Genomic DNA, 230,686 nt, shown 5'->3' with positions numbered 1-230,686 from the left:
GCCGGGTGTATTTTGCCGGCGCTCCCGGGGCCCTTCGTGGTTACGCTCCGCTTCCGCCTACGGGCCCGTCGCTCGCGCCGGGTTTCGGCCGGTCCGGGGCGCCAACCCCGACGGCCTAGAGCTGTTCGGTCTCGGCGTAGTCCTGCTCGCCACCGTCGGTGTCACTGAATGTGCCGTTGTCGCTCCACGTCCCGGTGCTCGCGTCGTAGCCCACCACGCTGGACGGGTCGAACGACGCCGGGCTGTCCTTCAGCGAGAGGCCGAGCGCGTGCAGCTTGACCTTGACCTCGTCGATGGACTTCTGGCCGAAGTTGCGGATGTCCAGCAGGTCCGACTCGGTGCGGGCGACCAGCTCGCCCACGGTGTGCACACCCTCACGCTTGAGGCAGTTGTAGGACCGGACGGTGAGGTCCAAGTCCTCGATCGGCAGACCGAACGAGGCGATGTGGTCCGCCTCGGCCGGCGAGGGGCCGATCTCGATGCCTTCCGCTTCGACGTTCAGCTCGCGGGCCAGGCCGAAGAGCTCGACCAGGGTCTTGCCCGCCGAGGCGAGCGCGTCCCGTGCGCTGATGGAGTTCTTGGTCTCCACGTCCAGGATGAGCCGGTCGAAGTCGGTGCGCTGCTCAACACGGGTGGCCTCGACCTTGTAGGTCACCTTGAGCACCGGCGAGTAGATCGAATCCACCGGAATCCGGCCGATTTCCGCGCCGGACGCCTTGTTCTGTACGGCGGGGACGTAGCCGCGACCGCGCTCGACGACGAGCTCGATCTCCAGCTTGCCCTTGTCGTTCAGGGTCGCGATGTGCATGTCGGGGTTGTGCACGACGACGCCGCTCGGCGGAACGATGTCACCGGCGGTGACGGTTCCTGGGCCCTGCTTGCGCACGTACATCGTCACCGGCTCGTCCTCCTCCGAGGACACGACCAGACCCTTGAGGTTCAGGATGATGTCGGTGACATCCTCCTTTACGCCGGGAACGGTGGTGAACTCGTGCAGGACGCCGTCGATACGAATACTCGTCACCGCGGCCCCCGGAATCGAGGACAGCAGGGTACGGCGCAGCGAGTTGCCGAGGGTGTAACCGAAGCCCGGCTCGAGCGGTTCGATGGTGAACTTTGAGCGGTTCTCGGCGACGACCTCTTCGGTCAGCGTCGGACGCTGTGAAATCAGCATGTGGATCATCCTCCTGTTTGGGCGCCCGCTATTTGACGCCTCGTCTTAGGGGTTGTGCGTGATCGCCGTTTCGAGCGAACTGCAAGCAGTCGCTAGCAGTGCCGTTTCGAGCGACCTGCAAGCAGTCGCTAGCGATGACGATCACGCACCGCTGATTACTTCGAGTAGTACTCGACGATCAGCTGTTCCTGCAGTGGCACATCGATCTGAGCGCGCTCCGGCTCCTGGTGGACCAGGATCCGCAGGCGACCCGGGATTACCTGCAACCAGCCAGGAACCGGGCGGTCGCCAACCGTCTCGCGCGCGACCTGGAACGGCAGCGTGCCGAGCGACTTCTCCTTGACATCGATGATGTCGTACTGGGAGACCTTGAAGCTGGGAACATCGACCTTGCGGTTGTTCACCACGAAGTGTCCGTGGCTGACCAGCTGGCGAGCCTGCCGACGGGTACGCGCCAGGCCGGCGCGGTACACGACGTTGTCGAGCCGGGTCTCGAGCAGACGAAGCAGGTTGTCACCGGTCTTGCCCTTGAGGCGGTTGGCCTCTTCGTAGTACCGGCGGAACTGCTTCTCCATGACGCCGTAGGAGAAGCGAGCCTTCTGCTTCTCCTGGAGCTGGAGCAGGTACTCGCTCTCCTTGATCCGCGCGCGGCCGTGCTGGCCGGGCGGGTAGGGGCGACGCTCGAACGCCTGGTCGCCGCCGACGAGGTCGACGCGCAGACGACGCGACTTGCGGGTGATGGGGCCTGTATAACGAGCCATTTTTCGCTATTCCTTTCCCGCTAGACGCGACGCCGCTTGGGCGGACGGCAGCCGTTGTGCGGCTGCGGGGTGACATCGGAGATTGTGCCCACTTCGAGGCCGGCGGCCTGCAGCGAGCGGATCGCGGTCTCGCGGCCCGAGCCAGGGCCTTTCACGAACACGTCGACCTTCTTGACGCCGTTCTCCTGCGCCTTGCGGGCAGCGTTCTCGGCGGCGAGCTGCGCGGCGAACGGGGTCGACTTGCGCGAACCCTTGAAGCCGACGTGACCCGACGACGCCCAGGAGATGACGTTGCCGTTCGGGTCGGTGATCGACACGATCGTGTTGTTGAACGTGCTCTTGATATGCGCGTGGCCGTGCGGGACGTTCTTCTTTTCCCGGCGACGCGACTTCTGGGTCTTCTTGGGGCCGGAGGCCCTTGACTTCGGAGGCATCGGTTATCCCTACTTCTTCTTACCGGCGACGGTGCGCTTCGGGCCCTTGCGGGTGCGCGCATTGGTCTTGGTGCGCTGGCCACGCACGGGCAGGCCACGACGGTGGCGCAGACCCTGGTAGCAGCCGATCTCGATCTTGCGACGGATGTCGGCCTGCACCTCACGGCGCAGATCACCCTCGACCTTGAGGGCCGAACCCTCGATGTAGTCACGCAGCTGCGTGACCTGCTCGTCGCTGAGGTCCTTCGAACGCAGGTCCGGGCTGACGCCGGTGGCCTCGAGGATCTCCTTGGAGCGGGTACGGCCGATGCCGTAGATGTAGGTCAGCGCGATCTCCATGCGCTTTTCGCGCGGGAGATCAACGCCCATGAGACGTGCCATATGGCAGTTCCTTAGTGTCGCGGAGGTCTGCTCCCTGTCCGTCCCCTCGTCTTATGGGGCACCGGCCTCCGAACCGGTGGTAGGCGCACACGCCCCGGGCGAACCCGGATTTCCGCAGCGTGCGGCTGGTGCTGGGAGTTCTTCTTTGCCAATCCGAACTGCGGTTCGGTGCTTGGCTGGTGCTGCGTCGAGCGACGCCGTCGGCAAGCCTCCGGCGCGGTGGAGCGAGGTCTCCCCCGCTTCCGCTCAGCCCTGGCGCTGCTTGTGGCGCAGGTTGTCGCAGATCACCATGACCCGGCCATGACGGCGGATCACCTTGCACTTCTCGCAGATCTTCTTGACGCTCGGCTGAACCTTCACGTCCGTCCAATCTGTTGTGGTTCACACGGGTGTGAACACAGGTTTTCCCCAGTCGGCGACTGGGGAAGTCTCTGTTGTGAGTCTTTCGACTCGGCCCCGGCCCGTACCAGGACACGGCCGACTCGCACCGACCCGACCACGCCGAGCGCGATCACTTGTAGCGGTACACGATCCGGCCACGCGACAGGTCGTAGGGCGAGAGCTCGACGACCACACGGTCCTCGGGGAGGATACGAATGTAGTGCTGCCGCATCTTCCCGCTGATGTGCGCGAGAACTTTGTGTCCGTTCTCGAGCTCGATCCGGAACATCGCATTGGGCAGCGGCTCGACAACTCGACCCTCGACCTCGATGGCCCCGTCTTTCTTCGCCATGTCCTCCGCGATCCCGGTTACGCTCAACCTGGTTTGTTTGCCTTGTTTCTGTTTGCATGGACCGATCGTTGGCACAACCGGACGCACGCAAACAGTCGGCGCGTAGGTGCACCGCCGGTCCAGCTTACCGACCTGCCCCGGATCGGGCAAAAATGCCTCCCTGTATACCCGCTTCGTCAGGCGTTTCGTAGCCACCTTCCCACGCCTGGTGAGCGTCGGGTCCGACGCCGCGGCGGCATCACGTTGTCGCGTAAACTGACCGCTGTCCAGGTAATCGGGTCGAGCAGATCAAGGGGGACGCGTGAGCGAGCGTAACGAGCGAGCCACAGGGACAGCGTCCCAAACCACGCGGAGCCGAGCGCTAGCGAGGTGCAGTTGTGAGTGAGCGTAGCGAGCGAACCACAGGCACAGCGCCTCTGGCTACGGCGGAGCCGAGCGCTAGCGAGGTGCAGTTGTGAGTGAGCGTAGCGAGCGAACCACAGGCACAGCGCCTCTGGCTACGGCGGAGCCGAGCGCTAGCGAGGTGCAGCCGTGAGCCGTAACGACGACGGCCTCCCCATGCTGCCGCCGTGGCTGTCCGAGAGCGAAGTCACACAGGTCGGCTACGAAGCGCCGGTACAGAACCTTCCGCACGACGACCTCATCGAGGAAACCTCCAACCGCAGACGCGGGCGGTTCAAGAATCGGGCACCGGAAGCCGACCGTCCGGAGAAGCGCCGCAAAGGCTGGCGCCGCGACAAGCAGGACGGACATCCCGGCGAGGAACAGCGTCCGAACGATCAGGGCCGCGCCCACCAGCCCGGACCGGAAGCGCCGCCGCGGGACCAGCCACAGCACGGCTCGTGGCAGCAACCTGTACCCGAGCAGGCGCCGCCGCAGAACTTTTCCTGGGAGGGCGGGCCCCAGCAGATCGGCGGTGCACAGCACGGGCTGCCGACCCGCAACCCCTCGCAGCCCTCCGCAGGATTCCAGCCGCTGGGCAGCAGGGCCGCCGAGCCGCAGGCCCCGAATGGCCGCTCTGCGCCACACCAGACCCGCAGGCCGGATCTGCCGCCGCCACCGCCCCTTCCTGACTCGCCACAGCAAGCACTCGGTGAGCAGCCCGGCCAGGTCCTGGACGGCGAGAGCACGGGACCGTCGACGCACGACGGCGGCCCGTCGGCCGCGACGGGTGAACGTCCGGCCGGCACACAGCACGGCGAATGGCCCCCTGCCCGGCCGAGCGGCGACCATTCGAACGAGGAACCGCTTGCCGCGGGGCGGCCGAACCAGTGGCCGACCACGCCCCCCGGCGAACGGCCCATATCTCCGATCGGCGGGCACTCCGTCGCACCGCCTGTGGGAGAAGACCCGTTCGTGCTGCCGACTGGTGCGGACAGAGCGATGCCGCCCCAAGGTCCAGATCCGGCGGTTCCGCCGATGGGGCCGACCCATGCGACACCTCCGGTAGGCGACCGCCCCGCGACGCCGACCACAAGCCCCGGGACACCTCCCGGGGCTGTTCATCCGGCGGGTCCGCCGATGGGCCCAAGTCGTTCCGAACCGCAGGAAAGCCAGCGCCCCAGTTCGACGACGTGGCAAACCGGCGACCGCCCGGCTATGGGTGCGGACCGTATTACCCCGCCTACCGACAGCCGTCCCGCTGTGCCGGTGCCCGAGAATCAGCCCGCGCCGTCCGGTGACTGGTCTACCCCGCCGTTCGGCGGGGAGGACCGGACACCGACGCAAGCAGATAGTTCGGTGACGCCGCCCATCAGCGACCCCCCTGCGGTGTCCCCGGTCGGCGAGCGCCCTTCGACACCGCCGACCGGCCAGGCCACCGCACCGACGGGGCCCCCCTCCGCAGCCACCGGCGGTCCTGCCGCGGCGGGTTCCGGCGGTCCGCCACCGTGGTGGCTTGCTGCGCCGAGCCCCGAGCACGGGGCGGCGCCCGAAGCCGCGGCGCAGCCGAACGCCGAGTCCTGGCAGTCAGGTGGGACCGGATCGGCGAATCCCCCTCGCATCCAACCGGATATCGCGGCCTCGGGCTGGACCTCTTCGACAGCGTCCAACGCAGCCTCGGCACGGCCCGTCGCAAAGGGACGACACCGACTGCCCGCCGAGGAGATCGACCAGCGGCCTGGTCCCCAGACGCCAGGAGAACAGCCGCCGAACTTCGACCAGCAGCAGGTACCCCAGCCGCACACCGACCCGGCTCGTAAGGACGCGGACTACGCCTCGGAGCCGCACGCTCCGAACATCTCCGGCCGCGAACACCCCGGACACGCACCGCAGTTCGCGGGCGACCAAACGCCGGGCGGCGGGCGGATCGGCCCGCACGGCCCCGCCGAATACCCGAACACGGGTCCGGCCGAATCCACCGGCCAACCGGCCCAATTCGTCGGCGGACCGGCACCGGTCAACGGACCAGCGCCAGTCGGCGAACCCGCCGCGCAGTTGCGCAACACCGCCGGGCAGGGCGACTCCCGTGCGCAGGAGGAATCCGGCCGGGCAGCGCCGTACCCCGGAGCGACCGGCGAGCAGTACCAGCCCGAGCCTCAGGGGTACGCACAACCCGCTCCACAGACAGACGGCTCGCAGCGGGGCAATCCGCCGGGATACGCACAGCCGCACGCCCAGCAGCCGAACTACCAGCCGAGTGCGCAGTACCAGCAGCCTTTTCTGGACAATGTCCCGCGGCGGCAGGTCAAGCGGCCGCCGGGAAGCGGCTGGCGCAAGGCCGTGCACCACGTCTCCGGCGGTGCTATCAATCCCGGCATGTCCGCCGAGGAACGCAGGCTGCAGGAGCTGGTCGCACGGATCCGGCAGCCGGTGCGCGGTGACTACCGGATCGCGGTGCTCTCGCTCAAGGGTGGCGTCGGAAAAACCACCACGACAATGGGTATCGGCTCTATCTTCGCGTCCATCCGGGGCGATCGGGTGATCGCGGTGGACGCCAACCCGGACTTCGGCACGCTGTCGCAGCGGGTGCCGCTGCAGACCAGGTCCACCGTGCGCGATCTGCTGCTCGACCCGTCGATTCAGCGGTACTCGGATGTTCGTAGGCACACCTCGCAGTCCACCAGCCGGTTGGAAGTGCTTGCCAGCGAACGCGATCCGGCCGCGTCGGAAGCGTTCAGCGAGGAGGAGTACCGCGCGGTCGCGCGAATCCTGCAGCGGTTCTACAACATCATCCTCACCGACTGTGGCACCGGATTGATGCACTCGGCGATGTCGGGCGTGCTCGATCTGGCCCACTCGCTGGTGCTGATCTCCTCACCCGCGATCGACGGGGCGCGCAGTGCCGCAGCGACTTTGGACTGGTTGTCGCTGCACGGGCACGACCACCTGGTGCGCAACGCGGTGGTGGTGATCAACTCGCCGCGGTCGGGGTCGCCGAACGTGGGCATCCAGCAGCTACGGGAGTACTTCCTGTCTCGCTGCCGGGCCGTGCACATCATCCCGTTCGACCCGCACATGTCGGTGGGCGCCGAGATCGACCTGCACCAGCTGAACAAGCAGACCAAGCGGGCCTACGTGGAGCTGGCCGCGACCGTCGCGGACGACTTCGCCACCGATCACCGCCGCTATCGTCCTTGACGCCTGCCGGGCCAATCACCAGCGACTGCTTGCAGGTCGCTCGAAACAGCACCGCTAGCGACTGCTTGCAGATCGCTCGAAACAGCACCGCTAGCGACTGCTTGCAGGTCGCTCGAAACAGCACCGCCCGCCAGACGTCGAAAGACGCTCGATATCAGGAAAATTCGGTTGAGCAAAAAACCGGTGACTCGGCACGCCGAGAGCGTGAAGTGCCGAGCTACCGACTCACCACTCGGGCAGTCGCCGTCTGCCCGCCATGACGTCGCGCACCAGATCGTCGTAGGCGTCGGCGAGTTCGGCGAGACGATGCCAGGCGCTGTGCAGCAGCTCGTCGTGCGCGTCCAGGGTCATCAACGCGTGGTGCGCACGCACCGACGACTCCGCCAGGCGGTCGATCACCGCGCCCACCGTCTCGGTGTGCAGGGTCGCGCCGAACCGATGCTGCGGCACGCTGCGCAGCACCCAGTCGTCGATCGCCATGACCAGTTCGGCTCTGCGGCGCTCGATTTCGCGGATCACCGCCGGGGTGGTGTCCACCGAGCCGCCGCGGCCGACCAGCCGACGTTCGTGTAGTACCGCTAGGTCACGGGCGAACCACAGCAGCGGTCCGCCGACAACACGGTGCCCGCGACACGCCCGAACGAGTAGGTCGGACATGGGAACTAGTCCGGGTGCCGCGGAATGCACCAGAGAATCGACACACCTCGATGTGCCAGGGGGGGCCATTACAATCGTTGAATCCGAACCTGCCACGTTGCCTCGCCGTCATCGCCGCACAACACCGGATCAGGACGTTCATTACAATAAACGTCTGAAGGCACCTGTCAAGCGTTACCCGGCCGTAGAGAGTCACGACGTGTGCACTTCGTTACCTGTACGACCAACCGAGCAGCAAGATGCTGGACGGGTCCGGCGTGGCCACCGGATCGCGGACCTCCTCCGCGAGGAGATCCGCGCAGCGAATGGAAGCCGGGGATCCACTGTCCAGTCATTCCGAGCTTGCCGATCGGATGCAGGTCTCGATGAGCACCGCCGCAACGCGATCCAGGTATTGGTCACCGAAAATCGGGTCTACACAGTTACTTCCCGCGGAACAATCGTCCGAAAAAGGAGTCCTGGAACAACCCGCATCACTGGCCGTGACCTGCCCACGCCGGGCGCTCTTCGAACGCCGCAGAAACAGCTGGGAGTTCGAACAGCTCCCCCGCATCGCCGAGCAATCAGGTCAGACCTGATTGCCGTGACGACTGGCGGCGGTGGGCAGGTCAGTCAGTACTCGGCGAGTTACCCCTGTGCTTGCGAATCAGTTGGCCATTGCCTGCGCTGGGTCTGTCGGCCGCTCCCCATACATCGGCGGCAGGTAGGACACCTGGATCATCTCCGGGTCGCCGCTACGCGAAACCAGGATGCCCCGGCCCGGTGGGAGCTTCGACGAGCGGATGTCACCCAGCAGCTTTCCTTCGTCTTTGGGCGCACTCATCAGCAACGCGTCGACCGATAGTTCCTTGAGCCTGCCGAGCACCTTGTCGTACAACGCTCGCGACGCACCGCCCGAGCGTCGGGCCACGACCAAGTGCAGGCCGATGTCGCGGGCCTGTGGGAGATACTCGAGCAGTGGCTCCAGCGGATTCTGCCCGGTCGCGACCATGTCGTAGTCGTCGACGACGACGTAGATCTCCGGTCCGGTCCACCAACTGCGTTCCCGAAGCTGTTTCGGGGTGATGTCCGAACCAGGGATGCGTTTGCCGAGGTAGCCGGCGACCTCTTTGATCATTCCGATCGAGGTCTGCGACGAGGTCGAGTATCCGGCCAGCTGCTGGCCTTCGATGAGTCCGAGCATGGTACGCCGGTAATCGATGAGGATGATCCGGGCCTGCTCCGCACTCGAGTTCTCCACCACACCCATGACGATGTTGCGCAGCAGGGTGGTCTTGCCGCATTCCACATCCGCGAACGCCATGAGATGCGGCTGGGTACCGAAATCCAGGACCAGTGGCTCCAGTTCGGCTTCCCCCAGCCCGACGACGACCCGTGTCGGGCCGAGTTCGATGCCACGCTGGCGTACGGCGGCGAGCACATCCCCGCGCGGGATCTCCAGGGGCAGCATGCGCACCTCGGGGGCGCGGCGACCGCCGAATAGCTCGTTCATCTGTTGTTTCGCTGCGCCGACCCCCTCGGCCAGCGTCTGCGGCTGGGAGTCCGAGTCCAGCCGCGGCAACGCGATCAGCATATGCAGTTTCTCCGGGGTCAAACCACGCCCCGGACGACCGACCGGGACGAGCACGGCGGTGCGCCGGTCCATCTCGGAGTCGGACGGGTCACCGAGCCGAAGCTCCAGCCTGGTCCCGATGAGATCTTTGACGGCAGGCCGGATCTCGGCCCAGCGCGTCGCCGCGATCATGAGATGGATGCCATAGGACAATCCTTGCGCCGCGATCGCGTTCAAAGCCGGCTCGAGCACATCGAATTCGGCGCGGATTGTCGGCCATCCGTCGATCACGAGGAATACGTCGCCGTGCAGATCCTCCGACAGCGGGTCGGCCGCACGCTCCGCGGCGGTCATTTGGTTCAGCGCCGTCTTGCGCTTGCGGAATTCGTGGATCGACTCGATGCCCAGCTCGCGGAACCGTTCCTCGCGCTGGTGCAGCAGCGTGGTCATCTCCGCGACGGTCCGGCGGACCCGGTCGATCTCCAGTCGGCCCGCTATCGATCCGACGTGCGGCAGACCCGCCAAGCCGGCGAGGGTACCGCCACCGAAGTCCAGGCAATAGAACTGCACTTGTTCGGGAGTGTGTGTGGCAGCGGCGGCCATGATGGCGGTGCGCAGGGTGGTCGACTTACCCGCCTGCGGGCCGCCGACCACGGCGAGATTGCCCTGCGCCCCGGACAGGTCGATGACCAGCACGTCGCGGCGCTGCTCGTAGGGCTTGTCGATCACGCCGATCGGCATCCACAGCTGACCGTGCCGGTTCGCCGGCGACTTCCAATCCGGATCGGGCAGCAGCATGTCCACCGAGGGCGACTCGTCCAATGGCGGCAACCACACCTCGTGCGCCGGCCGTCCGTGCCCGGTCAGGCGCTGGACGACCACCTGCAGCAGGGTGGCGGGCACCGCCTCGGCGGGCCGGGTGACCTCGCTCGGCGGGGGTGGCAGCTCGCCCGGCGGCGGCGGTAGCTCCGGAAGTCCACGGGCCGCAGCGCTGTCGCGGAAGGCCGACTCCTGTTCCGGCACCTCGACCTCGCTCGCGGTGAACACCACCGCCGACTGGCCGCCCACCGGACGCCCGTCGATCTGTTGCGTGCCACGCGGCGACACATACGGCCCGGACACATAGCTGGCGTTCAATCGCAGCGGATCGTCCGCGTCGCTCTTGAGGTAGGCCGAGCCCGGCACGCTGGGCAGGTGGTAGGCGTCGGTGATACCGAGCACCGCACGCGATTCGTTCGCCGAGAAGGTACGCAGCCCGATCCGATAGGACAGATGGCTGTCCAGACCGCGCAGCTTGTTCTCTTCCAGTCGCTGCGAGGCCAGCAGCAAATGCACCCGCAGCGAGCGCCCCAGTCGGCCGATCATCACGAAAAGATCGGCGAAATCCGGTTTCTGCGACAGAAGTTCGGAGAACTCGTCGACGACGATGAACAGCGCGGGCAGCGGGTCGATCTGGGCGCCCGCGGCACGGGCCTGCTCGTACTCGGTGACGTTCGCGAAGTTGCCCGCTGAGCGCAGCAGCTCCTGACGCCGGTTCATCTCGCCGGCGAGTGCGTCCTTCATGCGGTCGACCATCGAGAGTTCTTCCTCGAGGTTGGTGATGACCGCGGCCACGTGCGGCAGCGAGTCGAGACCGAGGAAGGTCGCACCGCCCTTGAAGTCGACCAGCACGAGGTTCAGCAGATCCGGCGAATGCGAGGTCACCATCGACAGTACGAGGGTGCGCAGAAACTCCGACTTACCCGAACCCGTTGCGCCGATGCACAACCCGTGTGGTCCCATACCGTTCTCGGCGGACTCCTTGATGTCGATCTCCACCGGAGTACCGTCCGGAGTGACACCGATCGGCACCCGCAGGCGTTCACGGGAACTGCGTGGGCGCCACACCACGGCCGGGTCGATCTGCGCGGCGTCCGGAATCTTCAGTAGCGACATCAGCCCCGGATCGGCGCGTGTTTCGTCGCCGAGGCTGACGATCTGGGCGGCCGTCGCGACGCGGTAGCGGGCCAGATCCCGGGCGAGAGACTCCGCCTCGGCACCCGTCACCACGTCTGCGGTCGCGAACTTCTCGGTGCCCGCGGCCGACTTCGCCGCGACCATGCCGTCGCTGATGACGAGCTGGAGACCACGGCGCACGGCCAGCCCGGCCTGCGGTGCGGTGAGATCGAGAACCGTGACGGAGTCCAAGCCCGCGTCGCTGACGATCCGCTCGGTGCCACTCACGCGACCGTCATCGATGATGACGAGCAGGTGGACCCGCCCCGCGGTCGGCTGAGCGTTGCGCATGAAGCGGCCGCGTTCGAGAAGCTCGGCCGACATGGCCGTCTCCAGCTCCGCCAGCGAGCGGTACATCATCCTGGCCGAGCCCATCCCGTCCCGCTCGACCGGATGCTGCAGATGTGGAAGCCATTTGGCGAACGCCCAGGTCTCGCTGTCCGGATCGGCGCAGATGATGGCGACGGCGGTGTGGTCCGGTCCGTGGAACGCCACGAACTCCATCAGCATCGCCCGCACCAGGGTGCGGGCCTCGACGGGATCACCTTCGATGTTGATGGCCGGAAACGCGCGCAGCGAGATGGCGGTCGGCAGGCCGTGCACCACCGAGTGGGTGCGGACGAACCGGCGCAGTGCCACGGTCGACACCGGCTCCAAGTCCTCCAGCGGACCGGTCTCCGGCCGCGCCAGCTTGGTGGCCAGCCGGTGGCTGCCGACGCCGACGCGCACATGCCCGAAATCCGGGTCGTTCGGGCGGCGCTCCCACATGCGCCGAGTGCCGACGAGCGATTGCAGATCCGCCGGGTCGGGGTGGCTCCAGATCAGGGCGTCGAGCTGGGAGTGGCCGGTCTTGCGCACATCCTTGCGTACCTGATCCAAGTAGCGGAAGTAATCCTTACGCTCCTCGTTGAGCTCGGAGGCCTTCTTCGGACCACCGCTGCCCCCGCGCATTCCCGCCATCATGCCGACCATCGACATCAGCATCATCATCGGGAACATCATCCCGACGGGGTTTGCCAGGAGATTGCGCCCCATCATGGCCATCATCGCGATCATGCCGACCACGGCCACCACCATGACGAGTGGCATCAACTTGATCAGCAAGCCTGCCGGTACCGGGCGCGGAATCTCCGGCGGCGCCGTGAGCGCCACTTCGCCGCCGGGCGGACGCGGCGGCGCGATCCGCGGTCTGCGCACAAATCCTTCGGTAGCCATGTCCTACTGTCCTTCTTCCGCAGCTTCTGCAGGGTCGACGGCACCGACACGGGTGCGGCGGAACGGAATCGACAATGTGTAGCCGATGCCGAGCAACGCAAGCAAGACGATCGTTCCGATGGTGGCCACCCGCCGGGGCATCGGATCGACGTAAGGCGGCGGTGTCGGCCCCGCGATGGGGCGCGCCACGTCTGCTTCCGCGCTCACCGGTCGCTCGGGCAGTTGCGCCGTCAATGCCGCCAGCGGGTCGATGAGCCCGTGCCCGAGCTGATCGTCGCGTCCGGCACCGGGTGCCTGTGCGGTGCGGACGATCCGATCCATCACCTGTCTCGCCGACAGCTCGGGGAACCGCGCGCGCACCAGCGCCGCGAGCCCGGAGACATACGCGCTGGCGAAGCTGGTCCCATCGATGGTTCCGGTGCCTTCGTTGGTCTGCACGGCGTTGACCAACCCCACCCCACCGGGTTTGCTGTCGAGCGAGACGATGTCGCGCCCCGGCGCCGCGACGCCGACCCACGGACCGAACATCGAGAACGGCGACGGCGTGCCGTCGGCTTCCACCGAGGCCACCGACAGCACGTAGGGGGAGAACCAGGCCGGGCTCACCGCGGTGCGGACCGCACCCCACCCCGAACCGTCGTTTTGGGCGCCGCACGCACCGCCCTCCTGGATGTTTCCGGCGGCGGTGACCACGACGACGTTGCGGTCGTAAGCGTATTTCACCGCGGCGCCGAGCGCCCCGTCGGCGGGAGCGACTCCAGCGGGCGTGCAGGCCACTTCGGAGATATTGATCACAGTGGCACCGCGATCGACCGCGCGCACGACAGCGGCGGCCAGTGTCAGCACGGTTCCGTACCCGGCGCTCGAGATCGCGCCCGGCAGCTCCCGGCGGTCCCGGTCCTTCGGCTCGTAGGCCAGGCTCAGTTGTCGGATGGTGAGGATGTCCGCTTCCGGTGCGACGCCGACGAACGCGTCGTCCGGACTCGGCCGCGCGGCGATGATGCCGGCCACGAAGGTGCCGTGGCCGTCACAGTCGACCATTCCGTTCGAGTCGGAGACGAAGTCGCCGCCGGGTTCCAGGGGTGGTAGGCGTGGATGCGGGTTCACGCCGGTGTCGACAACCGCGACCTTCTGGCCTCTGCCCCGGCTGAACTGCCACGCGGCGGGTAGGTCGAGAATCCGCTGCGGCAGCGGCGCGTCCCGTGGCGGGGCGCCGGTGAGCAGGGGTTCGGCGCAAACGGATCGCTGCTCGGTCGCGTCGGGCGGTCCATTGACGGCCAGCGCCGCACCCAGCGCACCGTCATCGATGGCCGGTGGCGCGATCGCATGCGCCGGGGAAGGCATTCCGACGAGGCTCAGGCCGAGAACCGCCGCGACACCAGCCAGCCGTAGCGGTATGGGTGATGTGAGCTGCCGTGCGATAGCCATCGGTGTCACAGGTTTCTGGCGGCTGTGTACAGGTCCATGATCCAGAGCACCAGCGGGATGATGGTGACGATCAGCAGGTATTCGAAGATCTCGCCCATCCGGCGGGTCACCGGCGACATCTCGGTGTGCGGCCCGATAACACCGAACACCACCGCGACCGCCGCGACCGCGAGCAGTATCCCAGCGATCGGCACCAGCCACGAGGGATGACCGAACGCCACACCGACCATGATCGCGATCAAAGTGGCGGCGCCACCCACGATCAGTGTGCACGCCTGGGTCAGGTCGGCGAACGAACGTCCCCGCAGACACAGGATCAGCGCGACGACCACGGCCAGCGCGATACCTTGCCACCGCGCAGCGCCGAACGGGTCCGCGCCGATCACCGCCCCCGCCGCGGCCGCCACGGTGGACCCGATCAGCACGCCGGACTGATACTGGTTGGCGGCGCCGGCCCGCAGCTCCAGTCCCGCCGCCGACGGAAGGGCGGTGGCACCGATGGCGCCGATGTCTTCGATGGTGGGCCGCGGTTCGTGGTCGGCCGGGTCGATCGCCGCGCCCGCGGTGGGCACCGGCGGCACCGGAAGCCGCGCCGCCGCCACCGCGATCCGCGGGGCCATGGTGAGCACGATGAGGGCGACCACCATCGCGCCTGCGGCGATCTTCGGCGGATCACTGTCCCAGACCATCCGCACGAACGCGGAGACGCCGCCGAACAGCGCCATGGTGATGGCCGCGGCGAACATCGTCGCACCCACGCCGGTGATGCTGTAGCCGACCGCGGCGGCGACCAGGGCCGCGACGCAGGCCAGCAGGAGGTGCGGACTGCCCACATCGCCCGGCACGAATAATGCCGCGCTGGCGAAGAACAAGAGTAGTGCGTACAGCGACAACACCACGGCGACCAGCCGCGCCTGATACATCCGTATCGCGATCACGGCCGCGGCTATGGCGGTCGCGCCGGCGCCGACCGTGACGAAGCCGGTCGCGATGCCCGCGCCGTGGCTCCTGGCAGCGACCAGCAGCGTGATCGCCGCGAGCACCGCGACGAGGGCCGCGATCAGACCCACCCATCGGGCCGACGTCGGCGACCAACTTCGAAACATCTCGGTGGTCAGCTTCGACACCGCGTCGATCACATCGTCGAACAGCGCAGGCGACTCCTTGGCCGTCACCGACCGCAGTACCAGCAGCTCACCGTCGTACACCTCGGCCTCGGTCAGCGTCTGGCTGGGCGGGATCGGGCCACGGCCGATCCGGGCCAATGTCCAATGCTGCGTCCGTAGCGGCGCGCCCTCCTCCGGGTCGGTGAAGTCCGGGGTACGGGATTCGATCAATTCGACTACATCGGTGATGAAGGCGGCGATCGGAATCGTCGCGGGCAAACCCAGATCGATCTGGGTGTTTCCGCCGATAACCGACACACGGCACAGTTCCGGGTCAGCGGCACCCAAGCCGCTGGTCGACGAGTCGGTCACGGGTTGGATGACTCCCTACACTCAACGCTGTCCCTAGATGGCAACGAACACAATCTATCGAACAAACCGTCATCCGGCAGCCGGTATGCTGAGCGAGAAATCGCTCACACCGTAGGCTTTGGGGGCTCACCCGCATGACTGGCAACCGCCAAGCACAACGCGCCTTCGATGCTGGCGTCTTGTCACTAGGCCTGGTTATCGACGGGCAGGAATCCGCCCGCGACCTCGACTACGCCAAGCTGGCGTTCCAACGGGCAACCGAATGGGATCCTGGCATGTGCGATGCATGGCTCGGGCGTGCCGCCGCTGGTGAAGTCACCCGCGAAGTGCTGTTCAACATGTACAAGACCAGCGGGGCAACGCTTTTCCGAGAACAGCGCCGGTTGGGGCTGCGCCCCCGCGAGCTCGCCGGGCGCTTCGTGGTCGGCCAGTACATCGACTACCCGCTGTCCAGCTACACCGAAATCTGGTTGGCGCAGGCTTCGCTGCTGATCTCCGAGGGCGACCACGACGAGGCCGAGAAGGTCCTCGACGAACTCGCCGTGCACCGGAAGTCCCAGCTGTCGCAGCCCGATCGCGAGATCGACGACCGCGTCTGCGCGTATGTGCGCGGGGTCCTGCACTACACGACGCAGCGCTGGCCGGATGTCATGACGGTGCTCGCCGGCTCCGCGGAGTGGGAAGACCCCTACCTGGCCGCCGGTGCGCACGTGATGGTCGGCACAGCCTGCGCGCAACTCGGGCTGTTCGGTGAAGCGATCCGCCGGATGGAACGAGCGGAAGAAGGCCCCATCCCCGCGGCAGCGACCACGGCACGGTTCTGCCGGGGCCTGTGCCTGCGCGAAACCGGCCATGAGGACGAAGCCCAGGCCCTGTTCGAGAAGGTGTTCTCCGAGGCACCGGATTTCGCGGCGAACACCGCCGCCATGCGAGACCGCAAGTACCGCCTCACGGTGTCCACCAAGGAACAGATCGACGCGCGCACCAACCGCTGGGATCCCGGGTCCGCCCCGTCGGCCGAGCAAATGGGCCGCGAGGAGCGCGACGACAAAGCCAAGCTGATCCTCGCGACCGCACGCGCGGAACTGGATGCACAGATCGGCCTCGCCGCGGTCAAGACCCAGGTCGCCAAGCTGCAGGCGACCGCGCAGCTGGCCAAGATCCGCGCCGAGAAGGGGATGGCCAGCGTGCCGCGCGGACAGCACCTGGCGTTCACCGGCCCGCCTGGTACCGGTAAGACCACCGTCGCCAGGGTGGTCGCCAAGATCTACTGTGGACTAGGTCTTTTGAAGACCGACAACCTCGTCGAGGCCAAACGCGCGGATTTCGTCGGCCAGCACCTGGGCAGCACCGCGATCAAGACCTCCAAGCTGATCGACAGCGCGATGGACGGCGTGCTGTTCATCGACGAGGCCTACACCCTGATCCAGACCGGCCTGTCCGGCGGCGACGCGTTCGGCCGCGAGGCGGTGGACACCCTCCTGGCACGCATGGAAAACGATCGAGACCGCCTGGTTGTGATCATCGCGGGATACGACGGCGAGATCGAGCGGCTACTCCAGGCCAACGACGGCCTCGGTTCCCGGTTCGCCAAGCGAGTGCAGTTCGATTCCTATACCCCGGAGGAGTTGGGCCAGATCGGGCAGTTCATCGCCCACAAAAGGGATTCGGAGGTCTCCGACGAAGCCCAGGCGCTGCTCGTGCAGGCTTGCGCGGACTTGTACAGCAAGCAGAGCACCGACCAGACCGGTCAGCCACGCCGCGGGATCGACCTCGCCGGCAACGGCCGCTTCATCCGCAACGTCATCGAAGCAGCCGAGGAGGAACGCGAATTCCGGCTGGCCAACGACGAAAACCTGGACCTGACCGACGTGGACGAGAGCGTGCTCATGCGCATCGAAGCCGACGACATGCGCAACGCCCTCGACAGCGTCCTCTCCACCCTGCGATAGCGGGGCGGCGAGGCGGAGCTGCTGCTTAGTTTGTGGTTGCGCCGGTCGGCAAGGTGTCGTGGCTGACCAGTGCGTTCTTGGCGGACAGGGTCGGGCCGGGGACGAGCTGGCCGATGATCGGCCACGGGGCCAGCCGTGGTTTTTGTGCCAGGCCGAGCACGGTCGCGGTCTCGGAGTCGGGCACGCCGAAGCGGATTCCGTTGTCGGCCACATAGAACAGGGTGCCTCGGCGGGAGCTTTCCGGGTCCATGCCGGTCGCCTGGACGTACTCGCCTGAGTTCGGCGGCAGGTACGCGGCGTCCACACGATCGCCGGTGCCGTCCGCGGTGGTCAAGACGACCGGGGTGGCCGACTCCGCCAGCGGGAGTTTCCGGCCGGCCAGGATCGTCACCGTGGCGGCCGGATCGTCGGCCCCCTTGGACCAGGACGTGCACCCGACCTGATGGCCCTCGGCGGGAAGGATCTTCGGCGTTTCCTGCGGGAACTGGTCGACTCGCAGAGTGGTCAGCACCGGTACCCCGACCAGCCTGTCCGGCGGCACCGTGGTGATATCGCTCATGCCTTGAGAATTCGCATTGCGGATCACCTGGGCGGCGAAAGGCGTTACCCGTTGCACCCCGTTGGGCAATACGACGTACAGCTCCTCGGCATTGACTCCGCGCGCTCTGATCACGGCCCCGACGGGTATGTCCGACAGCCGTCCAGGGCCGGGTTCGCCCAGCCGATCGATCTGCGGCGGCGTCAACGCAGGCACTTGGGTGGTCGAGTTCAACAGCCCTGCGCTGACCGGTCTCGGCTGCTGGTTGCGCAACGCCAGCGACCGGTCCAGGACCGAGTCCGCCGGGTCGATCTCCGCGCGCTTGCCGTCGAACAGCAGGTAGATCTTGTTCTCGCGCGTCACCAGCAACGCCTCGTCCGATCGCAGTGGCCGGGCCGCGTAGTCGGATTCGGGCTCGATCGCACCGGCAATTACCGTCGTGTTCACGCCTGGCGAGCGGGCCGCGCTGCCCGCGGCGGACAGCATCACCGAGTCGCACAGCGTCCAGATCGAGCGGTCCCCCGACCCGCCGGGCAGCGCCGCGGGGGCGCCGGGAATTCCCAGCATCGGACCGCGCGGCAGCGATGTCAGCTTGGACGCTTTCACCGAGGTCGGCAACTCGTTGCTGCCCGTGATGAGCCGCGCCGAGGCCAGGTTCAACACCGGATGCAAGGTCCCGTCGACGATCGCATACAGAGCGCCGCTTTCCTGGGCCATCACGATCTTCGCCTCGTCGACCGAGCCCGCCGGCTTCAGAAATGACAAGATCGCAGCGCCCGCGACCACCAGGATTCCCAGTACGGCGCCGATGACCAGAGACCGGGCCTGCGACCGCATCGGGTCGTGCAACATCCGCACATCGCGCCGGATCAGCGCATGCTCGTACCGGTGCAGCAAAAACCGGTATCCGTTGACTTGGGCACGCGTGGTCAACTGTGCTGGCACGACGCCTCCGAACTGACGCGGATTGGAGCAGCTGGAATCCTATCCTGCGTGCTTCCCAACGCAACAACTGATTTCGTACGAACATGGGTAACTCGTCGGGCACCAGCCAACTGTCTACCAACCCTACCGTCGGCCGCCAACGCCACTGTTGTGCCACCTGAGCCTGGCCTGAATACGCGGAGAGGCGGGACAGGTAGCGAAGGTGGGGAACTTCGGTCCATTATAAGTTCATGGCGTCAACAACGGCCGACCCGGCCGTAGCGGTTTCGGCACCACCGCTGCACTCACCGCAGAACTGGCTGTTTCGAATATTACCGCTGCGCTTGGTGATCCCGGTCGTGCTCGTCGCGATCGCCACTGCCCTTGTGGCCGTGTCGTTCGACGCACCGACGCCCTACGCCGTGGCCGGTGGCGCGCTCGTCGCCATCGTCGGCCTCACCAGGCTGCGCGGCAGCTCGCTCGCCGGATTCCTGGACGAGGAGATCGCTTTCCGGTGGCACGCCTTCCGTAGCCGTTCCACTGTTGTCAACCACGCGCCGTTCGATGTTCCACTGCCCGAGGGCGGCACGTACGGCATGCGATGGGATGGCGCGCACTTGATCACCATGCTGCGCATCGACGCACCACCACGCTTCGTGACGCTGCTCAGCCCGAGTGGCCTGAGCACCGGCGACAAGGTGCCGCTCCCGGAGCTCGCGCGCTGTCTGAACCAGTTCGACATCGATCTCGCGTCCATCGATGTGATCAGTACCGGGGCGCGCACCTCGGACGCCGGTCCGGTCGCGCGGCTCTATGACCAGATCCTCGGTCCGCTTCCCGCGGTCGCTCAGCGAACGGTCTGGATTGTTCTGCGGCTGAACCCACTCACCAACGTCGGCGCGGTGGACCGCCGTGGCGGTGGCTCGACCGGCACGCTGCGATCCGGAATCGTCGCGACCCGGCGGGTGGCGAATCGACTGGCTGCCCGTGGGCTCACGGCGTCGGTGTTGTCGGCGGCGGAGATGACCTCGGTGGTCCATCAGCTCACCCGCGGCGCTTCGCTCGATCAGCTCAGGGAAACATCCCGGGGCCTCGAGCACGACGGAATCTATTCCACCTCCTACCGAATGGCGCTCGAGGCGCTCGGACCGCGCGGGTTCGCCGATGTCTGGGCGACCCAGAGCCTGGCGACAACGATGACCGTGCGGCTACGGCGCGCGGCAGCCGACGGCACACCCGCCCAGGGTGCGGGTTCGGGGCAGATCGCGGTTACCGCGACGGTCCGATTCGACACTCGCCACGAGCCGGCGCAGGTCGATGTCCCCGGCCTGATACCTATGCCGGGGAAACAGTATCGGGCGCTACTGCACAGCCTTCCGGTCAGCGCCAAGGGACCGGACCTGCCGATCGACAGCTCCTTCGGCACACCGGATTCACTGGCCGGCCTGTCCATGCCCATCGCAGGCTGTGGACAGCTGATCGGCGCGGACGCCTCCGGGCAGGGTGTGGCGCTGCCGTTGGTCGGCCAGCGGGTGCGCCGGGTCGAGATCATCGGCGCGCTGCTCATCGCCAAGCAGGTCATCCTGCGAGCCATCGCGTTGGGCGCCACCGTCGTGGTGCACACCAACCGTCATGAGGCCTGGCGGGAGATGGTGGCCTATGTCGATTCGCCGCAGTTGCTGTCGCTGGCGGCTTGGTCGGCCGGTTCCCAGCAGGCGAATTCGCACCGTGCCGCATCCGTCATCATCTACGACGGCATACCGCCGTCGACGCACCACTCCGACGCTACGGTCATCCTCCTGCGGTCGCGTTCGATCAGTGGCGACTATTTCGACCCCGACGTCACGCTGACCGAGGACCCCGGCACCGCGAATCGGGTCACCGTGCAGACCGCCGCGGGCACGACAACCGTCAACATGGTTGCGACTCCCTTCGAGATGACCTACCTCGGCGTACCCCGGCCGATTCCGGTGTAAGCGCCGAACGGCCCGTGCACGCGGATCGCGTGCACGGGCCATTCGGAGAAACATCCGACCGGGTCAGCCGCCGAATGCCTGGCCGACCTTCGCATCGATGTGCTTGGCGTTCTGCCACGCGGCTTCTACAGCCTTGCCGAGGCCGTTCAGCGTGCCGATGGTGGTCCCATCGACAGTGGTGTCGGCGGTGTCCGCGGTGCCGAACTCGGCGTCGAACCGCCTCTTCGCATCCCGGAACCCCTCGAAACCCGCGTTGCCTTCCCAGGCGGCAGACAGGTTGCTTGCCGCTGACTCGAGGTTCCCCGCTTGTGTCCGCAGGTCTTTACGGAGTTCAACCAGGTCCTCGATCAGGCCTGCCAATATTTTCTCATCGTATTTCATATCAAGTCCTTTCGAAGTCGCAGTTTCGGCTACACGCTCAGATTGGTGAAGAAGTCCGTGTTATCGGCTTCCATTTCCTTGTAGCCCTTGTTGCCATCGCCCACCATGTCCGTGATCTCCTGGAGGATCGCCTTCACGCGATCCGCTTCGTCCTCGAACGCGGATGCGGCCTTACCGCACGCGTCGGAGGCGTCGCCTTGCCAGCCGGCCTTGGCTGCGCTGGTGGTCTCGACAACGCGATTGATCGTTGTGCGAAGAGCGCTGATCGCATCGCCCATGTCGTCCGCGACTCCCTGAGCCCCGAATTCCTCGAAATTGACATCACCCATGTCTCGAACCCTTTCTTGAATCTGTTATGACTGTGTACGTCTTCGGTTGACGCGGCCAAGATTTCGCACTGTCAGCTCTCGACAACGCGCGAGCTAGGGCATCCACCTTCCTCCGGGCAGCGACCGGACCAGCGCGGAAATCGCTTGCGCGATCCGGTGATCGGAGCCCGGCGTGAAGGTGGACCAGACCCGCAGGTCCGGGGATGCTCCAGGGCTGGCGACGATACGACCCTGCGAGGTGTCGTACACCGCTACCGCTCCGGAAGATTGGGTTGTCGCGCCGTCATCGTATGCGTAGGCAACGACCTCGGCGTGCGCGAAACAGCTCGATATGGCGAGCCCGAACTCGATCGCGTCACGTTCCTCGATACCCAGTCCGTAGAGCACCTGGGTGTAGTCACTGGATTCGACGGCCCGATCGAAACGTTCACGCAGCTGATCGGACGGCGCACTGAAGCTCACGGTACGCGCGGGCGGGCAGGCCCCCAGCGCGTCGAGCACCGGGCGCGCCAGCGCGGCTCCGTCGTCATCGGCCCACGTTGTGCGGACGTCGAAGACGTCGCCGATCCTGGTTGCCACGGCGTGCTTGGATGCCCTGCGGGCCAGGCAGACTCGCCGAGTCCCCGCTTCAGTATGGATACGCGCCACCAGCTCCCGGTCCGGCTGCGACAAGATATGAAGGGCGGCGGCGAGATCGGTGTCCACCTCGTCATAGCTGTCCACGAGTCCCGAATCCCGCAGGCCGTCGATCGCCTCTTGTTGCGCGGCGGTCCAGGCTTGCACCGAATCCTGTTGTGGACCGACACCGAGAACCAGCGGCAGAGTCTGCACGCCCAAAATGCCGGACACGGCGAGCAGGCCGTCATTGGTCATCGTCGGCACGGCGCCCCCCTGCGCTGAGGCGGTGTCATGACGCCTCCGATCGCTGGGCCTGCTCGGCGGCACCCAACACCGGCGGAGCCACATCGATACCGGCATCGATCTCCATGGCCTCGCCGCCGAGTGGCGCGGCCGCTCCCGCACGAACGGTGCGCTCGGCACCGCCCATGGCGGCGGCCGGGGCCATCCCGCCCGGCATCATCCGCCCGGTGCCCGAATCGGCAGGTACCGAAGTCGACTGCACCGGGACGACGTCCGGCATGGACACCGCCTGACTGACGGTCTGGGCGTGGTAGGCCGTCTTCGCCCTCGGCACGGCCCGCACACCGAAACCGCCGCCGACAGTGGCAGGCGTGACACCGCCAGGCATGGCCGGAGCCGATGTCGATGTCGCTGCGGCGCGTTCGGCATCCAGTGCCGCGCTCGACGCGATGACCGGTGGGTGCTGCTGGTGCCACGGCATGGCAAGCGGTGTGGTCGCCGATTCGTAGCTCTGCATGACGCGGGCGGCGTTCGCCTTGGCCAGGTTCTGCTCGGTATCGACCTGGGCCGCCGCCGCTACCAGTGGGGCGCCGAGTGCGGCGCCGGCTTGCTCGATTCCACGTTTCGCCACCTCGAGTGCGGCGATTTCGGCGACGTGCGGCATGGCCAATCGCGCCACCTCGTAAGCCACAGCCTGACCACTGGCCCGCGACGCGTTGTGGCCCGCGGCGGCAGCGGCGTCCACGAGCCAGTCTCGCAATGTCGCGATCCGGTCGATCACGGGGCCGCTCTCGGCGGAGCGCCATGATTCGCGGATCTTCGCGATGATCTGGTCGTATTCGACTACGGCCGCACCGAAACTGGCGGCAAGCTGGGCCCATGCGGCGCCCGCTTCGGCCATCGGAGCCACGCCACGACCAGTCGTGAGGTCGCGCGCCAGCTGCTCGGTGGGTCTGGCTTCCCAGATCACACCGGTGAATCCGACTACCGGTGGTTCGACCATATGTGCAGCCTCGCGCTATCTCGCAGGGCCGAAGCCGACCGCGTTGTCATCGTCCATCCGCAGCAGCTCGTCGGTATGCGAGCGCAAGGCGGCGGCCAGCTTTCGGATCTCATGGATGCCCTGGGTGGCGGCGTCATCGTAGGAGGACGCGACGCCACGCAGCGTTTCCGCGGCGCGCACCGACACCTCGTCCGTGCCCGCGTGCTCCACGGCGAGAGCAGGCTGTTTCGCCCGCAGGTCGTTTTCCAGTCGGGTCGCGAGGGCGTCCAAGTCGGTACCGGATTTGCGGGCCTGGATCGGATCGAATTCCATGACGGCCTCCTGTCAGAGGGTGAGTGCCTTGTCCGGCGAATCGCCGTCCAGTGGTTCGGTCACACGCTCGGCCGCGCCGACCACCGGCAGCGAGGCGCCTTCGATATCACCCACGACCTCGTTGCCGTGTTGTTCGGTCACCAAGTTGGCACGAACGCCTTCCGACGTCGCGGCCTCGTTCGCCCGCGCCGCGCCGGCACCGGCAGCACCGACGGCACCCATCGGCGGGATCATGCCCGTGCCTCCGCGCATCGAGCTGCCCGTGCCGGAAGCGGATGACGCTCCGGCGGTGCCGGCGGCACCGGCACTGGCACCCGCGGCACCGACACCGCCGCTGGCTACCCGCGACCCACCCCATGGGGTGAGCTGCCGCGGCTGGGCTCCGATGCCCGCGCCGCCGCCACCCCCGAGGCCTGCGCCACCGACCGGAGCACCGGCCCCGAGCCCTTCCTTCAAGTCGACCTTCTTGTCGATATCCGCAAGGGACCTCGCTGGATTCAGCGCGGTCTGTACCTGGGCGATGGACTGCGCACCGGAAGAGACCGCGCTCGTCAGCATCGGCACGATCTGCATCAGCTGTGAGACGACCTGCATCGGATCCATGCCCTTGGGCGCGTTGGTGACGGGCACCTTCTGACCGGTCCCCATCATCTTCCCGCTCTCGATACCCAGCTCGGTGCGGGTCTTCGCGACCACGATCGTCGCCTCGGTGAGTGTCTCGGCGGTCATCGCCAGCAGGAACGCCTGCCCGGCTCCGGTCACGAGGAACGGCGCCGACGCCGCGACCGACGCCATGTACTTGGCGGTGATCGCCGCCATCGAGGCGGCGCCCGTGAAGACCGAGCCCGCCGCCGTGGCGGTGCCCACCGAGGTCTGCGCGCTCTGGGTCGACACGGCCGCGCCGTCCTTCTGCGCCTGCGTCGCCTTCCCGGCGGCCTCCGAAGCACCCATGCCCTGCCACAGCGTCATCGCCATCTGCAACGCCGACGAACCCATCTGCACCGCCGTCTGCACGACGGAGGAGACCTGGGAAAACACCTGCGTGGGGTCGATGCCCGGCCCGGCAGCCGGCTGACCGGTGCCGAAGGTTCCTGCCAGATCGGTGAGCGGTTTGGCCAGCAGTGACAGATCAAGGGCCGGTAGTGGTGGCAGTTCCGGCAACGCCAATTCCGCGGGCATCTCCGGCAGCGGGCCGAGGCCCATGTCCTTGAGGACATCGTTGACCGGCCGGTTCAGCATCTGACCGGCCGCGCTCTGACGCAGCAGGTCCAACACGGTCTGGTCGATGGGCGCTGTCATAACCGCTTGCCGACAGTCCCGAATTCGGTGACCGCCGCGTCCTCGGTCAGGTCGTACGCGGCGGCGCTCTCGTAGCACGTCATCGCCGTAGCCGCGTGCACGGCGGCCAGTTCGGTGACCGACATCAAATTATTGGCCTGGGCAAATGCGAACGCGGCCAGGAAATCCTGCCCGATCAGGCCGAATACCGGGATCGCTGCGGCCATGGTCGCAGCCTGGTTGGCCGCACCCGCCGCGGCGGTCTCCACCGCCATCGCTGCCGAGGCATCACCGTACCGGCAGATCGCGTCAGAAGCTACAGCAAGATCAGTCATCGGAAACCTCTACAGCCGGAAGAGTATTGGTTTGTACAAATGTACCGGGGTTCCCATCGACGGGAAGCCGATCGGGGTGTGCCGATCCGCCAGGCGGTGGATCAGCCTGATTGCTCAACAGAAACTTGCACATACACAGAGAAACGCAAAGAGCCGCCACATGGTTCAGTCACCGCGCTGAACGTCTGGCATCGACTCGGCCATTTCCTGGTTGAACGCGGTGACCAGGTCGCCTCGCCGGACAATCGCGAGATGGGCCGCCCGGCCCGCGGTAGCCACCAGCACCCTCTCGAACTCACTCGGCGACAGCTTCGAGATCGTGTCCGAGAACACCAGATCGCACAGTGCGCCGTTGCCGTCGACCTCGGCGGTCACCGCACCATCGGGCGAGGTCTCGCGCACCCGGATCGCGGCCATCTGATCGCCCAGATCACGCATTCGATTCAACTGACGGTGCACCCGCGCCTCCAGCGCGTCCATCGCCTCGTTCATGCTGTCTCCTCTGCGGTATGAGCGGGGCCCTCCGTGGTCACACTCCGCTGCCGCCTCCGGGCCTGACCGCTCATACCGACCTCAACCAGCTCTGCGGCTCGATGTCGTACTCCGACTCCTCGATGAGCTCCTCGCGCGCAACGTCCTCCGGCTTCGGCAAGCCGGTCAGCGCGAGCATCTCACTGCTCAGCCCGGCCGCCGCCAGCTCAGCCCGGCGTGCGAGACCCGCGCGGTTGGCCGACTGTCGGCACAGGCTGAGGATTTCGCGGGCCAGCTCCCCCGGAGCGCGCCGCAACTCCTCGCGTTCGATGGTGATCCCGATCGGTAACCCCTGCTCGGTGGTCTCGACCGAGATCGAGCCACTCTTTGACGTTGCTGTCGCCATGGCGTCCTCCACTCGTCGTACCCGGAAAGTCTACGGCGGCCCGAATATCGTTACACCCCCATGACTTCGATGGCACGGACCTCTTCCGCGATCTCGACATCGACCAACGTCAGCCGCGCGGCGTAGAAACCCCTCGCGAACAGCGGGTTTCGGTCCACCTGGCCACCCCGACACGTCGATCCTCATCCCGCCTCCCGTCGACCAAATGACACCCGGTGCCACAACGTAGGTTTCGCTGCCATCGGAACCGACGCCGGTCGACCGACAGGAACCAGTGCGATACCAGTACCGCGCCAGTTCCCTCGCGCACTGCTCTTATCCCGCCCTGACCCGTCGTCACCGCGGCGTCCCTCAGCGCGGGGCGCCGCTCTGCCGCGAGTACGCATGTCTCGGCTGGTACCCGCCAGCAGCGACCAGAGCTGGATCGCCACCACCCCGACGGGCCGACCGCGCTGCCGCGAATGCCTCGGCACGAAGGTGTCCGATCTGCCACGTCGCGGGGGTGAGCTGCCAACTGAGGTCGACCGCGCACTACCCACAGCTGGTGAGGTCTTCCGACGGAAGACCCGGCCTATGATCGGACGGGAGTACAGAGAAGATTCGTCGTCCAGCGGTCACACAATCTTTGTGTTGTGCAGAGTCGACGACCCACCGGTGCGCACGCCGCCGGTGCGCTGGGCTTGGCTTGGCTTGGCTTGGCTTGGCTTGGCTTGCCCGGATCGATCACATGGGTAACGATTGATGCCGGGCAACCGTGACGCTCCCGGTGCTGCCGCGATGGTCAGGAGTTACGACGCATGACACAGAAAGACAATGAACTTCCCACCGGGCCTCCCGCACCGAAACCGTTGCCCATGCCCGACAATCCGTGGCCTGGGCTCTTGAAGCAGACGGGCCTGAAGAAGGACCCGCTGAAGTTCGAGCAGCAGGCCGCCATCGACCTGGCGACCGCGACGGCGAACACCATCTCCAAGATGCGGTTGATGCGCTGGAACGCCGAGACTGTCATCAATTTGCCTGCCCTTGGCCCTTCTTCTCTGCCGTCCGGCGAGGCTCTCGCGAAGAAGTTTTCGGGCCAGGGTGAAGAAATGCGGCGGATCATCGAGGCACACTTGGAAATCCTCCAGGACATGATGGACACCTTCATCGCCGCGGGCAAGAATTACGATGCCGGCGAGAAGGAAAACGAGGAACTGTTCGACAAGATCTCGACGACCACCGAATTGCCGGTGTTTCCCGGCTCATCCAAGGTGCCGGAGTTCAGCGGGAAGGATGTGGGAGAGAACACGGACCGAGGTGTCAAGCTCGGAGAACTCCCGAAAAGCTTGAAGAACGACGACGGCAGCAAGAACTTGGACTTCGTACCATCGAGCATCTGGGTCGAGAGCAGCAAGCAGAGTTGGGACACGCTGTACAACGTCGGCAAGTACGTCACGGAGAACCTCATTGCCGAGCTGGTGGCCGATGATGCCGGAGAGTGGGACTTCATGGGGAAGAAGGTTCACGAGTACTTCGGCGCATTGCTCAACCAGGTGGATACGGTCACCGCCGAGCAGTGGACAGGATCCGGCGCGGCGACTGCGGTGGCCGCCGTCAAAAATTACGCCGACGGCATCAAACCGTTGCAGGAAAGCCTGTTCCAGGTCCGCGACATCATGAACTACACCGCCGGTTGGCTGTCACAGCTGAAGCCTGATTGGAGTAACCTGCCGGGCTCGTCGGAAAATGAGGCGGACGAGACCCTCGAGACCGAAGATTTCCTCCCGATGTACCAGCGATTGTTCGGCGACATTTACGTCAAGGGCACCGAGGAGTCGGCCACCCATGTGCCGGTTCTCGTCTACCCCAGCGCGTCGTTCAAAGGCGTTCCCGCGCTCCCGAAAACACCTCCCACCGGCGCGAAGGGGAAGGACAAGGAGGGGCAGAGCAGCAGGGCCCCGGTCGCTCGCGGCGGCCCTGGTCTTTCCACGCCAGGCGGTCCCGGTCCCGGTCCCGGCCTCAGCCTCCCCAGTCCCGGACCAGGCGCCGGAGACGCCGAGACGCGGAAGCAGGCGCTGGACGCGGCCAAACGCCAGGACGCGGCGCAGCGCCAAGCGGAGGCGGCCGCGCGCAAACAGCAGCAGGAGTCCCTCGCGTTCCAACGGGAGCAGCAGGCAGACGCCAGACAACAAGCGGCAGAGGCCAAAAAACAGCAGGCGAAACAAGCCGCCGACCAAGCCGCCCAACAGGGTCAACAAGCGATGCAGCAAGCCATGCAGCAAGCGATGCAAGCCGGTCAGCAGGCAGTGCAAGCCGCGCAACAAGCCGCGCAGCAAGAAGCCCAGAAGCAGCAGATGGACAAACAACTCGCGGGACTACCGGGAATGCCATCCGTCCCGGGGATGGACATCGACCCCAAAACCGGCCTGCCCAAACTCGGTGGCGGCCCCGGCCCAGGGTTGGGGAGTTCGCCGGTGTCCAAAGATATGGTCCAAGCGTCCAAATTGTTCCCGCGCGCGGGCGCCGCGGTCACGACCGCTGGAACACTCGCGGGAGCAAGCCGGGCCGGCATGGCACCCATGGCCGGCACACCCGGTACACCCGGCGCACCACACGCGCCAGGCCGCGGCGGCGGGGGCGAGGGCGGCAAAGATCAGAAGCGGCCGACCTGGCTCCAGTCGGCCGACCACCTGGAGGAGGCGCTCGGTGACGCACCACGCGCGGTCAAACCCGTGGTCGAGCAATGAACCGCACCTGGAAATTCACCGACATCGAGTTCGACACCCTTCGACGATCGCGGTTCGCCGGAAAAGATCGTGGCTACCTATTGACGCAGCTGCCGGGCAGAACCGTCGAGCGCTGACAACGCGGCTGTGAATGCCTCGGCGTGAAGGGGTGTCTACCCTGGGCCGCGGGGTGAGCTGCCGACCGCGCACTACCCACAGCTGGTGGCGTCTTCGGACAGAAGACCCAACCTATGATCTGACCGGAGTGCAGAAAAGATTCGTCACCCAGTGGTCACAAACTCTGTGTCGCGCAGAGTCGATGGGCCCACCGGTGAGCACGCCGCCGGCGCGCTGGGCTCGGCTTGCCCGGATCGATCACATGGGTAACGATTGATGCCGGGCAACCGTGACGCTCCCGGTGCTGCCGAGATGGTCAGGAGTTACGACGCATGACACAGAAAGACAACGATCTTCCCACGGGACCTCCCTCGCCGAAACCGTTGTCCATGCCCGACAATCCGTGGCCTGGGCTCTTGAAGCAGACGGAGCTGAAGAAGGACCCGCTGAAGTTCGAGCAGCAGGCCGCCATCGACCTGGCGACCGCGGCGGCGAACACCATCTCCAATATGCGGTCGATGCGCTGGAACGCCGAGACAGTCATCAATTTGTCCGCGTTCGCCCCTCCGCCCTTGACTTCCGGCGAGGCTCTCGCGAAGAAGTTTTCCGGCCAGGGTGAAGAAATGCGGCGGATCATCGAGGCACACTTGGACATCCTCCAGGACATGATGGACACCATCATCGCCGCGGGCAAGAATTACGATGCCGGCGAGAAGGAAAACGAGGAACTGTTCGACAAGATCTCGACGAACTTCGAATTGCCGGTGTTTCCCGGCGAATCCAAGGTGCCGAAGATGGATTGGGAAGGAGGAGATTCCGTAACTAATTTATCGGACCAGAAGGCCAAACTCGGAGACATCCCGAAAAGCTTGAAGAACGACGACGGTAGCAAAGACTTGGACTTCCTGCCGTCGAGCATCTGGGTCGAGAGCAAGAAGCAGAGTTGGAACACGCTGTACAAACTCGGCGAGTACCTCAAGAGCAGCCGCGTTCCCGAACTGGTAGCCGACGATGCCGGAGAATGGGACTTCATGGGGAAGAAGGTTCACGAGTACTTCGGCGCGTTGCTCAACCGTGTGGACGCGGTCGCCGCCGAGCAGTGGACAGGATCCGGCGCGGCGACCGCGGTGGCCGCCATCAAGAATTACGCCGACGGTATCAAACCGTTGCAGGAACGCCTTTTTCAGGTCCGCGACATCATGAACTACACCGCTCGTTGGCTTGGGGCACTGGCACTGCCTTTGACCTTGCCGAGTACGCCGACCAATCCGTCGGACAAAGACCCAGAGACGGATGATTGGCTCCCGCATTACCAGGGCATGTTCGGCGACATTTACGTCAAGGGCGCCGAGGAGTCGGCCACCCATGTGCCGGTTCTCGTCTACCCCAGCGCGTCGTTCAAAGGCGTTCCCGCGCTCCCGAAAACACCTCCCACCGACGCGAAGGGGAAGGACAAGGAGGGGCAGAGCAGCAGGGCCCCGGTCGCTCGCGGCGGCCCTGGTCTTTCCACGCCAGGCGGTCCCGGTCCCGGTCCCGGCCTCAGCCTCCCCAGTCCCGGACCAGGCGCCGGAGACGCCGAGACGCGGAAGCAGGCGCTGGACGCGGCCAAACGCCAGGACGCGGCGCAGCGCCAAGCGGAGGCGGCCGCGCGCAAACAGCAGCAGGAGTCCCTCGCGTTCCAACGGGAGCAGCAGGCAGACGCCAGACAACAAGCGGCAGAGGCCAAAAAACAGCAGGCGAAACAAGCCGCCGACCAAGCCGCCCAACAGGGTCAACAAGCGATGCAGCAAGCCATGCAGCAAGCGATGCAAGCCGGTCAGCAGGCAGTGCAAGCCGCGCAACAAGCCGCGCAGCAAGAAGCCCAGAAGCAGCAGATGGACAAACAACTCGCGGGACTACCGGGAATGCCATCCGTCCCGGGGATGGACATCGACCCCAAAACCGGCCTGCCCAAACTCGGTGGCGGCCCCGGCCCAGGGCTGGGGAGTTCGCCGGTGTCCAAAGATATGGTCCAAGCGTCCAAATTGTTCCCGCGCGCGGGCGCCGCGGTCACGACCGCTGGAACACTCGCGGGAGCAAGCCGGGCCGGCATGGCACCCATGGCAGGCACACCCGGTACACCCGGCGCACCACACGCGCCAGGCCGCGGCGGCGGGGGCGAGGGCGGCAAAGATCAGAAGCGGCCGACCTGGCTCCAGTCGGCCGACCACCTGGAGGAGGCGCTCGGTGACGCACCACGCGCGGTCAAACCCGTGGTCGAGCAATGAACCGCACCTGGAAATTCACCGACATCGAGTTCGACGCCCTGTGGTCTCGGACACGCGCCGACATACTGCCCCGACCGTTCGTGATAGTCACCGATATTCCCTATGAGAACGACTACCAGCGCGAACTGCACCGCATCCGGGAGCAATGGCAGTTCAACGGTGACCCTGCCTTCGACCAGATATGCGCCGACGTGCTCGAACCAGATCTCAGCCTCGTGGTACGCGGAATCGATGGTCAGGATCCGCGAAACCCGAAGGGCAGCATTCGAAAGCTCGCGGTCCGCCGAAAAGATCGCGGCTATCTATTGACACAGCTACCGGGCAAAACCGTCGCGCACAGCGCCGGTTTCACGGTGACCGAATGCGATCCGCTGTCGTTGGCCTCCGTCGTGGTGGCCGAACTGCCGGAGGTCGCGGCGGGCAAACACGCCCAGATCACCTTGCCCATGCCGCGGGAAGGTGGCGAGATGGACCACAGTTACGACAAGTCGGGCCTGTGGGACTCCTTCGAAGACACCAATCAGCGGGCCGCCGAATGGTTCGAGAGCACGGTGCCGACCACGCGCGGGGCCATCGGTGTCTTCCAAGGCATTTCGATATTCGGCCCGCGTGGACGGGTGAGCCGCTGGCTCCAATGGCGGGATCTGCCCGACGACGGCAGATACGTGATCGGAGCAGATCTCCCGCCGGTCGCCGAACCAGCGGACGCCAAGCGCTTCGCCGCCATGATCAACACAGAGATAGTGAACGTGATCCGCGTCATCAAGGACGAGCGAAAGTCGGCGCGAAACCCGACCGTGTGATCGAGCCGAGCGTGTCGTGATGTGCCGAACGAGTGACCGCCACCGGCCATGCCTGGGGCGTATGCCGCGGTCAGGACCACCCCTGCTCGTTGTCATGCGAGGTGATGGAATGGCGTTGGTGTGGAATGAATTCCGTCCAGAAGTCGTGGCGGACCGCATCCCACAGCTTCGCCAGTTTCGGCAGTTGTTCTCGGGCCTGTGCGAGGTCGGGATAGGGGCCGGGGACGAATGACGCAATCGGTGTCGCATCGGATGTGTTGTGCACGAGAATGATTGCGATACGATGGCGATCCAGCCGCCAGGCGGCTTGGAAACCGTCGGCTTCGGTGCGGCGGATGTCGCACATTCCGCATCAGTCTCCTTCGCTTCGCATGCTTTCGGACGGGCAGGTGCCGAGCACGTGGGAGTCGGTTAGTGCGTCGAGTACATTCAGCAGAGTTTGCATGTCGGGGCCGATCGACGCCATACGCTGATCAGCGACCGGTTCGAATGTCAGGCCACGGGCGGCGGCGCGTTCACGCGGGCTCGATGCCGGGGGAACGAGATTGCCCGCTTGCACCAGGCAGCTGAGTGCCGCCGACTTTCGTGGACATTCGATAGCACGACATTCCTTGTGCTGCTGCATGATTCGATGAGACTCGTCGACGGTGACTTCGTGGTCGGGGTAAATATGCGCGGGGTCGATGGCGCCGGGCTGAGCACGCGCCCATGTCACTGCCGGGCACACCGTTTCGAGGTCGCATATCTCGCAGACTCGCGCTGGGGTGTTGTCCACGGTAGTCAGGTCGTGGACGACGAGGGTGACGGCGTGGACGCCGACCGCGATGGCGAGCGCGTATCCGATCGGATCGGATTCTCTTTCCGGGGGCCGAACGGTGTAAAGGTAGTGGTAGCCCAATTGTTCGGCGTGGCGGCGGATCTCGATTGCGTGGCGCGGCGCGTGCACTCCGGACACGTCGATCCGTACCAGCCCTACGGCCTTCGGTTTCTGTGCGTTGTGCTTGCCGGGCTGGTCGGCCGGATCGATCGTCTGGGTGTGCATCATTGCCCCCGTTGTGGTGTCGTGTGGTTTCGAGGCGACCGGGTGATCGCACTCGCGCGCTGCTGTGGGGAGGCTCGACCCCACTGAAGAGGGCAGGGCATCCGGACTGCTGAAAGGCTCGGTTCACGGTTGGTGTCGGACCGGAAAGGTGTGAGGCCTGCGCGGCCCCAACCACACGATCGCGGAAATCACCACACCACTGGACAACATCAATCATCAAGGGCAACATGGCTTTTCATCAGCAGGATTGCTGTTTGTCCACAGCGATGGTCACCATTTCGCAGCATGTTTTTCATGGTGGCCGCACAGATTTCTCATAGTGGGGAATGAGGAGATATGTCAGACGAGGACTCGACCACGCTGCCCCGGCGACAGCTGGGGAAATATTTGCGGGAGGCACGGCAGGCAGCGAACATGTCGCTGGACGAGGTCTCGACGCTCATGCAGTGGTCTCTGAGCAAGCTGCAACGCGTCGAGAAGGGCCAATCACCGCAGGTCCGCACCGTCGACGTCGAGGCACTGTGCCGGTTTCTCGACATCGACGACGAGACCGCCACCGCGCTCAAAGGCCTGGCCATGCAGGCATCGGTCAAGAGCTGGTGGCATTCGTACGATGACCTGATCCCAGGTAACTTCAACGTATATGTGGGGCTGGAGTCCAGCGCGCAGCATCTGATCCTCTACAGGCCGGATATTATTCCGGGATTACTCCAGACCCCGGACTATGCTCGCGTGCTCGATCGGACTTACTTCCCCAAAGATCCACCTGAGGACTTGGATCGGCGTGCACAGCTCCGCGCCAAAAGACAAGCTCGAATCAACCGTAAGACGCGCCCGGTTCGGGCAGAGTTCGTTCTGAATGAGGCGGCGTTGCATTATGTCGTGGGCAGCCCCGCCATCATGGCCGCTCAGCTTCATCACCTGGCAAACACGCCGATGAACGTGACCGTCCGGATTCAGCCGTTCTCTGCTGGGTTCCCGCTCGGCATCGCGCCGGGACCGTTCGTGATCCTGGACTTCGGAGTCGATGTCAAAAACCGCGAGGTAGCGCCTACCGTGGTCTACATCGAGTCGTATGCGGGCGACATGTACTTGGAGCGCACGAAGGACGTGGACAGGTATCGTCAGGCGGACAACGTCATCCAGCAAACCGCGCTTGACGTTGCACCCAGCAAGAGTCTGCTACGGCAAATGGCAAGGGAGTATCAAGCGTGACTGTCGATCTGTCGGGGGCCAATTGGTTCAAGTCCAGCCGAAGCGGCGGGGGCAAGGAATGCGTGGAAGTCGCGTTCGTCGATGGCGGCATGGTCGGAGTGCGTGACAGCAAGAATCCGACCGGTCCGGCGCTGGTGTTCACTCCGGGTGAATGGGACGCCTTCACCACAGGCGTGCAGGATGGGGAGTTCAACCGCCCTGCCTGAACGGGACTCGCGCACGTAGCCGAATCGAGCGGCCCCGCTCCCGACCTCCGCGCGGTCGGCAGCGGGGCCGTCGCATGCGAAGGCGGCTAGCCCATCCCCGCGTTCCCCAGTCCCATCATTCGAGGCCGACCTCATCCCACCGGCCGCGCCAGTGCATCCAGCTCGGAAGTGGGAGTGGTTCGGATTCGGCGCTTTGGACGTCTCTTGCTTGCCATAGGACACTCCGGAGAGAATCGGACCAGTACGCGTCTCGTTCGGCGCGGAAATATCTCACGATGACGGGCAGCGCGTCCATACCCATCATGTGGGAAACGCCGCGGAAGAGCCACAGCTTCGATGTCGGGATCAGCCTGGCGTTGGTGTGGCTGTGGTCGACAGGTGAGAACTGGTCGGCGGCGCCGTGCACGATGTCGACCGAGACGCGGTATCGGCCGAACCGGATTCCCCAGGGACTGGTCAGCTGAACGGCGTCGTCGGCCCACGCTTGCGGGTAGTTGCGCAACGCACGTTGATAACCGCGGGCGAGTGCCTCGCGGTGTGCGCCCACCCACATGTGGTCCATCGTGGTGAAGGCATCCTCGTTGTAACGGAGCAACCACTCTCCGTCCCGCGCGATGTTCGTGGCCATTTCGGTGAGATTCGCGACCATGGCATTGCGTTCTTGCTGGGCGTAGATGTCCTGGTTCTCCTTGGCCATGCCTGCCATCCAGTCACCCATGTCATCGAGCTTCGGAGCGGTGCCAACGAGCGAGACTACTCGGTCGACGTGGCCGGGATCCAGCGCGCCGACCGCGATGGCCACCGATCCACCGCCGGATCGTCCGAGCACGGAATAGTGGTCGAACGCGAAAAGTTCGGTCGCGATGTGAATGATGTCGCGGGCGCAATCAGCCACGGTGCGGCCCGGCAGCGGATCCGAGTCGCCGTAACCGGGTCTTTCCACAACGATGAGCGCGAATCCTCGTTTCCTCAGCTGCCAACTATTCGGCAGCGGGCCGTCGACACCGACGGGCGTACCGGGCGACAGCAGGATCGGGTAGCCGTACGGGTCGCCCAGAAGACGGAAGTGGACGGTCCTGCCGTCCGGCATCCGCGCGGCGTACAGCGTCGAAAAACTGCCGAGGTCGGCGGTTTCGACGGGTTCGGGGACCGCGTGCACGGCGTCGTCGGGCAATGCGCCCTGGTGGCGGCCGAGAAAGCGGGCCAGACGACGTCGCTCGAGGATCGAATCGCTTTCCTGCCGATCGTATTTCGGATCACGAGAAGGCTTCGTGGGGGTGCTGGCATCGGTGTCGGCGGAGTCGGGAAGTCGTATGGTGGACGGCTCGGAAACTCCGCGATCGGCCGGATCTCCCTGACCGGGGGTCGGTCGACCGCCTGTGTTTGACTGATCGGTCTGTTCGAGAATCGTTATGAGGACATCGATTTCATCAACTTCTTCGACGCGGCTGGCGGCAGGAGCATGTTCGGCGGCGCGGTCGATCATCCGCCAGACTTCGGGCAGCTGCTTTTCGGCCACGTCCGGTGCGTACCTGCGCATATGCTGATTGGCGTTCACCGCGTCCTCGGCCTCACGGTATAAGCGCTGATAGGCCAGTTCGGGATCGAACACGGAGTCCATCGCAAGCTGGTTGTCCGGGCCCGCCACCACCGGAACATCGTCGATCACCGTTCCCGTACTTCGCAGACGCGACAACTCGGCCTCGATCCGGTCGAAGGCCTGATTCAACTTATCCACGCTAACCGGTCTGCCCTCCCGAAGGCGTTGTGAGGCCATCAGGTTCAAAGCTTGGTACCGCGACTGCAGGCTGCTGATCCGCTGAACCACTTCCGGCGCCAGTTCCGCCGGTTCGCTGCGCTCTTCCTCGGCCCGCGGCCCACCTGCGCGATCCGGCGTCGGCTCGTCCGGACCGCTGGTGGGCACATCTCGCTGTGCGGCGGGAGCATCCGTACCGGACCTCGGTGGCGGTGCCGGTCGACTGGCATCCGATCCTCTTCGTTTGCCTCCGAACGCACCGGCATTCAGGTCACCCGGATTCGCAGCATGCGACACCGCACCGTCGGCCATCATCGGGGTCCGGCCGCGCAAGCCGAACAATGGTTCTGCCACCGCATGATTGACATCCAAGCCACGACCCGCATGCGACGGACGATCCAGCCCCGCCGCGAAATCCGTCTCTCCGCCCGACGACCGACCCGCACCAGGCCCCGGGACCGGGGTGTCGTCGGCAACAGGTCCAAGTGGCCCGGCCGGGGCAGACCCGACCTGTGGCGCGTCCGGTCCGAGAGGCCATTTCAGCCGAATAGGGTTTTCATCGGGAACTCCGTCATCGGCCGGATCGCCCTGAACGAGGGTCGGTCGACCGCCTGGGTTGGACTGATCGGTCTGTTCGAGAATCGTTACGAGAAGTTCGATTTCATCAACTTCTCCGACGCGGCCGGCGGCAGGGGCAAGTTCGGCGGCGCGGTCGATCATCCGTCGGACTTCGGCCAACCGGTCCTCGGCCACGTCCGGTGCCAGGTTCGTGCGTGCACGCTGATAGCCGAGCACCGCGTTCTCGGCATCACGGTATAGCCTCTGGTAGGCGAAGTCGGGAAGGAACACGGAGTCCATCGCAAGCCGGTTGTCCGGGCCGGCCACCACCGGAACGTCGTCGATCACCGTTCCCGTACTTCGCAGACGCGCCAACTCAGCTTTGATCCGGTCCAAGGCAAATTTCAACGTCTCCGCGGCGACCGCATCGCCCTCCCGAAGGCGATGTGCGGTCGTCCAGTTCAAATCGTTGTACCGCGACTGCAGGATGCTGATCCGCTGGGCCGCCTCCGGACTCACCGATTCGTGTTCATCGGGACCTCCGTCATCGGCCGGATCGCCCTGAACAAGGACCGGTCGACCGCCTGCGTTGGACTGATCAGTCCATTCGAGAATCGTTACGAGAACTACCATTTCATCAACTTCTCCGACGCGGCCGGCGGCAGAGGCAAATTCGGCGGCGCGGTCGATCATCCGCCGGACTTCGGCCAACCGTTGCTCGGCCACGTCCGGCGCCAGGTTCGTGCGTACAAACGAATAGCCGAGCACCGCGTTCTCGGCATCACGGTATAAACGCTGGTAGGCCAATTCGGGATCGAATACAGAGTCCATCGCAAGTTGGTGGTCCGGGCCGGCCACCACCGGAACGTCGTCGATCACCGTTCCCGTACTTCGCAGACGCGCCAACTCGGCCTCGATCCGGTCATAGGCCTGATTCAACTCATCCGCGCTAGCCGGTTTGCCCTCCCGAAAGCGTTGTGCGGTCATCCGGTTCAAAGCCGTGTGCCGCGACTCCAGGATGCTGATCCGCTGGGCCGCCTCCCGACTCAGTTCGACCGCATCGTCCCGATCACCACCACGCGATGTGTGAGGCGGTGCCGGGCTGTCGCTGACGTCGCTGTCGACGGCGCTCGCCGATCCGTGTTCATCGGGAACTCCGTCATCGGCCGGATAGCCCTGAACAGGGACCGGCCGACTGCCTACGTTGGACCGATCGGTCTGTTCGAGAGTCGTTACAAGAACCTCGATTTCATCTCCGGCGCGGCCGGCGGCAGGGGCAAGTTCGGCGGCGCGGTCGATCATCCGTCGGATTTCGGCCAGCTGGCCCTCGGCCACGTCCGGTGCGTACCTGCGTACCTGCTGATAGCCGAGCACCGCATCCATGGCCTCACGATATAACCGCTGGTAGACGAGTTCGGGATGGATCACGGAGTCCCTCGCAAGCTGGTGGTCGGGGCCAGCGACCACCGGAACGTCGTCGATCACCGTTCCCGTACTTCTCAGACGCGCCAACTCAGCCTCGATCCGGTCCAAGGCCAGCTTCAACCTATCCGCGCTAACCGGTTCGCCGTCCCGAAGGGATTGCGTGGTCATCTGGAAAAATTCCCAATACCGCGCCCACAGGCGGCGGATCCGCTGGGCCGCCTCCCGACTCGGTTCGACCGCATCGTCCCGATCACCACCACGCGATGTGTGAGGCGGTGCCGGGCTGTCGCTGACGTTGCTGTCGACGGTGCTCGCCGATTCGTGTTCGTCCGATGGCGGTTCGGGCTGCTGACCGCGCCCCCCGACCGCCCATCCCTCCGGATTCGGGCCTATAGCGTGGACCAGGCCGGGGTCGAATCGCTGTCCGCGTGGTGGCGGTACTCCGAGTCCGCTGATATCCCGTTCGATCCGGCGTTGTCCCCGTACCGGCTCGGGGCCGCGGTGCCATGGTTCGCCGGCACCGTCCCAGCGCTGTTCGGGGTCGGGGACGCCCCTGGTCCCGGCGGGTCGGGAAACCGGTTCGTGCGGCACGTGCGCCTGCGATCGTGGGATCGGATCCTGGCCGGCGGCATCCGGAGGTGACTGTTCAGGCACATCATCGGAGTTATGCGCGTCGTCAGGTTCGGCCCCTAGGACTGCACCATCGGCCAGTGCGGCCCGTTCCAGCGCCCTCGACTGCTCGGTGTCCGGTTCGGCAACGTGCGCGGACGGACTGTAGCTGGGATCGTCGTCCCACCGGTCGCATGGCCAGTAAAACCAGGCCGACGGAGGGAGCGACGAGGATTCGGCGTAATGGATTTCCTGGATTCTCCGCTCGTCGCGGCGGTCCTGAGCCCAGTATGCGTCCCGCTCCATACGGAAGCGATGGACGACGACGGTCAACGCGTCCATGGCCACCATGTGGGACACGCCGGGGAAGAGATGTAGCTTTGCCGTGGGAATCAGCGACGCGTTGATTCGGGCCTGACTGACCGGCACGAACTGGTCGACGACACCGTGTACGAGGTCGACTGGGACACGATATCCGTCGAATCGAATTCCCCAGGGCTTGCACCGCTGGAGGGCATCGTGCACCCAGGCTTCCGGATTGTTCCGCAAGCCACGCTGGTAGGCGCGGGCCAGTAGGTCCCGATGCGCGCCCACCCACTTGTGATCTATTGCGGTGAAAGAACCCGCGTTGTGCCGGATCAGCCATTTCCCGTCCCGTGCGGTATTCGCGGCCATGTCGGCGACCGTCGCGGCCAATCCCTCCAGGTCCGCACTGGCGAAGACACGCCGATTCTCCTCGCCGATATCGCTTATCCACGCGGCCTGGTCAACGATCTTCGGAGAGCCGCCCACGAGGGAGACGACGCGGTCGACGTGGTCGGGATCCAGCGCCCCGACCGCAATAGCCACCGGACCACCACCGGATCGCCCTAGTACCGAGTAGTGGACGAAGGCGAACAACTCGGTCGCGATATGAATGACGTCACGAGCGCAGTCGGCAACCGTACGCTTAGGGAGCGGGTCGGAATCGCCATAACCCGGCCTTTCCACGACAACCAAAGCATATCCCCGCTCTGCCAACGCCTTCGCATCCGGCAACGGACCATCGACTCCGACCGGCGAACCCGGAGACAGCATGATCGGGTAGCCATGCGGGTCACCCAGCAGACGGAAATGAACCTTCCTCCCGTCAGGCATCCGCGCGGCATACAGAACCGATATCTCCCCCAGGTCGGCAGTCTCGTCCGGTTCCGGAACCTGCCACACTCTCTCGTCACCACGCAGCGCAGCCCAGTGACCGAACCGGCGACCCCGTTCGCGCCGCAACTCGAGCGAATCGTCATCGTGCGGAACGCGATCCGTTTTTATGATGTTGTTCGGCGGATCTTCGGCCACCACACCCGTGGCACTGTCGGCAGGCTCGAGCAGTCGTGTGGTGAGCGCGTCGGCACCTCCCTCATCACAGACGTCCATCTGATCTGTCCATTGGAAGATCGTCACAAGAGCATCGAGTTCGGCCGCCTCACGCACACCGAAAGTCAGCTCGGCCAACCTCGCTATCGCACGCCTGGCCTCGGTCAGCCGCTCTCGAGCAAATTCCGGGGTCCAGATCGGATCGAGGCGGTACCCGAAATAGGCGAACACCGCATTATTGGCTCGTTTCAATGCCCGCCGATAGGTGCGTTCAGGATAGAACACCGACTCCAGCGCCAACTCCGCGTCCGGACCCGCGACCAGCGGCACATCATCGATAATCGATCCGGTGCGTAGCAGGCGCGCTCTCTCTTCTCGAATCCGAGTGCAGGCCTGATCGACCACATCGGCATGAAGTCCGTTACCCGCCTGACTCAACCGCACAACACCAGCGGTGATAGCGACGACCCGTAACTCGAGATCGCTGATCCGCTCGGCCACTTCCGGCGCCAATTGCGGTACCTCGTCGACCTGCTGGGGCGCTGTGTCGTCACGTTGGACCGGAGGTTCCGGCTCTCCGGTGCCCTGCCGGTCTGGCCGACCGAGCGCATCGGTCTCGCCGGGAAGAGCACCGGCCTGTCGTGCTGTGTCGTCCGCATCGTCGGAGTTCGGTCGCCGCGACATGCCGACCCGGAAATCACGGTCCCGCAACCGAACAACGTCGTCCGGACGCGCCATCACGGCCGGGTCTATCGGGGTGCCCTGGTTGTCCAGGAACAGCGCCGACACCGGCCGCCCGGCGGAGTCGGCGGACGGCACGAAATGCCGTTGGAACTCACCCATGCCCGGGTCACGGAGTTCGATTTGCGGGACTCCGTCCTCGTCGACCCGGCGCACCAACCAAAAAACATGGCCGAGATCGCCGTGCTCACCGATCCCCCGGACAGTCGGGTCGAATACCACCACCGCAACCCCGTTGCCACGACCGGGCTCGGCGGCGTCGAGTTCCGCCCCCCACTCCTCCAGCCGGGCCGCAGCCTCGGCGACATCGGTCAGCTCCTGCGACCGCTGACCACCCAGCGCCTGCTCGATCTCGTTGACCAACGTACCGGCCAACCCCGCCTCTGGCAGGTCCCCCACCGGGCGCTGGTACTCGGCGGCGATATCCGCCACCACCATCGGGCCGCACTGATTCAACGAATGCAGCCACACCCGAGACCCCGCGGAATCCCCCTCGACCGGGGACCTCCACAGCGTGTCCGACGAATCGGGCAAACCGACGTGATGTCCACGCGGGTACCAGTAACCGAGCTCAGCGATCGCTGTGAGCAGCTGGGGCCGCCAGAACTCACGGTCGAGCTGCGCCACCGGCACGCCGAGCCAATTGGCCAACTCCATGCGCAGCGCGCGCACCTCTTCGACATCGACCCGGCCGAACGGTGAACGCCAGTAGCCGTGCTCTTCGGCCGCCGCCAGCACTCGCCGTTCCCACCCATCGGCCTGTGCGGCCCGTTCCAGCGCCCTCGACTGCTCGGTGTCCGGTTCGGCAACGTGCGGGGACGGACTGTAGCTGGGATCGTCGTCCCACCGGTCGCATGGCCAGTTGAACCAGGCCGACGGAGGGAGCGGCACGGATTCGGCGTACTGAATATGCCGGAATCTCCGCTCGTCGCGGCGGTCCTCAGTCCAGTGCGCGTCCCGTTCCGCACCGAAGCGAAGGATGATGACAGGCAACGCGTCCATGGCCACCATGTGGGACACACCGGGAATGTGATAGAGCTTCGCCGTGGGAATCAGAGCCGCGTTGAGTCGGCTCTGACTGACCGGCACGAATTGGTCGATGGTCCCGTGCACGAGGTCGACCGGGACACGATATCCCTCGAATCGAATCCCCCAGGGCAGGGACACCTGGAGGGCATCGTGCACCCACGCTTCCGGATTGTTCCGCAAGCCACGCTGGTAGGCGCGGGCCAGTAGGTCCCGATGCGCGCCCACCCACCTGTGATCTATTGCGGTGAAAGAACCCGCGTTGTGCCGGATCAGCCATTTCCCGTCCCGTGCGGTATTCGCGGCCATGTCGGCGACCGTCGCGGCCAAGGTCTCCGGGTCCGCACTGGCGAAGACAGCCCGATTCTCCGGACCCATTTCGTCTATCCACGCAGTGGTATCGACAACCTTCGGAGTAAGGCTCACGAGAGAGGCAACCCGGTCGACGTGGTCGGGATCCAGCGCCCCGACCGCAATAGCCACCGGACCACCACCGGATCGCCCTAGTACCGAGTAGTGGACGAAGGCGAACAACTCGGTCGCGATATGAATGACGTCACGAGCGCAGTCGGCAACCGTACGCTTAGGGAGCGGGTCGGAATCGCCATAACCCGGCCTTTCCACGACAACCAAAGCATATCCCCGCTCTGCCAACGCCTTCGCATCCGGCAACGGACCATCGACTCCGACCGGCGAACCCGGAGACAGCATGATCGGGTAGCCATGCGGGTCACCCAGCAGACGGAAATGAACCTTCCTCCCGTCAGGCATCCGCGCGGCATACAGAACCGATATCTCCCCCAGGTCGGCAGTCTCGTCCGGTTCCGGAACCTGCCACACTCTCTCGTCACCACGCAGCGCAGCCCAGTGACCGAACCGGCGACCCCGTTCGCGCCGCAACTCGAGCGAATCGTCATCGTGCGGAACGCGATCCGTTTTTATGATGTTGTTCGGCGGATCTTCGGCCACCACACCCGTGGCACTGTCGGCAGGCTCGAGCAGTCGTGTGGTGAGCGCGTCGGCACCTCCCTCATCACCGATGTTCACCTGATCTGTCCATTGGAAGATCGTCACAAGAGCATCGAGTTCGGCCGCCTCACGCACACCGAAAGTCAGCTCGGCCAACCTCGCTATCGCACGCCTGGCCTCGGTCAGCCGCTCTCGAGCAAATTCCGGGGTGAGGGTCGGATCGAGGCGGTACCCGAAATAGGCGAGCACAGTATTGTTGGCTCGTCTCAACGCCCGCTGATAGGTGCGTTCAGGATAGAACACCGACTCCAGCGCCAACTCCGCGTCCGGACCCGCGACCAGCGGCACATCATCGATAATCGATCCGGTGCGTAGCAGACGCTCTCTCTCTTCTCGAATCCGAGTGCAGGCCTGATCGACCACATCGGAATGAACGCCGTCACCGTCCTGACTCAATCGCACAATCCCAGCGATGATAGCGACGACCCGTTCATCCAGATCGCTGATCCGCTCGGCCACTTCCGGCGCCAATTCCGCCGACTCGCTGCGCTCTTCCCCGGCCCGCGACCCACCTGCCCGATCCGGCGTCGGCTCGTCCGGACGGCCGGTGAGCACATGCTGGTCTGCGGTGGCACCGGGGATCCGCTGCTCCAGTGCGGTGGACTCCGGTGCGGACGCGAACTCGGCGATGATGCTCTCGTTACGCTCGTGCACCGCCGGCTCGGGGCCACGGTGCCGGGGTTCTTCCGCACCGTCCCAGCGCTGTTCGGGGTCGGGGACGCCCCTGGAAACCGGTTCGTGCGGCGCGTGCGCCTGCGATCGTGGGATCGGATCCTGGCCGGCGGCATCCGGAGGTGACTGTTCAGGCACATCATCGGAGTTATGCGCGTCGTCAGGTTCGGCCCGTAGGACTGCACCATCGGCCAGTGCGGCCCGTTCCAACGCCCTCGACGACTCGGAATTGTCCGGCTCGGCAGCGTGCGGGGACGGCCTGTACCTGGGTTTGTCGTCCCAAAGGTCGCATGACCAGTTGAACCAGGACGACGGAGGGAGCGGCACGGATTCGGCGTACTGAATATGCCGGAATCTCCGCTCGTCGCGGCGGTCCTCAGTCCAGTGCGCGTCCCGTTCCGCACCGAAGCGAAGGATGATGACAGGCAACGCGTCCATGGCCACCATGTGGGACACACCGGGAATGTGATAGAGCTTCGCCGTGGGAATCAGAGCCGCGTTGAGTCGGCTCTGACTGACCGGCACGAATTGGTCGATGGTCCCGTGCACGAGGTCGACCGGGACACGATATCCCTCGAATCGAATCCCCCAGGGAGTGGACCGCTGGAGGGCATCGTGCACCCACGCTTCCGGATTGTTCCGCAAGCCACGCTGGTAGGCGCGGGCCAGTAGGTCCCGATGCGCGCCCACCCACCTGTGATCTATTGCGGTGAAAGAACCCGCGTTGTGCCGGATCAGCCATTTCCCGTCCCGTGCGGTATTCGCGGCCATGTCGGCGACCGTCGCGGCCAATCCCTCCAGGTCCGCACTGGCATAGACACGCCGATTCTCCTCGCCCATATCGCTTATCCACGCGGCCTGGTCAACGACCTTCGGAGAGCCGCCCACGAGGGAGACGACGCGGTCGACGTGGTCGGGATCCAGCGCCCCGACCGCAATAGCCACCGGACCACCACCGGATCGCCCTAGTACCGAGTAGTGGACGAAGGCGAACAACTCGGTCGCGATATGAATGACGTCACGAGCGCAGTCGGCAACCGTACGCTTAGGGAGCGGGTCGGAATCGCCATAACCCGGCCTTTCCACGACAACCAAAGCATATCCCCGCTCTGCCAACGCCTTCGCATCCGGCAACGGACCATCGACCCCGACCGGCGAACCCGGAGACAGCATGATCGGGTAGCCATGCGGGTCACCCAGCAGACGGAAATGAACCTTCCTCCCGTCAGGCATCCGCGCGGCATACAGAACCGATATCTCCCCCAGGTCGGCAGTCTCGTCCGGTTCCGGAACCTGCCACACTCTCTCGTCACCACGCAGCGCAGCCCAGTGACCGAACCGGCGACCCCGTTCGCGCCGCGACTCGAGCGAATCGTCATCGTGCGAAACGCGATCCGTTTTTATGATGTTGTTCGGCGGACCGGCCTGTCGTGCTGTGTCGTCCGCATCGTCGGAGTTCGGTCGCCGCGACATGCCGACCCGGAAATCACGGTCCCGCAACCGAACAACGTCGTCCGGACGCGCCATCACGGCCGGGTCTATCGGGGTGCCCTGGTTGTCCAGGAACAGCGCCGACACCGGCCGCCCGGCGGAGTCGGCGGACGGCACGAAATGCCGTTGGAACTCACCCATGCCCGGGTCACGGAGTTCGATTTGCGGGACTCCGTCCTCGTCGACCCGGCGCACCAACCAAAAAACATGGCCGAGGTCGCCGTGCTCACCGATCCCCCGGACAGTCGGGTCGAATACCACCACCGCAACCCCGTTGCCACGACCGGGCTCGGCGGCGTCGAGTTCCGCCCCCCACTCCTCCAGCCGGGCCGCAGCCTCGGCGACATCGGTCAGCTCCTGCGACCGCTGACCACCCAGCGCCTGCTCGATCTCGTTGACCAACGTACCGGCCAACCCCGCCTCTGGCAGGTCCCCCACCGGGCGCTGGTACTCGGCGGCGATATCCGCCACCACCATCGGGCCGCACTGATTCAACGAATGCAGCCACACCCGAGACCCCGCGGAATCCCCCTCGACCGGGGACCTCCACAGCGTGTCCGACGAATCGGGCAAACCGACGTGATGTCCACGCGGGTACCAGTAACCGAGCTCAGCGATCGCTGTGAGCAGCTGGGGCCGCCAGAGCGCACCATCACCGTCGAGGACCTGTCGGAACTTCCGCTCCGAGAGCCGGGCCACCCGCCGCACCTCGACCTGCGCAGGCTGCGGCGCGAACTCTCCCTGGACGAACCGGTCCGCGACGAAATGTCCCGGCGTGAACCGGGTCGCCGCGAAGGCCGGGTCGATCGCGTCCCGCTGCTGCGGCGACATCGGATATCCCAGCCACAACGCCGCCACGAGGATCCGCTGCGACAATTCCGACGAGGTGGTGCCGCGCCCGGCCAGCACTCGCTGCGCCGCCCTGCGTCCCGTGGCGGCCAGTCCGGCCACGTCGAGCAGCGTGGGACGGCGGTCCAACTGCCAGTCGTCGAGTTCCAGGAACCGTTCGGCCAACTCGACGAACCGCTCATCCGCCGACGACTCCGGTTCCGTGCCGATCCGGCGTAGGTGCTGCTGGTCGAGCTCCGCCACCGGCACGCCGAGCCAACCGGCCAATTCCATGCGCAGCGCGCGTACCTCTTCGACATCGACCTGGCCGAACGGCGAACGCCAGTAGCCGTGCTCCTCGGCCGCCGCCAGCACTCGCCGTTCCCGCTCGGATCCAGCCACGGCGTCACCCGCCAACACCGCGGCGATAGTCGACAGCGAAAGCCCGACCGCGTCGGCCAAGTCGGCGAGCGACGGTTGCGGAGTGAACTGTCCTCGGCGGAACCCGTCCGCCGAATACCGTCCGGGAGTGAACCGGGCCGCCACGAAAGCCGGGTCGACCACGGCCCGCAACCGACTCGGCACCTCGTATCCCAACCACAACGCCGCCACCAGCACCCGCTGCTCCGGCTCGGTGAACACCGGACCGCGACCGGAGAACACCCGCGTCGCCGTCGCCGTCGACACTCCTGCAAGGTTGGCCACGTCGGTGAGCGTGGGGTCGCGCTCCAACTCCCGATCGTCGAATACCAGGAACCACTCGGCCAATTCGACCAGGCGGGTGTCGCTCGTCGCCTCCGCTCCACGCAACGCGTACTCCACCAGCGACCGATCCACCGCGTCGGGCGACACCTCCCCCAGTTCGGCCAACTCGAGCCGCAGCGCCCGAATCTGCTCGGCACGACCTCTGGTCTTCGGATGCCAGTAGCCATGTTCCTCGGCCGCTGCCAACACTTGGAGGCGAGTCTCGGTAGCGACCCTGTCGACGTCGTTGAACACGTCGCTGACCACCGACTTGTTCACGCCCACCGCCTGTGCGATACGAGCTTGGGTGGGTTGTGCGGTGAATTCGCCAGGAATGAAACGGCCGTCGGAGAACCTGGGTGGGGTGAACCGCGTTGCCGCGAAATCCGGGTCCAGCCGGTCACGCAGCCGCTCCGGAACGGGATACCCCAGCCACAACGCTGCCACCAGCACGCGCTGTGCCAGCTCCGTCGACACCGGGCTGCGACCGGACAGAATCCGCCGGACGTTCGACTGATCCACGCCGACCAACTCGGCAACATCGGCAATCGAGGGGCACACCGACTCCGGATCATCCAGTCTCAGGAACCAGTCGGTGAGTTCGACCAACCGCGCCAACTCGGCCGGTCGGCCCGCTCTGTCATTCCACCGCCGCAGTCCGACCATGAGTTCCTGGAGTGTCTCCAAGCTGGTCGGCTGGTACACCCCCGACACCGACAGCATCTGCTCCAGGTCCCGATACCACTGGGCTTGCAACCGCTTCTCGCGGCGGGCTCGCACCGCCGTCCAATGCGTATCGCTGTCCGGCGACACGGCCGAGGGGCTGGTCACTTCCAGGGACGCCCGGCCGAGCCAGGACCCGAACGCCGTCGGACTGCCGGATTCGATCAACCGCTCCCAGCCGGGGCTGCTCAGCCGCGCGAACTGCTCCTGGAGAAGAGTGAGCGCCTCGCGCAGCGCGGCCTGATTCAGCTGGCCGGGCTCCAACGCGAGCAAACCGGCCAACTCGACCCGCAATGCCTGGAATTGGACGAAGCTCTCGTCACCTAGCGAACCTTCGAGATCGGGGGCTGACGGGTTATCCATGGCTGGCGGGATATCCACTCCGGCAGCGCGTGCCGTCTTGCGCACCAGCTGCGCTACGGCAGCCTGCTCGAGCTCCGCCAACGCCTGCGAGCCGTAACCGGAGAAGAGCGGGACCTGTGCCGCGGCGTCCGGCTGCATGCCCAGCCAGAATCGCCGCCACAGCCAGACCCGCTGGGCACTGCCCAGCTCCGCCAGCACCCGTGTGCCGACCTCCCCCGAGACCGGAGCCGCCAACACGCGACACGCGCCGTCCGACGCTGCTCCTTCCTTGCGGCGTAGCTGCGTTGCCACACGGGTGCGGATCCGCTGGAAAACCGTCCGTTCCACCAGATCCTGCGCGATACCGCGCAACCAGTCACCGGGGTGCTCGCCCGGTGGAGCCTGCCCGTGCCGCTGCTCGGCAGAGCGGAACACCTCGTTGCACAACCTGTTCACCAACGCAGGCGATCGCTGCTGCTCCAACGCATTCGACACATACCAGCGGACCTCGCGGTCGAACCGTTCACGCAACCGATCGGTTGCCGGGCCAGCGGGCGCCAGCCCATGGCCGCGCTCGTCGGGTCCCGCGCGATCGTGGTCCGATCCCGCTTCGGGCAGCTGTTCGATCCGGGCGGAGCGGTCGGCCGCCCTGGAGTCAGCTGACTGGGGCTGGTGCTCGGTCTCGGCGGGCGGCTTCGGAGGTGGCGATGCCGGTCGACCGGCATCCGATCCGCTTCGTCTGCCGCCGAACGCACCGGCATTCGGGTCACCCGGATTCGCGGCATGCGCCACCGCGCCGTCGGCCATCATCGGGGTCCGGCCGCGCAAGCCGAACAATGGTTCTGCCACCGCATGATTGACATCCAAGCCACGAACCGCACGCGACGGACGATCCAGCATCGCCGCGAAATCTGTCTCGCCGCCCAACGACCGACCCGCACCGGGCTCCGGTACCGGGCTGTCCTCGGCACCAGGCGCATGCGGCCCCGCGGTGGACTCGACCTGTCGCGCGTCCGGTCCGAGATGCCGGTTCAGCCGAGTAACCGGCCGCGGCTGCTCCACGAATCCCACCCGGAAGTTCGCGCGGGGCGCGGCCGGGTCAACGGGTCCGCCGGGCATCTCCATCGGCCGACCGGTGACGGGGTCCAGGGCCAGCGCCCACACCTCGTCGCCGGGCCCGTCGGGAGGAGCCTCGAAGTCGTGCCGCACCTCCCGACGAGCCGGATCGCGGAACTCGACCCAGATGGTCCCGTCCGCGCGCTGCCGCAGACGCAGCCAGACCGCGTGACCGAGGCCATTAGCGCCCGGGATGAACACCACCATCCCCGCGCCGACCCGTCCGGACATCCGCAACCGGGCCACCGCCTCGGCCATTCCGGACAGCCGATCAGCCCGCCCACCGAGTTGCTCCTCCGCGTCGCGAACCAACGTCCCCGCCAACGGGTCAGCCGGGCGCACCTCGATATCCGTACGCCCGAACTCATCCCGCACCTCCGCCAACAGCCACGGCCAGCACTGATTGTCCAACCCCGCCCAGGGCACATCGTCGGATCGAACGGCGACGCCATCGTCGATGTCGCTGGGTTCGGCGCTTCGCGGTCGCCGAACGTGCATCGGATCGTCGGAACCGGATTCGGGCGTCGGCCGGCGTGCCGATCTGGGAGAGGATTCGGACTCCGGACCCAGCTGCTGCACGGTGTCCGGCGATGTGGTGTCCCTCCTTGGCCCCGGGTCTGCCGCACCGGTTTCCGAGGCGATCTGCGCGATGCGGTGCATGTCGGTAACGACGGCGTCGGGACCTGCGGCAACAAACGCTTCGACTTTCCGCGGCTTGTTGGCGTACAGGATGGACCGCGCACCAAATGCCTTCGCAGCAGCATCGTCCGACTCCGAGTCCCCGATCATGGTGAACATCCCCGGTTCCGGGCTGCCGCGGTGGCTGCCGACAATGCCCCTCCCCATATGCAACAAGTGCGGGGCCGGTTTGAGCTTGGCGACATCCGATCCGGCTCGGCCGACCACGCCGGTCACCAAGTCCTCCAAGCCGTGCATGGCCAGGTAGATGCCAATCGCCCACTTCGAGTTGTTACTGACTATCACCACCGGAATCCCCTTGCGCTTCAGCACTTCGAGCAACTCCACGCAACCAGGAGTCGGCGCAGCTGAGCGCGCGGCGATTTTCTCCAACTCGGTCAGTTTCTTCTCGACCTTGTAGACAAGCTCGGGGCCGACCGTGGCCGCGAATCGCAGAACGTCGAGGAAATCGGAGGTCTCGGCAACGTCCGGCGGGATCTCGACACCCTCGACCGTCAGAATCTCGCGGAGCTGATCGCAGATGTCCGCCGCTGTCAGGTGCGCGAACAAGTGCGCGACCGGGCCGTCGAAATCCAAAAGCACATAGTCTGTGGCGTCCAGAACGGCACGGAGGTCCTCGGCGTTGTCCGGCTCGATGGCGACGGCCTCTGCATGTTGGAGCCGCTTGCCCTCGGCAGACACTCGTTCGGTGACAGTTTTCGGTGTGCCGGAACCGGGTTCGGGCGTCGGCTGGTGTGCCGGTGGTGCAGAGGAATCGGATTCCGAACCCTGCTGCGGCACGGTGTCCGCCGATGTGGTTTTCCTCGCGCGCCCCGGGTACACGAAATCTGCCGCAAGGCCCGCCGGACCTCGTAGCGCCTTTCCCACCCAACCAGCGAGATCGCCGAAGACGGACCGCGCGATGGCCCGCAGCTTCGTCCCGGCTTTTTTGGGAAGTAGGTCGGCGATGCCCTCGAGGATGTCCCTCCCGATTCCCAATGGCAGCTCGGGGAGTTGCCGGAAGACAGTGCTGAGCAGGTAGCGGTCGACAACCTCCATCATGTATTCCTCGGCCGCTCGACTGCCCATCCTCGACCAGATGACGGCACAGAGGTACCGCGCCCGCAGATACTCGTCACTCTGGGCTTCGAGCCCTCGGCAGCCCGGAAAATGCAGCGCCGACCACAGGTCGTTCTTCTGAAAACGAATCCAGAACGCGTACTCCTCGTCCGTGAGCACCCCGAAGTCTTCGTCTTTGCGCGTCCCGTGCATCTTGAGGTGGTCGTCGTCCAGCAGCGGTCTGCCCGAGAAATACTGCATCCTGCCGAACATGATCGACAGCAGCTGCGGCAGCTCGTCGAGCGATGTGGCGCGCAAGAACCTCGCCCACCCGGTGATCCGGTCGTTGATGTCCCGGGTGCTGGCTTTCTGTGGCGCGTCCGCCGGCATGGTCCGGAACTTCCAGACGGTGATCGTCTCACCCTTGCGCGTGATCTTCTGCTGCTTGATGAACAGTGACTCCCAGCCGACCTTGCGCAGGTGCACCAGCTGATCGACTGACAAACCTGCCGTGACGATCAATGCGAGCGTCGCGTAGATGGGGGCACGTTTGATGATCCGGCCCAGCTCGAGGAAATCTTTGTCCGTGAGCTCCACGTCGCGCAGCTTCTCGGTAGCCCCTGAGAACATGGCATCGAGGAGCTCGAAGATATTCCTGTCCGTGTGCTCCTTGTCGCGCAACTCCTTCTTGACAGACGATGACACCGCATCGGACCACTTCCCCCGATTGCTGACCCAGTCAGCGCCGAACGGCTCCTCTGGCTCGGGCATCGGCAGGTCCCGCAGGTACCAGTAGGCATCGGGGTCGAGTGCGAGCAACTCGTTTATGGCGGCCGCCACCGGCGCCCAGTATTCGGGGTCGCTCAGTGCGAGGCGGTCGGCCTGCGGGTTCGAAGGCGTGTCATCGACGGGCGGCACGTCCTGTACAGGCGCCTGTCCTGAGGTCGGTTTTTCGCGGGCGACTGCGTTATCGTCGGCGGCGAGCTTCGAATCGCCGGGGTCGTCATCGCTTGTCGAGCCGGGTTCGCAGTCGGGTCGGACCCCGATGTACACCTCGTCGCCCTCGGCAGGCGCAGGCTCCGGCTCCCGCCCGGGAGGCAACTCGCGATCCGCGACACCCCCCTCCCGCAACACGAAACCCTCCACCCCCACCACCCCACTCGGCGCGTCCCGCATCCACTCCTCGAACGGAACATCCCGACCGAACTCATGCACCACCACCACACCGTCGACCACCTTCACACCCACCGCATGCGCCCCCACCCCCTCGAACTCCAACACCGCCAGCACCGCAGCCGGACGCCCCGCCTCATGCTCCGCCACAACAAAATCCCGAACCCCCGCCATCGACCCGAAGCCACCGTCATGCCAATAGGCACCGATCAACCCTGGCGCCAACCGCTTCGGCACACCACGCAAACCGGTCTCGAAAGCCGCCAGATCCGCCGGAACCACACCACCCATCGCAGCGAACACATCACCCGCTGCCTCCGGAAAACAATTCTTCGGACCATCACCCCGCAGATGCCCCACCACATCCGATCTTCCGGGTTCGGGGGTGATCGCCGGCTCGGCCGAACCGTCACCGGCCGAGCCCGGCTCGCCCTTTCGGCTGGTGACATAGCCGAGTGCGGCCGAGGCGACCGCGACGCCTGCCACATCGCCCATCGGCCCATGCCGGTGATCGACCGCCCCGATCACAGCTGCGGGCGGGGACGGCTTGGCGGCATCCCTCTCGACGTCCCGGAAGTCGGAACTGGGTACGGGCGTCGGCTGGTGTGCCGATGGCGGCGCAGAGGGATCGGATTCCGGATCCTGCTCGGCGCTGTGCTGGTCCGCGCCTTCCTGTGCTACCGCGGCGGCTCGGCCCGGCGGCATCGCGCCATGGGAGCGCATGTCCCCGGCATCCGTCTGATCGGGATGTCTCGGCGCGGGCTTGGAGAAGAGCACCTTTACGCGGGTATATTCAGCAGGTCGACCGACCAGGGTTTGGTCGCCATCGCGAACGTCCAGTCTCGTGAACGTTACCTCGGTATACCCGTAACGAGCGGCCATCTTTCCGGTAAACGTGTTCAACGCCGCTTCTGTCGGTGAGAGTCCATTCCGAATTCCGGCATTGAAGGCGTCGAGATTGTCCGTGAATCCAGGACGGGTCGCCCACTGCCCTTGAATGGTGTGGGCCTGGTCACCGATGGCATCCATCATGTGACCGAATATCACCGACCCACGGGGAGTGCGCTCGGTTGCCCGCAGCGTGATACGCAGTATGCCTGCACCGGTCACGAGAGCGGAGACTCCTTGGATGAGGTCGGTATCCGCGGCGACATCCAAACCATATCCGTTGGAGTAGGTGACTATTGCGGCGTCCAGAGCAATCCGGTGCAGAAGCTCCACAGCATGGTCGTGCCAATCAGCGAGGCCGCGCTCCACCAATTCTGAGTGCAACGCGGTGAATCGTCGTTGGCACTCGACGACATCCGACCACCGCATTGCTCTGCTGATCTTCCACAGCCGAACTTCGATTTCCTTCTCATCGATGTTCAGATTCGCCGCCAGTGCGGAATCCGACAGGGGCGGATCCGTCAGAAACCACAGCCGGAGGAACTTCTGCTCTTCGGCGCCGAGTCCCGCGATCAAACCCGCCAGCACCTCCCGTGCGTCGACCAGCGGATCGACTCGGCCCATAGTCGACACCCGAGGCGCCTCGGGTTCGGGACGGCCTGGTTGGTCTTGGTCTCGACTTGCTACCGCGGTGCCCACCCCGGGGTGGATGACGAGGTAGCCCTCAGCGATCAGCTGCTGATAGACCTCGCCTATAGAGGGGGCCGACGACGTTCCCAGATGGTCCGCGAGTTCCTGAGTCTCGGGAAGCAACCGGCCTGCGGCCAGGTGACCAGACAGGATCGCACCGCGCACTCGCTGAGTAAGCGCGTCATGCCGACCAGCCGGGTCGGCATCCGCTACCGATTCGGCGCTCGGCTGCGTGGTCTCGAGTATCTCCAGCAGTTCTGCCGACGTCAGGGGAAGAGTCTCGGCCAATGCGCGCATGCCGCGGAACCCCACCGACTGGGCACTGGCGGCGGTTCGATTGCCCCGGACCGCGGCGCGCGCGTCAGCAACCGGCAAACCCTCTAGAAAGCGGAGAACGAGGTACCGCACATGGTCGGGGTTTTCTATCTGTCCGATGGCATATCGCAGCCGTTCGAGTTTGACCGTGTCCCCGTTGGCGGCGGCGTCCAGAGCCACTTGGACAGCAGCCTCGACCTTCGGCACTACCCCGGGCGGCGGTGGTTGTAGCGGTGCGGGCGGCGGCACCCACTCCAGCTCTTCCTCGAATTCGTTCACCTCGGCGGCGGGGACTCCGGCGATGGTGTGCGCGGCGTAGTACGCCATGGATTCGACTGTTTCGCTGCCGTAGTTCATCACCTCGGCCGTCTGCTCCACCGACAGTTCCCGTACGTGCCGGAGCGTGAGGCATCGGTATTGGGTGGGGTTGGCTTCTTCGAGGGCGTCGAGGCGTTCCCGTAGTTCGTGTCGGTTGGCCTGAGCGAGTGCCCGGCCGTGTTCTCCGGTGCGCACCGCGTCCGGCAAGCTCGACCAGATCCTTCGCCTGAGCCGGGCGGATTCGACGTGGTCGTGGGTCAGGTTTCCCGCGACCGTGGCCACTGTTTGCCCGGCATCGGTGATGGGGGACGTACGGGCGTCCAGGACGAGGAACGTTTCGTCGGTGATGTCGTGTGCCAGTTGTTGCTGTTCCTCGGCGTCGAGTTCGAGGACGCCGTGTTCGACGAGTTTCTCGATGGTGGACAGTGCCCGCGCGAATACTGGATCGGCAAAGAGATTCCGTAGCTGTTCCGGTGGCACGCCGCGGTGCGCGATATCGGACTCGGTGGGCACGACCTCGTCGTCGACGGCGTTCTGCAGCTGTTCCGGTGGCACACCACGGTGCGCGATATCGGACTCAGTGGGCACGACCTCGTCGTCGACGGCGTTCTGCTCGACCGTTCCGCGTGGTTCGGTGAACCAGTAACCGACGTGATCGATCGCGGCGAGCACCCGAAGTCCCAATGCACTGTCCGCCGCGATTTCTTCCCGAATTACTGCATTGACCACATCGATGGTCACTTGCACACGGGTCGCTCGCGCCAGTTCGGCTGGTATGGGCTCCCCTGGTGCTCCACTGACCTCGTCATAGCTCAGGCGTTCACTGCCTGCTGGAGCCAGTTCGGATTGCGTGGGGCCACTGAGTGCCCCACTGACCTCGTCGTAGGTCGTACTCTCGTTGGCCGCTCGAACCACTGCGGCCAGGCCGGGTTGTGGCATGAACGTTCCCGAAACGAACTGGCCGTCGACCAGTCGCCCAGGTGTGAATCGATTGGCGATGAAATCCGGATCAATGACTCTCGCGAGCGCCTCCGGGATCTCGAGCCCCAGGATCTGGGCGGCGGCGAGTACGCGCTGTTCCTTTTCCGTGTATACCGGCTCACGCCTGCTGAACACCCTCGAGACCGTCTGCCCGGAGACGTCGGCAAGTAATGCCACGTCGGCATATGTGGCTTGCCGGGCCAACTCCGATTCACTGAATTCCAGGAAACGGTCGGCCACTTCGATCAGGCGAACGGTCGCCGGCGTGTCTGTCGCCGCATCCAATCGATCCCGGAGTTCTGATACTCGCTGGTGAGTCACACCCTGTGGGTCATCGACATCCAACGCACGGGCCAACTCCAGACGCAACGCGCATACCTGCTCGACAGTTGTGCGTGGTCGGGTGGTTGCGGGTGGTCGGGCCGTTGCAGGCGGTTGGGTACTTGCAGGCGACTGGACCGTTGCAGGCGGTTGGGTACTTGCAGGCGACTGGACCGTTGCAGGCGGTTGGGTGCTTGCAGGCGACTGGGCCGTTGGAGGCGACTGGACCGTTGCGCGAGATCGGGAATACCAGAGGCCGAGTCGATCGACCGCGGCGAGGACCCGGCGCCCCACCTCGGTGTCCGGGGGGATCGGCGCCTTGAGCACTTGTGTGATTGTGCTGGGGCTCGTGCCTGCTGCTCGAGCTACTTCGGCATAGCTGGGTTGCGGTTTGAACGTTCCCGAAACGAACTGGCCGTCGACCAGTCGACCGGGTGTGAACCGGTGGGCGATGAATTCCGGATCGATAGCTTTCGCGAGTGCCTCCGGGATCTCGAGCCCCAGGATTTGGGCGGCGGCGAGTACACGCTGTTCCTTTTCCGTGTATACCGGCTCACGCCTGCTGAACATCTTCCAGACCATCTGCCGGGAGAAGCCGGCAAGTAATGCCACGTCGGCATATGCGGCTTGCCGGGCCAAATCCGATTCACTGAATTCCAGGAAACGGTCGGCCACTTCGATCAATCGAACAGCCGCCGGCGTATCTGTCGCCGCATCCAATCGATCCCGGAGTTCTGATACTCGCTGGTGAGTCACATCCTGTGGGTCATCGACCTCCAGCGCACGGGCCAACTCCAGACGCAACGCGCGTACCTGCTCGAGGGTTGCGGGCGGTTGGGTCGTTGCGCGAGATCTGGGATACCAGTAGCCGAGTCGATCGACCGCGGCGAGGACCCGGCGCCCCACCTCGGTGTCCGGGGGGATCGGCGCCTTGAGCACTTGTGTGACTGTGCGGCGGCTCGTGCCTGCTGCTCGAGCCACGTCGGCATGGCTGGGTTGCGGTTTGAACGTTCCCGAAACGATCCGGCCGTCGACCAGTCGACCGGGTGTGAACCGGTGGGCGATGAATTCCGGATCGATAGCTTTCGCGAGTGCCTCCGGGATCTCGAGCCCCAGGATTTGGGCGGCGGCGAGTACACGCTGTTCCTTTTCCGTGTATACCGGCTCACGCCTGCTGAACACCATCCAGACCATCGACGGGGAGACGCCGACAAACACTGCCACGTCGGCATATGCGGCTTGCCGGGCCAACTCCGATTCACTGAATTCCAGGAAACGGTCGGCCACTTCGATCAATCGAACAGCCGCCAGCGTATCTGCCGCCGCATCCAATCGATCCCGGAGTTCTGATACTCGCTGGTGAGTCACATCCTGTGGGTCATCGACCTCCAGCGCACGGGCCAACTCCAGACGCAACGCGCGTACCTGCTCGAGGGTTGCGGGCGGTTGGGTCGTTGCGCGAGATCTGGGATACCAGTAGCCGAGTCGATCGACCGCGGCGAGGACCCGGCGCCCCACCTCGGTGTCCGGGGGAATCGGCGCCTTGAGTACTTGTTTGACTGCGTAGCGGCTCGTGCCTGCTGCTCGAGCCACGTCGGCATGGCTGGGTTGCGGTTTGAACGTTCCCGAAACGATCCGGCCGTCGACCAGTCGCCCAGGTGTGAACCGATTGGCGATGAAATCCGGATCGATAGCTTTCGCGAGCACCTCCGGGATCTCGAGCCCCAGGATCTGCGCGGCAGCGAGTACACGCTGTTCCCCTTCCGTGTATACCGGCTCACGCCCGCTGAACACCATCCAGACCATCGACGAAGAGACGTCGGCAAGCACTGCCACGTCGGCATATACGGCTTGCCGGGCCAAATCCGATTCACTGAATTCCAGGAAACGGTCGGCCACTTCGATCAGTCGAACAGTCGCCGGCGTATCTGCCGCCGCATCCAATCGGCGCCGGAGTTCTGATACTCGCTGGCGGGTCACACCCTGCGGGTCATCGATATCCAGCGCACGGGCCAACTCCAGACGCAACGCGCGTACCTGCTCGGCGGTTGCGGGCGGCGGTTGGGTCGTGGCCACGTCGACTTGTGTTGCCTGTTCGGGGATACCACCGACGATGGTCGCAATCGACTGCGCCAAACTGTGCACGGCGCGGGGTGTCAACTCCGCGAGCGCTTCCGGACCGATGTCTGTAAAACGTCGATCGGACGACGCAGCCACAGCTTGGTCGTACCCGAGCCCGAACCGCATCCACAACCACCGCTGCTGCGCTGGAGTCAGATTCGCGATGCCCGCCTCGAAGTCCGCTCGGCTCGATTCCGCGACCGCGCAGTACGCCGGATCCGATTCCGTGAACTGTCCCGCCAGCACCCGGAGGGCGCCGGCGCGCTGTCGCTCGATGAGTATGTCCGCGAGCTTGTCCTGCGCGGCACGGCGCAACCAGTCGCCGACGTTCGCGTCGTCGGCACCAGGCCGGTGCGACGACTCGACGTCCATGAACACTTCCCTGGTGACCGCACGGGCGAGCAGCGCAATCGGCTCCGCTCGCGAATCGCCTGGCGCGACAGGCACGCCGAGCCGGATCAGGACATGCCGGAAGACGTCTCGCTCCCAGCGCTCGCGGAAAGTCGCCGTGTCAGCCGGTTGCGCTCGAGACACGGCCTGCGGTTCATTCGTCGTGGAAGCTACGACCGCGGCCGGTCGGTTGGCAGAGTTGTCGCCGGTGGTCTCGGATGCGGCGGTGGCATTGATGTCCGTCTTGCCCGCCGCGGGCGAAGGGCGCACTTCGGTGTTGTGATCGGTCTGTGCCGCAGGCGGTCTCGGCGAGATCGGGATCTGCGCGGTTATACCACGTTCGGCGGCAATCGCGATGGTGAGCTCGCGGACCGAATCCCACACGGCGGCGGACGCGCGGTGCGGCTCGCGGGGCCCCCTGTACTTCATACGTCGCGCGCTGGTGTCGTTCGACCAGAACCGACGGATGACAGGTCGCGCGCGGTTGGCGGTGAGAGTAGCGAGCGCCCGCCGCACATCCACCGGGCTTGCGCTCGTCAACGCCTGGAACAGCGGATCGGACTCCTCGAGATCCACACCGCGAAGCAAGAAACCCAGGGCCCGGCCCCAGAACTCGGCATGCACGCGAAGCTGCGTGAGGTGGCCCTGGGCAATGGCATCGACCCATTCCTCGACGGCCTGATCGCCTATCTCGGTACGACGAGCGACCGCGCTCTCGCACACTTCGTCGGTGATCTCCGATGCCAAATGGTGCCCAACCACCGGAACCGCCATCTGGAATACCTTGTCGCCGAACCGTGCACGGACCCGTTCGAGTGCCCGCTCCGGGTGGCCCTGCGCGACATCCTGTTCGAGCAACTGCCGGAACCGCGGTGGTGGCATGTGGCCGCTACCACCGGTCGACGTGGTTCCCGCGATGGGGTACCGCGGTGTCTCGTCGGGTGGCTCCATCATGGGGTTGGTATCGCGATGGTTGTCCGGGGACTCCGTGGCGAGATCCGAACTCGGGTCCGTGTGCGGTGGCGGAGGCTGTTGTCGCCGCGGTGCCGATGTGGGTGGCTCGGGTGTGTGGTCAGGTGATGCCGAGCTGGTCGTGTCTCGTGCTTCGGCTCGTGCGAGTATCGCTTCCGCCATCCGCGAGTAGGCCAATTTTTGGGCGTCGGTGGCAGTATGGCCCAATGACCTGATCGCGGCGTACGCCTCGGCATAGGCCTCTCGGAGATTGAGTTTACCGTCGTTGCCGAAGCTGTAGCCGGTCAGTTCTCTGCTCAGCCAGCCCACGATCTCATCCAATTCGGTCGGCCGGTTGTTCCGGACGAACAGGACGACTATCGCACGCATCAACTCGGCGAAGTCGATTTCCGGACTATCCATGAGACCGCTGAGCATATGAAAAGCGTGGCCGCGTTCATGGGTCAGGAGAACATCGATCGGATGACCGCCGTTCCCGACCGAATACCCGATCTTCACCGAGTCGCGAATTATCAACTCCAGCATCGCCGGATTGATGGCGTACCGCTCGTTCAACACAAACTTCGCCAGGCGGCGCGAACCATTCTCGACAGGCGTAGGCGCCCAAGCCATTGCATATTCGGTCCCCATGTCGACGGGATCGATTATTCCGACTATGAGCCGGTCTTCCGTTGAGCGTCCAACCAGTAATTCGGGACGTTCGGTGAGCATATTGCGCACGTTCGCACAGAATCTTTCGGCGGTGTCGAGAGTGACATCCTGCATGTCCAGCCCGACAGCCTCGACAAGATAATCGTATTCGCGTTCCAGGTCCTGTGCCATTTTTCTTCTGGCGCGAACCGATGCCGACTCCGGATCGATGGCGGGACCCCGGCCGGAGTCGCCGCGCCATTCCTCGGCCCGGTCGACCATCAGTTTGTGCAAGACCTGCATTCCTGCGCTCTTCCGCGGCCGACCATCCTCGACGGCCGTGAACGAACCGATCAGAGCAGTGCGAATTTGCAGGTGTCGTTTGTCGGCAAAGTAGCGCTCACCCGGGAACTGCCGTTGCAGCCATTCAGTGAACTTCTGCTCGTCGATCGGGTGCGGAGTTCTGTGCGATTTCAGCCATTGTGGAAATTTCCATGTCACGGGATACCGGAAGGCTTCCCGTAACGCGTCCATTGCGTGCGCCTCGGCACGCCACCGACCGGCATGGATCATCGCCTCAGCGAATGCGAAGGCAGTCGAATAGCGAATATCGTCGGGCGACGAGTCGTTGACGCGGTCGATCGCCAATATAATCAAACTCGCGATGCGCGAACCCTCTGAATCTATTGTTCCACGGAACGGCATGTTCTCGCGGTCGGCAATTCCTATTTCTCGAATAAATACTGCCGGATATTTCACGAGCAGATCATGGATCGATCGGATGAATACCCGTACGCCTATCGGATCAACACCTTCCGCGATGGAAACCGTTATATCCGGATGCCTATCCTCGAACGCCTGGATAATGTCCCTGGCGTCCTGGTCGGCGTTATGTGGCCGGGCGGGTAGGTCGGGTGCACCCTCCCCACCGGCGGGGCGGGCAGCGCTGCCAGGGCGGCCTGGGTCATCGTCGGGACGCGCGGCGGCCCAGTTCGTGTCGGGACTGCGTGCTGCCGAACCATTTTCGCCGTCGACATCGGAACCCTGATGAGCTGGCGCTCCGGGGTGGTTCGCGGTCGGGGTGGGGGGTTCGATCGGTTCGGATGTCTCGTTCCAGGATCCTTCCTCGGTGTTCGCTGGGTACGGATGAGATCCTGCGGATGGCGCGGGATTGTTGTCGAGGAGTCCCCGGCGCAGCGCCGCCATCAGCACCGGTATTTGACCCTGCACCCCGAGTTTGTCGCCGATGCGAGCCTCGCGATCCCGCACGGTTGTTCGCGACCTCAGCCCCAGCCTTGCTGCAATGGCGCTCTGCGACAGACCCTCCGCCATCAAACCGAGTAGCTCCAGCTCACCGCTGGACAGCCTGACGTGACTCGACGGCGCCTGCCCGTAACCATCCAGGAGCCCCTGGCTTCGCGCCTTCATCACCGTCGCGATCAAGCCGTGGGTGGCTAGTTTCTCCGCCGCGCGAACCTGGTGGTTTTTCACCGTCCTCGGCTCCACGAACAGACGGGCACCGATCTCGTCATTCGACAGGCCCTGCAGTGCGAGTCCGAGCACCTCGACTTCCCGATTGGACAGCGGACGTTGATCCGGGGCCGCCACCGTCGGAGCGGAGTGCGGCGACTCGGGTGGTCGTCCAGAAGATGACTGGTCGCGCTCGTTTTCGACAGTGCCGTCGGACAGACGGGCGGGATGAGTGGGCAACAGCTCGTCCAGTCGGCGCAAGACCTTGCCCAGCAAATCGGTCGCCTCATCGACGGGGGAGAACGCAGAAACCTTTCGCTGATCCTCGGTGAGCTGCTGTGCCGCGCCTGCGGAACGGGCCGGGACCGACAGGACAGGTTCAGCACTCGCGCCATCTGCGAAAGATACGGCGATCCATCGGACGGCAGCTTGTGCGATGAGCTCGATCCCGGACCTGTCCAGCCGCAGTTCCGCCGCCAGATCGGCGGGCGACTTCCCCCACCGGCACAAGCCGTCGACGACCCGCCGCGATTGCGGATCGAGCCGCATGAAAACCTTCTGCACTTGCCGCGACCTCGCCCCGGCCAACGCGATCATCAGCGCACCGAGCCGACTGCGTCGAGCACCGTCGAGCGACTCGATCACGATGGTGGCGGCCTGTTGTGCCGCACTCGTGACCTCACCCCAGCTGATGCCCAGCTCGTGTGCTACCTGGGCGACCGATTGTCCCGTCTGCAGGAGCCGCAAAACTCCATACTGTTTGTCAGTCAGCTTGCGGACTGCGGCAAGCATCTGCGATGGGATGGCGTCGGCCAGCACGTGCTCCGGGCCATGTTCTGCGGCGTTTGCCGCCAGAATGGCGCAGAGCGCGTGATGGAACTCGATGGGTCCGGCAGGCGCGTCGCGGTTACCGGTGGGCGCCGTGGTTCTCGTGTTCCGCTCGGCGCCCGATGATGTCTTCGGCGCGCCTTGCGCCTGAGCCTGTGCGGCCGATCCCCGCATTGATTCGGGACCGGTCATGCCCCGTTCGTGTGCCTGCGCCAGTTGCGGCCGCTCGGCTGGGCTAGGGCTGGGCTCCCCGTCTGGTGGTGTGCGGCGTGGTTGTGGCCGGTCCCGAGGCACAGGGGTGAATGCTGGGTCCACCGCGGTCTCCGGCCTCGGCGACATGCCACCTGCGGCGCGGGGCTTGCCAGCAGTGCGCTGCGAAGCTGGTGGGGCCTGGCCGACCGGGAAATCCTCGGCCGGTTCCCGTGACCGCTCGGAATCTTCTTCCGAAGGGACGGCGCCGCGCTCGGATGACATGATGCGGCCGGCAGCGGCCCGGACATCAGGTTCCGGCACCACCGGGAGTGGCGGGCGGTTGAGCCTTTTGAGGTCCTGATCGAGGATCTCTCGTTGTCGGTAGACCGCATCCACTGCCGGATCTCCGGGTCCCGCACCGGTTCTGCGCATGTGGTTTGCGAGTCGGTTGTCGAGCCAACGAATTTGCTCGGCTATCCGTTGCCGGGCTATGGCCCGCTCTTCCCGAGTGCCGTTTTGCGCGATGGTTTCGTTGTTGAGCACCTTCCACGGAATGCCGGCGTCATCGAGCGCTCGACGCAGTTCGGTGGGCGGTTCCGTGGGGAACAGGACATGGTCGATATCGGCTATCGTCACTCCGCCGTGGATCTGGGCCTCTGCGTATTCCCGTCCGGTGAACGAAGGCATCCGGTACTGCCTGTCCATCGTTCGGAGTGGATGATCCCACACCGTATCGGGAACCTTGAATTCGCCGGCTACAGCCGAAGTGTCCCACGCATTTGAATCCGGGAACGCGCCGAAGGATTCGGGCTGCGGGTCCAGAATGCGCGAAGGGAAGGTCGAATGGCGGATGTTGAAGCTGTCCCCGATGGTGAACGTGGTCCGTTGCAGAACTTCCTGCTTGAAGACCACCTGTATCTCTCCATAGGAGCCGAGCATGTCGCTGTCACCGATCGCCTGCTTCCAGGCGTCTTCCACGAGTCTCGTCCACCATCCGATACCGTCCGGCCCGGTCGCCGCCGGATGTTCCCCATCCAGTAGCACGTATCCGTAGACGGGACGCATTTCGGGGGGGTGGGTTGTCGGATCATAACCGAACCATATGTGCTCTTGTCGGGCCCGGCCGGCCATACTGACCCCGCCGGCGGATTCGTTGGTTTCGAACTTCGTCTTGAAGCGTCCGTCGCGAACAATTGCCATCAATGTTTCGGGGCGAACCCGCGTCGCAACAGCCTTCTCTGCCAATAGCTCTTTCAAGTGTGTGGTGAGTTCATCGCGGAATTGCACCGGATCTTTGCCGAGTTCTGCCGCAATACCATCGAGCTTATCGTTGATATCGACCGGAACCGGCGCGACGATCTGCGCGTCGACCGCCTTCACCACGGTTCCGACGAGCGGCTGCGACTCCAACATGCCTTCCGATGCTGCGAACGCCGCAGCGCCAACCACACCTGGCGACGGCGCCAAGGCTTGTTTCGGCGCCTCCCCCGACACCGCTGGTTCATCAGCCGAGCGGGCCGTGGTCGGGGACCGACGGCTGGTCGAGCCATTTTCGGGAGCAGCGACATGGCTGTCCGGACGCCGATCGCTCCGATCATCCGACGGTGGCGCTCCGTCGGTCGGATCGTCTTCGGTCTCGGCCGGGTCTGTGCCGTCCTGCCGCGGTATCCACGCCACTGCGACCACGATGTGCTCATGAGCAGCCACTCGGCCCCGGACCGTCACCGGGGAGCCGAGCACGTCCATGCCGTCGGTCGGCAGGTGAGCCGTGAAAGCGCCGGTAGCGAGGTCGATCCCGACGTTGATCTGGTGCAGCGGAATATCGTCGGCGAAGAACGCGCCCAAAGCCCGGCCGACGCTGCGCTTGGCGGCCTGCAACAAAGATGGCAAGTCCACCCCCTCGCAAGCCAGGGCATGGTCTCCGACGTCGCGCATCCAGGCCCATTCGTCGGGATGGACCCCATGGGCGTAATGGAGGCCGAAGTATTCCGAGTCGTCCCAACGCGGTGCGGGATGGCGCTCGTGAAGCGCGCTCCCGACACCGATCGCTGTGTACTGCTCGACGGAACCGACCACTACCGCTTGGTAGATCCGCGCGTTCGCAAAGGTCTGCCTATCGGAATCGATGACTCGGGTAGTGGCGACTATTGCGCCGTCCGGAATCGGCAGTGGCCCGTCAAAGCCATCTTCGTTCCTCGGCCTGTGCGTGGGCTGGGGGAAACCCGCCCGGCCCAGTGCGTCACGAGCACACGCCAACTCCGGATCGGCACCCCCCAGTGCGCGCACCTGCTCTTCCCCGAGAAGTTCGGCGCCGACCATGCCCGGAGCGAGCAGGCCATGGATAAGCGCTCCACCGCCCAGATCGAGTACTTCGACCTCGAGGTCCGTAAGTTCTTCGGCGGTTATCTCCTTGTCGGGACTGAGAACATCGGTCGGATTCTCGCCTTCGCGACGTGCGGGCGCTTCGGCGACCTGGTCCTCCCGGTCACCGCCGCCGAGTGCAGCCTGATGTCCGGCGGCGGCGGGGTCCGGTTCGGGCTGCTCTCCTGCCTGGGCGGCGGTATCGGCCTGGCCGTTGTGCTCGTGCTCGGCCATGAGGTTTCGGGCGTTGACGCGTACCCACTCTTCGATGCCCCTTTCACCGACCTCGGCAAGTTCACCGATCTCGGCGAAGCGATCGACCGCACCCTCGAACGCCTCGTCGGTGATCTCCCGCGCGAGCCGAGGTTGACGGACACTATCGCGCACCCACCGAAATATCTTGTCCCCGAACCGTTCGTGCAGCAGGGCGACCGCCTGGTCCGGATAACCCTGCGCGATAAGTCGTTCGACATACTGCCGGAGGAACGTCCCGGTCACGTTGTGATACGCCGCGAGCACGTGGCGCGGGATCTCTTGTTCGACGATGTGCCCCTTGCGGGGAGAGTCCCGCAGACCCTTTACTTCACGCAGGATCTCGACCACGACGTGGTCTGGAATCAGATCCTCATGGGAATCGGATCGCAGTCCGTAGAAGATGTAGTTATCCACCGAAACCGGGGCCGTGACGACGGATACGTGCTCGACGTCTGGACACTTCTTCGCAAACGTCGCCACCACGCGGCGCGCGTGTTGCGGCGCACAGACGGCGACGATGGAGATGGATTCGACATCATGACCGTGCTTTCGCAGCTGAGCTATGGAGAACGCCGCATTTCCCCTGGTATTCTCGGCGTCCGGTTCCTCGATGATTTCGTTGGATTTCAGGCCGAGTTTCTCCGCAGCTGATCTGAACTTGGCGGCCTCACCGTGCCAACCGGAGAACACAATAGGGATTCCACTGAGACCATGCTCGCGAACGAAGTTCGCGACAACCGCCGACCCACCGTCGTCCGGGCTGCCGCACACGATGATGGCACCGTAGTTGCGTTCAGTATCGAATTCCCATTTCGGATCATGTCGTAGGAATTCCCAGATCGTCGCCAGGTCGGACATCGTCTGTTCGGTATCCACCCCCCGATCGCTCAGTTCTTGCAGCCAGACTGCATAAGCGTCGCTGTCGTTCGCACCCACATGTACGGGCTGGGACTGGGGTGCCGCCCAACCGGCCGCGGCGATGTGCGCCTCGATCACTTCCGATTCCGGTACGGGAGCATCATTCCGCGCGGCCGATGGTATGGGGGACGATTCCTCCTTGGCGAGTTCATTCTCGTTCGCCGCGGATTGATCGTTCGGCTCGGAACTGCCTCGTCCGACTCGGAAGTCGCTGCCGCGCAACCGGACTGTCTCGCCCGGACCGGCCACGTCGTGCGGGTCCACCGGGTTGCCCTGGTTATCCAGGAACAGTGCCGTGACCTGCTGACCGGCGGACTCTCGTGGTGGCGTGAAATCGGGCTGGACGACCCCCATGCCCGGATCCCGGCGTTCGATCCGCACGTTCCCGTTCCGGCGCACCAGCCAGAAGGCGTGTCCGAGATCCCCGTGCGCGCCGGTTCCTCGCACGGTCGGGTCGAACACCACCACCGCGATACCGTCGCCCTGGCCTGTCTCCTGCTCGTCCAGCCGCGCACCCCACGCCTCCAACCGGGCCGCGGCCTCGGCGACATCGGTCAGCTCCTGCGAGCGCTGCTCGCCCAGCGCGGATTCGATGTCGCTGACCAAAGTCCCTGCCAGCTCACCACTCTCCAGCTCCCCGACCGGCCGCTGGTATTCGGCCGCGATATCCGCCACCACCATCGGACCACACAGGTTCAGCAGGTACAGCCAGGACCCGGACCCGTCGGTGTCTCCCGCCGACGTCGAGTTCCACTGCGCCAGTGACGGATCTACCAAACCAGCGTGCCGTCCGCGCGGATACCACCAGTCGAGTTCCGCGATTTTCGCGAGCACCTCGCGCTTGGTTTCCACACCGATATCGGCCCCAGCCAGCACGCGCCTGAACGTGCGTTCAGACACGCCGACTGCCTGCGTCACCTCCGCTTGTGTGGGCTGTGGGGCGAACGTCCCCCGGACAAACCGGCCCGCCACAAAATGCCCCGGAGTGAACCTCCGCGCCGCGAACACCGGATCCACGACGCCAAGCAGCTCGTCGGAAACCGGATATCCCAACCACAACGCCGCCACCAAAACCCGCTGCCCACGCTCCGTCGACACCGGACCATCCCCAGCCAACACATGTCGAGCGGTCATCTCGGACACCCCGGTCAACTCGACCACATCGGCGAGTGTGGGTTGCCGGACCAACTCCCAGTCGCCGAATTCGAGGAAACGCCCAGCCAATTCGATCAAGCGAATGTTCTTCCGCGAACCAGGGCGGTCACGGATCTGCCCCAACGCGGTTGTGACGCTTTCCCAAGTCACCTGCTGCGGTGGCACTCGCAGTAGTTCGGCCAGTTCGATCTTCATGGCCCGGATCTGTTCGACATCGACCGGTCTCGGATGCCAGTAGCCGAGTTCTTCGGCCGCCTCGAACACCAGACGCTTCGTCTCCGCGGCGACATCACGGAGCCCATCGAACACGCGGGTGACCACACTGTTGTCCACGCCGACTGCTCGGGCGACCTCGGCCTGCGTGGGCTGCGGGTCGAACATCCCCCGGACGAACCGGCCATCGTCGAACCGCCCCGGAGTGAACCTCCGCGCCGCGAACTCCGGATCCACCTCCGCCCGCAACTCATCGGAAACCGGATACCCCAACCACAACGCCGCCACCAGAACCCGCTGCCCCGGCTCCGTCAACACCGGACCACTCCCGGCGAGAACCCGCTGGGCCGTCAAACGACCCACCCCGGCCAACTCGGCCACATGGAAGAGCGTGGGTTTCCTCGCCAATTCCCAGTCACCGAATTCGAGGAAACGCTCGGCCAGTTCGACCAGGCGAGTGGCGTCCGGCAGACCCGGTCGGTTGACCCGCGTCGACGCGGCCGTAACTTTCTCCCTGTTCACCTGCTGTGGCTCGACCCCCAGCAATTCGGCCAGTTCGACCTTCAGCGTTCGAATCTGTTCGATGTCAACCGGAGGCTTCGGATGCCAGTACCTGAGTTCTTCCGCCGCCGCCGACACCAGACGTTTCGTCTCCGCGGCAACGTCACCAGCCTGGTTGAGCACCGCACTGACTACAGTTCGGTGCACATGGGCTGCGCGCGCAATCGCATCAAAGCTCGGTTGAGGAACGAACTCGCCGGGAACGAACCGGCCATCGTCGAACCGCCCCGGAGTGAACCTCCGCGCAGCGAACTCCGGATCCACCTCCGCCCGCAACTCATCGGAAACCGGATACCCCAACCACAACGCCGCCACCAGAACCCGCTGCCCCGGCTCCGTCAACACCGGACCACTCCCGGCAAGAATCTTCCAGGCCGTCGAACGATGAACCCCGGCCAACTCGGCCACGTCCGCCGTCGTGGGGTGACGGTCCAATTCCTGACTGTCCAGCGCGAAGAACGACTCGATGAGTTCGACAAGCCGAGTCGGCGCGGGCACCTGGCTCCGCCCCGCTATCTCATTCAAGTGCCGCAGTTGGGCCAAAGGTCCGGGTGGCTGCGGAACGACTGTCGGCAGTTCCAGCCTCCGCGTGGCAAGCAACCGCTTCAGCTCCCGCGCCGAATCGACGTGCTGTCGCTGTGCGTCCCCCGTCAACCGAGTCGCGTCCGTACCTGACGAGACCCCGGAGAGGCCGCCCTCCTCCAGGAGCGCCCGGCGCCCGAGCCACTGCCCTAGCTCTGGCAGGTTCCCGGAGTGGACTACCCGCTCGAAGCGGACCGCGTGATGTCGCAGCTGCTTCTCCAGAATGGCAACGGCCCAGCGCAACGGCTCTCGGCTCAGACGGCCGGGTTCCAGCCCGAGCAGACCGGCCAACTCCACCCGCAGCGCCCGCAACTCCTCGAAGTTCTCATAGCCGAGGAACGTTCCCCGCACCGAGGAAGCATCGGAAGTATCTTCTGGCACCGTCGGAGACATACCGCGAGCGGCCACGATCATCGCCTCGTCAGCATCGAGCACCGTGACCCCGAACAGGTTCCGGGCCACCGGCCCCGCCGCCGCAAGCTGCTCGTCCTCGACTCGACGTGTCGTAATACCCAACGCGGCCGCCGTCTCGCCGACAGTGAGCCTTTCGACAAACCGCCGACGGACGATCTCGCGTCTGGAGGGACCCAGGGTGTAGCTCGCGCCGCGCCGCGCCGCGGTCGGATCGACCCACCCCAACACATCCACCAAATTCACCGCCTGCTCTGCGGTAACCCACGTCACCGGGGGCCTCGCGCCAAGAAATTGCGCCGACTGCCGGACCACTCGCGCACGCACTTTCCTGGCCGTCGGGATGTCGAGACCCAGCTCGGTCGCGATCTGGCTCAACTCCCGGCCTTCGAGGAACAACTCGAGACACGGCCGCGCATCGTCGGTCAGCTCTCGCAACGAATCCCAGAAGCCGTCGCTGTTCTCCTGGTGCGCCGCGACGACAGCCGCCGCCGCCCCGAACAAAGCCGGGCTCTCACGATGATCCGCCCACAACACCGCCAACGCGAGGTACTTCTCCGCCACAATCGCTTCGCCAAGACGAGCCACGGCAAGACCTTCCAACACCGCACACAGGTCCACCTCCAGACCCAACTCCTCCGCGACCTGCTCGACCGAAAGCTCGTCCCGGAACCGCAGTGTGATCAGCTGCCGCTGAACACCATCGAGCCGACGTAGACCTCGGTCGAACCCCGCCAGCGCCGCCCCAGCCAGCGCCGCGCCTTCAGGACTCGACTCCGAACGCCCCTCGACAGCGCAGAACGCGTCCAAGAGATGACGACGAAGCCGCTCGAGCGCCGCACGGTCCCCACACAGCGGCTCCGCCAGCTCCTCATCACCGTGCCGCTCGTGCGCGGTCGCACGGGCCATGCGCTCGATGGCGGGTCGCTGTTGCCGCGGCACCCGGTCGGCAGGATCGGCTTCCAGCAATGTGACCAACTGTCTGACGGCCCGCTGCCTCTCTCTGACCCGCCCGCCCAGTTCATTCCCGAGCTCTGTGACCGGCCACCCCTGCAAGCGCAGCGTTATCCAGGACCGCTCATCGGCGGTGAGGTGGTCGAGGCAAGCCTGAAAATCCGTGCTGTTCGTCCGCGACGCCACCACGATCTTCGCCTCGTCGCCCCAGACCACCCCGACCCCGGTCAGTTTCCGGGCCACCCGTCCCGCCGAAGCGAGCTGGATTTCCTCGATTTCACCGACCGATACACCCAGTTCGTCCGCCATCGCTTCGTTCGAGCGATTCCACAGGAATCGCCGTAGGAAGATCTTGTTTTCGTTGACATCGAGGGTGTCCAGCGCATGCCGTACCGCGGTCGGATCGACTGTGCGCAACGCCTCCACGATGCTCAATGCTTGTTCGCCGGTAACCCATGCACCTATGGGCATCTTGCCGAGCACCGCCGCCGACCGCCGGATGGCGCGGGCACGCAACCTCCTGGCCGCCGCAATATCGAGCTTCATCTCGGTCGCGATCTCATCCACCGCCCGTCCGCGCAGGAACAAGTCGAGACACGTCCGCGCATCACCGGTCAACTCTCGCAAAGAGTCCCAGAGACCATCACCGTTATCCAGTTGCGCTGCAACAACAACCGCCGCAGCATGGAACAATTCCGGAGCCGCACGCGGGTCCCTCCACACGACCGCCAACGCGGGATGCTTCTCCGCCGCGATCCCCTCGGCCAAGCGAACAACGGCAAGACCTTCCAGTACCCCGAAAAGGTCCACCTCCAGACCCAGCGCCACGGCGACTTCCGCTACCGAAGCCCCATCCCGAAAGCGCCGCACAAGCACTTCCTGCTGGAAACGGTGGAGCCGAAGGAAACCGCGATTCAACTCCCTCCCCGTCGCCTCGGCCAGCGCCATGCCTTCTAAACTCGACTCCGAACGCCACTCAACTGCGGCGTATGCGTCCGAAATCCGCTGCTGGACAATGTCGTCCTCGTGAGTTTCGTCCACCAGCTCCGGGCTGTCGACAGGCGGAACCGAGAGCAATTGGATCAGGCGACGGTGAGCTGTATGCCGGACATGCGAGATCGTTTCGGTTTCGCGGCCCAGCTCCTCAGCGATCTGTTCGTGCGACCATCCCAATAGCAGTCGCTCAACGCAGACCCGCTGCTGGGGAACGAGCCTGCCGAGACAAGTATGGAAAGCACTGGGCTTCTCGAGCCACCCCGCGACAATCCTCGCCTCGAGCCCTCTGACCGTCCTGACACCGGCGAACTTCCTGGCCAACAAGGCCGCGGCGGTGACTTGAAGGCTCTCAACCCGACTTTCCGGAATCCCCAGCTCGGCCGCCGTCTCGGAGACGGTGCGTCCCCACAGGAACCGACGTCGGAAGACCTCGGCTTCCCCAGAGCCCAACTGCTTGCGTCGTAGGGCATCCCGCAATACGGTCGGCTCCACCCGCTGGAGTACCTCGAAGAAATCCAACGCCTCATCGGCGGTGATCCAGGCAACCACGGGCTCCTTATCGAGCATCCGCACCGTCCGGCGGACGGCGTGCGAACGCAGCGCCGAAATCACCATCTCAGCGGTCGTATCGGCGCCCCACTCCCCAGGCGCCTTCCACTCACGGCCGTCAGAGAGCAGCATGAGCGACCGCCGGATGACGTGGGCCCGCAACGTCTTGACCTCTGCCCGGGTGGTCTCCATCTCGGCGGCGATCTCGTCCGGATTCCGCCCGGCCAGAAACAGCTCGAGGCAGGTTCGCTGCGCGTCGCCCAGCGATCCCAGCGAAGCCCAGAACACATCGGCGTTCTCCTGATGCGCCGCAATGACCTCCACCGCCACGTGGAACAGCTCTGGATCCACGCGCCGGTCCTGCCACAGCACCGCCAACGCGGGATGCTTCGCTGCGGCAACCGCCTCCGACAACCGAACCAGCGCACGCTCCACCAGAGTGCCGACGAGATTCACCGTCAGACCTCGCGCCGTGGCAACCTTGTCCAGCGAACCACCGGGACCGAACCGCAGCGCGAGCACCTGCTGCTCAGCATGGTCGAGCCGGCGAAAACCGCGATTCAGCTCGTCGGGGCTCGCCGTGGCCAGCGCCACACTCTCCAGACTGGACTCCGAATATGTAGCGAGAGCACCGAATGCATCCAGGATCCGCCGCCGGAACACCTCCGGTGACGCCGGACGACCCGCCGGGCCCGGTTTCCGCCCGAAGAACTTGTCCAGCGGCAACCCCGGCAACTCCGGCAACCCCGGCTTACCCAGGCCAGTCACAAGTTCGCCGTTCTCGTCGACCACCGCCGCCCACACACCGGTCGGATCCGGGCGATCACGACACCAATCCTCGAAGTCCGTCTCCAGGCCACCCTCACGAACAACGACCCGACCGTCACCCTTGTGAACCAAGAACACCGCATGCCCCATCCCGGTGCCGTCATCCTCCTCCCCGAGACCGTCATACACCTCGAACAACACCGCAGCGGCATTCACCCCCCGCCCAGCCAGCTCCCGAGCAACCGCGTCACGATCAGCGAAACCTTCCGGCCGATGCTGCAACGCACCGACAATCCGCGTACCCGACGCACCTTCCGGCCCCACCTCACCCAACGCGGACCAATCCACCAACCCGGTGTCGTGCACCCCCTCCAACTCCCGGAACGCCACCGGCACACAATCATTGCGGTGACCAGGTTCGCCGTGCCGCACCCGAGACACCTGACGGTCGGCCACCACCTGATCGACCCGGGCGACCGTGCTGCGCTGATCCGCATCCGCACGCGCCCCACGCGTGGGAACTTCAGCAGGCGCACTCCCATCGGCGACGTCGGCATCGGCATCGGCAGGTAGGTCCTGGTGCGCTACTTCGACAGCGGCCACATCCGACCCGGGATCGTGCAGCTCGAACCAAGAGACCTTGCGCCAAGCACCGTCCGCCCGGTCCACACCGGACCGCCACAACTGTCCCCGATCGGCGCCATCGAAGGACGGCACCGCAATCATCGTGCGGCTGGTGTCGTACACCAGCACCAACAGCCGCCCCTCGGTCAGCTGAAGCACGGCATGGATGTCATCGTCGTTGCGGCGCCCGTCGACTGCCAACGCGGCCAGCTCCGCAGTGACCTCACCGGGCTGCCAGGCCGACCAGCCTGCCATCCGTTCAGCCAGCCACCGATCGAGTGTGGCAAGAACTTCCAGGTTTGCGTGATCGGCTCCGACCCTGAACACCACCCTGTTCTCTTGCATCGACTCTGTCGGCGACGACTCCGCCTCAGGTGGCCTGACTTCCCGGGGGTGCGGCTCGCCCGGGCGCGCCGTCGGCGGCACATCGCCACCCTCTGCCCAGTCGGCGCCCGATTGGACCAGCCACGACGTGATCCGCTTGTGCACTGTGGTCGCCACCGGCCCGACCCGCTCCGGTTCCGGCCCCAGGTCGATGTCCAAACAGCGCATTCTGATGTCGCCGCCGACACGGATCAGTTCCAACAACATCCGACCGGACTTCCCCCGAACCGGGTTGAGCGACACCGCGATCACCAAGCCGTCCGCCGACGACTCCAGATATTCGATGTCCACCCAGAAGTCGTCGCCGGCTACGTCGCCGAATCCCGCGAACGCCCTTTCCGCCTCCGCACCATTCCGATCCAGCACATCACCGGCCAACTGACCCGAGGTGTCATCGCGCCACAACGCACCCAGGTGCTCCCCGCTTTCGAACGTCACCGTCGCCGGATCGATGCCATTGCGGCGCAGCTCGAAGCAGAGCTGGGCAAAGAATCTCGGGTCGGCATTGTCGCGCGGGAACGACAGCCCCATTCCCCAGACCATGCGCAGCACACCCTCGACGATTACCCAACGTCCGAACGCCGCCGCTCCATCCCCATCCTCGGAATACGTCAGGGCCAGGTCGGTGTGGGTGCCCGTGGCTTTGGTGCGAAACCCACCACCCGGGATCGCGTCCATCGTGAAAATGTCACCGAACTCCGCATCATTCGTGTTGTACGACTTTCCGTCCGGCCCGACGAACAACGGTTTGCCGTCGACCTCGACAATCCGCACCCGACGCGTAGTGTCCTGGCCCCCGGTGGGGTGCGCCCAAGTGACGGGCGCGACGTCGTATCGGGCCCGGCTCGGCTCCGGGCTCAGCGCACCGCCGGGCGACATATCGCCGTCGCGGCTCGTCTCTCCGTCCGCTTCTGGACGCTCGGCTGCGGGTACCTGCCGCCGTTCGGGATGTGCCATCGATGGTTTGTCGGCCGAGCCGACCGTGGTGGGGGATCGCCGATCGCTCCGGTCGTCTGCCACGTTGGCTTGATCGTCTTCGGTCTCCGCCAGGACTGTGCCGTCTTGCCGCGGTATCCAGGCCACAGCGGCCACGATGCGCTCGTGAGCAGCGACTCGGCCCGAGATCGTCGCCGGGCGGCCGGTCTCGTTCCAGCCGTCGGTCGGGAGGTCAGCCGTGAATGCGCCGGTAGCGAGGTTGATGTGGACGTTGATCTGGTGCAGGGGAATCTCGTCGAAGGAGAACGTGCTCGAGACCCGGCCGACGCTGCGTTTGGCTGCCGACAACAAAGACGGCAAGTCCACCCCGTCGTAAGCCAGGGCGTGGTCTCCGACATCGCGCACCCAGGCCCATTCGTGGGGGTGGACCCACTGGGCGTAATGGAAGCCGAAGAATTGCGGATCGTCCCCACGCGGTGCCGGGCTGCGGAAGTGAAGCGCGCACCCGACACCGATCGCCGTGTACTGCTCGGCGGGACCGACCACTGCCACTTGGTAAATCTGTACGTCCGCATAGGTCTGCCTGTCGTAGTCGTCAGCTCGGGCAGTGGCGACTACGGCACCGTCAGGAATCGGCAGCGGCCCGTCGAAGTCGTCTTCGGTCCTCGGCCGGTGTGTGGGTTGGGGGAAACCGGCACGGCCAAGCGCGTCGCGCGCGCAGGCTGATTCCGGATCGGAGCCCCCAAGTGCGCGCACCTGTTCTTCCCCGAGGAATTCGGCACCGACCATGGCGGGGGCAAGCAGGGCATGGATGAGCGGCGCGGGGAGATTGTGGGCCGCACCTTGCTGTCCGTTGCCCAAAGGCTCAGTGGAGCTACGGATTTCGTCGTCTGCCGCTTGCGGACCAACTGACCCGTGTTCGGGAAGTACTTCATCGGCGACATCGCGGCGAGCGGGCGAGGAGGTGGGTGCGGCTTGGGGCGAAGCCGCCAGCGCGGCAGGCTCATCGACCGATCCGGGTTCAGAAATACTTGTTTCGTCGCTCGGCGGTTGAAGGACCGTACTGAGCGGCGCGACACCGGTCGGCGTCACGACTACGACGCCGCGTCGCCCCCCGAGCAGCCGGACCGCCGCGTGTACCGATGCCACCGTCTTCGCGCTCGAACCGCCACGTCTATTGAGGACCCGGTCGGCAGCCGCCTTGCTCACTCCGGCCGCAGCGGCCACGTCCGCCAACGTGACCCGACGAATCGGCCCCAAGTCCAGATACCGCCGCACCAGCTCCGGCGGGAGCTCAGCGATCAGGAGGTGGGCGATTCCATACAGCGCGTTCTTGACAGTGTCCGGCTTTCGCTTGGTCTTCTTCGCAGTCTCGCGTATTGACAAACCCTGCGTCAGATAGAAATCGGCGTACACACACTCGATCGGGGAAAGCTGCGAATAGCACAGCGACAGCGCGACCGAGTCATGGGCCGCGACCGCCTCGACCAAATGTAGTGCCGAACCATCGGACAACAGCACACCGACCGACAGCGAGGTGGCCAATCGCGGGGCGGCGCTCTGTCGCCAAGTATGGACCCTGGTCAGTGGCAGGCCGAGTTGCTGCGCTGCCTGCTCGTCAGTCGCCCCGTCCAGGAACAGCGCCCGGGCGACGCCCTGATACTTCTCGGGAAGCTGCTCGATACCATTCTCCAGGGCCATCGGGTCTGCCTCCCGAGCGGCCTGGATAACTCGCGCAGCCCTGCCCCGGCGTGGATTGCCACCGTCCTCGTCGTCACCCACCGCGGGCACCGGCGACTGCCCCAGCGAGCTGTCGACCACCACACCCGGACGCCCCGCCGACCACCTGACTCGGTCCACAGCATCCCGCACTCGCAAGGCGGCCTCAGAATCCGTCTGGGCTCCGGCGAGCACTTTCCGGACGTAGCTCTCGCTCAGTCCGGCCGCATCGGCTACATCCAGGAGCGTGACCCGGCGAAGTGGGCCCGAACTCAGATACCGCCGCACCAGTCCCGGCGCAAGCTCGACGACGAGCGACCGAGCCAACGCGTGGAAGGGCCAGGTGCCCGTTGTCGCGCTCAGACCCATCGCAGCAAGGGTCTCGGCAACGGTCTTGCCCGCTTCCAGATACAGATCGAAACATTCCCGCTGGCGCCCGGTGAGCACGGCGCGGCAACCCTTCAACACCGTCGAGTCGTGCGCCCAGACCGCCTCGACCAGAAGCAATTCCCAGCCGTCCATCTGTAGTAACGCCGCCACCGTGCGGACTGCGCTGCGCAGTCGCTTGGCTACCACATTCTTCGTGACGGACAGCTCTACCGCTATCGCTTCGACCGTCAGCTCACGAACGAACCACCGATCGAACACTTGCTTCTCCGCGGCGGACAGTTGGTCGGCGAGGCGCAGAACATCGTGGCGACGCTGCATCAGAGCCAGCGCAATCACCAGCATGTCTTTACCGAAGGCGCCGACCGACTCGTCGCCGCTGAGCCACCCGGCCAGGTGAACTACCGCCTTCTGCACCAGGAACCGGGCTTTACGGCTTTCGGCGAGTCCCATTGTCGCCGCAATCGCGACGAACGACTGTCCGTGCCCGAACCACCGGATGAACGCCTCCCGTTGTTTGGCAGGCAGGTGGTCGAGGTAGCTCCACAACATAGGACGCTGCGCCGGATCGAGTTGCGCTGCTTGGACAGCCGCCAACTCCGCTTCGAACCCGGACGGCAGCCGGTTGGTCGACAGCGCACCGGCGCGGGCCGCCTCGGGAACCGGGTAGCGACGGCTCGGCCCGCCGGGGTTGGGGAACTCGTCGGCCGTGACGGCCTCGATACGGCGGCGGAGCAAGCCCTGCCGATCGTCGGAAAGCTCGGCGGCCACCGAACGAACCGCATTGCGCAACCGCTGCGAGACCGCGGCCTCGGTCAGGCCCAGATCCTCGCACATCCTGCTGCTGGTCTGTCGCTGGAAAAACCAGCGATCGAACGCATCCCTTTGGTTGTCGGTCAGCGCATCGGCAAGAGTGCGCACGTCGTTGCGCCGCTCAGGGTCGAGTAGGGCGAGCTGGACCGCCAGCATGTCCTCGTGGACAGCGGCGAGCGGTACCTCATCCGAGAGCCAGCCCGCCAATTTGCGCAGGGCATCACCCAATCGCGAGGCGGTATTCTCGGCGATGGTGCCCATCGTTGCTGCTATCTCGGTGATCGTCTGGTTGTAGACAAACCACCGGACAAAACATTCCTGCTGGTGCGGCGTGAGGTGCTCGACATGGCTCCACAGCATCGGTCGCTGCGCGGGGTCGAGCTGCGCGGCCTGGATCACCGCTGAATCCGAACGGTGAGCCTCGCGAACCGGGCCCGCAAAGATCTCCCCATCGCGTGCCGCATCCGGTACCGGATACCGTTGTCCCGGAATAGGTTCCGGGACACTATCAATCAACAGTCCGACAACATCGGCACCGAGCAGCTGTGCCAACTGCCGGTGCCCGTCGCGAACAAAATCCTCGACTGCTCCGGTGTCGCTGCCCATCGCCTCCGCTGCCGCGGCAACCGTTCGTCCCTCCCAGAATCGCAGCACCAGCGCGACCCGGCGACGGTTGGGCAGGTTCCGAAGCGCACGCCGCAGTGCTTTCGGACTCGCCTGGGCCAATACCTGTCGCTGGGCAGTCGTCTCGGCAGCGGCCTCGATATGCTTCCGGAACCGGACCCCACGGATGAACTGCTGCATAGGCGACGATGCATCGTCCACCGGCGCCACGCCGGCCTTGGGCACCCTGATGCCGGAGAGCCAGCCGGACAGCGTATTCACCGCACCACGCAGCCACTGTCGAACATCGGGCACCTCGTGGTCCAGCGCCGCCGCCACATCCTCGGGCGACCTCTCCTGGAACCACCAGTCGACGAAGCACTCCCGCTGCGGGGCGTCCAGCTGGTCGACAAGAATGCGAAGATCGTCGGGAGCGGCCGCCCGGATCAGCGCCACTGCTTCGGGATCCGGGTCGGAAAGCTGTTCGGCCAAGCGGCGAATGATGCCGTACAGCCGTTGTTCGACCGCCTGTTTCGTCGTCGTGGTGCCAACCGATGCGGCGATCTCGGAGGTTGTCTGGCCCAGATACCACGAGACAAAAATCGCCCGCTGCTCGGAAGACAACCGTTCGACAACCAGACACAACTCGTCTAGACGCTCGTCGCGCGCCGCGCGAATCACGGCTACCGCGGGCGCGAGCTTACCCTCCGACGCGGCCAGCGTCCGGCCGCCGCCCGCCAGCAGCTCCACCAACGCATCGACCTCGGCGGCTACTTCCGCGCCGAGCTCAATCGCCAACTGACGCAAGCCCGATTGCAGCAAACCGGTAGCCACGTACGGGCTGCTCCTCATCACTGCGGCCGCCGCCTCGATCGGCATGCCGTCCCCCATGAACAGCAGCATCAGCACTCGACGCCGGCCGTCGGTGAGCGCGGCGACAGCATGCCGGAAGTCCTGATCGTTCGCCGCAACCAACGCCTCGCGTTCCGCCCCCTGCGCCGCGGCCTCGATCGCGCGGCGGAACCGCACATGCCGCACGAACTTGGCCTGATCCGACAACACATCATCGGCCAGCGACATGATCCACCTGCTGGCATCCCCGCCCTGCCGCAGCTCGCCGACCCGGGCTTCGGCGCGGCGGAACACCTCCGTGACCAGGTCGGCGGCGACCTTCGGATTGCCGACCACGGCCATCCGCCGCGCCACCTCCGCCTCGAATCGCTCGCGCAACCCGCTGGCCGCGACCGGCGAGTTCATGCCCTGCTCAGCCGGTTCGGACGCCTCCGCCGGGCCGGGCGCCGCGCCAAGCGGATCCTGCGTCGAGTCGTGATCCGGTTGGGCTGTGTCGGTGGGTGTTTCGTCGACTCGGTCCGCAGGATCCGGAAGCCGCAAAAGCGGCGGCGTCAGCTGCTCGGCCAGCCGCGCCAGATCAGCACTGAATTCGTTGTCCAGGCTGCGGATCTGCGCACCGAACTTGTGGTACTCGACGGTGGCGTCGATGATCACGATCAGCTGCAGCATCCGCAGCGCTTCCTCCTGGAGCTCGAGCTGCGCCACCGTCAGGTCTTGCTCCGAAATCTCCAGCAGCATCTGTTCCACCGCTTGCTGGATCTTCGCTGCCGACAGCTCTCGCCGCGGACCCTGCAGCGCCCCTAGCGTCAGTGCCCGCGATTCGGGACGCAGCGCTGCCGGCAGCGCCAATCCCGCCGCCACAACGCGCTTCGCCAGCCGCCGCTGCTGTTGCTCCAAAAGCTTGACCTGCTGGGCCGCCGCATAATTCGACCCCAAGTAATCTGTTCTCCGCCACCGATAATGTTCGGACTGCCGGTAGAGGTGCTCCAGCCGCTGATCCACTTCCAGCTGACAGCTCCGCGCCTGCTCGCACGCCAACACCCTCGACTCGAAGTCCTCGGCCTGACTCCGCAACTCCTCGTACCAGGCCGCCCATCGATCCCGCTCCTCAGCCATTCCCAACTCGGCCGCCACCGCACGCTGCGTGTGTGCCCGACGCAGTTCCCTTTCCAGCGCCTCGAGCCCCAGGAACCGCGCCCTCGCGGCACCGACCTCGATGCTGGTATCGGACTGGCTCTCGGCCGAGTACTGATCACGCAGGTCGTCGTACCGCAACAAGGATTCACGACGGATCCGAGCCAGCTCCGGCCCCAGCCCGACCGGCCGCCGCGCAGCGCCCCACCGCGCGGTGAACGCCGCGAACTTCGAGTTCAACGCCTCATCACGCCAACGAAGCTCGGCATGACTCGCCTCGACCCGCTCGGCCACATCGACCAGCGCCTGCAACTCCTCGAACTGCCTGCACAGTTCCGCTGCATCCCCCGGTGTCCGCCGCGCCAACTCGTCCGGTTCCAACTGGTCCGGCGCCACCCCCAGAAGCCTCTCCAGCTCCGTACTGGTTTGCTCGAGCAAATCCCGCCACAGGGCCGCTCGACTCTCCGTCACATCGAAGTCGACCGGCGTCATGTCGTACATTTCGTAACGGATGGGCCTACCACGCACAAGCGGCATATCGAAGACCTGTTTCCGCAGGTCGTAGAGCACCTGGGCATCCTCGTCGAGCGCTTGGGCCGCCGCGAACAGCACACGGATTTCCTCGGCCGACTCGACTCCCAGCCGATACCGGAAAGCGAACTCGTGCAGTGCCGCCTCTATCGCCGTGATCTGCCCCATCGTGGTGATGAGACGCGCGGCCTCCGCGCCGCTCTCAGGCCGGGCAGCGGGATCGGCGTAGAACTCCACCAACCACACTTCGACCATCCGCCGCATCCACACCAACGTGGCGCCCAACTCCGGACGGTCTCCCCCATCACCCCGATTCCCCGTCTGGTCGGGTGCAAGTACGCTCCGCGGCTCGCTGTCGGGTTCTGTTTCGTCTACTGAGTTGTCAGGTTGTTCGGCACCCGGCCGCCGGCCGATAACAAAGTCCAGGTCCGTGATCGCCGAAGGTTCCCAGTCCGTCGGAGCCTCGGCATTCGGATCCGCGTCCGGGCGCAACACGAAACCCGCCACCGTCACCGCAGCCCGCACCATCCCCCCCGCCCTCGTCATCCACTTCTCGAACACCACATCCCGCCCGAACTCACCCACCTTCACCACCCCCTCCACCACCTTCACATTCACCGCATGCGCCGTCCCATCCCCGAACACCAACACCGCGACCACCGCGACCTTCCTGCCCGCGCGATGCTCCCCCCATACGAACTCACGCACCTTCTCCATCGACCCGAAGCTGTGATCGGGCAGATGCCACCCCACACCCACCACCCCCGGCGCATCCCGCTTCCACACCACCCCCGATAGACCCACACTTGCCAACCGATCCGAAACGTCATGTCCCACATGCGCCCACCCGTCCCACACCGCCACCGGCAAACAATCCGTCCGCCCACCGCTCCGAATATCTGGCCGCGCATACCCGGTAACCCCTTCACCGGTGGCGTGCTCGCCTGGCGCGATACCGGCGGCGCGCTCCGACGCCGGCGGCGTGGTGTCCGATGGCTCGCTCGATGCATCCGTGTCGTTGTCGCGCAGCAGCTCGGCCAGCTGGAGAGCAGCCTTGTGCTGAACCATCATGGCGTCGGCCTCGGGAACACCTAGCTGCGACGCCGCATCGCCGATCAAGACATTGTGCAGTAAGGACAGGTGAACTATTTGCCGCTCGTGCGCACCGAGCGGCAACCGTCCGACAGCGGCGCGCAGCCGCTCGGGGTCGACGATATCGACCACATGGATCATGGCCAGCGCCTCCATGCGCGCATACAGCAGCCGCTGCGCCGCGGTTGCCCGCTGCCCCTGCGACTCGACGGCCTCGAATGCGTCGAGGTAGGCGGAGGGGCTGACCCAGTTGACCATCCCGATTTCCCGGCCTGCCGCGCTGACGGCGTCCACATTGCGCGCACCGACCTGGTCGCTCAGCCAAGCCTCGAACGCTTCCCGCTGGAATGTGTGGGTTCGGGAATACTCCTCGGCCAGCAAGTCCGTGACGAATTTCCCGTCGGCGATCGACCCAGCCCCTCGATCGAGACCGCTCTCGGAAAAACGAGCCGAGGCCGAACGCCTGATGCGCTCGGAACCGATCGAGTCGACAGGAACCGGCAGGTCTTCGCGCGCTGTCAGGGCTGGCGACTCGGCCAAGGCGAGTGCCCAGGCCATGTCAGCGATCTGCGTCGCCGTCAGCTGTAGCGCGGGCAAGCGCCAATGGCGGCGAGGTTCCACCGACGCATACACGATATTCACTGCCAATTCCACGGCCATCTCGAAAGTCAGCGAACCGTCGATGGCGCGCAGCAGCAGACGGACCATGTCTTGGATCATGCGCTGCAGATCCAAGTAGAGCAGATACAGCGCCAATGGACCGCTGCGAACTTCGTATTCAGCATGGGCCGTCTCACTGCGCTGCAGCATGATGGCGACTTCCATCGCTTCTGGGGCGAACATGGCGCCCCCGAAATCTATGACAGCGGCTCTTCTTCCATCCCAGATCGTGTTCCTGCGAGTGATATCACCATGAATCAACCGAAACGGCGCGCGTGGTGCGGTGGACAGCACCTCAACGATTCCTGGCAACAGCGATTGGGGAAGACCAAATTTCTCGAACAGCGTGTGAAATGGTTCGAGGGCCGCGTACGACTGATAGATTCGCTCGAGCCGGTGGGCCAGCATCAACAAAAACCCGGCCGCGTCACCGTCTTCCGGCCAGTCCGGCGGCAACGGGTCCAGCTCTCCGCGCTCTATCAGGTCTTTCACCGGCACCCGGGCGAGTTCCTCGAGTCTCGGGCGCACCATGTCACGAATATCCACACGGAACAAGCCGGGGACCGGGCTTCCATGGATCAGGCGCTGTACCTGGATCTGGGACCGGTTGCGGGACGGCTTCGATACCCACAACACCTGAGGCGTCTGGTCGGAGTACCGGCTGACCACCCTGAGCGTCTCGTGTTCTTTCGGCCAGATTTTCAGGTCGATCTCATCGGCTGCGGTTTTGGCGACCCTGAGCACGTATTCGTTGTTGTAAATGTAGATATCGTTGTCGTTGCCCGACAGTCGTTCGCCATAGACGAGGGCCAGCGCGGTCAGGGCCGTGGCTTCCCGATTCGTCATCCGCCTGCCTCGATCGCTTCCGAGGTGTCGGTACTCGGTCACAGGACGCAGCAGCCCCCGCAACACCTTGGTCGGATCCTCGCCTGGGCGAAGCTCGATGCCTAGATCGGCCACTGCCTGCCGCAGCCTCCCCTGACCTTGCTCGAACCTTTCCTTCCGCACCGTGTCGCTCGGCGGCGGCAGCAGGTGGCCGTATATCTGTATCTGCTCGTCTTCATGCAGGAAGGCGCGGTGTGTCACAACGGTGGTCCCGGGCGGAATAGCGAGCAAGTCCTCCCCGGTGATCGATTTCAGCCACAGCGTGGGGAAGCCCTCGGGAAGACGGGCATACACGATGTCGGTGCGGGCAAATCTGTTCGACGGGGTAGTGCCGATCTCGGCAAGCGCGAATCTCGACAGCCCGAATTCGTCGCCGCGCTGGACTGTCTCGACGTAGTCGACGGAGATCATGACGGTCATGCCGCCCTCCGGAACCGGCTTGCCTGCCAGCGCGAGCTTGACGCGCGGGATCAGGTCGGTGCCCGCATAGTTGCGTGCGCGACCCCCTGGTTGCGAATCCAGATACTGGTTGGCCCTCGAAAACCCGTAGGCATCGGGGTCCCCCAGGTCTCGCGCAAACCGCACCGCCTGCCGTGTTTCGCGCGGCAGACTGTCGACATACGGCCCCCAATACTCGTCGGCAAATCTCGCCGCCGCCGCATTGTTCTCGAATGCCAGCGTGTGATAGCCGATTTCCGCTTTCGCGACAGCATGCTTCTCCGCAACGGAAAGGCGGTCGAACTGCTCCCTGGTCGAGAACCGGGCCGGCTGCCCGCCCGGACCGGGCGAATCGCCGGGATCGGCATCCGCCAACGCCATCACCAACCGGAGCACGGCGCCGGTGCGCTCCACCTCTTCCACCGGCTTGCCGTGCAGCTGCCACACCAGCGCCGCCCGCTGCGCGAAGCTGATGCGATCCAGCGCACGCCAGAACTCCGGCTCCCGCGCCTCGTTCACCACCCCGATCTCCGGGCCGGATTCGGCGAACCCGGCAGCCAGCAACATCTCCCGTATCGACTGCCGCAACCGACTGAACGCCTGCCCGTCCGCCGCGCCCGGCGGCCACTGCGGCCACTGCGGGCGCTCCTGCAGGTCCTGCGAGTCCTGCGGTCGACCGGAATCCGGTTCGGGTGGCGGTGGGCTGCCGAAGAGCTCGACCTCAGCAAGGTCCACGGGGATGTTGCGAGGCGGCTCACCCGGTTCGAGCGCATGCACAGCCCGGCGAGGGGTCGGATCGGCAGCAGGAGATTTCGGCTTCGACGGCTCCGGCGCAGCGCCGGAGCCGTCGGGACCGTCCTCGGGAGTGAACACGGCGACGAACTCGTCCCAGGTGAGGCGATCGGTCACCTGCCACATCCGACGACAGATCAGCAGGCTTTCCCACAGGCCGATCAGAATGGCGCTGCGCTGATCCGGGGTCAGGTCGTGGGTGAGCAGCTTGATTACGTCGTGAACAACCCGCTGGATGTGCCCGAAAGCCTCGAATTTCTTCTGGTTGGGTGCCTTATCGAGGTACGACAGGAACCCGCGGCTGCGGAGAGAGGCAATCGCGTTGTCGTTGGACCGGAACCCCCACATGGCCAGCTCCATGTCGAAGATTCCGGTCACCCGATCCTCGAAGAGATGCATGTTGTTCACGGTGCGGTCACCGTGGATCAGCTGGGGCCGTTCCGGGTCGAAAGATTCCGGGTCGATCGGCGCGAAGGGCAGCGCAGGCACTCCGAGAGCGGCGAATTTCTCCCACAGCCGATCACGATGCTTCTCCAATACCCACATCTCGAACTCGATGTAGTACCTGACGTGATCGGCGATATCGTCGCTCGCCGGAGGCAGCGGCAATTCGGGCGAGATTCGCTGCGGCGGCGGCAACGCGGCACGCGGCACCTGGGCCAGTTGATCTTGGAACCTCGTCATCGCGGCCCGAATAGTCGTCCCCATCCGCGACACTTCCAGCTCGGACGGCGGGTGCCCGTTGGAGTAACGGAAGACCTGTACCCGCCCTTCGTCGGTTTGGATTTCCGCCAACAGTCTCGGCGCGAGCTCCACCCCGTGTCGCACCATCGCCTCGATCACCTGGCGCTCCTGTTCCGGCGCCCAGTACCGGAAATCCACGCTCTCAGCGACGGCGGGTTTCTGCTTGCGCATCCAGAAGCCGTCACCGGCAGCGGAGCCAGTATTATGCAGGCCCGCACTGTGTTCCGGCGCACGCTCCGCTGTTGCCGCCAGCAGTCGGGCTTCCTCCTCGGTCAGCGGGACGCCGGTGTCTTCGCCCAGCGCGCAGTAGTCCCGCGCGCTGCGAAGGTGCCCCAGGTCGGTTTCCCAGGGTTCGGCGTGGATTTCGGCGGTAACCACGGAATCCCGCAACACAAGGGTGAACCCGAGCTCGCGGACCACCCCGAACGCGTTGGGTTCCGCCTCGGTGACCTCTATGGGGCCCGCCATGGGGTCCGGAGCGGACAGAAGCGAGTCGGGCAGATCAATAGTTCCGTCGTAACCGACTTCGATTCGCGCGATACGATCCAACCACGGGCCGCGAATCTCCCTCATCCGCAACCACACCGGCCCGTCGGTTGTGGTCAGGATGAACGTCATCAGCGCGCGGGCCGCCGCACCGGCTTGATCCGCCTTTTCGACGGGCCAATCCGGCAGGGCCCCGCTGACCCGGACTCGGGCCCACTCCTTCTGCGCCATCAGATCTCCCGGACTCAACACCTGGCCGGCCTGCCGCCACAAGCCGTGGAATGCCGTCGGTGGAAGAGGAAGTGCGACCGGCGCATCGCTCGCCGTGGCCGAGGTGCGAGCGAAGACATCCCGAACTCGATGAACCGATCCTCGGGCGGAGTGCCCCCACAACCCCGACACCTTGGCATAGCCGGTCAGATAGTGGGTGTCGTGCGCGATCCCCGTCCCGCCGGTCCGAGCATGTGCGGCGGTGGCGTCGAGGAAATCACTGATCAGCAGGAAATCCCGCCACACGGCGATATTTTCGCTGAAAGTGTTGAAGAAGTCAGCGCCCTCGTCTAATCGCGCGAAGCTCGCCAGATCGAGAGCCGGGTCCCCCAGCAGCGCGCAATCCCAGTTTCGGAGCGACCCGTCATAACGGAGCTCAGTCGCGGCTACCACGCTGTGTGGAATACGTCCGTGCACAATCTTGAACTTGTCCCCGGCCATCGAATCCGCCCGAGCAAGAACGGGCTCGAACGGATTGCTCGGAATAGCCAGTCCATCGGCTACCGAACCCCATTCCGAACGCCACTCGTCGAAATCGCGCAGCTTGTCGTCCACCATGTAACGCACGAAGCCCGCAATGTCGCCGTCCGCCGGGTACCCCGGGGGCAACGACAACGTCCGGGTGGGAACCCCTGACAAGTGAGCTCGAAAACTCACGAGGTCGTGGAGGAAGAAGCCGCGGTTCACACGGAACTCCCGCACCGAGACTTCCTTGCCAGGCGGACGCCGTAGAATCAGGACATCGTCGACGACCCGCCCATCCGGTGTTCGCACACCATTCCGGGTACGTAGCACGAGCGGACGGAACCAGACCTTGCGTTCCGCCAAGAGCCGCAGCAGTTCCGGCTGCGACAACAACGCCGGGCGGGTGGGAACCAGCACCTCGAAATCGCCGACGACATACCGGTCGACGCCCAACTCCCTTTCCAGCCGCCCGGCCAGGAACGCCGTCTCGATCAGCGCGTCGGCTTGATAGGTGCTCATCGATTGTCCGGAATCGGCACCCCAGAACTGATATCGATGCGCCGGGAGCACCCGTACCCGACCGCGGCCGCGGCCGTCACCCCGGACCTCGATGCCGGTACCCGCCGACAGCTCGGCACGCAACGACCTCAGCACCCGAGGTACCAACCGCGTCTGCATATCGGTCGCGGTCGGCAGGTCGACGCCCACCGCGACCGCGGTCTCCACCAACGTGCGGCCTTCGAAGAAGCGGTGCAGGGCGAACTCCCGGTCCCGCCCGCGCAACGCCGCCAGGCATCGCTGCCGCACCTGCGGGGTGACCCTCGGACTGTTCGCCAACACCGGCAACCGGGCATCCACCGCCGGTTCGTCGCCGAACAGCTGCTTGGCCAGCCAAAGCGAGGCGTTTCTCAGAAGGAGGTCGGCGTTCGCGACGTCCGGCACGGCGGCGGCGATCTCCGCCCGCGTCATCCCTTGGGGGTACCGCAACAAGGCGAGGCGCCGCATATCCGGGGAAAGCATCGCTATCGCGCCATGCAACGCGTCGGGATCGTCCCACACGGCATCGAAAATCGGCCGTTCGACGTCGTCGGCATCAGCGACAAGGACCGGCGCGGGTGAATCCGGTTGTGCGCCACCCGTATCTTCCGGAACCGGTCGCGGCCGCCCATCCTCGGGACTCCGCCCGAACATCCTGCCATCCGGCAACGGCGGCAATCCCGGCTTGCCCAGGCCGGTCACAAGTTCGCCGCCCGCGACCACCGCCGCCCACACACCGGTCGGATCCGGGCGATCCCTACACCACTGCTCGAAGTCCGTCTCCAGGTCACCCTCACGAACCACGACCCGACCGTTGCCCTTGTGGACCAGGAGCACCGCATGCCCCATCCCGGTGCCATCGCCATCCTCGCCGGTGCGGCCGTACTCCTCGCCAGGGCTGTCGTACACCTCGAACAACACTGCGGTGGCATTCTCACCACGCCCGACCAGCCCCCGAACAACCGCGTCCCGATCCGCGAAACCTTCCGGCCGATGCCGCAACGCGTCGACGATCCGCTGCCCGGACGTGCCACCCAACCCCACCGGACCCAACGCGGACCAGTCCACCAACCCGGTGTCGTGCACCCCCTCCAACTCCCGGAACGCCACCGGCACACAATCATTGCGGTGACCGGTTTCGCCGTGCGGCACCCGATCCTCGACCAGGCCCTCGGCCTCGACCTGATCGATCCGAGCGACCATGCCGCGCTGACCCGCATCCGCACGCGCCCCACGCGTGGGAACTACAGCCGGCGCACTCCCGTCGGCGATGTTTTCCGGGGAAACGGGGCTGGACGGCATCGCTGTGGTGTCGAACGCCTCCACGGGGTGGGGATCGATTCCCGCCTGCTCGGCCGCTTCAGCGGGCTTCCTGGCTCTGAGCTGACGCCGCTCGGTATCGAACTCGACATGCACAAATCCGGCCTGCTCGAGGTTGCGCCTGATCCGGCGTTGTCTTGCGTCGTCGACGAGCTCTTTCAGCCAAATCCGCAGCAACCCTCCGGGCTCGAGGAGGCGATAGATCTCCGTGGGTGTGGAAGCCGGGCTCTGTACGAACGGTTCGAGGTCGACGTAGAAGGCGTGGACGAAGAGGATCTCAGCAAATGCCGCGGCCGGAATATTGTATTTTCCGAGGTCACGCAGGTCCGCCTTGATATCGGGCAGTTCGAGCGAATCGTTGCCGAGGAACACATCCCCGGGCCGGTGCAGGCGCGGTTCCGCGCTGTTGCCGCGGCCGCGATCGACAATGAGTCTGGCTCCTCCGGGAGCAGCCGCGGCGTCCGCCAGCAGCTGAGCCAGATCGCGCCGTGACTCCGGTGCGTCCGGTATCGACAGCAACGCGGCAATGTACTCCGCAAGCTTGCCGGGACTTTGCGCCCGAAAAGACGTGAGCCGCTTGGCCAGCGCGTCGCGCACGCCCCCCGACCCGTCCGGCGGCGCCACCCGCCACCAACCGTCACTGTCACCCTGCAGTGGCAGCTGAACCCGGCCGCCCAGATCGGCCGGGCCGTCCACATCGACGGGCAGCATTGCCTCCGCCACCGGCTCGCCGAACGGGCTGTCGATCCGAGGTACGGTCCGATCCATGGGCGGGGCGTCGCTGTCGAGCCACAGTTCGATACTGGATACGGCTATCGGCGAAAGTCCGCCGTCCCCGGGCGTGGTGTCGACCAGGTCCTGCCCCGGCTCGACAGCACCGACGACGCGAGGAGGCGCGCCGGGCATCAGTCTCTCCAGCCAGTCATGGAAAATCCGCCAGTTGTGCAACTCGCCTGGCTTGAAAGGGACTCGCGTGCCACCCAGCCGGAAGTACAGCTCTTTCATTCGCCCGAGACCGAATATCGCGACGGGGTCTGCTGTCGTCCCCATCTCCCGGAGTCGGGACGCCCACTCATCAAAGAGCGCGATGCCCGTCCCGACTGCCTCCACCCAGTCCTCGATTCGGGTCAGGATGTCTTCTTCGGGCTCTCGGATAATACTCGGCGATAGTCCCTGATTTTCCAGCGACCAGTTCATCAGGATTCTGGATAGTCGACCGTTCTGATCGTAGAAGGGGTGGCCCGATATTAATTCACGCTTCAGCCAAGCGGCGATCCCGACAGGATCGTGAGCCGGATCCATCACCGCCTCGTTGTACCGGTCACACAGGTCTTCCAACCATTCGCGGACTTCGCCGATTGTTTCGCGATCGGGATAATTGATCTTTCCGAACTTGGACACAAATGATTGTGGAATATAGTCGATCAGTGGGTTCTCTCGGAGAGCGGCCCACCCGTCTTCCTTCAGCGGCCAAGGCAGGTTTCCCCGCATTGTCACGGTGAATTCTCCAGCCTTCTCTTGCATTGTCTCTGCCGCCAGGATTTTGTGCAGCCCGACGATGAAATCCACCGTCAACGGCTTGTTCCCGTATTTCCGGGCGGCGCGGACAGCCTCGAGGTAACCCGCCCACTCTTCGTCTCCGAACAGCCGCTCCGGCTCGGGCTGACCTGCCACGATCGCAACGAGCAGATACTTCAAATCGATGAATTTAGCGGCTTCGAGGAGAATTTCGGCCTCCGAGTGGATCCCCAGCGCCGCCAACGACATCGCAATCCGGGGGCCCACGTCGCCCGGTGAACCTGATTCAGCGGGATCGGGGTCGGCGACCATTCGGTCCACCGCCGATGGCGGTGGGGTGTCCGACGCTTCGCCCGGGAGCGGTGCATCCGGGCGTGGCACGGTAGTACCGCCGCTGCTGTCGTCGCCATCGTCATCCACACCGTCGCGGTTCGTCTGATCGACAGCAGACCGCGCCGCGATCCACGATCGGAGCAATTCCGGGTCGGTAATCCACAGGTCGGCCACCACCGGATAGTGGTCGGTGTCGGTGACTTCGATGGTGCTGTCGATCGTCTGGAATTCGGCGGAGGCCAGCACCTGATCCGGCGCACCGTCCCACCCGGGTACGGTCCAGGTCCCCGAATCGAGCGCGACACGGAGACCCAATTCGTCGATGACCTGCTGGTACACCAGGCGCACATCATCGGTGTTGAAGTCGGCGCCGAATACGACCGGACCATCCGGAATGGAGCGCAGCAGATGTTCGATGATCTCCCTGCCATGCGCCGCGCCTTCGGCATCTTCGTGCTCTTCGTAACTGCGGCCGAAGAAACCCAGCGGCGTCGGGTGCATATTCACGAACCAGGTACCGGCGATCTTGACGGCCAGTGCGTACCGTTCGTACCGGTCCTCCTGGGCCACCACCTCGCCCCAGAGTTTCAGCTCGAGCGTCGGAGTCGGCAGCAGTATCTCGCGGAATTCCTCGATCGGCAGCCTGCTGAGAAACGCAATGGCCAACTTCTTGGTCGTGTCCATATGCGACGGGCACATCACGGTCTCATGTATGTACGGGTAGCCGGACATGGCTGCCAATCGCCCCGCGGTCGAACCGTCCGGGCCCACCTCCGACTCCTGCAGGCAGACGACGTCGGCATCCATCCACCGCAACTTATCGGCGAAAGCCAGCAGATCGACGGCGCTGTAGTCGAGCGCCTTGAACGACCGCGAGTGACGAGCGCCCGCCATATTCCAGGTGACCGTTCGAACCAGCCGACGCGGATCGATCGCGTCACCGTCCTGCTCGTCGCCCGGGGCGTTGCGCACGATCTCGGCCAGGTGATCGACCACAGTGACGCACCAGTCCAAGTGGCGACGCCGCCGGAATTCCTTTTCGTGGTCGATGACCCGCCTGCGGATCGCATGAACCTGCGACTTCGGGGTCTCGGGGGCGATCCAGGCTCGGACGCGCTCCTGCCCGAGCCGCTGCTGTTCATCGGATTCGGCCTGCTCCGGGTCGGCGACGGCTTCGGCGGCCAGGTCGGCTTTTCCGCTGTCGAGCACCCGGGCAACCTGGTCGAGTTCGGCGACCACATCGATGAGCCGGACGATATCCGCGGCGCGGCGCGCGATCTCGGTTCGTTTCTCGTCCGCGTCCCAGAAGAATTGCGCGAGCGGGACAAGCGGATCACCGAGCGGAAGGTCGGCGGGATAGCCGAAGATATCCAGCGGCGGGTCGGCGAGATCCGCCGGATCGACGTGCAGCGTCTCGGCCAACGCCACCCAGTCGGCCTCTGCCGCCCGACGCTGTCGCACCAGCTGCGTCGACGTCGGTGTCAACCGGTCTTGGTCGGAGATGTTCAGCCGCTCGGCCAGGGCTTTCCGCTCCCGCTCCAGACCCATGACCCGATGTCGTGCGGCCTCGATGTCGAACGCCGCCTCTTCATGGCGGTCTCGGTGCGGGATCGGCACCATCAACTCGGCGTTCTCGCCGAGTTGATCGAGCCCATCCAGCACCTCCGACAACCGCGCCAGCAACGCACCTTCGCGCCGGATACCGTCGCGGAAACTGTTCAACCCGCGCAACGAGTCGTAGCTCAGGGTGACCCGATCCGGTTCGGCGCCGAGCCGCGTGGTCAATACCGCGAGATCGTCGGCCAGCCGTTCGGTCATGGTCGCGATCGCTTCCCGAATCGGGAGTGTAAGCAGCGAAACACCGGACGCGCGGGACATCTCGAGCCGGTTGATCAGCGCGTCGCGCTCGCGTTCTAGCTTCGAAATCTGTTCGGGGGCATCATGATCCGGCGGGTCAGCTACCGATCCGGAATCTCGGCCGACCGGATCGGCGTCGACCTCGGCCCACCCGGTGTCGGTCCAGCGCACGATCCGCGGCAGAGGGGCTTCGTTTCGGACCAGCGGCGCGAACCGAGCCTTGGAGTTCAGGTCTTCCGCGGTGACGTCGATCCACGGCGCCCACCCCGACGCCTCGAGCGCCGGACGCAGAGCGCTCAACTTTTCTCGACACTCGTCGACCTCGGTCCACAGCATGCCGTCGACAACGAATTCAACCTGATACCTGTTCGGTTCGTCGACGATACGCACATGGTCGGCAAGCGGACCGAGTTCCTGCAACAGCGGCGCGACATCGAGCCGCTCGAAGAGACCACGCGGTCCGGCGTGCGCCGGATATCGCCTGCGCGGTGGCGGCAGATCCTCCGCCGGGCCTGGGGCCGCGCCGATGAGGCTGGTCGGCCTGGCGCCGTCGTCCACGCCGAGATTGTCGGTGTCTTGCGGAACTCCCTCGGCGTCGTAGCGGATCGCCCAGCTGCCGGCGACACCCGCGGGCGGGGACCAATCCTGGTAGCGACGCAGCTCGTTGGTCGCCGGGTCCCACACCATGATGGTGCCGTTGTCGTTGTACATCACGTAGGCGTGCGCACCCACTCCGTCGCTGCGCTGAGCGACACCGTGATATTCGTCGACCACCAGGCTGATCGCGCCGTTGCGCGCCTTCCGCAGGCGTTCCGCGATAGTCGCATGCGTCTCGATTTGCAGGCGGCCACCGGCATGGTTCTCCAAATCCCGCCAGTGCATACCCGCCATACCACTGGCCCTGGCAGCGGCGAGATCGATCACGGTGCTTCCGGTCCGCTCCTGCACCTTCTCCAGTGAGCGGAACGCGCAGTCCAGCGGCTCGGCCTGCTCGATATGTGCGATGCCGCGGGGCGAGGTCGCATCCGGCGGCAGGTAGTCGCCGCTGCCGTCGTCGTATCGCCCACGCTCAGTATCAACGGGGGGCGAGCCGACCCTCCTACGGCCCGGTCGACGCCGATCCACCAACGGGAGGGTGTCGCCGCGACCCGCGGTGACCTGCGCGGCACCGGCCAGCGCTTCGCTGGGTTGCCCCGTGTCCGGGTCGTGCTGCAGATAACCCTGGTGCACGGACTCCACACCCGCGAAGTGCTCGGAGCGCGAAAACTCAGCGCGCATTCTCCTGGCTCCGAATGCTTCGGAAGAAGGATCCATGCCGAGGCCAAGCCACCAGTTGAAGCGACTCCACATGCCGGGCCGGTCGGCGCCGAACATGGTCACCAGATCACGCCACGAGGCGCTGGCGAATACGTTGTCGCCGATGCCGAATTCCGAGGCAGTCTCCACCGGTCCCGTGCCCGGCGAGCCCGACACGATAATCGAGCGAACGAGGCCCCTCAGCCTCCTGCGCCTGCCTGCGTAGCTGGCGGTGACCGAGCCGTAACTGTGTGCGTAGATCCGGTTGATCAGACGATTCCAGGTGGCGGTTCCGGCGAAATCCCTGGTGGCATAGAGCCCCGCGATGTCGCCCAGCAACAGGTCGCCACCCACTTTCGCGCGGCGGTGGAAAGCGGCCCGTGCGTAACCGGTGTTCAGCTCCCCGGTCGGCGCTTCGTATCCGATCCAGATGATCGACGCCAGCTCCAGCGACGGGTCCACCCGTAGCGTTTCTTCATACAGGTTGCGCAGCGGTTTGAATTGGTAGGCCAGCGAGCGCGACGTCGTATTGGTGCCCGGCACATGCCAGTTCACCGTTTGCGCGGTGTCCACGTTGCCGAGTGCGACCACGGCCTTCCCGTTGCCGTTGAAGGCGGTCGAGTCGTAGGACAGGACGTGCACGGGCGGGTTGCCCAGTATCTCCCTGGCCTGCAGATCCAACTGTTCCAAGTGGTTTCGGGTAAGGACCAGGTTGCGGAACTGCTTCGACTCGGCAGCTGTGAGCTCGGTCCGCAACCAGTCGACGATTCGCCACTCGGGTGGCTTGCGGGCGATGAAAGCCTCCAGGTCGCGGGTGATCGACAGACGGTTCGCCCGGTCACGAATCCAAGCGGGAATACCGTCGGCGTTGCCGATCTGGTGCGGGTAGACCTGAATCAGCGCTTTCTGAGTTTCGGTCAGCTCCTCCGGGTGTTCGGGGTCGCCCAGCGAGTGCCACCACTCGGCGTTCTCGGTCGCGCGGCGCCGTGCGGACGACACGATGTGCCGGTTCCCGGGACGCCGCAACATGTCCGCGTCATCGAAGCCACCCGCAGCCAAGGCCGCGTCGGCCATCAGCCGCTGTTCGTCGGTGAAACCTTCATCCACCGGCAATGCGTGCGTGAGATGCACAGGATGCTCGGAGTCGGCGTCATCGTCCGGTCCCGGTTCGTCGGGCGAGCCGGCCCCCGTGCCCGGATCGACCGGACCACGTCCACCAGCGTCACCCCCGGACGAAGTGGGCGGGCTGTCCTCTTCATGCGCTGTCGATCCACTGTCGGACAGATCGCCGTCGTCCGAGCTTCCTGTGTCGGTCAGGGGCCGGTCCCCGCCACCACCAGGCAGCGGTCCCAGCGCGGCAGGCCCCTCCGCCGACCCAGGTTCGGCGAAAACTGTTCCGCTGCTTGCCTGCTCACCGGACAACTTCGAAAACGACTTCGCCAAACCCGACACGAAGCCGAAGGGGCCGGATCTGACGGCCTGCGCTGCCCGCCTGAGCTCGTCCGCACCGATCAGCCCGTCCAGACGGAGACCGACCCACTCCGGGAAGTCCACACCCGGTTCGCCTTCCGGCCCGACCTCCGGGTCCACCGGATGTATGGGTCGACCATCGACGCCGAACACGATGCCCGCGAAGCCCACCGCACCCTCGGGCGGAACCCAGTCCGCGAACGCTACATCCTGTTCCTGATCCCCGATCCCCTCGTGCACCCGCACCACACCGTCGATGGGGTCCTGGTACACCACGAACAGATGACCACCCGCGTCACCCCCGAAGTTCACCGCACCGAACACCGCCTGGCCCTTCGCAGCCCGCTCGGCCATCTCCTCGAGCGACCCGAACCCTTCCCAATTGCCACCCGCACCAAGCGCCACCGAAACACCGGACATCCCCTGGGCACGAATATCCACGTCGTCCAACGACGGGACATCCACCTCCAGACCCAACACATCCCGCCCGAACCGGAACGCCACCGGACCACAGTTCCGGGGAACACGCTCCGGGTCCGAAAAGGCCGACGGCCGCTGCGGGGCTCCATCGGGGTCTACGTCGCCAGCCGCCGGGGCCGCGCCCGATGTCGGTCCTTCCGGGGGTACCGGCCGCGCCACCACGGGGTGGGTCTGCTCATCGAGGCGCCGGGCCTGCGTGTCCCATTCCGCGAGTGCGTCGACTGCCCGAACGACGGGGTCGACGGCCAGGAACCGCTCGCACATTCCGACCACTTGGTCGGCGAACAGGAACCTCCTCGGGTCGTCCGGCGGCAGCGGTGACCGCTGCTGCAGCTGCGCTTGTCCCAACAGGTTGTTCGCCTGTTCCCCGGTCAGCTGCGCGCGGTCGATATCAAGGAATTCCGCCAGTGCACCCTGTGCCTCGTCTCGCTCACGGGTCAGTTCGCCCAGCAACAGCGAACCCGGCCGCGCCTGCGCCGGGTCGAGCGATCGCTCGACAGCCAGCCGATCGCACATGGCCCGCTGCCGATCCGCTTGCTCGTAAGCAGCGATCGTGGTGTCGAGCAGGCCGGCCCGCGCGTCCCACCGGTGGTAGGCGTCGATCCGTGCGACCAAGGCGCGGGTCCGCGGATCGACGGCCCGGCGCAGCAATTCCAGCTCACCGGAAACCGGGCCCAGCTCGGCCAGTTCCTCGTCGGTCGATTCGGTCAGTTCGGCGCGCGCCCGCTCCCGCAGCTCCCGAGCCTCGTTCCGTTCCTGGGCCAGCGCGGTAAGCCGCCCCTGCACGTCGAGCTCGACCCACGGCTCGATGGCGGTATTCGGCCCGGCCCCGTGCGCGTCGTCCCGGGCCCGATCGAAGGCACCGGCGTCGACAGGCTTGAATCCTTGTGCGTCGAACCAGACCCGACCATAGAACTCGGCGTAGGTTTTCGCGGACAGTCGTGGCCCGACGCGCTCCAGCAGCGGTCGCACCGCAGCGATACCGGCTTGCCAGGCAAGCCCGATTTCCGCCGCCGACGGCGGGCGGCCGCGCCAGGTTTCGTCGAGAACGTGCTGGTACGCCGCCGTGTAAGCGAGTTCCAGCGCATTGGGCGGCTCGGTGTCGTAGCCCCCCGGCCGTTGTCGTCCGTCACGTGACTTCGCCGCTTCTCGCAGTTGCCGCAACGCCTCGGCACGCCCGGCCTGCGCTTCCGCCTCCTCGTCGAGCCGCTGCGCCACCCACTCCGAACGTTCCGAGTGCAGCAACTCCTGAATGGAGTTGCCGTCGACACGCTCCAAATCCTGCTGGACGTGGAAGGCGCCCGCGACCATGGCCGCGGCCAGTTCAGCGTCGGAGCCACCGACATCGAGCACCAGGACCTTCCTGGCCGGGTACAGCCGGTCGTCGGCATGCGCTTCCAGGAGCAGGTGAATGCCATTGTCGTGCAAGAACTGGTCGGCCCACCGACCGATCTCCGTCTCGCGCAGTAGCTGCCGAACCCGGCGGAGTCGCCGAGCCGAAGCCTGCTCGGCCAGGTCCAGCCAGGGAACTTCGGGCAGTTGCGGTTTCGGTCGAGATTTCGGCTTCCCGATACGGTCCCACCGCACCGTTCCGTTCCAGTCGCTGAAAGCGCCCAAGTACTCACAGTCCAGATCAGCCAGGCCCTCCAGTTCGGGGTGGGCAGCTATCGCGTCGGCGCGCAGTCGGACATGATCGGCCTCGTCGGCCACTACGACCAGCCGCGGCCGGTTGCCACCGATCACCGCGACGTGTTCGGTCAGCAGCGTGCCTGGCTCATGCTGCAGGACGGCGCGCAGCACATCACGTGCGACTACCGTGTCGGCCGCGGCATGACGTGCGGCCGCGTCCCGCGCCGCGGCCGCACGCCATGCGACCAGGTCCCGCAGCAGCAGCGCGGAGTGTGCCCGGCGACGACCATCGGCAGGCGGCACCGGGCCCGGCGGGGCAGCGCGCTGCCGCTCGAGTTCCCGCTCGATCGCGCGGTCCACCATGGCGAGGTCCCGGTCAGCGGCCGTTCTCGCCATCGCCGACCGCCGGATTTCCGTTGCTTGCTCCGGTGTGGTCGGCGTGTGCACATTCAGCCGGTCGGCGTGCTTGCGCGCGGCGAGCCACTCCTTGCGGGCTTTTCGCACGTAGTGTCCGGGCTTGCCGTTCTTATCGGACGTCGCGAGGACCTTTTCCAAGGCCTGAACACCGGCTTGGTATCCAACAGCCTCCTGTTGCGCCGCGGTGAGTTCCGGGCGAACCTTCAGCTCATCCGCGACGGCCTTGTCGTAGGCCTCGGTGAAGATGACGAGATCGCCCGTTTCCTCGATGCCGTAGCCACGCAAGTCAAACGCCAGTGCCAACAGGACTTCCCTGGCGAAAGCCCGGGCTTCATGGTGCAAAGTCGCATGGACGTACTCACCGCGCGTCATCGTGTGGGGGTCCGGCCAAGGGTGGTCGTCGAAGTCCACGGCATGCTGGTTCTCGTGGACCCGGATACGCGCCTGAGTGAGGAGATCCATACCCCGCGTCAGGATGAGTTCCGTCAGCGCACCTGGGAAAAAGCCGCCGGACCTGGACCCCAATTCCGGTACATGCCGAACCATTACGGTTCGCAACAGCTGAGCCGTCCACTCTGACCCAGCCGCGCCCAGCAGGGACAACGTCTGATCACCGATCGTGTCCTGGGACAGGCCGACCGCGAACTCGAGTTCGGCGGCGTCGGCTTGCGTTCCTGGCAGATCGATCGGATTTCCGTCGCGGTCGAACGCGACCGCCCACACCCCCTTCAGGTCCGCTAGTGCCGCCGGATCCACCGTGTCCTCGAACGGTCCGAACACTTCCTTGCCCGGATCTTCGACGTGAATCTCACCGTCCCGATAGACCAACCGGAACGCGTGCCCGGCGACACCGTGCTCATCAGCCTTGTCCAGACCGTCGAACACCAACACCGACGCGCCCTCACGCTGAGACTCCGGCAGAGCCAGCAACGCGTCCACAACACCCCGATGTGGACGAGTCGGATCCACCGCGAACCGCCGAACCAGCGCCGCGTTCGCACCCGCAATACGCACGATGTCCTTCACCAACATGCCCCGCAGGCCGAGGTCTTCGGCGTTGGGCACCAGGTCCGGGTCCACCCACGGCAGCAACTCCAGCACCAACCGCCCGCACTGGTTGCGGAAATGCCCCGCCTCCCGCGCACCGGTCGAACCGTCCGGTGCGGTGTAGGCGGCGTCGGCTGGAACCGACGGCAGGTCCCGATCACCTTGGACCGCATCCGAGACCGATCGGTACAGCCAAGGCTCGATACGTGCGCGCAACGAATCAAACGCCGCCGGATCCGATCTGACGGCCTGCGCCGCCCGTCGGAGTTCGTCCTCATCGATATCGAACGGCTCCGGCCGAGCACCGATCATGACGGGGTCCCCCGCCTGCTCCCCCGTTGGCCGAAGCCGCTCGCCGAGTATCCGCCGATCCGGGTCGGACGCGCCGACACGGAAGTCGTGGTCGCTGGTCCGCACGAAACCCTCGGCGTCGGCGACTTCCACCCGCTCGCCGTCGCTGTCGAGGAACATGCCGAACACCGGACGACCGGCCGACTCCGGGGACGGCACGACATTGGGTTGGAACACCCCCTTGCCCGGGTCACGCAGCTCGATGCGCACGGTTCCGTCCGCGTCCACCCGACGGACCAGCCAGTACGCGTGGCCGAGATCCCCGTGCGCCCCGTCCTTTCCGGTGTGCGTCGGGTCGAACACGAGCAAACCCACATCACGGCCGCTGCCCAGGTTGTCGTTGTCCAGCCGCGCGCCCCATTCCTTCAGCCGGTCCACGGCCTCATCGAGATTCGTGAAAGCTTGTTTGCGCCCGCCCATCACGTCTTCGATGCGGCTGACCAGCAGACCGTCGAGCCCGGCGGTGAAACCGTCGAGACCGGCCCTGCGCGTCACCGCGCCGATGTCCTGCATCGTCAACGGACCACACTGGTTGTACTGGTGCGGCCACGGCACATCCGGGCGCCGGGACGATCCGTCGCCCTCGGCGGGGGGCGCCGTATCGGGCAGTTCCGCCAACGACCCCAGCAGCCCAGCCAAGCTCTCACGGTTGGCCGTGTGTGCTTGCGTCCAGTCCGTCATGGTCTTCGCGTACTCTTCCGCGGCTAGACCATGCGACAACCCGTGCACTACCCGCGCCGGGTCGGTCAACGGCAACGACGTGTCCAGTGCCCCGGCCTTGCTCCCCTCCGCCAGTGTCTCCTTGTCCTGCAACCCCTTTGTCGGGTCGCCGTCGACGAAGGCATAGCGCGGAAGCAGCCCCAACCAGGCGTCGAATTCAGTGTTCGCCGGCAGCAACCCACGGCTGCGATAAACATCGAAAGCCTTTTCCAGGCTCTCTCGAATGCCGCCGCCGGACCTGGTGATTCCGCGAGACTGATCCACCACATGGCCGAACTCGTGGCGCAGGTAAGCGGAGACCAGATCCCCTGCCGACCAGCCCAACCAGTTTTTCTCCAGCGAGTACCGCAATGTCTCCGCGGACAATTTCCGGTCGACTACCGCCCTACGATCGATCGCGATGACCGCATAGTAATTCGCATTCGTCCCGGTATAGCGAGTCCCGCAGTAATACGTAATCGCACCAGGGCCGGCGTCGGGTCGGCCGCCAGCCAGGGGGTCAATTTCTCTCAATTCATTCTGATCGATGAAGCGCACTTCTCGAAGGTTGTGCCTGCCACCGTATTCCGGGATCAGGTCACGCAACGTGCGGACAGCGGACGCCAAGGCGTCCCCCTTGACTTCCTTGTCCTCCCATCCGAGCAACCGGACATGATGATCGTCGTATAGTTTCTCGACCATCCGTCGCTCGGCCGCGAAATCCCGCGTCGCCTGGTCCGGTGCCTCGGCCACCTCATCACCGTCGACAGGACCTCGCGCCGGCCCGTCCACAGCACGCGGCTCTTCGAAATACGCCCAGGCTTCCCCGTGCGACTCCACCCCCGACCGCGTGGCAGCCTCCAGCGACCGGTAGACCTCCTCGCCCACCGCGTCGGCACTGTGCTGCGGAATAAGCTCGTCCAGGACCTGACGGACTTCTTCATCCAACGGCCCCACCGGGCGGAATTGATCGCATTCGACGGAGATGTGCAGCGAACGGACATCGACATCCGCCGACAATCGCACCACCAATTGCGACCGCGGTCGCACCATCGCCCGGATGAAGACATCATTCAGATCCCCTCCTGGGCGAGAACCCCGCAATGTTCCGGGCAGCCGGTTGAGGTTTCCGAACTGATTCAGCTCCTCCAGTGCAGGGAAGTCCGCTACGAATCGCATCACGCCGAGTCCGGCGTTACGCACCACCTCCATCGCCGCGACGATCTGATCCGCATCACGCCAGCCCAACTCGCGCAGCTTGTCCCCCAACACCGACGCGGCAGCTTCCACCGCCCCCGCTTCACCCCAGCTGAACGCAACGGTCACCTCTCGCTGGTCTGCTGAAAGGCTCCGAATTTTTCGCACCGCGAGAGACTTATCGGGATCAGTGGTACCGACACGGCTATCCACGACGGCCTCGTGTGCCGCGATGGCCCGCTCCAGCCGGCGAACCGATTCCGCGATGTCGAAATAGCTGCTCAGTGCCGAGGACAGCTGCCGATATGCCTCATCGGGAATCCGACCGCGTACCGCGTCCATCTCGGTCCCGGCTCCCGCCGCAGACCGCAGCGCCACCAGGTCAGCACCTGCCACGGCGGCAGCTTCCCGCAGTTCATGCAGCGCTGCCCGCCGGGCCAGCACCGCAGCAGCATGCTTCACCAGCAGTCGGTACCGCGAGGGCGTCGCGTCCTTCGACACGGCACCGAGTTCCTCCAGCCGACGAACCATAGTGGCGACCTCGCGGTACCGAACTGTCGCCGACCGCAGGTCGGTGTCGTAGCGGTCCGCGTCGAGGACCCCTTGTTCATCCAGGCCTCGCCGGGAGGCTTCCAGCTCCTGTTCGAACCGATCCGATTGCAAGATCTCCAGATCCGCGCCCGTCCTGGCAGCCGCCTTCGCCAGTTCCGCCGCTGCCTCGGCCCGTTCGGCGACCAAATCCTCGTGAGCCGGCTGAATTACTTCAGGATCCGTGTTCGTCCCGCCGGGTTCCCCGGACTGCCGGGTGTGCACCGATCCCGAGGCGCCGTCGTGGACCCACGGAGCCTCCTGCCCGGCCGGGAGCAACGTCCTACCGCCTTGTTCCCGGCCGATCGGGGTCGCCTGCGTGTCCCGGCCCGCGATGCCGAACTCCGGCACGGCGCTGCCGTCGCCGAGTGGTGGAGTGCGTCCATGGTCTGCGATGCCGCGGCGCGACAAAAGCCCCCCCGCACCGGTGCCGGGCCACGGCACCGGCGGCTCCGCCACACCGCGCCTGCTCCGTAGAGTTGGCGTCCGCAACCGCGCTCGCGGCTTTTTCGGCGGCGCGGCGGCCTCGGGCCGCAGGGCCTCGCCGTCGGCCGACGGGTGCTGCACGGCCACGATGGTGATGTCATCGACTTCCCCTTCGGCATTCGCACGGTCGACAACCGCGGCCGCGATCGCGCCCAAATCACCAGCGTGACTGCCGACAACATCGCCGAGCGCCTCGGGACCGGACATCGTCTTCACCGCACCGTCGGTGACCGTAAACACGACACCACCGCGCGGCACCGTGATCGTGCCGTCCTCGGCTGTCACGGGCGCGTCGATGTCATCCGACACCAGAACGGTTGTGACGTATTCCCCTGGTACGACGTTGTCGTCCGGCCCCGCCGGGATCCGGCCCTCCCGACCGAGGGCGTATTCGATGGCGTGCTGGTAATCCCGCAGCCACGGGTTCTGTTCGAGCGCCTCGCGCTCGGTTATTCCGCGCTCCTTCGCGAACATCCGGATGGAAGAGTGGTCGTCGGTCAACCAGATCGCATGTCGACCGTCGGCAGACACCCAACCCACTCGGCTGTCCCCAACCCACCCGATGACGAACCGATCCTGTTCGACGACCGCGACCGCGACCGTGCACTGGGGAGGCCCGTCCGGGTGGTCGGCGTACTCGGGCCGCCGCCCCAATGCCTGCACCTTCAGCTGAACGTGGTGCAGCGCGTCCCGCAGTATCGCCTCCAGAGTGAGCCTGCGCCCGAATCGAGCCCGCGGCCACTTCTCTTCCAGGTACCTGCCGAGCTCGGCCCCCGCCTCCTGTGCTGCGCGGTGCCCATCCGGCGCCCCGCTCACCCCGTCGAATGCCGCGGCGGCCACGACCCGCTTCCCCGCGCGGGTGAGCTCCACGACCGCCATCGCGTCCTCGTTGCGGTGGTGGGTCGCGCCCTTCTGGCTGACCCCCGCGGCCGACCGGGTTTCCCCGGCCAGCCGCTCGGCCAGCTCGGGTTCGCCGAGCTCCTCGACAGGCCGACCATCCTGGTCGCGCAGCCCGTTTTTCGGCCCGAAGGCCGAGCCTGCTCGCCAGTTGGTGTCGTCTTCATCCGAGCCTCGCGGCTGCTGCCGGTCGGTGGCGCGCGGCTCAGCCGATGGCGGCCGCCCATCCTCGGGATTCCGCCCGAAGGTCCTGTCCAGCGGCAACTCCGGCAACTCCGGCTCGCCCAGGCCGGTCACAAGTTCGCCGTGCGGCACCCGAGACTCGACGCGCTCGGCCTCGACCTGTTCGATCCGGGCGACCGTGTTGCGCTGATCCGCATCGGCACGTGCCCCACGCGTGGGAACTTCAGCAGGCGCAGTCCCATCGGCGATATCGGCGTCGGCGGCCTCCGTTTCGGCGCCATGATCGGAGCGGCTCGGGATCGAGGCGGCACCGTACCGGGCACGGACTCGGTCGACAACGGCGCGGTACAGCGTGGAGACGAAGTCCGGCGCGTTCGGGTCGGCGTCGACCAGATCTATGCCGAGGATCTTCAGTGCCTGCGCAACTTCGTACAGCGAATGGTGCTGCGATGCGACGAAAGCGATGACAGCGAACAGGAAATCCTCCGATTCGGCACCCGGCATCAACCAGCCCGCCGGGGCCATGAATCGGACGGTGCTGCCCGCGATTCCTGCGGTCACCGGGATTCCCCGGGCCATCGCGGTCTCTTGGAACCAGTCGCTTCCCGTGCGGAATTCGACCAGCGATGTCCCGTGCCGCCACGGCAAAGCGACATCGAAGTGCCGGAAATCCGTATCCCACACGTCGTCCGGAGCGATCGGCCCCTCATCGCTGTAGACGAGCACTCGGTCCACGACAGCATTGCCGAACGTGTCGTACACCCGGCGACCCCGGGAGTCGTAGCTATAAAGGACTTCGACGTGACCGTGTTCGTCGCCCGCGTCGCGAAGCAACTGCTGCTCCAACTCCTTGGCATCCACCCTGCCACGCCGCTGTTCTCGCGGCAGCGGGTATTCCGGTTCCAGCACCGTTTTGCGCAGCAGCCGCAGCTTCTCCGAAGGAATCGCCTCCAATTCCCGTTGCGACAACGGCGTGCCGAGGTCCGCCAGGTTCCGCACGGTGAACGCGCGGCGACGTTGCGCGTCCGTCGCCCGGTTGGGGCTGATGTTGTTGCCTCTGCTGCGGTGGTATTCGTCCAGCGCAGCCTGTGCCTCGGGAGTGGGCAGCGCGAGGTGGCGAACCTCGCGCAGGTCCTCCTCGGTAATCTCGGTGTCCGGTTTCGCGGCCTTGACCGACTCCCGAATCTGGCGCAGCGCCTCGACATTCAACCCCGCTCCGTCCGCTGTCACCTCCCAATCGGGGTTGTTGAACAGCGCGGCGAGCCCCTCGTTCAGCGTGGTGCCCGCAGCGCTCTGCACCTCGGCGTTGCGGACCATCGCGTTGAGGATCGCGGACATCAGCTCACGCAGGTTCCCGTCGCGACGCAGCTGCTCCAGCGGCACCGACCGCAACACCGCACCGCCCCACAGGTCGGGGTCCCGCATGGTGTCCGGAGCTCCGGGGACGTTGTAGGCGTAGAAGGCGGAGTCGCGCTGTTCCTGTGTCGCCCGCGGGTGCAGCTTGTGCTGCACCGCGCGCAACCGATCCAGCATCGCGGCTGCCGCGCGCCGCACTTCCGGTCGGTGATACAGCATCCGCACCAGGGCAACCTCGTCCTGGGTCCGCAGCTGCCGCCAGTTGGTGTCGCTTTCGTCCGAGTCCCACAGCTCACGGCGGGCATCGTCTTGCCCTCCGGTTCGCTGTGCGACCTGGCGGGATTCGTCCGCCGCTTCCAGCGGGTCGACGAGTGTCGCGCGGGTTTCCGTGTTTCGACCGGTGTCAGCGGCGAAATCCGGTTTCCGCCCGACAGTGCGTGCCTCCTCTCGAGGTGACTCATCGAGCACATCCACCTCGGACGGCCGTGCATCCGGTTCGCCGTCGGGTGCCGGACTTGGCTGCGGGCCCGGCCCCTCGGGCCGTGGCCCTCCGGTCACGACACCGCCCGGTGCCTGAAGTACGAACCAGGTCACCCGGCGGCCACCATCAGGCAGCAGCCGGACACCGGAATCGTCGACCCCGGTCAGCACGGCCAGGTCATGGTCCCCGCTGCCGTCGTCGAACACTTCCACCAGCAGGGCACCGGCCCGGTCGGTCAACGTCACCTCCACCCGGACCTCCCCGGTGGTGTTCTCCAAAGAATCCGCAACCACAGCACCCAGCGCGGACTCGGCGATGGCGACCTGTTCGCCGGTGCCCCACCCGCTTTCCCGCAGCCGGTCCGACAACCAGATGCTCGCCAATACCGGGCTGTTCCGGCGCGAGACCGAGTCGAGCCCCGGCAAGCCGAGGGTCAACTCGGTGTGCCACCTGCCACTGACGGCGAACCAATCCTCGCTATGGGTAACGCCCCGGAACGGGTCGAGTACTCGCGGCTGGCGGTTGCCCGGTTCGAAGAACTCCGTTACCACGATCTTCTTGGTGTGGAACTGCTCTCGGAACGCAGCATCGATCATGCTGCGCACTGCGCGGGATTCCTCGCTGTCCACCTCCGGATGGGTGTGCATGACATGCACCTGGACAATGGTTTCGTCGTAGGAATACCGAACCTTGAATTCTGCTGTGTAATCACCGAATTCGACGCGAACCGGGGTGATGTCGAGCTCAGGTTCCATGTTGTCGTGCATGACGCCTGCCGCCTCGGCGGTATGCAGCACCAACGCAGCCTGACGGCGACCGTCGTCGCGCCGACCCACCGCCACCGTCGTGGACGCCTCCTCCGCGACCCCGACGGCAGTCACCACCCCGGCTGTCTCGTCAGACGGACGGCCGCTCTGCACGAGACCGTCCACGGTGCGCACAACAAGCGAACCGGTTGCCTTCAGCGGAATGCGCAGCTGATCGGTGTCGGCATCCGTCTCAGGACGGCCGTGCGTGGACTCCCCGCTCCCGACAAGCGAACCGGTTGCCTCCGGCGAAATGCGCAGCTTCTCGGCCTCTGCCTCGACGGGACGCAGCCGGGAGAGGGTTTCGATGTCGGCGAGGATCGTCCGGCGCATTTCCTTGGCGCAGTCCAGGATTTCGCGATGCTTCTCGAGACGCGGATGCCACCGCACGTCTTCGGTCGAGACTGTGATTTGCGCGTCCAGCATCGCCAGGTCTTCGTGCAACCGCCGCCATTCGGCGCTGAATTCGGGTCCGGCGCCTTCGTGGGCGACGGTTTCGCTGTTGAGCACGCGCCACGGAATTCCGGCACGTTCCAGCGCGGCCCGCAATTCGGGATCGGGCTCTTCAGGCAGGTTGACGTGGTCGATGTCGTCGAGCGTGATCCCGCCGTGCACATGGCATTCGACGAATTGCCGCTGCCGGAACTGCGGCCCGGTGTAGTCGCGGTCCACTCCACGCAGCGGCTGTTCCTGCTTTGTATCCGTCGACAACGCGGCGATCCCGAACGACTCCGGTTCGGGATCGGTGATCGGCGAGGGGATCGTTCGCGCCCGGCCGCTTCCCAGTGAATCACCACTGTAATTCAAGGAATCCCCGACACAGGCGGTCGCGCGGTCGCGCACCTGTGACTTCAGCACCACTTCGATCCGACCGTACTGCGACAGCATCTCGGTCTGCAGATCGAACGAGCTCTCCGATACGGCCAGACCGGTGGGGCGCTCGCCGCCGAGAATCAGATACGTGTAGACCGGGCGCAGGCTCGGGTCCAGGTCCCGCGGGTGGCCGAACCACTCCTCTTCCCGTTCGGCCCGACGGGGGGCGTTGACCGCACCCGCATCCGAATGGCCGGTTTCGAACTGAGTCTTGAACCGCCCATCGGCGAGAATCCGCATCAGGGAGTCCGGTGTCACCCGGACCGCCATCGACTTTCCGGCATAGAGCTGCACCAACTCGGATTTCAGGTGCTGGCGAAGCCTCGGGAGATCCCAACCGAGCTCACCCGCCAGCTGCTCCATCTGCTCATGAACGACTCGATATCGCATGATCTGCCGATTCACGGTCGGATCCGCGAGTTCCGGGTACCGGGCTGTGAGTTCGTCGATGCGGCGCTGTCCCCCGGCGAGCGCTTCCTCCCTGGCCACCGAATCGTCACGGAGCACAGCCGAATTGAGTGCGACGACGCGGATGAATTCGTCGAGCAGCTCCCGGTTCGGCTTCCGGAACGCGAGCCGAGGGTCGGGCGGTTCCGCATCGGACGGCTGCGCATCATCACGGGCGCCGACCCGTTCCGGGATGCTCGCGTCCGGATCGATCCGCGAGCCCGACTGCCGCTCGGGTGGACCGGGCAGGCCGCGGATCGGGCCTGCCGGGGCGGATCGGGCGATTACCTCGGCGCGGTCGCGGCCTTCGACGAACGGGGTCTTCGGTTTTCCGTTGCGGTCAAGGACGATCCCGAACACCTTGCCCACACCGATGCCGGAGCGTTCGGCCAGCCACTTCTCCGCACCGTCCGGGCCGCTCCAACGCCGTTCCCGGCCTGCGACTTTCTCGTAGATCTCCACGTAGCCGTCGGTGCCCATCGCCACACCGAAGGCGTGCGCGCCCGCCGGGCCGAAATCCATCACCCCGGCCACCGCGCCACGCGTCTCCCGCACCAACTTTATGACGTTGCGCAGGCCGGCCTCTCCGACCCCGAAACCGCCTTCTTCCCATTCCCCGTCGATGGCCCGGGCAAGGGTTTCCTCGCCCACGCCGAACAGGTCGATCAGCGGGTGGTCGGGCAGCCCGGGGCCGCGCAGGCCGCCGACCCGCTCCTGGAAGTCGCCGATGAAACCCGTCATCCCCGGGGCGCAGTTGAACGGCCCGGCGCGCAGCACATCCGGCAGCACGAAGCCGGCCGTGCCACCGAGGTCGTCGGTGGTGACCGCGCCGGGGTCGGCCTGTTCGAGGACGGCATCCACCGCGTCGTGCACTTCGCCTTCCAGGCGGTGCACCTCCAGCTCGATGTCCTGGAGTCGGTCGAACCGGTCCAACAGCATGCGGACGTCCCGGAACTGGGCGGCCGACTCGGCTGTCGGTTCCTGGTGCGCCAGCCGGTCCAGCTCCGCGTCGGTCAGCTGTGTCGGGTTCGCGACCAGCGGGCGCAGCCCTTCGGCGGCCTGTGCCAACAGCCCGATCAGGCGGGTCTTCGCCTTCGCGCCCAAGGGCGGTTCCGGAATATCCACGTCGTAGGAGGACATGACCCGCGCCAGGTCCTCCGGCATCGGTTCCGTCCAGGGGGACAGCGCGTCGAAAGTGCTGTGCTGGACGAGCAATTCCCGGGTCAGCGTTTCGATCCGGCGGACCTGCGCCGCCAGCTGCCGGAAGAATCCGCCATAGCGGGCGGGATCCTGCTCGTTCCAGGCTTGGGCCCGGTGCAGCGCGTCTTCCAGGGCGTCGATCCGCGCGGCCCGGGCCCGGCGGCGACGCACGTCCTCGACCATCGTCGTTACCGCGTGCAGGTCGGACACATGGCGTTCGGCCTCGGCCAACCGGATGGACTTGGCGTCGGGATCGATTTCGCGCAGGTCGGCCAGCACCTGTAGCAGCGTCGTGTCGTCGGCCAATTCCGCAGGGGGACGCGGCGGGTCGAGCAGCCCGGCCAATTCCGCGCGCGCGGCGGCGAACCGGTCGAACCACTCGGTCCGGGTGTCCGATCCGAAGCGCAGCAGCTCGTCGACGTTCACGTGCCACTCTCGCGCCCAGGCGTCGAGTTGGCTGCGGTGCAGCCAGCAGCGCTTTTCGTCTTCCTGGCGCAACCACACCAGGTTCACCCCGAGGTCGGCGTCGGTGCGCTGCACGCCGAGCAGGGCGAGCACGTCGATCCCGGTGTCCTCCAAGGCGTATTCGGCGGTCAGCACCGCGTCGGCCCGGGCGATGAGCGCGGCCGCGGCCAGGTCGCCGTTGTCGTGCAGGCGCAGTTCTATCTCTTCCCGATACTGTCTCGCCTTGGCATGAACCTGCCATTCCTTGACCAGGATCGCGATATCGCGGGCCAGCCGCCGCGGGTCGGTGCCTTGCCACACCACCGTCACCGTCCGTGGATCCCCGCCCTGTTCCAGGTCCTCTTGACGGTCGGCGACGATGTTCTGCAACTCCGCGTCCAACGCTGCCGCATCCGGCTCACCGGCCAGCACGTGCACCCGGATCTGCCGGGCGACACCGGTAAAGAAATTGTCGAGGTCGCCGACCGCCACCATTGGAGTACCTGCGCCGTCGGCGTATGCCACGTCGAGCGCGCGGACCTTTACGCTGCTGCCGCCGCCCGGCAGTCGGTGAGCGGCTCGCGCGGTGCGGTTCAGCGCCGCCACGGTGGCATCCAGGTGCGCGATCCGGCTGTGCTGTTGCGGCAAAGGATCGGCAACGGCCCGCAATTCGGCGATTTCCGCCTGCAAAGGCCGCACGGCCGCCTGGTGCTCGACGTCCGAGCCGCCGGTCGCCGCGCGCAGCACATCCCACTTCGGCTTGGCTTCCACAGTGTCGACCTCGCCGGACAGCTGGCCGCCAGCGAGCGCGGCCAAGACCAGGTCGCCACCATAGCCTGCGCCGTGCACCCTGATCTGCGCGCGCTGCCCGGACGACTCGCGGCGGGCCGCGTTCAACTGGAGGATCGATTGGGCCAGCCGCTCGCCGTCTGCCAGGTCCCGGGCCTCGAGAACGTCGGCCCAGTTGCCCTCCGGGTGGGTGGTGTCGTCGTAGCGCAGCACCGCGACCACCGCCACCGTGCGGGTCGGATCCTGTTGTTGCTGCCTGCTCAATTCGGTGTCATAGAACTCGGCGGCCGAGGCCATGGCCTCCGTCAGCCCGTGCTCATCGCGCGCTGTGTCGGCCGCGAACCAGACCACCCGGTCCGCGGTCTCGGGATTGCCGTAGGACACGGTCATGCTCCCCTGCCCGATGCCGTCCCCATCCGCATCCGGCTCATGGTCGTAGGAGCGCAGGGACACCGGCGGAGACGGGGCCATCTGGGTGGCGTAATAGACGGCCTGAGCCTTCTCCCACCGCACCCGCTCCAACCAGCGCAGCCGGGCCCGGTCGGCACGCGGAAGGGATTCCGGATCCCCCCGGTCGGCGAACTCGGCCAACTCCCGCTGCAGCTGTGGAGGGGCGACGGCATCGGCGATGCGGCGCAAATCGGTGACCACCGCGGCCGCGCCCGCCTCGGCCAGAGTCGCGGCATCTCCTGTCCCGCGGGCGAATCCGATAGACGGCAGACCGGCAGCAGTAGCGGTCGCGACATCGGCGGCGGTGTCGCTGATCATCACCCCCGCGTCCGGGTCCGGGTTGTCGAGCCTTTCCAGCGCCAACAACAACGGATGTCGTATCGGCATCCACAACGCCACACCGTTGGCGTCGCGGCCGACGACGTCGGTGATCAGGTCGCCGAGGCGGTGGCGATCGACGAACTCCCGAATCGCCACCGTGGAGTTGTAGCCGATCAACACCACCTCTCGCCCACTGCGCCGCAACGCTTCCAGGCAGTCCAGCAACCCCTCGGGCGGTACGGCAAGCCGCGCCGCCTCGATCTCCGTCTCGATCAACGCATCTTCCACTTGGGCGCCGAGATCGGAGGAGTGCCGCGCGCCGATCTCGAGGGCACGCCGCAACACCACCATGAAATCCGATGTCGCCACGACGTCTTCGGGAAGGCTGATGCCGCTCTCCCGCCAGACCTGCCGAAGCCGCTCGGCGATCCGGGCTCCAGGCAGGAAGTGAAACAGGTCGGTGACCTGCCCATCCAGGCCCATGAACACGAAGCGGGCATTCGCCAATACTGCCCGCGCGCCCGCGGTTCCCTCGGCAGCGTGTCGATGCGGTGGGTGATTCTCTTCGTGCGCAGGACCGTTCGGAGCCGATCCGGCCGTGAGGTCCTGATCGGATGTCATCTCTTGCTGGGGGCCGAACATGGCCGCCAGGTCTGCCGCGGAGCCGCGTTGCCTGATCCGCGCAATCCGCTTCCCGTACCGCTCGCTGCCTTCCTGGACGAACCGCACCCAATCCTCCGGTCGGGTGAAAAGGTCGCGGTCGTAATCCTCGATGACAGCGGGCCACAACCCGGAACTCTCGAGAGACCAATTCATCAGAAGTCTCGATGTTCTACCGCTGTAGTCGTACTGCCACGGATGAATGGACACGAACCGGTGTTGCAGCATCGCCGCGACTTCGTATGGATCGTGCTCCGGGTCACGTACAGCAGCGTTGTACCAGTCGCACAGCTCCTGCAGCTTGCCCCGAACCGCATCCTGCGTGTCGAAACTCGGATATTTGATGTAACCGTGGTCACCCAGCCCAGCAGGCGGCGGGAAATAGGTCAACTCCGGGTTTTCTTCGATGACAGCTATTTCCGCTTCGGTCAGCGCATAATCCAGGACGCCCATCCTCTTAGCGGTCGGGTAGGTGAAAACACCCCCCATGCCAGGCGCTATCTCGGCCGTCAACAGCTTGTGCAGATCGACCATGAAGTCCACGGTCAACTCTCGACTGCCATAACCTCTCGAAAACTCCCGAGCAGCAAGGTAGTTGGCAAACTCTTGAGAATTGAACAGTACGTGCAGCGGCGACCGGTCCGCGTCCGCGGGAATATTCAGGTATTTCGCCTCGAACAGCAGGCTTGCCTCCATGAGCCGCATGGCGTCGGTGCCGACGCCGGCGTCCAGCACCGCCAACCGCTCCAGCACCTGCGCTTCGATCTCGCGGTACGGCTCTTCGGCCACACGGCCCGCTTCCGACTGTTCGGTCGGCGGCATCGAACCATCGCCTTCCGGATCGGGGACAGTGGCCGATGGCTTGTCGGCGTGCCGTTCGATCTCGTCCAGCGGGCTGCGAGATTCGGCTTCCAACTGGTCGACGGACGGGTCTGCGTCCAGCGCAATCCCTTGACCAGGATCGCGCCGATGCTCGCCCGGCTGCTGGGCAGCGTCGGCCGACCGTGCCAGGCGTGATCCCAGCTGCTCGTGCAGCGCGTGCAGCGCGGAACGGACTCGCGCCGGTTCCGCGCCGAGATCGATATCGGTGTACCGCACGGTGGCGACGGCACCCTGCTGGCTGAACGACACCGTGACCCGACCAGGTTCGCCGCGAACAGGGTTGAGCGACAACGTCACCGACAACCCCTCAGTCGTCGCCCGCACCGCAGTGACATGCACCCAGAAACCGTCGCCGTAGCCTCTGAACAACTCCTCGACGCCCGCACCACGTCGACCGATCAGCTCGTCGACGATCAGCGTCGCCGCGTCGCCGCGCCACAGCGCGCCATGATTCTCGCGGTCCTCGAAAGCCACGGTCGTGAGATCAACCCCGCGCTGGCCACCCCCCGGCCTGACCAGTGCGTACCGAATCTGCGCGGCAAACCGCGGATCATAGTTCGACGTCGCAAACGACATGCTGAAGGGCATGATCTCCGTCGGTTGGCCGCCGACGATCCGCCAGAGCCCGAAACCAGCGGGCCCTTGGCTCGGGTCCTCGTAGGTGCTGTACAACAGCTCGTGCGGAGTGCCGGGTATGGAACGGAACTCCCCCGTCCGGTCCATGAGGAAATACTCACCGCCCAGAGCAGTGTTGTACGGCAATCCGTCTGGGCCGCAAAGCAATCCGTCCTCGTTCACATGCAGACGAGTGAACGGCAGCCCGGACACCGACTCCGACTCCGGACGGTAGATGCTCGGATCGTCCGGACGCGCCACCTCGTATTCGGCCCTGCTCGGCGGCATGGGAATTCCACGGATGAAGCCGGCCGGCGCCTCGCCGCGGGCGATGAGATCCGCCCTGCTTCGGCCTTCGACGAACGGAATCTCCGGGTGCCCGTCCGTGCCGATAACGATGCCGAATACGTCCGATACCAACAGTTCCCGAGCCTGCAGCCACTCCTCGAGATCGGCCTCCGGGATAGTGCGTTCGACGTCGTCCACCTTTTCGAACACCACCACCTTGCCCGCATCGGGACCCGACTCGATCCGCTTCACTCCGAAGGCGTGCGCACCGATCTGCCCGAAACCCATTGCCCCAGCGACCGCCCCACCGTGCCGCCGGACCTGCTCGATCACCGCACGCAGCGAACCGAACTGCCGCCAATCCCCGCCCACTGCCCGGGCGATCGCGTCCTCACGCACGCCCTGCAGGTCGATGGCGCCGCTGTCGAGGAGCTCGGGCAGATCCGGCGCATACCCGAGAGCGCCTGCGATGAATTCCTGGATGAACCGGACCATCGCGGGCGCACAGTTGCCCGGCGTGGTCGCGGTCTGAATACCGACGCGCAACGCGCCATCGAGACCGGCGGCCGACGAGTACAGCTCGTTCAGCTCGACGGCGATGTCGACCATGGAGTCCAGTCGCCAGAACTGTTCGGGATCCTGTGTCGTATCCCGGATGTCACGCAGCACCTCCGGGCCCAGCCGCAACGCGTCTGCCACGGTGCGCAGACCGCTCCCCGGGATCAGCGCACGAATCCGTTGGTGCCCCTCTTCGATCCGACCGTCGATATCGCCGCTGCCGCGGGCCAGACCGTCGAGGCGATCGGCCCAGGCCCGCAACCGCCGGAACTCCGCGGCCCACATTCGATACGTCGCAACGGCTCGCTGCTCCCCCGCCCCCATCGCCGCATATGCCGCCTCACGTCGCGAATGCGCCTCGCGCAGTGCTACTTCCAGCGCATCGAGCTTGCGCACCCGAACGTCGGCGTCCAGCAACTCGGTCGCGTCGGCGATTTGCTCGTCGAGCCTGCGCAGCCGCAAACTCACCCCGAACGCATCGGTATCCCCTTGCTGCAGTTTCTGTTCCGCCAGTTCGTTCAGCTGGTGGCGGTCGTACCCGTCTGCCTGGAACGGCATTTCCAGTTCCCCGACCAGCTCTACAACCCGTTCCGGGGTCAACGCTGCGGGGTCCGCCCCCAGCAGCTTGGCGTTGTCCGCTGCCAGCTGTTCGCGGATGCCCCGCAACCGCACCAGATCATCGGGCAGCTCCGACATCGACACACCGGCCCGGAACCGCATGCTCTCCGCACGCAGTTCCCTGGCACCGGCCCTGAGCTCGGCCAGCGCGACGCCCAATTCGAGATTCGCGGGGGCATTCTCATCCTCCGGCGGCTGCCGCAAGTACTCGGCCAGGCCGTCGTGGAGATCAGCATCCAGGTCGATCGCGTCGATCATGCCCCCGAGCGCATCTTCGGCATCGGAGTCGGCAGGATCGGCCGAATCGATGTCATTCGCCAATCGGTTGTCGGCGACCGCATGCCGCACGGCCTCCGCGCCGGTTCCAAACCCGAACAGGTGGTTGGCGGGCCGCCAACCATACGGGGTACGCGACCGAATGGCCCCGTTCGATGCCGCGACCCGCTGCGCCAACATCGTTCCGTCCGCCTCGGCCCGATCGAAGGCAAGGGTCTCGTCCTTCTCCCCCAGGGTGACCGCCGCGACGAGCGTCGCATCGCCCCGCTCCTGTTGCTCGTCCTGGAGCAGCTCAATGGCTCCGTCCAGCGACGAATAATGCTCGAATGCGTCTGTCGCCATATCGGTTTCGCACCAGAGGATGTTCTGCGTGTCCATCCGGCCGAGCAGGAACTCCACCCGCAGCTTGCCGCCCGCGGCGTCCAGATCCTCCTCGATCGACAGCAGCGTCGCCGCCGAGTAACCGAGCTCCTGCGCCTTCAGATCGGCGTATGCCACCAGCATCTGGACCGTGTCGCGTTCAACACCCGACTGCTCCAGTACCTTTCGGTTCGCCTGATCGCGAACCGACGGCGGCAGCCCGAGGGCCCGACCCAACACCTCCGGGTGACGCTCCATCAGCAGATCACGTATGTAAGGCGGCCACTGGGCCCATACCGTGGCATTCCGCTCGCCCAGCCGCCGGGCCTGCACGACCTCGGTGCCCGGGGCCCAATCCCCCGGCAGCATATCGGTCACCTGGGTCATCTCGGCCCAGCGCAGCGCATCCCGCAGGAGTTCCTCGGGATCGCCCCGCTCCGGCACTACCGGATCGGTGTCGTCATGTTGCCGGATCGCGATCCGGCGCACCATGTCGTGCAGCTGCTCGTCGGCGAGCATGGCGGCCGGATCGGTACCGATATGGGAGACCAGCACGATGTCCTGCTCCGGACCATCGGCGGTAGTCTCCGGCTCCGGCCGCACGTTGATCAGGTCGGCGACATCCCGCGCCAACCCGGGAGTATCCGACCCGAACCGGAATACCGCCGCCGTCGGCCGGGTGGGTGGCGCCGACAGCAGGTCGCTCATCAGCAGCGACAAGCCCGAATCCGGACCGATGGCGGGGTCCTCCACCGATTCCAGTGCGTGAACCCTCAGCTCGGCTGCGGTGTCGATCCGGCCGACGGCGAGCATCGGGTGCCCGTTCTCGCCTAGCGACAGCAGATGTACCTCGGGGTGTCCTGGCAGGTGGGTGGCCCACCGTTCCGCAACCGTCAACCGGTCCACCCACGCGTCGAGTTTCCGTAGCCGGCTTTCGTTTTCCGGCGTGCGCTCGGCAGCCAGCATCCGTGTGCGTTCCCGGCCGAGCAGCAACCGGTTCGCGAAATCCCGTAGCTCAGGCGCAATAGCCTTGTTGTGCGCCAGCAGTTCCGGCCTGGCGTGCGCGATCGCCAGCAGCGTTTCCGGCTTCTCTTGTTGCAGCGCACGCCAGGCGGCATCGACAATGCCCCGCCGCATCCGCTCCGCGACGGTCAGCGCCTCGACGTACTCCATCTCGGCGAGGTCGGCCGCCAATGCCCGCTCGACGGCGGCATCTGCCCCGGCCGTGATCTCGGCCACGGCTTGCGTCGCCGCGTTGTGCTCCTCCTCGGTGAAGTCCGGGTCGGGTGGCAACACCGTCCGCGGTCGTGGCGGGCTGGAGCCGACCGCGGCTCCGAGGTTCCCCGCCGGACCACGGCGTGCCTGCACCTCGGCGGCGAGTTCATCCTCACGCACCATCGCCGAGCCGTCGGCATCCAGGCCCGCCACGTGGACCTCCGCGAAACCGACCCAACCGGAGACCACCCAGTCCTCGACCGCCTTACCGCGCAGCAAACCACCTCCGGCGTTGTCGAAGACAACCACCTCGCCCACCTCGAAGGCCTCACCACGCGCCGAGGCAGGCAAGGCGTTCATCTTCCTGGCGAAATCCTCATCCACCCTCGCCACAGCGAAGGCGTGACCGAGGCCGTTGCCGTCCGGGTCGACACCGCCGACCAAAACCCCACCAACTTGGCGTACGTGCTCGACCATGGCGGCCAGGCCCGCGATACCGATACCGAAGTACTGCTCGGCCCAACCAATGTTCATGCCCGCGACGAGCTCGACCTTGTCCATACCGGACATCGCGATAGCCTGATCGTTCCAATCCGCCGGGGTCATCGCCGCGCCCGCATTGCCGGGGGCGGCGTCGCGGACGAACCATTGCACCAGCGGACCGCAGTTGAACGGGCCATCTTCGGCATCCGGCGCGTGCCCGGTGACGTTCATCCACTCCGCGAAACCGTCGCCTTCCGGTGGCAACGCCGAGCGGCGGGCCGCCGGGTCCGGCAACTGTCGTGGGGGCTCCGGGGGTTCGACCGTCCGTTGTCCGGGAGCATCGAGCCACTCCAGGATGGTGGCGTGCCAGTCGGCGTGGCCGCGTTCGGCGAATTCCGGCGCCATGGCCCGGACCCGACGGCGAACCTCCTCGACCTGTGTGGGTGCGAAGTCCGCGGGCAGCAGCCGCGCGGATTCGGCAAGCTCCAGCTCGAAGTGCCGCTGCCAGTCGTCGTCGGATTCTTCCCGCGCGGCCACGGTTTCGGCGGCCGGTCCCACCTCGCCGCGCTTCAGCCTCTTTGCGATCTCTCGCGCCAGCTTCCGCTCGGTGCGCGCGCTCAAACCGGCGAATGCCTCCGAAATCACAGTGCCAGGATCGTTTTCGGTGTTATCAGCCTCAGCGACCACGAACCCGCCCTGGCCGTCGCGGGCCATCCGAACCACGATGGAGACACCACCGACAGAGATCGTCATCGTGGTGGTGGAGGCCGGGCGGTCCGGGTGCGGCGCGCGCCGTCGGGCGGTGGTGTCCTCGGTGATCAGCCGACCCACGACCTCGCGCGCACTGAACGGGTCGGCGCCGGAATCCGCGGCGAACCGCGTGGTCAGCTCCGCGAACGTGGTCGAGGAGTCGAAGCCGCCGAGCGACCGCATCCATGTGTCGAACCCGACCGGCCCCACCAGCAGCTTCCGCCTGCGGTAGGTGACGTACGCCTCCAGAAGCCGCGCCCCGAGTTCAGCGTTGTCGAGTTCCCGGGACTGCATCCGCTCCGGCCAACCGCCGGCGATCGTCCCGTCGAGTTGCAGACGGACCTCCACCGAGTAGACCTCCGACGGCGAGGCCATCGCCAACACATCAGCGAACTCGGGCCTCCCGGCGGCCAACTCCCGCAGCGCTTGCTTGTCGCGGCCGGGCATCGCGACGACAAACAACTTCTCCGGGTCGCCCTCGGCAGCCGGGACGTGGAAGATATGCGGCCCGAACCAGGTGCCGCGCGTGAACTGCAGCTCACTCTGATAGCGCCGCGCCACCTCGTCGTCGAGCACCCGTTCCGCATCGTCGAGCTCGACGACCACCTCGGTAAGCCGAACAACATCAGCGGCCCTACGCATAATGCCGGCCCGCTGTTCGGCCACTGCCCGGAACCGTTCGGCCACCGGCCGCCACGGATCATCTTCAGCCAACGCCGCCGGGTCACCGAAGACGTCCAGCGGCAGATCGGCGAGCACCGCCGGATCCACCCCCAGCGCCCCGGCCAACGCCTTCCAATCCGCATCGGCCCCCCGCCGCGCATCCGCCAACTCCACCGAATCCGGCGACAAACGAACATCTTTCAGGCCCAACCGGCCGGCCAGCTCACCACGCAGGCCACGCAGGCCCTTGATCCGCCGGTCGATCAACTTGAAGTCCAGGACCGCCGGTGGTTCGTCGACCGGGTCCTGTGGCGGGGACTCCGGCAGCAACGGATCCCGTTCCGGTGGCGGTGGCAGCGGCTGATCGCCTTGCAGGTCGTCCAGCAGTGCCAGGACTTCCGCCAGCCGGACCACCTCGGCCTGGTACCGCCGCAGCACGAGGCGGTCGTGGTCGTCCGATCCGCCTGCGCCGTCCATCATGGCCCGGTCCAGCCGCGTCTCCTCGACCCCGACCTGGGTGGCCAGCCGGGTTAGCTGATCGTCGACGTATGCCCGATGGTTCGCGACCATCTCCGGCACCGGCATCGGCCGTATGCCTGACGGGGTAAGCAGGCCGTGCAGCGTCAGCCCGTGTCGGCCCAACAATTCGTCGCGCTCCCGCAGCAGCTTCGCGATCCGTTCGCGGACATCGCCTTCCGCGGCATCAGAGTCCGCAGCGGCCGGTGCGTCGGCGACCTCGGCCCAGCCTTGCGCCGTCCATCGCAGCGTGCGTGGTACTTCGAGGTCGACGCGGACCATCACCGCGTTGTGCGTATCCCCGGCGAGGACGTCCAGCACGAACTCGTGCCATTCGCCCCAGCCGACCCGCTGCAGTGCCGGGCCGAAAGCCCGCAGCTGTTCGCGCAAGTCGTCGATTTCCGACCAGAGCATGCCCTCGGTGTCGAAGTGGATGCTGTGGTCCCAGCCCTCGTCGACAATGCGCAGCCGCTCCCGCAGCGGGGCCAGCACCTCCAACAGCACCGTTTTGTCGAGGTCCTCGAAAGGCGACCGGATCGTCCGGCTGTATCCGGTCGAATACTGCGGCGCTTCGGTCTCGCCCGGACCGTAGATCAGGTCATAGGCCTCGCGCTGGGCCCGGTCCGCAGCTTCCGGTTCCCCCGCCCGCAGCGCATCGGCGCGCCGGTCGGCCAGCTCGTCCAGTCGAGCGCGGACCGCACCGTCCATCGGGTGCAACGGAACCCGCGGCCGCGCCGCGGTGAAAACGAAGCCTTCGACTGCTGCCGCCGCGACCGCGTGTCTCGGCGGAAAATCGTAGACCACCGCATCGGTCCAGTCGACCACCAGAATCCGGTCGCGATAGTTGGTCAATACGCAGTCGTCGGACATCACGATGGTCGCCCCGTCGCCCATCGCCTGCAGGACCCGCCGCATGTGGTCGTGCCCGCCGGCAAAGGTACGCGGCTGCGCGCCGAGCGCGGCAGCGGTCACGAAGGTCGGGGTGCCGACGGCGACGGGTCGCGGCACGCCAGCCGGCCGAGCCGGCGCGTGGTCGGGTCGAACCCCTTGGTTCCCGGCCGGGCCACGGTTCGCCTGTCGCTCGTCGAACTCGGCCGCGACCTCGCCCCGGTTGTCGAGGAATATCGCCCGAACCGGACGGCCCGACGATCCCGGTGGGACAACGCTATGGGCTTTGAACTCACCCTTGTCCGGGTCTCGCAGCTCGATCCGCTCGTCCCCCGTTGCCGATACCCGCCGCACCAACCCATAAGCGCGGTTGGGGTCTTGGCCGTCGACCACCAGCACCGATACGCCGTCCCCCTGGCCGCTGCCGTCCAACGACCGTGCCCACTCCCGCATTTGGCCGCGAAGTTCGCCGATATCGGTGAACTGCCGGAGTTGCCCGCCCGTCACCGCCTGGAGGAGATCGGCGATCGTGGCCTCCGGTCCGGTGTCGACAGGCACTTCGGTGATCCTGTCGCCGTACATGTTCCGGAATTCCCGCGCCAGCAGCGACGACGGATGCCGCCCAGCCGACACATGATCGCGGCGCATTTCCTCCCAGCTCGCCAAAACTTCTGCGGGCGAGGACCCGTCGCGGGTCAACGACAACCAGTGCAGCACCCGCGCCGGATCGGTCAATGGCAGTGAGGAGTCGACCGCGCCCGCCCTGCCGCCTTCCGCCAGCGCCTCGATCGGCAAGAGCGCGAGTTCGCGGTTCTCCTCCTCGAAGACGTATGCGGGAAGTTGCGCCTGCCACTCCTCGAATTCCAGGCCGACCGGGAGCAGACCCCGCTCGAGATAGTGTTCGAAGGCCGATCGCAACAACGGTTCCACCCAGCGAGCCACTGCGAAGTCGTTGTATATGTCCACCACATGAATGAATTCATGATGAGTGATGTCGTACCAGACATCCCCCGACGACCGTCCCCATTTATGGTCCGCCACCAGCGTCGCTGCTCGTCCCGCCGTCTTCTGGAACTCGGCAACCTTCTTCGCGCTGAGCGTGATCACCTGGTAATGGTTTTCTTCGTTTCCGTGCGAAGTCGTGTTCGCGAATGCCGATTCGCGGGTAGGTCCGAACCTCACTTCGCGCAGGTCGAAACGGCCGCCGTATTCCGCGATCGCATCACCTAGCGCGCGGTATACGGATTCGACGACCTCCTTCGAGATGGTCGGGCTTTCCCAATACCGAAGCCGAATATGGTGTTCGTCATACAGTTTACGGACAATGCGCGCCTTGGCCTCGCGCTCGCCCGGCATCTGCGGATCGGCAACGACGCCGGCGCCCTCGGCCGATGGTTGCTCATCGAAATCCGCCCACACCTCACCCCACCGCTCGATATTCGACCTGCTGGCCGATTCGAGCGGCCCCGACACCACCGGCCGCACCGAATCGGACCCGTGCAACGGGGGGCACCATTTGGTGTCCAGGAGGGCTGGTGGATGCGGTCTGTGCTCTCGGACCGGACGGCTCTGGTCACACTCGATAGACACGTGCAGCGATCGGCGGCCCCCCTCCGTGGATATCCGAACCGTAAGACGCGCCACGGCTCCTTCCAGCATGGCGCGCTTGTCGGCATGCCCTAGGTCGGCCTGCGCGATCGACTCGACATACTGGTCCAAGTATCGCAACACGTTGCGTCCGGCCCTGCGGACCAGTTCGGTCGCCGCCTCGATCTGCGCCGGATCACGCCAACCCCGCTCACGCAACATGTCACCGAGCGCCGATGCGACCGCGTCCACATGCCGCGCACCATCCGGCTCGAAGAACACCGTCAGATCGACTGCGTTCTCCGACAGATCGCGAATCGACGCAACATCCGCATCCTGGGTCGCATCCGGTGTCGCATCCTGGGTGCCTGTGTCCCAACCGAGCAGGTGAATGTCCGGGTTGCCGGTCAACGCGGCTGCCGCCATCACCCCCGCCGGGGCGCGGAAACTGTCGCGCGCCAGGGCGATCGAAACGACGTCGGGCTGTTCCTGGTTCGCGACGGCGTCGGTCACGTCCTGGTCCGTCTGGTGCAACTGCGAATCCAGCGGCGTTGCCGGCTTGCGGTCTTCGGCGGTGGTGACGTGGTGGTTCAGTATCGCCGACAAGCTTCGGCCGGCCCGGTCGTGCAACCGGCCGAGGTCCTCGTCGAGACGCCCGTCCTGCCGCGGCCCGACCGGCGGCAATGCGCGGCCGATACGGGTGACCGGCTTGTCGACCCCGGGTTCACCATTGCCCTCGGTGTAGTCGGCGGGCCCCTGCTCCGGCGGCACCCACGGGGTTCCGTCGGCGAAACGGAACATCGCGTAGGTGCGGGCGACCCCGGGCCGGTCCTGGCCCCACCGGTAGGGCTTTTCGACCATGGTCGCTTCGGGGCGTTCGATCGCATTCGCCGACGCCTCGCTGCGAATCCAGTGCCGCTCGATGATGATCGGGCGACGGAGCTCGTCCTTGCCCCGGTACTCCAGCTCGTAGGTGTGCGCGCCCACCACATTCGGCGAGCCGGACAGCCCGTCGGCTTCGTCGACAACCGTGGCGATCGCCCCGGGGAACCGCATCCACACCAGCTGGTCGGCGACCTTGTCCCAGGCCGTCTTGTTCCGAGCTTCGGGACCGCCCCGCTCCCACATCCCCGACTGGGTCCAGTGCAGGCGGTCGGTGACGAACCCACCCTTGAACCAGATCCCCGCCAACGGAGCACTGAACTCGTCGGCATTGCGGCCGGGTTTACGCGGCTCCAGGAGCGCACGGGGATCCAGGCCCGTGGCGTTGGCGATGACGTGCGTGGTGCAGTCCGCGGACTGCCCTTCCAAGGCATGCTCCAGCAGCGGCCGCAGCCGGGACCGGTTGGGACCACGGTAGTCCGCGAGGCCGTCGGTGTTGGATCCGCTCTGATGCCGGAGCGTCAACCCACCCGTAGTCAGGGATGCGCGGGGAAACGTGAGAACAGGTTCCGGCCCGAGACTGCCGGGAAGGGCATAGACGCTGTAGTGCTCACGCGTCGACGTCAGCTCCTCGGTGAACCAGGACCACCCGGTCTCGCCGTCGGTAGCAGTGCGGACAACCACCGCCGGATTCTCATCTCCGCGCTCCTGCTCGGCTTCGAGCACAAATGCCACGAAATGCTCTGCAGCGTGGATGAGCCCGTCCGACAGCTCCCCGTCGACGCCTGTTTCGACCACTGACGCCGTCTCGGTGGTGTCGACATCGCCGAGGGCGACCGCCGGCTCGTCGAGCGTCAGCAGGTGCACCGGCGGGTGGCCGGGCAGCCGCACCACCTCTCGCTCGGCCCAGGTCAGGACCTCCACCAGCTCCCGGACGTCCTGGCCTTCGGCCTGACGGTGGACGAGCTCGTACCGGTTGATCCGGTTGCGCCACCGGGCCGGGATCCCGGCCAAGACTGGTGGCGCCTTGTCGGACAGCCCACCCTCGGCCAGGGTCCACCGATCGTCGGCGCTCAATGCTGCGAAAAACTGACCGACACTGTCGAATCCCCGGCTGCGTTCCCAGATCCGGTCGGCCCGCTCGCGCGCCCCGGGCGGCGGCGGATCCGGCAGCACCGGCCGCAGCACCACCTGCGCCGACAGAGCGGACAGTTTCAGGTCCAGTTCCTCGGCCTGCTCGGACAGCACGCGGTATGTCTCGGCCGTGTCGACCGGATCGAGCTCGAGCAGGCTCAACAGCTGCCGGGTATGCACCTGCAGCTCGCTTTCCTCGCGCGCGAAACGGTTCTGCGCCAACAGCTCGGACAGCCGTCGCACCTCGTCGAGCGACAACGGACCCTCGCTGACCGGGTAGTCCGACCACACCCCTTCGAGGCCTTGCCGTACCTGGGATTGCAGGTCATCGATGCGGGCGTCGACCGCTCCGAGCCAACCCGCGCCCAGCCGGCCCGCGACCGAGCCCAGTTCCCGCAAGGGCCAATCGTGCCGGGCGAACACCTCCGTGACCTTGCGGTACACCTCGTCCGCAGCCGACAAGTTCGCGAGGCGTTGTTGGGCCACTGCCTCGAACTGGTGGACCAGTATGTTCAGACGCCGCAGCTGCCCGTTGGCCCGCTGGCGCTGTTGTGCGGCTTCGACCAACTCGTCCAGGCGGTGGTAGCGCGTCGGCTGGACCCGCTCCCCTGGCCGATACGCCTCGTCGCGCAGCGCACGCAGCCGATTCAGGTCCGCCAGGCGCGGCCGGGTGTTCTGGTCGGGGAACAGCGCCACGACCAGTTCGTGGAACCGGGACGCCGCCGCATCCTGCCGGTCGGCTTCCGCACGCAGCATGCGCTCGAGCTCATCCAAGCGGTGCAACAGAGTTTCATTGGCGGTGAACTCGCGCTCTTCGGCGATGCGGCGGTCATACCATTCCAGATCCGGGCCGGTGCGCAGGGTTTTTCCGTGACGGCTCAGGTTGTTGATCCCCGCGGTGACCCGTTCCGGAGTCAGCACCCCCGGGTCGCCGAGGAACTCCCTCTGCAGGTGGTGGTGGAAGTCCGCTGCCAGTCGCGCCCGCTCGGCTCGCAGCAGCGCCAACGTGCCGGGAGTCAACTCCCGAGCCCAGGCCAGATCCGCATACAGCTGCGGCTGCCGCGCCCGCAACCTGCTCCGCAGGTCGAGCAGCTGGCTGTACAGAACCTGTTCGCCATCGCTGACCGGCTCGGGAGCCCGCACCTGGCGCAGGTGTCGACGCCGGTCACCGCCGTCCGACCCGGTGATATCGCCCAGCCGCCGACGCCTGGCCCGCGGGGTCGACGCATCCGGATCCGTTTCGAGTGGGCGGCCGGGCGGCGGGTCCAAGGTCACCTCGAGCGGGCGGACCGCGTTGCCCTCGGCATCGAGTTCGATGCCATGGCTGTAGGCCACCAAACCATCCGCGTCGCCAGGGACGAACTCACCGATCAGATTGCCGCTGCGATCGAACTTCAGCAACTCCCCGTGGTGGTTGACCACGAAATAGGCATGCGGGCGAGACTCTTCGGCACCCACACGACGGTGATAGGTGTCGATAACCAGCATGCCGCGACCATGGTTTTCTTCACGCTGCTCCTCAGTAGGAGTCCGACCAGGCTCGACACCCAACAACGTGGCGGCGACAACTTCGTGACCGGTCACCCCGTCGACCACGTAACCCGCGGGCACACCGACCATGTCGGCGACGGGATCCGCATGCCCGCCGGCCAACCAGGACAGCGCAGCACCCGGGGTGCCCTCGTCATCGACAGCGACCTCCGGCATCGCCACAGCCCGCTCACCACCACGCACATCGTGGTAGTAATCGTTGGCCGCCTGCCCAGCCAGCGGCGCACAATTGCCATCCACCGGCGGCGGCTCGGCAGGCACCGGCACGACGCCCTCCGGCCGACCGGAACGACGCTCACGCTTGATCCGGGCCGCGGCCGCATCCGCCTGCGTCTGAATCCGCCACGCACCCTGTTCGTCGGCCGCCCGAACCTTTTCGTCGGCGACGACGAAATCCCGGAACGCAGCCGACAACGCATCGAACTCTGCTTCGGCTATCCCCTTGTCCCGCAGCACATCGAGGGCATCCTGGCGGTACCGCACCACATCGTCGGCCGCCGCCTGCACGTCCCCGGTCGTCCGGACATCCGCAGGCAGGGTGTCGAAGGCCGCCCGCACCGCCGTGGCGATCGCATCACGAGCCTGGCCACGTTCGATGTCGAGAGTCAGCCGCTCGCGCGATTGGTCACCAGGCGGCCGGAACTCAGCCGCACCGTCACTTTGCAGCAGGCGGTCCATCCCGGTCGCGGCGGTGGTGAGGAGATCGCCCTGGCCCGCCGCATGTGGGGGTGTCGTGGCGGCTGTGTCACCGGCGGATTGCCCGGACCGCGGACGGGGGATACCGTCCGGTGCCGGGCTCGGCGCCCCTTGGCTCCCGTCGTTCTCGTCGAAATACCAGGTCCGAACACTGTTTCCGTCGTTGGCTGCGACGTCGATTTCCCGGGCGCCACGCGGACCGGAAACTTCCACGATGCAGTCACCGTCCAGGCCTGCCAGCGGTTCTCGCAACACACCGACGAGCTGTTCGGACTGCGGCCAGCCCGTCACCAGCCCGGACACCAGGCGCAACGCTATGGCGGCCCGGTCCGGATCATCCTGTCGCAGCCGCATTTCCACAGTCACTGTCGCGTCCGGGCCGGTGCCTACCTGGACGGTCAACAGCGATCCGTCGCGGTCGGTGACCTGGATGCGGTGGGCGTCGCCGACCACCATCACGTCCCCGAGCCGGGCGCCGTCGAGGTTGAGCACGCCCTCCAACACCCGGACAACCGCATCCCGGGTGGTCTCGTCCGCACCGGCCACCGCATCCAGAACCGCCTGCAGGCGTTCCGCGTCGGATGGCCGTGCACGGCTGTCCAGGGCGGCATCCAGTTCGGCGCGCAGCCCGTCCAGCCGCTCCTCCTGGCTGTGGAGCTCGTCGAAGAGCGCAACCAGCCTGCGCAGTTCAAGGAACTCGGCGGTCTGGTCAGCTCGGACGCTGTCGGCCCAGATCTTGTACCGCGCTTCTCCCTGCCGCTGTGTCCAGATCGCGCGCTGCCGTTCGTCTTTCGGCGGTTCTTCGACATCCAACAGGAACTCGGCGAGCACCGGATGCTGTTCCGGCGCCGGCGCCCACTCCTGCACCAACCACGCGTCGCTCAACGGCATCGGGTCCTGGTGCAGCTGCGCCGCCAAGAGCCTGCGCGTCTGCTCCAGCTCCCCACGCAGCCGGGCTTCGATTCCCTCGCCTGCCGGGATGTGCTGAGGAACCAGGCCGTGCTCCGCCAGGGTCGACTCGACCGGACGGTCGCGGACCGGTTCCGGCAGTCGGTCCCGGCCCTCGACGGCCGCTACAGCCGCGGCGATCTCGTCGACCCGGGCAACCTTGGCCGCCATCCGCCGGAACTCCGCGCTCGTGCACGCCCCCCGGCGCAGTCGCTGGTAAGCGTCGAGCAACTCGTGTTCCAGCCGCACCAGCTTTTCGTGACGCTCGGCTTCCTCGACCCGGATCATCAGCTCGTACGGCTGCTCGAGCTCGGCCGCTACCTTTCCGCGCTCGGCGCGCAACGTGGCGACCACCTGTTGCATTTGCGTCGCAGTGGCCACTTCTTCCGGACGGAATCCCTCGCCGAGCAAGGCTTCCCGCGCCCGAGACTGCGCTGCCAGCAACCAGGTCCGAGCCTCGGACCCCGGCTGCAACAGCTCCGACACAGCAGCGCCCATCGTTCGCCGATCAGCTCGATCGGCATGCAACCGCTCCGACACATCCAGCTGCGCCAACACCAGTGCGCTGTGGCGGCGCAACCGGACCAGCGGTGGGCTGGAGTCGGTCAACTCCGCGCCGGTCGCCTGGCGCACCATCGCATCGGTGAGCAGCCCCGTGACCACGGCGCGGGGCGCGGCGTCGAGACCGCGCACCGGCGGCAAGTGCACTCTCGCGGTCGCGGAGGCATCGGGACCGATGCCGACCTGGACGGTCAGCAGCGTCCCGGCCTGGTCGAGGACCGTGACCCGGTGGACCCCACCGACAACCTCCACCGGTCCGAGCCAGGCGCCGGGGAAGTTCAGCGCATCGTCGAGCAGCCGGAGGGTTTCGTCCCGGGTGCTCGCGCCGACGTTGTCCAGCGCATCCAGCACCGCCTGCATCCGGGCTTGTTCGGCGGCCAGTGGTCCGGCACGCGGCTCGGCCACAGCCGGGGCGGCGCCGATCGGGCCAGCCGGGGCGATCCGGCTGACGACCTCCAGGCGGTCACGGTTCTCGTCGAACGGAACCTCCGGGGTGCCATCGGTTTTGATGACGATCCCGAATACATCGGTGATGTTCCACTCGCCCCGCTCGGCCAACCAACGCTCAACCGCGGCCTTGCCGGTCCAGGTGCGCTTCATCCCCTTGATCTTCTCGGTGATCACCACCTCGCCGTCGTCGTTCAACTCGACCGCCCAGGCATGCGCCCCGGCGTCACCGAACACCATTGCGCCAGCGATGAACCCGGCCGCACCGTTCTCCACCATCCGCACCGCGCGCCGCAAGCCGGCGACGCCTGAGCCGAAGCCGGGTTCGTGCCAGTCCCCGCCGAGCGTGCGAGCCAACTCGACTTCCAGCACACCCTGTTGCTTGACGGTGGCGTTGTCCTCGAGCGCCGAGGCATTCGGCTCGTGGCCGGTCATCTTCGCGATGAACGCACGCCCGGCCTTCGTCACCACGGGAGCGCAGTTCATCAGACCGCGCAGCTTCTTCGGCATCGCGGCGGGCGTGATCGCGTCGGTCAAACCGGCGTCGAGCAGGCCGGAGACTCGGTCGATCTCGCCATATTGGTCGCGAAGCGCGCCCGCGCTCGCCAGCAGGTCTTCCCGAGCCTGCACCTGATCGGACAGCTCGACGTATTTCGCCGCCAGCTGCCGCAGGAACGGATGCGGACCCAGCGTTCCTTCCGCAGGCCACTCCGACAGTTGCTTCGCCTGGTCGTAGTCCAATTCCTGGCCCGGGTTCCACAGCCCGAACTCCCTGAGCCCATGTTCCAGGCGCGCTCCGATCTCCGCACGCTGATCGCTGAGGGCAAGGAAGTTGTCCCGGAAGCCCTCGTCGGACACCCCGACCTGCTCGCTCAGCTCAAGGTAGCGCTGATGGTTCGCACCGTATTCGACCAGGAGCGAGTGGCGTTCGACGGCGAGATCTTCGAGTTGCCGGGCACGCGCACGCAGCCGGTCGAATCGCAGCTCCCAGCGCCGATGTTCGGTGGCCGTTTCGGCGAACGCGGCCAACGACCGGTAGCGCACAGCCAACCCATTGTCCGCAGGCAGCACGGCCGCCATTCGGCGATATTGCTGCGGGTCCAGGTGAAGCTGCCGCGGGTCCAGCAACCTTTCCAGCAGGTCGAGATCCTCCGGATGCTGCTTCAGGTGTGTGCGGCGCAGGTCGACCAGCCGGGTCTTCGCTGCGGCACGGCGAACATATGCTTCGCGCACCGCTGCTTCCAGCGTGTCGATCCGCTGCACCAACTCGGTGTCGCCGTTTTCAACGGCTTCTACCCGGGTACCCGCCAATCCTGGGCGTAGCTTCAAGCGCGCCACCCGGCGTCCCGCACCGTCCGATTGTGGGATCGCGACCGACAACCCCAGGTCCAGATCCATCGTGAGCCGGTGGCGAGTTCGTTTGCGTTCGGCGATCACGTCGAAATGGGCGAGCAGCACCCGCAGTTCCTGGAACTCCCTGGCCAGCCGCGCCCGCTTCCCAGCCTCGGACGACTCGTCGGACTCCGGTGCCAGTTCGACCAGTTCCTCGGCGGTCAGCCACTCCGGGTTTTCCGACATGAGCGGGGTCAATTCCCGCAGCGTGGAGCCGTACAGGCTCAGCAGCCGGTCCCGGGTGATCTCGACGGAAGCCTGCGGCCCCTCCTGCAGCCCGTATTTCGCCAGCACGATCCGCTCACCGCGCACCCGCTCCAACGGTGGCAGCGGCTGTTCGACCTGCCGCAATTCCACCACCAGCCGTTCCAGCTCCGCCGCCTCGGCGAGCAGCCTGCGGTAGTCGCGAGCCTTCCCTGGGTCGAGCCGCAGCTGTGCCCTGGCCTCGTGCAGTGCGTACTCCAACGCCTTGATCTGCCGCGACCTGGCACGCAGCTGGTCGGATTCCTCGACCAGCCGCATCAGTTTGTGCACGTCACGGAACCGTCGTTCGGCCGCTGCCAGAGCAACTGTCTTGCCCGACCTCGACTCGCGCTCGGCTAGTTCGTCGAATACCCGCTGCACCTGGTCGTCGTGGAACAGGTCCGCGGGTGTCATTCCGAGCAGCTCGGCCAGCGCAGCGCGATCCCGGTCGCGCTTGTGCGACCACTCGGCACGCACCGTCGACTTCGGCCTCAACAGAAGGTTCGGGTCGATCACGTCCGCGCAGATCGCGGTGACCTCACCACGCAACTGCTTGACCCGCACATCCGCATCCCGCCGCAGCTGCGCCAACGCAGGCCCCAGCCGTTCGGCTTCCGGCGACGGGGCTGTCCGGCTGTCGGCAGTGGCCGACACCGCGCCAGGGGCGGACCGCGGCCCGATGCCTCCATCCGGCGAATCGCCGTTGCCGGCATCGAAAGGCAGCGTCAGGTTGCCGTTGCTGCTGTCGACCGTGACATCCAGGTGCCCCGCGGACAGCTCCATAGTGACGACGCCGTCGGCACCTACCAGCCGAACCGTGGGCAGGCCGAGCTTCTCGCCCACCTCGGTGGTCTGCCGCATCACCGCGGTGCTCACCCGGGCAACCTGCTGGTCCCCCCAGCCGGAGATCAACTCGAACAGCATGCTCGTCGTAGCCGGTACGCGATGCGACCGGTCGGAACGCAGGTGCGTCCGCACCCGCACCACCTCGCCGACAATCTCGATGTCCGTCATCTGGCTGCCGTCGGAATCCAGCACGGAGACCCGGTGACCGCCGTCGACCTGCGCAATCGCACCCAGACGCGTGTTGCCGTTCAACACCTTGCCTGCCAGCAGAACGACGTGAGCCTTGATGTCTTCGCCGAGTTCCGGCATCGTCTCCACGGCTTCGACCAAGCGAAGCAGGTCAGCGGCTTTCCGGCGAGCGGTCGTTTCCACTGTGGCCTCATCGGCCACAACAGATGCGGGTTCGAAGCTGCGGGAAGTATCGGCCCGACTCGGCTCCTGGTCGGACTCGCTTTCATCGACACCAGTGATCGCAGTGGGTTGCGGCGCAGTCATCGGTACGGCGTGTTCCACCGGCAACGGCGATGTGGTGTCCGTGACCGTGGCCAATGCGTGGGCGTCGAGTCGTCGGACTTCCGCGTCCTCCCGAGGAAGGGCCAAGACCTGCTCACACAGCTCGGTGAGCCGGTCTCCCATCGCAGTACCGGCCATTTCTTCCTGGGCCTGCATCAACAGTCTGGCAACCCAGGCGCCGTTCATCTGCTCCAAGGGGAAGTTGACTGTGGCAGCCAACGCCGCTCGCGCCTGCTCGTGAGCGGGGTGCAGCTGCTCCCAGCGCCCATACGCGGCGGCTACATCACACAGATGATCGAACCTGGCAGCGGCCCGATGGAAGGCGTCGATCCGCTCGGCCAACTCAACAGTGTTCGAGTCCGTGCTGCGGCGCATCAGTTCCAGTCGTTCCGACAGCGGATCCAATTCCGCCAGTTCGGTATCCAAGAATTCCGACAGCGCTGCCCGAGCCTCAGTCCGTCGGGCTCGAGCTTCCTGCCATTCTTCGGCCACGGCAGCCTTCCGCGCCGCTACCGTCTGTTCATCCAGGATGATGGGCAGATCTGGTAGCTCTCCGTGCGCTTCATCCCACGCTGCTCCGTAGATCTCGGCATACGTCGAATCGGAGAATGCCGGCTTTCGATGCTCGAGGAACGACCGCAACGTGGTGAACGCGGTCGCTTCATCGACACCGCGATAAGCCTGCTCTTCTGGGCTCTCCGGGACATCAGCGCCTTCAGCCCGAAGTTCAGCCCGGAGCTCCCGCACGGCCAGGATCGCCTGAATATGTGCCTCGGTCTCCTCGTCGAGCATCTGGTCGACGTAGGCCACACGCGAAAAGTGCATTCGGATCCGGTGCGCGGGACCCTGCTCTCTGGTGCGCTCCAATTCGACATAACCGGCCCCACGCACCATGGTTGCCATGAGTTCCACGTCGGTAGCCCCAGCGTCGAGGACCAACGTTTTCCTGGCCGGGTACAGTCGGTCACCGCGTGTCGCTTCGAGCAAAATACGGATATCGTTGTCCGTCAGGACGTTATCGGCCCACCTGCCGACCTCGGTCTGGACGAGCAACTGCCGCGCCTGAGCGATCCGCTGTTCGCCCGCCTGCTGGGCCAAGTCCATCGAGGTGATTTCTGGAGGACGGCTGGGGGCAGCCTGCTGCGGATTCTCGATCTGGGCAACCAACACAGTTCCCGTGTAATCGACTCCGACCCGCAGGTATTCGAGGCCTATCCGCCCAAGTCTCACATTCCGCACGACTCCGGGATGCGTACCGCCCAATTCTTCGAGAACATGGTCGTAGCCACCGCTGTCGGCTGCCACTACCAGCCGAGTTCCGTTGTCGTCTGAGATCAGGACAGCCCGGTCGTGTACTCGCCTTCCTCGGTGCCGCTGCGTGCGTGCCGTGATCACGTCACGGACAGCCAGATCTTCGATTGCGTCGATGATCTTCTGCTCCCGCGCCTGCAGTTGCGAGCGCAGAGCGACAAGATCCCGCAGGATCAAGGTGCCCTGTTCCCAGCGGCGCCTGTCACGTTCGGACATCGATTCGCTTGCGATCGCATTCAGCCGCTCCGTCTCCGCTGTCGCCGAACGATGCACGACCTGTCGGTCCCGGGTTGCCGCGGATTTCTGCAGTGCCAGTTGCCGTAGTTGTTCGGCGCGCTCCGGTGTGGTCGCCCGATGCAGCAAGGGGAAATCGTGTTCGCGGAAGTCTTTCCAGTAACCCCGATAATTTTCTGTGTAGGAATACCTCGGATGCTTCAGCCGTTCCTGCAGGGCGTGCATACCCTCCTCGTGGGCACGGGCACGCAATTCATCCCGCGAGAGACCAGAATTCTTTGCAGCGGCATCGGCATACGCCTTGTCGAAAGTATCGCAGTAAAGTGTTTCCTCCGGCCTGATCGGAACTTTGAAGCCGAGCACGCCCAACGCCTGCACAACCCAGGACTGGCGCGCGAAGGCCAACGCTTCTTCCCTGATCATGGCGTCCACGTAGTCGGCCTCGGACATGGTGGCGACATTCGGGGTCTGCCCGGACAGGAACATCTCGGCGTGCACGAGCTCGTGGATCAGTGCCTTGGTCTGAGACGGATGATCCTGACCCCGGGTCGCGATCTCAGCCACCAGGGAACGAAATAGGAACGAGCCGTGGTTGTGGTCTTCGAGAATCCACCGATGACTGGTCTTGACCGGATGCTCCCCTTCCAGCAACCGGCTTCGCACCCAGCTCGGCAGTTCCGCCGACAGCATTCGTACCGCGTCCGCCGCGGGGTCCAGTACCACGCCGATGCGGACGTTCGCGAAAGCCCGTGCGGCGTCGGGGAGCCACTGGCCGGGGACGTACGCCGGGTCGGGGATGCCACGGGCGGTCAGCGCCATGCCCAACACGGCCTGTATCTCGTCCGGCGGCGGCGGCGTCCACTCGTCGAAGGGGACGTCCTCGTCCACGCCCTCCTCGTGCACCACCACCACGCCGTCCGCGCGCTCCTTGAAAGTCACCGCGTGACCCCACTGCGGTGGCTGCCCGTTCACGCCCTTGTACACCATCGTCACGACGACCGCGCCGCCCTCGCTCGCCACCCGGTCGTGGGCATCCTGGAGCGATTCGATCTCCGAGCTCCACCCGATCCCCGTTACCGAGGGCGCGTCCCCCAACAGCACACCCTGCATGCCTGCCCGGAAACCGGCCAACCCCGGTGGCATGTCGGCGCCGACATGGTTCCACGCGTCGACGGCTGCCTCCGGGAGGCACCGCATGCCCCACTGGGCGGGTGCGATCTGTCGGGCGACGCCGTAGACGTGCTCGCGGCCCTGCTTGTCGGTGACGACGCGGGTGGTCACCCATTCCAGGTCTTCGTGCACCTCCAACTGTCGTCGGCTGCTGTCCCAGCGGACCCGGGTGCCCGCGGGGACCCGCAGGTGCAGCAGTGGCTGCCCGTCGGGTTGCTGGGCTGGCTGCCGGGTGATCTCCCAAGCGGCCCCGTGTTCGGTGAGAATTCGTGCCCCGGAAAAGGTTCCGGGGCGGGCGGGGTTGATGCTGGTGCCGACGGGTAGCGGGCCGACCAGCAGCATGGCTGTCGGCGTCGTCGCGCCCGCGCCCGCGGGGGCGTCTAACACGGTGTCCGCGTAGTCGTAGGCGGCCTGGTCGTGACTGAAAACCACAGTGTTCTGGGCGTTTTCGGCGAGCGCCACGGCCTGTTTGCCCGCGCGGGACAGTCCGGCGAAGGTCTTGGCGGACACTTCCAGCGGGCCGAGGTCACCCAGCAGTGTGCTCAGCCGGGCTATCTTCGCGCGCAGACGCCGTTCCCGGCCTACCGGGTCGGTGGCTCGGGCGTGCCCCAATAGTGTGTTCAGCCGGACTATTTCCGCGCGCAGGCGCCGGGTCCGGCGCGCAGTGTCGGTGGCGCGGGCGTGCTCTGCGAGCGCCCGGTTCAGTTCCCGGGCAGTGTCGTCCGGGTCGGCGAGGTTGCCCAGGTCGTCGGCCACGGCGTCGCGGCGGGCGCGCATTCGCAGCGCCGCTGCCGCTTCTGCTTCTGTCAGCTGCTGCGACGGTGTGACGGGACGGCCCGTCGCACCGTCATACTCCGGCCGCGGCAGGTTGCCGTCGTCGGTGGCAGCCGCAACAGCCCGTGCGGGACCGGGCTGACCAGCGACCTTCTCCAACAACCCGTCGTGCTCGCCGAGGTGCAGGGTGGTGGTGAATCCGGTTGCCGTGGTGATCGCGACGACCAGCAGTCGCGCGCCGTGGGCCCCGGTCACCGTGAAGGTGATCGAGCCCCCCTCGTCCGCGTCCAGGCTGGCGGTGTGCGCCGCCATCGCGGACAGGAGCCGGTCGACCGACTTGGGATTGCGCCATCCGGCGATCAGTTCGGCCGGCCGACTGTATTCGTCCGACGGATCCTCGGTGTGCACGGTCGGCGGTGTCGCCAGCAACCGCATCGCGAACCCGATCAGCTCCGGACGACCAGGCAACACGGCGAGTTCGACCGTGGCCCGCTCCTCGGCTACCGCCATACGCAGCAACGACCGCGGTGTGCCGTCTTCGTCGCGCACGAAAACCTGGATGTGATCCGGCAGCGGTGCGTCCCAGTCGGACAGTGCCCGTAGTTGTGTCGGGTCCTGGTAGGCACCGGCGACCCCGTCGCCGTCGCCGTCCAGCACGGTCCCGAGCACCGACCAGACGACATCCCAAGAGGTGATGTCTTCCGTCGGCCGAGTGAACGACACCGTTACGGCGGTGTATTCGCCGGGCGTGCCTTCCAGACGTTCGACACTCACCTCGGTGAAGCCGTATTGACTGCGGCCCGCCATCCTCCCGGCCCAGGTCTCCCGCGCGGCCATGCGCAGCACCTCTGCCAGGTCCGCGTCGGGATCCACTTCGAGCGCGGCCGCTACCGCCTCGTTGAACGCCGCCAGGTTGTCGGTCATCCCGTCCCCGTGCGGTCCCCACTCGACCCGGACCGCGCGCACCAAGCCGCCGACGGCTTCCATCAGGTGATCGAACAGCCGCTCTCCGCTGGGAGTCTGGCCGGTGGCCCAGACCCGGAAGGTCAACACCCCGCCGGCATCCACCCCCGCGAACGCCCGCTCCTGCGAACCGTCCCGGGCGCTGTACTCGAAGAGGAAACCGTCGTCGGCGCCTTCCAGCGGGCGGTCGCCGACCGGGCGCGCACCGATCCAGATGCCCTGCGGGCCGCGGTCGGCGGTGTCCTCGGTGAGCTCCTCTTCCGGGTCGCCGAACTCGTCGAAGACGATCACGTGCACGTCCTGCACACCGTTGCCCGCCTGCAGGGCCCAGTCGTCCACGTCCTCGTCGCCGATCACCCAGCCGTGCTCGGCCCCGGGATGAGCCGGGTCGTACACCACCGTGTCACCGGTGGTCAGCCTCTTGCCCTTGGCCTCGGCCAGATCCCGCAGTTCCGGGTATTCCAGCAACAGATCGACGGTGACCTGGAGCACCGCGAAGGCATGCGCGCCGATCACCTTCCCCCCCGGTGCGCCGAAGCTCATCGTTCCGGCGACGGCTCTCTTGCCCAGGCCGCCCTTGTCGCGGCGGCGAACCTCATGTACCGCAGCAGCCAACCCGGTCGTCCCCTGTCCGATCGGATGCTGCGCCCACCCCGCATTCAGGCCGGTGGCATAAGTCTTGGCGCGCATCCCGTTGATCCGCACCTCGTCGTCGTGCACCGAAGACATCCGGGCGCCCTTCGGCCCCAATGCCGCCTTCGTTGTCTGCTGCACCAACGCGCCACAGATCGGCGGCTCATCGGACACCAGGTGCCGCACCCAGGGGGTGTCCGGGACACTCGGCGCGGCGAACGACGACACGGCGCGGGAAGGCCTGGGCGGAGCCGGTGGGGCGGATTCCGCCAGCCGGGGGCCGGTGGCCACAACGGGGCCCGGGGTGCTGACGCCCAGCCATTTCGCGATGCTGTACACATGGCGACGGCCTGTCTCGTCGACAAAGGTGCGGGTCTGGGCGATATCCAGATCCCGTTGCAGAACAAGCATGCGCGCCTTGGCATCCCAGAAGACCTGGGCGCCTTTCGGAACCCGGATGTACTGGAGGTCGGATTCGCCGAGCCGATCCGACGGTGTCTCGGTGATTTCGACGGAGATGAACCCGGCGTGGGTGCGCCAGCCCCGCCTGTCACCCTCGTCGCCGGCAAGCACCTTACCGACCGCCATGATGTCGCGTTCGAGCCGCTGCGTCCCCTCGAGAAGCTGATCGGTGCGCAGGACATCGACGATGGCCGGGTCGTCGAGCGCGCGCTGGTCCGACGACTTCGACAGATAGGTGTCCAGGACGGCGAACCTACTGTAGAAACCGAGGTTGCCACCCCCCTCGGCCCACGGCAACTGCGCTTGCTGCTCCGGTGTGAGCCGACGACCCCACCGGTCCACAGCATGATCGAAGGCGGCCTCATCGTCGGCGAACGTGAGCACGCCCGGGGAGATTTCGTCGCGAGCGATGAGGTGTCGGGCAGTCTCCGACAGCGTGTCGAACACCTGCCGAGACACCGCGCCCGGACCGTGCTGCGCCAATTGCGCACGCAGCTGCCGTATCTCGGCATCGTTGGATTCAGCGACCGCGTCATTCAGGCTGCGCGCCAACGCATTCGCCGTTTCCCGGTTCGGCCGGTGGCCGATCATCCGATGCTCGGCCATGCCGTGGGGTTGACGGCCGTGCAGTGGGATCTCCGGGTCGCGGGGGCCGTCGAAGACGATGGCGTCGACCTGGCCGACGCTGCGGCCCGCTTCCTGCACCCAGGTGTCGACGGCCTCGCCGATGATCCACCGGCCGGCGATCGCGCCGGGGAAGCCGTTGTCGTGGACGACGATGTCGCCGACTACGACACCGTGATCCTCCAGTACCGGGTTCTCGTCGAGCAGTTTCTGTGTCACCGTGACCACGGCGAAGGCGTGGTCACCCAGCCGGCCTCGGTTCATCACACCGGCGAGGGCGTGCTTGCCGTTGCGGATTTCGGTTACCGCCGCGGCAAGGCCCGCTTGGCCGATACCGAGCGGGTCGGTGCGGAAGTCGGCATCCAGGCCGGCCGCCATTTCCAGGTCGGACGTGCCCTGGGCGCGGATGGTCGCGTCGTGCTGCGATGCCGGGCGCATCCGGGCGGCGGCGGGACCATCGATCACCGCGTGCAGCACCGCATGTACCAAGGGGACGCAGATCTTGCCGGCCAGGTGTGCCGCGCCGGTGGGCGGGTGTTCGTAGTCGGCCAGGTCGGCATCGGCCGGCGGGGTAGCGGTCGCCGGAGCCGGGCGCATCGTCGCGGTGTCGGCCAGCAGTGCGGTCAGTTCCCGGTCGGCCCGGTCGAATTCCGCGGCGGCGGTGCGGAATACCTCGTCAGCGGGGGCGTCGGCGAGGAACTCACCCAATCGCACGTACCCTGTGGCGATACGCTGCGCCCGCTCCGGCAGCTTCTGCTGCTCCAGCAGATTCCGGACCTGTTGGGTGGTCAGTTCCTCTATGGAAAGGCCGAGTTCTTCCACCTCCAGCGGGCCGATCAGCATATACAGCCGCTGGCGCTCGCTTTCGTGTCTGTCGCGCAGGACATCGGGCGGGGCCCTGAAGGTGTCGATTTCTTGCTGGGCTTCTCGGACCTCTTGCCGCCGCGCCGCTTTCACTTCCAGCGTTTCCGCGGCCGCGGTGAGCTGTTCTTCCGGCTCGGCCCAGCTGAAGTGTGCTTCGGCGATCTGCCGCAACCGGCCCAGACCGCGATGCCGGCGGGTCGGGTCGAATCCGGTCCGGCCAGGACCGGTCGGCTCGGCGTCGGCGTGCCAGCGGCGCAACACAGCCAGTGCGTCCGGTTCGGTCACTGTCTCCGGCAGCCGGTTGTCGTCCTCGCGGAACCGGGCCAGGTGTTCGCGGCGCACGACCTCGAACTGTTCGGCGAGCACGGCGCGGTGGGCGGCGACCCGGCGGCGCAGTGTGGTCACCGCTTCGATGTCGTGCAGCCGATTGCGCGCGGCGAGGAATGTGTCGATGGACGCCACCAGCTCGTTCAGCTGCCTTCGGCGCCGAGTCGCCCCGGATTCGGATTCGTCCAGCCGGTCGCGCATGTCGACCAGCTGTGCCCGAGCCTGCTCCGGGTCGGTCGGATCGATCCCGGCCTCGGCGATCCGCTCGGCCAGGATGGGCGCAAACGGCCGGACGTAATCGGCTTCCTCATTCCGGATCCGGGTCAGCTCAGGTCCCACCGCAATGTGGACGCGATACTCCGCAGCTCGGCTGTCCACTTGGTAGAGGATGTCGCTGAACTCGCGGTTGCCGCGGACGATCCGCGCCACACGGTCGAGCTCCGCATCGTCCATTGCGATCAGTTGCCGCAACAGCTCGAACCGCATCGCCAACGCGAATCGCTCTATGGCGTTTTCGTCCAGGCCATCCGGATGCCGCGCCGGATCCGGGGACCGCTCGACCAGCGCTTCCGGGGACAGCTTTTCCGGGTCGAGGCCGTCGAGTGCGGTCTGCAACTGGTTCCGCACAATGGGGTACTCGTTGCGCCACCGTTGCACGGCCTGTTCCGGATGTTCGTTGCCGTAGTGCTCTCCGAGCGAAATGCGCTCACCGCGCACTGTCCCGGGCAGTGGACGGGGAGCGAACTTCCGCAGCTCGCGGTGCACCTGTTCGAGCCGGTCGGCCTGATCCACCGCCCATTCGAAGACGCCTTCTCGAGCCAGACCGTATTCCTGAGCGGTATATCCCTGGTGCAGCAGGTTTTCCAACAGGTCGATCCGCATCAAGCGTTTCGCGGACGCCACGACCTGTAGGAGCTGGTGCTGGGTACGGAGGAAGAACGCATACTTCTCCGCCACCGCGGCCAACGCCGCCGAGGTGTCGGGGTCGGCTTTCAGTTCGGTAAGCCAGTTGTTCAGTGTGGTGGGCCAGCCGGCCTCGAACCCGAACCGCGGCGGAGGCTTGACGCCCGGTACGTCGCGTAGTTCCGCCTCCGCTGCCACGCGCAGGGCGTTCCATTCCACCCACGCCGGCGAATCCGCGACCGCCAGATTTGTCGCGTCCAGGTCCGGGCGGACGTAGTCGCTGCCTTCTGACCGGATCCGGGCAGCCAGCTCCTGCACCATGTCCTCGTGCTCGGAGCCGAGTTCGCGGCGGATCCGGTTCAGTCTTTCCACCGGTTCGGCCAGCGGCGGCGGCACGACCGGGACGACCGGCGCAACAGACGTGCGGTCCGGCGACGGTCGGCCTTCGGATGCCGGATCCGACACCCATCCCTCGGACGTGAATTCCCCGGCCCGGAACCCACAGCCGGTCACCACTTCGTCGTCCAACGCCGCGCGCACGAGGTCGTCGGCGCTGTCGACGGCGATCACCCGGATCACCGGCCTGCCCGGCACATATTGAGCATCGGCCAGCTGTCGGCGGGCTTCGACGAGGCTCGCCAGATCGGCGGCCAACCGGTGCGGGTCGGTGCCGTGCCAGGCCACCACCGCGTGATCCCGGGCCCCACCAGCCCGCTCGTGGTGATGGGCGACGGCCCGGTTCATCCCCGCCCGCAACGCTTCCAGTGCCGGCTCCTGCGCGAACACCAAAACCGTGATCTCCGTGGCACTTCCGGTGTCCGCAGTGGCCACGGCGGACCGCCGCGACGAGTCCGCATTCGGCAGCGGCAACGCCAGCGGCTGCAGGACCCCCTGTGTCCTGTCCTCGATCCACCGTTTGGCCCGGGCCAGCGTGTCCACCAGGGCTTCCAGGTGCGGTAGCTGATCATCGGCCTGTTCGGCGATGCCCATGCCGGCCAACTCACGCTGTAGGCGCTGGTCGCTCACCTGCAGCTGCAGTATGCGCAGCACGGCCGCGGCGCGGTGTGCTCCCACGATGCCATCCGCCGCCGCGGCCGACTCCGGCCGGGCACTGGTGAAACGCTGCCGTTCTGTCTCGCTCCAGCGGGCCCACTGCCGGGCGATATCGCGCAGCGGGCGGTCGAGGATCAGACGCTCCTGCTCCCGCACCGCTGTTTCCGCCTCAGCGTCGGGTTCGGGGAGTGCGTCGAACAACTCCCGCTCGGCCGAGGACCGGTCCGACCCGGTGGTCCGGCCGCTGCGGATGTCGTTGGCAAACAGGCCGCCGACCGCCGCGGCAGTCACCACCGCGTCGCCGTCGTCTTCACCCACCAGTTCGACACGCCGCAGGCCGGGGTCTTGTTCGGGATTTTCCGCCTGCCACACCGCATCCGCGGCCACCATCCGCCGGGCCAGGTCTTCGCTGTCGGCGCGCACTAGGTCCTCGGTGTGCGGGGCCCGGGCGTGCGCGGAGTTCGCCGAGTCGAGGCGCAACACCGCGAGCATCGACAGCGGAACATCCCGCTGTCGTTCGGTGTCGAAACGCTTCGCGGAATCCACCGCGGTGGTTCCCAGCGTGTCCGCCCTGCCGTTCAGTCGTACGGTTCTCGGCACGTAGGCGATCTGTTGGTCCGCGTGCTCCGCCCCGTATCCAAGTACCGTCCGACCCCGCGTGCGGGCATCTCCCAGCCGCGGGAAGGACAACAGCGACACCGACGGGCTGCCAGCCAACCGTTCTTTCGCCCAGCCTGTAACCTGCTCCACTGCGAAGTGGACTCGATCCAGTTCTTTTGCCTGGTCGGCCATGCCTTCCTCGACAGCCCAGTCCCACAGCCGTTTCAGCTCGGCCCGGTTCACCTCGTCGCGCATATGCCACGGGATGCCTTCCGCCTCACCGATGACATCCGGGTGCAGCGTCAGCAGCGCCCGCTTCTCGACGTCGCTGCAGTCGTTCCACAGCTTCCGGTTGACCAACGCCTTCCGCCGCGCGTCGTCGAGGTCGCCGGTCGCCAACATGTCCGACACGTACCGAATCCCGGCCCGGTCCAACACCTGCCGCACCAGGACTTCCGCCCGCTCCGCGAGGCGTGGGGCATCCGGCTGGGCGCCGATCACACCTTCCAGGCCGATGCTCGGGCGGTCGGTGAATTGGACGAGCGGGTTGAGGTCCGCGTCGAGCTCGATGCCCTGGATCACGGCATTACGACCGCCTGCGCGCACCGCCCAGGCGGCGATCGCCTCGCGGCCGACGATCCAGCCGCCGTTCTCGCGGGCGATCGGGTCGGCGTTGTCGAACACCACCACTTCGCCGACCAGGCCCTCCAGCTCCCGGTTCGCGTCGGCCAGCTCCTGGTTCACCCGCATCACGGCGGCGGCGTGTGCACCGATAGAGCCGTGGTCGGCCACCACCGCGACCGCGCCGAGGCCGTCGACACGCACCCGGTCCACCGCCGCGAGCAACCCGGTCGCACCCCAGCCGAACGGCCGGTCCCGCCAACCCGCACGGCGACCGGCGGGCAGGTTGGCTGCCAAGACCACGTCGGACATGCCGTTCATCGCCAGCCGAGGGGTTACCTGGATCGGGGTGATGTCGTCGGCTCCCCGGGCACCGACCAGCTGCTGGAACCGCAGCTGCACCTCACCACCGCAGATCAGGTCCTGCCGGACCGCCGAGTGCTGCGGCACCGGGCCCGAGTCGGGCATCGGCGTGCCGACCAGCGACGGGCGCTCACCGGAAGGTGAGCCCAACGCATCCTGGTAGGCCTCGCCGAGCGGGATGTCCCGGATCCGCGCTGCCCCCGCTGAGCGCAGCTGCTCGACCTCTGCGTCCGCGATGGCGTCGGTCCTGGTCCCGTCGACCTCGGAAACGGTCCAGCCCAGGAAATTCCGCTGAGTGGCGACCCATACGGTCACCGTCCGGTTGCCCGGCTCGCCTGTCATGGTTACCCGAGCCCGGCCCCAGGCGTCGGCTACCCCGGTGATCTCGTCGACCCGCTGGTCGATCCCGGCCAGCGCCGCATCGAGGGCCGACTGCTCGGTCGCCCAGCCCTGGGTCAGCGCGCGCATCGCGCCCTTGACCCCGTCGACGCGGCCCTGATCGCCCGGGTACAGGGTGGTGGTCACGTCCACTGTCGGCGGTTCGGATTCCACCAGCCGCACGGTGGCCTCGGGCTTGTGAGTGCGGGCGACCAGGTTCAGTTCGTGCGTAACGCGTCCGGACTCGTCGCGTTTGGTGGTCGCGTCGGCCAGATACAGGTCCGGCTCGACGTCGCGGGCAGCTTCTTCAGCGGCGATCCGGTCCGGGTCGTCCACGGCAGACAGCACCGCTTCAGCCACGGCAGCGGTCAGCGCCCGGGCTTCGGCATCGGCACTGCCGGGCAGTTCGGCCACCAGACCGCGGGTCCCGTACGGGTCGGTGTCGGATTCGCCGAACATGACCCCGACGGTGAGCTGTTCTGCGATGGTCGCCGCCGCCGGCGGCGTGACCGGCGGGTACCCCTCGCCGGTAGCCGGTTCGGCCTTCGCAGGCACCGGCTTGTCGGCGGCGTAGATCAGGTACCAGGCGCCCTTCTCGAAGGTCTGCTTCGGATCGTTCGGGCGGAGATCTCGTCGCTCGTAGGCGTCGAGCGGGTGCCAGCCGTAAGCGTCGGCGAGCCCGTCCAGCAACGTCTTGCCGCGGCTGCGCTCACCGCCCACCGCCTCATCGAGCACCGCGATGTCGATGAAGCCCGAGGCCAATTCACCCAGATCGAGGTCGTCCCAGGCTTCCAGCGACTCCTGCTCCGCGGCGACGGTGGCGGTCGGGTCGTCGACGAACGGGCGTCCGGTGTCGGTGTCATAGCAGCGCACCAGAATCCGGTCATCGGTGATCGTGACCTCGAGTTCCACTTCACCGTCGGTGTGGTCCAACCCGTTGCCGGCGACTTCCGACACCAGCGATTCCGCATCGTCGATCTTGCCTTCCGGCCAACCACCCGGGTGCGCCTCCATCAGCGCGCGCACCATACGCCGAGCCTGCGACAGCTCCCTATGCCGTTCTTCGCGGTTGGTGCTGCGGCCGAACCGCTTGCGGACCATCCGATGCCCGGGCAAAGCGGAGTCGACCACGGGGCGCTCGTAGAACTCGACCCAGATCCGGGTCCCTTCCGCGGTGGTCTCGACATCCGACTGGTCGGCCCGGCGCAGGATCGCGGCCACCGTTTCTTCCGGAACCGGACCGTCGACCACCAAGTCGACCCGCAGCACCCGGGAACCGGGCACGCCCTGCACCTGTTCGGTGGTCGTCACCCGCAGGTCTTCGGCCCCATCGGTGAACACCTGGTCCAGCACGGCCGTCACCACGTCGGCCGCGGCCTGTGGGGTCCGCGACAGCCGCAGGCCGGGCCAACCGTACCAACGCATCAGTTCCGCGTAACCGCCGCTCAGCTGCTGCCGGCGCTGCTGCCAGGTCGTGTGGTCCAGTGGTCGCGGCGCTACCGCCGCGGAAGTCACGGCCGCCAGCTGGATCGCCGAGTCCACCGCCAGCCTTGCCGCGGCCGAGGTCTTCGCCCGCTCCGCCGGGTGCAGGTCCTCGCCGGGAGTCAGCCCGTCGAACGGACCCAACTTCTCGGCCGCGACGTCGGTTACCTGGCCGCGCTGCTGCTCGAAGACCTTCGTCCGCGTCCAGTGCTCCTGCAGCTGCGCGGCCACGAATTCGACCGCTCCCGGGTCGTGCAAGTCGACGCCGGCGAGCTGCGCGGCCAGTGCGAGCCGCAGCGCCGTCCTGGCCTGGGTCAGGTTCTGCCACTGCCAGTACGGCGGCAACTCGGCGAAGGTCGTCTTCGCGATGTCGACGGCAGCGTCGCCCAGCTCGGCGAGCGAGGTCCGCGCCGGGATCGGTGTGCCGTCCCGCATCCGCAGTTGGGCGTCGTAGCGGGGATTGCCGTCCGCGTCGTCGTCGATGCGGTACAGCTCCTGATACGCCTCGTGCCCGGCGGCGGCGATCTGCTCGGCCACCCGGTCGAATTCCGAGTCGAACAACAACCACGCGGCCTGTTCGGGCGACTCGGACTCGGCGTGCTCGGACTCGGCGTCTTCGACGAGCGCGAACTCCGCTTCGAGCTCACGCTCGGTGCGGGTGACATCCCGCAACAGCCAATACGGGTTCAGTTGTGTGCGCGCCTCGGCGACGAAGGCCCGCACGGCTTCCCGCTCCAGTGCGGCCAGCTGCTCCCCGGTCCGCTCGACCTGCGCCTGCGTCGGATCGACCAGGTCTTCCCGGCCCGGCAGGAACCGCTGCTGCAGCACCCACCCCTGGTCGGGCGGCAGTTGTTGCAGCACGGCCACCAGCACCGCTGGCGCGCCCCCGGCCAAGGGCCCACCCGGTACTTTCGCTGTACTGCGACGCCTCGGCCCGACGAACGCCGCCCACACCTGGTGGGTGAACACCTGCCACCGTTTGTGTTCGGCCACCACAATGCCGATCTGGCTGCCCAGCCAGCTGCTGACATTGCGTCCCTCCGGCAGCGTCCCTGCGACGACCCGGTCGAACACCCGCTCGCGCAGCCGGCGGGGCAATTCCTTGCCGTCCACCTCGTTTTCCAGCCACGCCAGCACCGCGGCATCGCGCTGCGGGGAGCGGAACTCGCGCAACGCCGCCCGGTCACCGGCCTGCACTCTGCGCAGCAGCGCTCGGCGGGCCTGCTCATCCTCGTCCGGCACGGCCGCGGCGGTCCCGTCGCCGACCCCGTCCGGGACCGGCCCGGAGTTTCCGTCCCGGCCGCCGCCGTTCTGGGCCAGCATCAGCAGCGGCAACGCGAGGATCGCGCCCATCAAGCCACCGAATCCGGTGCCACGCGGGGTGGAACCCGGGTAGCCCGCCCGGCGGATCACGTCGAGCACCTTCACACCGACGTCCGAGCGGGCGGAGATGCGGCCATCGAGCACTCGCGCGACTACCTTGTGATCCACTCCGACTTCAGCTGCCACGGCCGTGACGAGGTTCGGGTTCGTCAGCACCTTACGCAGCGCCTCTGGCGCGTCTTTCCAGGCCAATTGCACTGCGGCGGCGAGGATTGCCGGCTCGTCCGGCTTACTACCCAACGTCTTCTGGTCGAGCACCTCGGCGACCCGGTTCGCGGACACTCCGGCGGCCGTCCCCACGTGCTCGGCCGTCACGGCGAACTGGGAATCCAGGGCTCCTCGAGCCTTTTCCGGCAGCGGCAGGCCGTAGCGCTGCGCGGCAGCGCGTACCCGCGGCAGCAGCTCCGCTGTCACCGGGTGTCCTTCGACGGCAGCGACGACGACACCGATCGGGACGTCGGCGGCGGCGGCGATCGCGGTCCACAACCCCAGCTGCGGCAACTGGAAGCCGAGGATGCGGGCCGCCGCGTAGATCCGCACCTGCTTCTCTTCGACCCGTACGACCTTGCCCTTGTTCAGTCTGCTGACCGCAGGGGCGTCGGCGCCCGCCACCCAGGCCACGGCCGCTCCGGACACGGCCACCCCGGACACCTCCGCCCCAGCCACGCCCTCCCACGTCTCCTGAGGCCTCGGCACCGTGAATCCGAGGTCGGCGGCCGCCTGCAGGATCGCCTGTTCGTCCGCGGCCTCCACCTGGCGGCCTGCGAGCAGGTCGCAGACGGTTTCCCACGGCACCCTGGCCCGGTCGGCGACCTGGTTCGTCTTGGCGTCCGGCGGGAATTCCACAGTCTCGGCGATCGGATCCGGTTGTGTGCCAGAGACTTCCGCGGTGCCGTCCCCGACCGCGGGCCGCTCGGTAGCGCGGTCCCCGAGCGTGGCCGGGCCGGTGACAGTGGACGGCTCCCGACTCGCGATGCCGTCGCGATTGCTCTCCCTCTCGGTGACCCGCACATGCCCGCGGTCGTCGACTCGGACCTCGCGGTAGCTGACGTCGATGTCCCGTGCCGCCAACTCATCGGGCGACAAACCTATCCGCTGCAGCAACACAGGCAGTTCCGTCGCTGGCGCGGCGACGACGATCCGCGGCCGGGCGTCCGGGCCGACGACGACCCCGACACCCTCGGCGATCGGGGCGGCATGCTCGGCGGCGAGCACATCACGCGCGGCCAATACCGCCGCCGCCTCGCGCAGATCTGCCAGACGCCAGCGAGCGGACTCGAGGTAGGACAGACCCGCTCGGATCCGGCCCGCCAGATCATTGATTCGCGCGAGTTCCTCGTATTCGGAACCATGCGCCTCCGCTATCCGTTGCTGCAGCGCCTGTTCGACCTCTTCGGAGGTCACGTCGGCTGTGTCTGATTCCAGTCCCAGTTCCGCGCACCACCGGACAACGTCGGCATGCAGATCATGTTCGCGGCGGGCGGCGGCCTCGATCTTTACGCGCACGCCGCGACGCATCTCGCCCGCCGGAGTTTCCGGATCCGGCCGCCAGGTCTGCCAGGCGGGCACGGCGGCGATCTCCCGGTCGAACCGCCGCTGCCAGCCGTCGTCGACCTCGGGCAGGACGTCCGCGGGCGCGACGTCCGCGGCGATGGGGACCTTCGGATCCCGCAACGCCTTCTCCACCGCCTTGATCAGCTCGTCTGAGCTGTCGGCCCGAAGGTGCGCGAACCGCTCCCGCAACACATATGCGGGCCCTTCGTACTCGTGTAGGCGGCCACCCAGCCGCCACTGCCCCTGTTCGTCCTCGTACATCGGGAGGCGCACGGGATCGCGTAGGCCCTCGAGGGTGAAGTCGTAACGCGACGAGTAAGGCTCGGACTGGCCCGGCTCCGGATACGAGGTGTCGTCTCGGGTGATCTCCAGGGTGTACAGCTTGCGCGCGATCTCCAAGGGGCCGAACGGATCGACCACCTCCCCGGAATCGGCCAGCTCCTTCCCGACACGCAGCACGGGGGAGGTTTCCTCATCCAGCTGAATTCCATCATGAGGACGAATTCCATTGTTAGGATTTCTGTCCTGGAGTATCGCCGAATATCGCTTCAGCGGGCTGATCCGACCGAGCAGCGGTTTCAGCCATTTGCCCCAACTCACACTCACCGAGCCGCTGACGCGCCCCCTCAGATACGCCATCAAAAACGCAGTGACGATCTCTTGCTGGCTCGGGGGCTGCAGATTATCCGGCAATTGGCTGAGCGAGTGGAAATTCAGCGAACCGTCCGGATCCGCCCACATCGACACCGACACGTGAGAGATCTGGTAGCCATGTCCCGGAAGCAGCACATCTGCGAATTCCGGTCGGTGGTAGGCCAGATCGTTCAGCGCCGCGTCCAGGCGGTCCAGCCCCGACACCACGACCAACCGGCCGGCGCCTGCACCGAGATCCGGGATGTGGATCACGTGGGTGCTTACCCGGATACCGCCGGGATGCTTCGCCAGCTCTGCGTCGATGCGGCGGTTGGTCACTTCGGCATCGATTGCGGCGTCCGCCTGATACCACTCGGCGAGCAGCTCGGAGAGTCGGGCGATGTCGTCGTCCCGGCGCAGCAGTTCCGTCCGGTGTTGCGCGGCACGACTCAGGAGCGCGAAAAGGCCGGACCGGTCCGACGTGCTCGGGGGTCCGGAAACATCCAACGCGACATTGCCGAGGTCCGCCGGGTTCACCCGCAGTCGCTCGGCCAACCCGGTCCACTCCACCATGACCATCGAGTGGAGGTCCGCTATTTGCCTTTGCGTCGCCGCGTTGTTGCTCCAGTACTGCAATGAGGTACCCAGTTTGTCTATCAACGCGGTGCACTGCGCGGTCACATCGTGAAGGCGCTGGGAAGCAGCCGCAAGGTCCTCGATACGGTCATGCCCAAGGGGAGTGCGCGGCGCGGGAGACGCCTCGATCCGGTCGTCCGGGACCGGAACCGTCACATACTCGACGTGGAACCTGTCCTCGATCCGAGCCGGCTCCTCATCCAACAAGTACTCGAATTCCCGCCACTGCGACCGCAACCGGTCCAACGCCCGCTGCTGCCCGCCGTCCACAGCGACCACGACCAACTTCCCGTCCCGGAACCAGACGATGTCGTGACCCTCGAGCTTCTCCCCGCCCCGCCGCAGCACCTCCTCGACGGCCGGTACGCACGCACGCGTGTCAGCGGATTCGTTGTGCCGCACCACATCCGCCATCAGGACTCGATAGCGCCGCAGCACCCCGGGCAATTCGACCAAGGCCGCTTCACGACTCGAGATGTCGGCCCTACGATTGTCCAACCTGTGGAAGGTCGCCAACTGAAGCGGCAGTTCGGCATCTTCCGCCAGTCCCAACCGGGCCAGATCGGCGGTCACCCCAGCCCGGTCGGCAGCCACGCTCTCCGTCGCAGTCGCGAAGGCGTCGCGCCACTGTTCCTCGGTCCACTCGCCGTATGCACCAGGGGGCAAGTGCAGATGGCGAGACAACTCCTCTGCCCGCTCCACGATCTGTTGAAGCCGCTCGCCGAGAGGAAGTTCCGGATCCACGGATTCCGAAGATTCGTCTCCGTCGAACCGAACACCGACCAGGACGTTCTCGAAATCCCGGGCATGCTCCGGAAGTTCCGAAACAACCTGATCCTCGGGACCTTCGGCGACCCGCATCCCCAGCACCGCGGCCACGCCCGAACTCGGCACCCAGACCTCGAACGCGATGTCCTCCCCGGACTCGTGTACCACCACCTCGCCATTGACCTGCTTGACGTTCACCGCGTGACCCCACCGCGGCGGCTGCCCCTCGTACACCAACACCGCAACCATCGGCTTCCCGGTAGCCGCCACCCGAGCGCGCACCTGCTCCAACTCGGTGACCCGCGGATCCCAACCCGCTCCCACCACTCCCGGAACATCCGTCAACAGCACGCCGGCCAGATCCGCGTCGGCCAACCCCGCGGGCGGCTCCTGCCCCAGGGCCGCCCACATATCCCGCCGCGCCTCCGGCACGCATGTCTTCGGCCCGTCAGCCAGCAGGTGCTCCACACCGCCCCGCGGACGCCGGTATTCGACCGTCGCATCGGCAGCCGCGGTGGTTGCGGCCTGCGCGTCCTGGGCGGCCAGTCCGGTGCGCAACGCCGCGTCGAGCCGGTCGACTTCCACGATGGCCGTGGCGTAGTCGACCGCGGCGTCGACCACACTGTCCATCGCCAACACCGCCCTGGCCTTGGCGTCCAGATCGCCATCCCGCTCGCCGGTCGCGGAATCGGTCAGCGGACTCACCCCGTCGGGCTGGGTCACCATCTGCTCGATCAAGGCAATCGACAGCGGCTCGTCCTCATCGGCTTCCGGCTCCGGAAAGCCCATCTCACGAGCCAGTTTCGTGTGCAGCGTGTGGGTGAGTTCGTGCTGAAGCGCGAGACGTTTCGCGCGCAGCACCGCAGGCAGCTCGACGGCCGAGGTGTTCCAGAACTCCTTGGCGGCCGATTCCTGCAGCACGCCCCAGGCTCGGTCGCGGCGGCTCGCCGCTTCATGGCGGCGGCGAGCCAGGTCCGCGAGGTCGTTCGCCCGCTGGTCCAGCTGAGCGGCCTGTTCACTGCGACGCCGGTGGTTGTCGGCCAGTTCGAGCAACGCCCGCAGCGAGCGACGTCGCCGTCCGACCGCAAATGCCCACTCGGCGCCTAGAGGGTACGAAACCTTCAGCGCCCCAGCCAACTCGAATTCGTCTTGCGGGTACCGCCTCACATGTTCGGCCCGACGCGCCTCGAATTCCTGTGCCGCCACCGCGGTCCGGGAATGCGCCTGGCGCAGCGCCGCCTGCAGCGCGGCGATGCCCCGGATCCGGGCATCGGCGTCCAGCAATCTTGTTGCGTCCGCGATCACCTCGTTGAGCGGAGCCCACTTCCTCTCCAGCTCGGACGCTTCCCAGTCCCTGAAATTTTCCCGAAGCCGCGACGCATGAGCGCGGATCATGTCCGCCGTCACCGGCTCGTGCGGCTGACGCGGCACCTCTCGTTCCAGGAACTCCCGAGTGCGGCGCAGCTGCTCCAGCGCGTCGCCGTCCAGGGTCGCCGGGTCGAGGTCGAGCTCCCCACTGTTGCGCAGACTCCTGGCCAGCCGGTCCCGTTCGGCCACATCGACATCGGCGAGCCTGGCCAGATCACCGCTCGCCACGACCCGGGAGACCGGTTTCGCTGCGGCGGGTCCGAGCGCGGCCTTGATCTGCCGATCGAATTCGCTGGTGAGCACCTGCATTCGCGCGTCGCGCTGCTCGACCGCCTCGACCAGGGCCAGTACCTGCCTGCACTCTTCGAACGACACAGCCAGGTCGTATTTTTCCTGCGCTTGCGACGGGTTTTCCGGCGGTCTGCTGCCCGGCCAGGGCTTCGTGGTCAGCGCCTCCAGCTCGGTGAGGGACATGTCCGCCGGATCGGCCTGCAGCAACGTCCGCAGCCGCTCCCGAGTCTCGGCGTAGCGGGCCCGCACCTGTTCCAAGGTCCGCGGCCCCACCCGCAGGCTCGGGCGGATGCAGTAGGCGTTGGTGATGTCCCGGTCACGCACCAACTCCATCGTCGGCATCGTGTCTTCGGTCTCCTTGACCCGGCGCGCCAACTCTCCGAGGCTCGCGACCTGTCTGGCCAACGCCCGGATCGGGGCGGCCGAATCCAGTCCCTGCTCGTAGCGCGAATACGCGTCGTAGAGTGCGTCTTCCAACGCGTCGATGCGACGGGCCCTGGTGGTGTACCGGTCGATGTCCTCGACCTTCCGCAGCACCTCGTAGTGCCACAGGAACCGGTCCGCGGCACGCTGCAACTCCGCCGCAATGCCGTGGCGCCGCAGATCGGCGTATTCCTCCCGCACCCGCCGATCAACGGTCAAATCCTGCTCCGGGATACCCAGCAGCTCAGCCAGCTCCCGCCGGGAGTAACCCAGCTCTTTCTCGACGGCGCGCCGGGTCGCCGATTCCGGGTCCTGCAACTGCGTCACACTGCTACCGGGGCGCGCGAACTGGGCTCGCAGTTCCTGGTGTAGTTCGGCGAGCCGCTGGTCGTCACTGCGGCGCAGCCCTGCCCACCCCTCGAACAGCTGAGGTGACACCGCCGGTGTCGACCTTCCCCGCAACAACCGAGCCAAACGTTCCCGGATACCAGGCGTTGACTCAGCCAGCCCGCTTACCGCACGCCTTTGCGCGTCCGACGGTTGCGACAGCGGTTCGCGGGCATCGTCTCCGTCGAATCGAGCACCGACCAGGACGTCCGCGAAATGCCGGGCATGCTCCGGAAGCTCCGAAACAACCTGATCCTCCGGACCTTCCGAGACCCGCATCCCCAACACCGCAACAACACCGGCGGGCGGCGACCACTCCTCGAACGGGACGTCCTCCCCGAACTCGTGCACCACCATCGTGCCGTCGGCCGCCAGCTTGACATTCACTGCATGACCGAACTCCGGCGGCCGCCCGTCCCGACCCTCGTACACCACCACCGCAACCATCGGCTTCCCGGTGGCCGCCACCCGCTCGCGCACCTGTTCCAAGGAAGTGACAGCCGGATCCCAACCTGCCCCGGCCACTCCGGCGGCATGCTTCAACCGCACCCCAGCCAAAGAAACCCAGCTGAGCCAGTTTTGGTCGACAAGCCCCGCAGGCGGGTCCTGTCCCAGAACCCCCCACATATCCCCCGCCGCCAGCGTCAAACAATTCAGCCTGACATGCCCGGCCAACTCGTTATTCGGGCGCTGGTACCGCTCGCGCGCGTCTTGCTGCGCGTCCAGAACCGGGTCGCTCGTGCGCGCGAGGCGCCCGAACACCTCTTTCGGGGTAGGTACCGACCGCGGTTGCGGAGGCGACACCAACGGTTTCGCCCCTGGCGCGTTGAGAGCCGGATGGTTCTCTCCGACCGTCTTGATGCCAGCCGAGTCCTCGTCCTGGTAGCGGGTCACACCACCTCGGGAACGCTGCGCGGGCTCGACCGGGGCCGGTTCCTGCTCAGGAGACCCGGACCGCTCCGGGGTAGCCGAAGCGTCGTCTGGTTCGGCCGCCGTTTCCTGTTCTGGCAGGGGGTTCTCGGCGATCTCGGCGCGCGACGACCAGGTCCATTGGTGCGGCGCCGGCTCCGCCAACCCGGCCGCGAACTCCGGCGCCCGCTCGGCCAGCTCCAAAAGCTGTTGCAGCTCCTTGACCAGCTCGAGGGCGGAGCGCAGGTCGCGGATCGTACTGCCCAGCCATCGGATCGGAGCCACGGTTTCCAACGCCGAGATCATCGCCGCCAGCCGCTCTGGTCGGACGAGCTCGGCTACCGCTTGCGCCGTCGCTGGATCTGCGCGATCCGGAGACGGGAGACCGTGCCGGTCGAATCGTCCATCGCCAGCCTCCCAACTCTTCGCGAAATAAACTCGCGCCGCCTGCACCAGCCAGTGCAGGACCGCATCCTGCTGTAGCCGATCCGGGAAGGCCTCCAGCCCTGCGCCGAACGGAACCAGCTGCGCGGACAACCCCCGATCCTGCGCCCACCAGCTCAACATCCACTTCAGCGCATACGGCACCTGCTGGTAGGAGGCCACCAGGCGCTGCCGCCTGTCGAGCAGCCGCTCATCATCCCCTCCGAAGAAGGTGAAGCCGTTCCGAGTCTGATCATCCTGGAACAGCAACGATTCGGATTCCTGCGACCAATCCACGAAGCGCCTGTCCGCCTCGTAGAAATCCAACTGGGTCCGCTCGTAGTCCCCGTCGACGACCACCGATGCTTCCCGGGTACCGACAGCCCCGGTCACAGTCACCGTCACGGTGATGTCATCACGACCGAGGCTGCGGCGCGCTTCGCGCGGTATCCGCAAGCCCGCACGTTCGAGGTGGTCACTCGCCGCCCACCCTCGCATGGCCAGCGGGATCAACCGTTCGATCAGCGCCGCCCCGTCCGACGGCTGAAAAGTTCCTCGCCCTTCCTCCTGCCGCAGCCGCAGCACCATCGTCAACCGCGGCTGCTGCCCTTCGGACACCGTGACGCGAAGCAGCGGCCAGCCATCGTCGGTGTCGATCAACTCGACCACGCGGTCACCCGCATCGTCCACCGACTCCCGCCGCTCCGTACCGCCATCCGGTACAGCGGCGACCAGCGAGACTGCAGTCCCCGGCAGCCATCCGAGCGGATCTGACAGCGGACGACGGCGCAGCCGGGCTTCGCCGTCGGCGGACTGCACCGCCCGGTCCGACCTTGCCGCACCGTGATCGGCGCGCGGCGGCGATGCCTCCTCCGGGCTCGGCGTGGATGGTCGCACCCACTCCCACCGATCGGTCTTGTTCTGTTCGGCAGCCCGACGGTCGATATAGTCCAGGTCCAAGTCGTGACCGGCCTGCAGAATCGACTTCACGTCGAGTTGGTCTTTCGTCCGCGCGCCCAGCTTGAACACGATCACGTCTTCAACGGAGATCCGGCCGCCGACCGCCCGGTCCAGCACCTCGTTCTCGAACTGCCCGAAAGCCTCGAACAGATCAGCCTGGACACCGTCGGGCCCACGCACTGTCACCTGGTAGACCACACCGTCCGGATCGAAGAACGGCTTGACCTCGTAGCCCTCCCCCGCAAATCGAAGTCGAACATCGCCGAGGTTACGAACAAGCACGTCGAAGTCGCTGGTCGCACGGACCTCGGCACGATACGAATTGGCAGCGACACCACCGACAAACGCGCCCTCCACACCCCACGACCGCAGCATGTCTGCAAACGCGGCAGCGTCGTCCTGCAACGGACGGCCGGAATCCGGCTTCCCTCCTCGGTCGCCGCTATCAGGAGCCGAACTATCCGTGTGGTCGCCCGCGAGGTTCGCGAGCGGGTAGCTCCCGGTCGGCTCCTGCCCGGGGGCCAGCGGGCGTAGCGCCTGCCGGTCCTCGTCGAACACGATGCCGTGCAGCGCCCCCTTCGGCTGCTTCCACTTGCTGAACGGCACATCGATGACCTGGTGGCCTTTGCGTTCGTGCACCCACACCTGGCCATCGGCACCCTGGTACAGCATGAACGCGTGCGCACCGACCGGCTCGTGCGTGACGGCGCCCATGACGAACTCGCCTTCGGCGGCCAACGCCCGCATCTGCTCCAGAGAATCGAAGGGCTCTTCCGCCCAGTCGGCCCCCAGCAGCTTCGCGAATTCGACCGGGCTCAAGCCTTCCAACCGGATCTGCTCGTTGAGCAGCGACGGGATGTCGCCGGCCAACTCGAAACCGAGCAGCTTTGCGAAGTGCAGGATCTCGACCGCGCAAATCTTCGGGACGTCATCGAGCCGGTGCGCCAGTTGCGCCTGACTCGGCTCCACCGCACCGTCACCGACATTCGGGACCGGCGCCTCGGTCAACGCCCTGCGCACGCTCTGCTGAGCAGGGCGAGGTGCCGGGCGTACGTCGAAGCCGGGTTCCGGCTCCGCCGCTAGCTGGGCAGCTGCGGCAAAGGCCTGGTCCAGTTGTTGGTTGTACCCGACTTCCGCATCGGTGTCGGCCATGATCGCGGCGAGCGCACGCCCCACAGCCACTGTTTCGAGCTGGTCCGCCGTCGCCCGCCACCGGGCAAACCGATCTTCCCAGGCGACGTGCTGCTCAGCGACCGCACGCAGCTGGTTCAACTGCTGCACTCGCCAGCGCCAGTCCTCTCCTTCCCCGACAACCTCGGCGATGCGGGCAACCACCCGTGCCGGATCGATCGGCTCCGTGGCCGTGCCCAGATACTCCAGCTCAGTGGGGAAGTCCTCGATGATGCCATTGCGCATCGTGAGATAACGGCGCTTGGCGGCCAGCCGCTGCCGCTGAATGTCGCCCAGGCCGTCTTCCAGCGCGTCGATCTGCGCGACCCACTCCCCCTCGGCACGCAGGCGCGACAGCGTGTCGCCGAGCTGGATTCGTGGTGCTTGCGGCAGGTCGTCCGCGGCCCGCGTGAAGTCCGCCAGCAAATTGTCGAACATGCTGTGCAGCAGGCGGTGCTCGACGAGGTTCGCTTCGTTCATAGGAGACAAAAGGATGCCGAGGTTCGCCCCAGGCAGTCGACTGGCAACCTCGTTGAGAGCTGCGGCCGCTGAAGCGAAGTGCAAGAAGGTATCTCGGGTGTCGGTCCGCTCGTGCATGCGCGTCACGCCATCGCGCAGCACCTGTTCCGCGCCGACCAGTCGCTCGAGTCGGGTATCTGCACGCTGGATGATGTCGAATGCCTCCACTGCCTCGTGCAAATTCAGGAAGAGGAGGTCAGCACGGTCACCATCGGTCCACCGCGACGTATCGTCAGGCAGCGAATTCAGCCCAGATTTCAAATCCCGCCAGACTTGCCGGGCCGTCATCGGGTCGGCCAACAGGTCCACGGACAAGCCATGCCGCTCAGCGACCTCCGGCAACAGCTCACGGTATTCCTGTAGCCATTGCTCGCGCATCGGAGAGTTCGGTGCGAGCAACTCATCCAGGCTGGTGTTGTTCGCCTTGGTCAAGTCCCGCAGCGCGGCCTTCGCCTGGGCACGACGCTCGATTTCCTGGAAAGCCACCGCCACCAACGACCTTCCGAGGTCGGGCTCCCGTTCCCGCGGGTTGTCGGCGTCGTGCATGGAGAGCATGACCTGCGGCTGCCGCCCCGACCGATACTGCGACTCCAGCACCTCGGTGACACGTTCGACAAACGCCGCAAGGTCCGGCCCCCGCCACACCAGCATTGCGACCGCCGGATCCTCGCCCTCCAGCGCGGCAACCGACTGGTTATACCCGCCGACGCCGAAAGCCAGACTCTCTTCCAGCGTAATCGGGTTCGTGCGTCCCACGGTCGCATGGAGCTCTATCCGCTGCGCGGTATCGAGGTCACCGAGCACCACCTCCGCGCTGCCACCCCACCCCAGCGACAGCGCAGTCGGCTCCGGCCATCCCCCCACCTCGCTGGAGAACCGTCGCAGCACAACCCGCAGCTGTTGCAACTCCCGCCGGCGTTGCTCTCGCAACTCGCCCGGTTCCGACGGCACCTCACGCTCGAGCTGCTCCAGCTGCGGGTCGAAGTAATACAGCCACGTGTCCTCGAGAACCGGATCACCGTCGAACTGGGTTCGCATCCCTGGTGTTTCGCTCGCGGCGCGCACGACGTCCGCTCCGGCGCCGTTACCGAAAAGCAGCGTTCGCGGCCGGTTGCCGGTCAGCTCTTCCCGGGCCGCGTTCATCGACGCCACCTGATCCACCAGGTTCCTGGCGTCCACGATGGTGCGGGCCTGCAGCGCCGCAATGTCGGGTTGCACCGAGCCTTCAGGTTGCTCGCTGCCGGGACCAGCCGAGGCGCTCCGGTCGTTGTCGAGCAGCATCACCAGCACCACCCGCTCGGATGGGTGCTGTTTCCGCGCCGCAAGGTAGTGCGCCGCTTCGGCCATCTGGCCCTCGATGTCATCGAGCAGCTCCGACGCCGGCCCGGGCAGGTACCAGATCACCGTGTCCGCGGTGTCCAGGAGGTCGACAGTGTCGCCCTCGGTATCCCCGATGGCCACAAGTTGTTGGACCCGTCCACCGGTCGCCACCTCGGCACCGTCCGGCCCCAGGTCCGGTAGATACCGGGTCGACAGCAGCTGTGCCCGCAACCCATGCGCCGCGATCTGGTCTTCCACCATCCCGAGCCTCGCGGCCGCCTGTTGCAACCGCTGCGCCTCATCGCTCAGGCCGTAGCGCTGCAACTGCGCAATCTGCGCCTGCAGGTCCGCCCGCGCCTCGACGTCGAGGTCCGCTGCTGAGAACGCGCCGACCACGTCCCGCAGCGGCGGGTAATCCCGAATCAGCGCAGCCGGTGGTATCCCCAACTCTCGTGCCTTGGCACGCAGTTCAGCCGCGATCCGGCCACGTCCCTCGGACACCGCGACGGCCTCGCCAGGCTCCACCCGCACCGACAGCGCATCCTCCAGCCTGGACACTCCGGCCCGATCCAGGATGTCCTGCACCACCGGAACAAGCTCGGGGACGGCTTCGCGGTGATCGCCTTCGTCGAATCGAGCACCGACCAGGACGTCCGCCAAATCCCGGGCATGCTCCGGCAGTTCCGTACTGACCTGATCCTGCGGACCTTCCGCAACCCGCATCCCCAACACCGCAACCACACCCGCAGGCGGCGACCACTCCTCGAACGGGACATCCACCCCGGACTCGTGCACCACCACGACACCGTCGACCAACTTCACATTCACCGCATGACCCCACTGCGGCGGACGCCCATCCCGACCCTCGTACACCACCACCGCAACCATCGGCTTCCCGGTAGCCGCCACCCGAGCGCGCACCTGCACCAACTCGGTGATCGCCGGATCCCAACCCGCCCCCACCACTCCGGGAACAGCCGTCAACAACACCCCACCCAGCCCCGCGTCGGCCAGATCCGCGGGCGGCTCCTGCCCCAGCGCCGCCCACATATCCCGCCGCGCCTCCGGCACACAGTTCAGCTCAGCGTCGGGCGCATGCCCCACAAGGTCGGCACGCGAGCGCTGGTACCGCTCGGTCGCCTCACGCACCGGGTCCAGACCCGGGACGGCCGGTCGCGCGTCTTCAGCGAGGGCTTTGCCCAGCTTGCCGATCACACGGTTCTTCAAGCCGCTGATCGCCTGCAGCGTCTTGTCCGGCATCCGCTCGGCGAGTTCTCGACGCTCGGTGATCCCCTCCGCGAACATCAACCGCCCCAGCTCACGCTCGGCCGGCGACTTCAATCCGCCGGCGAGCTCGACCAGCCGCTCGAGCGGCGCCTGATCGACCAGTGCCTGGGCCTGCTTGGCGGTGAGTCGGGTCTCGGGCCGCGGAGTGGGCAGCTGTTGGCCCAGCTGCCGCAACGCGGCAACCACCCTTTGACCCTTCGGGCTGTCGGGAGAGATCTTCCCCTCGAGCACCCGAGCCACCGTTGACTGGGACACCTCGGCGATCTCGGCGACCTGCCGCTGCGGTATCCCCTTTTCCGCGACGAACGCTTCCCCGTCGAATTCCGGCGCGGGTCCCTCGAGCACGGCTCGAAGTCCTTCCGGCACTTCTTCGCCGAGCTGGGCCAGGGCGAAAACCACCCGCCGTTCTTCATCCGTACCCACTGGGGTGTCCCTGGCCACCACGTTGGCGACTGTCCACCGCGACACCCTCGCCATCCGGGCGACGGCCATCTGTGTTCCGCTCGTGGACAGATCCGGCTTGGCCCCGTCGGTGTGGGCGTCAGAGTCGCGGGTGGGGGTGTCAATGTCGCGAGTACCACCGGGCTGCTCCAGGACCCCGAGTTGGCGCATCACGGCCAATACCCGCCGGCTGATCTCGTTGTCCAACGAGACTTCCCCGTCGCGTACCCGGGCGACGGTCGCCACACTCACATTTGCTGCAAGGGCGATATCACCCAACGAAATACGCTCTTTGAGAACGCCGCGGAGGCTTTCCGGTATTCCCACACCGAGCCGCCGCGCCGCGAGCAACACCCGCCGTTCCCCGACGGTGTGAGTCGGTTCATTTTGGGCAAATACATCGGCGACCGTCCGAATGGAAACGCCCGCCAATCGAGCAATAGCGGCATGGCCGCCCGGAGACCAATACTCGAGCTCGTCGATCGCTTCGAACACGGCGGCACGGGCTGCCGCACTTCCACCGGTGCCCTGGACGACCCGGCTGACCGTTGCCGGGGAAACGCCCGCCGATTCAGCCAATTCGGTTTGCATAGGTTGACGTTTGAAATGCCCACGGATGAACTCACCGTCCACGAAATGACCAGGCGTGAACCTGGTCTCGACAAACACCGGATCGATAACAGCCTGGAGGGAGGTAGGAACCTTGTATCCCAGCCATTGCGCAGCAACAAGGATCCGCTGCTCTTCCTCGGTGAAAACCGGCTTGCTTCTACCGAACACTTCGGACACGGTGGCTTGTCCCGCACCGGCAAGTCTGGCCACATCATCCTGCGTCGGACGGCGTGTCAGCGCGCTGTCACTCAACGTCGAGAAACTGTCGGCTGCCTTATGGAACCGGTCCGCCAGATCCGCATTGTCCCAAGCACGGTCCTGGGCCTCCGCTACCAGCGCCCGGTCCACTTCCTGCCATGTCACCCCCAACAAGTCGGCCAGTTCCGCCTGCACGGCACGAACTTGCTCGACGTCCGCCCTGGACGTAGCGGAATACCAAAGACCCTCCCGATCAGCTGCTTCGAAGACCCGCTGTCGGACATCCTCGTCGATCTCCGCTACCCCAAGCAGTACCCGGGAGACAATCGCCTGGTCCACGCCCGCCGCCGCTGCGACAGCGGCGTATCCGGGTTGCTGTTCGAAAGCGGCTCCCTCGGCTATCCGCTCAGGGAAGAAACGCTCCGCGATAAAACGCGGATCGATCGCGGCACGCTGACTCGGAGAAAGCGGATATCCCAACCACTGCGCCGCAACAAAAACTCGTTGCTCGGTCTCGGTGTAACTCGGATAGCGGCGGTTGAGGATCTGGTGCGCCGCCTTCAGACTCACCCCCGCCAGCCGAGCCACTTCCGGTTTACCTGGCCTGCGTGGTAGGAGACCCAGCCGCATCGCCGTATCACGAACCTGCCGCCATATCGCCGCATTCGTTTCCCGACCGGCGAACACCCGATCTACCGCTTCTTCGGACACTCCTGCGGCCGCGGCCAAGTCGATCGCGAATTCCTGTGGCAACCGAATCTTCGCGAGCACCTCAGGTGTCAGCGGGTATCCGAGCCGGGTTGCCGCGCGCAACACCTTCCGCATCACCTGCGCACTCACCTGTTGACCGTTGAGGGCTTTGTGCACGCTGCCGGGATTCACGTCCGCTTGCCGTGCCACCTCGGCCAAGGCGACCTTCCGCGGCGGAGACGTCTTGAACCTGACTTCTGCCGTTATCGGGACGCCGAGACGATCCGCGGTCGCCAACACCGCCTGCCCTACCTGTGCATCCGTTTCCAGGCCGGCGAATACCCGACGAACGTGGTGATAAGGCACCCCCGACTCGCGCGCCACATCGGTCATGTTGTTGCGACGGGCCGGTCGTGACGGCGCAGGTGGGAGCTGATCCACGAGTTCGGGGGCGAACTGACGCAGCGCACCGATCACTCGATCACGCAACTCCGGATCTACCCATTTTCCGGCGCGCACCCGTCGTACGGTCGCCGTGGACGTCCCCGCTAAGCGCCCGACCTCCGCGGTATGCCACCAAATCGGTGGTCTCAGAGCCGCTTCCGGAAGCTCGAACCCGATCCGGGCGGCCGCCGCTGTGACCTTCCGCCACGTCTCGTACGCCACCATGTCGCCGTCGAGCATGCGCGCCAACGCATCGAACGCCACTCCGGCCTCGCGAGCCAGCCGAGACCGAGAGGGCGGCGACGCCGGCGACGCCGGCGGACTTACCAGCACTTCCGGAAGCTCGAACCGGAGCCGAGCGGCCGCCTCGACGACCTTCCGCCGAGTCTCCGCACTCACCGAACCACCGTCGAGCATGTACCGCAGCGTGCTCGGGTCCACTCCGGCTTCCCTGGCCAAGGTGGTCCATTCGAACTTCGGAGCGAATTCGTGAATCGAGACCAGTTCACCGTCTCGGAACTCGTATTCGAGTTCCGACATCACGGCCATCACCCTTTCCCGAATGGTATCGGGAACCGATTCCCCTCTAGCCAAACGGGTCACGGTGCGGTACGACGTTCTCGCGCGACGCGCCACGAGAGCCGGCCTGGCATGATCCGGAGGACGCTGCGGCTTGGCGACATCGTCACGAAGGACGTATCCAATCCTCTTCGCGGCCTTTACCACTTGGTCGTGTATCCGTGGGCTGACCGCTTTCTTGTTCAGCACAAGAATGACCGTTCGCAGTGGCAGGTCGGCCACGACGGCCAGATCCATTTCAGTAGGCGGCCTACCTGAATCGAGGAATGCTGCGACAGCCTCGTCCTGCTTTTCCTGCGGTGTCTCCGCCTCGGCATGATCGATACCCGGGCTCGGCGCCTGATCTTGTTGTCCCTGAGCCGGTTCCGGCGTCGACGCATCAGAGCGGGATGGGGCGAACGATTCAGCCAAGTTCCGCGCCGCGAGGGATCGTTGTGAAGCTGCGGTGTTCCGCGTCAGCACCATTGCCCGGCTCGCCTCGAGCAACGGCTGGCCTTGCAGGATTGTCAGGCAGGTAATGGTCTTCTGTTGTGGAGGGAGAGCGGCGACGGCACGCGCCAGTTTCGTGAGGTCCCCGGCCATCGCCTTCGCGAGTGTCGGAGACACTGCCGACAGCCGCTCCATTACGTCCGCAACCAGTCGATTGTAGGCCGGGCCGGCGTCCGGAAGTCCGTTCAACCATCCTTCGATATCGACAACCGGCGGCTCCGGCACGTCGAGCAACGAGATCATCAAATAATCCGTGACGATGGCCTCATATGTATAGAAATTGTCTTTGATCCCCATTATTTGGAAGACTCGCTCAACAGAAAGCCCTCGCAGGAACCTGAGGTTGAAGTACTCACGGGAACGGGTGGGCAGGTCCTCCGCCGCGCGTCGCAGTTTCTCGAGGTCACCTCCCAAGGCCGCCACGACCTCCGCAGGAAAGCGCGCGGACACCAGCCTGTTCAACAGCTCGTATCGCGGAGTGCCCGGTGACAACTCGTGCAGCGAGATCCGATACTCCGCGAAGACTGCGTCGGCCAGTGTGCGCGCCGCAGCCTTGTCCAAGATTTCCGGCGACGAGCCCGCACCCAGTTTCATGGCCCTGGACAGAGCGGCATTCTCGGTAGCCTCCAGCCCGTAGCGCTGTCGCAGCCATTCCCGGTGTGATCCACGGAGACTGCTGTTCAAGGCATGTTCGACTTCGACCGACGACGCCGAGACCATAACTTGGGCCCGCAATTCCGATGCGGCCGCCGCGTAGCTATCGTTCCCGCCCGCATCGGCCCGTACCCGCTCCAGGACAGCCGCGCGAACACGTTCCGCAATCCTGCGGTCCACCGCTTTGCGCGCGATACCGAGCAACCAGTCGCGGACGTCCTGACCTTCGGGCGGGTTCCAGTTGTACTGCACGGCGGTGGCGAACACGTCGTCGACGGCGCCGCGCGCCAACGACACGGCTTGCATGCTGCCGGTCATGGCCCGCACATCCGGGAAGATCTGCCGACCGAAAATCTCTTGCAGACGTCTCGACGCGGCGGGGTCATCGCCTGCGCGTGCTGCGGCCAGCAACGCCGCCACCTCGCCACGCTCCGGCTGTTCCCGCCCGATCCGGGTCCGTCGCGTGGCGCCGGGGGCGTGAGCGGTGTCCGGGCCGTATTCCACCGTCGCGGCGCCGTTGCCACGGCGGAAGATGACGGTGCTCTCCCGGACACCTTCCGTGGGAGGCGCCTCGGTGTCGGGTGTAGCGGTGGGGGGCTCGATGGCGTAGGGGTCGGCCGGGGTGTGCTTCCAGTTGCGGACCAGTACCGTCACACCGTCGGCGGCGACGTACCGCTCGTGGACGTGTGAGCCGACCTGCTTCGGGTTGTTCGGGTCGAAGTGGGTGTATTCGTCGACCACCACAGCGGTGGCGCCGGGACCCAGGTCGCGCAGGATCGCGTCGATCTTGTCGTGCGCGGTGGGCCCGTCCTGGTCGTTGTGGAAGACCTCGTCGTGCCAACCGGCCTGCAGCAGGTAGGCGAGTTCGGTGTCCGAGCGGCCGTGGATACCGGCATCCGGCACCTCGGGCAGTTCCGAATCCGGCCAGGTCTCGTGTTGCGAGCGGGCGACGTAGGTGGTGCAGTTAGCCGAGACACCCTCGAGTTCCTGGTCCAACGGCGCCAGGTCGTCGGTGTCCGGCGACCGGTACCCGACCACGTCGTCGTCGAATTCCAGGCCGAGCGGCGGCCCCCATTCGACGTCGATGTCGCGCGACAGCGTCGCCTTCTGGTTCTCCGCGGACTGGAGGACGTCCCGACCGGCAGGCAACGCGTCCACTTCGAGCCCCGCCATGCTCCGGCCGAGTGCCAACTTCCGGTAGTGGCGTTGCACGTGCATCGTGGTGTCGATGTCATGGAGCAGTTCGCGGCCTGCCGCCCGGCTCAGCTCGTCGCCACTGACCGGTTCGGGACCCGCCGCCGAACCCGGCCCGTCCGCAGCGAGATACGCGACAGAAGCCTGTGTCCCGCTCGGGTCGAAAACGTCCGCGGCAGCGTCCATCCCGTCCGCCGGCGACACCGACCCCAAGCGGCCCACCACGGTCACCTTGATCCGGCTCGCGGTGTCCACGTCGCCCCACGCGGCGATCATCCGGCGGGGGCGGCCGTTGTCCACCAAACCCAGCGCCGGTATGTGCACTCCCAGCGAAAGCACGTGCACCGGGGGGTGACCAGGCATGGTCGCGGCCCGGCGTGCGGCGGCCTCCAGCGCCGCGACCCGGTCTTCCAGCAGGTTCAGCTCGTCCCGTCCTGGGCCGGCGTCGCCGAGCATGCCCAACGCGTCTTCGGCCCGCAGGAATTCCAGGCGCTTGGCGAGCAGCATCCGGTTGGCGCGGTCGCGCCACCGGGCCGGAACCCCCTGCTGCTCTGCGAGCTTCGCGGGTGCCCCCGCCACCAACAGCCAGCGCTCGTCCCGGCTCAGCGTCCCCCAGTTCGCCTCGAAGTTGTCAGCGTCGACTGCCGTCGCGTCGCCGAACAGGTTCGACCACAACGTCTTCGCACGGTCGCCCACGTCCGGGTCCGTCGGCACCTCGGGCAACACCGGCCGCGGCGGCACGGAGTCGGGGACCGACGTTCCCAAGGAACCGAGCGCGGAAACCAGGAACGCCTCCTGGGCCGGGGGCAGGGCAGGCAACCGGCGACTGATTTCGACTGCTCCGCTGTCGTTGCCGTCGAACTGCTCCCGGTGCGCCGTCATCCGGTTATCGGCCAGTGCCGTGCGCACCAGTGCGTCACCGATATCACCGTCGACGACGAACCTGATCCGCGCGTCGGGGTAGCCCGCGGCGACGGTGGCCAGGTCACGAACCAGCCGATCCGGGTCGGTGCCCTGCCAGACCGCCGCGGCGCGCGGCCCGTAGCTCCCCTGTACATGCTGACTGGCGAGGTCGACGACGAGGTGTTCGTGCGCCTGGTGCAACCCGAGGCGCAGCAGGTCCGGGGTCGCCGGTCCGGCGGTGACGAACACGGTGATCTCTTCGGTGCGGGGGCCTGCGTCGAGCAGTACGAACGACCGGCTGTCCGGCGCCTGCCGCAGCGGCAACGCCAACGGCCGGACAGTCGGCGCGTCGAAGTCGTAGAGGTGGACCGCTTCCAGATCCCGGACAGCCCGCTGACCGGCGCGCAGCAAGCCTTCGTCGAAAGCGCGCAACCGCCGCACTTCCCCGGTGTCGCCGTGCTCACGCCGTTCTTCGAGCGTCGCCTGCAGCCGCGACCGCAACGCGTTCGAACGTTCATGACCGGCCACCCCGTCGCGGTCGGCCAACAGTTCGGGCGCCACCTCGGCAATCAACTGCACATCTTCGGGCACCAGAGCGTCCAACCACTCGAGTGCCTCGGTGGGGTCGTTGTAGTGCCGCAGTTCCATGGCCAGCTGTTCCCCCCTGGCCTGGGCGCCCGGGGTGCGCGGCAACGGTGGGACACGGAAACCGGTGTCGAGCGAATCCCCGACGACAGTGTCGATGCCCTCGGCTGCCAACTGTTCCCGCGCGACCTCCGTCACGGCGGCGCCGTCACCCCTGCTGACGAATTCGATCCGCGGCTTGCGCGTGCGCGCCCGGTACACCGGTTCCAGTTCCCCGGCCAGCGCCGTAGCGTCGGCGGTGTCCAGGTCGGTGTCGTAGGGGGCCCGGCCGTAGGCGGCGTCGCTGTCGTCGTGCCGGTACACCACGACCGCCGCCACCGTGCCGCCGCGCTCTGCCGCTGCCGCGATCGCCCCGGCGATCATGTCCGGCTGGTACATCAGCTGTCGACCATCGGTGACGGTATCGACCACGATGCCCAACACGGTGTCCGCGGTCGTCGGGTCGCCGTATTGCACGACGACCCGGCCCCGGTCACCGTCCTGGTCGCCGCGGTTGAACTCCAGCAGCCGCACCGGCTCGATGCGCATGTCGGCGGCATGGTGGCCTGCCGCGAACAGCAGTTCCTCGACCGCCTCCAGCTCTGTGTGACGCGACGAACCCACCTGTGCGGCAAGCAGATCCTGTTGCCGATCCAGCTCTGCTCGGTTGTCGCGGTCACGGGCCACGGACGGGTCGCCGTCGTTCGGCAACCCCGCCAACATGACGGCCGGGATGTCGTCGGTGAGCGCCAGCCGGTCACCCTTCACGAACGGGATGACCGCGTCGCCTTCGGCGTCGGCGACAAGGGCTTTCACCTTCAGGATGCCCAGCCGCTCGCGCTCGCGCAGCCACCCGCGCACTTCGCCGTCGCGGAAGATCCGCTCCTCGTTGCCGACCCACTCGTGCACGACCAAGTGACCGTCGTCGTCGAGCTCCACCTCGAACATGTGCCCGCCCGCGCGGCCTCCGGCACGGAACACCATGGCGCCCGCGGCCGCACCGCCGTGCTTGCTCACATGGTTGATGAGCGCACGCAGTGACGAGAAGTGTTGCCAGTCCGCGTCCGCGGCCTCCGCGGCTGCCCATTCGGGGACCCCGGCCAGCCCCTGGTGGGCGAGCATCACCGCCGTGGACCAATCCTGGGGCAGCTTGCCGTGGCGCCGCCGGAATTCCACCAGCCGGTTCACTGACACCAAGGCGCAGTCCGGCACACCTGTGTGCAAGGGATGCTCCGGCACATCGGTGGTCGGAACCACCGGTTCGAACCGTTCGGTGATCTCGGTCAGGATGTCCTGGATCTGCTCGTCGATTCGGGCGAGCCGGGTGGCGGTGTCGGAGCCGACCGGGGCCACCGCGGTGTCGAGGTCGGCGGCGTCCCCACCACGGCTGCGTGAGAGCCCATCGAGCAGCCGGGCCCGGTGCAGCAACCAGGTGAAGCGGCGGTCGCTCGCCACGTACGCATCGCCCGCCTCGACCCGAGCACGCTGGTTTCGATACTTCGTTGCCAACCGCCGGGTGACCAACGCCCCTGGACTGCTGCCCAAAGCATCCAGTCGCAGCTGCAGTTCCGCGTCGGTCAACTGTGCCGACGACACCGACAGGCGTGCGACCAACTCCCGGTGCAACGCGGCCCGCTCGGCACGGGCCGCACGCAACACCGTCGGGTTGGTGAGCTCGGACACCGCATCCAGCTCGGCCAGGCCTTGGCGGGCGAATTCACGGGACGTGTAGGCCTGGCGCATCTGGTTGAGCAGGGTGTCGACACCCACGACCTGTGCCCGGCCTCGCAGGTGCCGAATCTGGGTGTCGAGGACGACGAAAAGCGGAATCGCTTCGACGAGTTCGGCGATCCGCACCCGGTGGCTGTCGTCCATCGACCGCCCCAGCAGGACGGTGAGCATCTCACGCAACCGCTGCGGCGACAGGTCGTCCAAGCTCAGCTCGTCGAACTCATCGATGCGATCGGCGGAGTTCAGGCCGGCCCCATCGATGTCACGGACCAGGTCCCGGATGGCATCCAAAACCTGGACGCCTCGCACCAGACGCCGGGCCTGTAGTGCGGTCAGCTGCCGTACCGCCTCGGTCTCGGACATCACCCAGTGATCGAGGCCGTGCTCGGTGGCCAGATGTTCGGCGAACTGGCGTAGTTCCGCGTCCGCCAGCAACAGCCGGGGCGCGTTCTGGAACAGACCGGACAGTGTCGCCTCGTTGGCCGGGCCGGTCGCCTGGGTCGACAACCGGTAGATCGTGTCGAAGACCAGGTCCGGTGTCAGCTCGGCCGCGGCGACCTCAACCGGGAGCCCTTCCAGCTGACCGACAAGATCGGCGATTCTGTCGGCAACCTGCTGGTAGTTGGCCCGCGCGGCCGTGAGCCTGCGGCGGATCTCCCATTCCGATCGGGTTGGCGCCGAATCGATCTCGGCTGCCATACCGGAACCCGGCGGCACTCGAGTGACGGCGGCAGAAGCGCGGGCGTTGTCGGTGAGATGGGTTTCCGGACGGCGTTGGTAGGGATCGCGTAGCTGCCGCACAGCGTTGTGCGCGGCTATCCCGCGCGTCAGCTCCACCGCGTCCGACTCGGCCCGATCCTCGGCCGACGAAGCAGGGTCGGAACCGTGCCCACGTACCAGCGCGACGAAGGCAGTATCGCCGTCGTCCAGGTCTCGGAACGCTTCTTCCGCCATGTTCATGGCGTCGCCAAGCTCCGCCGCCTCGAACACCCCCCAGTGCACCCGGCTCGCTCGGTCCGGATTGCCGTACGCCACCGTCAGCAGGCGGGTGTCACCGTCCACGGCATGCGAGAGACGCCGTACCGGTAGTCCCCGTTCGGCCGTCGCCTCCAGCAGATCGAGGATCTCCTGGGAGCCCGCGATCGACTGCTGGGCATCGTCCGTCCGGTCGGAGTGCGCGCCGGCACGCAGGGCAGCCGCACCCGCCTCGGCACGCACGGCCGCCGGCAACCCGGGAGCTTCGGCCAGCACCTCCGGATACAGCTCCAGCAGAACCGTGTGCACATACGGCGGCCAAGCGCGCCATGCGACGTCGTTGGCCCGCGCCCGGCTCCGCACCTCGTCCGGATCGGCGTCCGCGGCCGACAGCATGTCCCGGACACTGCGCATCCCGGCCCATTCGAGCGCGGTAAATACCACGCCGTGTGGATCCCTCGGCATCGGCGAGACCGCCAGGCCATGCCATTCTCCCCTGACTTCATCGCGACTGTCGAAGAAGCCGACGACGGCGGGCGGAATCACGGAATCGTCCCTGGTCGACAACAGGGCGGCGACATCGTCCTCCAGGTCGGCGCCCTCCTGCACCAACACCACCGCAACCGACTCGTTGTCCGCCAGCCACGACACCATGTTCATCGCCTGGACGAGATCCGGGTCGCCCGTCTCGATCGCCTGCTGGGCCCGCGGCACCGGGCCCGCGGCGACAAGCACATTCACTTCCTCCGCGGTTCTCACGTCGCCGATTTCGAGCATCGTGTTCCCGGTTTCGCCGGGCAGGGGGAACCCAAGCAACCGCACCGGAGGATGTCCGGGCAGCTGGGTGGCCCACCGCTGGGCGACGGTCAACCGATCCACCCAGCCCTCGAGTTCCGCAAGTCGCTGCGCGTTCTCCGCGGTCAGCTCAGTCGGCTCGATTGCCCGCAAGTCGGCGAGTTCCCGCGCCAGCCGCATCCGGTTCACCTGATCCCGCAGTGAATCCGGCAGGTCCTCGGTGGCCAGTTCGGCGGCAAGGTTCTGCAGGATCGACACCCGGTGCGCCGCGAACTCATCCGCGTCCCACTGCTGTTCGATCAGTTCCAGGCGCAATCGCCGTCTGGCGGCGGGAATGGCTTCGGGCTCGATGCCGGCCAGCCCTTCGATCACCCGCTGGCGCATCTGCCGGATGACGGCGGGGTTGTGCTCGGCCAATGGGCCGTTCGGCTCGGCGGCGTCGAACGCGGCGTCGACCCGACGCCGCAGGCGCTGCCACGCCTGCTCGGCCACCCTGCGATGTCCCTCGGTAGTGAATTCGGGTTCGAGTGTCGGTAGCGCCGCGCGAGGCTCGATGTAACCGAGCAGGCCCTCGTCGCGGCCGCCCATGCGTGCGCCGATGCGGACGTTCTTGAAGTCCAGGCCAGCGACCGCCTGCGACTTGCCGTCCGGCCCGAGTGACCGGCCCGCCGTCCCATCGGATTTCAGCGCCATGCCTGCCAGGCTGTCCACGCCGCTCTGGCGGGACTTCCACGCCGAGAACTCGGTCTCCTGGCCGTTGTCGATCACCATCACGGTGTCGCCGTCCCGGTACACGGTCACCGCGTGCGAACCGACCTCGTTCGGGTTGTCGAAACCGCGGTAGCCGAGCACCGCGACCACCACGTCCCCGGTGGACAGCACCCGATCGTGCAGCGCCTCGAAGGATTCGAAACCGTTCGCTTCCCAGTCGGATCCGACGATCTCCGGCGCCTCCCGAGCATCCGTCCCTGGCAGGCCGGACCGGAGCAGGAGCCGTTGCTCCGCCGACAACGGCGGTTTGCCGACTTTGGCGTTGGCGGCCTCGGTGGCATCCAACAGGCAGGTCAGCTCGTCGCCCCGCAGATGCCGGCGGGTGTCGGAGTCCGGAGGCTCATGGCCGAAGACATCCGCCGGGGGGCGGTCTTCGACGAGCACAGCGTCGAGCTTCGTTCTGAAGCCCTCCACCATGGCCGCGTCGATGCGGGCGAGTTGTGCGGCCGCGGTGTCGACGGTGATCGAGTTCTCCAGCAGCTCGCGCAACTCCAGCCGCATGGCGTTGACCGGGTCCACCACCAGTGCCTTCAGCAGGTCGGTGCGCCCGGATCGCTGTGTCAGCCACCGGAATTCGCCCATCTCGTGCTCGCGGGTGAGCGGCGATGTGATGATCGCCGATTCGGCCGCGTCCAGGGCCGACTGCACCCGCAACCGCTCCCCGGCCAGGGTGTCCATCCGTCCGGCCAGCTGTTGCAATGCTGACGCCTTGGCCACCCACTTGTCCCGGTGCCACGCGACCTCGCGCATCTGCCACAGGTCGCTCTGTGCATTGCGGATCGTGATGTCGTATTCGAGGTACGCCTTGGCTTTGCGATGCAGTTCGACCAGCACGGCAGTGTCGATCGGACCGTCCGGGACTCGAAGCCAGTCGGTCTCGTAGCGATCCCGGTAGGAACTGCGCAGCCGCTCGAGCTGGTTGTCCGCCTCCGCCACATGTGTCTGGGCCTGGTGCAGTGCGGCCTGCAACCGGCTGATTACCTCGACCTGTCGTGCCTCCGCGAAGAACCGCTGCGAGAGAGTGATCCGTGCGTCCAGTACCTGGATTTCCTTGGCGAGGCCGAGACCTTCACCTTGGTTCTGTTTTTCCCACAGGTCGACCAACTGCGCGACCCGGATCGGGGTCAGCTGATCGACCTTGCCACCGATCAGCGGCACCAGCAGATCAGCCCGGTGCCTGCGCACACGGGCAAGATCCGCTGGCTGACCGATCGGCAGTTCGCGCTCATTGGACTGTATGAACAGCGTGCGGCGCTGTAGCGCGCTGACGTTCATCGACCGCGTGAGATCGTCGCGCGGCACGGTCGAGAATTGCTGCGGATCGGCGCGCAACCCCAATTCTCCCGCGGTCAGCAACGCCTCCTCCAGCGATACGTCCAACTTCGCCCTGGCCGCACGCAGTTGCTCGCCCACTTCCGCGGTGGCGAAGACGTCATGGGCGCCCCCGAGTCGTTCGAGGCGTTCGAGGCGCATCCGCGGGCTGTTGACCCGCTCGGCCTCGAGCTGCAGCCGACGCATCTGGTCGGTCAGGTCCTGGTATTTCGCCGGGTCGAGCATCTTCAGCTCGACCCGCGACTGCCCCTGATACAGCATCGATTCCAACATCTCGATGCGCCGCACCCGCCGGGCATCACCGTCGAAGCGACGCACCAGGTCCAGGGAGCTCCCCAGAGTGACCGGATTGGTGACCGACTGCGCGCCGCGACGGAAAGGCCCCTCCGCCACCAGTTTCCGTGCCGTTTCGATGAACTGACGCCCCTTGCCCGGCTCACGGGTGAACGCGTCGCGATGCTGGGTCAACCGTTCGTCGGCCAACACCGTTTTCAGCAGGCCACGCTCGCCGCGCAACCTGATCCGGCCCGCCGCGGCCCGCTGCTCAGCCAAGCCGGCCAGCACGCCGGCCACTCGGCTCGGGTCGCCGCCCTGCACCACCACCACTGCGGTCGTCTCGTCCGGGTGTGCTTGATGCTCGGTCGCATACCGCCCGACCGCATCACGCAGACCAGTGCGCAGTGACTCCGCCATGTTCTGCGCATCGAGCAACACCACCACGTGGTCGGCGGTGCTCGGGTCGCCGATGGCGGCGACCACCTCGGGCTGGCGGGAGCGCATCTGCAGTTCCGGTGCACCGGGCAGCGCCCGCACCCACTGCTCAGCCCTGACCAGCACCGGCTCGGGGTCGACGCCCCCGTCGCGCAGCCGGTCGGCCACTGCCGCCCACACCGCGGATCCGTCACCGCGGTGCACGATTTCGACGGTCGGCGGCGACTGGTAGGGCGCCCGCAGTTCGTGCGCGACCTGGGAGAAGGTGATCCGGTGCACCAACCCCTCGGCAACCGACTCCGTACTGGCCGCGACATCCGCGTCCGCGGCGCCACCGTAGCGCAGCACCCCGATGATCGAGGTAGCCCGGCCTGGCACGTTCTCGGCCTCGGCGAGGTCGGTGAACTCATCGACGCTCTCGTTCAGCGCGCCGTAATCCGCCGCGTCCCGCGGAACGAACCACACCTGGTGACCTGCGGCGGCTTTCCGGTCACCGATCTCGACCACCAGCGCCTTCGCGGTATCCCCTGTCGCCGGGTAGGACACCAGGTGCACCGGCATGCGCATGGCCTCGGCCCGGTTGTCGACATCTTGCAGCACCTGCTGGATGGCCTTCAGCTCCATCAGCCTGGCGTGCTCGGCGGCGTCGAGTCCGCGCCTGCGGGAATGTAGTTCGTCGTGTTCCCTGTTCAGTCGAACACGGTTGCCGTCGATCCAGCCACTACTGGGCCGGACCTCGGTGGTGTCGAAAATCTCCGGAAACTCGGTCCAAATATTGACGCGCGTCATTTCGGTCGAGTAGTCCCAGAACTCTGTCGCCTTGCGCGCCATCTCGCGCGCTGCGGCTACATCGACCGGGTGCGCCCCGTCATGGACCAGGTCGTCGACACTCGTCAACCCCGCCTGGTTCAACGCGGCCGCTATCTGTGACCGACGGGTTTCCTGATTCTCCGGCTCCGGATCTCCAGCCACCGGCAGCTCGACCTGGCTGTCCCGCACACCAGGCATGTCTCGCCCGACCTCGGGCGGCTCCCCCTCGTCCGGCCGGTCCACCGGCTGTCCCTCGGCATCCAGCACGATGCCGTGCAACTGACCGCTCGGCTTGTCCCACTGGGTGAACGGCTTGTCGACGACCTCATGGCCTTTGCGTTCATGCACCCACACCGTGCCGTCTTTGCCGCGATACAGCACGAACATGTGCGCACCGATCTCGCCGTGCGTGACGGTGCCCAGGACGATGTCGCCGTTCGCGGCCCGCTGCCGCATCTGCTCGATCTCGTCGAAACCATTGCGATGCCACTGCGCACCAAGGAGTTCCGCGATCCGAGAAGGCAGCATGCCGTTGGCCCAGATCGCGGAGTCGAACATCGACGGCAGGTCGTCGATGTGCACGCCGAGGATCTCTTTGACGAACCACATCGCGTCGACGGCACAGATCTTCGGGACCCCGGCCAGGTGCGCCTGCTGGGCGTCGCTGGGGAACCCCGGCCACGACGTATCTCCGTCGAACATCCCTGCAGGCAAGTCGACTGGCGGCGGTGGTTGGGTGGGCACTTGCCGGATGCCGTCGGTGAACCCCGGTACCGTCTGGGCCCAGGCACCGTACTGCTCGGTGGTTGCCGCGCGAACGGCCTCGTCCAGCCCTTGGTCCAGTTCCTGCTCGAGCCGGGCCAGTGCCTCGAACTGTTCGGCGAGCTCGGTGTCGGTGACCCGAGGACCGGGATCGGCGAGCGCCGCGCGCGCCGCGCGGATCCGCCATGCCACCTCGTCGAGGTCATCCACCTGCCCGGATACCAGGTCGAAGTGGTCCTTCCACCGAGCATCGTCGGCAACAGCGTTGATCATGTACCCGAGCAGCGCATCCCGGTTTTCCCAACGGTCGCCGTCGTCGACGTAGTCGCGGCGCAATTTTTCCAGCTGCTCGAGCGCCGGCATCCGCACGCCCAACCGGTCGAGGTCGAAGTCGGGGAACTCCTGCACCAGTTCACCGCGCAACTCGAAGTATCGGCGCTTCGCGGCGAGCCGATAGCGGTGGATTTCCTGCAGTTCACTTGTCACCGTGGTGATGCGCTCGGCCCGCGATGTATTGGCGTCCTCGCTGCCCAACCGGTTCAGGTTCTCCCCCACCCCGATCCGACGCGGCACGGCGGACTGTTCGCCGACCTGCCGGCCGAGCTCGACCACCCGGCTGTCGAACAGGTTCCGCACCACACCCAGGACTGTCGTGGACCGGTCCTGTTCCGCCGCGGCATCGTCCACGTCGTGTGCGTCGAGAAGTGTGTTTTCGGCTCCGATGAGCCGGTCGGCCAGTTTCTGCAGTTCCTTGACATTCGCGGCGAGGCGGTCGAATTCGTGCTTGGTGTCACGCTTTTCGGCGGTCGCCGCCGCGGCTTCGCGCACGGCCCGGTCCACCGCGACCAGCCCGTCGATCCGGGCGCTGTAGCGGTCGATATCCTCGATCAGGGCTACCAGACCGCGGTACCGCAGGAAATTTGCGCGGATGTCGCTTGCCGCCTGGCTGTGCGCCCAGGCGACGGGATCCTCCAATTCCTGTCGGGTCATCGCCCCCTGGGACAACAGATTGTCGGCCAGTCGCTGTTTTTCCGCGTCGACCTGCTGCGGGGTAGCATCCGGGCCGACCCTGCGGCGGACGAGTATCTCGGCAATCTCTGCCCGAGCGGCATCCCAGCGCCGCGCCAATTCCGTGCGCTCCGGTCCCGGTTCCAACAGCCCGGCCCAGTCCATCCCTGCGAGCGTCGCCTCCACCTGCAGCTGGGCAACCTCCTTGGTCCGTTCCCTGGCGGCACGGACCGCCATGACGACCAGCTCGTCCGGGAAGACAGCCGGGGGCAGTCCGGGCCTGCGCATCCGGTGCGCGCGCATGGCCGGGAACCGCTCTCCTGCCTGGAAAGTAAGTGCATACGCTTCGAAAACCGGGGTGAGGCCATCGATCACCTGTTGCAGATCGCTGCCCAGGCTCAGCACCGACAGCAGGTGCGGCCGCTGCTCTTCGGTCCGCGGGTCCGGCGCTCTCTCCACTGTGAACTGCTCGTGACCCCTGGCCACCGCCTGCAGCCCCTCGCCCAGCGGAACCTCGTTCTCTTCTCCCGGCGCCACATAGATTTCCACGTAATCCATGTGCGGGTCGGCGTCGAGGTCACCGACGGCAACCGTCGAACCATCCCGCGACAACACCGCCACCTCGGGCGATCCCGGCAGCCTGTCGACCGAACGCTTGAACCGCTGCAACGCCTCGTGCACCGCGAGCAGCCGGTCCAAATCCTGCTGCGCCTCAGGGGTGACCGCGCCGTCGAGCTGCTGTTGCCACACGCGCTCGTGCGCCGCTTCCAGTTGCGTGGCATACGCCTGCACGACGGCTACGTGGCGCGCGGTAATCGATGCGCCCGAAAGGTTTTCGACCAGTTCGGGGGCAAGACGGGCGACCGAGTGCAGCACCATTGGTTGCAGCTGCAACCGTTCCAGCAACAAGAAGACCTGCAACGTGGTGAGGTTCGGTCCCAGCCCTTGCAGTGCGTCGGCCAGCCGCTGGGCTTCGGCCAGGGCTTCGGAGTCCCGCTCCGGGTGGAAGTCGAGCTTTTCCCGGGGCAGCCGCGGGTCCCAGGCCCGGTCGGGGTCGGTGTTGATCCGGCGGGTCTCCCCGGCCTCCCGCAGGATGGCAGCGGCGGCTTCGACAACGGCGCTGCCGCCCCGACGACCGACCATCCGCACGGTCGAATCAGGCTTGCCCCGGGCCGCGAAGGCAGCGTCCGCCATCGCGCACTGCTGGGCCAGCTGTGCGGCGTCCCGCTGTTCTCGGGCGTCCAAGACCACGTCCCAGTTGTCCGGAGCGCCCTCCAGGGTGGCGAAGTCGTAGTCGATCGTCAGGATCATCGCCAGCGGACCGCTCGTGTCCTGCTGCTGCAGGATCTCGCTCGCCTCCCGCGCGGCTCGGTTGATGCCATCCTGGTCGGACACCGCGCCGGCATGGAACGAGATCAGGGTGTGAGCTTCGTCGAAGTCGCCGACGGCAACCCGCATCTGGTAGCGCCCACCCTGGGGCGGTTCGTTCCCGTAGCTCTCGACGTCCGGAATGTGCTCACCCGACAGCACCCGCACCTGGGTGCCTGTCACCTGGCTTGCGGTCGCCACCACCGTCCGCAGCGCCCACTCGGCCCGGTTCAGTCTCCGCAGCCGCCGCTGCTGTCCGCGACGCCGCTCGCTCTCGGGCACCGCCTGCAGTTCGGCCAGCTCCTTGCCCAGCCCGCCCAGGCTCCATTCGTGCACCGCATCCACCGGCACCGCCCCGAGCACCCGATGCAACTGCGGATACTGCTGCAGCAATTCCGTTTCCAGGTGCGCCCGGACCGCGGACTGCCACAGGTGCGCGACCTCTTCGCCGATGGTGCGGGCAGTCGCGACGTCGGCCGCAGGTGCTTGGGTCAGCGGCTTCAGTAGCCCGTCCATGGTGCGCTTGTCGACCGCGATCAGCGTATTGCGCACCAGCCGTACGAGTTCCGGCTTTTCCAGTTCGATCCAGACCGTGCGTCCGGTGTCGGTTCGCTGCACCCCGGAGCGGTACCCCTGCCGGTCGACGCTCTGTCCCAGCGGTGCGGGCATCAGCTGCTTGCCGTTGTCCGACAGCGCCACTCGCAGCCTGCCGTCGGCCACCTGCACCCCGACGCGGATATCACCGCCATGGCTGCCGCTCAGTTCGCGGATTGCCTCGTCCAACTCGGCCAGGATGTCGGCGATGTACTGTGCCGGCCGGCCGCGCATCTCGGCGATCAACCGCTGCCGCAGATCGGAACGGACCGCGTAGCGTCCGGAATTGGTGTCCGCCGCGGCAAACACCACCTCGAACCCGCGGTTCGGGTCGAATGGCGTCTGCTGCTCGACGGTGCGGTCGAGATTTCGGGCTGACGCGGTGGCACTGTCCTCGGCCCAGACCGCACCCCATTCGTCCAGCCATTCGGTGATCCGGTCACGCACCCGCTGTATTGCCGGACCGGCCGGTTCGGCATTCGCCCCCCCGGGCTGGCGGTAACGTGCGATGACCCGGCCGTCGAACTTCGCCAGCTCCACCCTGCACTGAACCTGTGCGCCCCCGTCGACGTCGATTCCCAACCCGATCGCCACACCGGTGGGTGTGATCTCCACGTCAGTGACTCGCACCTGGAAGCGGTGGCCCGCCACAGTGTCGACACCGGGGAAAACCGCATCGGCGGTTGCTCCCCGCCGAAACAACATCCAGTCGGGTGACGTTTCTTCGGTGCGGGCACCATCGTTGCTCCACATCACCCCCGGCGGCAGGTCGACGGCATTCGGCCTCGGTGGAACCGGCGGGTCGCCCTCATCACGGTCGAACCGCGCGCCCAGGCTGCGTTCCGGATGGTCCACCCCGGGGTTGTCCAGCGGCTGCTCGCCCGGCTGCAGCGGGTGCAGCGGCTTGCGGTTCTCGTCGAAGACGATGCCGTACAGCGGGCCTTCGGGCTTGTCCCATTCGTCGAACCGCACGTCGCGCGCCGTGCCGTCGACGAATTCGTGCACCCGCACTTCGCCATCGGAACCCTTGTACACGACGAACAGGTGCGCGCCGGCGTCCCCGAAATCAACCGCCCCGAACACCGCGCCGCCGCGTTCGGCGATCACGTACATCTCGTCGAGCGACTCGAACCCACCCGGGTGCCATTTCGCTCCCGCGGCCAGCGCCACCTCTTTCGGGCTCATACCCGCCAGCTGCAGTTTCTTGTCCTGCAACGACGGCGCACGCACCGGCAGGCCGAGAATCTTCTCGCCGAACCACAATCCTTCCGCCGCGCACAGCCGCGGGGTGTCGGGGAGCAGGTGCGCCACCGCAGGCGCAACCGGAGGCTGCGGCGGTGCCAACCCGTCCACGCCACCGTCGGGCAGCGGCCCGGCCTGCGACCGGGGCAGCGGTGCGGGCGGACGCGGGCGGACCCCGTCGACGGGCCCGGTGGCAGGTCGAGTGCCGTCGAGATCTTCGAGCGTCTGCTGTCGCAGTTCGGTGGTGACCCGGGTGAGGGTTTCGGTCAGCACGCCGTCGAGTTCCGATATCCGCAACGTCAATTCGGTGCGCCGCTCGGCAAGGGTGAACAGCGACTCGGAGTCGGCGGGCGCTTGTTCGAGTTCTGTGTCGAACATGGCGAGTTCCTGCTCCGCCACGCGCAGTTCCCGGGCCGCGGTATCCAGCTCCTGCACCCACAGGTCGATGTCGCGTACTCGCTGCTGCGATATCGTGCGTGCCTCGGCGACCTCGGCGAGCTCGACCATAGCGGCGGCCAGGCGGGCATGTTCGGCGTCCGATACGGCCTTGCCTTGCGACTGCCCGCGCACCTTGACCGCGTCGCGCCACGACTGCCGCGACCAGTCCGGCGTCTCCCCGAGCATTGCGGCGATTTCCGGCGACCCGGACGCCATCAGATCGTGCCACAGGTGCTCGAAACGGGTTGTGGCCCGTGCGTTGTCGGTCTGCGCGCGGCGCAGTGCGGTCGACAGTTGCTCGAGTTCGCGGATGCGGTCACGCGCGGCGAGGAACTGCTCCGGGTGCCCCGATCCGAGCTCCTCGGCCTGTGTGTAACGCAGCCGGTCCACGGCGGCGGCACGCCGAACCCGAGTCAGTTCCGGGCCCAACTCGCCCCGCCTGGCCGGGGGAAGCTGTTCGGGGTCGCGGACCGCATCGGCCAAGCCGCTGTCGAACAGGCTATCGAGCTGCCGGACGGTGATGGCGTGAGCGTCGAGTTCCCGTGACCATTCGATCAGATCACGCAGTGCCAGGAACCTCGATGCCAGCTGCCGTCGTTCCTGGAGGAATGTCCTTCGTTCCTGGAAGGGCATGGTGTCGGCGTCATCCGGAACGAGTTCCATCTGTTCGACCAACTCTGCGCGGGACAGATCCGCCGGATGGGTGTCGGTGACCAGCATCGCGCTCAACACCAGGCCGACTTCTGCGTAGCTCGCCCGGCTCGGCCGCGCCCGGCCCATTGCCGCGGCGCTCTGCGTGCGCGACAGGTCGCTCGCCAGTTCCTCTAGCCGATCGACCTGCGCGGCCAGCCTGCGGAATCCGTCGGTGTCGCCACCGGCGCGAACCTGCTGCCGGGCGGCGTCCAGCCGCTGCCGCAGTTCGGTAATGCTGCGAGCCCGCCGTTCGATGCTATCGATCTGCCGCAGCATCCGGGAAACCTCGTGTCGCCACCGGAATTCCCGTTCCGCCGCACGCAACTCCGGGGGCTGGTCGTCGCGCCCACGCAGGTCCGCCAGTTCCTGGTCGACCAGCACGTCGTCGGCCAACGCCTGCGGCGACACCTCGAGCAACCCGGCCAGCCGGTTACGCACCTCGGTGAACCGAGCGTCCCACGCGGCGCGCACCGGAGAATCCGGCAGAAGCAGCTGCGCGATGTCCGCCACCCGTTCCGTGCGTTCCCTGCGGTCCCGCAGGCGCGCACGGACGGTGTCCTTCAGCGCCGACAGCCGCGTCCCGGTCGCGTCGCCCACCATCCGAGTCAGTTCCGGCCCTAGGCCGGGGTCCCCGAGTTCCAGCGTGCCTCGGCCGCTGTCCAGCCGCGCGCCCATGTTCCCGACCGCGAACGCCGTGCCCGCCGTCCCCTGCGGCAGTTCGCCGGGGGCGAGCGGGATCGCTGCCCGCCCGTCCGCGTTGAAGACGATGCCGTGCAACCCGACCACCCCGGACAGGCCACGGCGCCACGAGTCGAACGTGACCGGCGGCCGGTTCCCGTCGAGCACCATGACCCGGCCGTTCTCGCGGTAGACCGTCACCGCGTGCGCGCCGACCACGCCTTCGCGTTGGAAACCGTTGAACGCCACCGCCCCGATCATCACCCCGCCCTCGGGCACCGCGGCGGCCATCGCGTCGAGGTCCCGGAAACCCTCCGGATGCCAACCTGCGCGCACCAGCATGGCGCCGTGTACACCGGACACCCCGTTGTCCGGCGCGGACATCGACTTCAGCATCTCGATCTGCTCACGCAGGTCGGCGACCACCATGTCGGTTTCGGGGTCCACGTCCGACATTCGCAGCCGGGCCGCCAGCGCCCGCTCCAAGGCGGCCATGGCGGCTTCCGGGTAACAGTTGTTGGCAACGCCTTCCACCCGGTGCGAGTCCGTCCACGCCGCGATGGCCTGGTCCGGGAGTTCGGCGACGATCCCGTCGCGACCCGCCAGCGCCTCGTGGTCGCGGGCGTCGAACACCAGGCCCGCGGCGCGCTTCGCAGAATCGGCGACAGGAGCTACGTCGTGGTGGCCGACCAGTCGCATCACCTGTGCGGGCAACCCCGCCCTGGCCCGGTCGTCCTGCATCTCGGCCACCGCCCGCGCCAGAGCCTCGCCGTCCTGGCCGATCCACACCACCGCCGCGGTCGGCCGCTCGGCCGCCGCGACCGCACCCACCGCGGCGGCCGCGGCCCGCCGCAACGTCTCCTCCGACGAGTTCGAGTTCCAGTCCACCGCATGGACATCGACGACTTCCGCGGCGTCCGGGTCGCCGATCACCAGCAAAGCGCCGGTGGTGCCGAGCATCTGCACCGCCGGATGTCCTGGCACCTGCGCGGCCCACCGTTCCGTGGCGGTCAGCAGGTCCACCCGGGAGTTCACCAGCTCCGGCAGTCCCCGTTGTTCGGGGACGACGCGGGGGTCGGGCCGCGACGGCGTTTGCCGGTTGCGGCGCAACATCAGCCGCGTCGCCTCGTCACGCGCCGCGCGCGGGAAACCGACGGTGGCGGCGACCGCTTCCGGCGTCGCCTGGATCATCGCCCGTCGCGTGTTCGGGTCGGTCCATTCCCACGCGATCGCGTAGTCGTGCGGTGTCTGCGCCCATTGTCGGATGCTGTGCATCCGATCTGCCGCCCGCTGGTGCCCAGCGATCCCCGGGTCCGGGATCAGTGCCGGACGCGGCTGGGCAGGTACCGAATCCAGCCCGCCCCGATGCGCTTCGATGCGCCGTTCCAGCGCACGAATCCGGTCGACGGCACGGTGATACCGCTGCGTGGCGGACACCACCTCGCGCAGCCGGTCGTCGCGCTTATGGTCCTGCTCCGCCAGCAACCCCGTCAGCCCGCCCAGGGCAGCAGCGTGATTGTCACCCGCCAGCTCTGCCGCGTTGACCCTCAGTTGCCTGACGACGTCGTCGGGCAGGCGTCCCACGCTGTCCGACAATGCCTGGGCCGCGCCGCGCCGCTCGGCAACCAGCGCGCGGTACCCGGTGCGCAACCCGGCCGGGATCTCCATCCCGCCGTCGTAGGATCGAGTATCGGTGAGCTGCTGCTGCGCCAACTGGACGCCGGACGCGGCCGTCTCCAGACGCTGTCGCGCGGCCACCGCCGCCGGATGATCCACCTGCACCGGGTGAGCCAGCTCGGCCTCCCGCAGCTGCCGCAAGGACACAGACCATTCGGTCAGCGCGGCAACATAATTCGTGTCGTCGTCGGTCCACTCCGAGTATGGCCGGGCGCGGGCCGCGTCGAACCAGGCCTGGAACTCGCGAACCCGTTCGCCGAGCTGTTGGAAGCTGCGGGTCGCTACCTCGAGTCGCATCGCCGAACCGGCCTCCGCAGCAATGCGGTAGGCCATTCGCACTTCGTCTGTGTATCGATCCGGTGACGCCAGATGGTCCGGGCTGATCGGCTGCCTCGACGATATCTGCGCGGCGAGTTCCCGGAGCTCCGTCCGGGCGCGGTCGTATTCCTCGACCAGCAGCTGGTATTCCCCGTGCGCCACGGCAGGGATCACCCCGGCCGGGTTGGGCAGCCGCCGCGGCAGCGGCTCCGACGGGGCGCACGACACCACAGCCACGGTGATGTTGTCGCTACCACCGTCGACCAGCGCGCGGTCCAGCAACCCGTCGCGCATTCCACGCAGGTCGCCGCCGAGTCCGCGGGAATACAGCTGCTCCCACCCGTTCGGCTCACCCGGCCGATCAGTGTTCAGCCCATCGGTGTGGACGACGATGACGTCGGACGCCTCGACATCGTGGGACCGGACATACTTCTGCATTCGGTACGGGTCATTCGGCGCCGGCGGACCATAACCGCGACCGAGCATATGCACAAGGCCGTGCATATCCCCTTGACTCAGCGCCTGTTCCTCGGTCCACCCTGCCAGTAGGTATGCGTTCAACTTCGAGTGATCGCCGGTCGCCTGCACCACCTCACCGTTGGCCCGCAACACCTGGACCCGGCTGTCGCCCACCCACCCGGTGACGGAGCGGCCCGGCCTGCCGTCCCGGCCCGGCTGCACCATGACCGCCGCGATCGTGGTCAACGGCGGGGTGTCGTCGTTCTGTCCAGGCAGCGCGAGCACCGCCGCCTGCGCGGCGTCGATCGCCTCCTGCATCGCTAGTTCGGCGTCGACATCGGACAGCCGCTGTCCCTCGCCGAGTCGGGCGGCGAACGCGGCCAGGTGATTGCGGGCGGCGTTCGCGGCGGCTTGGGCGGCACGATGGGGGTCCGTCGACAACGACACACCGTCACACACCACCGCGATCCGGACCGGCCCCTCCGGCGTCTGCACCACCACAGCCGCCATGGCGTCCTCGTTGTGCGGCTTGGCCGCGCCGCGGTCGCTGACCCCCACGACCGACCCCAGGTCGACCTCGACCCGGTCGACCGGGTCGAGGTCCGCGACGGCATCGGGGGTTGGGTTTCCAGCCCCCGACGCCCACTGCAGTCGTGGGTCGGAAGGCGAGGTATCGGCAGGTCGGTTTGGGGTCGAGGCGGGCTGGACGCCCAACCCTCCGGACATCTCACGACCTTGCCGGAGCAATGGACCCCATCCGCCGTCGTATTCGGCGACCGGACGCAACACGGGATCGGTGGCCAACCGCTGTGCGGCCGACTGGACCTGAGCGTGGGCCCAGACATATCGGCGACCGACCGCCTGCGCCTCCGGCGAGTTGTCGGCTGGATCGGTCAACCGCAGCTCGTTGCGCGCCTGTCTCCAGTCCGCGACCAAGCCGGCGAAGCGCAGCAACTCGTGCCGCTGTCGTGGTGAAAGACCTTCAGGCACCTCGACACCCAGTGTGTCGATGAACTCGTCGGCACGGTTCTCCAGTTCGCGGTAGCGGCGGACCACCTGCCGCGCGAGCTTGCGAGCCGCCGTTTCCCTCGGTCCCGGCCCCTCGTTCACGGGATGTCCGCTACGCCAGTCCTGCCTGCGTGCCGACCGCACCTGCTCGGCCGCGGCCGCCATGGTTTGCTGCGCTTGGTGGTGTTCCACCAGGTCCGACAGTCCAGCCCGCAGCCATGCGTCGTTCCTCCGTCGCACGGGCTGTGCTGCGGGGTCGCCGGGTTCGGTGGGGGTGCACAGTACCGCGATGCCCGTGATGTTGTCGGTTTCGCCGCCGTCCAGCTCCAGGTCGGCCAGCGCGGCCGGCGCGGCGGTCAGGTCACCGTTGTGCGCCGCGAAGGCCTGCGCGAACGACGGGGCCTGCCGGCTCTTGCCGCCGATCCCGTCGGTGTGGACGAACAGGATGTCGGTGTCGGAGACATCGCCGTCAGTGAGATAGCGGTGGTGGAGCTGCGTGTCTTTCGGCGGGCCACCGCCGCCGTCGCGCTGCGCGTTCTGCATGCCGAAGCCGAGCACGTTCATCAACGGGCCGCTGCTCGCCTCCGCCTCACCTACCACGTGGCCGACATCCGCGATATCGACGCCCGTCTCGTCGACCGCGTCGAAGATCATCCGCATCCCGACGGCCGAATGGTCGAAGGTCACTGTGCGCGACTTGCCGGGGTCGGTCGGGTCGAGCACGTCGACCCGGCTGTCGCCGACCCACCCCGCCGTGTACCGACCCGGGTTTCCGTCTTGCCCCGGGTCCACCAGCACCAACGCGATGGTGGCCTGCGGCGGCCGCTTGATGCCCTTCGGGTTGTAGCCCTTCTCGATATCCGCGATGGCCCGATCGCGGATATCGCCGTAGTCCTGCTCGGTCAGCTCTATCACCGCGGTCTGTGCCGCATCGATGGCTTTGGCCACCATGTCCCGGCGCTCATCGTCGGTGATCGGGGTGCCGGAGTGTTTTTCCAACGCCGTGCGCAGGCTCTTGCGGGCCGCCGCGACCGCCGCAGACGCGGCACGGTGGCCGTCCACCGACACCGACACCCCGTCGGAGACGATGGCGAACCGGATCGGCCTGCCACCGACCATGACCACGTCGGCGGCCATCGCGTCCTGGTTGGTGTTTTTGTCCGGGCCTCGATCGCTCACCCCGACAACCGACCCCAGGTCCATGGTGTCTCGGGCGAGGGCCGCCCAGGTTGCCCGCAGTGGGTCGGTCGCGGCGGCGACCCGGCGGATGAGTTCGCGTCCCTGGGCGTTGTCGATCGGGTTCAGGTGTGCGTCGCGGACCGCGTCCAGTGCGGTGCCCCACGCGGGGAGTGCGGTGGCGAAGCGCCCGGCCGCTGCCAGCCACTGCGGCGAATGCTGGTCCCGCTCGGCTACCTCGGCCAGCAACACCGTGACCTGATCGGCCATGTCGGCCAGCTCGTGGTAGTGGTTGGTGTGCGCGGCCAGTACCTGCCACCCGGGCGGTTGGGTGTGTGATGGGTCGAGCGACGGGTTGAGCACCTCGTTTGTCAGCAGCGGCCCCGGGTCAGCGGGCAACTCGGCGGGCAACGTACCCGCCAGCCGGTTGAGTTCGGCGAGGAATCCCTTCGAGCGCAACGCGATCCGCGAGTCCTGGTCCGCACGCTCGGTGCGTGTCGGGTTCAGCTCGTTGAACTTGTCTGCCGCGTTGTTCACCGCGGCGAGCGCGGTGTCTCGCCGCGCGGTCAGGTCGGCCAGTTCTCGTTGCAGCCGGGCCTGCGTCTGCTCGGGCGTCAGTGGTGGTGGTGGGTTGAGCGGCCGGTCTGCCAGGCCGGTGGTGGCTGCGCCGAAGCCGGGATCACCGGGGAGTGCACCGATGTTGGAGATCGGGAAGGCGATCCCGGCGGTGCCTTGGCTGCGGCCTTGGTCATCGAGGGGGTCGACTGCTGACCCGTCGGGGTTGATCGCGATACCGTGCAAGCTGACTACCGGGGGCAGCTGGCGGCGCCATAGTTCGTAGGGTATCGGGGGGCGGTCGCCGTCTTGGACCATGAGTTGATCGTTGTCCCGGTAGAGCTCGACTGCGTGGGAGCCGACCACACCGTGGTGTTGGAAGCCGTCGAAAGCGACCGCGGCGATCATCACACCGTCTTCGGGGACCGCGGCGGCCATCGCGTCGAAGTCGGCGAACCCGTCCGGGGCCCAGCCCGCCCCGGCCAGCATCGCACCGAAAACACCGTTGATCCCGTGGTCGGGTACCCCGTACAGGTCGATCAACTGGATCCGGCGTGTCAGGTCGGCGAGCACGGCCGGATCGGTATCGGGATCGCGTTCCAGGTTGGTCAGAATTCGCAGCAACCCACTGCGGGCCGATTCCGGGAAACAGTTGTTGGCCACACCTTCGAGGTGGTGAGACAGCTCCCACGCCACCACCCCCGGATCGGGTACGTCGATATCGATCCGGTCCTGATACGCCGCTAACGCCCCGTCATCGAAAGCGTGCAGCACCAGGTCCGGGTCCGGTTGCGGCCGGCCGGGATCCGGTTGCGGTGTCGGGGTGAGGTCGTCGTGCCCGACCAGCACCACCTGCGGTAGCGGCTGGTTGGTGTCGGTCCGGGTCCGCAGCATCGTGGCCACCGCCCCCGCCAACCCGGCACCCTCAGCGCCCAGCCACACCACCGCCGCGGTCGGGCGCCCGGCCTTGGCGACATCATCCACCGCCGCCGCGGTGGCCTGCATCAAGGTCCCTACCCCCGCCCGGGAACGCTGATCCACCGCGTGGTACCGCACTTCTTCGGCGGCATCCAAGTCACCGATCACCAACATGGCCCCGGATTCGCCGACCATCCGCACCGCCGGATGCCCAGGCACCTGCGCCGCCCACGCCTCAGCCGCCGACAACAACTCGACCCGCAGATCCGTCCCCGCCGACTGCCGCGGGTCCGCATCGGCCTGCCGCTGCGCCCGTCGCAGCATCAGCCGCATCGCCTCGTCACGAACCTCCAACGGCAGCCCTTCGGCCTGGACGAGCAGTTCCGGGATGGCGGTGATCAACGCCCGCTGCGTTCCGGAATCGGTGATCGCCCACAACGACCCCAGATCCGCGGGCGAAGGGTCGCGGTCCCCGGCCGACTGCGCGAACCACTGAATGGTCCGCCACCGCCGCGCCGCCCGTTCACGCTGCTGCGCGGTCACCCCGGGGTCGGCGGACAGGGTCGGGCGCGGGGTAGCAGCCACGGTGTCTCGTCCGTCGCCGTGCTCACGGATACGTTGTTCCAGACGCAGGATCCGACCCTGTGCCCGGTGATAGCGTTCGGTGAGGTCCTGTACCCATTCGATCCGGCGTACCAGTTCTTGCGAGGCGGCTAGCTCGGTGGTGACCTGTTGTAGCTGCTGCGGGTCGGCAGCTACCTCGAGGGCCAACTGTCGTAGCACGTCCTGCTCGGTGCTGGCCTCGGCTGCCAACTCGCGTAGGGCTTCCAGCGCGGTGTGGTGGTCGGCACCGGTCAGATCGGTGATCGTGACCGGTAGCGAGCCGAGTATCCCGCTCAACCGCTGCCGGGCGTTGTCGTGTTCGGCGACCAGTATCCGGTAGCCGCGGCGCAGCCCGGGCGGGATCTCCAAGCTCCCGTCGCGGGAGCTGGTGTCCGATAGCCGGCTTCGGTGGCGGGTCAGATCGGCGGCGGCCTCGCGGTAGCGGCCGACCGCGAGTGCCACTGCCGGGCCGGCCGGCAACCGACCCAGACCGGCAGGATGGTCGAGGTCGAGGTGGTCGAGGTCGAGGTCGGGGTGGTTGGGGTCGAGGTTGTTGAGGTTGGGGTCGGGGTTGTTGGGGTCGGGGTTGTTGGGGTCGGGGTTGTTGAGGAGTTGTGGTAGTTGTAGCAGCAGTTGTGTGTGTTCACCGCGTTGTTGTAGGAGTGACTCGTCGACCGCGGCCAGTATCGCGGTGTGTAGCTCGCGGCGGGATACCGCCCAATTCGACAACGCGATCAGGTAGTCGGTGTCCTCGTCGGAGAATTCGGGTGTCGGGTGGGTGTCCGGGCGGGTCAGCCACCGTTGTAGTTGACGTTGTCGGGTGTCGATGTCGTGGAAATGATTCGCCGCCAGTTCCAGACGCAGCCGCACCCCCCGGACCAGGCCCGCCTCGGTCAGCTCCGCGATGACCGCGGCCGATCCCTGCGGGGTCACCACCGTTTCCGGGTCCACCCCCACCTCGGTGGCCAATCGCCACAACTCGTCGTGGGCGTGACTGTATTCCTGCGACAACACCCGGTAGGAGCGACGCAACCAGACCGGGATCCGCGTGGCAGGCGGGGGCAGTTGCCGCGGAGTCGACTCGACAGTAGTCGCTGACACCAGCGCCACGGTGACATTGCCCGGCGCACCATTGAGCAGTGCCCGGTTCACCAGTCGGGTGCCCATATCCCGCAGGTCGCGGTTGGCCCCCTCATCCAGCACGAGATCCATCTCGTCGGGGTCGGGGTTGTTTACCCACAACCCGCGGGTGGCCAGCACCACCACATCGGTGCCCGCCAGCTCACCGGTGTGTACATAGTCCCCGTGCAGCGGATCGTCACGCTCGCGTGGACCCCCGTCACGGCCGAGCGCGTTCGGGTCCTCGTCGGTCACCGTCTCGGACTCGCCACGGGCCCGCAATATGTGGACCCGGGTATCACCGACACTGCCCGCGGCATACCGGGACGGTTTCCCGTCCCGACCCGGTGTCACGATCACCGCCGCGATCGTGGTCTCGGGCGGATGCGGGTCCTGCGCGTAGTCACTGTCGGTCAAGGCCACCACCGCGGCCTGCGCGGCGTCGATGGCATCACGCACCGCCTGGCCGGCCTGCTCCGCGGTGAACTCGCCCTGCTCCTCAACAGCGAAACCCGCCAGCCGTTGCCGGGCTACCCGCGCGGCCACCCGAGCAGCCCGACGCGCATCGGTAGTGGCGTCTTCACCGTGACACACCACCGAAATCCGGATCGGCCCGACCGGGGTATGCACAACCTCGCAGTCCATCCAGTCCTGGTTATCGGGCCGGGCCGCGTTCGCACCCTGATCACTGACCCCGAAAACCTCACCCAGATCGATATCGAAATGCGCGACCGCAGCATTTATGTCCTCGGCGATGGTGGCGTCATCAGCGAACTCGACTCGGCCCCAACCACCGTCCACCTGCGCGATCGGGCGTAACACCGGATCAGCGGCCAGCCGCGCGGCAGCGGCGTGCACCGCCCCGGTGGCCTCCTGATGCGACCGCCTCGTGGCCTCGTCTACCGGATCAGCGGCCCGGAACGCGGTATCGACCAGGTTCCACCGCGCCACCACCACACCGAAGTCCCGCAACCGCTGCTGCCGCGACAGCGAAAGCCCCACACCCACACCCACACCGGCGTCGGCGTCGGCGTCGGCGTCGGCGTCGGCGTGGGCGTCGAGTGTGTCGAACAGTGCATCGATCCGGGTCTGCAACTGTGCCAGCCTGCGGGCCGCGTGCCGGGTCAGGGTGCGTGCCTGCCGTTCCCGCCGGCCGGGCCCATCCCCCGGCCGGTGTCCGGCTTCCCGATCCAGCCGCCGCGCCGCACGCAGCGCCTCGGCTGCCTCGTTCAAATCTTGGCGGGCCAGGTGATACCCGGCCAGATCAGCCACCCCCGCCGCCAGCACCGCATCAGCCATCCGCCCCGACCCCGGTCCTGGCCGCGGTGTGGTGGGTGGCTGTGGTGTGGTGGGTGGTCGCGGTGTGGTGGGTGGTTGTGGTGTGGTGGGTGGTTGTGGTTCGGTCGGAGCGCATGACACCGCGACACCGGCCAGAGCCCGGTCTTGCGGGGAGTTGTCGGCCAGCGCGGTCATCGCCGTGCTCAGATCATCCGGATGCCTAGCGAACTCCCCGGCCAGCGACGCCACCGAACGCGAGGTCCCCCCCAACCCGGCGGTATGCAGCAACAACACCTGGGAGTCGGTGACCACACCACTGCTGATGTAGCGGCCCGGATCGGTCGGCGGTCCACCCGCAGTCACAACACCAGCACCAGCACCGGTGTCGGTGTTGTTGAGGTCCGGCACACTGAAGCCGAGGGTGTGACCGACCCCGGAAACATCGGTGTCGGTGTCGGTGTCGGTGTCGGTGTCGGTGTCGGTGTCGGTGGTGATGGTGTGGGAGTTGTCCGGGTTGTTCGGGTCGAGTACTTGGACCCGGTCACCGCCGACCGAGCCCGCGGTGAACTGTCCCGGCTGGCCATCGATCCCGGTATCCAACACGACCACCGCGATACTGGCCTGTGGTGGCCGAACACCCTCGAGTAGTTCGGTGTCGATCTGGCGGCGCACCCGCGCACGGATCTGCGCTTGGGCGGGTTCACTCAACGGGTCAGCGTCTTCGGGCAGTTGTGCTTGCGCCGCGGTCAGCGCCTCACTGATCCGGCGGGTGTGATCTCGGCGGGTCAAACGCACGACCGCGGCCTGCGCGGCATCGATCGCGGCACGCACCATCTCGGCCCGATCGGATTCGGTGACCGGTGTCGCGGGGTCATGCTCCTGCAACGAGGTCCGCAGACTGTCCCGCGCCGCCGCGGCCGCGACCGGCGCCGCCCGATACCCCTCCACACTGTCGGGCACCCCCGCCGAAGTGACCGCCAACCGGAACGGGCGACCAGCCACCATGACGACCTCACCGACCATCACACCCCGATCGGCGTCACGCTGCTGGTTCGTGTCGGTGACCCCGGCCACCGAACCCAGATCCAGCTGCTCACGCTCCAGCTTCTGCCACGAATCCCCCAACGCATCAGAACAATCGAAAACCCGACGGATCAGCTTGCCCATCTCCGCCTCCGACACCCGCCCACCCCACGCCCGCAGCCCACCATCACGGTCGGTATCAGGGCCGGCAGCCGTATCAGGGCCGGAATCGGGGTCGGTGGCCGTATCGGGGCCGGTGGCCGTATCAGGGCCGGAATCGGGGTCGGTGGCCGGGGTCGGGGGTGGTTGGACGGGTAGTTGTGCTTGGAGCTGGCCGATCCGGTGTCCGAGTTCGTTGATCTGTTGCTGGGTTTCTGATTCTTCCAGTGCACGCAGTTGCGTGGTCAGCCGCTGTCTGGAGCGGGCAAGGCTATCCCGCTGCCGTTGCAGCATCCGCTGGCGTTCACCCAGCTGCTGCTGCTGGCGGGCCAACTGCCCCTCTCGCCGGGCCAGCTCTTGCGGCGACAACGCCGGCCCGTCGCGCCACCGGGGCCCCCCTGCCGCGAGGTCACGTTCGGCCTGTAACCGGCGATGCTGGGTAGCCGACACGGTCCGGTCGGAATCCAGCGCGGCCAGGTCGGATTCCCGCTGCGTGATCTGCGCGGCGGCCTGAGCGATCGCGGTTCCCAACCTTTCCTGTTCGGTCTGCAGCCGCGCGCGTGCCTGCTCCCGCAGCTCACCCAACCGCGCGATCTCCGCACGAAGCTCCTGCGGGGTGCGGGCCTGCCCCCGCGCATCAGGCAGCCCGTCGGGACCGGTCGCATCCGGGGCCGCGTCCGGGGCCGCGTCCGGGGTGGGTTGGGGTCTGCCGTAGGTCGTGGCCTCGTGCATGGCCTGTACTGCCGCAGCCCATGCCAGTGCCTGCGTCGCGTAGGTGGTGGTATCGGTCAGCCATTGCGGGGAATGCCGGGTGCGGTCGTTGATCCGCGACAGCAGCCCGGTGCATTGGTCGGCGATAGCGGAAAGCTCGTGGTAGTAGTGCGCGTTCGCCGACACCACCCGCCACTGCGAGGAATCCGGTGACCGGGCCAGCGTGGTCTCGAATTCCGGGGACAGCAACCCCGCGTGGGTGTCCTCGTCCACACCCAACCCTGCTGCCGCGGTATTCAATTGCCTACGGGCGGTATCCAACTGCTGGTTCAACCGCGCCAGCACAAAACCCACCTGCCGGCTCACCTGACTCTGCAATCCAGCCCCAGCCCCAGCCCCGGCCCCGGCCCCGGCCTGCCCGGCCCCGGCCTGCCTGGTGGGGGTCGGGTTCGCGAACCTGGCCAGCAACTCCTGGGCGGTCTGCAGGTTCTCGGCCATCACCGGGGCGCGGCGCACCACCGCCGCCAACCTACCCAACCGCTCACCGGGCCTGGTCTCGTCGGGCCTGGTCTCGTCGGGCCTGGTCTCGTTCAGCCAGGCCAGTTCTGCTTCGAAGTCTCCGGCCAGCAACCGGTGTAGTTGGGCTTGTGGCACGCCCGCGGCCAAGGTCCGGATATCCTCGAGCGCTCCGACCCAGTCGGTGACCGCGCCCAGCAGCCCCACCACCCGCTGCTGGTGGCGGGACTGCTGGGCGGGGGTCGCTGTCGGGTCCGGTGGCTGCCCCAACGCTTCCTGTAACGAGTCCATGGTCTGCTCGACCTTGTGCAGGTGAGCGACGCTGTCACGCAACCGGTCCCGTGCCTCGAGCAGACGCACCTGCTCCGCGACGGTCATTGTCTCGGTGAGCGCGGGCGCGGGGAGCCGGGCCAGCGCATCGGTGTAGCGGTCGGGGTCGCGTAACGCATCCAGCACGTCCGGGTCGCTGACTCCCGCCGCCCGCGCGAGGTCATCGAATTGCGTACGGGTATCGCGATGCTCGGCGCGTAACCGGTCCAACGCGTAATCCAGTTGCCGTTTCAACCGGTCTTGTTCATCCGCGTCGAGGAACCGCCGCACCCGGTCACGCTCGTCTTCGTCGTCGGCGCCGTTGACGACATTCACGGTGTAAGGGGTCAGCTTCGAGCCGTCGAACCGGATCGCGGTCACCCAGATCTTGTCGGTGACCTCCGGGATCGCCTCCGGAGTGAAAACCTTCTTCAACCCGGTCTCCGGGTCGTAGATCATCACCACACCATGCTCAACAGATAAATGGACCACATGCCCACCGACGGTGTTGTCCCCGGAGGTATCGAAAGCCAGCACCGTCACCAAGGTGGCGCCCTCACCCAGAACCATCGTCTGGTGTTCGAGCTGATCGAACCGCGACATCCGCCGCCACCGCTCACCAGTGACCTGCCCGGTATCCCGAGACAGTTTCAGCAGCCGGTCTCTTTCCGTACCGGCCTTGGTTTCCAGCTCTTGTTCACGCTCCCGGGTCCGCTGCCCCTCGACCCGCTCACGGCTCTGGGCACGGTCCTGCAGTTGCTGGATACGCTGTGTCAACACCTGCTCGGTGGTTCGACCGGTACGCGCGGACACCCGATCCAACTGCTGCTGCAAACCCGCAGCGATCGGCTGCCCGTCCCGCACCCGCGCCAACGCGGTCTCCAACCGCCCCTGCACACGCCCGACCCGCCTCGTGCGTTTCTTCTGACGCGTACGCTGCTGCCCTTTGACCCGCTCGGCTTCCTCCCGCAACCGGTTACGCTCAGCCGCAGCCTCGCTATACAACCGTTTCGACTCCAACGACGCACTCGGCGCCAACCCACTCCCCGACCGGACCAACTCCGCACCGATCTGCCTCTGATACACATCCGAACCCACACCAGCAGGATCCGACGACCCCACCGGCCGAATACCCGCAGTCGGATACTGCGCAGCCAACACATTCGTCGACCGAGCAGCACACTGCCCCGTCAAATCGACACTGCCCACCTCCGGACCCGGACCAACCCCATCACCCCGACCACCCGAACCCGAATCACCATCCGAACCAGCCCGAGACCCACCATCAGACTCCGGCCCGACCTCACCATCAGACTCCGGCCCGACCTCACCATCGGACTGTGCGTCATCCGGAGTGCGCGAATCCGAATCCGAATCACCATCCGGATCAATCGAAGACTCACCATCAGCCCGAGCGCCGCCATCAGTGTCCGAACCAGCCCGAGACTCACCCTCGGACTCCGGACCGACCTCACCATCCGGCTGCGCGTCATCCGGAGTGCGCGAATCCGAATCCGAATCACCATCCGGATCAATCGAAGACTCACCATCAGCCCGAGCGCCGCCATCAGTGTCCGAACCAGCCCGAGACTCACCCTCGGACTCCGGCCCGACCTCACCATCGGACTCCGGCTTGACCTCACCGTCGGACCGCGTGTCATCCGGAGTGCGCGAATCCGAATCACCACCCCTGGCCGGGTCATCGGAAGTCGCGCCATCAGCCCGAGTGCCGCCATCAGTGTCCGAACCAGCCCGAGGCTCACCGTGGGATTCCGGTCCGGTCTCGCCGTTGTACTGGGTGGTTGTGGCGGGGTCGGGCGAGTGGGTTGGGGCCTGTTGGTCATCTGCCAGCCCCCCGCCGGTCTCGCTCGTGTCCGGTTGCGCGGTCGAGGAATCGGCCGCCGATTCGGGGATAGTGGCCGATTCGGGGGTGGCGGCCGATTCGGGGGTGGCGGTTGATTCGGCCTGGGTGCCAGCTGTGTCGCTGGTGGTGTCGCTGGTGGTGTCGCTGGTGGCGTGGCTGGGCGCGCTGGCCGCTTGTATTTCTGCGACGATTCCGGTGGTGTCTCTCATGATGTTGCGGAAAGCGGCCGCTGCGTCGGATCCGGCGGCCCCGGCACCGGCAGCGCGTGGCGTTGTTCGTGGCTCGGTATCGGAGGTATCCGGTACCGCGCTCGACCGTGACCGGTCCGCGCTCGTACCGCGCCGACCCGACACGGCAGACGACGAGCGCCCGGCACCGGCAGTACTCGATGCACTACCGCTACCGGCCTGGCTCGAGCCACCCGGCACTGCCGCCGAACTCCTGCCCGCACCCGACCCCGACGCCGGTCCACCAGCAGCAGGCCCACCAGCAACAGACCCACCAGCACCGGCGGCAGGGGCGCCGGCGGCAGGCCCACCAGTGGCAGGGGTGTCGGTGGCGGGGGTGTCGGTGGCGGGGCGCCGGTGGCGGGGGCAGGGGTGTCGGCGTGTGTGGTGGCTTGCCCGTCGACCGGGGTGGGGTCTGCGGCTGTGTTCCCGGTGGATCCGAGGCCTGCTGTGGGTTCGCTGTGCTGGGTTCCGGTGACCAGCGCCCCACCGTGCGGGTCGGTGCCTACCGCACCACCAGCCGGTCCGGCACCGGTCTCGGTAGTGGTGGTGGCTGCCGCGGCAGGCGGCGCGGTCGACGCCGAGGCTTGCGATGCTTGTGGGGATCCGTCCTCGGCGGTGTTCGATGCCGCCGCAGTATCGGACCCGTTCCCCTCGGCGTGGCCGGGCTCGGTGGTGGTGTTGCTGTGCCCTTGATTCGTGGTCGTGTTCGCTGTCGGCGAGGTATCGCCGGACGCCCGACCGTTCCCGACCCCGACCCCGGTGCCGGCCCCGGTGTTGGTGCCGGTGCCGGTGCCGGTGTTGGTGCCGGTGTTGGTGTTTATCGGGGGGGTTGTGGTGGTGGTTGTCGGGTTGCTGGTTGTGGTGCCGTCACCGATATCGGGTTGTCCGGCGATGAGGGTGAAGTCGCTGCGGCGCATCCGTTGGCCTTCACCGACCCGGGGTGCGCGGAACCCGCCGATCACTCCGGGGACCGCGCCACCGGCGACGCCACCGGACCACGCGTAGATATCGGTCTGCCAGTTGTTGTAGATCAGGCCGTTGGAGACCATCGCTCCGACCTGGCCGATGAGCCCCGCGCCACCACCGACGACGACACCGGTTCGTATCCGGTCCCAGCGGGCGCCGCTGTTCCAGTTGAATTTCTGGGTCAGCTTCTGCATACCGAGCCCACCGATACCGCCGATACCGCCGGCGATGGTGGAGATCACCGCGTTCTGTTTGATCGCTTCCCAGTCCAGTTTTTCTTGATAACCCTCACGGATCATCTCGGCCTCGACGAGAAGCTCCTGCCCGGTCCCCTGGTAGAACTCTTGGAACGCTTCCTTCCCCATGTGTTTGAAGATTTCTTTCGCCACGTCACTGGTGATCCACTGCACCAGCCGTGGGGTGTCCTCGATCGCGATCCTGGTGGCCATACGCGCCAGGATCTCCGCGGTTTCCTGTGTCACACGCGAGGCCAGCCAGCGGAAGAAGATCCGGGTCGAGGCGACCGCGTACGCCTGTTGCAACGGCGCACCCGGACCCCACAGACTACTGCTGGCGAACTCGGTGCCCATCCAGATCAGCCCGAAGATACCGTTCAGCTTCGCCGAGACGACCTGACCGCGGTAACTGTGAATCCCTTTGGCCAGCTCACCATAGCCACCCGCGACACTTTTGTTGTGCGAGATGATCCGCGCCAAATATTTGTCGATACCATCCGCGCCGTCACCCTCCGGATACGCCCGACGCGATTTGTTCCGCGCCATGGCCACCACCGGAATCACCGTGCCGTTGATGTTCTGCTGCAGATGCTCGAAACCCTGCTGCACCTGGCCGACGTCGTCTTCATCGATCGTCGGCAGCTTGACACCGACCAGATAACTGAGCCACGCCATCCCCGGAGGAGGAAACGGAATACCCATGTCAGATCACCCGGACCCGACGGAAATAAGATCGGACACACAGCCCGAAATACTCAGGGACGGACCGACCACACCACACACGCGCTACCGAAACCCCATCGAAATTCGATAGCACCGAATCAGCGGACATGGCAACCCATCTCAGGTCACCAGCTGGAATCGTAAACTCCAGAAGACCGATCCGACGGCCTTACCCGACCCGGTTCGTCGTCGGCTACCTCTTGACGTTCCACCGCGTTCGGTGGGGCCAGCGACACGACCGGCGCGGCGGGGATCTGTCCCTGCACGTCGGGGAACCCCTCGACCAGGTCCGAGAACTTGGGCATCGTCATCTTCTGCTCGGTCAACGGCGCGAGGAGTTCGTCGGTCCGGCGAGCGATCTCCGCGGCGGCCTGCTGCGCGGCCTGGGTCATCGCCGCGGCGATCTCGTCGTAATCCAAATCGTCGATATCCGAGGAGAACTTGGTCTCGATCACCACACCGTCGGCGTTGACCGTCACCGTGACCCGCCGATCCCGCACCGAAGCCGACGCGGTCAACCGGGCCCGCTGCTGCTGTAACCCCGAAATCAACTGCATCTGCTGGGTAAAGGAATCCATCGCTTCCGCGAAGGAAGCGTCGGCAAAATCATCCGCCATGCCTCAACCCTTCACCGTGACGTTCGGGACAGTGTTGGCGATGGTGTGACCGGACCCGATATCGACATTCTTCAACGAATCCGCCGCATCGACCTGCCCCTTGGACGCGGCACCGACCACCTCGGCGGCACTGTTGTTTCCGTCGTGCACCGCGGTGAACTGTGTCCGCAGGCCTTGCTGCCCGCCCTTGTCTCGGATGAAGTCCTCGCTGAAATCATCACCCGCGGCGACGGTCAGGAACTTGCCCCACAACGACGCCGCTGTCCTGCTGTGGTTGATCAACGCTTCCTGGGCCTCGGCGAGAGCACCGCCGGCTTCTTTCAAAGCTGTGGTGTCGACGTCGAGGCTTTCGTTCTGCGTCATGCGCAACCCTCATCTTTCCCGCGTAACCGAGCTGGACCTGGTCATACCTGCGCGCCTTGGCGTTGCTGGAAACGCTGCTCGAAACCCTTCACGAACGTGGTCGGAGCGATCGAGGACGACGAGTGCTCCAGCACTCCGTCATCAGCGATATAGAAGATGGCCCGGCCGATCGCGATCTCACCCCGAGGTACCGGCACATACACCATCCAGCCGCAACTGAACCGGTCACCGACCAGCTGATCGAGTGGGTAACCCGTCGTGTCCAAACCACGACCCTCGACATAGGAACGGACCCGGAAGATCGCTTCCTCTTCCGGCATCTGCTGTGGCAGCGACGCCACCACCCCCGCCAGCGTCAACTGATACATCGCGCCATCGATATCGAACCGGTCGTCCTCGGCGAACAGGTTCACCACCGTGTCCCGGGTCACCACACCCACCTCGGCGGCAGACACCAAAGCCGCCGCGGCGCTGCGGTGTTGCGCGCTCGGTGGCTGCGCGGCCAAACCCGCGACGATCCCGACCACCGTGTTCGCCGTCCACACCCCCGGCACCGCCGTAGCGCACTGCTCCGCCGACGGGGACTCACCCCGATACCAACGCCCACCCTCCCACCAATAAACAAACGACATCAACCCCGTCGCTGCCCGCGGGTTCAGCACCGGATTAGCCACCCACTCCGGTGCGCCCGCATAAAACCTCGGCATCGGCGCACCATCGTTATAGGTGGCATCCAGATTCGCCGACTCCCACACCCCACCCGACAACACCGCACGACCACCCGGCAGCGAATACAACGTGCACCCACCACGCCGCGAGCTTTCGAACCAGCCCATCGACGGCAACACCCGCGGACCCCAATCCGAACCCGCCGCGACGAAAGCCGCCGAAATACACGCCCACCGCGCCCACATCTCCGGGAAATCAGGAAACTCGTTCTCCGCCAACGACGGCCACACCTTGCCCGCCCGGTCGGCCCGAGCCCCTACCGCCGCGTCCTGCGGGGTACGCGCCTGCCGCCCACCATGCCCGATATACGCAGCCAGCCACACCGGCAACGTCTCACGCGGGAACACTTCCACATCCGCGCGATAAGACTCGGGCTCGAACAACTGCCCATCCGGGAACGGCTCATCACCGAAGTCGTAATCGACCTCGAACTCCCCCACCGCACTCAACCGGACCAGCAACCGCCACCACGGCTCCCCATCCAACTCCGCGACCAACCCCCGATGCTCCCGCACCCGCTCCAACACCACCGCAGGCGGCTCCGCGCGCATCGAACGCTCACCATCGGTATAAACCACCTCGGCATACCCATTGACCGTGGTCAACGCGAACACCGCATCCAACTGCCGCCACCCCTCCGGAGCAGCCCCAGCCAACACATCCGCGATCTCCCGCGCCAACACCCGATCCCGGCCCTCAGCCGCCTCACCACCCCCCTCAGAAACCACGACACCCTCAACTACATCCGCAACATCCGGCGCATCCGCAGCATCCGGGGCATCCGGCGACAAACTGAAACCGACATCCGGCGCCTCGTTGTTCTCGTTGGCGTCGCCCGGGATTTCCCCGCCTGGGTTGTCCTTGTCCTGATCGCTCACTGTTCGCTTCCGCCGGTCATCCTTATCGGCCCCCATGGCCTTGCCTACAATCCCCCCATTCTTGCATGCCGCCTGAAACGCAGGTCCCCAATCACAGGCTCCCACGAGCGGGAAGCCTCCCGGTGCGGCAGGATCGAGCTATACGGGCCATTGCACAGCGGGTTTCCCGGCCTCGGTCACCGTCAACGGCCAGGTCATCACATAACTACCGATCGACCACGGCACCAGGGCTTGCCGGCGCTGGTCGCTTGCAGGCCAGGTGTTTCCACCGCCACAAGCAGGTATCCGCTATCGACAACAACGCGGCTGGATCTCGGACCCGAGATCGGCCGCGACACAATGCAATCACGGACGGAGTCGACAGCCGCCGGTCCGGAGTACCGCCGATCCGCTCAAATCTCCAGCAGGAGGGTTACCGGCCCGTCGTTCACCAGCTCGATCCGCATATGCGCGCCGAACCGACCGGTGGCGACCGTGGCGCCCAGTTCACACAGCGCCTGTGCGAAGACATCGACGAGGGGTTCCGCGGTGGCGCCGGGAGCGGCCGCCGACCACGAGGGGCGCCTACCTTTGGCGGTGTCCGCGTACAGGGTGAACTGACTGGCCACCAGGATCGGAGCGCGCAGATCCGCGGCCGAGCGCTCGCCCTCCAGAATCCGCAGCCACCACACTTTCTCGGCCAACGTCTTCGCGGTCACCTCGGTGTCGGAGTGGGTCACTCCGACCAGAACGAGCAGACCGTGCGGGACACCGTGGTCGGCCGGGTCTATGCGACCGACGACCTGGTCATCGACAGTCACCTGCGCCGAAGTCACGCGCTGCAAGAGGGCTCGCACGACTCTCGATCATGCCTTGCCTATGGCCCGGGCAGCCGCACAGGTCGCCTGCACCGCCGCGCTGATGACTCCACCGCGCTCGCGCTCGGTTCCACCATGACCACGGTCGCTGTTCACTCGCAACGCTCGCTCGTCGACTCCCACCGCACTGACGCTCGGCTCCGTCATGACCGCTATAACGGTGTGCCTGTTGCTCGCTCGCTACGCTCACTCATGAACGGGTCCACCGGGCCTCGGCGGATCCAGGTGCGCGCAGGCGGTAACCGTGACAGACTCGCCCAAAAAGATGCGTTGCGCGGACCGCCGCGCGTTGGCGGAGGATCATGCTGGAAACGAGGATCGCGATGGATCTGGACGCGCTGGAGCGCCGGATCGGCGACGATCGGTATGCGGCCCTCGACCGTTCGGTCGAATCCGAGCTGCGGCTCGCCGCCTCTCTCGGCGAACTCGCCAAGGGCCTGATCGCCACCAAGACCAATGGGTCGGTCCGCGATCGGACCAGGGAGGCGCTTGCGCCCGCCGAGGAAGCGGTGGCGATCCGCCTGCGACTGCTCTCCAGAGGCCAGGTACTGACGGCACGCCTCGCGGGCGAGCTGAACGATGCGCTGCGATCCTTCGAGCAGGCCGCGCGGCACAGCGGTCGCAGGGAGCTCGCGACGACGACGATCCGCCGCGCATGCGACGTGTACCGGCACGTGGCAAGGGCGCATCCGGAAGTCGCCGGTCCCTGCGCCGATGGGCTGTCCAAGTGCGGCGTCTGGCTGGGCAGGCTCGACCAGGGCGCCGCGGTGGCGGCAACCGAGGAGGCGGCCCGCATCCGCGCCGCACTCGCCGCCGCGAACCCGGACCTCTCCGGCAAGTACCTCGCCAGCCTGAGCACCCTGCTGCGGACGCTGATGGTCGGGCGCTCACGCAAACAGGCCATCGCCATGTATCGCGAACGGTATTCGGCCCTGACCTCCACGAGCATGTCGATCCGATTGCGCGCGTGCGGGATTCAGGACCTGGATCTCACGCCCAAATCGCATCGCGCGCTGCTCGAGCTGGGCTGCCGCACGCTCGAACAGGCCGGGCGGCTGACCCAGCAGCAGGTCATGTTCAAGTCCTCCGGCGACCTGTCGACCGTCGAGGAGATCAACTGGAAGTTGGCTCTGGTCGGCCTGCGGCCGCTCACGCCGGGCGCGGAGCCGGACCCGCCTTCGATGCCGGTGCAGATCGGCGCCACCTTCGGAGCGCTGAGCGTGTACTGCCCGGACCGCGATGCCATCGCCCAGGTGCGCGCCGCGATCATCGCGGCGTACGCGATCGACGACGCCTATCCTCTCGACCGCGACAGTTACCTCGGTGCGCACGGGGAGAACTGGAAGATCGCCGATCCTCAGGTGAACGCCGCGAGCTCCCTCGGCGACGACATCGTGCTGATCGACCAGCCCTACGGCGGCTGGGTGACGGTCATGAGCCTGAACTGGGAGCTCACGCCGGTGGCGAAACATCCGCTGGCGCTGCGCCTTTCCCAGGACTGGCCGGTGGCGGCCATCACGGTCACCGAGAACGTGGCCTACGAGCTGTGCTGGTACGAGCACGGCGCGGCCACCCAGTATGCCGCGCTCGGCCGCCCGGCCGGGCAGGCCCCGCTCGACAAGCCGCTCGCGCCACTGGACTTCAAGACCCTCGCCGACTACAACGCCGACCGGGCGACCGAGACCAAGCTCCGCGCCGCCTTCGGCAACACGAAGATGTTCTCGAACCTCACCTACCTGCCCGACAGCGGCCTGCGGCAGATCGGCGTCACCACACCACTGGCCGAGCACGGCGACCGCGCACTGTTCTTCCGAACGACGCCATGAGCCGCACCACAAGATGTCGCAGCAAACTTGCGGCTCTTATAGCGAACGGCGATGAACAGGATGCCATGGGTTCCCGACCGCCCGCTCGCCGGTGATTAGACCAGCAGTTAGTGAGACAAACTGAATATAGGAATGTGCGTCGAGTTACGCCGGTGACCGGGGCGCAGCGGAATCTTCCGAGAACAAATTGAACGGAATGTTAATACCGTTCCGTGGGAGTGCTCTACTGAAACAGCGCCCGAAAGGTGCGCCGGATCACAGCACCGACGCCATAGCACCGACCGGACGACCTGAGAAGACAGACGAAGCTAGCCGAGGCTCCCATGGACCAAATGGCGTTAGCGGATACACCTACCGCACGATGCGCCTACTACCGACACACCTGCGACCTGCCCGCCGGTGTCCACCCCGAGATCGGCCGAATCGTCGTCCGGGCCGGCTTCGTCGGTGCGATCACGATGCCCGCCGCGCTCGGGCAGCAGGTCCGCAGCGAACTCGCCCACCGGCGAATCCAGCCGGGTCCGATTATTTCCCACGTGCGATCCGGGCGATGGACTTTCCTGATCCACCCCGATCTATCCGACGACGTCCGGCTGTTCGCCGAACTGTTCCGCCTCAACGTGTCGATCGTGCCCAGAGGCGGCGAGATCGCACTGCCCTCCCCCGTCGATGCCCACGCCAAGTACCGCCGGTGGATCGTGCCTCCGCAGAACGGTTTCCGCCCTTCCGGCTCGTCCATTGTCGACACCGTCCGCTCCTGCATGAGATCAGGGAAACGATGACGATGACGTCCCTGCCCGCAAAACATCAAGTACTGCAAGCGTGCAGAGGCGAGCTGTCGGGAGGAAACCCGATGCTGCGCTGCGCACACGAGCTGACAACACTGCACGAGCGCATGCTCGCCATGGCCGACGCGGACATCGACGAGATCGACGCGTTGCGCGCGAGACTGATTCGCGATATCGACCGCTGGATCACTGTACAACTGCCACCCGCACACGGCGCGGCACATGTGCACACCGAGACCATCGGCGCCGTGATCGACCGCCTGGCCAAGTTCACCGCGCACGCCTACGCGGCGCTCGCCAGAGCCTCCGAATGGGACCTCCGGGAGGCCTGGCAGCGCCTCGGCGAGCTCGCCGTCGGCTACGACGATCTGGCGGCCGAAGTCTGCGCGGGCATCCGGCGGCTACCCGGCGCATCGTAGGGTCGCCCGCCCCGCCGTAGGGTGAACGCATGGGGAATTCGAACGATCCCGACGCGACAACTGCCCTGCGCGCCAAGCGGGCGAGCTCCTTCGGCGTGCATGCCGCCGCCTACGCCGAACACCGGCCGGACTACCCGGCGGACGCCATCCAGTGGGCACTACAACCCATTGCGGACAAGCAGGCGCCAGTCGTTCTCGACCTCGGTGCAGGTACCGGCAAGCTCACCGGGGGACTGCTCGCTGCAGGCGCTACCGTGATCGCGGTCGAACCCGATGCCGAAATGCGCGCCGAGCTCGTACGGCGACTGCCCGAGGTAACCGCGCATGACGGTGCGGCGGAGTCGATTCCGCTGCCGAACAGCTCGGTTGACGCGATCGTGGCCGGGCAGGCGTTCCACTGGTTCGACCAGCAGCGCGCCTTCCCGGAGTTCGCGCGTGTACTGCGCGATGACGGGGTGTTCGCAGCGCTCTGGAATACCGACGACATGCGGGTCGACTGGGTCGCCGGGCTGGCGCGCGTCGCCCGATCGGATACGTCGTCCCCACTGCCGAAATCGGGTGACGACAAGCTGCCCGAGCACCCGTTATTCCAGGATTTCGAGCACGCTGAGTTCCCGCATGCCCATCGGCGGACCGCCGAATCGCTCGCCGCGACCATCGGGACGTATTCGTACACACTGGTGGTTTCGGCCCAACAGCGAACCGAGGTGCTCGGCCGTGTCACGGACTACCTGCGCAGCAGGCCGGAAACGGTCGAGGGCGAGTTCGACATGCCACTGCGGACCTGGGTAATCCGCGCGAGCCGCCGGGCTGACCTCGTCGTCGATTGACAAGTCAGAACTGCTAGACGGACATGCACACCGTGCGATCGGCCTACTGATCCGACACCGCATAGGCTCGTCGCAGATCGTCCGCGAGTCGCACTCTGCTCGGCATCAAGCGATATATGGCCGAAAGTTGCGCGGTTCGGCCTCCCCCGTGGTGCCGGAAGTAACATGTTGCGCCACATGCCATTTCGCCTAGGACTTTTCGTAGTGGCCGCCGACTCGGACTATGACGATATCCTCGCCGGTGACCTGGTAGACGATTCGATGTTCCTGCGTGAGCCGCCTCGACCAGAACCCGGCCAGCTGGTGCTTCAACGGCTCGGGTTTCCCGATGCCGTCGAATGGATCGCGCACAATGTCGGCGATCACCGCGTTCGCGTGCTTCAGAACAGTGCGGTCACGCTGAAGAAAGGACGCGTACTCCTCCCACGCAAGCTCCGTGAAGACGAGCCTCACTCGAGCAGCTCATGCTCGTGAACGCGGCCCGCGCGGGCCTGCGCGATCGACTTCAGCAGCCTCGGCCCGTTGTCGCTCAGCAACTCCAGCGTAGTGATAAGGGAGTCGTAGTCCTCTTTGGACATGAGGACAGCATTTCCCTGCCCCGACTTCGACACGATCTCGACCGTGTCGTGATCCTCATTTACCCGCTTTACCAACGGAAAAAGATGCTTCCGTGCCTCGCTGACGGTAATTGCCTCGGCCATGTCATCTCCCTGCAGTGGTACGGAAAATGGTACCACTGCAGGTTGTGTAACAATTGATGCCAGTCCGCTGGCAGCGTCTACTCCGGGCGGAGGGTGAGGATCCTGGGGCCGTCCTCGGTGACGGCGACGGTGTGCTCCCAATGTGCCGCACGACTGCCGTCGAGCGTGACCACGGTCCAGTCGTCGTCGAGGACCTTGGTCTGGGTGGTGCCGAGAGTGAGCATCGGCTCGATCGCGAGGACCGATCCCACCACGAGTTTCGGGCCCCTACCCGGCTCACCTTCGTTGGCGAGGAAAGGGTCGAGGTGCATCTCCCGGCCGATGGCGTGACCACCGTAGCCGTCGACGATGCCGTAGCCACGTCCGTGTGTCTTCTCGGCGGCGCGGGTGCCCAGCTCGATGGCGTGCGAGACGTCGGTGAGCCGGTTACCGGGCACCATTGCCTCGATACCGGCCTCCATCGACACCTTGGTCGCCTCGCTGAGCAACCGGTCGGCCTCGATGATCGTGCCGATGCCGAAGGTCCAGGCCGAATCACCGTGCCAGCCGTCGAGGATCGCGCCGCAGTCGATGGAGACCAGATCGCCCTCGGCGAGGATCTCCTCGGCACTCGGAATCCCGTGCACCACACGGTCGTTCACCGACGCACAGATGGACGCGGGGAATCCGTGGTAGCCCTTGAACGACGGGACCGCGCCCGCATCTCGGATCACCTGTTCGGCGACCTCGTCCAGCTCCAGGGTGGATGCCCCTGGCTTGGCGGCCGCGCGCACGGCGACCAGGGCACGGCCGACGATCGCGCCCGCCGCCGCCATGGCATCCAGTTCACCTGCCGTGCGGAATGGCACGACCTTCTTCTTGCGGTGGAAGACCATCCCGGCCTCAGCGCTCCAGCCCGAGCGACATCAGTGGCCCAGCGCGCGCAGCGCCCGCGCGTTGACCTCGTCGACATCGCCGACGCCGTCCACCGTGACGACCAGCCCGTCGTAGTGCTCCAGCAGCGGCTCGGTCTCGTCGCGGTACACCCGGAGCCGGTTGCGGATCACGCTCTCGTTGTCGTCGGCGCGGCCACGGGCGAGCATCCGTCCCACCACCGTGTCTTCCGGCACGACGAAACACAGCACCGCGTCGAGCTTGGTGTCCATGTCCTTGAGAATCTTCTCCAGCGCGTCGGCCTGGTCGACCGTACGCGGGTAGCCGTCCAGCACGAAACCGTTGACGGCGTCGGGCTCGTTGACCCGCGCCTCGACCATGCGGTTGGTCACATCGCTCGGCACGAGATCGCCCGCGTCCATGTACTTCTGCGCTTCGCGCCCCAGCGAAGTCTGCTGGCTGATATTCGCGCGGAACAGGTCCCCGGTCGAGATGTGCGGGACGCCCAGCTTCTCCGACAGCAGGACGGCCTGGGTGCCTTTGCCGGCACCCGGCGGACCGAGCAGTACAACTCTCACTTGAGGAACCCTTCGTAATTTCGATTCATCAGCTGGCTCTCGATCTGCTTCACGGTGTCCAAACCGACACTCACCATGATCAGCACCGCGGTACCGCCGAACGGAAGGTTCTGGGGGCCACCGGAGGAACCGATGTCGAGGAACAGGTTCGGCAGCACCGCGACCAGACCGAGGTAGATGGAGCCGGGGAGGGTGATGCGGCTCAGGACGAAGTTGAGATAGTCGGCGGTCGGCTTACCGGGCCGGTACCCCGGGATGAAGCCGCCGAACTTCTTCATCTCGTCGGCGCGTTCCTCCGGATTGAAGGTGATCGCGACGTAGAAGTAGGTGAAGAACACGATCAGACCGAAATAGATCGCGATATAGACCGGGTTCCCCGGATTCACCAGATATTTCTGGATGATGTTCTGCCACCAGCTCGGGTCCGGATTGTTCTGCGACGAGGTCAGCTGCGCCACCAGGTTGGGCAGGTACAGCAGCGACGACGCGAAGATCACCGGGATGACGCCCGCCTGGTTCACCTTCAATGGCAGGTAGGTCGACGAGCCGCCATACATCTTCCGCCCCACCACACGCTTGGCGTACTGGACCGGGATCCGGCGCTGGCCCTGCTCGACGAAGATCACGGCGGTGATGATCGCCATGGCAGCGACACACACCAGGCCGAACACCAGGCCGCCACGGCTGTCCAGGATCGACTTGCCCTCGGTCGGAATGCGCGCTGCGATGCCGGCGAAGATCAGCAGCGACATACCGTTGCCGATACCGCGCTCGGTGATCTGTTCGCCGAACCACATGACCAGCGACGCGCCCGCCGTCATCACGAGAACGATGACGATCATGCCGAAGACGCTGGTATTGGCAAGGATGTCCTTTTGGCAGCCCTGCAGCAGCTGGCCGCGGGCCGCGAGCGCGACAAGACCGGTCGCCTGCAAAATGGCCAACGCCACCGATAGATATCGGGTGTACTGCGTCATCTTGTTCTGGCCGGATTGGCCTTCCTTGCGCAATTCCTCGAACCGCGGGATGACGACGGTGAGCAGCTGGATGATGATGCTCGCGGTGATGTAGGGCATGATGCCGATCGCGAAGACCGACAACTGCAGCAGCGCACCACCGGAGAAAAGGTTGATCAGCTGGTAGATACCGGCGGACTCACCGCCGGAGACCAGGTCGATGCACTCCTGGACCGCCTTGTAGTCGACGCCGGGGGACGGCAGCGAAGCACCGGCACGGTACAACGCGATCAACCCCAGCGTGAAGAGAATCTTCCGCCGTAAGTCCGGAGTCCGGAAGGCCGATACGAAGGCGGAAAGCACTGATCCTCCTGGCGAACGACATGGTCATGACATGGATATTTCAGCGATGTCCAGTTCCCTGATTCCGCTCAGGAGGGACGCCGAAAACCATGACGAGGCTTTGGCAGACAACAATTGAACTCTAACAGTGGCATCGGACGAGCCTTCACTCATCCGATGCCACTGCTTGCAGAGTACCGTCAGCCCAGCTCGGTGACGGTGCCACCGGCCGCGGTGATCTTCTCCTTCGCGGAACCGGTGACCTTGTCCACGGTCACCTGCACCGCGACGCCGATCTCACCGTCGCCGAGCACCTTGACCAGCTGGTTCTTGCGAACCGCACCGGCGGCGACCAGCTCGGCCTTGCCGACCTCGCCCCCTTCGGGGAACAGCTTGGCGATCGCGCCGACGTTCACGACCTGGTATTCCGTGCGGAATCGGTTCGTGAAGCCCTTGAGCTTGGGCAGCCGCATGTGGATCGGCATCTGCCCGCCCTCGAAGGCGGCCGGGACGTTCTTGCGTGCCTTGGTGCCCTTGGTACCACGGCCCGCGGTCTTGCCCTTGGAGCCTTCACCGCGACCCACCCGGGTCTTCTCGGTCTTGGCGCCGGGAGCCGGACGCAGGTGATGCAACTTGATGGTCATCGTGAACCTTCCTGCCCGACTTCTTCAACGGTCACGAGGTGGCGCACGACGTTGATCAGGCCACGGTTCTGAGGGGTGTCCTCACGAACCACGGTCTGCCGGATCTTGCGCAGACCGAGCGTGCGCAGGCTCTCACGCTGGTTCTTCTTGGCGCCGATCGTGCTCTTGATCTGGGTCACCTTGAGATCTGCCATTACCTGGCACCTCCCGCTGCCTGAGCGCGCGCACGCAGCATGCCCGCAGGGGCAACGTCCTCGAGCGGCAGGCCACGGCGAGCCGCGACCTCTTCCGGACGCTGCAGCATCTTGAGCGCGGCAACGGTCGCGTGCACAACGTTGATGGCGTTGTCACTACCGAGCGACTTCGCCAGAATGTCATGAATGCCAGCGCATTCCAGCACGGCACGCGCCGCACCACCGGCGATCACACCGGTACCAGGAGAGGCCGGGCGCAGCATGACCACACCGGCCGCCGCCTCGCCCTGTACCGGATGGGTGATGGTGCTGCCGATCATCGGGACGCGGAAGAAGCCCTTGCGAGCCTCCTCGACACCCTTCTGGATGGCCGCGGGAACTTCCTTGGCCTTGCCGTAGCCGACTCCGACCAGACCGTTGCCGTCACCGACGATCACGAGGGCGGTGAAGCTGAAGCGACGACCACCCTTCACGACCTTGGAGACACGGTTGATCGCGACGACCCGCTCGAGCTGGTTCTTCTCGGCGGCGTTGTCGCGGCGGTCACCGCCGCCACGACGGTCGCCGCCACCACCGCGACGGTCGCCGCGGCCACCCTCGGGGGCGCTGCCATTCTGTCCGGCGGGTCCGCTTCCGCCGTCACGCCTCTGACGTCCCGGCATCAGACGTTCCTTCCGTTAATTCGAGTCTTGAGCAGTGTGGTCATCAGAACTTCAACCCACCTTCGCGAGCGGCATCGGCCAGGGCGGCGATCCGGCCGTGGTAGTCGTGACCACCACGGTCGAACACGACGGCCTCGACACCGGCGGCCTTGGCACGTTCGGCCAGCAGCTGGCCGACCTTCTTGCCCTTGGCCGACTTGTCGCCGTCGAGCGCACGCACGTCGGCCTCGACGGTCGAGGCGGCGGCGATGGTCTTGCCGATCGAGTCGTCGACCAGTTGCGCGTGCAGGTGACGCGCGGAGCGGTTGACCACCAGGCGGGGACGCTCGGTGGTGCCGGCGACCTTCTTGCGCAGGCGGAAGTGACGGCGCACCTTCGACAGACGGCGCGTGGTCGAGACATCTTTGCCACGCGGGATGCGCTTGATCTTCTGGTTTTCGGTTTGCGCCATGATCACTTACCCGTCTTTCCGACCTTGCGGCGAACGACCTCGCCTGCGTAGCGGATGCCCTTGCCCTTGTACGGGTCGGGCTTGCGCAGACCGTGGATGACCGCCGAAATCTGGCCGACCTTCTGCTTGTCGATTCCGGACACGGAGAACTTGGTGGGCGATTCCACCGCGAACGTGATGCCCTCGGGCGCCTCGATCGGCACCGGGTGGCTGTAACCGAGGGCGAACTCGAGGTTCTGCCCCTTGAGCGCCACACGGTAACCGACGCCGAAGATTTCCATCTTCTTCTCGTAGCCCTGGGTCACACCGACGATCATGTTCGACACGAGGGTGCGGGTGAGGCCGTGCAGCGAGCGGCTGCGGCGCTCGTCGTCCGGACGGGCGACCTCGAGCTGGCCGTCCTCGCCCTTGGCGACGGTGATCGGCTCGGCGATGGTCAGCGAGAGGGCGCCCTTAGGCCCCTTCACCGCCACATCCTGGCCGTCGACGGTGACGTCGACGCCGGCCGGAATTGCGATGGGCTTCTTACCAATACGCGACATTTGTCCTGACCTCCCTTACCAGACGTAAGCGAGGACTTCGCCGCCCACGCGCTGCTTGGCCGCCTGCTTGTCGGTCAGCAGGCCGGTGGACGTGGAGATGATCGCCACGCCGAGGCCGCCGAGCACCTTGGGCAGATTGGTGGATTTCGCGTACACACGCAGACCCGGCTTCGAGACGCGTCGCACACCCTGCAAGCTGCGCTCACGGCTCGGGCCGTATTTGAGGTCGACGACGAGGGTCTTGCCCACGTTCGCGTCCTCGGTCCGGTAGTCGGCGATGTAGCCCTCGCGCTTGAGGATCTCGGCGATGTTCGCCTTGAGCTTCGAGTGCGGAGCCTTCACCTGATCGTGGTACGCCGAGTTGGCGTTGCGCAGACGGGTCAGGAAGTCTGCGATCGGATCGGTCATGGTCATGGCTCGACCTAGACACCTTTCTTGCTGCGGTTCCCATACAGCGCCGACACGCACGTCGGCATGTGCGGCGGTGGGCCTACAACAATTCGGATGGTCCGGCCGACATTTGCCGACCGGATGAGGTTCGATCGCCCGGGCGAACCGTACGCATGCGGACATGGAGGCGCCCAGGCAACCGCTCTAGTGTAGGCAACGCGCAGCTAGCAGCCAAATCCGGCCCGGTCGGGCCGCCCTCGCCCGATGCGCGGCACCCGTTCCCGGTCCGCCGTGAAACAGCAGATCGCTTGTGTGCGTTCGTGATAACGTCGCATGGTGCACAGCGATCCCGCACAGATGCACGCCGCAGCGGACCGGATGACGGCAAGGGCGACCGAGTTCGGGGACGACATCGAGGCGCTGCGCAAGGAAGCCGACACCCTCATGTCCGCCGACTGGATCGGTGCGGCGGCCGATACACATGCCGCATTGTGGACCGAGTGGGTGGATTCCGCTCGAAAGGTCGCCACCGCTCTGAGCGACGACGCGGCGTTGGTACATCAGGCCGCTGACCGGTACACGAAGACCGACGACAGCAATGCGAGCGCCATCACCTATGTTCAGTTCAACCTAGACAATCTGTGATGCCAGCCTACGTTGCGGATACCGAACGGATTCTGGCTCTTGTCGAGAAGGCCCGACAAATCGGCCAGCAAATCGAGCAACGCATCGCCGACGTCGAGCGTGAAGTCGCCGCGCTGCATATCGAGTGGGAAGGCAGCGCCGCCGAAGCACACCGGACAAAGCATGACACCTGGCATCGAGAGATGAACGACATGAAGTCGGCGCTGGCGGACCTCGAAACCGCTGCCCGAGCCGCGCGCGACCGGTACCTGGCCAACGTAGCTCACAACCAGCGAATGTGGCCCTGATGGCGCCCATCACCATGGACCCTGGCGTCCTTGACAGCGCCGCTGCACTGTACGAAACCGCCCGCAACAGCGCCGATGCTGTCATCAAGACCCTCGCCGGGGCCCTCGACAAAGACTGGGCCTGCGCGGGAAGCGACAGCGCCGGACGCACCTGGACGAACAGTTACGACCCGGCCGCGTTCAACGGCGTTGCGGCTGGAACGAATATCGTCAACGCGTTCGGCAAGTTACACGACCTGCTTGCCTTCACCGCTGTCAATCATGTCAATACCGAGAAACTCAACAAGACACCTCCAGAAACGCCGGACCCCGCCCCCGCGGTCCTTGCGACCGCTGCTGCGCCGACATTCAAGGGCGCATTCGGCGGTGACACCGACCCACCATTCGGCTGGAGCCTGATCAGCAGCTGGCTGCAAGGGCACACCTGGCCGAACGGAGACCCCGACAAGCTGAGGAGGCTCGGGAAGGCATGGAGAGACGCGGCTGCAGGGCTACGCAATGCGAGTGACGGAACCGGACCGGCGTGGTTGAACCTCGAGGAAATTGCGTCGGACGAGCTGCCACAGGCTCTTGCCCAGATGGACGCGGTGTTCACGAGCGTCGAGAACGTCGCGACGCAATACGAAAGTCTCGGCGGCGCATGTGACGATTGGGCACAGCAGATCGAGGACGCGCACCACAAGATCCTCGCCATCCTTGCGGGAGCGCTCGGCATCGGCCTGATCGCGGGCGGCCTGGTCGGCTTCTTCACCGCCGGAACGGGTGCCGTAGCGACGACAACCGCCACGGGCAGCGCGGCCGGTGCCGCCGTCGTCACCGTACTCATCGCGTTCGACGCCGCCGCCGCGGTCGCAACAGGAGTCACCGTCGCCGCAGGCGCGGCAGTCATCGGCGTGGCCACCGAACTACAACCCCTCCTCGAGGCCAACCCCACCCAGTTCAATGCCAGCACGAACGCAGGTGGAAACAACTGGCACTATCAGCCCGCACCCAAGGATCTACCGGCGTTTCCCAAGGCCAAGTGGGCGAAGAGTATGGGTCGACGGAAACGATGGGTGGACGATGAGGGAAACATCTATGAATGGGATTATCAGCATGGCGCCGTCGAGAAGTACAGTAAGAATGGAAAGCATCTAGGAGAGTATGACCCGAAGACGGGCGAGCAGACAAAGCCGCCTGACCGCACACGAAAACCCGAGGGAAAATAGATGTGGCACTTAGGGGCATTCGACAAGAATTCTGGCCTGTTAGTTCAGGAATACATTCTTCGGGGGATGGACGGACCGACGCTGAAAAGACTGCTGAATCTCGACGACAGCGAGTATCCCGTGGAGGCCGCTCAGCACGATGTTCCTGTGACGAAGCTCGGAGAATTTGCCGACTATATCTCCGAGCCGTTCATGCCGGACAATTCGCTCGATTACGAGGTTGGCTTCGCAAGCGACTGAAGTATATTGGCAATCCGTTGACGATAGACCACGCATGCGACTACCAGATCGGCCCCTGCCGAGAGTAGTGCGAGTCAGCGCATTCGAACAGAACAATCTTCAGGAGTCGTCGTGGATTATTTGGACCGATGGAACGTAGAGCAGCGTCGTGCCGCAGCAGAATTGCGGCGCAAGAATTACGCCTTGCAGCAGGCTCTCGCGCGGATCGCGGTTCGCGCGGGCTCCCGTAAGGGCGAGCTGAGCGTTTCGGTCGATGCGCACGGCAAAGTCACCGATCTGCGGCTCACGCCACAGGCGCTCCGGCTTGGCGAAGACCGGCTCGCGCGAGTGCTCCTTGAGACAATCCAGCGCGCTCAATCGGACGCACAGCACCAGGTAAAAGCCGCGTCACGCCCGTACACCGAAGACCCCGATGCTGCCACCGCGATGACGTTCCTCCGCGAGGCTTTGGGCTACGACGCGCCTCCCGGAGTCCGACCCTGATCTGCCCGCCACATTTTCGTAAGAGCAAGCCAGAGGATGTCGCCGCTCGCGACTACCATGACACCATGTCGAGTCCGCGAGTCGATCGGCCGGCCCTCCCCGAGTTCATGACCTGGGAGGAGCTCGAGCAGCTGCCCAAGGAGATTGCCGGGCAGATCGAACTGTGGAACGGGCGGGTTGTCTGGCTACGGCGGGGGCCTGCCGAACATCAGGAGTTCACCAACCTCCTTTGGAGTGGTCTGCGCCGGTGCGCCCGCGAGGAGATGGCCGCAGACCCGCAGCAGTGCTGGCGAGTCCACACGGAAACAAACGTATTCTTCGGCCGATCCGGAAAGTCCGATTTCGTGACGCCGGACTTCCTGATAAGCCGCTGCCTTGGGGACGCGTACCAGGATCTTCGCGCCGCCGATGTCCTGCTGGTCGGCGAAGTACTGTCTCCGTCGAACACGCAGACCGACATGGAGGAACAAAAGGCGCGTTATGCCAAGGCGGGTATCCCCTGGTACTGGGAGGTGACGCTGGAGCGCGAGAAGAGCGCCATCGCGATGGTCCACGCCTTCGCACTGGAGACCACCCACGGCCAGCTTCCACCCGGTGTGCACCCGCTGCACCCGGCCAACTACCTCCTGACCGGTAAGTGGGCACCCAAAGATTCCGACGGCATAGACATCGACTTCCCGTTCCCGATCCACATCCCTTGGTCGGACCTCGAGTTCTGAGTCCCGCACAGGCCAAGCGCGCCCGGCAACGGGATTCGGCTCACTTTCGGGCCCGCCACCAGCGATACCTGCATGCCTGGTCAAGCGGGCCCGCACGCCGTCGTTACGTAGACGGCGGCGCAAGCGCCTCCACCTGCTCGAGGGCCAACGAAGCCGCTGTGCCCGACCGTGCAGGTGTCCGTTATCGACCACCTCGAGAACGGCGCAGCCTTCTCCGCAGCGCCGACGGGGTCACCCTGATCCACGCGGCCGCCGAGGGGCACATCTATGCCACAGTGCTCATATACCTCTCGAGCGCACCATGGTCTACGCCGATACCGACGACTTGGCCGTCATCAGGGGGACGCGGCAGAGCGCAGCGGCATCAGCGAAGCAGAGACCATCCGCAACGCGATACATTTGGCCGCGATGCGGGTGCGCCGCCGATCGCAGCCATTGCGTCTGAGACGTTTCGCGAGCGGTGATCCCGCACTTGCCGAACGCGTCGACGACATCCCCGCAGACGACTTCCGCGACGACCCGGACGGCTGATGATCTGGGCGCCGAGGCGAGACAAGGGACGTCCCGTCGACGTTGTTGTCATTCATGTTGGTCGGGTCGACGAGCGGCGCCTCGCGCGTACACCATGCAAGTATCGGTAATCGCCTGCCGGCCCTCTCCAGGCGCAAACCGATCTGCCGACGGGAGCGCGCTCTCAGAAGCTCCTGGTGAGGTACACCATCATCGCGCTCAGCGCCCATACCCCGACCGTGAAGGCGACCGCCTCCCACCGCGCCCGCGGGAAGGCGAACCACACGGCAGCCGAGATGAGCAGCGCCACAAGCGGCGCTGTCCGGTAGTCCCAAGGGAACGGGACGAGGTCGGTATCCGGGTCTGTGTACAGGATCATGAATGGCCATGCCGCGCAGAACGAGGCCAGTAGCGTCAAGACCCGGCACAGCACCTGACCAAGCCCCTTGCCTTTACGGCCGACCTCACTCTCTGATGATGACAAGGGACGTCCCATCGACGTTGTTGTAGTTCATGTTGTTCGGGTCAACGAGCTGCGCGTCGTGCGCATATCGGATGCAAGTGTCGATAATCGCCTGCCGATCACCTTCCAGGCGCAAACCGAGCTCCCGGCCGGTGTGGTTGTTCCACTCGTCCATTTCTTTGGAGCCACGCAACGGGCTCGGCTTGTCCCTTTCGTGGGCATCCGCCATTCGCTTGGCGAAGTCGGCGCTCGCGGATTCTGTGGTCAGTGCCTGCCAGATGCAGTGCCTGGCGGCGTCCTGTCGGGTCGACTCGGGATCGCCGGGAAACGCGTTGACGGATTCCGCCTGAGCGATATCCATGTCGCGCCGCTCCCGGGAGTTATTGCAGTCTCGAGGGTTTTGCAAGCAAACTGCCTTCTCGTTCTCGCCCAGGTCGTTCCAGTTATCGATCTTGTCGTTGACGGGCTTGGCTTGCGGTTGCCCGGCCGGCATCTGATCTGATCTCGGCAGGTCGGCGAAGGCATCGGCGATCGCTTGGGTCGCGGCTGCGTCGGCGGTATTCGCTTGGGCAAGAGCCTGCTTGATCGCGGCAGTCCGAGTTTCCGCGTCGGTTTCCAGTGCCCCCATCGCCTTCTGGAGCTGGCCGGAGTCGCTCACGGTCGCCAGCAGCGTCTGCTGTGCGGAAGTCGCGGGCGTGCAGGTTCCGTCCTCGGCGACCGCGTAGCCCTTCTCTTCGGCGATCCGCACGGCCGCGGCGACGGCGGCCTGCGCCGCCGCGAGCTCGGTGGCACCGGCGCGCGCGGCCTCGGCGCCCACCTCGAGGGCACTGCGGAGCTTGCCGGTGTCGGAGTGAAGCAGTTCGTATTGGTCGCGCATCGCATTGCCCGAGTCGCCCTGCCAGGTGTCGAGCGACTTGTCCACCGCGCGATACTGGGTGTCCAACGCTCCGGTGAGCTCGTGGGCCTGCTGTGCCCACTGCTCAGCCTGAGTGGTCAGGGCATCGGGTCGTAGCGCGAGTATCTGGGATTTCGTGAGTGCGTTCACGGCAGATCCAGTCCCATTTCGGTCATTTCGGCGGCGCGGTTCCCATCTTGGGCCAGGAACTGGCTGATCACCGTGTCTGTGGCGTCGCCAAGGGTCTGCATGCCCGCAGCGGCTCCGAGGGCCGCGCGATCGACCGCGGCGATTGCGGTGCCGCAGGCCCCGAGAACGCTGGTTTCCGCCAGTCCGTCCGGGACTCCGGCGGCGAGCGAATTGCGCAGGCCCACAGCGCTGATCGTTGACGTCGTAGCTGCGAAGGTGTCCGCCAACCTCCGGATGTCGTCCGGGTCGACGTGAAACTGTTCGAGCGCACCCACCGTATCCCCCTTTGTCGCACACGGTGTTTCGTGGCGACCACTATAGCCAGCCGTGCGACGGGATGCGATCGCCATCGCTAGCGCCGCCCCACATCCCAGTCGTCCCAGTGATCGTAGAGCGGGTGGAGTTCTTCGGAGCCGAATTCTGGCAACTGCGGTTCGAGCCACTCCGGTAGGGGCGCAGGCTCACCGACCGCGTGAGTCGCCTCGGTCGGCCTGTTGACGGCTCGCCGATCCTCGTCGCTGCGAAAGGACTTGGGCACCAGAGGGATACGATGCACGTCGGCGCCATTCGTAGCTGCCACCTCGACAGGTCGCGGTGTTCTTCGAGGTGGGGGCGGCTCGGGTGTTGCGGTGAAGTAGAGGTCGTCGTCATCATCCGGCTTTGCGAACGGTTGGATGACGTGCGCCATCGACTCATCTTGCGCTGCGTCGCTTTCAGAGGCAGAGCCGGAGGGAGAAGCACGGCCGGGGCGAGGGCCGGAGGAGGTTTCGAGTCTGGGGTGGGGGCCAGGGCTGGGGCCAGAACGGGGGTTGAGGCCAGAGCCTGTGCCGGAGCCAGAGCTGGAGCCGAAACCCGAATCGGAGCCGAAGCCGGTATCGGTATCGGTATCGGAACCCGAACGGGAGTAATCGCCGACGCCGCGGCGAGGGCGGCCCTCGGGCGAGTGGTCTGATCCAGCGGGGTCGTCACAGACTGCAGGAGTCGAGTCGCCCTCGGACCGGGCCGCATTGTTCCCGCCGCCGAGTTGCTCGACGGCCTCTCGTACGGCGGCCGCGGCCTGCGCGAACGCGAGCTTGTGCAGTTCCACGACGACATCGGCCAACTGGTGCACGGTCAGCCTCACCGCCCCGTCACCCAACTCGATGGGTTGCAGCACGCCGTTCGCGCCGACCACGACGGTGACGGAACCGTCCGAGGACGAGGCCGTCCCCCGCGTGCGCGCCATAACGTCCTGGAGTCGCTCGATCCGCTGAGTCTCCGAGCTCCGATCCCCCATGTCACCCCCGTACTACTCCCCCGAGCTTAGTTGTTCGCGAGAAGGTTGGGAATCCATGAGACCGGCGAAATCGAGGGATGCGTTAATCTGACGCGCTACAGGCCGAGGTTGGACAAGGGGGCGGCCGATGCCGGACGAACAGTACCCACATCCTGACGACGCGCGCACCCTCGCGGGCGCTTTCGCCGCAGCGGGGCTACGGGTCGCCACCGCCGGTCGCCCCGCCGTGGACGACATGGATGCCGCGCTGTTAGACACCGCTGTTCTGGAATCATGCGGCGCTGCAGTGCGACTCGTGGATCTAGCCATCCAGGAGACGGCGGCTCGACTGCAACGCTCGGGTGCGGCGACCCTGCGTGCGGCCGAGTCCGTTGACCAGCACGGTGCGCCACCTCCCAGCATCCCGTACTGCCTTTGATCAGGGCTGATCACACCACAGGGCAACGACGGCCCCGACGAGTCCGACAGGGGCGAACGATCAACGACGAGATCGTCAACTGCCCGTGCCAGCACCGGGGCCGTCCGCCGCATCTGCGACCACTTCGAGGAGAAGGAACGGCGGTAGTGAAATGGTGGCTCGTGCGCCCGGTGGAAACCACCATTTCACTACCGCCGATCGGTAAGCGCGACAAGGGCGAAGGAATATCTCCGCGAACGAAAGTCCCGCGTCCGGGGATGCCTCGACCGGCTACCCGGCGTCATGGTTCGAGGTAGAGGCGTTCACACGGTAGTCGCGCCAATCCGATTGCGTTGCCAGGAATCACGGCTATGTCTTCGGCAGCGCGAACAGTGCGCCATTCTCGCAGGAACCGCATTGCCGCGGTGCGGCAAGCAGCGAAGTCCAGGCTGACGCCGCCGAGGTGAACGCGCAGGTGAACGTCGGGCTCGTGCGGGCGCGGAGTGGTCATGGCTCCGGTTCGGCCGGATCGGACTCTAGATGTGTGTGCTCGGCGATGCTCTGCGAAACCCGCAGCCGTACGCTCCCGGTTGCCACCGCTTCCACCATGGCGTTGAACCCGTCCCAGTGCCGCACATGATGGAGCACTTGGTCTTCGGTGATTCCGCCGGGCTGCCGCTCTTCGCGACGGCATTGCACGAAGTCGGCGGTGAGCAGGCTCACCATCTCCCCGTAGGAGTAAGGCATCTCCTGAGCATCCGGACCGGGCCGGTAGCCGCGTCGGCATGCCGCTGCGAGCGCGTCCTCGACATGCTGGTCGATGGCCCAGATGTGCAGGTCCATCAGATAGGCGAGCCGACGGCTCATCGGTCGTCCGGGCCTGCCGTCCTCGTAGTGCCGAGCCCAGACTCCGAGCAGCCCCACGGCGGACACCATCGTCGCGTCGGCAGGCCCGGTACGAGCGTTGAAGATGTCGAAGAAGGCGCGAGTGCCTGGCAAGCGCAGCTCAGCTTGCGCGGAAGGAGAACGTGTCGAGTGCGGCTGTGTTCGGACTTCATCTGTCATCGCGCTCCCCGTGCCTGGGCACAGTTCCCGACGGCGACGCCGAGCAAGGACAGATCGATCGCCCGAGCGGGCAGGCATCGGCTGATCGCAGTAATCACCACCGCCGCCGAGGGCCGGAAACCGTCCTGCGGCAGCTCGACCCAATGACGCATCGCAGGGGGACGGTCGGTGGGAGACGGCAACGCGATCACCTGGCCGTGGCAGTACGCCGCTACGCCTGCCCGGTACAGCTGGGCGAACAATGCGGGCGACTCCGGTAGGTCGGGTCGGACCAGGAAGGTCCAGGTGCGCGATCGCGGGTATGACACGATCGGTCCGATCGCGTGTTGATGGCGGCGTAGTTCTTCGCGGACCTGATACCCGCAATGCGCTGGCATCCCCAATCCCCATACGCTTCCGGCCCGGACCGTGATCCGTCCGGTGTGCGGGTCGACTCCCGCGGCGAGGCCGGCGATGCGGCGATAGAACACGCACCGGCTCGCGGGGGTGTCTCGAAACGGGCCAGCCTGCATGGTGATCCCCTACCGTCGAATGGATTCGGAGGTGCGCCGTATCGAGGAATGCTCGGGTTCAGTGCCCGCGATGTCCCTGCTCAGCTGCCTGGCGCACGCACAGCACATCAGCCTTGCGTCGATCATTCGGCCTGATCTGAATATTCAGACCAACTTCTCCGAAAGACCATGGCGGGATGGAGTTTTGCGGTATCACTGGCCCGCATTCCGCGTAATTCTGGTCGCCTGGAGCCGCGATTTGGGTCCTGAACTGCGTGGACATGGGTGAGTGCGCCGGGAGACCGTGTCTCTAGGCGTGGGTGTCGGTGCTGGTCAGGGGGTTGGGGTGAGTTCGATGATCTGCTTGGGTGCAGGGATGTCGAGCTTGGCGAGTAGGTCGCGTTGGGGCTTGGTGGGTTCGGTGGTTCGGCGGAAGGTGCCGGTGGGGCCGGTGAAGGTGCCGACGTGGAGGCGGTCGAGTTCGCGGCGGGCATTGAACCAGGTTGTGCCGGTGGTGGTTTCGGTGATGCGGATGAGCAGCAGCGCGAGCCAGCAGAGGATGACGTGGGCGCGGATGCGTTCCTCGAGGCGGTGGTAGACCGGTCGCAGGTCGAGGACCTGTTTCATGTCGCGCCAGCCGCGTTCGACTTCGAGGAGCTGCTTGTATCCCAGGGCGATGTCTTCGGCAGACAGTTTCGGGTCGCTGCAGCGCAGCAGGTACTTGCCGTCGAAGTTGGCTTCGGCCTTGACCTTCGCGGCGTCGATGCGCAGCTTCCCGCTCGGGGTGACGCGCAGGAAGCGGGTCAGTCCGGGCTTGGCTGAGATCTTGCCGCGCAACTCGCCGCGTTTGAAGTCCGACAGGGTGTCCGAGCCGTCGATCAGCTCGCCCAGCTGGGCGACGAGCTGTTCACGCATGTGCTTGTCACGGTCGGCGGCCTCGGGGTTGTGGCAGATCACGAACCGTTCCGACTCGCTGATGCGGACTTCCTTGACGCGCATGTTCTCGGCGATCTCGAGGTAGCGGCCTTGGCGCGACATCGCTGCCTTGACTTCTTCGGAGCCCGACCGCATCTTCTCGCCGATGATGTAGTGGTGATCGCCCGAGCGCAGGTAGCGGCGGTTTTCCGCGGAGGAGAAGCCGCGGTCGGTGACCCGCACGATCTTGGCCAGTGTCCAGTCCCGCATGTCGTCTTTGACCTGCCGGATCAGCGCCTGATCCGACGCGTTGCCCGGCCAGCACCAGGCGCGCACCGGGATCCCGTCACGGGTCACGGCCATGCCGATCACGATCTGCGGCAGGTCGTCACGGGAGTCCTTGCTCTTGCCGTAGGTACGGAACCCGCCCTCGGCCGCATCGGTGGTCTCGCTGCCGGGGATCGGGGTGCCGCGCTCATCACGGGCGATCGGGTCGTCGGCGTCGGCGAGCTCGAAATATGTTGAGGTGGTATCGAAAAACAGCAGGTCTACCTCCAGGTTGAGCAGGGTCGCGACCCGGTCGAACACCTGCTTCTCCAACTCCTCGCGCACCGAGTGCAGCCAGTCCATCGCCCGATAACAGGCATCGTCGCTGGTCTGTGCCAGTCTGTCGATGTGCACGTCGTGGTTGATCCAGTCCGCGGCAGCCAGTTTCGACGACGGCGCCAGCGCCCGGTTGGCGACCAGCCCGAACAAAACCCTCTCGGTCGCGCTCACGTCCCGGGGCCGGCCGCGGCGCGGCTGCCCGAGCCGGGACACGATGGTATCTATGCCCAGCCGCCGCCATAGATGATCGAGCACATACGCCCCGCCGAACGCCCTGGAGGACACGAACTCCAACCCCGCACCCTCCGCTGTGGCGGCCAGGCCCTCGCCCGGCTCGAGCAGCCGCGACAACGACCCGACCAGCCGTTTCACCGCGTCACGGTCAAGTTCGTCCTCACGGCCGAAGGTAAACAGCACCTTCGGAGTCGCCCGCCCCTTCACCGGATCCCACACGTTGTGGGCCAGATGCAGATACCTGACCGTGCCGGACTTGTTGTCCCGCTTGGTCGTCTTCACGTACATGACTCCAGACGCTACGACAAAACAGCAGAACAATCCACTGAAACAACAAGAATCGCGTCTCTAGGCAGAATCAGGGAATCCTCTCCACTCCGACCCGCCGACCAGCTGATACGCCAAGCCACTACCTCCACAACCCCCGAATTACGCGGAACGCGGGACTGGATGCACATCACATTAGGGGCTGGATTCACGTACCTGGGGGAGAGCCGATGTCCGAGAACGAGTCTCCGACACTGCTGCGCCGCCAGCTCGGTAGATTTCTGCGTGAAGCGCGCGAAGGCCGAGGACTGACGATCGCCATAGCCGCGGAGGAAGTTCAACTCAGCTTCAACGGGCTACAACGCCTGGAAACCGGTCGGGCGGTGAAGCCGCGCCGTCAGGATGTGCGCGAGCTGTGCATGTTGTACGAGGTGAACGCCGAGCAGACCGAGCAGGCGGTCGGGTTGGCGTCGCGCGCGGCGACGGCCAGGGGCGAGGACGGCATCACTCCGCTGGGCGGGCTGTTCTCCGATGCCTTCAACATGTACGTCGGTATGGAGCGATCCGCTCGACGGCTCACGTCCTACGCGGTGCAGGTACCTGGACTGCTGCAAACCGACGACTACGCACGCGCATTGATCGGCGCTTTTCTGTACGACGGTTCGGCCGAGGAAATCGAGCAACGCGTGCGGGTGCGCCGCAGCAGGCAGGTGGTCGTCACGCGCAAGGCCAGCCCGGTGGACCTCCAGCTGCTTCTCGATGAATCCGCGCTGCACAGGATGGTCGGGGGGCCAAAGGTGATGGCCGAGCAGCTGCGCCATTTGGCAGACGTCAGCACCAGACCGAACGTCACACTGCGTATCCACCCGTGGTCGGGCGGATACACGCGCGGAATCCTGCACGGCTCGTTTGTCATCTTGGACTTCGGCACCGACAACAAGGGCAGGCCGATCGAACCGCCGGTCGTCTACCTCGACGGGGGGATGAGCAGCGATCTCTATCTGGAAAGGCCCGAAATGGTGCAGCGTTACACTGAGATGGCTGACGCCATCGGACAAACGGCGATGGACGAGAAGACTACGCGAGACCTGCTTCGCCGGGTAGCAAGGAGTTATGACGGTGACCGTTGACCTATCCGGGGCAAGCTGGTTCAAGAGCAGCTACAGCGAGTCCAACGGCCAATGCGTCGAGGTCGCCCACCTCCACGGCGGCATGGTCGGCGTTCGTGACTCCAAGAACCTTTCCGCCCCGGCCCTCGTCTTCACTTCCGCCGAATGGGACACCTTCCTCACAGATGCCAAGAACGGCGAATTCGACCGCTGCTGAAGACAATTCGAGCACAGCCGGACAAGTCGGGCGAGGTCGAGTAGCAAGGAGTTATGACGGTGACCGTTGACCTATCCGGGGCAAGCCGGTTCAAGAGCAGCTTCAGCGCTTCCAACGGCCAGTACGTGGAGGTGGCACACCTGGACGGCGGCATGGTCGGGGTGCGTGACTCCGAGAACCCGACCGGCCCTGCCCGGACGTTCACCCCCGTCGAATGCAGTCGCTGTCCGGCCTGAACTCCCGAGGCGGCCTCAGCGGCCTTCGGCACGGGCAGGCATTTGGTTCGACGGCACCGGGCGAGTCGGATCCGATGTTCGTGTGTCTCCATCCGGACTGGCAAGACGCCGTTCCAGCGCGGTGAACGCGGTGATCGCCTCGGGCGCCTCGAAGGCCCTGTTGCGGCGGCCGACGGTGAGCTGGCGCAGAATTCCGCCTTCGGTCAAACGCTGCACCGCGGCGTTCGTGGCGGGAAAACTGCGTCCGATCAGTGTTGCCGCGGTGGCAACGGTGAGGATCGGAGCTCCGACGAGCTTGCCGAGGAGCAGGTCCAGCGCGGAGTTCGTCCGCACCGGCGCCACTCGATCCCGCCACGAATTCTGCAAGTCGGCAGCCTTCACCTCGAAGGCGGCTGCGTCCTCGGCTGCACGGGCGCAAGCAGCGGCGAAGCGGGCTACCCAGGTGTTCAGGTCATCGGTGGCCTGCTCGGAATCGACCGCACCGACGTGCCGGAAGCGAGACAGACCATCGACGTAGCTGTCGCTCCATGTGGCGAGGATCAGCGACACGGGCGCGACGACGCGTTCAGCTGCACCACGTCGGCGCAATATCAGATGGATCAACGCTCGACCGGTTCGGCCGTTACCGTCGATGAATGGGTGGATTGTCTCGAACTGCGCATGCGCGATCGCGGCTTGCGCGACGGCGGGCAAGTCGTCGCTGTTGCAGAAGGTGATCAGGTCGTTCATCAGTTCAGGCACATACTCCGGCGGTGGCGGGACGAATGCGGCCGAGCAAGGATTGAAGGAGCTGCCGCCGATCCAGTTCTGCACATCCCGGAGACATCCGCCGGGCTGCGCGAGTCTGGTGCCGACCAGCAACCGTCGATGAACCTCGAGCAGAACATCCTCGGTGATCAGCTCAGAACGACCGACCGCATTGGCGGCCACCGCCATCGCGTCGATATTTGCCAGCACCTCGGCGGCGGTCACATCGGATGATTCGCCTTCCAGCTGCCGTGCCGCCTCGGCGCGCAGAAGTCGACGCGCGCCGACCACGAGGCCCTCGATCCGTGACGATGCTATGGCCTCGGCGCGCAGCAGCAACCGAGACAACGCTTCCGTCTCGACAAGCGCTTTCGCCTCCGTGTCGAGGCGGGCGATCGCCACCTCTGCATCAACGACGTCGGCGGCGGTCTCACTGGTCAGAACAATGCGGCGGCCAACCAACGGATCGGGCAGGTACGCCTGGTATGTGCCGGAGCCGCGATCTCTTCGAGACAGGCCACCGCCATCCAGGTTTCCAGCCCACCTCCGCCGCACAAACTCGGCCATGCTCGCCTCCTTATTTAAGGATAGCAGTTAACCTTAAATAAGGGAGAAATGATTTACGGTCAGCTGCAACTGCGGGGTCGACTTCCACCTGCGACTTCTGGCCGCGAAGCCTTGATCTTGCCGAACTGCTGAACACCAGGGGCTCAGACGCGGCCCGGCCGGTGGCTAGCGGACCAAGTCGGCGAAGCTGATATCGCCGAGCACCACATGCTCCAATCGAACGAACCCGTCGCGGTGCAGCCGGTGCAGCCGATATTCGGCGGCGTGGGCGTCGAGCCGGAATTCCCGCACCTCTTCGATGTCGAACTTGGTGTCGAGAACGACAACCAGGTAAAGCGGAATACCCGCGCGGGCGTACTGAACCTTTTTGTCCAGCAAGTCTTCAGCGGCAGTGGACGGCGAAGATACCTCCACGACGATCAGTGCGTCACCGGCCTCCGGCTTCGCTCCACGCTCGGGCAAGCAGCGATACACCGTCATATCCGGTCGCCGAAAGGTGAACTTTGGCATCCGCCAAAGCACGACATCTATATCGGTCTCGACTCGGATGCACGGTTCAGTGCTCGGCAGCTGCTCCATCGAGCCGGCCAAGCGGCGTGCCACGCGATTATGTTCAGGCACTGGCGATTCACAGACGATCACGTGGCCGTGCACAACCTCGATCTCGCGCGCGACACCCTCGGGCAGCCGGCGGTACTGCTCCTCGGTCATCTCGTGCGGCAAGTGGTCCGACGCCCGGATCGTCATGACCGCAGCCTACCTAGTCCGTTGTGGCGAGAACCACGACCGTCAACGCAAACGAGGGCACGGACTCGGGTGGAGTCCGTGCCCTCGTTCGGGTTCAGTGTGGGGACGCTCCGGGGAGCGTCCGGCTCACCAGGAGCTCTTGTGCACGCCGGGCAGTTCGCCCCGGTGTGCCATTTCGCGCAAGCAGACGCGGCAGAGGCCGAACTTGCGGTACACCGCGTGCGGGCGGCCGCAGCGCTGGCAGCGGGTGTAGCCGCGGACCGCGAACTTCGGCTTGGCGTTGGCCTTGTTGACCAGTGCTTTCTTTGCCATGTGCTCAGTTCTCCTTGAACGGGAAGCCGAGGTGCTTGAGCAGGGCACGGCCTTCTTCGTTGTTGGTCGCGGTGGTCACGACGGTGATGTCCATGCCGCGCGGGCGGTCGATCGAGTCCACGTCGATCTCGTGGAACATCGACTGCTCGCTCAGGCCGAACGTGTAGTTGCCGTTGCCGTCGAACTGCTTCGGCGACAGGCCGCGGAAGTCGCGGATACGGGGCAGCGCGATGGACACCAGGCGGTCCAGGAACTCCCACATCCGATCGCCACGCAGGGTGACCTTGGCGCCGATCGGCATGCCCTCACGCAGCTTGAACTGCGCGATGGACTTGGTCGCCTTGCGGATCTCAGGCTTCTGACCGGTGATCAGAGCCAGGTCGTTGACGGCGCCGTTGATCAGCTTCGCGTCGCGGGCGGCGTCGCCGACACCCATGTTCACGACCACCTTCACCACGCCGGGGATCTGCATCACGTTGGCGTAGTCGAACTCGTTGTTCAGCGCGTCCTTGATCTCGGCGCGGTAGCGCTGCTTGAGGCGCGGCTGGATCTTGTTCTCAGTCGTGGTCATGTCAGATGTCCTTCCCGTTCTTACGGGAGATCCGGACCCGCTTGCCGCTCTCCTCGTCGGTCCGGTAGCCGATACGCGCTGGCTTGCCATCGGAGTCGACGACCATCACGTTGGACACGTGGATCGGAGCTTCCTGGGTCACGATGCCGCCCGAGGAGGCGCCACGCTGGTTGGCGGAGTTCGCGACGTGCTTCTTGATCCGGTTCACGCCCTCGACGAGGACCCGGTTCTCCTTCGGGTAGGCCTGGATAACCTTGCCCTTGGCACCCTTGTCCTTGCCCGAGATGACGAGCACGGTGTCGCCCTTGTGCACCTTCATGGTCAGAGCACCTCCGGCGCCAGCGAGACGATCTTCATGAACTTCTTCTCGCGCAGCTCGCGGCCGACCGGGCCGAAGATGCGGGTGCCGCGCGGGTCGTTGTCCGGCTTGATGAGCACGGCCGCGTTCTCGTCGAACTTGATGTAGGAACCATCGGCGCGCCGACGTTCTTTGGTGGTGCGCACGATGACCGCCTTGACGACTTCACCCCGCTTGACGTTGCCGCCGGGGATGGCGTCCTTCACGGTAGCGACGATGATGTCGCCGATACCGGCATAGCGACGCGACGAACCACCGAGAACGCGGATGCAAAGAATCTCCTTCGCACCCGTGTTGTCGGCGACGCGCAGTCGCGACTCCTGCTGAATCACTTCAGCGTCCTCCTTGACCTGGACGTATTAGCACGCCGGATTACCGACCCGACGGGCATGGTCAGTCACCCTCCGGACGCGCGCCTGCCAGCGGTTTTCCTTGGTCTGAGGAAGAAACGCAGAACCAACCACTGGGGGTTCGCTGCCGGATTGCGGGCATAGCTCCCGCAGGCAACCGGTCTAGTGTAGGGGAATCCGCAGGTCGTTCCCAAATCGGGGGGTGGTCACCAGGGAGCGGGCGGGTCCGGTCCGAGGTTATCCGGCTCGAATCCGGGCTCGACCGGCGCCGCGCCGGTAGCCTCGATCCGAGCAGAGGCTGCTTCTACGTTCATCTGCGGCGATGCCGCGTCGGGGAGAGGATTCTCGTGACATCAACCGATCGTCCGGTCCAGCTGGGCCGTCGTGGCTTTCTCATCGCGCTCGGGGCGGTTCCGGCCGCCGCCGCGCTGGTGGCCTGCTCGAACGACACCGAACCGGCGAGCAAGACGCTCACCGGGGTCGATCTGAGCGGCGCGGACCAGACGATCCGACCGCAGGACGATCTGTACCGGCATGTCAACGGGAAATGGCTGCGGGAGTACCAGCTCCCGCCGGACAAGGTCGCCTACGGCTCGACCAGCGAGGCGGCCGAACGCACGCAGCAGCAGTTGCGGGAGATCATCGACGGCATCCGTGACCCGAAAGAGGGCTCGGAGGAGCAGCAGATCCGGGACCTGCACGACGCCAGGGTGGACTGGGATGAAATCGAACGGCTCGGCATGACGCCACTGGCCGGCCTGTTCGCCAAGATCGACGGGGCGGCGACCAAGGCGGACCTGGCCAAGGTGATGGGCGAGCTGCCGATCGGCGGGCTGATCGGCATCGGTATCGGCATCGACCGGAAGAACTCCAGCGCCTACATCCCCTCGGTCGGCCAGTCCGGGCTCGGGCTCGGCGAGCAGTACTACCGGAAGCCGGAATATGCCGAGGTGCTCGCGCAGTATCGGGTCTTTCTCGGACGTATCGCCGCGGGCGCCGGGTTCGCCGATCCGGCGGGCATGGCTCAGCGGGTATTCGACCTGGAGAAGCGGATCGCCCCCGCGCACTGGGACAGCGTGCGCAACCGCGACACCGACGCGACATACAACCTGTACGGCTGGGCCGATATGACCGCGCTCGCGCCAGGGTTCGACTGGGGCCCGTGGATGACGGGAAACACCGACCGCCCGCGCGAGCTGTTCGCGACGATGGTGGTCAACCAGCCGTCCTACCTCACGGCGGCGGGCCAGCTGTGGACCGAGGTCGACATCGCCACGTGGCGTGACTACCTCAAATTGAGTGTGCTGCGGGACTTCGCGCCCTATCTGCCCAAGGCCGTCAACGACGCGAACTTCGACTTCAAGGGCAAGGTGCTCAACGGTCAGGACGAGCGCCCGGAACGCTGGAAGTACGGGGTCGGGATCGTCGACGAACACCTCGGCGAACAGCTCGGGAAACTCTATGTGGCCAAACACTTTCCGCCGGAGGCCAAGCAGCGCGCCAAAGAGATGCTGGCCGACGTGCTCGCCGCCTATCGGGAAAACTTCACCAACTCGTCGTGGATGTCGCAGGCAACCAGGGTGGCGTCCATTGCGAAACTGGACAAGATCGATCCGAAGATCGGGTACCCCGACAAGTGGGTCGACTACTCGAAGCTGAAGATCACCAGGGGCAAGCTGGTCGAATCGCTGCTGGCCATCAACCACTTCGAAAGCAAGCGGGCGTTCGACCGACTCGGAACCCCGGTCGACAAGTCCGAATGGGGGATGTCGCCGCAGACGGTGAATGCCTACTACTCGGCGACCTCCAACCAGATCGTGTTCCCCGCCGCCTACCTCCAGCCGCCGTTCTTCGACAAGGACGCGGAGCCCGCCGTCAACTTCGGCGCGGTCGGATCCACCATCGGCCACGAGATCGGCCACGGCTTCGACGACCAGGGCTCCAAATACGACGGCGACGGCAACCGCCGCGATTGGTGGACTCCCGAAGACCGAGCCGCGTTCGACGCCAAAACCAAACAGCTCATCGACCAGTTCAACGTGCTGGTGCCGGAGGGGCTCGACCCGAGCCAGCACGTCAACGGCGAACTCACCGTCGGCGAGAACCTCGCCGACCTGCGTGGACTTCAGATCACGTTGGCCGCCTTCCGCATCGCGGAGAAGCGCCGCGGTATCGACAGCCCCGACTATCGCACGATGTTCCTGTCCTGGGCCCGCAGCTGGCGCGAGAAGCAGACCAAGGAACTCACCGTCCGCTATCTCGCGGGCGACACCCACTCCCCCGCCGAATTCCGCTGCAACCAAGTCGTTCGGAACCTCACGGAGTTCTACAACACCTTCGAGCTGAAGGAAGGCGACAAACTGTTCATGCCCGCCGATCAGCGGGTCACCTTGTGAGCCGGTCCGCCGAGCGGAGGAAAATGGTGGTGCGCCAAGGGCTGACGGCCACCATTTCACTACGCTCGATCGAGGGCGTGCCGGATGGGGGTGGTGAAGTGGTGCGGGTGGTGGTAGACGTCGGCCGCCGTGGCGTAGTAGATGGTCCAGCCTTCGGTGCTGAGCCAGTTGTGGCGGGGGTTGTCGCGGAGCGCGGCGGTTTCCCCCAAATGCCATGCGGCGCTGTCGTATTCCAGGCCGATTCGCCAGCGCCGCCAGCCCAGGTCGATGCGGCGGAGTCCGTTCCGGGTCGGCACCACCACCTGCGGCTCCGGGGGTGGCAGACCCGCGTCGATGCAGCGCAGCCGGGTACGTGACTCCATGGGGGACTCGGCGCGGCCGTCGGCCAGCGCGATCAGCTGGGCGGCCTGTCGGCGGCCGCGACGTCCAGTGTGCTTTTCGAGCTCGACGATGAGCGCGGGGGACGAAATTCCCATGCGCAGCGCGGCATCCAGTGTTGCCAGTGCGTCCATTCGGGTCAGGGTGCGAGCGACATCCACCGCCGTGCGGACGGCATTCGTGGTCGCCGTGCCATGTACCAGCTGCAATTCCTCCGGATCCACCTGATCGCGGTGCACGACGAGGCGAGGGGAGCGCGACGCCTGTATGCCCAGCACATCCGTCGGCTGATTCGCCAGAACGGAGAACCCGTGCAATTCGGCGGCGGTGTTGTAGGCGGCGGCGAGCAATGTCAGCCCCATCGACAGCCGTGCGGCCTCAACGCGCAATTCGGGTGATGGAGAGGTGGTCGCCTCGCGGTATACACCATGGAAAACGCGCACCCACTCCCCGCGGTCGATCCGAGCGCGCAGCTCGGCACGCGTGTACTCGCTCAGTACCTGCCGCGTGGTGAACACGCCGAACTGCTTGTTCCGCACCTGCTCCAAGCCGAGTCGCATCCCCTCAGCCTGGTTCGCCCGCCGCCTTCGCCCCGGGGCCCAACCAGGCACTTCCCCACCCCTGTGCATAACCCACCGGATGTGGATTCTTCAGCGCGCGTAGTGAAATGGTGGCTCGGAATGGGGGCCCGAGGCACCATTCGACTCCGCTCACGGTGTCCGGAGCAGAGTGCGGAGGCTTGTCCTGGGTGGTGAGGGTGGGGTAGCGGGGCCCTGTCGATCGGCGTGCGCGCCGGCGGCCGCCAGGATCCTGTCGCCGCCCCCGCCGCACACTGATCGGCTCCAGTTCCCGTGTACTCCTTGATTTCCCGCACCCGAATTCGTATGTGATTCGGTATGTGGGAACTTGAGGCGTGTGCCTCGAGTGGGTAGCGCAGGGAGGAAAGCGACGTCCGATTACCGCCGGTCTCAGCCGGTGCGCATTGGGCAGACTGGCCGCATGACGCGATCGACAACAGATCCGATGACCGTGCTGACCGGGATGTACGCGGCCGAGGCGGAGTACATGGCAGCAGGCGGCCATGGCCGTGCCTCGTTCCAGCTGCTCGCGTCGTTCTTCGCCCCTTGCGTGGTGCTGCATCAGGCGGACGGGCTGCCCTACGGCGGAACCTGGCGCGGACACGAAGGCATGGAACGCTTCTTCCTCGCCATGAGCCGCACGTGGGAATCGTTCGACCTGCTGGAACAGCATTTCCTGGCGATCGGCGAGACCACCGTGGTACACACCCGCGTGCACGCCCGCGCCCGCGCGACCGGCCGCGAACTCACCTTCCCCATCCTGCAGACAATCACCATCACCGACGGCCGCATCGGCGAGGTGCACCCCTTCTATTGGGACACGGCGGCGATCGCGGACGTGTGTGGCCTCCCGGAGGCTTAGGCTGACCCGTGCTCCTGCGGGGCTCGATCGAGTCAGCCGCGACGTTCCTCGGCGAGAAGGGTCCGGCGGTGAAGGCTGTTCGACTGGCCCGCGTTGCGGCGCTCGTAGTGTTTGTCGGTGCGACGCTGCTCGGGGTTGCCGCGTGCACTTTGCCGACCAGGGACTCGCGAGACAGGTACGAACCCGTCACGGTCAGTCACATGCTGGGCGCGACCACTGTCGACAAGGTGCCGAAGCACGTCGTCACCCTCGGCAATCAGTGGACGGACAACGCGCTGGCGCTGGGCGTGACGCCGGTCGGTTTCATCGCGCCGGCGGCCGGCGGCGCCACACCATGGACACCTGCGGCACTCGAATCGGCGAAAACCCTGGACACGAGCGGCAGTCTGACCGAGCAGATCGCGGCACTGCATCCCGACCTGATCCTGGTGGACGGCTTCATCGCAGACCGCAAAACCTACGACGAGCTGTCCCGAATAGCCCCTACGGTCCCCGCCCTCGGCCCGGAAGCACCCTGGCAGGACCAAGTGCGGATGCTGGGCCGAATCCTGCACAAACAGAGTGCCGCCGACACCCTGATCACCGATGTCGACAAGACGATCGCCACCATCACCCAGGCCGCCCCGGCGCTGCGCGGCAAAACCTTCGTGACCACCTGGCTGGCCAGCGACACCCAGCTCCTCGTGCTGACGGCGCCGGACAACCCGACGCTCTTCACCCGACTCGGCCTTCGCACCCCCGACCATCTCACCGAACTCCCCACGTCCCTCCCGCCGGACCAGGTCAGCGAACTCGACGCTGACGTCCTCCTGGCCGGCTACTCCCCCGGATTGGACGAAATGTACCGCCGACTCCCGGGATACGCCGATCTACCAGCAGTGCGGAAGAACTCCGTCACCTTCCTCACCGCCCAGGAGCTCAGCGGGATAGCGCAGCCGACTGCCTTATCCGTGCCCTACCTGCTCGAAAGACTGAAACCCGCCCTCACCAACGCGGCGAAGTAGGGGGCCGTTGGGCCTGCGACGGTTGATGACACCGACGAAGAGAATCGTCGCTCCGGCAAGCAGGGCGGGGCGAAGGTTCCTCGCCGTGGACGTTAGAACTCGCGCGGTCGAGCGACCAACGGCCGCTCGGTCAGCGGGCGGGAACCGGGGCGGCGTGCTCGGCGAGTTCATCGGCCGCGGCGAGCTCGGCCCGCTCGTCGTGCACATACTTGTCGCCGGCGAAGTAGGAAGCGGCGGCGGCCAGGATCATCATCACCGCCGCGGCGACGAATACGACGATCAGACCGGAGTGGAACGGACCGGTGAGCAAGTGCGGGAAGAACTCCTGTCCGGTGAGCATGTCGGCGTTGACGCCGGGCTCGGCCAGTTCGCCGGTGGGACCGAGCAATTCCTGGATGGGGTTGAAGCCGAGGAAGGCGGCGAACATACTGGCCACGGGCGGCATTCCGGACACCTCCGCGGCTGCTCCCGCAGAAACACCCTGCGCGCGAAGGCCGGAGTCGAGTGCTGAGGGCAGGCTCGCAGCGAGGCCGACGACCATGAGGGAGAAGAAGATTCCCATGGACAGCGCGTTGCCGCCGTTGAACAGCGTGCCGCGCATGCCGGATGCCGCGCCGCGTTGCGCGGCGGGCACGCTGGACATGATGGCCGCGGTGTTCGGCGAGAAGAACAGGCCGCTGCCGATGCCGTTGATCAGGATGATCGCGGCGAACACCCAGTAGTTGAAGTCGACCGGCAGGATCAGGAGCAACAGGAACGTCACCGCCGAGAGCAAGGCGCCGCCGGTAGTGAAGAGGCGGGAGCCGTATCTATCGGACAACCAGCCCGAGAGAGGTCCGGCGGCAAGGAATCCCACGGTCAACGGCAGCAGATAGATACCTGCCCACAGCGGTGTCGACTCGAAGTCGTAGCCGTGCAGCGGCAGCCAGATGCCTTGCAGCCAGATGATCAACATGAACTGCATGCCGCCGCGACCGATGGATACCAGCAGGTTCGCGAAGTTGCCGAGCCCGAAGGCGCGGATACGGAACAGGCCGAGATGGAACATCGGGTCACCGACCCGGGACTCGACGAGGCAGAACACCCCGAGCAGGGCGATCCCGCCGAGCACCGACGCGAGCACCCACGGACTCGACCATCCGGTGGTATGCCCACCATAGGGCTGGATGCCGTAGGTGATCCCCGTGAGCAACGCGGTGAGCCCGAGTCCGAATGTAATCGTGCCCGCCCAGTCGACCTTGCCCGTCGAACGGACACCGACCTCGTGCAACGAACGGTAGGACCAGACGGCACCGAGGATGCCGATCGGGACGCTGACCCAGAACACCGCGCGCCAATCCCATTCCGACAACACACCACCGATGAGCAACCCGAGGAAGGAGCCCGCGACCGCCGCGACCATGTTGATGCCGAGTGCGGTGCCGCGCTGCTTCGCGGGAAAGGCGTCAGTGAGGATGGCGGTCGAGTTCGCGGTGAGCATCGCGCCGCCGACACCCTGGATCACCCGCCAGACGATGATCCACATCGCGCCCGTGCCTCCGTGAAACGGATCGAAGGACAGCGCGATCGCGCAGAACGCGAAGACCGCGAAACCCACGTTGTACACACGAACTCGGCCATAGATATCGCCGAGTCGCCCGAACATCACTACGAGGACCGCCGTCGCGAGCAGGTAGCCCATCAACATCCACAGCAGATACCCGACGTTGCCCGCTTCGAGCGGGTTCAGTCCGATGCCGCGGAAGATCGCGGGCAAGGAGATCAGCACGATGGAAGAGTTGATCGCGCTGAGCAGCACACCGAGCGTGGTGTTGGTCAGGACGATCCACTTGTAGCGCGGGTGATCGCGGTCGTACCGCAGCCGATGGCGGATGGTCCGCACCTCGCCCAGATCTGGATCGGTGGATGGAATCGTCACGGCAGCCCCTTACGAATGGTTACTTCCGCAAACTATATAATTAGCAGATGTAACGATCAAGCGGTGCGTTGACGACCATCCAGCCCGCCGACGGCAACCACCCAGACGAAGGCGACCGCCGGCAGCACCAGCCGGTCGGGGAGCCGGAAGCCATCAGCTGCCCGCAGGCACCCGCACGCGGGCTTCCGGCCACTCTCGCGCCAGCTGCGGCAATAGGGCGAGGACCGCGACAAAGAAGAGGAAGCATCCTGCGGCGCACAGCTCCTGCGCCACGACGTCGAAGCCGACCGGAGCAGCGCGCTCACACCTCGATGATCGATACGAACGCGACGATTGTCATAGCGATCGAAGGCCTGTGGATCATCGGCCGCGGCCCAAGTGGCCGAGCGACGGTCAGTGTTCGGCGGCCATCCGGTAACCGCGGACGGCCAAGGCGGCGAAAGCCGCCACCAGGCCGGCCGACCAGGCGATAGTTTGCAGCAGCGGTGTCGCGATCGGGCCGCCGAGGGTCAGTCCGCGCATCGCCTCGATCGCACAGCTCATCGGCTGGCCGCGGACGATCGGCTGTAGCCATCCCGGATAGTTCCGCACCGGGGCGAAGCCGGGATTGAAGAACATCCCGAGCAGCACCACCACGGCGAAGATCTGCGCGACTTTGTCGCCGATTCGACTGACCCCGACCACGATCACCACCGGGGTGAAGCCCGCGATCACGATCACCGGAACGAGCAATACCCCGAGTGCCCCCACCCAGCCCTGATGGAATCGCAGGCCGAGGACCATCCCGACCCCGACAACCACGACCGTCGCGGCAAGCGCACGCACACATTCGGCGAGCAATCGGCCGACGAACCCGGCCGAGCGATGTAGCGGAAGCACCCAGAACCGGCGCAGCAGTCCACTTTCCCGCTCTCCGTACAGCGAGATACCGGTGCCCATCGCGCCGTACATGGCGGCAGAGACAGCGATCATCGGCACGAAACCGTAGATGGGTTCGACACCCTCCGCAGCGGTCAGCGACTTGTTCAGCACCAACTGATACATCAGCAGCAACAGGATCGGCAGCACCAGTGTGGTCGTCAGCACCTCGTGCTGCCTGCTCCACCGGCGCAGCAGCCGCCCGGTCTCCACCAAGCTCTGGTCGATCAGCGCGTTCACCGCCGACGCCTTTCCACTCGCACCGACAACACCGCGGCCGCCGCAAGCAGACCGACGACCCAGATCACCGCGACACCCACCGCCGAGCCGAACCGGCCTTCGGCCAAGTCGCGCAGCGCGGCGGCAACCTGTGATACCGGCTGGTTACGTGTGAACGGCTGGATCCAGCCGGGAAAGCCCTCAGCGGGAACGAAACCCGTCGACGTCATGAGCAGCAGCAGCTGCGGCACGAACAACACCGTTCCGCCGAGTTCCGGGTTGGCGGTGGCGGTACCGAGTGCATCGGAGGCGACCACGATCGCCGCACCGAACGCCAACGTCAGCACCACGAACGCGACGGCAGCGGGCAATCCGTGGAAGCGGAATCCGAACAGTATCCCGATCGTCAGCGCGCCCGCCAGCGCGACGCTCGCCCGTAACACGTTCGCCGACATCCGCGCGGCAGGCGGAACCCACGACAAGACCGGCATGGCACGCAACCGCGTGCCCATCCCCGCCGTGATCTCCCGGCCTGCCCGATCGGCCGCGAACATCGACGTGAAGAACATCGACTGCACCGCGATCAACGGGAGCAGGTACTGGGCGTAGTCCAGACCCGATGCCTCCACGGATCGGCGCAGCGGAACATAGACGCAGATGAAGAAGGTCATCGGCGCAGTGCAGGCCAAGATGAGGTCGCCTTCGCGGAACGCGGCGCGAATACTGCGCTCGCTCAGAGCGGTCCATTGCATCCCGGCCGGAA

The 230,686-nt window shown here is 66.3% G+C and carries 81 protein-coding genes (1 of these 81 running past the window's edge); 25 read left to right on the top strand and 56 right to left on the bottom strand.

Going from position 1 to position 230,686, the window contains the following annotated elements:
- Positions 1-115: 115 nt before the first annotated feature.
- The 6 genes from OHB12_RS29350 to infA all read right to left on the bottom strand — a co-directional run bounded on the left by OHB12_RS29350 (position 116) and on the right by infA (position 3,483).
- Complete coding sequence (locus OHB12_RS29350) at positions 116-1,174, bottom strand: DNA-directed RNA polymerase subunit alpha (RefSeq protein WP_327112682.1); 1,059 nt, start codon at positions 1,172-1,174, stop codon at positions 116-118.
- Between the two features lie 155 nt (positions 1,175-1,329).
- Complete coding sequence (gene rpsD, locus OHB12_RS29345; protein ID WP_327112680.1) at positions 1,330-1,935, bottom strand: 30S ribosomal protein S4; 606 nt, start codon at positions 1,933-1,935, stop codon at positions 1,330-1,332.
- Between the two features lie 20 nt (positions 1,936-1,955).
- Positions 1,956-2,369 carry a 30S ribosomal protein S11 gene (gene rpsK, locus OHB12_RS29340; RefSeq protein WP_014981768.1) on the bottom strand — a complete coding sequence of 138 codons (414 nt, stop codon included), beginning with the start codon at positions 2,367-2,369 and terminating at the stop codon, positions 1,956-1,958.
- 9 nt (positions 2,370-2,378) lie between these two features.
- Positions 2,379-2,750, bottom strand: a complete 372-nt coding sequence (rpsM, locus tag OHB12_RS29335) for a 30S ribosomal protein S13 (protein WP_040686660.1) — start codon at positions 2,748-2,750, stop codon at positions 2,379-2,381.
- A gap of 246 nt (positions 2,751-2,996) precedes the next feature.
- A complete protein-coding gene (rpmJ, locus tag OHB12_RS29330; RefSeq protein ID WP_011207363.1) occupies positions 2,997-3,110 on the bottom strand; it encodes a 50S ribosomal protein L36 in 114 nt (37 codons plus the stop codon).
- 151 nt (positions 3,111-3,261) lie between these two features.
- Entirely contained in the window at positions 3,262-3,483 is a 222-nt protein-coding gene (infA, locus tag OHB12_RS29325; RefSeq protein WP_003418601.1) for a translation initiation factor IF-1, read from the bottom strand.
- A gap of 531 nt (positions 3,484-4,014) precedes the next feature.
- Here infA and OHB12_RS29320 point away from each other — a divergent pair.
- Positions 4,015-7,062 (top strand): MinD/ParA family ATP-binding protein, encoded by a 3,048-nt coding sequence (locus OHB12_RS29320; protein WP_327112674.1) that lies wholly within the window; start codon positions 4,015-4,017, stop codon positions 7,060-7,062.
- 225 nt (positions 7,063-7,287) lie between these two features.
- On the opposite strand, the gene OHB12_RS29315 is transcribed toward OHB12_RS29320, so the two are convergent.
- The 4 genes from OHB12_RS29315 to eccD form a co-directional block, all read right to left on the bottom strand.
- Positions 7,288-7,719 carry a DUF4254 domain-containing protein gene (locus OHB12_RS29315; RefSeq protein ID WP_327112672.1) on the bottom strand — a complete coding sequence of 144 codons (432 nt, stop codon included), beginning with the start codon at positions 7,717-7,719 and terminating at the stop codon, positions 7,288-7,290.
- A 646-nt stretch (positions 7,720-8,365) separates the two neighbouring features.
- Positions 8,366-12,481 carry a type VII secretion protein EccCa gene (eccCa, locus tag OHB12_RS29310; protein WP_327112670.1) on the bottom strand — a complete coding sequence of 1,372 codons (4,116 nt, stop codon included), beginning with the start codon at positions 12,479-12,481 and terminating at the stop codon, positions 8,366-8,368.
- A 3-nt stretch (positions 12,482-12,484) separates the two neighbouring features.
- The gene (mycP, locus tag OHB12_RS29305) at positions 12,485-13,909 is read right to left on the bottom strand and encodes a type VII secretion-associated serine protease mycosin (protein WP_327112668.1); all 1,425 of its coding nucleotides are present in this window, start codon (positions 13,907-13,909) and stop codon (positions 12,485-12,487) included.
- Positions 13,910-13,914: 5 nt separating this feature from the next.
- A complete protein-coding gene (gene eccD / locus OHB12_RS29300) occupies positions 13,915-15,387 on the bottom strand; it encodes a type VII secretion integral membrane protein EccD (RefSeq protein ID WP_327112666.1) in 1,473 nt (490 codons plus the stop codon).
- Between the two features lie 134 nt (positions 15,388-15,521).
- Between eccD and eccA the strand changes: the two genes are divergently transcribed.
- Complete coding sequence (gene eccA, locus OHB12_RS29295) at positions 15,522-17,339, top strand: type VII secretion AAA-ATPase EccA (protein WP_327112664.1); 1,818 nt, start codon at positions 15,522-15,524, stop codon at positions 17,337-17,339.
- Between the two features lie 25 nt (positions 17,340-17,364).
- Here eccA and eccB read toward each other — a convergent pair whose 3' ends face one another.
- Positions 17,365-18,822, bottom strand: a complete 1,458-nt coding sequence (gene eccB, locus OHB12_RS29290) for a type VII secretion protein EccB (RefSeq protein WP_327112662.1) — start codon at positions 18,820-18,822, stop codon at positions 17,365-17,367.
- Positions 18,823-19,052: 230 nt separating this feature from the next.
- Between eccB and eccE the strand changes: the two genes are divergently transcribed.
- Complete coding sequence (gene eccE, locus OHB12_RS29285) at positions 19,053-20,777, top strand: type VII secretion protein EccE (protein WP_327112660.1); 1,725 nt, start codon at positions 19,053-19,055, stop codon at positions 20,775-20,777.
- Positions 20,778-20,840: 63 nt separating this feature from the next.
- On the opposite strand, the gene OHB12_RS29280 is transcribed toward eccE, so the two are convergent.
- From OHB12_RS29280 to OHB12_RS29240, 9 genes are all read right to left on the bottom strand, one after another.
- Positions 20,841-21,158, bottom strand: a complete 318-nt coding sequence (locus OHB12_RS29280; RefSeq protein ID WP_327112658.1) for a hypothetical protein — start codon at positions 21,156-21,158, stop codon at positions 20,841-20,843.
- A 29-nt stretch (positions 21,159-21,187) separates the two neighbouring features.
- Positions 21,188-21,487 (bottom strand): WXG100 family type VII secretion target, encoded by a 300-nt coding sequence (locus OHB12_RS29275; RefSeq protein ID WP_327112656.1) that lies wholly within the window; start codon positions 21,485-21,487, stop codon positions 21,188-21,190.
- Positions 21,488-21,580: 93 nt separating this feature from the next.
- On the bottom strand, positions 21,581-22,360 hold the full coding sequence (locus OHB12_RS29270) for an ESX secretion-associated protein EspG (RefSeq protein WP_327121587.1): 780 nt from the start codon (positions 22,358-22,360) through the stop codon (positions 21,581-21,583).
- Positions 22,361-22,394: 34 nt separating this feature from the next.
- Entirely contained in the window at positions 22,395-23,351 is a 957-nt protein-coding gene (locus OHB12_RS29265) for a PPE domain-containing protein (protein ID WP_327112654.1), read from the bottom strand.
- A gap of 15 nt (positions 23,352-23,366) precedes the next feature.
- Positions 23,367-23,663 (bottom strand): PE domain-containing protein, encoded by a 297-nt coding sequence (locus tag OHB12_RS29260; RefSeq protein ID WP_327112652.1) that lies wholly within the window; start codon positions 23,661-23,663, stop codon positions 23,367-23,369.
- A gap of 12 nt (positions 23,664-23,675) precedes the next feature.
- On the bottom strand, positions 23,676-24,962 hold the full coding sequence (locus OHB12_RS29255) for a hypothetical protein (protein ID WP_327112650.1): 1,287 nt from the start codon (positions 24,960-24,962) through the stop codon (positions 23,676-23,678).
- Complete coding sequence (locus tag OHB12_RS29250; protein ID WP_327112648.1) at positions 24,959-25,276, bottom strand: hypothetical protein; 318 nt, start codon at positions 25,274-25,276, stop codon at positions 24,959-24,961. Before OHB12_RS29250 ends, OHB12_RS29255 begins: the two co-directional genes overlap by 4 nt.
- A gap of 165 nt (positions 25,277-25,441) precedes the next feature.
- Complete coding sequence (locus OHB12_RS29245) at positions 25,442-25,768, bottom strand: YbaB/EbfC family nucleoid-associated protein (protein ID WP_327112646.1); 327 nt, start codon at positions 25,766-25,768, stop codon at positions 25,442-25,444.
- A gap of 70 nt (positions 25,769-25,838) precedes the next feature.
- Complete coding sequence (locus tag OHB12_RS29240) at positions 25,839-26,153, bottom strand: hypothetical protein (RefSeq protein WP_327112644.1); 315 nt, start codon at positions 26,151-26,153, stop codon at positions 25,839-25,841.
- An 854-nt stretch (positions 26,154-27,007) separates the two neighbouring features.
- On the opposite strand from OHB12_RS29240, the gene OHB12_RS29235 reads away from it, so the two are divergent.
- The 3 genes from OHB12_RS29235 (at position 27,008) to OHB12_RS29225 (ending at position 32,045) form a co-directional block, all read left to right on the top strand.
- Positions 27,008-28,879 carry a hypothetical protein gene (locus tag OHB12_RS29235; protein ID WP_327112642.1) on the top strand — a complete coding sequence of 624 codons (1,872 nt, stop codon included), beginning with the start codon at positions 27,008-27,010 and terminating at the stop codon, positions 28,877-28,879.
- A gap of 428 nt (positions 28,880-29,307) precedes the next feature.
- On the top strand, positions 29,308-31,242 hold the full coding sequence (locus OHB12_RS29230; RefSeq protein WP_327112640.1) for a hypothetical protein: 1,935 nt from the start codon (positions 29,308-29,310) through the stop codon (positions 31,240-31,242).
- Entirely contained in the window at positions 31,239-32,045 is an 807-nt protein-coding gene (locus OHB12_RS29225) for an ESX secretion-associated protein EspG (RefSeq protein ID WP_327112638.1), read from the top strand. The genes OHB12_RS29230 and OHB12_RS29225 overlap by 4 nt, the downstream gene beginning before the upstream one ends.
- Positions 32,046-32,115: 70 nt before the next feature.
- Here OHB12_RS29225 and OHB12_RS29220 read toward each other — a convergent pair whose 3' ends face one another.
- On the bottom strand, positions 32,116-32,391 hold the full coding sequence (locus OHB12_RS29220) for a hypothetical protein (protein ID WP_327112636.1): 276 nt from the start codon (positions 32,389-32,391) through the stop codon (positions 32,116-32,118).
- A 6-nt stretch (positions 32,392-32,397) separates the two neighbouring features.
- Entirely contained in the window at positions 32,398-33,090 is a 693-nt protein-coding gene (locus OHB12_RS29215) for a hypothetical protein (RefSeq protein ID WP_327112634.1), read from the bottom strand.
- 333 nt (positions 33,091-33,423) lie between these two features.
- Here OHB12_RS29215 and OHB12_RS29210 point away from each other — a divergent pair, with 333 nt between their 5' ends.
- A complete protein-coding gene (locus tag OHB12_RS29210) occupies positions 33,424-34,302 on the top strand; it encodes a helix-turn-helix domain-containing protein (RefSeq protein ID WP_327112632.1) in 879 nt (292 codons plus the stop codon).
- Positions 34,299-34,508, top strand: a complete 210-nt coding sequence (locus OHB12_RS29205; RefSeq protein ID WP_327112630.1) for a DUF397 domain-containing protein — start codon at positions 34,299-34,301, stop codon at positions 34,506-34,508. The genes OHB12_RS29210 and OHB12_RS29205 overlap by 4 nt, the downstream gene beginning before the upstream one ends.
- Positions 34,509-34,623: 115 nt before the next feature.
- Here the strand turns inward: OHB12_RS29205 and OHB12_RS29200 are convergent, their stop codons facing one another.
- The 6 genes from OHB12_RS29200 to dtd all read right to left on the bottom strand — a co-directional run bounded on the left by OHB12_RS29200 (position 34,624) and on the right by dtd (position 195,329).
- Entirely contained in the window at positions 34,624-189,960 is a 155,337-nt protein-coding gene (locus OHB12_RS29200) for an alpha/beta fold hydrolase (RefSeq protein WP_327112628.1), read from the bottom strand.
- The gene (locus tag OHB12_RS29195) at positions 189,957-191,885 is read right to left on the bottom strand and encodes a hypothetical protein (protein WP_327112626.1); all 1,929 of its coding nucleotides are present in this window, start codon (positions 191,883-191,885) and stop codon (positions 189,957-189,959) included. Before OHB12_RS29195 ends, OHB12_RS29200 begins: the two co-directional genes overlap by 4 nt.
- 146 nt (positions 191,886-192,031) lie before the next feature.
- Positions 192,032-192,523, bottom strand: a complete 492-nt coding sequence (locus OHB12_RS29190; protein ID WP_327112624.1) for a YbaB/EbfC family nucleoid-associated protein — start codon at positions 192,521-192,523, stop codon at positions 192,032-192,034.
- Positions 192,524-192,526: 3 nt separating this feature from the next.
- Complete coding sequence (locus OHB12_RS29185; RefSeq protein WP_327112622.1) at positions 192,527-192,886, bottom strand: hypothetical protein; 360 nt, start codon at positions 192,884-192,886, stop codon at positions 192,527-192,529.
- Between the two features lie 41 nt (positions 192,887-192,927).
- Positions 192,928-194,493, bottom strand: a complete 1,566-nt coding sequence (locus OHB12_RS29180; protein ID WP_327112619.1) for a hypothetical protein — start codon at positions 194,491-194,493, stop codon at positions 192,928-192,930.
- Between the two features lie 392 nt (positions 194,494-194,885).
- Positions 194,886-195,329, bottom strand: a complete 444-nt coding sequence (gene dtd / locus OHB12_RS29175) for a D-aminoacyl-tRNA deacylase (RefSeq protein WP_327112617.1) — start codon at positions 195,327-195,329, stop codon at positions 194,886-194,888.
- Between the two features lie 323 nt (positions 195,330-195,652).
- On the opposite strand from dtd, the gene OHB12_RS29170 reads away from it, so the two are divergent.
- From OHB12_RS29170 to OHB12_RS29155, 4 genes are all read left to right on the top strand, one after another.
- Positions 195,653-197,176 carry a hypothetical protein gene (locus OHB12_RS29170; RefSeq protein WP_327112615.1) on the top strand — a complete coding sequence of 508 codons (1,524 nt, stop codon included), beginning with the start codon at positions 195,653-195,655 and terminating at the stop codon, positions 197,174-197,176.
- Between the two features lie 332 nt (positions 197,177-197,508).
- Entirely contained in the window at positions 197,509-197,958 is a 450-nt protein-coding gene (locus OHB12_RS29165) for a DNA-directed RNA polymerase subunit beta (protein ID WP_327112613.1), read from the top strand.
- On the top strand, positions 197,955-198,383 hold the full coding sequence (locus OHB12_RS29160) for a DUF4254 domain-containing protein (RefSeq protein WP_327112611.1): 429 nt from the start codon (positions 197,955-197,957) through the stop codon (positions 198,381-198,383). Before OHB12_RS29165 ends, OHB12_RS29160 begins: the two co-directional genes overlap by 4 nt.
- A gap of 29 nt (positions 198,384-198,412) precedes the next feature.
- Complete coding sequence (locus tag OHB12_RS29155; RefSeq protein WP_327112609.1) at positions 198,413-199,213, top strand: class I SAM-dependent methyltransferase; 801 nt, start codon at positions 198,413-198,415, stop codon at positions 199,211-199,213.
- Positions 199,214-199,402: 189 nt separating this feature from the next.
- Here OHB12_RS29155 and OHB12_RS29150 read toward each other — a convergent pair whose 3' ends face one another.
- The 11 genes from OHB12_RS29150 to rpsH all read right to left on the bottom strand — a co-directional run bounded on the left by OHB12_RS29150 (position 199,403) and on the right by rpsH (position 205,570).
- A complete protein-coding gene (locus OHB12_RS29150) occupies positions 199,403-199,666 on the bottom strand; it encodes a Txe/YoeB family addiction module toxin (protein WP_327112607.1) in 264 nt (87 codons plus the stop codon).
- Entirely contained in the window at positions 199,663-199,914 is a 252-nt protein-coding gene (locus OHB12_RS29145) for a type II toxin-antitoxin system Phd/YefM family antitoxin (protein WP_327112605.1), read from the bottom strand. Before OHB12_RS29145 ends, OHB12_RS29150 begins: the two co-directional genes overlap by 4 nt.
- A gap of 77 nt (positions 199,915-199,991) precedes the next feature.
- Entirely contained in the window at positions 199,992-200,789 is a 798-nt protein-coding gene (gene map / locus OHB12_RS29140; RefSeq protein ID WP_327112603.1) for a type I methionyl aminopeptidase, read from the bottom strand.
- Positions 200,790-200,819: 30 nt separating this feature from the next.
- On the bottom strand, positions 200,820-201,365 hold the full coding sequence (locus OHB12_RS29135) for an adenylate kinase (RefSeq protein ID WP_327112601.1): 546 nt from the start codon (positions 201,363-201,365) through the stop codon (positions 200,820-200,822).
- Positions 201,362-202,684: a preprotein translocase subunit SecY gene (gene secY, locus OHB12_RS29130; RefSeq protein WP_327112600.1), complete on the bottom strand. Its 1,323-nt coding sequence runs from the start codon at positions 202,682-202,684 to the stop codon at positions 201,362-201,364. The genes OHB12_RS29135 and secY overlap by 4 nt, the downstream gene beginning before the upstream one ends.
- Positions 202,685-202,863: 179 nt before the next feature.
- Positions 202,864-203,307 carry a 50S ribosomal protein L15 gene (gene rplO, locus OHB12_RS29125; RefSeq protein WP_327112598.1) on the bottom strand — a complete coding sequence of 148 codons (444 nt, stop codon included), beginning with the start codon at positions 203,305-203,307 and terminating at the stop codon, positions 202,864-202,866.
- Entirely contained in the window at positions 203,304-203,501 is a 198-nt protein-coding gene (rpmD, locus tag OHB12_RS29120) for a 50S ribosomal protein L30 (protein WP_327112596.1), read from the bottom strand. The genes rplO and rpmD overlap by 4 nt, the downstream gene beginning before the upstream one ends.
- Complete coding sequence (gene rpsE / locus OHB12_RS29115) at positions 203,501-204,163, bottom strand: 30S ribosomal protein S5 (RefSeq protein WP_327112594.1); 663 nt, start codon at positions 204,161-204,163, stop codon at positions 203,501-203,503. Before rpsE ends, rpmD begins: the two co-directional genes overlap by 1 nt.
- A 43-nt stretch (positions 204,164-204,206) precedes the next feature.
- On the bottom strand, positions 204,207-204,614 hold the full coding sequence (rplR, locus tag OHB12_RS29110; protein WP_327112592.1) for a 50S ribosomal protein L18: 408 nt from the start codon (positions 204,612-204,614) through the stop codon (positions 204,207-204,209).
- A 2-nt stretch (positions 204,615-204,616) separates the two neighbouring features.
- Complete coding sequence (rplF, locus tag OHB12_RS29105; RefSeq protein WP_327112590.1) at positions 204,617-205,156, bottom strand: 50S ribosomal protein L6; 540 nt, start codon at positions 205,154-205,156, stop codon at positions 204,617-204,619.
- Positions 205,157-205,171: 15 nt separating this feature from the next.
- Positions 205,172-205,570: a 30S ribosomal protein S8 gene (gene rpsH, locus OHB12_RS29100; RefSeq protein WP_327112588.1), complete on the bottom strand. Its 399-nt coding sequence runs from the start codon at positions 205,568-205,570 to the stop codon at positions 205,172-205,174.
- Positions 205,571-205,879: 309 nt separating this feature from the next.
- Here rpsH and OHB12_RS29095 point away from each other — a divergent pair, with 309 nt between their 5' ends.
- The 6 genes from OHB12_RS29095 (at position 205,880) to OHB12_RS29070 (ending at position 209,128) form a co-directional block, all read left to right on the top strand.
- Entirely contained in the window at positions 205,880-206,191 is a 312-nt protein-coding gene (locus tag OHB12_RS29095) for a WXG100 family type VII secretion target (protein ID WP_327112586.1), read from the top strand.
- Positions 206,191-206,478, top strand: a complete 288-nt coding sequence (locus tag OHB12_RS29090) for a WXG100 family type VII secretion target (RefSeq protein WP_327112584.1) — start codon at positions 206,191-206,193, stop codon at positions 206,476-206,478. The genes OHB12_RS29095 and OHB12_RS29090 overlap by 1 nt, the downstream gene beginning before the upstream one ends.
- Positions 206,478-207,686: a colicin E3/pyocin S6 family cytotoxin gene (locus tag OHB12_RS29085; RefSeq protein ID WP_327112582.1), complete on the top strand. Its 1,209-nt coding sequence runs from the start codon at positions 206,478-206,480 to the stop codon at positions 207,684-207,686. Before OHB12_RS29090 ends, OHB12_RS29085 begins: the two co-directional genes overlap by 1 nt.
- Entirely contained in the window at positions 207,687-207,926 is a 240-nt protein-coding gene (locus tag OHB12_RS29080) for a DUF7683 domain-containing protein (protein WP_442799879.1), read from the top strand.
- Positions 207,927-208,037: 111 nt separating this feature from the next.
- Positions 208,038-208,409 carry a YbaB/EbfC family nucleoid-associated protein gene (locus tag OHB12_RS36485; protein ID WP_442799878.1) on the top strand — a complete coding sequence of 124 codons (372 nt, stop codon included), beginning with the start codon at positions 208,038-208,040 and terminating at the stop codon, positions 208,407-208,409.
- A 65-nt stretch (positions 208,410-208,474) separates the two neighbouring features.
- Entirely contained in the window at positions 208,475-209,128 is a 654-nt protein-coding gene (locus OHB12_RS29070; protein ID WP_327112576.1) for a Uma2 family endonuclease, read from the top strand.
- A 694-nt stretch (positions 209,129-209,822) separates the two neighbouring features.
- On the opposite strand, the gene OHB12_RS29065 is transcribed toward OHB12_RS29070, so the two are convergent.
- From OHB12_RS29065 to OHB12_RS29050, 4 genes are all read right to left on the bottom strand, one after another.
- Positions 209,823-210,122 (bottom strand): hypothetical protein, encoded by a 300-nt coding sequence (locus OHB12_RS29065; RefSeq protein WP_327112574.1) that lies wholly within the window; start codon positions 210,120-210,122, stop codon positions 209,823-209,825.
- On the bottom strand, positions 210,103-211,146 hold the full coding sequence (locus OHB12_RS29060) for a WXG100 family type VII secretion target (RefSeq protein WP_327112572.1): 1,044 nt from the start codon (positions 211,144-211,146) through the stop codon (positions 210,103-210,105). Before OHB12_RS29060 ends, OHB12_RS29065 begins: the two co-directional genes overlap by 20 nt.
- A complete protein-coding gene (locus tag OHB12_RS29055; protein ID WP_327112570.1) occupies positions 211,143-211,460 on the bottom strand; it encodes a hypothetical protein in 318 nt (105 codons plus the stop codon). The genes OHB12_RS29060 and OHB12_RS29055 overlap by 4 nt, the downstream gene beginning before the upstream one ends.
- Positions 211,461-211,537: 77 nt before the next feature.
- The gene (locus OHB12_RS29050) at positions 211,538-212,461 is read right to left on the bottom strand and encodes a YbaB/EbfC family nucleoid-associated protein (RefSeq protein WP_327112568.1); all 924 of its coding nucleotides are present in this window, start codon (positions 212,459-212,461) and stop codon (positions 211,538-211,540) included.
- A 127-nt stretch (positions 212,462-212,588) separates the two neighbouring features.
- Between OHB12_RS29050 and OHB12_RS29045 the strand changes: the two genes are divergently transcribed.
- On the top strand, positions 212,589-212,879 hold the full coding sequence (locus tag OHB12_RS29045; protein ID WP_327112566.1) for a hypothetical protein: 291 nt from the start codon (positions 212,589-212,591) through the stop codon (positions 212,877-212,879).
- Between the two features lie 486 nt (positions 212,880-213,365).
- Here the strand turns inward: OHB12_RS29045 and OHB12_RS29040 are convergent, their stop codons facing one another.
- From OHB12_RS29040 to OHB12_RS29030, 3 genes are all read right to left on the bottom strand, one after another.
- Positions 213,366-213,857, bottom strand: a complete 492-nt coding sequence (locus OHB12_RS29040) for a hypothetical protein (RefSeq protein WP_327112564.1) — start codon at positions 213,855-213,857, stop codon at positions 213,366-213,368.
- A 62-nt stretch (positions 213,858-213,919) separates the two neighbouring features.
- Positions 213,920-214,435, bottom strand: a complete 516-nt coding sequence (locus OHB12_RS29035) for a DNA-directed RNA polymerase subunit beta (protein WP_327112562.1) — start codon at positions 214,433-214,435, stop codon at positions 213,920-213,922.
- Positions 214,436-214,747: 312 nt separating this feature from the next.
- A complete protein-coding gene (locus OHB12_RS29030) occupies positions 214,748-216,457 on the bottom strand; it encodes an IS1634 family transposase (RefSeq protein WP_327112560.1) in 1,710 nt (569 codons plus the stop codon).
- Between the two features lie 209 nt (positions 216,458-216,666).
- On the opposite strand from OHB12_RS29030, the gene OHB12_RS29025 reads away from it, so the two are divergent.
- Genes OHB12_RS29025 through OHB12_RS29015 form a run of 3 tightly spaced genes read left to right on the top strand, consistent with a single transcriptional unit; the run spans position 216,667 to position 217,998 of the window.
- Positions 216,667-217,566 (top strand): helix-turn-helix domain-containing protein, encoded by a 900-nt coding sequence (locus tag OHB12_RS29025; RefSeq protein ID WP_327112558.1) that lies wholly within the window; start codon positions 216,667-216,669, stop codon positions 217,564-217,566.
- Positions 217,556-217,762 (top strand): DUF397 domain-containing protein, encoded by a 207-nt coding sequence (locus OHB12_RS29020; protein WP_327112556.1) that lies wholly within the window; start codon positions 217,556-217,558, stop codon positions 217,760-217,762. The genes OHB12_RS29025 and OHB12_RS29020 overlap by 11 nt, the downstream gene beginning before the upstream one ends.
- Before the next feature lie 59 nt (positions 217,763-217,821).
- Entirely contained in the window at positions 217,822-217,998 is a 177-nt protein-coding gene (locus OHB12_RS29015) for a DUF397 domain-containing protein (protein WP_327112554.1), read from the top strand.
- Positions 217,999-218,013: 15 nt separating this feature from the next.
- Here the strand turns inward: OHB12_RS29015 and OHB12_RS29010 are convergent, their stop codons facing one another.
- The 6 genes from OHB12_RS29010 to rplN form a co-directional block, all read right to left on the bottom strand.
- Entirely contained in the window at positions 218,014-219,312 is a 1,299-nt protein-coding gene (locus tag OHB12_RS29010; RefSeq protein ID WP_327112552.1) for a Fic family protein, read from the bottom strand.
- 165 nt (positions 219,313-219,477) lie between these two features.
- The gene (locus OHB12_RS29005) at positions 219,478-220,059 is read right to left on the bottom strand and encodes a Uma2 family endonuclease (RefSeq protein WP_327112550.1); all 582 of its coding nucleotides are present in this window, start codon (positions 220,057-220,059) and stop codon (positions 219,478-219,480) included.
- 126 nt (positions 220,060-220,185) lie between these two features.
- On the bottom strand, positions 220,186-220,371 hold the full coding sequence (locus OHB12_RS29000; RefSeq protein ID WP_153338789.1) for a type Z 30S ribosomal protein S14: 186 nt from the start codon (positions 220,369-220,371) through the stop codon (positions 220,186-220,188).
- A gap of 4 nt (positions 220,372-220,375) precedes the next feature.
- Positions 220,376-220,942 (bottom strand): 50S ribosomal protein L5, encoded by a 567-nt coding sequence (gene rplE, locus OHB12_RS28995; RefSeq protein WP_327112546.1) that lies wholly within the window; start codon positions 220,940-220,942, stop codon positions 220,376-220,378.
- Between the two features lies 1 nt (position 220,943).
- Positions 220,944-221,261, bottom strand: coding sequence for a 50S ribosomal protein L24 (rplX, locus tag OHB12_RS28990; protein WP_040864865.1), 318 nt, complete (start codon positions 221,259-221,261; stop codon positions 220,944-220,946).
- A gap of 2 nt (positions 221,262-221,263) precedes the next feature.
- Positions 221,264-221,632: a 50S ribosomal protein L14 gene (rplN, locus tag OHB12_RS28985; RefSeq protein WP_327112540.1), complete on the bottom strand. Its 369-nt coding sequence runs from the start codon at positions 221,630-221,632 to the stop codon at positions 221,264-221,266.
- A 365-nt stretch (positions 221,633-221,997) separates the two neighbouring features.
- Between rplN and OHB12_RS28980 the strand changes: the two genes are divergently transcribed.
- Positions 221,998-224,046, top strand: coding sequence for a M13 family metallopeptidase (locus OHB12_RS28980; protein ID WP_327112538.1), 2,049 nt, complete (start codon positions 221,998-222,000; stop codon positions 224,044-224,046).
- A 59-nt stretch (positions 224,047-224,105) separates the two neighbouring features.
- On the opposite strand, the gene OHB12_RS28975 is transcribed toward OHB12_RS28980, so the two are convergent.
- The gene (locus tag OHB12_RS28975) at positions 224,106-224,984 is read right to left on the bottom strand and encodes a type IV toxin-antitoxin system AbiEi family antitoxin domain-containing protein (RefSeq protein ID WP_327112536.1); all 879 of its coding nucleotides are present in this window, start codon (positions 224,982-224,984) and stop codon (positions 224,106-224,108) included.
- A 439-nt stretch (positions 224,985-225,423) separates the two neighbouring features.
- On the opposite strand from OHB12_RS28975, the gene OHB12_RS28970 reads away from it, so the two are divergent.
- Both OHB12_RS28970 and OHB12_RS28965 read left to right on the top strand, forming a co-directional pair.
- Positions 225,424-225,864, top strand: a complete 441-nt coding sequence (locus tag OHB12_RS28970; protein ID WP_327112534.1) for a nuclear transport factor 2 family protein — start codon at positions 225,424-225,426, stop codon at positions 225,862-225,864.
- A gap of 8 nt (positions 225,865-225,872) precedes the next feature.
- On the top strand, positions 225,873-226,868 hold the full coding sequence (locus OHB12_RS28965) for an ABC transporter substrate-binding protein (RefSeq protein ID WP_327112532.1): 996 nt from the start codon (positions 225,873-225,875) through the stop codon (positions 226,866-226,868).
- A 130-nt stretch (positions 226,869-226,998) separates the two neighbouring features.
- Here the strand turns inward: OHB12_RS28965 and OHB12_RS28960 are convergent, their stop codons facing one another.
- The 3 genes from OHB12_RS28960 to OHB12_RS28950 form a co-directional block, all read right to left on the bottom strand.
- A complete protein-coding gene (locus OHB12_RS28960) occupies positions 226,999-228,786 on the bottom strand; it encodes an MFS transporter (protein WP_327112530.1) in 1,788 nt (595 codons plus the stop codon).
- Between the two features lie 393 nt (positions 228,787-229,179).
- On the bottom strand, positions 229,180-229,944 hold the full coding sequence (locus OHB12_RS28955) for an ABC transporter permease (protein WP_327112528.1): 765 nt from the start codon (positions 229,942-229,944) through the stop codon (positions 229,180-229,182).
- Positions 229,941-230,686, bottom strand: the 3' portion of a protein-coding gene (locus OHB12_RS28950; protein WP_327112527.1) for an ABC transporter permease. The gene runs 43 nt beyond the window's last position; 746 of the gene's 789 nt are visible here — the last part of the coding sequence; its start codon lies off the right edge, out of view; the stop codon is at positions 229,941-229,943. Before OHB12_RS28950 ends, OHB12_RS28955 begins: the two co-directional genes overlap by 4 nt.

Origin of the sequence: Nocardia sp. NBC_01730, from assembly GCF_035920445.1 — a bacterium.
GTDB lineage: Bacteria > Actinomycetota > Actinomycetes > Mycobacteriales > Mycobacteriaceae > Nocardia.
This window is presented reverse-complemented; position numbering and strand designations above follow the sequence as displayed.

Coding starts and splice junctions, on each gene's coding strand:
- mycP (WP_327112668.1), bottom strand. CDS start 13,909: ATGGCTATCGCACGGCAGCTCACATCACCCATACCGCTACGGCTGGCT.
- map (WP_327112603.1), bottom strand. CDS start 200,789: ATGGTCTTCCACCGCAAGAAGAAGGTCGTGCCATTCCGCACGGCAGGT.
- rplO (WP_327112598.1), bottom strand. CDS start 203,307: ATGACCATCAAGTTGCATCACCTGCGTCCGGCTCCCGGCGCCAAGACC.
- OHB12_RS29185 (WP_327112622.1), bottom strand. CDS start 192,886: ATGACGCAGAACGAAAGCCTCGACGTCGACACCACAGCTTTGAAAGAA.
- OHB12_RS29200 (WP_327112628.1), bottom strand. CDS start 189,960: ATGAGAGACACCACCGGAATCGTCGCAGAAATACAAGCGGCCAGCGCG.
- OHB12_RS28975 (WP_327112536.1), bottom strand. CDS start 224,984: ATGCGACTCGGCTTGGAGCAGGTGCGGAACAAGCAGTTCGGCGTGTTC.
- OHB12_RS29030 (WP_327112560.1), bottom strand. CDS start 216,457: ATGTACGTGAAGACGACCAAGCGGGACAACAAGTCCGGCACGGTCAGG.
- OHB12_RS29025 (WP_327112558.1), top strand. CDS start 216,667: ATGTCCGAGAACGAGTCTCCGACACTGCTGCGCCGCCAGCTCGGTAGA.
- OHB12_RS29070 (WP_327112576.1), top strand. CDS start 208,475: ATGTCGAGTCCGCGAGTCGATCGGCCGGCCCTCCCCGAGTTCATGACC.
- OHB12_RS28970 (WP_327112534.1), top strand. CDS start 225,424: ATGACGCGATCGACAACAGATCCGATGACCGTGCTGACCGGGATGTAC.
- OHB12_RS29035 (WP_327112562.1), bottom strand. CDS start 214,435: ATGCAGGCTGGCCCGTTTCGAGACACCCCCGCGAGCCGGTGCGTGTTC.
- OHB12_RS29220 (WP_327112636.1), bottom strand. CDS start 32,391: ATGTGCGACATCCGCCGCACCGAAGCCGACGGTTTCCAAGCCGCCTGG.
- OHB12_RS29255 (WP_327112650.1), bottom strand. CDS start 24,962: ATGACAGCGCCCATCGACCAGACCGTGTTGGACCTGCTGCGTCAGAGC.
- OHB12_RS29000 (WP_153338789.1), bottom strand. CDS start 220,371: ATGGCAAAGAAAGCACTGGTCAACAAGGCCAACGCCAAGCCGAAGTTC.
- OHB12_RS29190 (WP_327112624.1), bottom strand. CDS start 192,523: ATGGCGGATGATTTTGCCGACGCTTCCTTCGCGGAAGCGATGGATTCC.
- OHB12_RS29145 (WP_327112605.1), bottom strand. CDS start 199,914: ATGGCCGAGGCAATTACCGTCAGCGAGGCACGGAAGCATCTTTTTCCG.
- rpsE (WP_327112594.1), bottom strand. CDS start 204,163: ATGCCGGGACGTCAGAGGCGTGACGGCGGAAGCGGACCCGCCGGACAG.
- OHB12_RS29195 (WP_327112626.1), bottom strand. CDS start 191,885: ATGGGTATTCCGTTTCCTCCTCCGGGGATGGCGTGGCTCAGTTATCTG.
- OHB12_RS29085 (WP_327112582.1), top strand. CDS start 206,478: ATGGCGCCCATCACCATGGACCCTGGCGTCCTTGACAGCGCCGCTGCA.
- OHB12_RS29080 (WP_442799879.1), top strand. CDS start 207,687: ATGTGGCACTTAGGGGCATTCGACAAGAATTCTGGCCTGTTAGTTCAG.
- OHB12_RS29265 (WP_327112654.1), bottom strand. CDS start 23,351: ATGGTCGAACCACCGGTAGTCGGATTCACCGGTGTGATCTGGGAAGCC.
- OHB12_RS29280 (WP_327112658.1), bottom strand. CDS start 21,158: ATGAAATACGATGAGAAAATATTGGCAGGCCTGATCGAGGACCTGGTT.
- rplR (WP_327112592.1), bottom strand. CDS start 204,614: ATGGCGCAAACCGAAAACCAGAAGATCAAGCGCATCCCGCGTGGCAAA.
- eccCa (WP_327112670.1), bottom strand. CDS start 12,481: ATGGCTACCGAAGGATTTGTGCGCAGACCGCGGATCGCGCCGCCGCGT.
- OHB12_RS29270 (WP_327121587.1), bottom strand. CDS start 22,360: ATGACCAATGACGGCCTGCTCGCCGTGTCCGGCATTTTGGGCGTGCAG.
- rplF (WP_327112590.1), bottom strand. CDS start 205,156: ATGTCGCGTATTGGTAAGAAGCCCATCGCAATTCCGGCCGGCGTCGAC.
- OHB12_RS29090 (WP_327112584.1), top strand. CDS start 206,191: ATGCCAGCCTACGTTGCGGATACCGAACGGATTCTGGCTCTTGTCGAG.
- OHB12_RS29315 (WP_327112672.1), bottom strand. CDS start 7,719: ATGTCCGACCTACTCGTTCGGGCGTGTCGCGGGCACCGTGTTGTCGGC.
- OHB12_RS29260 (WP_327112652.1), bottom strand. CDS start 23,663: ATGGAATTCGATCCGATCCAGGCCCGCAAATCCGGTACCGACTTGGAC.
- OHB12_RS29010 (WP_327112552.1), bottom strand. CDS start 219,312: ATGGCCGAGTTTGTGCGGCGGAGGTGGGCTGGAAACCTGGATGGCGGT.
- OHB12_RS29210 (WP_327112632.1), top strand. CDS start 33,424: ATGTCAGACGAGGACTCGACCACGCTGCCCCGGCGACAGCTGGGGAAA.
- rpsH (WP_327112588.1), bottom strand. CDS start 205,570: ATGACCATGACCGATCCGATCGCAGACTTCCTGACCCGTCTGCGCAAC.
- OHB12_RS29235 (WP_327112642.1), top strand. CDS start 27,008: ATGCCCGACAATCCGTGGCCTGGGCTCTTGAAGCAGACGGGCCTGAAG.
- OHB12_RS29230 (WP_327112640.1), top strand. CDS start 29,308: ATGACACAGAAAGACAACGATCTTCCCACGGGACCTCCCTCGCCGAAA.
- eccE (WP_327112660.1), top strand. CDS start 19,053: ATGGCGTCAACAACGGCCGACCCGGCCGTAGCGGTTTCGGCACCACCG.
- eccA (WP_327112664.1), top strand. CDS start 15,522: ATGACTGGCAACCGCCAAGCACAACGCGCCTTCGATGCTGGCGTCTTG.
- OHB12_RS29050 (WP_327112568.1), bottom strand. CDS start 212,461: ATGGGGGATCGGAGCTCGGAGACTCAGCGGATCGAGCGACTCCAGGAC.
- OHB12_RS29225 (WP_327112638.1), top strand. CDS start 31,239: ATGAACCGCACCTGGAAATTCACCGACATCGAGTTCGACGCCCTGTGG.
- OHB12_RS29165 (WP_327112613.1), top strand. CDS start 197,509: ATGGCGTTAGCGGATACACCTACCGCACGATGCGCCTACTACCGACAC.
- rplE (WP_327112546.1), bottom strand. CDS start 220,942: ATGACCACGACTGAGAACAAGATCCAGCCGCGCCTCAAGCAGCGCTAC.
- rpmD (WP_327112596.1), bottom strand. CDS start 203,501: ATGGCAGATCTCAAGGTGACCCAGATCAAGAGCACGATCGGCGCCAAG.
- rpsM (WP_040686660.1), bottom strand. CDS start 2,750: ATGGCACGTCTCATGGGCGTTGATCTCCCGCGCGAAAAGCGCATGGAG.
- OHB12_RS29170 (WP_327112615.1), top strand. CDS start 195,653: ATGCTGGAAACGAGGATCGCGATGGATCTGGACGCGCTGGAGCGCCGG.
- OHB12_RS29155 (WP_327112609.1), top strand. CDS start 198,413: ATGGGGAATTCGAACGATCCCGACGCGACAACTGCCCTGCGCGCCAAG.
- OHB12_RS29245 (WP_327112646.1), bottom strand. CDS start 25,768: ATGAACGAGGCGATGGACGCGCTGGAGGCGCGGGTGCACCGTCAGTTG.
- OHB12_RS29240 (WP_327112644.1), bottom strand. CDS start 26,153: ATGGCGACAGCAACGTCAAAGAGTGGCTCGATCTCGGTCGAGACCACC.
- OHB12_RS29095 (WP_327112586.1), top strand. CDS start 205,880: ATGGTGCACAGCGATCCCGCACAGATGCACGCCGCAGCGGACCGGATG.
- infA (WP_003418601.1), bottom strand. CDS start 3,483: ATGGCGAAGAAAGACGGGGCCATCGAGGTCGAGGGTCGAGTTGTCGAG.
- rpsD (WP_327112680.1), bottom strand. CDS start 1,935: ATGGCTCGTTATACAGGCCCCATCACCCGCAAGTCGCGTCGTCTGCGC.
- OHB12_RS29215 (WP_327112634.1), bottom strand. CDS start 33,090: ATGATGCACACCCAGACGATCGATCCGGCCGACCAGCCCGGCAAGCAC.
- OHB12_RS29275 (WP_327112656.1), bottom strand. CDS start 21,487: ATGGGTGATGTCAATTTCGAGGAATTCGGGGCTCAGGGAGTCGCGGAC.
- rpsK (WP_014981768.1), bottom strand. CDS start 2,369: ATGCCTCCGAAGTCAAGGGCCTCCGGCCCCAAGAAGACCCAGAAGTCG.
- rplX (WP_040864865.1), bottom strand. CDS start 221,261: ATGAAGGTGCACAAGGGCGACACCGTGCTCGTCATCTCGGGCAAGGAC.
- OHB12_RS29005 (WP_327112550.1), bottom strand. CDS start 220,059: ATGACGATCCGGGCGTCGGACCACTTGCCGCACGAGATGACCGAGGAG.
- OHB12_RS29160 (WP_327112611.1), top strand. CDS start 197,955: ATGACGATGACGTCCCTGCCCGCAAAACATCAAGTACTGCAAGCGTGC.
- OHB12_RS29250 (WP_327112648.1), bottom strand. CDS start 25,276: ATGACTGATCTTGCTGTAGCTTCTGACGCGATCTGCCGGTACGGTGAT.
- OHB12_RS29350 (WP_327112682.1), bottom strand. CDS start 1,174: ATGCTGATTTCACAGCGTCCGACGCTGACCGAAGAGGTCGTCGCCGAG.
- OHB12_RS29045 (WP_327112566.1), top strand. CDS start 212,589: ATGCCGGACGAACAGTACCCACATCCTGACGACGCGCGCACCCTCGCG.